Consider the following 230686-nt stretch of genomic DNA (forward strand, 5'->3'; position numbering starts at 1 on the left):
ACACAGTTTACTTTACACCCTCGTGAAAGTTGAATTTTAGCAATTTAAAAACTGGTTTTATATGATGTGTAGCTTTATATTTTGTTATTTATTTAATTGTATTATATCCTTTTATGTTTAAATTAATTCTCCTTTCTGTTGTTTTCTTTTTGTTAGACTTATTATTTACTGATGTGAAGCATCTTATTTTTAAATTTTTCTCCTTGTGGCAGTAATCACGCGATTAAGTTATTTTTAGCGCGCGTGTGCTCTCTTTTTTATAAACGACATGTAGGTCTTGCTATGTGAAGGAAAGTGTTTTAAATCGACTAAAAATACCTTTATAGGCTATATCTTAGAGCAGTATTGGTTTCGCTGCTTGTAGTTGAATCGACTATGCACTAAATATGCAAGATTTCTATTACTTAAATCTTGTTTCCTTTACGGCACCATTTAGAGGCTTTGTAGCTATTTTCTAACCCTTCTATACATAGAGTTACCTTAATTCCTATTTAATGAGTTAGATCGCGTCAAATACCTGCTAAATTGAAAGTTGATACATTACCATGATCCATTCGGCCTATGTCGATTTACTTCAATGTAGTATGGACAAGTCTAGAGAGGCATGGGGTAGGCGATCGCTCCAAACCGATGCTATTTAATACGGTGAAAAGGGCGGATAAAATTTTATCCACCCTTTTCACCGTATTAAATAAGCCTTTAAAGTCATTTTTATTGCTAATTTTTTTGTTTATTTAAAGTCTTCAAAGTATTGTTTTTCAGATTTTAATAATTATTATATGTAGTATTTGTATGACCATGTGCTATATTGTGCAAAATCGCCTTTATAGTCAGTAAATAGTCTTCTTTTTTTACCATTTAATCCAAAGGAAAGATGAAAGAAGGGATACTCATAGCATTATAAGCTCTTAGAAAATGTAATCATTTTCCTCGTTTATAGTACTTTTAACTATCATGTGTGTTATTCTCAATCGGTTATATTAGGACAGTAATTCATTGTCCTACCGATTTCGATATCATGACTGTTACTTATGCTGTACGGAATTTATCGGTATATAAAACTATCGTATCGATTGAAGTTGGGTGCTGTAGATACGATTTTCTTATCTATTTTTTTTATATATAGGCCTTATTTTCAGTGTTATTATGTGGTTTATGTATATGGATGGTTGGTGTTTAAAATAAGGATATTTGGACATGACAATTAATCTGCGAACATGTTTGCAATCTTAATCTTTAGCCGGATTATTAAGTTTTATTCGGATGGATATGCATTTTAGTCAATAGAATTTTTCCGTTAATAAGCTCATCATTGAATTGGCCAACGGTCGTTTTTTGAAGCATTTCCGAAAGGTTATTGCGTATGGTCTTGAACTCGTGGTGTAGGGGGCAAGGATACTGTTCGGAACAAAATTCAAGCCCCATGCCGCAGCCGACAAACAGGCTTTCACCGTCGATGGCTTTAACGACTTCAGACAGTGGCGTAGACATATCTCCCTGGTCGAGGTAGAATCCACCACCAGGCCCTTTCATGGAGCGAATAATACCCGCTCTGCTTAGATTCTGTAATATCTTACCTAGAAAAGCTTCGGGAGAATGAATGTTTTCAGCTATTTCTTTTATGCCCACACGCTTATTCTCTTGCGAGCTTTGAGCGATAAAGAAAACTGCCCGTATTCCATATTCACAAGTTTTAGAAAAAATGCCCATAATCTTCTTGCTTTTTTTGCAAATGTACAAAATCAAAAATAGCCATCCGCTAATGATTAAAAATTAGAGATGACTATTTAAGGGACGGTGTACAGCTGTTAATTTAGTTGCAAAGATGCCGGGCCAAATTCCTCGAAATGTATGTTGTTAATATCAACACCTTGAGTGGTTAAATATTGAACGTGTTTTTTAATAAAGCCAGCTGGGCCACAAAGGTAATAGTTTGCTTTCTGTGGAAGATGAGCGGCGTCTATCTTAGCCAGATCGACCCAGCGTTAGCCAACGCCGTCTGTTGTCTCGCATTTTTTTGATTTCCCATATTGAAAATATGTCTAAGTTCAGGATTATGCGTGAACATACGTTTGTAGAAATGACTGGTAAGTGCTACACCATGTTCTTTTAAAACAGGAACAGTGCTCTTTACTAATTCTTTTTGTTCTTCAGTAATCATGATAAAATATTTAAATAGCTTTTTATCTTTTATTTTTTATTAAAAAAATAAAAGCGAACCTCGTTTATGAGGGATTTTGAAAACCTTGATATGATTCATTTGCAAATGACTATCGGCACAAAAATATAAATTTAATAATAAAAGATAAAAATATCTTTTATTTCATTTTGAATGTTGAGCTAGCAACCAGTCAAAGAGTTTAGTTCGATTCGGATCGCTTTAGGCTATTCCCATGTTTTTAGGTTTTTCGGATAAAATGTCCATTCAGGAGTTTTTATCACGTCTTGATCTATATCATACCAGGGACTGAGTTTGCTATTGTTCCAATTGTTTAAAATTTGTATATCTTGAGCTGGCATGTAGCTTTGGGCGAGCAGCACAATTGTTTTCCCACTATTATCCTTGGCCAGATCAACAACAATAACTGCATGGCCAATAGGCGATCCTTTTTGAATGAAAGTGTCTCCAATTTTAACTTCTTGGGTAGTGTTTACATGATGAAGTTCGTCGTGTAGCGAAGCGGTATTAGCGTAGGCGAAGATGTACTCCAAGTACTTCCAATAGGTTAGGTAGGAGTAGTCTCCCTTTGCGTAGTTTGTATAGGCTCGGGGTTTGCCATCAGAGAGAAAGTTGAATTTTATATCCTTATAGCGCTTTTGTCCGTATAAATAATCCGCCCTGAGCCGCATGACTGCATCGGCACACTGATGTAAATCTCGTTTTCCTATGTCCAGTTTTACAACACTATTGTAGATATTTTGTCTACGTTTAATCTTTCCATTGTAATAATGTACCTCTTGATCGATAGGGTAAAGTGGAAGATTTTCAAGAAAATTCCCAAATGCATCAGCTTTGTATTGCAACCTTTTGAATCCTTCTGGTAATAAAAAGCGTGATTTGACCGTCATTCCATTGGGGTCAATAAATTGGTTTCCGTCAGTCCGTATAGTTTCCTTGGATGCTGAATCGATAGCTTGTGTTTTCGATGCAGTGATATTGGGCTGTCCACAACCAAGAAAAACCTGACAAGAGAACAAGGGAATGAGTATAGCTAGTGGCCTCATATTTCTACGTAGTGTATTGCAATCTAGCGAATATACTTAATTTTAAGCGGAAATGGAGGGAGGAGTGGAGCTTTAAAATTAAGAAATTTTTAAGCTATTGATTGGCCCTTTGGATCATTTTCTGATGTAGCTTAGCCGAAGTTAATAAGAATACGGTTATGTCAGAAAAACAGATTTTTCAGACGTCAAGCAAAAAGCGCTGGTACGCTTTTTCATGGATGAGCAGGGTATTGGTAATTGGTTTGATCATTGGTGTTATCGGTGTCGTTTATACATTGGGTAAGATCCAGATTCCTCCGTTTCCAACAATTAATACCAACACGCCGTTGACTGAAAAGTCTACTGCCAGATTAAAGAAATCAAAGCAATTCAAGGAATTTACCATTCTAAAATCCGAATTGGAGAAGATCAAACACGATCGTGATCTCAAGCATCTAAAACATATTGGCTCAAAAAGTAGGATCAATATGGGATTTTACGTCAGTTCCTGGTCAAACGAAGTCCGTGAGCAGTCCCTATCTGATTTACGGCGCAACATCGGTCATTTGGATATGGTCGCCATGGAGTCATTTTTTACAGTACCCAATCAGGATACGGTGGTAGATAAAGCGGATACTGCCGCGCTTAAGGTTATTCATCAGTATAAGCGTAAAGCTATCGCACAGATTTCAAATTTCAGTGGTAACGATTTTGATGGGAAGACTGTAAAGGCTATTTTGCGTAATCCGGATAAACAACAACGTCTTATAGACGACATCCTTCTTAAAGTGAAGCGCAATGGTTTTGCAGGAATAAATATCGACTTTGAGAATTTACAGTTGGATGACCACCAGCCATTAAATGATTTTATGGCACACATTTATACCGTGTTTCATACCGAGGGGCTGCTTGTGTCGCAGGATATTTCGCCCGAAAATGATGATTACGACCCGATTGCCTTGCAGAAATATAGTGATTACATTATCTTAATGGCCTATGATCAGCATTCTATTGAAAGTAATGCAGGCGCTATCTCCCATCAGGCATGGGTCGAAAAAAATCTCGATGAGCTCTGCAGTAAGGTCGATGCGAACAAGGTAATTTTGGCGCTGGCATGTTATGGCTATGATTGGCCTAAAGGTAGTGTTGGGCAGACATTGACTTATGATAATGCCGTCATTTTGGCGCATAATTACAATGCCAAGATTGCTTTTGATCCCGAATCGGCAAATCTAAGTTTTAATTATACCGACGGAGGAGGAATGTACCACGATGTTTACTTCACAGATGCAGCAACCTATTTTAATCTTATCCGTAAAGCAGATGACTGGGGATTAGCCGGTATTGCTCTTTGGCGTTTGGGTAGTGAAGATGCGCGTTTATGGTCTTTTATTTCAAGATCATTAAGTCAAGAAAGCTTAAAGAAAGATCCATTTGATTTTGGAAAGATACAACAAATCCTTGTTGGAGGAATTCAATATATTGGCGATGGGGAGATTTTGGATTTGGTGAATAGTCCCGCCCCCGGGGAAGCAAATTTCACTTATGACCCGTCGACGCTGATGGTAAAAGACCAGAAGTATGTAAAGACGCCAAGCAACTATGTGATCAAACGCTTTGGAGAAAGAGACAATACGGTGGTTCTTACATTTGATGATGGTCCAGATCCAACATATACACCGCAAGTATTGGATATTTTAAAAAAGGAACATGTACCTGGTGCTTTTTTCCTTGTTGGCGTGATGGCTGAGAAAAATATGGATTTGGTTCGTAGGGAATATCAGGAAGGACATGAAATTGGGAATCATACCTTTTTTCATCCTGATATGTCCACCATCGGGCCTAATAGGGTCAAGTTTGAACTAAATGCAACCCGAAAAATCATTGAATGCATAACCGGTCACAGTACAATACTTTTTCGCGCACCTTTTAATGCAGATGCCGAACCACAGACCGTTGCCGAAATTCTACCGGTAGCTCAGAGCAGGAAGGAAAACTACATCAATATTGGAGAATATATCGATCCGAACGACTGGTTGCCCGGCCGTACCGCAGATGAGATCTATAATGAAGTGGTCAAACAGCGCGATAACGGAAACATTATCCTATTGCACGATGCCGGAGGCAATCGAGAAGCGACTATTGCAGCCTTGCCACGGATTATTCATTATTTCAAATCTCATGGTTATAAATTTGCAACGATTGGAGATTTAATGGGCAAAAAGCGTGATGAACTGATGCCTCCAGTAAAAAATGCGTCTGATTCAGGTTTCAGCGGATCTTCCAACCGTTTGTTTTTAGGAACCTTGTTTTATGGTAATATTTTCCTTAATCTGGTCTTTTCCATTGCCATTGTGTTGGCAATTTTTAGAACAGTAATGATTGCTTATTTGGCAATCCGACAAAAGCGAAGGAGTAAAAAGGAACGATCCCAATTGATAGTTGATCCTCAGGAGAAGGTGAGCGTTATTATTCCTGCCTATAATGAAGAAATAACCGTACTGGCTACTATACAAAGTCTTTTGAATTTGGATTATCCAGATTATGAATTGGTTTTTGTGGATGACGGGTCGAACGACAAAACGTTTGAGCTGGTTAGTAAGGTGTATGGCGACCACCCTAAAGTGCGGCTGTTTACAAAACAAAATGGGGGCAAAGCTTCTGCGCTTAACTATGGTATCCAACAATCCCAAGCGCAGTTTGTGCTCTGCATCGATGCCGATACGCAACTAAAGACAGATGCATTAAAACAATTGATGAAGTATTTCAATAAGGACCAGGTTGCAGCTGTTGCCGGAAGTGTGAAGGTCGGTAATGTACATAATATTTTGACACATTGGCAATCGATCGAGTACATCACGTCACAGAATATGGATCGACGAGCCTTTGATCTGCTCAATATGATATCGGTAGTGCCCGGAGCAATTGGCGCCTTTCGTAAATCCGCTGTTTTGGAGGTGGGTGGATTTACAACCGACACCCTGGCGGAAGATTGTGATTTAACCATGCGTATATTAAAAGCCGGTTATATCGTTCGTAATGCATCAGAAGCAATCGCGTATACTGAAGCGCCAGATACGGTTGGTATGCTCTTTAAGCAAAGATTCCGCTGGAGTTTTGGTGTATTGCAAAGTTTTTGGAAGAATAAGCAGACCTTATTAAATCCTAGATACGGCTATTTTGGTATGGTTGGAATGCCCAATATTCTGATCTTTCAGATCATACTTCCGCTATTTGCGCCTTTGGCCGACATATTTATGTTGTTCTCCTTGGTGAGCGGTCTTTTCTCCCTAAGCGAGGTAAATGGTATCAGCTGGACAGGAATTGCAGGACTGTTTTCATTGCATACGGGGTTTGGTCAGGTGATGTTCTATTACTTCCTTTTTGTTGTCGTCGATATTTTTTTTGCGGCTATCGCGTTTAAGTTGGAAGGAGAAAAGCTCGTCAATTTAATTTATTTGTTTCCACAACGTTTTTTCTGGCGCCAACTGATGTACTTCGTTTTATTCAAGTCGGTCAGAAAAGCCATTAAAGGAGAATTAAATACATGGGGTACCTTGAAACGAACCGGAGGAGTGAAGCAGGTCACAGCAAGTGAATAGAAAGCACTCATTGACAACGAAAGCATTGGATCGGCATGACATACTGCATGAGCATCACTATCCTTTGCCAAAAAGTATACTGATATTTTTAATTGATCTCAGGATTAGTTACTTTCAATAAAAATAAGAAGAACGATGAAGATACTATCCGCTCAGCAAATGAGGAGCATTGATGGCGAAACTTTAAAGGATCAAGGTGTCAACAGCCTTGATCTTATGGAGCGTGCCGCAACCGTTGTTTTTGAGGAAGTTAAAAGATTTCATCCCCGGATGGAGTGTGAAACTTTTTACATTTTTTGCGGCAAAGGGAACAATGGTGGTGATGGCCTGGTGCTTGCTCGCTTATTGAATCAAGAGCAGGCATCGGTAAAGGTCTATCTCATCGATGTGGAGGAGTATTCCGCTGACAATCTTGCTAATCAAAAGCGTTTGTCCAACCAGTTAATCCAAAAGATCAATCCCGAAGAGCAGGTGGATATACCTTCTAATGCAATCGTACTGGATTGCCTGTTTGGTTACGGGTTAAATACAGTACTCACAGCAGAATGGAGCGGTATTATTTCTAGTATAAATGGATGCGGTGCAAAAATCTACTCAGTGGATATGCCTTCCGGGCTTCTCGCGGATAAAAATACACCGCTTGATGCTCTAGTTGTTAGGGCAGACTTTGTGTTTACTTTTCAGGCGCCCAAGCTCGCTCTGCTACTGCCAGAAAACCAATGGTATGTCAAAGATTTTAAGGTGTTGGATATCAATCTCAGTCGGCGGGCCATTGACGAAACAGAAACTAATCTCTTTTATGTTGACCAGCTCCTTGTCGCCTCTTTTTATCGAAAGCGACGGAAATTTGATCATAAAGGGACATTTGGTCATACGTTGATCATTGGCGGGAGTAAGGGTAAAATGGGAGCTGTGCAGCTTGCACTACAAGCAGCCCTTCGCGCTGGATGCGGTTTAGCGACAGCATATGTGCCCGCCTCTGGCAATACCATCTTACAGACTGCTGTACCCGAAGCAATGGTATTGACAGACCCTGAACAGGATTTTATTAGCCAAATCCCCAGCATCACGAGTTATCAGTCCATTGGCATCGGTATCGGTATGGGTACAACGCAATATACTAGTGATGCCTTAAAGGTATTTATTTCTAACGAAAGTAATACCCCGTTGGTATTAGATGCCGATGCATTGAATATTCTTGCTTGCGAACCTGATCTTTGGGCATTTGTACCGGCAGACAGTATATTGACTCCACATCCAAAAGAGCTTAGTCGAATATTGGGTCCTTGGAAGGATGATTTCGAAAAGATGGAAAAAGTAAAAGAGTTCGCCTTCAAACACCAATTTTATATACTGGTTAAAGGGGCCAATAGCATGATGGTTATGCCCGATGGGGCGCTCTATTTCAACAGTACAGGCAATGTAGGAATGGCGACAGGTGGCAGTGGCGATATACTGACAGGTATTATCACAGCGTTGCTTGGACAGGGGTATTCTTCCAAACAAGCTTTAATTATGGGAGTATATATCCATGGGCGTGCAGCAGATATTGCGGTAGAAAAGATTGGAGTCTATTCTTTGTTACCTTCCGACACGATCAATCATCTTTCCAATGCACTGATTGCGATAGAACAGGAGTATGATGGATTGGTACATTGAACAAGTTTTTGCTGCCCGAACTTGGAAACTGCGAAAAGAAGTCTTTTCTCCCGGGGGGAAGCTCGGTGAAGTAATGCTAGATGGCGATTTTGAAGCCACGCATTTTGCAGCCTACGATGGAAATGATGTCGTTGGTGTTCTCAGCCTGATCTCTTTCGGCGATAACTACATGATCCATTTTCTTGCCGTTGCCCCACATCTTAGAATGAAGGGGATAGGCACGGCATTATTGGGCTATGCTAGACGATTTATAAGAACATTTAATGGTAAAGTTATCCTAGCCGAAGCCCTCCTTGATCAACAGCACTTTTGGAAAAAGAACGGTTTTGTTGTGGGAAAGCAAAATGATACCACCGTTACCTATTCATTAGCGCTAAATTAATTTTATTCGCCAAGATGGGTAAATACAATAATAGGGTGGTCCCGATCCATCCAGCATGTGTGACTTTACTAACTTTCGTCGTAGTTGATTCGATCAGATTCAGTTATTGGACGAAGGATCCGGCAAGGGTTACCAGCCGCTATGACGTCTGATGGAATATCTTTAGTAACGACTGATCCAGAGCCAATCACCGAATTTCTTCCGATCCGTACGCCGGGATTGACAACAACATGCCCACCTATCCATACATTATCTTCGATAACGATTGGCAGCGCAAATTCCCAGCCTTGATTTCTTGCTTCAAAATGAATGGGGTGACCAGCAGTGAATAGGCTTACATTAGGTCCAAATAGTACGTTATCGCCGATAATAACTGGAGCACAGTCTAAAATAGTGCAATTATAATTGCTGTAAAAGTTTTCACCAATAGTAATATTATAGCCGTAGTCACAACGAAAGGGTGGCTCGAGAAAAAAACGGTGTCCTGTTGCGTTAAATAGTTTCTGAATAATCTGTTTTCTAAATTTAATTTGTTTAGGTTCCGAATCGTTAAATCGCTTAAGCTCTTCTTTGGCGTATTGCCTATCTTTAAATAACTGCCCATCCGAATCAAGGTAGGGAAGGCCGGCAATCATTTTCTCTTTTGGTGATTTCATTCAGTACTTTCTTTTAGGTGGTAAACATAGATAAATTGATGATTAAATACAATACTAATCTGACAACCGTTCATTGATGGGATTCACTCCCCATTCACGTTTTCTTTGAATTCCTACCGATGTGACAAAACAATTTTCATCTGAAAAGCATTTAGATAGTGTAGCACACGTATGCTACGGCCTAGTTCTGGGCTTTATCCAATAATTATTATTTCAATGAAGATCGCTTATATAAGTACCTATTTACCCAAAGAATGTGGTATTGCCACCTTTACGTCAGATTTGTTGCAGGCTATTGCGCTGCATAATCAGGAATTGACACAACATGTTTTTGCTGTTGCGGACAGGGATTATGTTTATCCCAGTGAAGTTGTTTTTAAAATAGACCAACATGCTCAGTTGTCGTATATTGAAGCGGCCAACTATATTAATGAAAACGGTTACGATTGTGTGCTATTGGAGCACGAGTACGGCATCTTCGGTGGTAATAGCGGGATGTATATCTTATCCTTGATTAATGCGCTGCATATTCCATTACTGGTTAATTTTCACACCATCCTTGAAAAGCCGAATGTCGATGAAAAAGCTATCCTTATTGAAATCGTTAAGCGGGCTTCTATTGTTACTGTCATGAGCAATTATGCGATAACATTACTCAAAAATATTTATAGGGTCAATACGACAAAAGTTGTATTAATACACCACGGAGTGCCGGAATTTACCTTGGATCATGAACTTGCAAAGTTTAAAAAAGGCCTTTCGGGGAAGAAGGTTCTGTTGACCTTTGGTTTTTTAGGACGAAATAAGGGCATTGAAATGGTGATTGAATCCCTACCCGAAGTTGTCAAAGATGAACCTGACCTCGTATACCTCATCGTTGGTAAAACACACCCGAATGTATTGGCGCATTCGGGGGAGGAATATCGGGAGTATCTCGGCAGTCTAGTGGAAGCCTACCATTTGGAGGAACATGTTCGATTTATTAATTCCTTCGTCAGTCAGACCGATCTTGTCGAGTATTTATGCGCTTGCGACGTCTATGTCACTCCTTATATTAACGAGGCGCAGATTACCAGTGGGACCTTATCGTATGCCATCGGAGCGGGAGCAGCGGTAGTGTCCACTCCTTATTGGCATGCAAAGGAATTGCTTGCCGATGGAAGGGGGGTACTGGTTGAATTTAAAAATTCCGCCAGAATGGCTGAAGTCCTTAAAAATCTGTTCTCAAATTTAGATTATCGCACCACATTACGAGACAACGCGGGTGCGTTTGGAAAAGAGTTAACCTGGAAAAATATAGGCCTTCGGTACACGCGGGTTTTGGAAAAAATCATTCCAACCTCCGACGGCCTCAAAGAAAATGTAGCCTTTACAAAAGATGAAATGCCCAAATTCAGCTGGAAGCATATTGATCGACTTACTAATCAAGTCGGTATCTTACAGCATGCAACGTATTCCCTGCCAAACTACAAAGAAGGCTACTGCATCGACGATAATGCCAGAGCACTTCTACTCACCTTATTGGCTCAAGATGATTTTGCAGATAAGAAGTTAGATCGTCGTATCTCCACTTACCTCAGTTATATCTATTATCATCAGCGCGAAGATGGACTATTTCATAATTTTATGGATTTCCAGCATAATTTTCTCGATGACGTCGGTTCGGAAGATTCCTTTGGGCGGACAATATGGGCCTTGGGCATACTTCTTCGTAAAACTGAATTGACAAGCTACTACCAATTGGGACGCGAATTATTTTTTAGAGCTGTGCCAAATTTCAGTCAGTTGCGCTCCATCCGTGCGATAGCATATACTGTATTGGGAATTGCAGAATATTTGAAGGACCAATCCAACGATGAAGTAATGATAGAGTTGATGCGGACGCTTATTGGTAAGTTGGTGTGGGAATATGACGCCAGTTCTGATGAACATTGGCAATGGTTTGAGCCTGTATTGACTTATGACAATGCGATATTGCCCTATGCGTTATTGGCTGCTAGTTCATTTTTAAACGATGATAAAATAAAACAGTTGGGACTATCTACACTCAAATTTCTCGAAAGCATAACCATACAAAACGGCGCCCTTTCATTGGTTGGAAATCAGGAATGGGCCAAGCAAGGCAAGCATATCAGTAAATTTGGCCAGCAGCCTCTTGATGTAACGGCTATGGTATTTATGTATCGCGAAGCATTTAAACTGACGAATAAGAAAATCTATTTCAATCGAATGATTGCCTCGTTTCGCTGGTTTTTGGGAGAGAATGATCTTCGTCTTGGACTTTATGATGAGGAAACCAAGGGTTGCTGCGATGGTTTGGAATCCTATGGCATCAATAGAAACCAAGGTGCTGAAAGCACCCTTTGTTTCTATTTAGCTTATGTTGAGGTATATCGTGCTTTTAAATATAGCGATCAGGGTTTAAGATAGCGAGTAGTAAATCTTCGAGTTTGATTGTTGCGTAAGTGGACTCATAATCAGACATCGCATAGGGTAAAATGAGGTGATCATTGTGCACAATCGCTCCGCAAGAATAAATGACGTTAGGTACATATCCTTCCCTTTCTTCATCATTGGGGGTCATCAAGGGGCTATGTAGGCGACCAATTTCAACATGGGGGTTATCCAGGTCCAAAAGGGAGGCCCCCAAAACATACTCACGCATTGGCCCTACGGCATGGGTAAGGATCAGCCAACCATACTGCGTTTCTATTGGTGACCCACAATTACCAATCTGCACAAATTCGTATGGATACTCGGGCTCTTGAATTCGGATAGCCGTTTCCTGCCATATATTAATATTGTTAGAGTAAGCAATATAATTGTTCTCGCCGTCAATGCGGCAGAGCATGGCATAGCGTCCGTTTATTTTTCTTGGAAATAATGCTGCACCCTTATTGGCGATTTCACCATAAATAGGCTTCACTTTAAAATGGTAAAAATCTTTTGTGGTCAATAGTTTAGGGAGAATGCTAAATCCATCATAGGCGGTGTAGGTTGCATAATAGACGCTCTCACCTTTCTCATCTTTGAACTGGACAAACCGGGCATCTTCAATGCCTCTCTTTTCGGTGTCAGCGAGTGGAAAGATTACGCGTTCTGAAATGGAGGTGTCCCATGAGAACGTCATTTCATAATGCGAGGAAGCGAGCCAGAGCGCCTGCTGTAAAAATGTTACATTTTCAAGGTTTTCCTCGCTATCCTGGCGCACTTCATCAATATACCGCTTCAGTTCCTCGTAAGTAAAGGTATCTGTTAGTTTTGCCTCCAGTTTAGACTTCACTTCAGTGGGCTCGGCATGTAGCTCATTCATCTTCTTTAAGAAAGATTCCTTATGATAACGATGATTTTTGACTTGAATAGGTTTATCCAATAAACTACCGACATAGTCAATATGAATATTATTGTTAACATCCAATGTGCCCGAGCGAAAAACGATAGAAGAAACATGGCCTTCACCAGTGGCCCTGAAACTTAAAATAATACGTTTTTCCCCTTTAAATAATTCTGTCTGGTCCGGATGTTCTATGATGGACGGATTAAATAAGGCCGCCGACTCTATCGAATACTCCATGGTAAAGTAAGAGCCAATCAGTAACTTGTCAATATGACTTAGTTTCTCTTTTGAAAAAGGAATCTTTGCCAATAAGTGGCTTACCCGATCAAAATTTCGTTCAAAGATATGAACAATGCTCCGATGTCTCTTGGTATAGCTTCGCAGGACCTGCCCAAAGACTTCTTTCCGCTGCGATTCGTTAAGGGATAAGATGCGTTTGATGACTTTGATTGTGCGATCATCTCCTAGAAAAAAGAAACGTGCTAGTACTCTTTTTTTATCTGGCTTAAAGTAAATATCTTTTCGTTCAACTTGTACTGGTTTATGCATAATATTATGTTCATGTTTACATCCTTATTAGAACGAATCGCGCCTGTCTTTTGTTTTTATTCCCAGTCAATAATCAAAGGATATCTGATAAAAATCGAGTAACTTTGGCTCAGGAAAATTTTAAGATATGATTGAAAATAGTTTAGATATGTTAGAGCCGAAAGCAATTTGGAGGAATTTCGCTGCTCTAAATGGGGTGCCAAGAGCTTCAAAAAAAGAAGCACGCGTGATTGCTTTTATGGTAGACTTTGGAAAATCACTGGGGTTAGCGACAAGCGTAGATGAGATTGGAAATGTGCTTATTAAAAAGCCCGCTACTGTGGGAATGGAAGATCGTAAAACGATTGTACTGCAGTCGCATTTAGATATGGTGCACCAAAAAAACAACGATACTATTTTTGACTTCGATACCGAAGGTATAAAGATGTATGTGGATGGTGATTGGGTAAGAGCAGAAGGCACCACTTTAGGTGCGGATAATGGTCTTGGCGTCGCGACAATCATGTCAATTTTGGAGTCATCTGCTATTGTGCACCCAGCTATTGAAGCCTTATTTACCGTTGATGAAGAGACCGGAATGACTGGAGCGTTAGGATTAAAAGGTGGCGTGCTCTCGGGCGAAATCCTGTTGAATCTGGATACCGAGAATGACACCGAGATTGATATTGGCTGTGCAGGAGGGATCGATGTAACAGCAACACAGTCGTATAGCGCAGAACCTTGTCCTTTTGACATGCTATCGTTCGAACTTACGGTGAAAGGACTGCATGGAGGACACTCGGGAATGGATATTCATAAAGGTTTCGCGAATGCAAATAAGGTGATGAACCGCTTGCTATATAAAGCTTATCAACAGTATGGGCTTCGTATTGCGTCGCTGTTGGGCGGAAGCCTGCGCAATGCCATTCCGAGAGAAAGCGTTGCCAAGGTGGTTGTCGTTAAGGATAAGGCAAGCAGCTTTGTTCAGAATCTGACTCAATTGGCGCAGGATATTAAATTGGAATTTGCCACAACGGAACCGGCTATGGAAATAGTGGTGAGGCAGACTGATGCTGCTTACGCAACCGTAGTTCCGGTAGAGGTCCAGGAAAATCTAATCAACAGTGTTTATGCGGCCCTGAATGGAGTATACCGTGTGAGTGCCGATTTTGAGAACCTGGTAGAAACCTCCAATAATATTGCTAAAGTTGAAGTCGGTGGCGAAAAGGTTTCCATCAAATGTTTAACGAGATCTTCGGTCGAAACATCTAAATTTGATTTAGCCCAATCTTTGCAGGCTGCATTCGAACTAGGTGGTTTTAAGGTGGATTTTTCGGGTAATTACCCCGGATGGGCCCCTAATCCGAATTCTGAAATTTTGGAAGTTCTAAAATCCATTTACACGGTACAACACGGTGAAGCGCCAGAAGTCGTGGCTTGTCACGCTGGACTCGAGTGCGGTATTTTGGGCACAAACTACCCTGGAATGGATATGATTTCTTTTGGCCCTACAATCTTAGGCGCACATTCGCCAGCAGAACGCGTCTCCATTTCTTCCGTGCAGAAGTTTTGGAGGTTTATTCTCGAAATTCTTAAAGAGATTCCTGAAAAACAAATTTAAATAACAGCATCTTTAGTCCTCGACAGATAGTCGATATAATACGGCAGTAGATCATGAAAAAAGAAAGGTATGGTGATAAACCATACCTTTCTGCTTTATACTAATTTATCTTTTTTATAGAAAAAATGAAAAAATATCCTTACTTTGAAACTGAAAAAACGATTTACTAGACCAAAATAATATGTAAACTCTCCATTCGAGAGAATCCTAATTATGATATAATGACTATAATCCTCATTGTAATCAGCATTTGTTTGCTCATCGTCTGCATCACTTATTTTAAGATCAATGCCTTTCTCGCTTTTTTGATTGTTTCGTTATTCAGTGGATTTTGTTTGGGTATTCCACCCGCAAAGCTAGTGGGCACTGTCGAAAAGGGAATAGCCGGAGTGATGGGTAGCCTGACTTTAATTCTTGTCCTGGGGGCTATGCTAGGGAAAATTATCGCTGAGAGTGGTGCTGCTGAGATTATTGCAGAAAAAATGGTACGACTGATGGGGGCACGGCACCTCCAGTGGGGACTGATGTTGACAGGCTTTGTTGTTGGAATACCGCTATTTTATGGGATTGGATTTGTCCTGTTAGTCCCCCTGATATTTTCGATTTCTTACCGGTATAAATTGCCTGCAGTATATATTGGGTTGCCGATGCTGGCAGCCTTGTCGGTCACCCATGGATTTATTCCCCCACATCCTTCACCAGTGGCTCTCGTAGCCTTGTTTCATGCAGATATGGGATTGACGCTTATTTATGGTCTCTTAATTGCTATACCGGCAATCGTTTTGGGCGGACCTGTATTTGGGAGAAGTCTGAAAAACATACGACCAATTCGAGAATCAATTTTCCGCGAAAAAGATCGCTCAAATACTGCAGAATACCTCCGTCCGACTGTAGGCGTAAGTTTGACTGTCGCTTTGCTGCCGGTATTACTTATTGTTCTATTTACATTGCTTCCTTATTGCTATCACATAAGCGACGAGACATTGGGGCAGGCATTAAAGTTTTTCGGTAACCCTACCGTTGTTATGTTGATCGCTATCGGTGTGGCCACTTATTTATTAGGATTAAAACTGAGGCGATCAATGGCCAGTGTGATGACAGTCTATGAGTCTGCCGTGAAAGATGTTGCCATGATTTTATTGATTATTGCGGGATCTGGAATCTTTAAACAGGTGATGGAGGACAGTGGGGTAAGCCTGTTGTTGGCAAACACATTGCAGCAGCTTCCTATTTCGCCATTACTGCTGGCCTGGCTCATTACGGCCGTCATCCGGGGCTGTGTTGGATCAGCTACTGTTGCGGCATTAACGGCCGCAGGTGTTTTACTGCCTATTGTTACTGCAGGAAAAGCGGATCCGAATCTTATGGTATTGGCTATAGGAGCCGGAAGTCTGATGTTTTCACATGTCAATGATGCTGGCTTCTGGTTATTTAAAGAATACTTTGGCCTAAGCCTCAAAGATACGCTATACTCGTGGTCGGTGATGGAGGCGATTGTTTCCATCGTTGGGCTTTTAGCCCTTTTACTAGTACAATTAATTTTATATTAGCTATTATTTTAAATTTTAAAATCGTTAAAGATGTATAACGCAGATGAACAATTCGAAAAATTAGGTTTGACTTTACCTCCGGCGCCTGCACCAAAAGGCGTTTATAAACCATATGTTATCGATGGTAAATACCTGTATCTTTCTGGTCATGGTCCGGTGCAAGATGACGCCACGTTGATTATCGGTCGAATTGGAAGTGACATCAGTCCAGAGGAGGGCAAACTTGCCGCAAGACAAGTTGGTCTAACAATGTTGTCGACCATAAAAACTAATCTGGGATCATTGAACAAAATTAAACGGGTTATCAAAGTATTGGGTATGGTCAATTGCACCTCCGATTTTCTCTATCATCCCGGGGTCATTAATGGCTGTAGTGAACTATTTGCTGCAGTTTGGGGAGAAGAGAATGGTATTGGAACACGTAGTGCTGTTGGTTTTGGCTCTTTGCCCGATAATATTCCAGTCGAAATAGAAGCCTTATTTGAATTATACTAACCCGCTTCATATGGAAACTTGGTGTCATATAGATAATCTTGATCGGGTCGATTCGCCAGCTTTGCTTGTTTACCCCGACCGTATTGTAAAGAACATCGAAAGCGCTTTACATAGGGTGCATGGGCAGGCTGACCGGTTGCGGCCGCATATTAAAACAAACAAGTGCCGGGAGGTATGCCAGCTTATGGTAGATAAAGGGATTACGAAATTTAAGTGTGCAACAATTGCAGAAGCAGAGCTGTTAGGTGCGATCGGAGCCAAAGATGTTTTGCTGGCGTACCAGCCTGTAGGGCCTAAAATCGATCGTTTTCTCAATTTAATAGCAGCGTTCCCCGATACTCATTTTGCCTGTCTTGTGGATCATGTCGATGCTGCGCAGGATATTTCAAAGCGGAGTCTTTCGAAAGAATTATGCAGCGATGTTTATCTAGACGTCAATGTGGGCATGGGACGAACTGGCGTTTCGTTAGAGAGAATTGAACGGCTGGTTATGGATATCCATCTCTTGGAAGGAATTAAGCTTATCGGCTTGCATGGTTATGATGGTCATATTCATGATAAAGACTATAAGTCTCGCCAAAAACAAAGTGAACGTTCTTATAGCATACTCGAAACCGCCTACCTTATGGCACAGGTGTCTACTTCGAAACCTTTAGCTAAAGTTATTGGTGGTTCACCAAGTTTCCCTTTTCACGCCGAGCGCACCGACGTAGAATGCAGTCCCGGAACGTTTGTGTTTTGGGATTTTGGCTATGCCGAAAATTATGTCGAGCAGGATTTTATACTCGCAGCAGTGCTTTTGACGCGTGTAGTTTCGATTGTTGATCACAATCACCTCTGTCTGGACTTGGGGTATAAATCAGTTGCATGTGAGTTGTCGCAACCCCGTGTCAAATTTTTCGATCCCCGTGTTGTACAAATAAAGATGCAAAGTGAAGAGCACTTGGTGGTCGAAGTTGCAAAAGCTTCCGAATTTAACATTGGCGATGCTCTTTATGCCGTACCACGGCATATCTGTCCTACCGTAGCTTGTTATGGTGACCTGCAAGTTGTTCACAAGGGGCAGGCAGATCAGGTTTGGACTGTTTACGCGCGAGATAAAAAGATAAATTATTGATATGTATGAATTTGAAATGCCATTCTTGGTAGACGCTCATTTGGATTTAAGCATGAATGCCATGGAGTGGAACCGGGATCTTCGACTTCCGATTACCGAACTTAATCGTCGGGAAGGAGGGATGAAAGACAAGCCAGATCGTGGTAGGGCAACAGTTACTTTTGATGAATTGCGTCGTGGTCATATTGGTTTGGTCGTTGCGACTCAAATTGCCCGTTTCGTGACACCTGAAAGTTCCTTGCCCGGTTGGTATTCCGCAGAACAGGCTTGGGCGCAGACCCAGGGGCAGCTCGCGTGGTATAGGGCAATGGAAGCTGACGGTCAGCTAAAAATGATTCGTACAAAGGCCGATTTGGACCAACATATGGTCCTATGGTCGGATGGTATTGATCATATGCATAAGCCGATTGGTTACCTGTTGAGTCTAGAAGGTGCAGATTCCATAGTGGATATCAGTAATCTGGAAACGGCATATAACTATGGTTTGCGAGCTATTGGGCCAGCACATTATGGGCCAGGTCGGTATGCTAATGGGACAGATGCATCTGGCAAGCTTAATGAGCAAGGCATCATGCTGTTACGCGAGATGGAGCGTCTAGGGATGATATTGGATGCGACCCACCTGAATGATGATGCTTTTTGGGACGCTGTCGAACGTTATCATGGCGCGATCTGGGCCAGCCATAATAATTGCCGCAAATTTGTGGACCACAATAGGCAGTTTAGTGATGAAATGATTAGAGCCCTCGTTGAGAAGCAAGCCGTCATTGGTGTGGCGCTAGATGCCTGGATGATGGTGCCTAACTGGATCCGAGGTATATCGGACCCTAAAACAAGCAATTGCTCCTTGGAAATCGTGGCCAACAATATTGACCATATTTGTCAATTGGCGGGAAATGTGAACCACGTGGGGGTGGGAAGTGATCTTGATGGAGCCTTTGGCCGGGAGCAATGCCCTTATGATCTAGAGACGATTGCCGATATCCAGAAAGTCTTTAGTATTCTCGGAAAACGAGGATATAGAAAAACCGATCTTGAAAAAATCGCCAGTAAGAATTGGCTTAATTTTATGCGAAATGTGCTGCCACAGTCTTAAAGATAGCGGTGTGGCAGCATTGGGCACTGATGAAATCAATGACTATGTCAGGTATTTAAGATGTTTTAAGTTTTTAGTTACGCCTTTACGAGCGACATCACTTAGAAGACCTTATTGTTGCTGGACTCGTTGTTGTGTTTAGTAGAAAAATCAACTTCTTCCAATACTAATGAACAGATGAATCCAGTATTACGTGTGCAATTGTCCCTGATGATGTTTTTGACCTATTTTGTCAAAGGGGCTTGGTTTGTAACTTTGGGAACATACCTTATTAATTCGCTCAATGCTTCCGGTATGGAGGTAGCAAATATTTTTGCGACGCAGTCGCTTGGAGCCGTATTTGCTCCTTTCTTTGTCGGTTTTGTCTCTGACAGATACTTTAATGCCGAACGCGTACTTTCGGTTTTACACCTGATTGGAGCGGTGCTGCTCTATGGAATGTCACAGGCACCAGATGCGACGCATTTTTATCCCTATGTATTTATTTACTTTATGGCATATATGTCGTCGCTGTCTTTATCTAATGGAATAGCATTCCGTCATATTGAAGATGCGAAGAAAGATTTTCCGGGATTGCGTGTTTGGGGAACGATTGGTTGGATCTGTTCGGGGCTTGTGATCAGTTATTTGTTTCGCTGGGACGCACCCGAATCGATAGCTGAAGGTGCCCTTCACAATACTTTTATTATGGGGACGATTTGTTCACTGCTATTGGCAGTCTTTAGTCTTGCATTACCAAATACGCCGCCACAAGCCAACATTAAGGGGGAAAAATTTGATTTTGGAAAGGCGATTGGTTTAGATGCGCTAAAGCTTTTAAAGCAGCGGAGTTTTCTAATTTTTTTTGTAACAGCCATTGTCATCTGTATTCCGATTTCGTTTTATTACCAAAATGCTAATCCTTTTTTGGTAAATGTTGGCATTCCCAATCCGACTGCAAAGATGGCCATGGGCCAATTTTCTGAGGCAATTTGTCTGTTGTTGATCCCATTTTTCTTTAGAAGACTTGGGTATAAAAATATGATTCTATTAGGAATCTCCGCCTGGGCGCTTCGATACTTGTTTTTTGCATTCGGTGACGGTCAAGAAAGAGCATTCTTACTTTTATTCGGTATTTTATTGCATGGAATCTGCTATGATTTTATGTTTGTTGTCGGCCAGATCTATACAGATAGAATTGCTGGTGAAAAATATAAGGCTTCTGCACAGGGACTTATCACCATTGCAATGTATGGTGTAGGGATGTTGATCGGTTTTTGGGTTGCTGGTGCTGTATCGGATTATCTCAAAGCGGCCTATTCGTCGCAATTTTGGGAATACCTTTGGTTTATTCCTGCCGGTATTTCTGGGTTTTGTCTTGTGTTATTTGCCGTTTTTTTTAAAGAAGATAAAGCAATAGTGGATCGGGTAGTCAGCTAAAGGATGCGTTCTGTCCGATCAAGACCATACTAGTCCGCATCCTTTAGCTAAATTCAGGGATATTTAAACTATTCGACAATACTTTCCAGTAACTGTTTTTCATGGAGTTCAAAATATTCACCTCTTTTCTCCATCAGTTCAGTGTGCGTACCTTGTTCAACAATTTCGCCTTGATCCATCACAAGAATATGATCTGCATTCTTGATCGTTGAGATGCGGTGCGCGATAAAAATACAAGTCTTGCCTTTCATAATGCGGCTGAGTGAACGGAGAATTGTTTCCTCTGTTTTTGTGTCCACGGCTGAAAGACAGTCGTCAAATATCAATACTTTGGGTTCTTTAATCAGGGCGCGAGCGATAGACACCCGTTGTTTTTGTCCTCCAGAGAGGGTGATACCACGTTCGCCAACAGCAGTTTCAAAACCATCTTCAAAGGCGATAATATTGTCGTATACAGCAGCATCCTTAGCGGCCTGCTCCACTTGTTCCTGTGTAAATTGATCCAGGCCAAAGCCTATGTTATTGGCAATGGTATCCGAAAATAAGAAAACATCTTGTGGGACAAATCCAATTTGTTGGCGCAAGCTTTTGAAATCAAAAGCTTTGATCTCCAGATTGTCGTAATTTATTTTTCCCTTATCGGTGTCATACATCCGGAGAAGTAAGTTGGCTAGGGTTGATTTTCCGGACCCTGTTTTTCCTATAATGGCGAGTGTTTTCCCGATCGGAATTTGAAAGGATATATTTTTAATGGCTTGAATGCCTGTTTCCGGATAAGTAAAGGAAATCTCCTCAACCCGGATTGCACCAGCTAATTCTTTGGTGCCTTTTCCATTTACAATTGGAGATTCCGTCTGAAGAAATTCATTGATGCGTTTTTGCGAGGCTGCGGCACGCTGCACCAGTGAAGTTACCCAAGCCAAGGACATCGCAGGGAAAGTTAATTGATTGACATAGATAATAAACTCCGCTATATTTCCAGCCGTTACAGTGCCTTTGGCAACTTCAATCCCACCAATGTAGATGGTAATTACCGTACTGAGCCCAATAAGCAAAAGAATAAGCGGAAAGAAAACAGCCTGCACTTTGACGAGGTCGAGAGCCGTATTACGATAGATGGTACTTTCCTTCTCAAATTCCTGCATTTTATTTTGTTCTCTGGTATAGGTCTTGATGACGCGGATACCGGCAAATGTTTCCTGCACGAAAGAAGAAAGGTTGGCCAATTGTTTCTGTATTTTTAAGCTACGCTTATTAATAATTTTGTTGACAAACAGAATAATGACCGACAATACTGGTATTGGAGCCAATGCATAGGTTGCCAACCGGCCATTTACGCTGTACATTGCATAAATAACCATGATAGAAAGGACAACAGTGTTAATCGCATACATGATTGCAGGTCCCAGGTAGTTACGTACCTGATTGACATCTTCGGTGGCACGGCTCATCAGATCCCCTGTATTATTCTTTCTAAAGAAACCAAAGTTTAAATCCTGATAGTGGTTATAGATCTCATTTTTGAGATCGTATTCAATATAACGTGACGTTAAGATGATCGTTTGCCGCATAAAGAATAAGAAAATACCCCGTAAAAGCGAAAGAAGGAGCACGACGAAACCAAAAAACAGGAGACTGGTGCCAAATACTTGGTAGATGAGTTCCTGTCTGTCGAAACCATCAAATAGACGGTACAGATAGATGTTTTCCTGTACCAAATCAAATGCTTCGCGGATTACCTTTGCGGGCAATACCCCGAAATAGTTGGAGATGATAACAAAAATAACCCCTGGAATCAGTTTCCAGCGATATTTATAAAAGTACTTATTTAAGTAGGCGAGATCCTTCATATTATGGATACAAAAGTAGAACTAATTCGTCAAAATGTTTTACGATTTAAGTGAATTTACTGTCATTCGGAAATCAAATGTTAAGTCTTGGATAAAAAAAGTTGTTAGGCACAACGAATAATTTTCCTACTTTTGCATCAAGTACCTTAAAAAATTAAAACAAATTAGAGTAGTACATTTTATGTCAACATCTCAAAATTCTATTTTTGAATTGATGAGCCAGTCTGGTCATCAAAACTTATTTTTCTGTAATGATGAATTAGTGGGCTTAAAAGCTATCGTTGCGATCCATGATACCACATTGGGACCTGCGATAGGAGGGGTTCGTATGTTACCATACGAAAGTACAGAAGAAGCTATTGAGGATGCTTTACGTTTATCCAAGGCCATTACCTATAAGTCTGCCATCACCGGATTGAATCTCGGTGGGGGAAGTGCTGTGATAATCGGTAATAGCCGTTTGGACAAATCTGAGGTTTTATTGCGCCGTTTGGGCCAGTTTATTGAAGGATTGAATGGTAATTTCATTGCTTCTTTGGACGTAGGCACTACCCAACGCGATCTAGAACATATTTATACGGAGACCGACCACGTTGCTGGTTTGCCAAAAGCAATTCATGGTAGTGGTGTTGGCGATCCTTCGATCTTTGCTGCACAAGGTGTTTATTTTGGGATCAAAGCTTGTTTGAAAGAACTCTATGGGTCGGAGAGTGTAGCGGGCAAAAAGGTCATAGTCCATGGCGTAGGTGGAGTCGGTGAGCGTTTGATTGCGATGTTGCGTGAAGAGAATGCACGCGTGTATGTCAGTGATATTACAGAGGAGAAAATGTTGAAAGTAGCGGCCAAGTACAAAGCCGAGCCAATTCCCTACGGTGAAGTATTTGATCACGATTTTGATGTATATGCTCCTTGTGCATTGGGCGGTACAGTAAATCCAGAATCAGCGCAAAAAATGCAATGCAAAATTATTGCTGGTTCGGCAAATAATCAATTGAAAGATGAATTGATCACCAGTTCAATTCTGCATGAGAGAGGTATATTATATGCTCCAGACTATTTGATTAACGCAGGGGCATTAATTGGCTGTTATTCAGAAATTCAAAACTATGGTGTAGACCACACTGAATTTGTGATTAAAAATATTTATAATGCGACAAGAGACGTATTGAAAAAATCAAAAGAAGAAAATATCTCAACTTTTGAAGCGGCCAATCGCATCGCGGAGAAGCGTATCCAAGATATTAAAAAAATCAAGCGATAGTCTTCATTCCCAAAATCGTTCTTACTTATTATTTTATAAAAAAAATCGTTCTTTAAATTACTATGTTAAACAGGAGACACCTGAGGGTAAAAGTAGTGCAAACGCTTTATGCGTACAGTCTTTCGGAAGACAAAGACATCAAAACATTTGAAAAAGCGCTATTAAAAAATGTGGATGAGGTCTATGAGATGTATATGTGGACACTGAATCTATTAGATGAAGTGTCAGATTACGTCTTAATAGATGCAGAGGGTAGGGCCAATAAATTCTTACCAACTGAAAAAGACTTGTCTTTAACGACCAAGTTAAGTACAAACACTTTTATTGAGTCATTGAGACAAAATCCACAATATGGAGAAGGTGTCAAAAAGTATAAGATTTCATGGAATTTTGATCCGGAGATCGTGCGTACCGTGTTTTTGCAATTAAAGGATTCTGAGGCTTATTTAGAATACTTACAACAAGAAGATCGCTCGATTGGTACGGAAAAAGATATTATCAAACATATCTTTAAAAAAATCATCTTGAAATCGCCGGTTATTGAGCAGGTTTTTGAAGAAAAATTCATCAACTGGCAGGTGGATAAAGAAGTGTTGCAAGCACTTATTGCGAAGACATTTAAGAATTTCAGTTCGGAAGATCCGCGTAGAAATAAACTTGCAGAAATTACACAAAATTGGAATGACGATAGCGATTATATCATTGCATTATTGGGTAAAACGATTCGCAATACAACTGAGTATCAAAAGCTTATCTCTGATAAAACAAAGAATTGGGAGTCAGATCGGATTGCTTTGATGGATACCTTATTGATGCGTATGGCGATATGCGAATTGATTAATTTTCCATCAATTCCCGTGAAAGTAACAATAAATGAGTATATTGAAATTTCTAAGGTATTCAGTACATTGAAAAGTAATACATTTATTAATGGTATCTTAGATAAAATATTGAACGATCTGAACCAGCAGGGAAGAATCCAAAAGGCAGGTCGTGGTTTAAGAGATTAACATCAATTCTGATAAATAATTTATACGAATGAAAAACTTTGGCAAATATTCGGTTTTGGCTTTGCTAGCAATGTTTTTCTTTTCTTGTGGAAATGCAAACAAGGGAAAAGAAGAAGGAGCGAGGATAGCAACTGACACCGCCGCTGCAGATAGCCTTTCTAAAGCTGCAGCACAATTGGGGAAAGTAGAATTTGAAGAATCTGCATTTGATTTCGGTCAGGTAAAGGAAGGTGCGCAGGTAAAACATACCTTTGTGCTTAAAAATACAGGTGATGCACCTGTTATTATCTCGAAAGTGACAGCTTCATGTGGATGTACGCAGCCTGAATTTTCAAAAAGCCCTATTTTGCCGGGGGGAACATCTGAGATCCATGTAACTTTCAACAGTGAAGGACAAGTTGGCAAACAACAGAAGATCATTACGATTCAATCGAATGCTTCAAACGGTTTGACAACCGTGCAGCTAAAAGGCGAAGTATTAGCAAAATAACACATTATTAAACGATATAATTACAAATGAACACAGTATTATTACAAGCAGCGGGTGGCAATTTGATGAGTTTTCTACCAATGGTTTTGATTATCGTGGTATTTTATTTCTTCATGATCAGACCGCAAATGAAGAAGCAAAAAGATCACAAAAAATATATTGAAGAACTTGGTGTAAACTCTAAAGTAGTAACGACAGCTGGTATTCACGGCCGTATTGTAGAAGTATCAGATACTACATTCTTGGTTGATGTAGGTTCGGGCGTTAGAATTCGTTTTGACAAATCAGCAATCGCGTTAGATGCTTCTAAAGCTGCTAACAACACAGAGAAGAGCGCTTCATAAGCTTTTTCGAGAGAGAAATGAAGGCCAGTTTTCTAAGAAAACTGGCTTTTTTTATTTTGGTTTATCAACGGAATGTCCATTTTTGTTAAAGCCCCCGCTGAATAAGAGAAAAATACGATATAAATTTTGTCGTTTTTAAAAGTGAAGTGAAGATTAGAACGCTGATTTTTATGCAAATTGATTAAGTTTGTATCATGGCGAATACAGTTCGAATAAATAAGATCCAACGGCGTAAGATAAATATCTTCATACGTTGTGTTGGAATTTCGTTGTTAGCTTGGCTATTATTTTCGATCTCCAACCAATATACTGTATCCGTCAAGGCGGCGATTGAATACGTTAATCTGCCCGAGAAGCGGGCGTTCCACCCGCAGCAGTCTGATACTGTAAAAGTTAAGTTGGAAATGACGGGATGGCAATTTTTATTTTCAAAAGCTGCTTTGGAAACACCTAAAGTTCAGGTCGACCTAAGCTCATTAAAAACCAAAGATTGGATCGTTTTTTCTAATCAGCTGGGATTTATTAATCGGCAATTTCCGCATGAACAGCGGGTCGTGTCGGTCAGTCCCGATACCTTGTTTTTTGATTTTTCGAAACAGACACAACGTAAAGTGCCTGTAAATCCCCTAGCTAATATTGCATTTAAACGTGGATACGGCTTTATCGCTGAAACCAAAGTTACACCAGCTTATGTGACCATCACCGGGCCTTATGAGGATGTTTCGGCAATTGAATACTGGGAAACCGATACCGTCCGCGGGAAAGACGTGGAGACCGATGTACGAACTGTTGCAAATCTTGCGAGAAACCAAAAAGGGAATATCAATGTTTATCCAACGTCTGTTGAGGTGCTGATGCCAGTAGGTGAATTGACCGAGAAAGTAATCGAATTACCTGTCAAGGTGGAAAATGGACAACGGTATAGTTCGGTCAGGCTTAGTCCAAGTAAAGTTGTTGTCACGGTATTGATGTCCGTAAAAGATTACAATAAGTATACTTCGCGCGATTTTGAGGCGGTGGTAGACCTTTCAGATTGGGAGAAGAATCAGGTACAGTACTTACCCATTTTATTGACCAAAGTTCCTGAATATTGTCAGATAATAAGCATTGTGCCCCAAAATGTAGACTTTTTTGTACGTAAATAACGATATTTTCATGAAGATTGGAATAACAGGCGGAATTGGATCAGGTAAAACATTTATCTGCAAGCTATTTAAAGCCATGGCAGTACCTGTTTATAACGCGGATGAGGAAGCTAAAAAACTGATGAATACCGATATTCGGATTAAAGAACGCTTAATCGCGGAATTTGGAGCGGAGACTTATCCGGACGGGAAGTTGGATCGGGCTTTCTTAGCCCAACGGATATTTTCGGACAGAACGAAGCTCGAACTTGTGAACGGAATTATACACCCTATCGTTATTCAGGAGGCGAAGGAATGGGCAGAACAACAAAAATCCCGTTATACACTCAAGGAGGCCGCCTTACTCTTTGAAAGCGGCTCTTATAAGGATCTTGATTATACTATTCTGGTTACCGCGCCTTTATCCGTACGTGTTCAACGTGTAATGGAGCGCGATAAGGTTACGGAAGGACAGGTCATGGAGCGAATTAATAAGCAACTCTCTGACGAAGAAAAGTTAAAGTTGGCCGACTTTGTCATCGTTAATGATGGCACCACACCATTATTGCCACAAGTGTGGAATCTACATCAAAAATTTTTAAAATAATAGTATGTCTATAATATTGCCTGACTTCTTTGTCAGAAAGCCAGAAGGTTATTACTGCCGTTACGGTGATTTTTTTATCGATGCCAGCAATCCAGTTATGCATAATGTCGTATCTCATGCCCATGGCGATCATGCGAGCTCAGGGCACGACTATGTGTATGCTACCCATGCGACAACTTTGTTTATGAGCCACCGTTATAAACAAAATCGCAAAGACTCCTATCAGGTTAAATTATATAACAGCCCTTTTAAACTCGGTGCCGTCGAGATTACGTTAATACCGGCAGGACATATCCTCGGGTCGGCACAGATTCTAATGGAATATATGGGCGTGCGATATTTGTATACAGGCGATTATAAATTACAGCCCGATGATACCTGTGAACCCATCGAAATGCATCATGCTGATGTATTGATTACTGAAAGTACCTTTGCAAATCCAGCTGTTATCCATCCTGACCCGGCCGAGGAAATCAAAAAATTGGATGGTCACGCCAGCAATATCTTATTGGGTACTTATGTACTGGGGAAGGCGCAGCGAGTTACTGATTTGATCAATAGATACTGTCCGGATAGAAAAGTACTTGTGCATAGTGGAATATTACCGTACCATAGACTGTATGATGCATATGGACTGAAGAAATTAAACTACGAGCCTTATAACAGGAAGGAAATGAAACAGGGCGAACAAAATAAAGTTTATCTGGTTCCCCCAATGACATTTAATAGTTACTTCAGAGCGACCAAAGTATTGCGGGCGTTCGCTTCGGGCTGGAAGCGCCTGCAGGCACAGAATGATATCGAACTCTATATTTCCGATCACGTGGACTGGAACGACATTCTCCAGTATATCAAAATGGTTGATCCTCGGGAAGTATGGACACTCCACGGTGATGGAACGGTTCTGAGAAGTTATTTCAATGATAAAATGATCGTCCGCGACGTCTTTCTGGCACAAGCATAAGTCTGTCAGTGTCGAAGATCTTCTGCAGGGTACACCCATGCCAAGAAAGTGGAGCAACTTATATCTTGGCGTCTCTATAACAGCGCCATACAACTGATTTCGATCGCTCATTTGAAAACTTCGCTGTATGACCAGCGAAGTTTCTATTTCATATTAACAATCTTGTCAACAACATAGACAGTATTTCCGCGCCAAGGAAGCACTCCATGATATTCTTTGTAACGTAGATCGAAATATTTGCCACTGTTTAGCTCCAATTGTTGAAAAACTGAATCGTCTTCAATAGAAAATTCAAATTGATTGCTGGCTATTCCTCCAGTTTTGATGCTTCCAAATCCTTCTTGGATGAGCTTGCCCTCATATGTCTTAAAAATATTACCCTTCCTTACAGCATAATTAAGATAGCCCGACTTGACACCCTCACCGAATACATAATAATATTTCCAGTAGGCATATGAGCCACCCCCGATGAGGATAAAGAGGATCAGGATGAGCAAAAATTTTTTTAATCCGGATTTCTTCTTTTGTTGTTCAGGTAAATTTTCCATTATGTATTTGAATTAAAATGGTTTGAAACAGTTTGTAAAACAATTAGAAATGTATTCTTTCGATACCTTATTGTGTAATTTCATCTAAAGATAAATAATGAACGGCATAAATGCTAGTGGTTTTTATTTAAAGTCAATGAAAAAGGTATTTTGGTGGATGCTAATTCTATTAGTTATTTTCTCCTTGGTGTGTGCTGTTATGCTAATTTTTGTAAATTTGTCTAATGGACTCAGCACGGGTATATCGCAAGATTATTCATTTGGATATGGACGCATTCTATGCATCTGTAGATCAGCGCGACTTCCCCGAATATCGGGGAAAGGCAATCGCTGTCGGCGGATCACCAGATGGGAGAGGGGTGGTTGCGACAGCAAGCTATGAAGCAAGAAAATTTGGTGTCAAATCTGCTATGAGCTCAAGAAAGGCTCTTCAACTGTGCCCTCATATTATCTTCACTTATCCCCGTTTTGATGTTTATCGCCAGGTTTCGTATCAGATCAGGGAGATTTTTCTACGGTATACGGACTTAATTGAACCACTTTCCCTGGATGAAGCATATTTAGATGTTACAGTGGATAAACAGGGAATCGGTTCGGCAATCGATATTGCAAAGGCGATTAAAGGAGCTATAAAGGACGAACTGAACTTAACGGTGTCCGCTGGTGTGTCTGTCAATAAATTTGTAGCGAAAATTGCTTCAGATATGGATAAACCCAATGGTTTGACATTTATTGGTCCTTCTAAAATTGTCAAGTTTATGGAGTCATTGCCCGTAGATAAATTTTTTGGCGTAGGGAAAGTCACTGCAAAGAAAATGCACGAACTGGGGCTGTTTACGGGGCTCGATTTAAAAAAACAGCGTGAAGATGATCTGGTCCGTTGGTTTGGAAAGACAGGTCATTTTTTTTACCGTATTGTCAGAGGTATCGATGACCGTCCAGTTGTTCCTAATCGCAGCAGTAAATCGATTGGTATTGAGGATACTTTTGAGGTGGATGTAGAAGCATTTGAAGAATTAAACAGCATTTTGCATCGACTCTGTAAACAGTTGTGGTTACGTATTGGGAAAAAGGAAGTTTCTGGACGAACGTTAACCTTGAAAGTTAAGTATGCGGATTTTGTGCAGCTGACACGTAGCACAACCATAGAAAGTAGTTTCGACTCCGAAGACAAAATTTACGCCACAGCGCATCGTCTGTTAAACAAGGTTGAGCTGCTAAACAAGGTGCGTCTGTTGGGGGTGTCAATATCCAACTTTGTAGAAGAAACTGATTTTCCAAAGGAAGGTATACAGCTAAACCTTTTTGACCATCATCCTTAGTCAATAATCCGCACTATTGTTCGACTTTTGATAAGCTAAAGAATAAACAGCATGTGAATTAAGCTTGTTACAGGCAAAATCATCGTTATTTGTCACAATTCTTTATCTTAGCCCAAATAATAATAAACATATCCAAAAAGTAATGAATACGGTATCAAGAGTACTCTTAGGTGCGTCTATCGTTTTTTTTGTGCACGAGACTGGTGTTGCGCAGAAGAAATTGGATTTTGCGCAGTCCTGGGGGCAAAAGCAATCTTTGACGGTCCGCACCAATCAGTATCCTGGCTGGGCAGACGGAACAGCTTACCTGGAGAATGATGTAAACGATGGTCGTTTGTATCAGGTCGACGTTAAATCAGGCAACAGAAGTATTTATACAATTCCTGCTAAAGAAGGAACGGTTGTCTACATCGATAACAACGATATCTTCCTAAAAAGCAGTGATGGAGCCGTAAAGAAGCTTACCAATTCGCCTGACATTGCCGAACAAAACCCCACGTTGTCACCAGATGGTAAATATGTGGCTTTCACGCGCAAAAGTAATTTATACAGCGTGGATGTGGTGTCCGGAGAAGAGATGCAATATACACATGATGGTACTGACGTCATTTACAATGGTTGGTCATCTTGGGTGTATTACGAGGAGATTCTTGGGCGTCCGACAAAGTACAAAGCTTTTTGGTGGTCTCCAGATAGTCGTAAGATAGCATTTATGCGGTTCGATGATACAAAGGTTCCGATGTTTCCTATTTATTCGTCGAAAGGTCAGCATGGTTATCTCGAGGAAACAAGATACCCTAAAGCGGGTGACCCGAATCCAGAAGTCAAAGTCGGTATAGTTCATCTTGCTGGGGGCAAAGTTACATGGGCTGATTTTAACGAAAAAGACGATCAGTATTTCGGTCAGCCTTATTGGGCCTTTGATAGTAAAAATCTAATGGTACAGTGGATGAACCGGGATCAGAACAATTTAAAGTTTTATCAGGTCGATCCGAACTCTGGTTTAAAAAAAGAAATCTATGATGAGCGTCAGTCTTCATGGATCAATTTGGATCACGATGAGCGTATAACTTATCTTGCTGATAATAAATATTATATCTTAAAATCGGACAAGTCAGGTTGGGCCCACTATTACCTCTATAAATTGGACGGTACTTTGGTAAATCCCATTACCTCTGGTGAATGGCAGGTGACCGAATTGAAGCGGATCGATGAAAAAAACAAGGTGATCTATTTTACTGCACGTAAAGAAAACTCAGCGCGGTTTGATCTTTACCGTGTGGATTATTCGGGTAAAAATCTCAAACGTCTGACTTTTGGTGAGTACTCACACGATGTTAATGTATCGCCCAATGGCCAGTATTTTATTACTAAATATTCTAATGTAAGTACACCAGATAGATTTGCACTGTTGGATAATCGGGGTAAGGTCGTTAGGCAATTGACGGATAGCAAAGCAGCAGATTTTGCTTCCTATACGTACGGTAAAACCGAATATTTACATATTAAATCGGATGACGGATTGTTCAATCTTCCCCTGACAATAACTTATCCGACAGATTTTGATCAATCGAAAGTTTATCCGGTTGTTTTCAGTATCTACGGTGGACCGGATGCTGGGACAGTAAAAGATACCTGGAAAGGGACAAACAACCAGTATTGGGCTAATGAAGGAGTTATTCAAGTCTCCGCAGATCACCGTGCTTCGGGGCATTTTGGCAAAAAAGGTGTTGCCTATATGCACCGTAATCTTGGTCATTGGGAGATTATTGATTATTCAACCATCGTTAAATGGTTGAAATCACAACCATGGGTGGCTAAAAACAAGGTGCTTATCACAGGCCATAGCTATGGTGGATACATGACCTGTTTAGCGATGACAAAAGCCGCTGATGTTTTTGATTTCGGTATTGCAGGTGCGCCTGTAACGTCATGGGATCTCTATGATAGTCATTACACAGAACGATGGATGGATACACCGCAGGACAACCCGGATGGATATAAGGCCGGATCTGTATTGACTTATGCTAATCATTATAAAGGTGTGTTGCGTATTATGCATGGCGATATGGACGACAATGTACATCTTCAGAATACAATCCAGCTCGTCGATAAATTGACTGATCGAAATGTTCCTTTCGAATTGATGATTTATCCTGGAAGCCGGCATGGATTTGACCGATCGAAAAGCAAATATGATTTTAACGAACGTGCGCGTTTTTACTATCAATATTTACTGGAAAAGCCGCTTCCAAAAGAGTTTAAATAAGCCTAACTAAGGTGAAAATATAGCTTCCCCTGTCACTTCGATAGGGGATTTTTATTTTACGGAGTATTTTCATTTATTCACGCTGCCAAATATTCTCCATCGGGTTCTTCTTTATGTTAAATATGAGAAAAAAAGTGATTTTTCTGTGTGTGTAAATTGTTGAAAATTAAAAAATATGGCATCTTTGTAGAAGTTTATTCAAAGATAAAATGATTCAATTCCTAAAGGAAAGTACTTTTGCCGTTAATGAGGTTTTTAATAAGTCATTGGAGTTGCTGAAAAAGCATTATTTTTCGGTTGCCGGGCTTTGTTTTCTGTTATTTGTGACTTCTGGACTCTCCAATTATCTTGCAACATCGATTAGTGATTTCAATGTAGTGTTGAGTGGTTTTATGGCGTTTTTTTTCATGGTAATGTATTTCGGATTGAATATGACTTTGTTTAAGTATATTTTGAGTCTGATAGATGGAAATCATGATAAGAAACTGATTCAATGTATCCCAAGTTCAAAGGAACTCGTTTACTTTTTCGGAGCTATGCTCAGTATCATGGTGCTTTCAATAATGCTCTTACTGCTATTGGGGGCAGTTTCTTTACCCTTTCTTTATTTGTTTGAAAACGGTGAAAATCGTGTGGAGCTGATGAGCAATTTTACGATGTTTGTCGTTTTTGTGGCAGCCATATTGACCTTTCTCCTGATTATAAGAGTGGCATTTTATCCATTCTTCATTATTGATAAACACGCGGGTACTTTCAAATCTTTGCGTTTTAGTTTTGCACTGACAAAGGGTAACGTGTTTAAACTGTTGTTGATTTTGGCTGTGTTTGCTTTCTTTCAGTTGCTACAGATGTATTTTAATTTTTTAGAATATTACATAATTTTTATTATTTTGAACCTCGTGAGTTCTTTTTTGGTTGTACCTTTAGCTTGCATTGTCGTTTCGGTAGCTTATCGTTCAATGATGGCAGATTATCATGGTGGAGAGGATCCAAAGATTTTAAAAAATATATTTTAATTAATAGCAAAGGTTTTGAGTAAAAAAGGAATTGCCATTTTAGGGGCAACGGGAAGTATAGGCACACAAGCCTTGGATGTTATAAGAGCCTTTCCTAATCAATTTGAAGCAGTCGTTTTGACATGTGGTAGCAACGCATCATTGTTAATTCAGCAGGCTTTGGAGTTTAAGCCCAAAGCAGTTGTTGTAACGGATTCCCTTCAATATAGTTATGTTCAGGACGCCCTAAAAGGGCATAATATCGCTGTTCTTTTAGGTGAATTGGGGTTGGTTGAAGTGGTTCAATATGAAGATGTTGATGTTGTCTTGAATGCGATTGTTGGGTCTGCCGGATTAAAGCCTACTGTGAAAGCGATTCAATCCAAAAAGGATATCGCTTTGGCTAACAAGGAAACACTGGTTGTCGCTGGCGAGCTGATTATGGCTTTGGTGCATGAATATGGCGTTCGAATGCTGCCTGTGGATTCAGAGCATTCGGCAATTTTTCAGTGTTTGACCGGAGAGGAGCATAATCCGATAGAGAAAATCTACATTACCGCTTCTGGCGGGCCTTTTAGAGGTAAAAGTAGAGCAGAGCTTCAATGTGTTACCAAGGCTCAAGCATTGAAGCATCCCAATTGGTCTATGGGAGCCAAAATCACGATTGATTCCGCTTCTTTGATGAATAAAGGCTTAGAAGTCATTGAAGCAAAATGGCTTTTCAATCTGTCGATAGATCAAGTTGATGTCATTGTACATCCTCAATCCATTGTGCATTCCCTGGTTCAGTTTCAAGACGGTTCTATGAAAGCTCAAATGGGGGTACCTGATATGAAATTGCCGATCCAATATGCGTTGACATATCCAGGACGTTTCGAAAATAATTTTGAGCGTTTTAATTTCATGGACTATCCAACGCTCAGTTTCGAAAAAGCAGATATGGAAACCTTCAGAAATCTGGCTCTTGCTTATGAAAGTTTGCGGGCCGGTGGCAATAGAAGCTGCGTATTGAATGCCGCCAATGAAGTCGTTGTAGATGCGTTCTTGAAAGATCGAGTTGGTTTTCTGGAGATGAGTGATGTTATTGAACAGACATTGGATCAAGTACAATTTATTGCTACACCGACGTTGGATGATTATCTGGAAACCGATCGTGTAGCAAGATTAATAACAAAGGAAATAATCAAAGATTAAATTTAAAAAGCATACATGGGTGTTTTAATTATGGTCGGACAAGTGATTCTAGGCTTGTCAATTTTAATTGTTCTACATGAGTTAGGACATTTTTTAGCAGCGCGTGCATTTGGTATCAAGGTAGAAAAGTTTTATTTGTTCTTTGATGCTTGGGGAGTGAAATTGTTTAAATTCAATTATAAAGGATGTGAATATGGTATTGGCTGGTTACCATTAGGCGGTTATGTCAAAATTGCTGGGATGATCGATGAGTCGATGGATACAGAGCAATTGAAGGGTGAACCACAGCCTTGGGAATTTCGATCAAAACCAGCTTGGCAACGTTTGATTGTTATGTTGGGCGGTATTATTGTCAATATTGTGGTCGGTGTTGTTGTTTTTTGGATGCTGACTTTTAAAATGGGCAATACGGATATCAAAATGAACCAGCTTGTAAACGGTATTGTGCCGGGCTCTATTGGTGAATCTATTGGTTTGAAAGCCGGTGATAAGGTGGTCGCAATTGATGGTCACCGCGTAGAGAACTACTCGGAACTGATCAGTTCCAAAGTCTTGATGGGCGGAGTTACACTCGCCGTCGAACGTGGTGGTGTGACTGAAGATGTCAAAGTTCCAGCCGATTTATTAAATACACTTTCTGACAAAAAAGGAGAGAAGTTTATTGAACCACGTGTTAGAACAACAAGTGTTGCTGAAGTTGCTCCAGGATCGGTGGCTAGTAAAATGGGGTTTGTGAAAGGCGACAGCATTATCGCTGTAAATGGTACGCAGGTTCCCTTCTTTGACCAATTTAAGACACAAATAAAAGCGAATATAAATAAAACTGTTGCTATTAAAGTACTGCGTAATGGAGAGGAAGTTTCACTGCAAGGAAATGTTCCTGCTGATGCTATGCTGGGAATAGGCATTAACCGTGATTATTCCATCAAGTCTTTTACAACACAATATACTTTGACAGAGGCATTCCCAATTGGTGCAAAGAAGGCTTTTACAGTGATTACCGATAATGCCAAAGGATTTGGCAAAATTTTCAAAGGTGAAGTGCGTGCTGATAAAGCCTTATCGGGTCCCATTGGTATCGCAACTTTGTTTGGTACGGAGGTAGATTGGATCCGTTTTTGGTCTTTGGTAGGTATGTTATCGATGGCATTGGCATTTATGAACCTATTGCCTATTCCAGCGCTGGATGGTGGGCACGTATTATTCTTATTGATTGAAATGATACAAGGTAAGCCATTGAGCGAGAAATTCCTGGAAAAAGCGCAGATGGTTGGTTTCTTTATTCTTTTGGCTTTAATGGTCTTTATATTCGGAAATGATATTTTTAAGCTCTTTAAATAACTCAATCGATCGCCAGCCGATGCTGACGGCATGTATATCATAAAGTAAAGGGGGGCTAAATTCAAAGTCCCCTTTACTTTATGATATCGGTACGCTTACAGGAAAAGGCTTCGCGTTGTATAATTATCCGCTAGCTGCATTAGCCCCTCATATGTTTTCATTGAATGTATTACAGCCTTTAGGATGAAGATTTTTACAACAATAAATTCTCTATTTATATTGCATTTGAAAAACAATTTTTCTAAGTTTGGTCATGGATGGAAGAAATAGAGCAGATGTAAAGCCTGGTATGTTGGTGAATATCATCTTAAAAAAAGATCAACGTACTGGAAATCTTACAGAGGGGATTGTGAAGGACTTGTTGACCTCATCCTCTTATCATTCGAGAGGAATTAAAGTGAGATTGACGGACGGCCAAATAGGAAGAGTGGCCGAAATTATTGAAGATGACTTTTAGCAGGTGTTCTACTGATCTTCCGCTCTTTTTTATTTAATCTTTCCTCATACTATTTATACGGAAAGATCTGCTACCTATGGTGTTCTTTTTGAATAAATCACATGTAAAGATTGTTGAATTACTAATAGTAGATATTTTGACATAAAACTGCATAATGACATTATTATTACTAAATTTTTCTGTATTTTTTATTTTATTACATATTTATATAATATTGTTTTTATAATTACTAAATGACGGTTTTTTCAAATGGATATCAAAAGTAAATGTACGATTGTCTATGCTGATGATGCATTGATTCATCATATACTGATGCGCGCAATGACTCAATCTCATTTATTGAATTTGGTTTATTGTGCTTCTAATGGGATGGACTTAATTGACTACCTCCATGACAACGGACATGAACTTCCTCAGATATGTATACTGGATCTACATATGCCCGTGCTAAACGGAATAGAAACGGCAAAAATAATGAAAGAAAAGTTTCCCTCCGTCAGAATATTCGGTCTGACATCGAGCAGTGATGAAAATGAACGGATGAAAATGCGGGACGCTGGGGCAGAAGAGATTTTTTCAAAGGAGCAGATGCCTTTATTAATGAAACAACTTGCTTCTTGAATATAAAAAGCTACAAAAAAAAAAGCCTAACATCTGTTAGGCTTTTTCTTTGGTTTCTAAAGCATCCTTGAATTTTAGCAGTCTAATCCAGGACGGACATTTACTTAAGTCTTTTTTCCATAAGCTTACATGGATGAAGCTTGTGCTTAAGAAGCGTTTCACGTCGAAGACTTGCATGTCCTGCTGTATTTCCAGCTTATCAGGAAGGTCTTTGGATTTAAAATATTGTTGTAATTCCTCTGGAGTCATACGACAAAAGTAAAGTTTTAAATCTTTATCTCCAACCTCCGCCAAGTGCGCGGTAAAGATCTACAAATGCATCTAAATGCTGCTGTCTTAACTCCACAAGGTCAAGGTCACTGTTTAATGCATTGCTTTGCGCAGTAATGACCTCTAAATAAGTGGCATATCCGCTTTTGAAGAGTAGATTCGCATTTTTTACCGCAAGTTGCGCATTATCCACTCTTTCTTTTACCAGAGATAATTGTTCACGTTGTTTGTCTACTGTAACAACTGCATTAGAGACTTCGGCTACTGCCTCCACAACCTTTTGCTGCAACTGAATTTCAGCCTTATCTCGTTCCAATTTGGCTACTTCATATTGTGTTTTTAATGTTCTGTTTTTGAAAATAGGAGTGGTTAGATTTCCAGTTATTCCGCCGAGTAATGCTCCAGGAATATTGAACCAATTTTTTGGAAGCATGCTATTAACCCCTAATACGCCACCGATAGTTAAGGATGGATAACGCATGGCCTGTTGGATATTAACGTTGGCATTGGCAGCCATCAATTGGAGCTCAGATGATCGGATGTCAGGTCTATTGCGAAGAATCTCTAATGGAGAACCGAGGGAGATATCTTTGCTCTCGGCGAAGAGGTGCTCGTAAGAGGTGCCTCTATTGATATTGTCGGGCAATTTTCCGGTTAGTGTCTGAAGGGCATTTTCCTGAATGACAATTTCCTTTTCCAGTTCAGGTACAAGGGACGCAGCCAAGAGACGCTGCGATTGTGTTTGTTGGATCGCCAAAGCGGTGATTTCACCAGCTTCATATTGTAACCTGATCATGCGGAGCGTACTATCGTTTAATTGGACGTTACGTTTAGCGACTTCTATTTTAGCATCAAGCATCAGAAGATTGAAATAGCCTTTTGCTACCGAAGTTATAATGGAGGTCTGTACAGCGTTTTTTGCTTCCTCGGTATCCAAATATTCGGCCAATAGTTTCTCTTGTTTGCTTCCTATCTTCTTCCAGATATCTATTTCCCAGCTAAAGTTAATGTCTGAGCCAAACATTGACTGATAGACGAACATATTTTGAGGTGCTTTTTCACCTTTTTGATCATAGTATTTGGTCAGTGGGCCGCTGCCAAAATCCTGCGATCGCCAAGTCCGGTTTCCATTGGCAATGGTTGCATTTACACTCGGTAAGTAATTAGCCTTATTTTGCGCTAATAGCCGGTTTGAAATCTGCAGGTTGAGCAAGGCTGTCCTCATCTCAAAATTGTTTGATAATGCAGAATCAATTAATAACTTCAACGTCGGATCGTGGAAGAAAGATTTCCAATGAATTAGTCCCATACTGGAGGTGTCTCCGAAGAGGTCTAGTGTGTCGCCACGAAAATTTTCAGGAAGTTTTACTTTGGGCTGCACATAATCTTTTCCTACTTTACAGGCGTTCATCATTCCTAATAGGCCTATGATTATACCGATTCCCGAAATATATTTTTTTATGTTTTTCATTATTCTTCCTCTTGTTTAGCTAGTTTATCATGTAGTTTTTCATCCAAGCTTTTAAATACGACAAATAATACCGGGATGATGAAGATACCAAACGCTACGCCAAAGAGCATACCGCCGGCGGCGCTGAAACTGATGGAGTGATTGCCGATAGCTGATGGCCCTACCGTCCACATTAGTGGTACTAGACCGGCTACAAATGCCAAACTGGTCATCAAGATAGGCCTTAATCTAAGCTTGGATCCATTGATGGCTGCTTCGACGATACTCTTACCATTTTTACGCTCCTGGACGGCGAATTCTACAATCAGAATTGCGTTTTTGGCCAAAAGACCAATAAGCATGATGAGCCCTACCTGAACATAAATGTTGTTTTGGAGTCCCACCAGGTTGATGACAGCGAAGACGCCGATCAGTCCCACTGGTATTGACAATAGTACTGCCCACGGAAGGATATAGCTTTCATATTGAGCCGAAAGCAGGAAGTATACAAAAAGAATACTAAGTGCAAAAATCAGCGCGGTCTGTGAGCCAGATTGGCTCTCCTCGTAGCTCATGCCCGTCCATTCAAATCCATAATTCCCAGGAAGGTTGCTATCGGCCATTTTTTGGATAGCCTGCATAGCGTCATCTGTACTGTAACCGTCGGCAGTAGTGATATTCACAGCGATAGCGTTGTACAGATTATAACGGGTTATTGTTTCGGGTCCTACTGTCTTTTCTAAGGTCAGGAGTGTATTTATAGGAACCATTTCACCTTTGCTATTCCGTACAAAAATTGAATTGAAGGATTCGGGATCTTTACGGAAATCAAAATCCGATTGGACATAAACGCGATACTGGCGGCCAAATCGATTGAAATCACTCGCTTGTACGCGTGCAAAGTAAGATCTGATGGTGGACATTAGATCTTTGATATCGACCCCTAGGGATTTTGCTTTCACAGCATCAATATTGACTTCATACTGCGGGAAGTTGGATTTGAAGCTTGTGTAGGCGCTTCGTATCTCTGGTAAAGTATTGAGCTGGTTTATAAATGTGTCGGCGATAGTATTAAAGTCTCTGATATCGCCACCCATCCGATCCTGAAGAACCATTTCAATTCCGGCAAAGTCTCCAAAACCCTGCACAGTAGGGCGAGGGAATACCGTAAACGTGGCTTCATTAATTTGGGATAGATCTTTTCTGATGGTATCCATAAAGGCATTGATATTCTGGATATGCTCACGCTTAGCGTGGGGTTTTAGGGTAATGTAACCAGCGGCAAATGCCGGACTTGAACTGCCATCTAGGGCATTAAAACCTGAAACTGTCGTCATTCCATTGATATCCTCTCTTTTCTTTAAAATACTATCGGCACGATGAAGTACTTCCGTTGTCCGGCTCAATGACGCACCAGGAGGGAGGGCAATATTGTACGTGATAAAACCATCGTCCTCGGTCGGAATAAAACTTTTAGGGGTTTTGATCATAAAAAATGCGCCGAGTGCCGTAATCAAAATTAAACCTGTCCAGGCTATTTTCTTGTTCTTGATGAGAACTGTTACTACGGCAACATATCGTAGAGTAAGTCGATCAAAAGAGGTGTTGAACGCCTTGAAGAACCGGTTTTTAAACTGATTTATCTTGCTGGTTTTTTGATCGTTGTGATGTTGTGGCGTTTTAAGTAAGAGTGCACATAGTGCAGGGCTTAAAGTCAATGCATTGAGTGCTGAAATCAGAATTGCCGTTGCCAGTGTGTAAGCAAACTGTCGATAAAAGATTCCAGCCGGCCCTTCCATAAATCCAACGGGCAAAAATACGGCGGCCATGACCATAGTTATTGACAGAATGGCGCCTGTAATTTCGGACATCGTCGACAATGTCGCCGCTCGGGCTTTTAATCCTGTACTGTGCATTTTCTCGTGGATCGCCTCAACGACAACGATCGCATCATCCACCACAATTCCAATGGCTAATACCAAGGCAAACATGGTTAGGACATTCAGTGAAAATCCAAAAAGTTGCAGGAAAAAGAACGTTCCTACCAGCGATACCGGGATTGCAATGGCTGGAATTAAGGTAGACCTAAAATCTTGTAAGAAAATAAATACAATAACAAATACGAGGATAAAGGCTTCGAAAAGTGTGTGTTCGACTTGGTTGATCGATTCGTCGATCTGGTCCCTTACCGAGTACGTCACTTCGTAGTGTATGCCTTTTGGAAATGTTTTTGATTGTTCTTCGAGTACTTTTCTAACGGCAATATCAATATCATGAGCGTTAGAACCACTGGTCTGTGTTAGATTGAGGGTTAGGCCCGGATGTCCATTTACCTTATTATCGCTACTTAGATTGGTCGCTCCAAATTCTATTCTTGCGACATCCTTTAGATAGAGCACTGATCCATCTTCGTTGGTTTTAATCACAATATTTTGGAATTCCTCCGGTGTGGTGAAGCGCCCCTTATGGCGGATCACAGTCTCAAAAGCTTCGTCTGAAGTCTCTCCAAATTTACCAGGGGCGATCTCAAAGTTCTGATCTTTTATCGCGTCAGTGACATCCTGTGGAACCAAGTTGTAAAGGGCGAGCTTTTCGGGGTTTAACCAGAGTCTCATGGCATAATCCCTAGCCCCTAAGCGGGACACTTGAGCTACCCCATCTACACGCAGTAACGGCCGCATCAGGTTAATCTGTGCAAAGGCCTGTAGAAAAGTTTCGTCATAGGCGCTGTCTTGATGATCGGAGTATAAGTTGATGGTCATAATGACACCGGTTTGCCTTGGCATGACGGTGATACCCGCTTCATTTACTTCCGCGGGAATGGAGCTAATGGCTTTGGAAATCCGAGTCTGTACGTTAACGGAGGCAATGTCTGGATTGGTACCTGTCTTGAAATAAACAGAAACACTCCCAGACCCTGAGTTGGAAGCAGAGGATTTGATGTAAGTCATATCCTCTACACCATTGATGGCTTCTTCGATAGGTAATAAAACACTTTTTGCCACTGTTTCAGCATTCGCTCCAGGATAACTGAGTGAAACAAGCACACTGGGTGGTGCGATTTCTGGAAAGCGCGAGACAGGCAGCAATTTTAGGCCTACTAGACCTAAAATAACCAAGATAATGGAAACCACCGTGGCCAATACGGGCCTATTTATAAATGTTTTAAGCATATATATAGAATTTTAAACATGCTACTTTCAGTGCGCAGTATCACTGGCACAAGTAGCATGCAAAAATGATCAATAATTATTTCTGTAAAATTGGGGTTACAAGTGAACCGTCGGTCAATTTGTCAAAGCCGCTAGTAATAACACGGTCGTTTTCGTTTAAACCTGAATAGACGATATAGTTGTTTTTACTTTTGCCCGAAAGCTGTATATTTCGTTTCTGTGCCTTATTGTTTTGGTCCAATATATAGACAAAGGTTTTATCTTGCAATTCGTTTACAGCAATCTGAGGGATTTGAAGAACACCTTTCTTAATCTCAGCGATTTTAAGCGTACCGCTGCTTCCAGATCGGAGAATGTTATCATGATTTTGAAAGGTAGCGCGTAAGGAGATTGCTCCCGTGGTACGGTTGATTTGGCCATTGACCGCATCAACTATACCCTTTTTCGCATATTCTTCACCATCTGCGAGAACTAAAGTCACCTCGGGAAATACAAGTTTTTGATTCTGGTTGTATTTCTTACCTTCTAAGCTATCTTTTTTTGCCTGAGCTTTTGAAAAATACAGAAAATCAGATTCATTCATGGAAAAATAAACATACACTTCCTGAATATCGGAAAGATAGGTGAGGGGTTCTTTATCTCCCTTCGATACCAAATTCCCAATACGCTTTGGGATCCGGCCAATGTAACCGCTTACCGGTGCTGTGATAACGGTAAAATCCTTACTGATCTGAGCCGAGCGCACGGCCGCGATAGCTTGGTCGAGTGTTGCCTTGGCAACTTGATAATCTGACTTGGCAGAAGAAAGTCTGACGTCGGAAATAACATCATTTTGAACAAGCGGTTTCAATCGGTCTACTTCAAGTTGTGCATTTTTAAGTTTGGCTTTAGCGACCTGTTCTGTAGCGATCATGTTATTCAGGTTTTCCTGATAGGTGGAAGGATCAACTTTAAATAGCTTTTGACCTTTTTGTACAAAAGAACCTTCATCAACATAAATTTCCTGAAGTAATCCCTCTACCTGGGGGCGAACTTCTACATTAACCTTACCTTCGATTGTCCCCAAATAATCCTTGATGGTAATTGCATCTGATTTCTTTACGGTATAAACTGGTAAGGCGACGCTTTTTTCTTTGCTTTTATTTTCTTTTGAAGAACTTGAATAACAACTTACCTGAGTGGCTAAGGCTGAACAAATCAATAGAGATACGTTGAAAATAGATAATGTTTTTTTCTTCACAATGATTGATTAATTTTTACGATATATGTGTGTGTAATATGAATATTACAATATAAACGTCAAATAGTTTAATTATTGTGAAGATTAACATTTGTTAACATCTCCAATTGGAGTTAATAATTGTTCAATTATTAATCAATATTAATGATTAATAGTTTCAGGTACTTGATAATGAATTTTTTAGGGGAAGGAATACATCATATTTTCCCCCGTAGGAAAATATGATGTTATTGAGATGGAAACCTAAAATTTAAGGTGCTTTACGGTCAGCCCGTTATTAATAAGTTGTTTTAAGGCATCAATTCCTATGCTAATATGCGCTTCTACATATTTCGCCGTAACGGTTACGTCACTGACAGATGTTTTGACTCCTTCCGGAACCATTGGTTGATCCGAAACGAGCAGTAAAGCACCGGTAGGAATTTTGTTGGCAAAACCGACACTGAATATCGTTGCTGTTTCCATATCAACGCACATAGCACGGATTGATTTCAAATATTTTTTAAAGGCTTTATCATGTTCCCAAACTCTTCGATTGGTGGTGTATACCGTTCCTGTCCAGTAATCCCGTTGATGATCCCTTATTGTAGTTGATATAGCCTTTTGCATAGCGAAGGCAGGTAGGGAGGGCACTTCGGGTGGAAAATAATCATTCGATGTTCCTTCGCCACGGATAGCAGCAATGGGTAAAATCAATTCACCCACAGGAATCTTTTTCTTGATCCCACCGGTTTTACCCAGAAATAGTACTGCTTTTGGCGCAATGGCTGATAATAGATCCATAATGGTTGCGGCCATAGGGCTTCCCATACCGAAGTTGATGATGGTAATTCCGCCAGCGGTGACCGACTGCATTGGTTTATCTTCGCCATAGATGGGTGCATTATCATGCATTTCAGAAAACAGCTGTATATATTTTGAAAAGTTTGTCAAAAGGATGTATTCTCCAAACTCTTCTAAAGGTCTTCCTGTATACCTGGGAAGCCAATTGTTTACAATTTCTTCTTTACTTTTTAAACCTGGTGTTATCGGACTATTTACGGTACTTTTGGCACTTTTCTTTTTGGTCATAGTCATTAAATTTAGTTTCTCGAATCTCTTATATTCCTATAAACATTCCATTATGGGTATGTTGTTATTGTAATATAAGATTTTTAATTGTTTAAAAAAAAATCCCGTTCAGCTGAACGGGATTTTTTTAAGCGACTTTAAGCTTTTTCAAATCGGACTTCTCGAATTTTTTCTTCGCGTAGTCCAGGGTGATTTCCAAAGCTTTCTGTCCCGTCTGCTCTTTTGTTGATGGAATCTCAAACATCGCGTCCAACATAATGGCTTCACAGATACTGCGTAAACCCCTAGCTCCGAGTTTGAATTCATCCGCTTTATCGACAATAAAGGTATAAACATCAGGATCAAATTTTAGTTCGATACCTTCATATTCAAACAACTTCTTATATTGTTTGACCAATGCATTTTTAGGTTCAGTCAAGATACTCAGTAAAGTTTCTTTATCCAACGGATTTAGATAAGTCAATACTGGCAGACGCCCTATTAGCTCTGGAATCAAACCAAAGTTCTTTAAGTCTTGAGGAGTAATATATTTGTATAAGTTATTCAAATCGATTTCCTCTTCGTCTTCATTCATTTTATAACCTACAGTCTGTGTACGTAAACGGTTTGCAATTTTCTTTTGAATACCATCAAATGCACCGCCACAGATAAAGAGTATATTACTAGTATTTACCGCGATCATTTTTTGATCAGGGTGCTTACGGCCGCCCTGAGGTGGAACGTTAACCACTGTACCTTCGAGAATCTTCAACAAAGCCTGTTGAACACCTTCACCTGATACATCTCTCGTAATCGAAGGATTATCACTTTTACGTGCAATTTTATCTATTTCATCGATATAGATGATTCCGCGCTCTGCCGAAGCTACATCATAATCTGCTGCTTGAAGTAAGCGTGTCAAAATACTTTCTACATCCTCGCCAACATAACCTGCCTCTGTCAGTACAGTCGCATCTACAATACAGAATGGTACGTTTAATATCTTCGCAACTGTCTTTGCTAACAATGTCTTACCAGTACCTGTTTCTCCCACGATAATTAGATTCGATTTTTCGATCTCAATTTCGTCTTTATCCACTTTCTGATTTAACCGTTTATAGTGATTATAAACTGCTACCGAAATTACTTTTTTTGCATCATCCTGACCGATCACATATTGATCCAAGTGAGTTTTGATCTCAAAAGGTCGGATCAACTTTAAAGCAGTCTGTAATGTTTTGCTTTTTCGTTGTTTTAATTCTTCTGCTAAGATTTCGCCCGCCTGCTGGATGCATCTATCACAGATATGTGCACCGTTGCCCGCAATGAGCATCTGAGCCTCATTTTTGCTTATCCCACAAAACGAACAATGAATGTCTCTATCGTTATTCTTTGCCATTGTTATTTAATATTCTCCTTCTTAGGAAGTAAAATCTCATCAATCATACCGAATTCTTTCGCCTCATTGGCTTTCATCCAGTAATCGCGGTCAGAAGATTTTTCTACCCATTCGTAAGTTTGTCCAGAATGATCTGAAATAATGGTGTATAATTCTTCTTTCAATTTCATCATTTCACGTAAGTTGATTTCCATATCCGCTGCGACGCCCTGAGCACCACCAGATGGTTGATGAATCATTACGCGTGAATGACGTAACGCTGCACGTTTCCCTTTCGCACCAGCAACCAAAAGCACAGCTCCCATAGAAGCAGCAATACCTGTACAGATTGTTGCTACATCTGGAGTAATATATTGCATAGTATCATAAATCCCTAATCCAGCATATACACTCCCACCTGGAGAATTAATGTAGATTTGGATATCACGTTGTGCATCGGTAGACTGTAAAAACAAAAGTTGTGCCTGAATAATGTTGGCAACCTGATCATCAATACCGCTACCTAAAAATATGATGCGATCCATCATCAAACGTGAGAATACATCCATCTGTGCAACGTTCAATTGACGTTCTTCAACAATGTAAGGTGTAAGATTTGTAGGAATGCTTGTCTCTGTGCGAGCAATGAAGCTGTCAACGTGCTGACTTCCAATGCGGTGATGCTTTACTGCATATTTTCTGAATTCGTTTTTATCTATATTCATCTTTTTATTTTTTTCTGTTCTGTAGGACTAATATAAAACTATATTTTATAAATCAAATAAATTGAAAAGATGTTTTACATCTACTTTACATTTTTTTTATTAGCTCCACTCACCGCCAGGCGATAAGGTAAAGACTAGCTTATTTTTTATGTGTTTCATGCATAGCTCCTTAGCCAATTTCATTGTAGCTGGGGAGGTCTTCTAAAAATTCATAGGACTCAGTCTTAAAATTAATTTTACAATAGTAATGATTTATGCCATTGCTCACTACTAAGTAGGGGATGCGATGAACGGTGTTATAATTTGCGATTTGCTCAAATACTTGTTGGGTAATTTTTATGTGTGGTGCCTTAAATTCCGCCAAAACGACCTTATGTCCATTGCTGTTGTATATTAACAGATCACTTCGTTTCTGAAGGTTATTTAGTTTTAATCCGCCTTCGATATTCATCAGTGATTTTGGGTAATTTTTACTGATGGACAAATAGTTTATCCAATGCTGTCTAACCCACTCTTCGGGAGTTAACACCAGATCCTTTTTTCTGAGCTCATCAAAGATATAAATCGCATTGTTCTTTTTGGATATTTTAGCTTTAAACGGAGGCAAGTTCAGTGGAGTAGGTGAAAACATGAACAAATATACTAAAATTTCGGCAATACTTATAAATTGCCTCGGTCGGAAATATGCTGTTTTCTTTATGAACTTGCTGTCTCTAGGGGAAAGAAATAAATGTACCACCATAGTTCGGTCGCTGCATCTTCCCGGTTTTAAACCAGTCGTTTACCGCTACGCTAAGGAGTGAACAACGATATAAAAGCATAACTTTTTGAAGTTCCGGGTTGATTTGCCATTAAAATTGTAATTTTGCTTCTCATATATGCCCGTGGTTGAATATTTTGAAGACTTTATTGAAGATGCATAAGCGCACGTTAAGAGTTGTCGAAAATATATCTCAAATTTGCATGGGGCAGTACGAAAAGTGTTTATTGGGGCCGAAGAAAACAAAAAATATCGATAGTTTTTACATATGAACATACATCCGATCTTATCCGATATCAAAAACAGAGTTTTTAAACCCGTATATCTATTGCAGGGGGAGGAAAGCTATTTTATCGATACCATTGCTGATGCGCTTGAAGCGACGGTATTGACCGACGCACAAAAGGGGTTTGACCAATCCATTTTTTATGGAAAGGATGTTGATATGTCTACAATAGTCAATTCGGCTAAACGATATCCAATGATGAGCGATAATCAGGTTATCATTATTAAAGAGGCTCAAGAGTTAAAATGGAAGTCCGATACCGAAGAGTTGTTGACCAAGTACCTTGAGCATCTTACACCAACGACTATTCTTGTTTTTTGCTATAAACATGGCAAATTTGATAAGCGTAAAAAAATTTACAAAGTGTTCGAGAAAGCAGGATTAGTGATTGATGCTGCTAAACTGTATGATGATAAGGTAGCGCCGTGGATCGGATTCTACATGAAAGAGGCAGGTTGGCGTATTCATCCCCAGGCTAGTGTATTGATTGCTGATTATCTCGGTAATGATTTGTCCAAAATATCCAATGAACTGGATAAGCTTATGCTCAATGTTCCCAAAAATCAGGAAGTAAGTATGGATGACGTCGAACGTAATATTGGTATTTCCAAAGATTATAATGTATTTGAATTAAATACTGCATTAGCAAAACGGAATGTCTTAAAAGCGTATCAGATTGTCGACTATTTTGTGGCAAATCCCAAAAATAATCCTTTGGTTATGGTCATTGGTCAAGTGGCGACTTACTTTACTAAAATTCTAAAATATCATTATCTTATTGATAAGACCGCTGCTGCAAAAGAATTAGGTGTACATCCATTCTTTTTGAAAGAATATGAACTTGCGGCGAGAAATTACAATCGTAGAAAAACTTTCGACGTGCTCAATGTTCTAAAAGAGACTGATTTAAAATCGAAAGGTGTTCATGTTCCCAGTAATTTTAATAGCGCAGAGATTCTCAAAGAGATGATCTATCGGATACTCAATTAACTAGCCAAACGGAGTTTTAAACAAACAGACAAACTTGCTCAGCTATAAGACACCCCACAAGGTGTCTTTTTTTTACATAAATTTAATAATTAAACATTTGTTTAAATTAAACGTTTGTTTAACTTTGTCCCGCATTTAATAACAATGAGTTTGGTTTCGTTGCTTAAGATGCGAATGTATCTTTAAAAAGATAGGTGTTTATAATGGAATTTAACGAAAAACAGATTGATATTCTCCTTGCAGCAGAGCGTCTTTTTGCAACAAAAGGGTTTGATGGAACTTCCGTACGTGATATCGCTAATGAAGCTAATGTCAATGTGGCGATGATCAACTATTATTTTGGTTCTAAAGACAAGCTATTGGATACTTTCTTTGAATGGCGTGTTCCTGATTTCATGATCAACGTGGATGAACTTGCAGGTATTGATCATGCGTTGGATAAAATTGATGCGATGGTGGATCGATCAATTAAATCGATGAACTCACACCGAAAGCTATATCACATTATTACCATCGAAAGTTCACTAAAGCAGCGGATGCTTATATCGGAGGCTTTTAGGAAGCTCAAATTACACAATTTAGAAGTGATCTCTGCCGTCATCAATGATGGGGTTGCACAGGGGGTATTTAAGGCGGGGTATGATCCGATCTTGATTCATTCGATGATGATGGGAACTTTTATGAATTTCCAGATGAACCATAGCTTTTTACAGGATCAGTTGCATATCGATAATGATAAAGACTATGCACATTATATAGAAACAACGTTGACAGAATTTATACAGAAAACAATTAAAGCTTTATTGACATATGAAAAATAAGTTGGCCAATTTAAGTGCTTTATTGCTTTTAAGTCCTATAGGTTTATTCGCACAAGACAATAAACACATGACTTTGGAAGAGATAATTCACTTGGCCGCAAATCAAAGCGTGGAAGCGAAGTCTGCTGATACCAAGATATTTGGAAGGCAGCTCGAAGTCGAAACCGCCAAATCAAAGCAACTTCCAGACGCAAAATTGGGGGGACAATACATGGCCATGACTACTCCAAATGTGAATTTAAAGTTGGCATTGGGTGAGGGAGGGGCTGCGCCGGATATTGCCGCGAATCAATTGTGGTTAGGACAGGCTTCGGTAAGCCTGCCAATCTATACCGGCGGAAGGATTAAGGGAGGTATTGACATTGCAAAAGATATATTGAAAGCCGAAGAATACAACGCTGTAGCGAGTAAGGAACAATTGGCTATACGCGCAGTGAATCTTTATCTAAGCCTTTATAAGGCTCAGCAAACCAATTTGTTGATTGCAGAAAATATTAAGCAGTCTGAGCAGCGGGTTTCGGATTTTAAAGCGATGTTAGACAATGGATTGATCGCTCGTAATGACTTATTGAAAGCTGAGTTGCAGTTATCTAACTATCAGGTATCGCTTCAGGAAGCGCAGAAAAATATCAAGGTACTGAATTATCAATTGGCTAATTTCCTGAAGATTGATGAAGATACACAATTGGATCAGATTAATCTAGCGGATGTGAGGGGTGTTGATTTGGGCTTAAAAGCATCATTTGATGCTGCGAGAAGCACCCGTTCGGATGTGAAGTCCATGGAATCACAACGTCTGGTTGCTGAAGATCAGTTGAAAGTAACCAAAGCTGCTGCCATGCCAACTGTCTCTGCAACGGCAGGTTACAATGCTTTTGGCCTTCAAAAGGTGGTTACTGTAACTAATGCAGCGATGATAGGCGTGGGGGTATCGTATGATATAGGTTCGCTCTATAAGAACAAAAGGGAGGTTAATGTCGCCAAAAATCGCATTAAAGAAATCGATGAACATATTGAACTATTAAACGACAAGGTGAAAGTTCAGGTACAGCAGGCGAACGAAAACTACATGTTGGCACAAAAGCAGGATGTAGTGTATCATCAGGCGCTGGATCAGGCAGTTGAAAATTATCGTATTACCAAAGATAAGTATGATAACGGTATTGCAGATACAGATGATTTGTTGACGGCAGATGTACAGCAACTTCAAAGTAAAATAAACCTTGCGATCAGCAAAGCAAACACAATCGAAAAATACTATGACCTTCTATTGGCAAATGGGTCGTTAAATATTAAATAGCAATTAATCTAGACATGGAAAATACAATAGAAAACGCACCTGAGAAAAAAGGTACAAATAAAAAATTCACCATTGTTTTGGCTGCACTCGTTATTTTCGGTGGGGCTTACGGTGGTTATAAATACCTGCATGGTCAGGCGCACGAAACGACTGATGACGCACAAGTAGAAAAAAACATGAGTCCGATTATTCCGCGTGTTGGTGGATTCATTTCGAAAGTCTACGTAAAGGATAACGATTTGGTAAAAAAAGGCGATACCTTGTTTACCATTGAAAGCCAGGATTATCAGGTTCGCGTAGATGAGGCTTTAGCAGCACTTGCAGCGGCTCAAAGCAGTTTTGATGTTTCAAAGGCGGACGTGTCTGCATCTTCGGCAAATGTAGCCATATCTGATGCAACGATCCAATCTAATTTGGGTAGTATTGAAGCGGCTCGTATTCGTGCCAAGCAAGCGAATAATGATTACATCCGCTACCAAAACTTGTACAACAACCAATCGATTACGAAGCAACAATATGAACAAGCATTAACCGCTAAGCTAGAAGCTGACAAGCAGGTTGAAATTTTGCAACAACAACGTAATGCAAGTGCATCTCAACGCAATGCAATCGTTAGTAAAACAACAGTAGCTTCTAAACAAACGTCTGTTGCAGAGGCAAATATAAAGAGAGCGAATGCGCAGCTCGAAGCAGCTAAATTGAATCTCTCTTATACGGCGGTGCTCGCATCTGTAGATGGCCAGGTGTCCAATATCAAGGTGCAACCAGGCCAGATGGTCAATCCGGGACAATCGTTATTCTATATTGTAGATAATATTGAAACTTGGGTTGTAGCTAATTTTAAAGAGACGCAGCTGGAAAAAATGAAACCAGGCCAAAAGGTTGGAATTAAAGTGGATGCTTATCCTAATATCGAGTTTGAAGGCGAAGTAAACTCTTTTTCACCAGCTACTGGTTCACGATTCTCTTTATTGCCTCCAGATAATGCCACGGGTAACTTTGTGAAAACTGTGCAGCGTTTGCCGGTAAAAATTAAATTGACAAAAGACAATAAAGCAGAAAACGTGGCTTTGCTCAGACCGGGCATGAATGCTGACGTAGATGTGCATGTTCAATAATTATGGAAAATTTAAATCAACAAGATAGTCTGGTTGAATATGGTTTTCGACGCGTCGTAATCACTATTACAGCAGTGCTATGTGCTCTGCTGGAAATTGTGGACACCACGATTGTCAATGTAGCCCTTAACGATATGAAAGGTTCGTTGGGTGCTACTTTAACGGATGTAGCATGGGTGATAACGGCTTATGCAATTGCCAATGTCATTGTAATTCCGATGACCAGCTGGTTGTCCCAACAGTTTGGACGTAGAAATTATTTTGCTGCCTCTATTATCATATTCACCGTATCTTCATTTTTGTGCGGTAACGCAACCAATATGTGGGAACTCGTCGCTTTTCGCTTTATACAAGGGATGGGTGGGGGTGCCTTATTGGTTACAGCTCAAACAATTATTACGGAAAGTTATCCCAAAGAAAAACGTAGTATGGCTCAGGCGATCTACGGGATGGGGGTTATCGTTGGGCCTACTTTAGGGCCACCTCTGGGTGGTTATATTATCGATAATTTCTCTTGGCCGTACATATTTTATATTAATGTGCCACTTGGAATTATCGCTACATTGTTGACATTGTCTTTTGTCCGAAGTCCCAAATATAGCCAAAAACAGTCTGCCAAAGAAGTGGACTGGTTCGGCATGATTTTCTTGGTTATGTTTATCGGATCGCTCCAATTTGTATTGGAACATGGGCAACAGGATGACTGGTTTGACGACTCCTTAATTCTGGGCTTATCGATCTTATCGGCTTTTGGATTGTTATTCTTTATCTGGCGGGAATTGGTATATGATAAACCTATCGTCAACCTGCGCGTATTGAAAGATAAGAATTTGCAGGTTGGTGTAGTGATGAGTTTTATACTCGGTTTTGGGCTGTTCGGGTCTACTTTTATTATACCGATTTATACCCAGTCTATATTAGGATGGACAGCAACAGACGCTGGTTTGCTGTTGTTACCAAGTTCGATCATGACTGGTATTATGATGCCGTTTATTGGTAAGATGATTCAAAATGGTGTACCTCAAAAATACATGGTTGCAGTAGGACTCAGTATCTTTTTTGGCTTCTGTTTTTGGATGTACAGTTTAATGACGAATGACACGGGTTCGGAGCACATGTTTTGGCCACTAATTTTACGTGGAGTTGGATTGGGATTGTTGTTCGTGCCTGTTATGACGCTTTCTTTATCGACATTGCAAGGTAAATCAATCGGTGAAGGTGCTGCTTTTACAGGGATGATGCGTCAATTGGGTGGTTCGTTCGGAATTGCATTGATTACGACTTTTATCGCCCGGGATACCCAAAAACATCGTGTTGATCTAGTTGGTAATTTGGACCCTAGTAAGTTTGATGTGCAGCAGCGTGTACAGCAATTGCAAATGAGCTTTCAGGCGAAAGGTTTTGCACCAAATGAAGCTTTGGCCAAAGCGTATCAGATATTAGATCTAAACGTGATGAAGCAAGCTACTGTGTTGTCCTATATGGATGTATTTCTGTATTTAGGGGTTGTATTTTTGATTTGCGTTCCTTTTGTATTGATGATAAAACAAGGCAAAACGCAGATCGATATGTCTAGTGTGCATTAGTCCAAGATCGCTCAGATCCATTGGTTTTAAAGGGGTATCCTGTCCTAAACAGCACTTATCCACGTATTAAAAAGTCCTCAAAAAGTGTTTGAATTTTTTGAGGACTTTTTTGTATACTCCGCTTTTTGTTTAGTAGTGTCGGCGGTTGGCCTCGTCAATCTAAAAATTTGCAATTCAAAAACCTGATTTAAAATTGATTGTTTAATAAAAACCAGTTTAGGAGAACCCGTCTTTTTAGGAAGCAAAGGATAATTCCTTCTGAAATGTAATTCAGGTAGAGTTTTTATTTTAAAAATAGCAACTGCATGCATACAGAGAAACTTAATTTTTTGGCATTTATCATCCCACTATTTTTAATCTTGATGCTGTTGGAATATTGGTATAGCCTCAAAAAGCAGAAGTGTTTTTATTCTTTTGATGAATCCATCTCAAATCTCAATGTTGGTATCGTGGAGCGTATGTGTGATATGTTTTCCGTGAGTTTATTTTACTTTTTTTTCGTTTGGCTGTACCAAAACTTTGCGCTATTTCATATTGAAGCTAATCTTTGGACCTGGATTATTCTTTTTCTCTTTACAGATTTCCTTTGGTATTGGTATCATCGATACAGCCATGAGATAAACCTCCTGTGGGCAGCCCATGTTGTCCATCACCAAAGTGAAGATTATAACTTTACGGTAGCAGCCCGCATTACTATATTCCAGGCTGTCTTTCGTTCGCTATTTTGGGCTTTTATTCCTCTTTTGGGTTTTCCACCTTTTATGATGACCACTATTTTATTAGTTCATGGTGTATATCCATTTTTCTCCCACACGCAGACCGTTGGGAATTTGGGAATCTTGGAGCGGGTATTCGTCACGCCATCGCACCACCGCGTGCATCACAGCAGTAACGAAATTTATTTGGATAAGAATTATGGGGATATCCTAATTATTTGGGATAAGCTTTTTGGAACATTTATCTCGGAACAAAAGGAGCAGCCTTGTGTTTATGGTCTCACTAAGCCTATTCATCGATACACTTTTCTTTGGCAACATTTTCATTATCTATTTGAAATCGGCTTATCATTTCAGCGGGCAAAAGGATTTAAAAATAAGATGCGAACTATATTTGGTCGCCCTGATGACATACAGCCAGAAATTCGCGAAGAGCTAGAAGTACGGATATTTGCTGGAACTAAGTCGCAAGTTCACAAACGAGGCTTGAGCCGGTATATTTTTTTTCAGTCAATGTTGACGATGATCCTTCTTTTTTTCTTTTTGCTTTATGGGAATTATCAGCAAGTGATACAACTCGTTATCGGCGGCGGTTTTATTCTCTGCAGTGTCATTTGTATCGGTGGACTGCTAGAGCATGAACGATGGGTTTTTCCACTTGAAGTGCTGCGATTATTTCTATTTATGCTGTACATTGCCCTTACTTTTTATTCACCTTTGGGTGTTATATTAATGGGTTGTGGCGTTTTAGCACTATTGATTTTTTATACAAGGCTAGCCAGCCATTACAAGAAAGTTCTTTGTCTTGAAAGGTGCTGATACAATATACGTTGTTTTAAAATTTAGAAGTCGCACGCTTAATCATTTGTGGTTTTGTTGCATAAATCAAAAAATGATTGACAGTAGGATCTCGCCATAATATCCCATCCATATTGTGCTAAAGTATTTTGTTTAAATTGTTGGCTGAGTTTTTTATAATGAACTGGGTTGTCTAAAATAGCTTGGAGCTGTTCAATCCATGCTTTTTCGTCTTTGCTTGCTACAAGCAGACCATTGCAATGATGCGCAACAGCACTTGTGATTCCTTCCAATTCGGAGGCCACAACGATAGTTCCCGCGGTAGAAGCTTCTAGACAGACTAACCCAAAACCTTCCATATCACCCAACACTTCAATATTGGGCATCAAAAAGGCATGAGCGTTGGTCAAAAGATGCTTAAGTTGTTCGAAGGGCACTTTTCCAAGATGTTCAATTTTTTCGGGATATGATTTCAACAGTTTTCGGATCAAACGTTGATCGGTCGGAAAGCCTAAGAATAGCGTGATGAGGTGACTAATTCCACTAGGAAAGAGATCTAAGAGGTATTCCTTCCATCGAGGTCTGCGATCGAAAGGGCCGACCATTAGTAATTTGAAATCACCTTGAATAGCGGGGATCACATGCTGCATCAACCACGAAAAGCCCTTTCTTTTGACAGGTCGTCCTAATGTTATAAAGTAGGGTTTGCTTTCTATTTTTGTGCCATTGACTTGAGCAGAGATTTGTATAGGATCTACACCGTTGGGGATGACAATAATTTTGGCGGGGTTGATACCCCGTAATTTCGCAGCGTCGGCGGTAGCTTGGCTCACAGCAACAATCTGATCAAATGTGTTGAATCTTGGTATGACTTTGCGTTGAAAATAACGAAGGGGAAAGACTATATCCAATCCATGAATTGTAACAACACGCTTTAAATGGTTGTAGCCTTTGTGAAAAGAGGCTAGGGATGCAATTAATCCATCATTGAAGTGAATAATTTTGATGCTGGGATTATCCTTAATTTTAACTAAAATGCGACGATTTAGCTGAATGAAAAATTTTAAAAGTGGTTCGCTGTTATCGTAAACTAAAGTGTGTACTTTCAAATAAAGTGCTGTCGTGTTGATCAGTTCGAAACTCTGTTTTTCCATACCTCCAACATTTGGTGGATATTTATGACTGACAAATAGTATTTCTATTTCAGATGAAGACATGTGCGGGTTTCTTTTTGATGAATAGATAAAATATAAATCCGATGGCTACCCAGATGAGTTGTCGGCTGCGGCGTAATAAAGAAACGCTGAGCCAAATACTGGTCCCTGTAATGCCAACCATACTAAGTAGGAGCTTGTTGGCGATTTCTTCAATGCCAAGCTGCCCGGGAATGAAAGCGCCTATGCTTTTCAGGACGATGACACTCATATCCAGTATTAAACCATGTATGGGCTGCACATTGGTACCCAAAAATTTTAAAATATAATAGAATTCGAGACTGCCAACTGTCCAATGAAGTACAAAGAGTAAGTAAGAATACCAGAAAGTTTTATTTTGATTTCGATAAAAGTCTTTTACCGTCAAAAGTAGCGACAGAACTTGTGCTTTTGCTTTTCCGAGTACTGTTGCTGTTGAAGCCTTGTTTTCTGAAGGATTTTTTGTAACTATTAACCAGTAGAATATCAAAATCATCACTAATAGCAAAAGTATACAGATAATATAGAACAGGGGGCCAGCGTAAGATATAACATCATTTTTTAACGGAGATAGTATCAACCAGCAAATAGCGATCAAAAAAAGAGTCAATTGAGATAGTACAGCGGTAATTCGGGATATTGCTACTGAATTTAATCCCTCTTTTAAGGGGATGTTATAGCGGGTTGTCAAGTCGGCTTTCAATAGATCGCCACCAATAATACTTGTAGGGTTAAATAGCCCAACGGTTTCACCGATTTGGCGGATGGCAAAGAGTTCGATCAGATTGACCTTTTTTTTTGCGGCTCCCAAGCAAATCCACCAAGCTAAGGTTCCGAAAGAATAGGCTGCAAAAGTTGTAAAAAGAATTACGATGAAGTGATAACCCACGGATGACAGTTCTTTTTTTATTGCAGTTAAATTGCTTTGAGCTAAAAATATAGCAATAGAGGTTAAAACCAAAAATAGAAAGATGCCTTTGATTAGTTTACTTAGTTGTGTTAATTTGCCCATGCCAAATCTATTGTATGTGTTTTTTCTGCCATCAATTCAATGTCTTTGAAATAGCGAGCAGATAAACTATTCCAATCCAAGGACTCCACATACAAGAGACCTTCGGTAACGAGATTCTTTGTTAACCTAGCGTCAGACAAGATCTTTTTGAGGTAATGAACATAGGCCGTTGGATTTTCAGAATGGCACTTAAAACCATTTTTACCGTGCTGGATTAGCGAGGCCGAACCACCCCCGTCGGCGATAACACAAGGAAGTCCAGAGGCTAAGGCTTCGACAACAACATTACCATATGTTTCTGAAACGGAAGGAAAGACGAAAGCATCTGCTGAAGCATACAGAACCGCGAGTTCTTCATGATTTTTCTTTCCCAGAAAAATGGCTTGAGGCATCTGTTGCATCGCGATTGTTTTCGCTGTTCCCTCACCGACAACAATGAAGTTATAATCAAGATTTTGTGTCTGTATTTGTTGATAGATTTCAATAAGCGTTTTGATATTTTTTTCCCAGACAATACGACTGACAAAAAGGATTGTCGGTTTGTCATTCTGTGTGATATTCTGGATGTAGGCGATATTCTTTTTATGGGGAGTAAATAGGCCTGTGTCTATACCTCTTTGCCAGAGCTTTAGTCCTTCTGGTTGTAAACCGATTTGTCGCAACTCATTTAGAATGGATTTGGTTGGGACATAAACAATATCACATTTATTGTAAAAGTTGTTCATTGCTTTTTTTATCCATTTTTCCGTTGGTTTGACCAATGGTTGGACATTTTTAAAATAATAGGCAATGTATGAAATGAAGTGTGTATGGTAGATGGTAAGTACGGGGATACCCTTCCGTTTGGCGTAATTTAGGGCAAAGAAACCTAAGAGGGAAGGTGTTGCAATGTGGATTATTTCCGGAGCAAATTTATCTAAAGCGAGCTCAAGTTTCTTTTTGATAAGCTGTGGAATAGCTAGGCAATAATCGTCATTGACGGGTATTTTGAATGAAGGTACCTTGTACGATTGAAAATTTCTAAATTGTACCGGGCCACCACCATAAATAAAGAAGTAGTTGAATTTCAGCTGATCGATACGGTTGATCAGTTGAAACATTGTCCGTGATGCTCCGTCGAAATCCTCAACGAGTATTTCTGTAAAGAATGCTACCTTTCTCATGTTATTCTTATTAGGGGTTGTATAAAAATAGCTGAAAGCTTTAATGCATACTTTATGGCGGTATTAATCTTTTGTCATTATAGTGTTTATAAATTATTAGTTTTTAATGATTTGTGTATAATTATTAAAAGGAAAGTTAATTGTAAATGAGAACTAAGCTAATGTTGTTAGGGTAGATTTGTAAGGAACAAAATATTCTGCCCATGTTATTAAATCTATTGTTCGAAAGAAAAATCAGACCGAAGGATCTTCGAAAGATTCTCCTCTTGTTTATCTGTGCGTCTGCTGGTGTTATACTGGGTTTTAAGTTGAAACCTAAACATCAACCGAAGCTTAGTAGTTTGGTGTATGCGGACATGCCGGAAGCGGTTTACGGAAGGCTCAATTTGTTAACATACAACATCGCTGGTCTTCCTGAATTGATTTCCAGTGCTGTAGCCGAGCGTTCTTCAAGTATTAGGTCCATCGGAAAACGAATCAATGCATTTGACATAGTCAATGTACAAGAAGACTTTAATTATAACAAATTTCTTTACAGTGAAAATAAACACAGTTACCGCACAGCAAACATGGGTGGAGTACCTTTTGGAGATGGCCTAAGTACGCTTTCAAAATACCCTATTGTTGAATTTAAGCGCGTAGCTTGGGCCGATTGTAATGGTGCAGATTGTCTCACTCCTAAAGGTTTTTCTTATGCTCGAATTCAATTGGCCAAAGCAGTATTTATAGATGTTTATAATGTACATGCTACAGCTCAGGATGATCAGAATGCGACTGTTGCCCGGCAGAAGAATATTAATCAGTTGAAAACCTATATTAAAAAGTACTCGGCTGGAAGACCTCTTTTGATTATGGGTGACTTCAATGCACACTATGCAGACGAGCTGGATAACATCAGATCCTTTCAGCAGGACTTAGGTTTGGTAGATGCTTGGGTAAGCTTGCGGAATAAGGGTATTATTCCTCATCTTCAGGCTGATTTTGAAGCTAAATCAGCGCTCGAATTGACAGAAGATTGCGAAGGAATTGATAAGATTTATTACCGCAATGATCATCATCTACTCTTTGAGGCTAAGAATTATCAAGTTCAAAAAAGGCTTTTTCAGAACGAACGCGGGCAGGATCTATCTGATCATTGTGCTGTCTCCGTACAGTTGGGCTGGCGCGTGGTCAAATCTTCATTTCAGTAATTACAAACAGCACTTTCTCAAATCTTTTCTATCAATCGCGATTAGCACTGAGCCCTTCAGTGCTTTTTTATTGCCCATCAAAAAAGCCCCATAAAATAAATTATGGAGCCTTTATTAAATTGGGATAAATTATCTTATTTATACATTTCTGCACGTTGCGCTTTTACCACATCGCTATTGATGTATTCATCGTAAGTCATCAATTTGTCGATGATACCTTTTGGTGTCAATTCGATAATTCTATTTGCAACCGTTTCAGTCAATTCGTGGTCACGGGATGTGAACAACATTGACCCTTTAAAATCAGACATACCGTTGTTTAATGCGGTAATGGATTCCAAATCTAAGTGATTGGTCGGTTCATCGAAAATTAAGAAGTTGGCGCCCTGAAGCATCATGCGAGAGAACATACAACGCATTTTTTCTCCTCCAGAAAGTACAGATACTTTCTTCATAACTTCTTCACCGGAGAACAACATTTTCCCTAAAAATCCACGTATAAATTGCTCGTCTGCTTCTGGGTTAGTGGTATAGTTTCTGAGCCAGTCGACCAAATTTTCATTTTTACCTTCAAAGAATTCTGCATTTTCAATTGGCATATCGGCAGGAGTGATCGTAACACCCCACTTGAATTCACCGCCAAAATCGGTATCTCTACCCGTCAGGATATCGTAGAATGCGGTGGTAACCAGTGAATTTGGACCTAGCACAGCAATTTTATCACCTTTATTAATCATAAACGTGATATCTTTAAAGAATACCTCGCCATTGACTGTTTTGCTCAATCCCTCTACATGTAACGTTTGATCTCCCGGTTCACGATTCATGGTATTGAACATGATGGCAGGATACTTACGGTTAGACGGCTTAATCTCGTCGATATTGATCTTATCCAATGCTTTCTTACGAGAAGTAGCTTGTTTGGATTTAGAAGCATTTGCTGAAAACCGACGGATAAATTCCTGAAGTTCTTTCACTTTATCTTCCATTTTCTTGTTTTGATCAGAACGTTGCTTTAACGCCAATTGAGAAGATTCATACCAAAACGAGTAGTTACCCGTATAGATTGTCATCTTACCGAAATCGATATCCACTGTATGTGTACATACTGCATCCAAGAAGTGACGGTCGTGGGATACCACAAGAACAATGGCTTCATAACTTGCCAAGAAGTCCTCTAACCACGCGATGGTATTAATATCCAAATCATTGGTAGGCTCATCCAGAATCAAAATATCAGGTTTGCCAAATAATGCCTGCGCTAAGAGCACGCGGACTTTTTGGTTACCGTCGATTTCAGAAACCAACTTGTAGTGTAGTTCTTCTTTGATCCCCAAACTGCTCAATAAAGTTGCAGCATTGGATTCGGCATTCCAGCCATCCATTTCGGCAAAAAGACTTTCCAATTCGCCGGCACGTTCGCCGTCGGCATCGGAGAAATCCTCTTTCATGTAAATGGCATCTTTCTCTTTCATGATTTTGTAAAGCTCTTGGTTACCCATCATAACAGTTTCAAGAACAGTAAACTCATCGAAAGCATAGTGATCCTGGCTTAATACCGACATGCGTTCACCCGGGGTGAATGCCACTGAACCTGTCGAAGGATCAACCTCCCCGGAGATAATTTTTAGGAAAGTAGATTTACCTGCTCCATTAGCACCAATAATACCGTAACAGTTTCCAGGTGTGAATTTTAAATTGACATCTTCGAATAGTATACGTTTACCAAAACGAAGCGAGAGATTTGACACATTAATCATGCTGCAAAGATACGTTTAAATATTGTATTTTTAACTATTCAAGGGCATCAGTTATATGGAGAAATTTAAGATAATTCTATTACAAAAATCAGCTTTTTACAGCTCTTATGGAAAAATAGTCTCCGGTGAATTTTTTTTGACTGGAATACAATCATTGAAATGAAATGTGGAACGCAATATGCTGCGATGCGACTGAATGGATAAATTGCAAATTATAGTGCTCGTGGTTTAAATTGGCTTCTTTTTTGTGGACGAGAGCTGAAATGAAATCAATTATGAAAAGAAATAGAATAAAAAGTGTTTTTATCCTCGCTGTTGCATTTATCTTTCATACTCAAGGAGCCTCGGCTCAATTTGGAGGGTTATTAGACAAAGCGAGCAAAGCTGTTGCTTCAAAGGGAAGCAAGATGCTGGGGCTGGACAAGTTGCTGAAAGAACCGGAAGCTATCCGTACCAGTTTTGAAGATGTCGATAGGAAAGGGGAGCAAATGCCCGATTTTCAAAATACGGCAGTTTACAAACCGTTAGAAAATCTACAAAGAAATGGAAGTGATGGCTATATATTGGAAGCCGGACATTTTGAAATGACCAATAAGAGCTATTGTTTGAAAGCGGGTACCTATGCACCTTCAAAAGGTGATGGTTATATGTATGCGCCTACACTGGGCAAAAAGAGAGAGGTAGTCATTGCCATTTTAAAGAGTGCTGAAAAGCACCCGGAAGTAGCACAGTCGGACATACAGATGTTATTGTGGACAATTATTGCGAAGACTAAATTTATTGATTATTCGGGGTCGGTGAAAGAGACAGCCTTAAAGTTACTAACCGCTGAACAAATTTTGCATTTGGAAGGTGGGGCTCTCGGTGTGTTGCCATTTGATGTTGTCCAAAAAGCCAAAGACCAGATGCCTCCAGCGGTTCAGACCATCTTTGAAGCGGAAAATAATATTCGACAATTGGTATCTTCGGGAAATTACTCCTATGCAGACTTTGAACAATATGCAATAATGGCCGGTATGGCCGAACCTCGTGCGGATGTGCCAAGTGGAATTTGGACGCTTCATCCCGATGGTTATTATGTCCGTTATTTTCCAAGCGGGTATTCAATGACAAAAGTGCAGGTGTATGTCCCACAGGAATTAATTGCAAAGTTGAATGGGAAGAAACTCGTGTACGACGCAACGGACGATATTGCTTGTCCAGCGAATACTGGATCGCAGCGGTTAGCGCAAACCAATGAGCCAATTCGGCATTAAGGGCTTGGTAGGTATTGAAAGATCGGTAGGGGATTTGAGATACATGGGAGGAAATTTAATGAATAAGGGAGATCAAATGATCTCCCTTATTCATTAAATTTCCTCTTTTGCCTCCTGTACAATATATAAACAATGACAATAATAGCGATTATTGCTAAAATAATGTAATGGGAACCTGAATGTTGGGTTTTATCCTCTGTCGTCTGCGCATATGTAAAATTTGCTACGAAAAGAAGCACCATGAAAATCCACTTCTTGCACATAATAAACGGTTTATTAACTATAGTAGCAAGCTAAGTATTTTTTACAACAAAGTCAAATTAATTTGGTAAAATCACTGCGCTTTTTATAAATTTTAATAGATAACACAAACATCTTACCATGATATCTTTTTTATTTCAAGTGCTCGGCTCATTTATTGCTCATAAAATTTAGATAATTACTCGTTAACCCTTTAATAAGAATGTGCATTAATAGGGGGTATATTCCATAAATGGCCGTAAAATCGTATATTGTGAGCCTTTGTGAGCATTTTTTAGATATTCAATCATGTCAAAACTTATCAATTTAACTGTCTTTAGGGAATTCTTAAAATCCAGCTTTGCGGGCGGAATTATCCTTTTTTCTTGTGTTATTCTAGCTTTGATCGTAGCAAATACGCCATTGTATTCTAGTGTAATGAAATTTCTCAATCAGGAGGTAGGTTTTAATAGCGGGCAAATTCATTTAAAATATTCGTGGTTATTGTGGCTCAACGATGGTTTGATGGCTATTTTCTTTTTGTTGGTAGGACTCGAGATAAAGCGCGAAATTGTGGAAGGCGAACTCTCATCCCCTAGTAAGGCAATCCTGCCGATATTAGCTGCAATTGGCGGTGCGCTTCTGCCTGCTATTATTTATTTTGCATTGAACCAGGGCGCCTCGACTGTGCATGGTTGGGGTATCCCCATGGCAACAGACATTGCATTTGCTTTAGCCGTTATCACGCTTCTTGGAAATAAAGTTCCTGCCAGTCTTAAGATCTTTTTGGCTGCTTTGGCCATTGTTGATGACCTACTTGCTATATTGGTGATTGCGATCTTTTATAGCAATGGTATTCATGCGACCTATTTATTTATTGCTATAGGTATCTTTCTATTTTTGATTTTGTTGAATAAATTGGGTGTTAAGGCCATCTGGGCTTACCTAACTCCGGGACTGTTTATATGGTACTTTGTGCACCATTCTGGTATTCATGCTACAATAGCGGGCGTACTAGTAGCCATGACGTTGCCAACAACACCAGACGCGGAAGAATCTCCGCTGGAAAAACTGGAGCATCTGTTGGCCAAGCCTGTCAATTTCATTATCATTCCATTATTTGCTTTTGCAAATACACTGATTCCAATTCATGGCGAAATGATTGGTGGATTGACTTCAAAATTGGGTATTGGTATTATCCTTGGTCTAATCGCTGGTAAATCAATTGGAATATTCTTGATCTGTTTCATTGCTAAAAAACTGAAGATTGCACAATTACCTGAAGGAGCTGGCTGGAAGCAGATTTTTGGTGTAGGATTATTGGGTGGAATAGGTTTTACGATGTCCATCTTTATTTCCATACTTTCTTTTGATGATACCATATTAATTGAGGAAGCAAAGTTTGCCGTGCTGATCGCTTCTTTTTGCGCAGGCTTGCTCGGTTATACTGTTTTGAGTGTCGTGTCATCTGCAAACAAAAATCAAATTACCGATTAATTTCACCTACAAAAATAGTCCTATGTCTGGCTTACAATAATGGGCAGTACAATTGTTTTGTTCAACTTCATCCCTATTTATCCGCGTGGATTAGTCCCATGGCGACGTTGTTTGGAATAAGATAACGAGCTATAGGTATTAATTTTAGACTTTTATGAATTAGATTTAGTAATTTAGGGCACAACAATAAAAACAATACGTTGAGATTTGATGAATTTGGCTTTGTTCCAGCTTTGGGAGAAGGCTTAGAAAGTATGATGTTTGAGGAGGCTACGCCGATCCAAGAACAGACCATCCCGATTATTAAAGAGGGAAAAGATATGATTGCCTGCGCACAGACAGGTACAGGTAAAACAGCGGCTTATATGTTGCCGATCCTCGATGCGATAGCACGGGATTCAAGGGAATCCATTCTTGCTATTATCCTTGTTCCGACCCGGGAGCTTGCTATGCAAATCGATCAGCAAATTATGGGCATGTCTTATTATACAGGTGCAACATCCATAGCCATCTATGGTGGGGGCGACGGTATGGGCTACGAGCAGCAAAAGCGCGCTATACGAGAGGGGGTAAATATCATTGTAGCCACCCCAGGAAGGTTGATAAGCCATCTTACCTCCATGAAGATTGATCTCACTCATTTAAAGCACTTTGTGTTGGATGAAGCCGATAGCATGCTGGATATGGGATTTCAAGACGATATCTTACGTATTGTAAGTTATCTGCCGAAGAAAAAGCAGATGCTTTTGTTCTCAGCAACTATGCCAGTGAAAATCAGGTCCTTTGCCCGAAAAATCCTGCAAGATCCTGTGGAAGTCAATATTGCCATTTCCAAACCTTCGGAAGGAATAGATCAACGTGTATATCTTGTCTATGATCAACAAAAAATGGAGCTCCTGAAATCCATATTGAAGGATCCGAACTATGTATCGGTTATTATTTTTGCATCCCAAAAAACTACGGTCAAACTTCTTGCTCAGGAATTACAGAAGCAAGGAATTGATGCCGAGGGTTTCCATTCGGATCTCGAACAGTCAAAACGGGAAGATATCATGGGCAGATTCCGTTCTCGTCAAGTTCGGGTATTGGTAGGGACCGATGTGATTTCTCGTGGTATCGATGTTGTGGGGATCAGTTTGGTCGTTAATTATGATGTTCCACCAGACCCGGAAGACTATGTTCACCGTATCGGGCGTACCGCTCGGGCAGCGACCACGGGAACCGCTATTACTTTTGTCAATGAGAAAGATCAAAATCGTTTTGCTCAGATTGAGAATTTAATAGGCTACCCGATTGAACAGCTACCATTGCCGGATGGGTTCGAAGTGGGACCTACTTACAACCCTGGCAAAAAAAATCCGCAAAATAAGAAGAAGCGTTTCAGTAGGAATAAAAATAAAAATCATCAGAAAGCTAAAAAGGCTTAGTTTTAAACTATAAAGCACCCCATATCAGAAGAACATGGGGGCTTTATAATGAAATGTATATTTTTATTCTATCGTCCACACGGCTAATTCATATCCATCAGGATCCTGGAACTGAAATCTTTTTCCGCCCGGGAAACTAAAAATATCTTTTAATATCGTGCCGCCGGCACGGATAACCTGATCGCGCGTAACTTGCAGATCGTCTGCATAGATAACGACAAGAATGCTGCCGTTTACTGGGGCGCCGAGCGTAAAGCCACCGTCAACATATTTTCCTCCAAAAGATGTATATTCCGGTCCGTAATCTGTAAACTCCCAACCGAAGCTCTTCGTATAGAATGCTTTGGCACGTTCAAGGTCACTTGATACAAACTCAAGGTATTGGATCTGCTGGTTAACAAATTTGTTTTCAGTATCGGTATTGTTCATAACGGAAATATCTATTTAATGTAATGTATAATAAATTGTTCGATCTATTTTGACGGGTTGGGAATCAAAAGCCAAACCGTTTGATAAATATAAGGCTTTGCTGAAAATGATACGCATTTTTATTTTCAACATGTCTTCTTCACAATTCAATCTGTTCCTCCACCCAGTGCACGGTAAAGATCTATAGTCGCATTTAGCATTTCCCTTTTTACTGTAATCCATTCCAAATCATTTTGAAGGGCGTTGTTTTGCGCATTTATCACTTCCAGATAGTTTGCCATTCCACTTTTGTAAAGCAATGTTGCATCAGTAGTAGCTTTGCCAAGTGCATTTGATTTTGCATGGATGAGCTGAAGTCGCTGTTTTGTGTGTTTAATTTTCGCCAAGGCATCAGAAACTTCTGAAACAGCGACCATAACCGCCTGTTTAAACTGCAAAGCTATCTTCTCACGTTCGATAACCGATATTTCATAGTTTGTTTTTAAAGCACCTTTCTGAAAAATTGGCTGTGCAATATTCCCGGCTATTGTTTTTACGATCGAACCCGGTAGATCAAACCATTTATTAAATTGAATGGAGTTTATCCCAATGGAGGGTGTCAAACTGAGAGAAGGGTACATCGCAGCTTTGGCTAGCCCCATTCTGCTTGTGGCTGCAGCAACGGCGTATTCTGCAGCTCTGACGTCAGGTCTGCGGCTCAAGAGTTCGGCCGGTACTCCTGTGGCAAGTCCATCGCCAACAATGGTATCATCTAAACTTGCTGTACGTCGCATGCGCGCAGGGAAACTTCCGCAAAGAATGCTCAGTGCATTTTCTTCAACTTCCATATTTTGATAGGCTAGGGGAATTAACAATTCAGCAGTTTTCTTCTGTGCTTCTGCTTGCTCTACGGCAAGCGAACTGACCACTGATGAATTGTACTGCAGACGTATCATACGAAGCGTGCTATCGCTCAGTTGAACATTTTTTTGTGCAATCTTAAGCTGCTCATCCAAAGCGATTAGATTATAATAGGACTGGATGACCTGTACAATAATCCGAGTTCTCAAAGCCGATAAGTTTTCCTTTTGGCCAAAAAAGTTAGCCATGGATTCTTCTTTTTGCAATCTTGCCTTTCCCCAGATATCGGCTTCCCAAGAGATTCTGAGCATGGCGCTATAATCGTCCATATAGGGCGTTCCTATAAATTGATCGCTCAGCGAGCCATTTAAGGAGTTGCTCGATAACCAGGTTCTATTCGCTCCAATGCTTAAGTCAGCTGTCGGCAGTAACCCTTTCTTAGACTGTTTGTACGCGAGTGCTAGTTGTTGCATATTGAGAAGTGCAACATTGACGTCTGTATTGTTAGATAATGCTTTCTCAATGAGTGATGTCAACAAGGGATCCTTTACAAATTTGCTCCAGGATAGCTGTAGCGTATCAGACGTCAGGACAACCGCGCTATTTTTAAAATTTTCGGGCAGCACCATCTCTTGACGTGTGTATTTTTCCCCCACGCTGCATGAGGACAATAAAAGGGCGCTGGCTGCGAAAGTTGTTATATAGTTATGAAATTTTTTCATTTTAATCGTTTGTATTTTGTACTGTATTGTCCGTAAGCTTGTTACCCGAAACTTTTTCTTGCAAATATTGGAACACCAGGTACAGTAATGGTATGATGATTACCCCAAGGATAACACCGCTTAACATACCCATTGCTGCTCCTGTACTGATGGAATGGTTACCTGTAGCCGTTCCGCCGGTAGCAAACATCAAGGGTACCATACCCGCAATGAAAGCCAATGAAGTCATCAAGATTGGGCGTAGACGCGCTCTTGCGCCTTCCAAAGCCGAATCAATGAGTGAAGAGCCTGCTCTTCTCCGCTGTAAAGCAAATTCAACAATCAAAATGGCATTTTTCGCCAAAAGACCGATGAGCATGATCAAGCCGACCTGGACGTAAATATTGTTGTCCAGTCCAATAGCACGTGTTCCTAGGAAAGAGCCAATCATACCTGTTGGGATTGATAACAGGACTGCAAGGGGCAATAAATAACTTTCATACTGTGCTGATAGTAAGAAATATACAAATAGTAAGCTTAATGCTAGGATAAGTACGGTTTGATTGCCCGAAGACTTCTCTTCTAAGCTAAGTCCCGTCCATTCGTAGCTATAGTCTCCCGGTAACTTGGTCAATACATTTTTCTCCAATGTTTCCATGATCGCACCATTACTAATACCAGGCGTACTAACCACGTTTATCGTGAGTGAATTGTATAAATTATAACGGGTTACCGATTCAGGGCCATATACTTTACGAAGGGTAACCAAGGTATTCACGGGAACCATTTGGCCAAGATTATTTTTGACAAATATTTCGTTGAAGGCTTCTTTATCAGTTCGATAAATACCGTCTGCTTTTACTGCTATCCGATAGAATTTTCCGAAGCGGTTGAAATTCAATGATTGGTCGCCAGCAAAGTAAGTTTGAACGGACGAAAGCATTTCACTGACATCTACGCCAAGTTGGGCAGCTTTGTCTTCATCTACTTCTAATTCCATCTGTGGATAATCTGCTCTGAACATGGTATAGGCAAGCTGCACCCCTGGTTGTTTCATTATCTGCGCAATAACGGAGTCGGACATTGCTTTCAGCTCTACCGGCGATTTACCAGCTCTGTCCTGCAAAACGAGTTCCGCGCCATTCATCATACCATAACCATCAACAGGAGGGGAGCGAAAGGCCATTGCATTACCTTCTTTGACACTGGATAATTTTTGCGAGATCACTTGGTGAATCTGATCGATATCGTTCATTTCACCACGTTTCTTTTTATCTTTCAGGCGTATAAATCCTGTTGCATAGGCTGCGCTGGAGTTGTTGCCGATCATATTGAATCCAGTAATACTTGTATGGCTTTCAATAGAAGGGATATCGGCAAGTAGTTTTTCGATTTTTTCTACTGCTTTTGTAGTTCGATCAAGTCCCGTTCCTGGGGGCATTTCCAAACTGTATACAACAAAGTTATCATCCTCCATCGGTACAAAACTTTTGGAAGTGCTTGTCATGAGATATCCCGCAACGCCAATTGTAGCCAGGATCAAAAGTGCCGAAATCCATTTTTTCTTTGCCAGGAATTTTAATGAACCAACGTATCGGTTAGTCATGTTCTCGAAGCCAGCGTTAAACGCTTTGAAAAAACGTTGAGAAAATCCTGTTTTTGGGTTCTGCCCATCGTGATTTTCGGCGTGCGTATTTTTAAGCAATAACGCGCAGAGTGCTGGTGTTAAAGTCAAGGCATTGATCGCAGAGATCACAATGGCGATAACAAGGGTGTAGGCAAACTGTTTATAAAACATGCCCGATGAACCTGTCATAAATCCAATGGGAATAAAAACTGCACACATCACCAAGGTAATGGAGATGACAGCTCCTGTGATTTCACTCATGGCACTATGGGTAGCCTGCTTACCGGTTAAATTGGAAGTCTCCATCTTTCCATGTACTGCTTCGACAACGACAATTGCATCATCGACAACGATACCAATGGCGAGTACTAAGGCAAATAACGTCAATATATTGATGGTAAAGCCAAACACCAGCAGGAAGAAAAAAGTACCTACGATAGCTACGGGAACTGCGATTGCTGGAATAACAGTCGACCGTATATCCTGCAGGAACAAAAATACAACGAGGAAAACCAAAATGAAGGCTTCAATCAATGTCGAACGTACTTGTGCCGTACTTTCATCCAAGCGTTCTTTGGTACTGATCAATTTAAAAATCTTGATCCCAGGAGGGAAAGAGCGTTGTGCTATTTCAATCTGTTTATCGATCCCGATCTCAATTTCATTGGCGTTGGAGCCTGATGTCTGGAATATACCAATGGTAACGGTGTTGAGGCCGTTATTTTGCGAATTACCACTATAGCTTATTGATCCAAATTCAATACGTGCGACATCCTTTAAACGAACGATCTGGACGCCATTGTTTTTAACGATAATGTTTTCATACTGTTCCGGAAGGTTCTTTTTCCCTTTATAGCGTATGACATATTCAAGTGGTGCTTTTGATTCTTCCCCTAATTTTCCAGGTGCAGATTCCAAACTTTGTTTGGAAATTGCAGCAATAACCTCTTGTGGTACAAGTCCATAACCCGCCATTTTCTGCGGATTCAACCATACACGCATCGAATAGTCCTTGGAACCAAATACCATAGCCTGCCCGACCCCGGGTACGCGTTTGATTTGTGGGATCAGGTTGATGTTCACATAGTTCTGTAAAAATAGTTCATCATATTTTTTATTATCTTCTGTATAGATATTGAATATCATGATCATACTATTTTGTTGCTTGGAGGTCGTTAATCCCATTCGTACAACTTCTTGTGGTAAGATGGGAGTGGCCTGCTGTACCCTGTTTTGTACATTTACCGCTGCCTGATCTGGATTTACACCTGCTTTAAAGACAACACGTACCGAGAACGTACCGTCATTACTAGCTGTAGACGTAATGTATTCCATATCTTCCACACCATTGATTTGCTCTTCAAGCGGGGTAACTACCGATCTTAATACGGTTTCGCTATTTCCTCCCGGATAGCTTCCGGTAACCTGTACCGTCGGCGGAGCAATATCTGGGAATCGCGTTTGAGGTAGCCTAAACAGACCGATTACCCCTAGTATGACAAATATGATCGATATAACAGTCGCCAAAACTGGCCTGTCAATAAACTTTTTTAGCATTTTAGTTTGAATTTTATAAAGCTTTAAGTACCATTTTTTTTAAAAAGGGAATACTGAATTTGCTGTGCCGGGATTGTTCCAAGGCATACATAAAAAGAAATCTTCAGTGCTCCGTTCTCGTTATGGACGGCGAACCTTGTTACATGTTGGTTTTCTGAGATGGTTTAACCTGCATGCCATCGTTAAGCACGTCAATTCGGTTCATAACGATTTTTTCACCTGTCTTCAGACCAGATTTCAGTAAATAGGCATCGGCGGTATTTCCTGCAATTTCAATCTGCTTCATAGAAACTTTGTTCTTTTCGCCAATAACATAAACGAAGTAGCGGTCTTGAATATCTTTCACAGCGGCCATAGGAATCAATAATACGTTTTCATGCGTTTTTTTTAAGATTACTTTCGCCGATCCACCTGAACGTAGAATTTTTTCAGGATTGATGAAACTTGCTTTCAGTGCCATGCTTCCGGTTGTTCTGTCGATGTTGCCACTGGCTACCTCTACCTTTCCGGCGTGGTTGTAGCGTGTTCCGTCCGCGAGTAATAGTGTTGCTTGCTGATGAGAAGATTTTTTATTTTGATCTTTGATGAAGGCGATGAAGTCGGATTCACTTAATGAAAAATAGACATTTACAGTATTGATCTCTGATAACGTTGTCAATGGTGTCGCATCTGCTGCGGTAATTAAATTTCCGATCCGGTTGGGGATCCGGCCGATATAGCCGCTTACAGGTGCGTTGATCAGCGTAAACTTGGCATTTATCTGAGACGAACCCAGTGCAGCCTGTGCTTGCGCTACCTGTGCTTTTGCTGCGGCATAATTTGCCTCTGCAGTTTTTAATTGTAATTCAGTATACACTTTACCTTCGACAAGTGGTTTAATTTTTTCGATCTCCACTTTAGCGTTTTGTTCGGCTGATAAGGCCGCCTGATAGGCCGCTTTGCTGTTGTTTACCTGTTCGTTGTAGACATCAGCTTTAATTTTGAATAACGCTTGTCCTTTTGATACATAGTCACCTTCTTTGACATAAATTTGTTCCAGATACCCCGTTACCTGCGCTTTGATATCGACGTTAACAGTTCCCTCTAACGAGCCGGGGTACTTTTTTTCGGTTTCAGCCTGGGTCGGAGATAATGTCATAAAGTCAACAGTAACTGCTTGCTCTTGCGGTTGTTCCTGATTGCTTCCACAGGACGATAATAATGTTACTGCTGTAATAAGTGTAAGGAAATGTTTTAAAGTCATCGTTCTTTGTGCCATTTTATCATTGTATAATGAGGCAAAGAAAACAAAACTTCAAAGCCGCTAGGCATAGAAATAGACTGAGACGTTACAATTGCTTACTGAACCGTCAAAGTGATGATCTGAATTTTAAGACCTAAAGCTGTATAGCCTGCTTTTGCTGAAGATAATTACGCGATGGATTAATGTTTGCTCTTCTGCGTAAGGAAAGCTAATTTTTTCTTTCACGCAAAAGAAGGGGATAGGTCAGTTTTGACCATCAAGCAGATGCAGAAAAATAATAGTGTTTGATTGGTCTTAAGTGTATTTTATATCCGCTATCAATAGTCTAACCAATTTTTCAGGAGCTGCGCTTTTTCTCTGCTCACAAGAATTTCCACTTCGTCGTTATTTTTCATTTCTATTTTAAGTTTTCCGTTAAAGTGATTGTGCAATCTCTTGATGGCATCTATGTGCACGATGAATTGTCTATTGGCACGAAAAAATACTTTCGGATTTAATTGCTGTTCGAGTTCTTCCATGGTTTGCGGTACGATTTCGACCGTGCCGCATTTAAGCTGGGCATGGGTAAGTTTAAATTCTGAGTAGAAATATAATACATCTTCCACGAGGATGGTCTTAAAACCGTCTTTGAAAGGGATTAGAAAACGCAAGCGAAAATCTTTCGGATAGATAAAATCCAGTAAACCTTGAAGCGGTTGTTGGTTAATCAGCAGATCTTTCCGATGATCGAGTTTTTGGACGGCATTTTCCAGTTCTATTTTTTCGACAGGTTTGAGCAAGTAATCTATACTATTGAATTTAAAAGCCCTCACCGCATATTCGTCAAATGCAGTCGTAAATATGATTGGGCAGTCTATTTTTATGGTTTCTAAAATTTCAAAGCTTAAACCATCGGATAAGCGAATATCCATCATCACGAGATCCGGAAGCTCGTTACTATTAAACCAGTTGATGCTATCAGCGATATTATCCAATACATCCAAGATAACGATGGATGACTTAATTTCCTTCAAAAGTCGTTTTAAACGATCTGCATTGAGTTTTTCGTCCTCGATGATTAGTACTTTCATTATACTCATTATGCTTGCGCTAAAAGTGGGAGGATTACATTAAATGTTTTTCCATCATTATTAATTTGCAATTTTAAGTTTGAAAGCAAATCGTATCTTTTAATGATGTTTGAAATCCCGATTCCAGATGATTCGGAGACACGCTCAATCGGAATTAATATGTTTTCAACAACAAGTTGATTGTGGGCGTTGGTATATACTTTGATTTTCAGTGGTTTTTTCTTATTTGTCTGGTTATGCTTTAAAGCGTTTTCTACCAATAACTGCAAGGTGAGCGGTGGCAATTGGAAATTGCGTTTGGCAGGGTTAACGTTTATCTCGAAGTTAACTCCATCGCCAAATCGGCTTTTGATAAGAAATATATATGAATTTAGAAAATTGAGCTCTTCTTCGAGTGAGATAATATCTTTTTTAGAATTGACAAGAAGGTAGCGATATATCTTGGAGAAGTTTTCTGCATACTCGTAACCTGATTGCTGGTCTTCGAGAATGATTTCTGATAGTACGCTCAGGTTATTAAATACAAAATGAGGGTCGATTTGTAACTTTAACGATTGAAGTTCTGTTTCTAGAATGACCTGATCGAGCTTAGCGGCACGCATGGATTCATTTTTCCAGTTGGTGATCAAATGACTACCGATATTGATACCCATTATCATGAGCGCAATCAAAACACTAATTGTAATATTTTGTATCATGCCCCTTTTTTCCTCCAACGATGGTGCTATAGTAACATTTTGGGGACCAACGTAATATTTTGAGATGAGGTACTCCAAGAGTAAGTTTATAAATAATACCGTCAAGAGATTGATGACGGTTTCAAGTAGCAGTCGCTCCGTCGGGCTATCTTTCCAAGTTAAAAACTTGTCAAGTTTGTCATGGACAATGATGCTGAATTCGGATATGATAAAGCTGTAGATGATCGTAAAAGTCCACTCCCCGAGTATTTCGAACATGTTTCTTTGAAAATAGCCATTCCAACAACTCGAGAAAGGATCTATAATATATGCGACCAAATAAATGAGCAGAAAGGAAAGAAAGGTGAATATCAGCCTTTTTTTATTTTTACTAATTAGATTATTCTCGTCTTTATAGATCGTTATATCCCGCATTCGTTTAACTTATATTTCTAGGTGAAATCTATACAAATTTTGTAATTTCTTTTAGTATTAGACGACAAATTTCTGCTGAAGCGTATAAAGCCCCTACTGAAATATCAATTTGATGAACTCAGCCGTATATTGTTGTAGCACACAAAAGAGGGGACCCTAGGGTCCCCATCTACCAGATATGTATAAATAAAATTAGAAAATGCTTGTTTAAAGCCTTAATTATTGCTCCATCCACCGCCTAAGGACCGATAAAGATCAACAACAGCAGCAAGCTCCGCTTTTTTCACCTGAGCGAGCTCAAGCTCGCTTTGTAAGATGTTGCTCTGGGCCGTTATTACTTCCAGATAGGTGGCCATTCCAGTTTCAAATAGAAGGTTCGCATGTTTTGTAGCTTCTTTCAACCGGTTGGTTCTATCCAATGTAATCCGTTGTTTTTCTTTCAATTTTTTAATTGAAATTAGCGCGTCGGCTACTTCCCCAGCAGCTGAGATTACTTTTTGCTTGAAAATCAAGACGTTCTTTTCTTGTTCAACACGTGCCAGTTCATACTGGGTTTTCAGTTCCTTACGCTGAAAAATCGGCTGTGTAATACTTCCTGTAATTGCACCGAATAACGACGCAGGTAAGTTAAACCAATTGCTTGCCTTGAATGCATTTACACCAGCTTCAGCACTAATGACCAAAGAAGGATACATCCGCGCTTTTGCGTATTGCTGATAAGCCTGTGAAGCCGTGATAGCTAGTTCCGCTTGTTTGACATCGGGACGATGACTTAACAAATCGGCTGGGATACCCGTTGCTAAGTCTTCAGGAAATTGAATGTTCGACAATTTCTCCGTTAATTGAATCTCCTGTGGAAGTTTTCCACTAAGAGTCTGAATAGCATTTTCCTGAATATGGATCTGTTGTTCAAAGTCAGGAATTAAGGCGGCGGCGGCCAATCGCTGCGCATCCACTTGTTCCAAAGCAAGCAGGGTAATGTCACCGACTTCATATTGCTGCTGCACGATACGTAAGGTTGTATCACTTAATTCCAAGTTTTTTTTGGCGATATCACGCAATTGATAAAGCATAAGAAGTTGATAATAGCCTTGAGCAACTTGTGCAATTAATTGGGTCTGGATTACTTTTTTAGCTTCTTCTGTCTGCAGATAAGAAGCTAAAGCGGCGATATTTTGGTTTTTGATTTTACCCCATATATCGGCTTCCCACGATAAACCTAAGGATGCTGTATAATCCTCCACATGATGTTGGCCTAAAAACTGCCCTAGGCTCAATCCATTCATGCTGTTATTGGACGGATTAGTGCTATTTCCACGGATCTGTAATTGGGCCGTGGGAAGATAGTTTGCCTTTGCTTGTTTGAGGCTCAGTTGAGACGCTTCTATATTTTTCAGTGCCAGTTGCATGTCTAAGTTATGTTGTATAGCACTATCGATCAAGGTTCGTAAGACCTGATCCGTAAAAAAATCACGCCATGGAATAGAGCCTATACTAGTTTCCTGCGGCGCGTTAATCTGCTCGCGGTATTGTTCTGGTAAGTTCGGCGCAAGATGCTGGTTGCTGACCAATTTCTCTGTTTTGCAAGACCATGCGACAAAAGATAAGATCAAAACCGTCAGTAATTTTGCTTTACTATTTGTGTATTTAGATGTTGTCATGATGTACTAATTGTTTGTGTGCACGGGTATTTCCAACGAAGCTTGTTCCAGTTCACGCTGTTTTTGTTGCGGAGCGCGTCCTATTTTCTCTTGTATAAATTGAAAGAAAATAAAGAGTATTGGGATAATAAAAAGACCTAAAACGACTCCAGTAAACATACCGCCCGCAGCGGCAATACTGATAGAGTGATTTCCTTGAGCCGATGGGCCAACAGCAGTCATCATTGGAATCATTCCAACGATAAATGCCAGCGAAGTCATGATAATCGGTCTCAACCGTAACCGTGCTGCTTTCAGTGCTGCACTAGGAATAGATAACCCCTGTTTACGTCCCTGGATAGCAAATTCTACAATTAAAATCGCATTTTTAGCCAATAAACCAATCAACATGACAAGCGCGACTTGTACATAGATATTGTTGGCAATATCAGTGAAGCTAATTGCCGCGAAGACTCCAAATATACCGGTAGGTATAGAGAGAATAACCGCTAATGGAATGATATAACTTTCGTACTGTGCTGCAAGTAGGAAATAAACAAATATCAGACAAAGGATAAAAATCAATGTGGACTGACCTCCAGAGACAATTTCTTCTTTGGTCATGCCTGAAAACTCATAAGTGAACCCAGTAGGCAATTGTTGTTTCGCAACTTCTTCGACCGCACGGATAGCATCTCCCGAACTATATCCTGGTTTTGGTATCGCATTTATTCCAATCGAATTAAATAGGTTGTAACGGGATGCTGTTTCCGGACCATATACACGTTCTAATTTTACTAATGTATTGATGGGAACCATGTCTCCTGATCTGTTTTTTACAAAAATTCCGTCCATCGAAGTTGGTTCACTTCGATCCTTAGCATCGGCTTGCACCATCACACGGTAATACTTTCCAAAGCGATTAAAATCTGAGGCTTGAGCACTACCAAAATAGGCTTGCATGGTCTGTAATATGCTTTTTGTGCTTACGCCAAGTTGTTCTGCTTTAATATCATCCACTTGGAGCTCATACTGTGGATAATCTGCTTTAAAGGTTGTGAAGGCCATCATGATCTCAGGACGTTTCATCAATTCGCCAATGAACTTTTGGCCTATGCCACTGAATTTTCCAAGTTGTCCGCCGGTTCTGTCCTGTAATACCATGTCCAGACCATCTACGTTACTGAATCCTGGGACAGTAGGGAAGGTAAAGACAAAGAAATTTGCGCCTTTTATATTTGCCAAGCGCTGATTGACATCGGTCATAATAGCGTTGATGTCTTTTATCTTACCACGCTCGTCGTGTGGTTTGAGGAGGATAAATGCAACACCTGCAGATGGACTTGTAGATTGTGTCAAAATATTGAATCCGGCAAGTACATTTAACGTTTTGGTAAAATCAGCATGTTGAAGTTGCTTTTCTGCTTCGGCCAATGCTCCTGACGTACGATCTAAAGAAGCACCTGCTGGCATAGACAGCGATATTGCAATGAATCCTTGATCTTCAGATGGAATAAATCCGGTAGGCGTTCTACGAATCATAAAGACGGTCAAAAGCAGGGTAATTGCTAATCCCGAAAATGCAACCCATTTATAACGAATCAAGAAGCGTAGACTACCTAAATAATTTTTTGTCAACCGCTCAAACCCAACATTGAATCCTGCAAAGAAGCGTTCTTTAAAATTAAGTTTTCTGGAACTCGAAAGACCGTGATGTGTTGGTTTTAAGAACAGTGCACATAGCGCTGGACTTAGTGTCAAGGCGTTCACTGCTGAAATAACGATTGCAATCGCTAACGTGAAAGCAAATTGTCGGTAAAACACTCCGGTAGAACCTTCCATAAAGCCGATGGGAAGGAATACGGCAGACATCACCAATGTAATCGAGATAATTGCCCCGGTGATTTCGCTCATGGCAGAGGTTGTCGCTAATTTAGGGGGTAAGTTCTCATGTTCCATCTTGGCGTGCACAGCCTCTACGACTACAATTGCATCATCGACGACAATACCAATGGCAAGGACGAGTGCAAATAAGGTCAGCAGATTGATGGAAAAGCCAAAGAGTTGCATGAAGAAAAATGTTCCCACGATGGCTACGGGGACAGCAATCGCGGGTATTAATGTCGATCTAAAATCCTGAAGAAATAAAAAGACAACTAAAAATACCAGTATAAATGCTTCAACAAGTGTATGCTTAACTTGGTCAATGGATTGATCAAGCGCATCTTTTGTATTGTATAAAACAAGGTATTTGACACCTTTGGGAAAACTCAAAGAGGCTTTTTCCATAAATTCCTGGATTGCAATCTGAATTTCGTTTGCATTTGACCCGGCCAGTTGCATGACTCCAATGTTTAATCCTGCTTTACCGTTGATACGGGTATGACTCGCATACGTATAAGATCCTAACTCTACCCGAGCTACATCTTTTAGTTTTAGTACAGAACCATCGGTATTGGAGCGAATAATAATGTTTTCGTAATCACTAGGTTGATTGAGTTTACCTTTATATTTGATAACAAATTCGAATGCTTCGCGACTGTTCTCGCCGAATTTACCAGGAGCAGCTTCTACGTTTTTATCCTGGATGGCAGCCATTACCTCTTCAGGTGTTAATTTATAGTTCGCCATTTGGTTTGGATTGAGCCATACACGCATGGAGTAGTCTTTGCTACCGCCAAATGGAAGCGCCTGTCCAACCCCCGGTATCCGTTTTAGTTCGGGAATGATATTGATCTGTGCGTAGTTGGTAATAAAGGTCTGATCGTATTTACTCTGATCTTCCGTGTAAAGGTCCAATACCATGATTAAGCTGTTTTGCTGTTTAGCGGTGGTGATACCGGCTTGTACAACTTCAGCTGGCAATTGGCTCGTTGCCTGAGCCACACGATTTTGAACGTTCACGGCCGCTTGATCGGGGTCTGTGCCCAGTTTAAAATATACCGTAATCATTAACGAACCATCATTACTAGCGGTAGAGCTCATATAGCTCATATTTTCCACTCCATTGATGGATTCTTCGAGCGATGGGGCTACGGCGCGTAGCACCGTTTCGGCATTTGCCCCAGGATATAATGCCGTTACTTGCACCGCCGGCGGTGCAATATCGGGAAACTGCTGCAAAGGCAGTTTAAGGATACCAATCACTCCCAATATGACAAGTAAAATGGAGATAACGGTAGCAAGTACAGGTCTTTCGATAAATTTCTTAAGCATGTGTTTTCTGTTATTATAATGAGTTGATGCTATCTATAGGTAAAATTTGTGGTGTAATTTTCTGTCCATCCTGAAGCAAGTCGATGCCTTTATAGACAATTCGGTCCCCCGCATTCAGTCCTTTACTTACTAGATAATTTGTGCCACTTTTTCCTATGACCGTAATTGGCTGTTGGACCACCTTATTTTCTTTGCTAACCGTATAAACGAATATTTTATCCTGCATTTCAAGGGTAGCAAGCTGCGGTACCAATAATGCTTGGTCATATTTCTTCTGTAGTCTGACGCGTCCGGTGTTTCCGTTGCGTAATACCCCTTCTGGATTAGTAAAAGTTGCACGAAGTGTAATCGCGCCGGTATGTTTATCAAACTGTCCATCGACCATATCTATTTTTCCTTTCTGATCGTAAATTGTCTGATCCGAAAGAATTAGGCTGATGGGAGGTAGGTTGCGAAGCTTTTGTTGTAGATTAATTCCTTCCGTATTGTTTTTGAATGCGATAAAGTCATTTTCTCCCAATGAGAAATAAACATGAAGATCGCTTACATTTGACAATGCTGTAAGAGGCTGTGAGTCTGTTGGGCCCACCAAACTTCCTTGTTTGCGCTGCAACCTGCCGATGTACCCTTCGGCTGAAGCCCGTATTAAAGTGTATCCCACATTTATTTTTGCAGCCTCCACCGCCGATAGCGCTAGTTGTACATTTGCTTTAGCAGCATTACGGGCGCTAATTGCTGTTTTTAGCTGAAAATCCGTCAGTACTTTGGTATTTACCAATTTCGTCTTCTTTTCGACTTCCAACTCAGCATTTTCCAAGGCAGCTCTTGCCGCAAGTAGAGTTGCCTTCGCTTGGTTTAATTGTTCCTGATAAGGGCGGTCGTTGATCTTGAATAGTGCCTGACCTTTACTCACTTTAGCACCTTCATCGATATAAATGTATTCCAAGATCCCCGCTACCTGTGGTCTGATTTCGATATTAGCCGACGCCTCAATAGTGGCAGGATATTCTTGATAAACGGTCTCGTTACCTTTCTCGATCGTGACGACAGGAATGTTAACCGGCTGATAATCAACTGTTTTACTCTTTCCGGTTGAACAGCTATATAGAATGATTACACTCAGCAAATATGAGGTCTTTACGATATTAATTCGTTTAACACTGTTAAGTGTAAGAGCGTAAAGCATTTTAAGACTTGATAATAAATTAGTTTTCATTTGATATTAATAGTTGAAGTTTTGGTGTATTTAACGGTGTTAGATTTTTTAACGTTGTATTTTTTAGTATAAAAAAATTAGTCAGTTAACGAGCGAGTGATACCATAAATGGCATCTTTTAAAACCTCTTGATTGGTTGTGTCACCATTTCCCTGGTTTACCAGATTGATCGAGACTAGTCCATGTATGATCGACCAATAGGTGAAATACTTTCGACAGATCAATTCTTCTGACGGCTCTTTATCTTTCATGATTTCTCGGATGACATCGCTAATAAGTTTTCCATGAGATTCCGCACATTTATATGTTTTTTCAAAACCACAACAGGCAGTTCCTACTCCAAACATTAACTGGTACAATTCCCGTTCTTCAAAAGCAAAATCCCAATAGCTAAACCACATTGCTTCTAATTGTTTCTCGAGATCGGTTTCAGTTGATTTGGCTTTTTTTACTTTTTTGGCTAGTAGGAGATAGCCTTGGCTGGCAAGCTCCATTAAAATAGCATCTTTATTAGCAAAGTACTCATATATCATGGGGGCAGTATACTCAATGATATCTGCAATTTTGCGCATACTTAAAGCCTGCCATCCTTCTTCTTTTACGATTTGGAGCGCAGCATCTAGAATATTGGATCTATTCTCACCTTTGAGCCTTTGTATACGTTCTTTACTACCCATTTTTATGCGTAAACAATTTAACAGTGTTAAGCAAAATTGATATTTTTAATTTTATTTATTGACATCTAAAAGTCATTAAATAAAAATGCATCAATTTGTAAGCTCAATATTGGCATTTTAATCGTTTTAACCAGACCTACCTCTTGTACAGAAAGTGTACACTTATTAGCGTCGCGATCCAATAGGTTACTTGTCCGAACTGCGCTTCGGACCACTAGCTGGTTTAGATTTTGCGATTACTATATGAAGGGAAAGGTTATTCAGTCGATAGCTTCGGCGGCAAAAGTTGATGTGTTGCTATATAAGTTGGTTTTTGGCATAAAATATACTTAAATTTATACTATGCTAACAGAAACTTTAAAAAGCCTTTTCCACCGGGACTTAAACCGACTACGAAATGAAATTTCATTATACAAGAACGAGAGAAATATATGGGTTATTGAAAGTGATATTTCTAATTCAGCAGGTAATTTGTGTTTACATTTGATTGGAAATCTTCAAACCTATATCGGTGCGGAATTAGGAAAGACAGGATATATTAGAGACAGAGCTGCAGAGTTTTCTTTAAAAGATATTCCTCGAACAGTATTGATAGATCAAATAGACGATACGATTGATGTGGTTACCCGTTCCTTGGATCTGTTATCGGAAGAAAACCTTCAAGAGGTGTATCCCATACTTGTGTTTGAGGAAAAAACAACGACTCAGTATTTGCTTGTTCATCTGACTACCCATTTAACTTATCATCTTGGACAAATAAATTATCACCGTCGACTGTTAGATTAATCTGGATAGTAATTCGCTTATTATGCTGCGCCTACTATTCAATTGGCGCATGCAAACCTGTTGTCGCCTTTGGATCTTAGCTGCCGACATCCTTCGAACTGAGCGCCATAAGCTTCACCGAAATAGCCGCATTATTCTAAAAAAGGAACTGAATTTTTTTGATTCCTTGTTTTAAAAGGTGAACTTTATCCCAATTATACATCGAGGCCATCAAACATTCTATCTATATCGACTGTTGATTTCTCGAAGTCCGACGGAGATAGAATGAGAAGAATCTTTACATTAATCGCCTGCTGCTGTATTTTTAATTCACAAGCGCAGCGTATAGACAGTATGACCACGGTTATTGCGCCCGAATATGACCGTGTGGGCTTACTGCATCGATTTTGGCTTGGAGATAGTTACCGTAAATTATACAATACTCCTGTTAAGATGCGGGTGATGAATCTCGGTACGGAGCGAGGTGGACTTCAGATTGTTAAGTTAGGCGGAGGAATGCAGACACAGTCGCTTCGATTGGTAGATTCTATGGGTAGGGAGTGGGTGCTCAGGTCTATACAAAAATATCCTGAACGCAGTCTACCAGAAAGCCTTCGAAAGACATTTGCAAAAGATATTGTACAAGATCAGATTTCGATACATCACCCATTTGGGGCATTGACTGTACCGCCATTTAATAAAGCATTGGATATTCCTTCAGCTTCGCCGGAACTGGTTTTTGTAGGAGATGACCCTGGGTTAGGTGAGTATCGCGAATTCTTTAAAAATAGGGCTTATATGTTTGAGTCTCGTACCCCTTTTGAGGATAAAAAAACAGATAACACGGCAAAGGTCATGCGTAAGGTGTTAGAAGATAATGATACGCAAATTGATCAAAAGCTTACGTTACGCGCCCGGATGCTCGATTTTACGCTTGGTGACTGGGATCGTCATGAAGATAACTGGCGTTGGGATCCTGAAAAGGAAAAAGGTAAAAAGATCTATACTCCTGTCCCTAGGGACAGAGATAAGGTATATTATAAAACATCGGGTGTATTTCCAACATTACTTTCCTATCAATGGTTGAAGGCCCATTTGCAACCATTTAGTCCGCATATCCGTAATGTGCCTCACTGGAATTTTAACGCGAGCACTTTTGATCATTTCTTTCTTACTCATCTTACAGAAGATGAATGGATTGATGAAATACAATTGGTTCAGAAAACATTGACGGATTCGTTAATTCACCAAGCGATGTTAACGATGCCCGATACCATTGTGAAAATGAGTGCCAATGAATTAGAAACAAATATTCGCTCGAGAAGGGACGAACTGATGGAAAGTGGGCTAACTTACTATCGATTTCTTGCGCGTATCGTTGAATTACCATTGTCTTCCAAGTCTGAATTTGTAGATGTTGATTACAATAAAGATGGTTCAGTTACGATTAATATCCACAATAAGAAAAAAGATGGAACCGAAGGGCGGAAATTACTGAAACGGACTTTTTTACCTGATCAGACTAAAGAAGTCCGTATTTATGGCATATCGGGTGCTGATGAATATAAGCTACATGGATCGGGCAAATCGCCTATAAAGATCCGGCTAATTGGTGGTGATGGACAAAATCTGTACCGTACAACTGATAAGTTTGTCAATGGGAGAAAAGTTTACATCTATGATGCGAAAGAGCGAGTACCGGGTACTATGCATGTCGATGATGATATTCATCTCAAGCTGAGCAAAGATACCGCTGTCCATAAGTTTGATTACGAGAATTTTATCTATGATCGTAAAGGGGTCGTTTTTAACCTTAATTATGGAATAGACCGTGGGCTTATTTTTGGACTGGGGTACATGATCGAAAATCAGGGGTTTAGAAAAAAGCCCTATGCTTATCGACACCAGTTTTTGGCTAATTACCTAACTGGTCGAGAATCATTTATGTTTGATTATAAAGGGAATTACAAAGATCTCATTGCGGGGCACGATCTTTATATTCATCTTTCTTCTCTTGGTCCCAAAAACCTGAGTAATTTCTTTGGATATGGGAACAATACTAGTTTTGATAAGTCGGATTCAAAGGGTATTTCCTTTTATCGGAATCGATATGATCTTGTGAGCGGAGACATTTTTCTGGAAAAGTATTTAGACCCTAAATTCAAGGTATTCTATGGATCTTCGTCCGAATATTATACAAGTAAAGAATCGAATAATTTTGGACGTTATTTCGAGGAGTTCAATCAAAAATATCCATTAGAACCGATCTATGGAAATAATTTCTTTACGGGGCTTACTGCCGGGTTAGAATATGATACCCGTGACAATGTTGCTAACCCTAAATCTGGAGTACACCTACATACCAGGTTAGGCTGGAATACAGAAGTTGGAGGCGAAGTACGAAACTATACGAAACTACAGCACGCTATGAGTTTTTATAAAACCATTGCCAACAATTATGTTACTTTTGCTAACCGGGTAGGATTTGATGCTGTATGGGGAAATCCCTATTTTTATCAGCATGCACAAATAGGAGGTGAAATGAGCTTAAGGGGATATAATTCACGGCGATTCACTGGAAAAACAGCTCTTTATAATAATTTTGATATGCGATTAAAATTATTTAGCTATGCTTCTTATATCGTTCCTGGAACAGTGGGAGCAATTGGTTTTTATGATGTCGGAAGGGTATGGATGAGTCACGAAAACTCGAATGACTGGCATATGGGTTATGGAGGTGGGATTTATTTTATGCCCGGCGACCTACTCACAATCCAGGGTGTAGTGGGTTTTAGTAAAGAAGCAACCTTGCCTTATCTACGCGTTGGACTTTCTTTTTAAAGACCTAAAAGGGAGCTTCCTAAGTATGAATTGAAATGAAATCGGAGATCAAAAAAAAATTAGATAAAAATTTCGCGGAGCGTAGGCTGCGGAATAGCAGCGTTGATTTGTCTGTACTAAAACACTATAAGACCTACGCAAAGACTTTTGCCGATATTCATAATGGTATAGCGGTACTGAGTGACCTGACAGCGAACTGGAGTTATACCTACATCGGTAAACTTGCAGAGCGGCTTTACCTTCCCGAAAATGATAAGAAGATTGAAATAAATAGTATTTGGGAGGATTTTCTTCTCGAACGTGTTTATCCTGAAGATTTGGCTGTTAAACATGCTTTGGAGCTTCAGTTTCTCAACTTGGTCAAAAAGATAGATACAGCTGATCGATTCAATTATCAAGCAAACAGTGTCCTTAGGGTCGAGGGGAGGGAGGGGCAAATCATGCAGTTGTCCCATCAGATTTTTTATTTGGACACTCCAGGGCCCGAATTTCCGCAGTTGGCTTTATGCTGTTATACCGTATTGCCAGAAATTGAAACATCCATCAATCTGCGAAATTATATTCTCAATCAAGTAACAGGTGTTGTCTATCACCTGGAAGGTTATGGCGCGAAAACTTCGATTAGTACACGAGAGAAGGAAATTTTAAGCTGTATCAAGGAGGGAATGATTAGCAAGCGAATTGCCGAAAAACTTGGACTAAGTATAAATACAGTAAATCGTCATCGCCAAAATATACTCCAAAAGCTTCGTGTTCGAAATTCATATGAAGCAGTAAGTGTGTTTAATAAGATACAGCAGGATCATACTGAACAGATTTAAGATAACGCCCGTCTATGTGGCTATCTTAGGCGGGCGTCAGTATTCTTAGTTTGAATTATTATCTTTCAGCCATTTACTTCGACGTTGATCTGCAAGATGTTTGATCGTAAAATAATCAAATTTGGCCTCAAACCCATTGCCGTCTGGTGAAGCGGCCATTAAACCAACCATAACAGGATGATTATCCTGTAGCCAGGCATTTCTCATCATAATATACTCCTTGTCATCAAAAGAATAGAAAAATTCAACAGCATCTAATCTGCGTATCGCCTTGATCCAGATGTAGGGGATTTCCTTATCGATCGGAACAATACTCCAATCACTCGTTTTATGGGTAACGACCGTACTTAAATTATATTTTCCGTCCACAAATTCGATTCCCGCTTTTATATAGTTTTCATGATCAATGCGCAGCATAATACCTGCTTGATCGAACCGGGTTTTGTAGTTGGCGGAGATCTTCGCCTTGACTTCAAACTCTCCCCCGCGTAACGTATAGAAAAATGGGGCGTCATCTACTGTAAATCCATAATGGGAGATACGCCAATAATCGCTTTTAGGCGTAACAAGCATCGACAGCGAATTGTTTTTGATACTCCATTCTGTCGGTTCGTTAAACCAAAGCATCCGATCCAATTTTTGTGCGCTAGCCTGTACAGTTAGTAATAGAAGTAACGAAGCTGCTAAAAATGTCCTTATAGTTTTCATGTTTTTGTTTTTGTGATGAAATTGATTTCATCAGCAAAGATATTTAAGCATAGTATAAGTTTTCAATACTGATAAATAACCACGTTTTCAATAATACCCATTGTAATTTATTTGCAATTTAATTGCATTTAGTGTTTTTGCTACATAGTTGCAATAGTAAAAAATATTATCTTCGTAAAGTTGACTTTTAATTCGTTAGTATACCGTAGTGGTATGGCCTACAGGATTGATTTTCAATATTAAACATGATAAGCAACAGCAGTATGGAATTTTGGGAACGTAATTTTGTAGAGAAGCAGGAAATGTGGGGAGATGAAGCCGCACAGTCTACACGTCTTGCGGTGCGCTTCTTTTTGGAGCGCAACATCAAAAATATCTTGATCCCCGGGTTCGGCTACGGTCGCAATGGTCGCCCGTTTTTAGAAAACGGAATAAAAATTACAGGTATTGAGATCTCTAAAACTGCCATTGAACTCGCCCGTAAATCCTTTGGGGCAGATACGGTTATCCATCATGGTTCGGTTAATGAAATGCCCTTTGATCGGCATATATATGACGGTATATTTTGTTATGGGCTTATTCATCTATTGGATGCTGATGAACGCGTTGCGTTAATCCAGCATTGTTTTGACCAATTGGCTGAAGGAGGTTTTATGATTTTTACGACCGTATCAAAGCTAGCAAGCATCTATGGAAAGGGGGAGGCCATAGGCACTGATCGATTTGCAATGTTTGGAGGAGTACATATGTTCTTTTACGATGTTGATTCCATTCATGCCGAATTCGATTTCTATGGATTAATAGAAATTAGGGAAGTGGAGGAAAATTTTCCATTCTACTTCATCATTTGTCAGAAGCGGACTAATAATTAATAATGTATATATGAAAGATGATAGAAGTTTTGAGGTAATTATTATTGGGGGAAGTTATGCCGGGCTTTCTGCAGCGATGGCATTAGGACGATCCTTGCGAAACGTGTTGATTATCGATAGTGGTCTACCTTGTAATAGGCAGACGCCCCACTCCCATAATTTCATCACGCATGATGGCGAAAAGCCGCTGAGTATAGCTAAAAAAGCGAGGGAAGAAGTCCTCAACTACCCCAGTGTCAAGTTTCAGGAGGGACTTGCTGTGGTCGGTACGAAGACCACTGAAGGTTTTGAAATAATTACCGAGAATGGGGAGGTATTTAAGGCTAAAAAGCTCATTTTCGCCACGGGTGTGGAAGATATTATGCCTAGTATACAAGGATTTTCAGCCTGTTGGGGAATTTCGGTTATCCATTGTCCATACTGTCACGGCTATGAATTCCGGAAGGGAAAAACTGCAATTATAGCGAATGGTGAAAGAGCACTTCACCTTGCAGGTTTGGTTCACAATCTATCGTCCGACTTAACACTGCTGACTGCAGGTAGAGCAGGGTTCGATGTCAAGCAGATAGAAAAACTAAATCGACATGGTATTGCTATTATTGAAGAAGAAATCAATAAAATCCAACATAAGAATGGATGGGTTCAGCAAGTTCAATTAAAAGACGGGCGTGAACTTGCCTTCGATGCTGTTTATGCTGCCATTCCTTTCAGACAACACACTACTATTCCTGCTGCCTTAGGTTGTGAAATAACCGAACAGGGGCATATCCAAGTAGATAATTTTCAAAAAACTTCACTCGCAGGAGTATTTGCCTGTGGAGACAACTCCAGTGCGATGCGTTCAGTGGCGAATGCTGTTGCTAAGGGAAATTTAGCTGGAGCAATGGTCAATAAAGAACTTGTCGACGAAGCTTTTTAGTGACTGTACTAATCTGTTTTCGGGCGTTAGTTGTACCTTACTCCCGTCTATTGGCACGTCCTTACCCTAAAGTTGCTACTGAAAAATTACATGTGACAATAGCAGATGTAATGGAAGAATCTAGTTATAAAAAAGATGAAACCACTATCGGTTTCATCTTTTCTACATTGGCCTAGAGATACCTTCCATAGCGAACAGCTGTTTCTTGATAGCTATTGCTTAACTTAACCTAATAAGGAGAATAGGACTTTTTAATTACAATGGTTTTATTTTTAAATTTTTAAATGAGACACCTCTTGACCAATCCTGAAGCGCTATTTTTCCACTAATATGCTGACCAAACTCCGGATAATCTTTGAAATTACTATGTTTTACTAAATCTTTCCATTTTGCTGAATTAAAATCCATTTCAGCGGTGATTTTACCATTGAGGTAAAAAGTGACTTTTCCATTCTTTTGGATGATACTTGATTCATTCCAAGCATCTTGCGCTTTAACATTGACAAAGTTTTGCTGCGGTAGAAATGTATAGAGACATCCCGAACGCTTTAATGGCTTATCAAAATCAGGATGAGAATCGGCCAACAATTGGTACTCTGGTCCTGAATGGTAGGTCGCATCGATATCCGGTTTTTCCTGTACATTGACAAAAACACCGCTATTTCCTTCTTTTTCCAGTTTCCATTCAAACTTAAACTCATAGTTTTTATACTCCTTGTCCGATACTAAATCATATTTTTGGCTTTCGTTTTTTGGATCGCAGTATATCGTTCCATTTTTAACGATCCACGCTGTAGGCGCATTTTTACTATTGTTGTACGTATGCCAATTGTTGAGTGTAGTACCATCAAATAGGAGTTGCCACCCATTACTTTGCTCTTCTTCTGTCAATGTATTGGGATTGCTTTTTTCACTTTGGCAGGATAGTAAAACAAAGCCCATAAAGACCGATAAGATAATTTTCTTAAAAAGGTTTAAGTCTATCATAGTTTTATTTCTATAAGTGTTCGTTTGGTAATTCTATGTTTCAACAGCTAAGCGCTAATTAATATAGTGTCTTCACTTGTTACGTACTAAGATAATTTTAAATACTTACTTCGCGCAACAATCTGCTTTTTCTCTGCAAATTAGTTACACAGTGCTTCTGATTATACAATCGAAAAAACGCCTCTTAGCATACGCATTTATCAATTTTTAAACCTTACTGTCTAGCCAGTTGAAACCATAACTGTCTAGTCAGTCGGTTGGACAGAGCGCGTTAACTTGCCCCCTTTTTTTCAGAAGTGTAAGACAAGGTACAAATTATAATAATTTGATCACATTTTCCGCATAGTCATTCTCATTTTGATAAAAGGACCCGATCAAAATGATAGGGTTTCCAAATGCTTTTCGGAGTGTTTGTTTTTTTATTCACTGATTAATAATTGTTTATGCTGTCTTTTGGCATACTGGAACAACCTTTGGCTTATTGGGACAAATGACAATACAAATGGGAACAGAACGAAAAAGAATAACCTGCGGCAAAAGTCCTCCAAAGGAGTGATTGTCACAAATTCTAGTATGTAATGGAAATTTAAAAAAAAAGAAATCGCGAATCACTAATAAAATTTAACAATGGTAATGACAATCATACTCCTCATAACTGGAATCTTTTGCTTCTGGTTATTCTACAAAATGGTGGATTTTTTTGAGAAAATATAGAAGAGATCATATGAAAGAGAAGCAAGAAAATAAAGGTACAGTATCGCCGCACAATATATCGGGAGACCGCATAGCGAAGATTATTTTAATGGTGCTAATTATTGCGATGGTTTTTCAGCTCTATGTCGGTTAGATTTTGAAGTATAGTTCTATTCAAACATGAAAAAATTAAATCAATACAGGGCAGGTTTGTATATGGCCCTTCATTATAAGGAAATTCGATCAGAGATTAATTTCCTGCTTCGGAAGCACAATTTTGCCGGCGTCTTGCAGGCTGTGATTAATCATCTTCGACACTTGATTACCGTGCGCAGCACAGACAAAATCTGTCAGCATATCGAGTTTCTCGGAACGATTTACGGCCATGGAAACCAATACGTCAAATATATTTTGGAAAACCTTTTTGTAAGATCCTTGGGAGGTCTTCAACGCATCAGTACCGTTCATACATGGACCTTAATCGAAGCTCGGTTGCCCGTAACTTTTTTAGAAATCCGTAAAGGACAACAAATACATAATCTATTCATATCAAAATAAATGACAGCTTTATTTATTGTAGCACTACTGGTTTTTGGATATATCTGTTATGTACTTCTAAAACCTGAAAAATTCTAATAATGAGATTGCTCATACGATATCGTCACTCATGTAATAGTGCGCTACCCTACCATGAAATGGAAAAAGGGGGATGGTGTGAGTTAAAGATGGGAAATGATACACTTTTTATACAAATCAATTAAAGAAATGAATACAGAGATTCTTGGAATCATAGTAATGTTCATCGTAACATTGCTGCTTGGACTTCCCCTGGGAAAATATATAGCTAAGGTATATGGCAATGAAAAGACGTGGTTAGATCCATTCTTTGAGCCCATTGAAAGATTTTTTTATCGACTGACAGGAATTGAACCTACTTCCCAGATGACGTGGAAACAGCACCTTATTGCTCTTTTGACTATCAATTTGGTTTGGTTTCTATTGAGTATGGTTATCCTAATGAATATGGGGCATTTGCCTTTGAATCCCGATGGAAATCCAGGAATGACTGCTGATTTGGCTTTTAATACCAGTATATCCTTTTTGGTCAACTGTAATCTTCAGCACTATTCGGGTGAATCTGGCGTAAGCTATCTTGGACAAATTTGGCTCATGTTTCTTCAGTTCGTGACAGCTGGTGTTGGCATGGCTGCCGCAGTTGTTATTTTCAAAGCTTTTAGGGATAAAACAACAACCCAATTGGGTAATTTTTATGATTTCTTTGTAAAATCATGTACCCGTATTTTACTGCCTCTTTCTGTGTTGGTTGCTACCGTTTTTGTGTTCCAAGGCATGCCTATGACCTTCGAAGGTAAGGACAGTATGGTGACAATGGGCGGAGATTCTGTAGAGGTGAGCCGCGGACCAGTAGCTGCCTTCGTTCCAATTAAACATCTGGGTACAAATGGTGGTGGTTTCTTCGGCGCGAACAGCGCGCATCCACTCGAGAATCCGAATTATTTGACCAACATGGTTGAAATGATCGCCCAGTTTATTATCCCGATGGCCATGATATTTGCCTTTGGCTTTTTTATTCGCAAACGCAAATTTTCATGGATGATGTTTGGTGTAATGACCATTGGTTTTCTCTTGCTGGTCATTCCAAATATAAAAATGGAGGTTACAGGAAATCCAGCTATTGCACAGATGGGGATTGACACATCGATGGGAGCTATGGAGGGAAAAGAGGTACGTATAGGTGCCGCCGCATCTGGGTTTTGGAGTATCGTTACAACGATGATTTCGACAGGTTCTGTCAATTCGATGCATGATAGTTATATGCCCTTATCTGTAATGAACGAATTGATAGCCATGATGGTAAATGCCTTCTATGGTGGTGTGGGAGCTGGAATACTCAACTTCTTTATTTTTATTATACTCGCTGTTTTCATCAGCGGTTTAATGGTAGGGCGTACGCCCGAGTTTATGGGTAAGAAAGTGGAAGCGCGCGAAATGAAAATCGCCATGATTGTTGCTCTTGCCCATCCTTTTCTAATCCTTGTCGGTACAGCACTTGCGACAGCATTTCCAGCCCAGGGTGCTTCTACATTGAACAATCCTGGATTCCATGGTTTTAGTGAAATATTGTACGAATACACCTCATCTGCGGCGAACAATGGAAGTGGCTTTGAAGGGCTTGGAGACAATACAATTTGGTGGAATATCTCGACGGGTATCGTCTTGTTGCTCGGCCGTTTTATACCGATCATAGGCCCTATAGCTATTGCAGGAATGTTGGCCGAAAAGAAATTCATACCAGAAGGAGAGGGGACGTTAAAGACAGACACCAGTACATTCGGTTTGATGGTATTTGCCGTGATTGCGATTATCGCAGCGCTCTCTTTCTTCCCAGCACTGGCCTTGGGTCCAATAGCGGAATATTTTTCCATGTAATACGTAAAATTAAAGCACTTTAAAATGAGCAATCAACAAACATTGTTTCAGAAAGAACTTGTCCAAAAAGCATTAAAGCAATCTTTCGTGAAGCTGAATCCGAAAATAATGTTCCGTAACCCAGTGATGTTTACCGTAGAAGTCGGAACATTGATTATGGCTGTGGTCTGTCTATGGATAATGGCTGGAGAAAAATCACAAGGTACATTGGGGTATAATTTTACGGTATTCGTTATTCTATTTTTGACCCTGCTCTTTGGCAACTTTGCAGAGGCAATTGCAGAGGCCAGGGGTAAAGCGCAAGCAGATAGCTTGCGGAAAACAAGGGAGGAAACCCCCGCAACTTTACGCGATGGCCGGGTAGTCTCATCCGCACAATTGAAAAAAGGTGACGTCTTTGTCTGTCAAGCCGGGGATGTAATTCCATTGGATGGTGAGATTATTGAGGGATTGGCAACCATTGATGAAAGCGCAATTACAGGGGAATCGGCACCGGTAATCCGCGAGGCTGGGGGCGATAAAAGCTCAGTTACCGGTGGTACCAAGGTGCTGTCGGATCGAATTGTTGTACAGGTGACAACAGAACCGGGCGAAAGCTTTTTAGATAAGATGATTGCTTTGGTAGAAGGGGCTAGCCGACAAAAAACGCCGAATGAGATTGCATTGACGATCCTTCTAGCAGGTTTTACACTCGTGTTTATCATCGTAACCGTAACCTTAAAACCATTTGCAGATTATGCCAATGTCGGTATCACCATAGCGTCGTTTATTTCACTCTTCGTCTGTCTTATTCCCACCACAATAGGCGGTCTTCTATCGGCAATTGGTATAGCGGGTATGGATCGGGCACTTCGCGCGAATGTCATTACGAAAAGCGGTAAAGCCGTTGAAACAGCTGGCGATATTGATGTATTGTTGCTGGATAAAACCGGAACAATCACCATTGGAAATCGTAAGGCGACAAACTTTTACCCTGCAGATGGTGTCATGATGGAATCGTTGGTGCGGGCGGCAACGTTGAGCTCGATGGCTGATGAAACACCTGAGGGCAAATCAATCGTAGAATTGGCGGAGGTTAATCCTTCGAGCTATAAGGTCGAAAACCCCGAATTTATCAAGTTTACCGCCGAGACCCGCAGCTCAGGAATAGACTTTGCACAAACACGTATTCGTAAAGGTGCCACTGATGCTATTCGAAATATTGTTTTAAAAGCTGGTAATCGATTTCCTGCGGAAATCGATGAACGCGTGAAGCTTATTTCCCAAAACGGTGGTACACCACTGGTCGTTGCCGAGAATGAACAGGTGCTGGGAGTGATAGAATTACAGGATGTGATAAAACCCGGGATACACGAAAGATTTGAAAGATTGCGAAAAATGGGTATCAAGACCGTTATGGTGACTGGAGACAATCCGCTAACTGCCAAGTATATTGCTGAAAAAGCAGGCGTAGATGATTTCATTGCAGAGGCTAAGCCTGAAGATAAGATGAACTACATTAAAAAAGAACAGCTCGACGGGAGATTGGTAGCAATGATGGGGGATGGCACAAACGATGCCCCGGCACTTGCGCAAGCCGATGTTGGAGTAGCGATGAATAGTGGAACACAAGCTGCAAAAGAAGCCGGCAATATGGTCGATCTTGACAACGATCCCACCAAATTGATTGAAGTGGTAGAAATAGGTAAGCAATTGCTGATGACGCGAGGGACTTTGACGACTTTTAGTATCGCAAATGATGTCGCCAAATATTTCGCAATTATTCCAGCTTTATTTATTGCAGCGATACCTGCACTTCAGGGCTTGAATATCATGCAGCTCAGTAGCCCCCAAAGTGCTATACTATCTGCCGTTATATTTAATGCCATTATTATTCCATTACTTATTCCCTTAGCATTAAAAGGTGTTGCATACAAACCGATCGGTGCAAGTGCATTGTTGCGACGAAACCTGCTCGTATTTGGACTTGGAGGGGTACTTGTTCCGTTTGTTGGAATCAAGGCCATCGATCTACTGGTTTCTCTATTCATCTAATAAATTTTAATCAAAAAAGAAAATGAAAACACATCTATATCCAGCGATAAAGATTACAATGATTTTATTGCTCCTACTGGCAGTTGTATATCCCGCCCTTGTATGGGCGATAGCTCAAATAGCGCCCAATCATGGAAAAGGCGAAATCCTAAAACATAATGGGGAGAGGTATTACAGGAATATTGGCCAGGCTTTTTCAGGCGATGATTATTTCTGGTCGCGTCCTTCAGCAGTCGGTTACAACGCAGCAGGATCGGGGGGAAGCAACAAAGGTCCGTCCAATGGAGAATACCTTTTGGAAGTGAAATCCCGTATTGATACTTTCTTAGTGCACAATCCTACGGTAAAACGCGAACAGGTACCTGTAGACATCGTTACAGCCAGCGGTAGTGGTTTGGACCCCGATATTTCTGTTGAAGCAGCAAAAATACAAATTGACCGTATTGCGAAAGCGAGAGGTATATCGGTCAATAGCTTACAGTCTCTTGTCGATGCCCACGTGCAGGCACCTTTGTGGCATATATTCGGACCTCGAAAGGTCAATGTCCTTGAACTAAATATAGCATTGGATAAGATGGCTGAAAAATAAAATTGACCGGAGGATCCCTTGACATATACTTTATAACAACGATATATATGAAAAAACTCGCGATGTTGGCCTTTATGTTACTAGGCACAACACAATTATTTGCACAGCAGGATACGACTAAAAATACCTCATTGGCTATTAGCGGTTACCTTGAAGCATATTACCTTCGGGACTTTAATAATCCAATTGGAAACACCCGCCCCGGGTTTGTTTATAGCCACAACAGAGCGAATGAAGTAAACATAAATTTGGCACTTTTAAAAGCTGCATACGAAACAACGAATACCCGTGCAAATCTTGCATTAGGTGTAGGTACATATATGAATGCCAATTATAGTGCGGAACCTGGCGTCTTAAAAAATATTTACGAAGCGAATGCTGGTGTTCGCATCTCGAAAAAGCATAATCTATGGATCGATGCGGGAATATTTTCCTCCCATTTGGGCTTTGAAAGCGCTATAGGAAAGGACAATTGGACTGTAACGAGAAGTATTTTTGCTGATAATTCGCCATATTTCGAAACTGGCGCAAAAATATCGTACACATCTGCTTCTGGAAAACTGTTTTTAAGTGGGCTTGTTTTAAACGGCTGGCAGCGTATTCAACGTGTAGATGGCAGTAGTTTGCCTGCATTTGGACATCAATTGGTCTATAAACCCACAGATAAATGGACCATTAATAGCGGTTCTTTTATCGGCAGCGATAAAGCGGATAGTGTAAGACAGATGCGTTATTTCCATAACCTGTATGCAATCTATCAAATGAACCAAAAGCTAGGCATTACAGTGGGATTTGATATTGGGGCAGAACAAAAAGCAAGGGGGAGCTCAACGTACAACGTATGGTACACGCCCGTATTAATTGCACGATACGCAACGACTGAAAGATTTAGCTTAACAGCAAGAGGAGAATATTACAACGATAAACATGGTGTTATTGTCTCTACTGGAACAGCTCAGGGCTTTCAAACATTTGGCTACTCTTTAAATGCGGATTATGCGATTCTCCCAAATGTTCTTTGGCGTACAGAGTTGCGCAACCTCAGGAATAAAGATGCTATGTTCCTTGATCGGTCAAATCAGCTGCTTAAAAATACCGTGACGGCTGTCACGGCACTAACGGTTAGTTTTTAAAAACAAAGGTTCCTGCCTTGTGTTACATCGGCAGGAACTTTTTGACAATGAAAGGTATTAGACATGGAAGAAAGGAAAAGCGCTGAGCACTTTCTGGATCTGATCCGGAAATCGAAACGAGGGCGATTCAAACTTTATATTGGAATGAGTGCTGGTGTCGGAAAAACATATCGCATGCTACAGGATGCACATACACTTTTACAGGGCGGAATCGATGTGCGTATCGGCTATATTGAGACCCATAATCGAAAGGATACACATCAATTGCTTGATGGTATTCCGATTATTGCTCGGCGTCATCTTTTTTACAAAGGCAAGCAGTTGGAGGAATTGGATCTGTATGCTGTTTTGAATTCACGTCCAGAGGTTGTCATTATCGATGAGCTGGCACATACCAATATTGAAGGCAGCAAAAATGCCAAACGATGGCAAGATGTCATAGAAATTCTCGAGGCAGGGATTAATGTAATCAGTGCTGTTAATATCCAGCATATCGAAAGTTTAAACGAAGAAGTCAAAGCAATTACAGGGATCGAAGTGCAAGAAAGAGTTCCCGACAGTGTTATTGATTCTGCAGACGAAGTCGTTAATATTGACCTCACCGCAGAGGAACTTATTGTTCGTCTAAAAGAGGGCAAGATCTATGATGCCTCAAAAATTCAGGCTGCACTTCAAAATTTCTTTAAAAGTGAGCATATTTTGCAGTTGCGCGAGATGGCATTGAAAGAAGTGGCCTCCCAGGTCCAGCGCAAAGTAGAGACCGAAGTGCAGCCCCAGCGATGGGTGCGAAAGGAACGTTTCTTGGCCTGTATAAGTTCCAATGAAACAAAAGCAAAAAACGTCATCCGAAAGACAGCAAGATTGGCAGGATATTACAACAGTAGCTGGTTTTTGCTATATGTACAGTTACCAAAAGAACGCGGCGATCGGATTGCGTTGAATAAACAACGGCACTTGATCAATAATTTCAAATTGGCAACAGAACTAGGAGGGGAAATTATTAAAGTAGAAAGCCGGAGCGTAGCCAAGGAGATCATCACCCACTGTGTGACACGTAAGATCACTACAGTTTGTATTGGGAAACCGCGGTTGTCCCTTTTGAGGATTTTACTGGCTAGAGATATTTTTAGCAAACTTTTGGCACAGCTGTCTACTGAAGATGTTGATCTGATAATATTGTCTTAATGATAAAGACCAATTTTGAATAAGATGAAAATAAAAACCAAACTTACATTCGGTGTGGGGGCACTGTTTCTCATGATCTTTTTACTTGCCGCGTTAAGTGGCTGGTATGTGAACCGATTAAAAAAAGATACCGCAAATATATTGACGGCGAACTATAATACGCTGCTGTATGCCAAAAATATGTTATTGGCACTGGAGGAAATTCCTGTAGAAAAAACTGCTTTTAAGAACTTCGAGGTCAACCTTGACAAACAACGGAGAAATGTTACTGAAGTCGGAGAGCAACAAACAACGAACGCGATTGCTGAACATTTTTTAAAACTGAAATATAATCCCTTAGACATCACTATTATCTCGTCCATCAGAAAGGATATTGCTTTGTTAATGGAGCAAAATATGACGGCAATTTCTCGGAAGAGTATTGTTGCGGATCGCACCGCAGAACATGCCATTCTGGTCATTTCATTTGCTGGGGCACTCTGTTTTATTATTGCTTTTATATTGCTGGTCAATTTGCCATCCAATATAGCTGATCCCATAGCAAAATTGACAGCGAGTATTCGACAGATTGCAGGACAGAACTACAAAGAACGAATTCAGGTACAGAGCGGAGGTGAGTTTGCTGAACTCGTCGCTTCATTCAATTCCATGGCAGAGAAATTGGAAGAATACGCTGAAAGTAAACTTGAAAAAATTTTAAAGGAAAAAAGTCGAATCGAGTCTCTTGTTGATCATATGCATGATCCGGTGATAGGCTTCGACGAAGAGCGACGTGTTATTTTTGTCAACGAGGAAGCGCTTCGCATCACCAATCTACATAAAGATCAACTTCTCGGAAGATCTGCTTTGGCGGTTTCAGATGAAAATGATCTTGCTAAAGATATTTTTAAAGACCTATTCCTTCCTGTGGAGCAACGTGAAAAGAATGCTGTTAAAATTTATGCGGACGATAGAGAAAGCTATTTTGAGAAAGATGTTATCGATATCAATGTTTTGCCGACAGGTGAACTGGAATCAAAGTTTATTGGGCAGGTGGTTATCCTAAAGAATATTACGCCATTTAAGGAACTTGATCTTGCAAAAACAAACTTTATCGGCACCGTTTCTCACGAGTTCAAAACACCTATTGCAGCGATTCAGATGGGAGTTCAATTGCTGGAGAACGAGCAAATAGGCCCGTTGAATACCGAACAGCTCGCGCTTGTAAATGGAATAAAGGATGATTCCAACCGCTTACTTCAGATTACAGGCGAACTGTTAAATATGACCCAAGTTGAAAGCGGTTCTATTCAGATTAATTTACATACGACAGAAATACAGCCTATTATTGAATACGCAGTCATGGCTAATCAATTTGCTGCCAACCAGAAAAATATTCATTTTACTATTGAAGTAGCGCCGACGGCGAAGTACATTGTTGCTGACAATGAAAAAACAGCGTGGGTATTGACAAATTTCCTTTCCAATGCAGTACGATATTCCTACGATGATTCTGTCATCCATATAGCCGTTGAAAGTATAGGACTTAAAACCAGATTTACCGTAAAAGACAATGGACAAGGAATAGAAGCTAAGTACCTCGAGAAAATCTTTGCACGTTACTTTCGTGTGCCGGGCTCTAAGAAAGGGGGAACCGGTCTTGGTTTAAGTATCAGTAAAGAGTTTATAGAAGCACAGGGGGGAGAAATCGGCGTTGAAAGTGATTATGGTGCTGGAAGTTCTTTTTATTTTTCATTGCGCAGTGCGGCTTCCAATGAAAACTAATGTCTCCGATGGATAATTATTTTATAATATCCAATAATTCTACGTCAATGGCTCCAGCATTTTCCGCTAGATTCGGATCTACACCATGTGCATAATAGAGGTCTATCATATTTGTAACCAGACGTTTCAGACTTTTTTTTACCGTTATTTTTATCCATTTAGGTAAACTATCGTCTTTTCTAAAGCGGCAATGCGCTACTTACTCGAATGATTCATGATTTTGTTGCTATTTTTGGAGTGTTCAGAATGGGGTTTCTGAGGGATGAAATTTTTACACGTTGCGACCATGATTAAAATTTACCACAATATACATTGTAGCAAGAGCTGCAATGTACTGAAACTGTTAGAAAAGCATAGCGCTCAATTTGAGGTACACGATTATCTTAATGAAGTGCCGACGAAGGCACAATTAGTCGAGTTATTGGGGCAACTCGGGATAACACCTTTTGAGCTCATTAGAAAAGGAGAATCGGTGTTTCAAGAGAAATTTCAAAACCGTCAACTGACGGATGAGCAATGGATAGATGTGCTACTCGCGCATCCTATTTTGATTGAGCGACCCATCGTGGTAAAGGACGGTGTCGCAATAATTGGCAGGCCGATTGAAAAAGTCATAGAACTCATTGCCATCAAGCAATAGCAATCGCTTAATTTTTTTTTAAGTTATTTCAAATATTGAATATTGAGCTACAAATATCGTCAAAATTTGACCTAATATAGGTTCTAGATGTACTGATTGAATAATTATATGCAGATTTATAGCATCAAATGAAAGATGCTACACGCATTTAATAATATATAGCATACTAACAATAAATAATTTTGGTTTGAAAAGAATACTACTTGTACTATTTATTTTGCTCATTGCATTTTTAGTGACAGCCTTTTTTGTGAAAGTCAATAAAAACGAGACTTTGTTGTATAAAATGCAGCAGTGGATGACGTATGATAAGACGGATTGGGAAAATTATGAACACAATAAGAAACTTCTTGCTGCTGTAACAAACGAATCCGCTATGACCGATGTGGTTGCGGCCGCTCCAGAAAATGACTTATATCCAGTGGATACAAATCGCGTATCGCCGGAGTTTAAGGCATTGGAAATCGAAAGAATTAAAAAAGCCGATTTTGGACGATTAGTGGCCACGAAGTTGGCGCCAGACCATGAAGACGCGCAGATCGCATTAATTCATCTCACAGATCGGAAATTGACTGATGTCATTATCAATCAAAAGATCAATATTAAAGTTGGAACCTGTTATCAAAATCCGAACATATCAGGTTATTATCGCTGCGTAAGTTGCATGATTTTACTGTATAATCGAGAGAAGAAAGATTGGGTTGAAGCTCCAAACGGAGAGAATTTTATGAAAAATGCCTATGACTTTTATCAAACGTCGGAAGGAGATATTTGGCAGGCACGCGAATTATCCATGCAGATCCCTTATGATTATGCTTTAGTTGCAAAGTATAGCAAGTAAGTTTTTATGCAGTTAATAGCCATAGGATTATGTTGAAATTTTTTAAAGAATTATTAAATGCAGCGAAGCTTGGCGTAAACGAGCCCAAAGAAGAACTCAGTTTGAAAGCTGGAGAGGAACAAAAGGCTGACAGCACATTGATCGATAGCAACATAATCTTGGGTATTCCTTATGAAGAACAGTTTGGTAACGCACTTGGAGCCGCATTTAGGGTGATTGTTTTTGGAGACTGGTTTACCGTATCCGGAAGTAACGGCGATGACGGGAGCTATCCTCTTCACTTATATCAATTTGGAAATTATCCAAAAATTGATCAATACAAAAATGATTTTATCAGACTGTTAAAAAGTGACTTTGCTATCGAAGATACGGAAAGTTGTCTCGATAGTTTGAGTTCATATTTTAATTTGCTTGGCATAGAAAAGAGAGGAACCGCATTGGAGGAAAAAAATGGTCAAATTGATACAGATGTTTGGAACATTTCCAAAGTAGGGGTAGATGCTTTTGCTATTGCTATAATAAGTTATATTACTACATCTGCAACCGACGCTGGGTACCTTTCAAAACCTGTGGCTTCAAATATTCTAAAGAATTTGTCGCACTATGCGAAAAAGCATTTTGGTGATTGGTTTTTATTTGCCGATTATTTTTTAGAAGGAGAGAACCATGTAGGTTTAACTAGCAAAATCAGGAAATCTTATTTGAAAAGATACATCGGATATTTGAGGGAAAAGAAAGGAAGTCCCTGGAATAATATAGCATGGCGTGCAGGAAGCCCGTCTGGAATACTAACACATTTGACTTGGAGATTCCAGCTGAAAAAATATCTTCATATCGAAGAATTTGAAAATGAAGTTAACGCGTATCAAAAAGGTACAGTTGAAAAATGGAATCATTGGATCCCGAATCAAATTGTTGTTGACAAAGCACAAATTGAGGTCTGCTATCGTGTCTGGATACGGAGCATGAACGATTTAGAAGAAAATGAATATTTATTGGACAATGAGATAGAGGCCTTTTCTGAAGATAAGAATCACGCTGGATTTTACCAGGTAGAATTGTGCGCAAAATTAAAGTCTTCAAATAGCCGATATTTTACGGCGTTGGATTTGCTTTATCAATTGGAGCAACAAATCGCTCAGAAAGAACTCCGAGACCATGTCTTTTTTGAAGGATTGGATGTAATTGAAAAAGATGAAGAGGGAATTCCGATGTTCTATCTGAGTTGTGGAAGTTAAAACACTAACTGATTCGGCGAATGTACGAATCAGTCAGCTTTATCTACGCAAAGGTTCGGTCGATGGTCCTACTCAATGTTACCCTTATATTTGATTGCATCATTGACATAGAGCACTGATTTCTTGGCATCGTATCGATAGCTATCCTTTTGGTAAATGTCATTATCAACTTTATCTAGGAGAATGTTATTTTTACTGGCTTCAGGTAAAAATAATTCTGCCTTTGACTTATTCGCTTAGCACAACGAAGGCACTTATAACGGCTTTTCCTTTTTCTACATCAACCGGATTTAAGCGAAAGCCAATAGTAAAGACCTGGATACAGCCCTGCTTGATCTCACTCCATGTTTGTCCTGCCGATACAAGACAGCCGTGCTCATCCTTGCTGCCGCCGATTGATGGCGTTTCTCCTTTCACGCTGTCAGTCGTCGCTGAATGTGTGGTTTCATTGTCCCTTTGAGCATTGTTACAAGCGGCTAAAGTAACAAGGCCGGCTACTATACATGCTAATTTTCTCATATGAATCAGGTTTTAAATTTTATGATGTTCATACAATAAATATACCACAGTGTTTCATCCTTAATAGATATATTGATGAGACTTCAGACCCTATTATAGATGAACTATACAGCTCAGTTATTTTCTTATTTTACATGCAGAAAGCTGCCTGCCTACTAGTTAGATTAATCAATTATAGGTGGGGGGTGTTAAAGCTTTACCGTTGATGATGCATATAACGTTCCAACCTTCGTATGCGCTGTTTATTCTTACCATCGACACGGGATGCAACTGCCCATATAGCTGCGGGAATCCAGCCCAGTATGGTCATCTGCAGAATCAAACAGAGGATACCGCTTAGGATCTTTCCGCGCAAAAAGAATGATAACCAAGGAAGTAAAACTGCTATTAATATCATAAATAATCGGTGAATTATAGAATAAAATACAAATCAGCGTATTGATTTATAAAAGTCGAAAATAATATCGACTAAAGCAAATTGCGTTACTTTTTTACTCTGTTTAAATGCATTAATAGGCAATGCGTAAAGGTTACGTTTTGTCAGAAAAAGTAAATGTTAAGAAAACTTAAAATATACTATTTGATCATTAAATTTTAAAATTTTAGCTTGGAGTGGCACCAATGTTGATATCTTCCTATCGTATAGCGTAGGTGCAGTTAACATAGAATAAATGACGGAAAACATGAGTAGTATTATTGAAAATTTAAACAACAAATATAGTGGATACCTGGAAGATGAAGGAAAATGGCTCAATGAAGGGTTTCAAAATATTTTTATCGATGGCGTGCCGAGTAAAGAAAATCTGAAAACATCAGTTTACCTCATGTTGCCACAAGAGATAAGAGAATACGTCGATCAATTGTTACCGAAAGACTGATTGTAAGTCCCCGACGACTTCAGATAATAGGCGATATGGCCCTATTTCATTTGCAAATAACTACAAATTTATTTTAGTTTGAAGATCTTTACGACGTATTAAAATCGTAACTCAAAAAAATAATTTGATTGATAATTCCCATGAGGCCATTTCACTTTCTATTCCAAGCTACATCTTGTCTGATTTTTTTATCTGGTATCCTGTATTCCTGTCAACCGAAAAACGGGGATAGGGTGATACTTGAAAAAATGGATAAAACATTCAATGTGTCCAGATTTTATGAACCCAAAATAAAGAGGAGTGAGGAATTGTTGCATGCAGATGTTAAAAATATGGATAAAAAAAGGCTAAAGGAAATCTTTGAAACTGCTATATTTAAAAAGGATACCCTGGCTATTTTCAATTCGGAAGGCAGTCTACCGACCGCATTTTACCTGGAATCTACCGGTGGTTGGGGGACAAGAAAGTTAAAGCCAGTCAAAAATTTTGGATATCGTTATACCACTGTTTCTTACAATGAAGAAAAAGATACCATAGCGCTCTTTAACGGAGTCTCATTTCCTTCCCTAACGATGGCGGAAGATCAAGGTGGTAAATTTGCTTATCTAAATGCGATGAAGAGCTCAAAAAATAGCGATGATTTTGATAAAATTCATCGCTATTTACAAAAAAACTATAGAGCACTAAAGCTTCAGAATGATGTCGGCGGCAGTATAGAAGGTTGGGAAAGCGAAGATTTTTATTATTTTTTACTAAAAAAAAATAGACGGGAAGAACAGATTTTCTCATTCGGGGAAGATGAAGACAATAAACCTGCAATCACTGAAATTGTCGATATCCGTTTGGAGATTTACGGTAAAATGTATATCCAAACGATGAGAAAAGAACACGTTTATCTACCAGATTATATCCCTCATGGCAATGAATAGACGTACAAATGGTTAGACACTCAGTCTTGATAAATCCACTAGCTTTAAATCTATCATCATTTCTCGATTCGCCAAAGAATAGGAACAGTAAAGAATAACAAAAGCAGATAAAGGAAATCAATACCCATAATAAAAAAATAATGATATAACTTTTGTTTTCGACATTTTTTATATATTTGTCGAACAATGACAGGTCAACAGGAAAATATTAGAGAAGAAATTATCTTATCTTCCATGAAAGTGTTTGAAACATATGGATTTGCAAGAGTCTCTATGCAGGATATTTCAAAAGCTTGTGGAAAGGGGCGGAGCACTTTGTATTATTATTTTACCAGTAAAATGGACGTGTTCGATGCAATTGCGGAGTACCTGTGTCAACAAGTATTTCAAGTTGCGAGTCAAACATATCATAGAGATGCTACATTGGAAGATAACCTAGTTGGTTTTTTACAGGCAAAATTGCGCCAAATCAACTTAATCACTAAGCGTTTTCATCTCGCATTTGAAGACATGAAGTCAGATCCAGCTTTGATGGTTTCAAAAACGCGTTACATGTTGGATGACGAAATCAAGCTGATCCGTGAAATGATTGAATTGGCCATTAAGAAAGAGGAGATTCAGCCACTTGGCGAAAATGACATCTTATTCTTATCGGAAATGTTAGTGACCACATCGCGTTGTTTTGAGCAGGAAGTTTTACTCTTTGATCGTTTTCCAGATTTTGAAGCCCGACTTTCTTGGCTAACAAGTATCTGTGTCAAGGGGCTTCGCTAATAGTTTTACAATAAGGAAAATTTTTTGGATAGTGAGGAATATACCTGCTGTTTTTTTGTTTTCTGATTCGACATTAATACAAAATATGTCTATATTAATTTTTAAACTCTTTTAATAAAAAACATATATGGGGAAAAGTACTGTGGCATTAAATGCAAAAGTGGGCAAGTCGGTAAAGCGTGTTGCATCAGAAAGGTGCATTTTGATTATGGTGGAGGGAGAGCAAGCCGGCCGTACTGAGATTATGGGACTGTTGGATCCAGATATAGATTGTTATTTATTAATCAACAGTGATGTAGAGCGGTTGGATGGGCTTGCTCTTGCGCTGGAAAATGAAAATAAAAAAGTTCGACTAGCCCGGGACATTGAAGAACTAAAGCAGATGCACTTTTTGAGCCATCACCTACAACAAATTGCCGTTAAAATTTTGAAATAATCTAAATATGTATAAAGTAGTTTATTCGTTGTCTCGCAAGCTAAAATGGAGAGCCAGCGAGATTTATCATTTTCTCTATCAGAGTTTCCCTGAGATAAAAAATATTGATCTCATGTTGGATGACCAACAATTTCTGCTTGTCCTTCGGATGAGTAGCCGACTAGAATTCTCTATTCTGAATATATGTCAGCAGCAAGGTTTGACAATGCAATTTGTACAAGTAGAGGATACTGATTAGTGCATCTGGTTTATAACACTTCGTATATTTAAAGTGCTTTTTAACCCAGTATGTGATGAGCCATAAAGAAACTGCAATTTGAGCCTTCGAATAATGCTAATTTAAAAGTTACTATTTACTTTTACTTTAATTCCTTCAAAACATTTTTCACATCCAGTGGTTATTTTTATCGCGTGGATGGATTTAGGAGCTATGGGGATTTTAGGCATTTATTCAAAAATAATATAACGATTTTATCAAGTATGAGTACATTTTCAATTAAAGCGTTTGGCACAAGCGCACCAGCTGCCGAGCTGCAACAGATGGCTATTGAACGGCGTGAAGTCACTGGAAAAGATGTCGAGATTGATATCTTATTTTGTGGTGTTTGTCATTCTGACTTACATACAGCGCGAAACGAGTGGGGTGGGACTGTTTACCCAAATGTACCCGGCCATGAAATTGTAGGACGAATTACTAAAGTTGGGGATGCTGTAACCAAGTTTAAAGTCGGCGATTTAGCCGGCGTAGGTTGTATGGTAGATAGTTGTCGTGAATGTGAAAGTTGCAAAGAAGGGCTGGAACAATATTGTGAAAATGGAAATATCCAAACATACAATGGACACGATAAACATCTCAACAAACAGACGTTTGGTGGTTATTCCGAACGCATAGTGGTGGATGAGGGTTTTGTGCTTCATATCCCTGCAAATTTGGACCTCGCAGCAACAGCTCCTTTATTGTGTGCCGGAATTACTACCTATTCCCCGTTGAGACATTGGAATGTCGGACCAGGACAAAAAGTTGGTATAGTTGGTATTGGTGGTTTGGGACATATGGGTGTCAAAATAGCCAAAGCAATGGGCGCTCAAGTGGTTGTGATTACAACTTCTGTTTCGAAAGTCGACGATGCCAAACGGTTAGGTGCTGATGAAGTCATCTTATCAACCGATGCAGAACAAATGAAAGAGCATGCGGGAACATTACATTTCATTTTAGACTGCGTTTCGGCACAGCATGACATCAATGCCTATTTAAGTTTATTGAAGCGGGACGGTTCACTGACCCTTGTCGGTGCTCCAGAACATCCATTACCCGTCGCTCCGTTTAGTCTGATTCCAACGCGTAAAAGTTTTTCAGGCTCGATGATCGGTGGAATTGCAGAAACGCAGGAGATGCTTGATTTTTGCGGTAAGCACAATATTACATCTGATATCGAGCTAATTAAAATGCAGGATATCAATCATGCCTACGACAGGTTACTGAAAAGTGATGTTAAATATAGGTTTGTTATCGATATGGCAAGTTTGAAAAACTAATCCAATATAATTTTTAACCCTGAACCATCAGGCATCATATCTATTACTCTTGATGGTTTAGTTTGTATAGCATTAATGATGACTAATTGCTGCACTGACCATTTGTGCCGAAGAGTTGTTAGCTAAGATTAGGGAATGGAAAATTCGTCATTTTATGGAAAAAATTAAAGTTACTATATTTTGGTTTCGCCGGGACTTACGCTTAGATGATAATAGCGGTCTTGCTCGCGCGTTGACGATTGGAATCCCTGTATTGCCCATATTCATATTTGATGAGGAAATTTTGGAGCAATTGGAAGATAAAGGGGACCGTAGGCTTCATTACATTCATCAAGCGCTAACGCATATCAATGCTGTACTGCAAGAAAGTGGTGCCTCGTTAAATACATTTTATGGTAAACCTATCAATATTTTTAAAGACCTAGCTGAAAAATTTGACATCCAGGGAGTTTATTGTAATCGAGATTATGAGCCGAAGGCAATTCGTAGGGACAAGGAAATTTTCGAATATTGCAAATCGATTGAAATTCCTTTCAAAGCTATAAAAGATCAGGTAATTTTTGATAAGGGAGACATTTTAAAGAATGATGGAACGCCATATACGGTTTATACACCGTATGCAAAAAAATGGCGGGAGAAATTGAGCCCCGACGATTATCGTTCCTATACTTATGGAACGGAATTTTTCTTTCAGCAAAAACAGCAGCAAATCATTCCGTTAAAACAGATGGGTTTCTTAGAAACAGACCTCATTTTTGAAGAACCGCATCTGGATGCGAGTATCATAGACCATTACGATGAAACACGCGATTATCCAGCTTTAACGGGTACCACCAAATTGGGGATAGCACTTCGTTTTGGAACCATCAGTGTTCGTAAATGTGTTGCATTTGCGTTAAAACATAATGCAACATGGTTATCTGAGTTGATCTGGCGTGAATTTTTTATGCAGATACTTTATCACTATCCCCATGTCGTTACCGAATCCTTTAGAAAGCAATACGACACTATACCATGGCGGAATGATGAAGAGGAATTTCTGCAATGGTGCAAGGGAGAGACCGGATATCCCATGGTCGATGCAGGCATGCGACAATTGAATACTTCAGGCTATATGCACAATCGTGTACGAATGGTCGTGGCAAGTTTTCTTTGCAAGCATTTATTGGTCGACTGGAGGTGGGGGGAGGCTTACTTCGCTCAAAAGCTAAATGATTATGACCTGTCTGCCAACAATGGCAACTGGCAGTGGGCCGCTGGGAGTGGCTGTGATGCCGCACCTTATTTTCGGGTTTTCAATCCGGCTCTGCAAGCGGAAAAGTTTGATAAAAATCAGGAATATATAAAAAAGTGGGTACCGGAATTAGGTACTGCAGATTATTGCCAGCCTATGGTAGATCACCAAATGGCTCGCGATCGAGCAATAAAAACCTATTCGACGGCTTTGAAATAAAAATGCCAATGTCTGCCTAGAACGTCAGGTTTTACTAACTGGCAAACAGGGATAGACATTGGCTATTTGTGAATTTACTAATCTAAGAATTCATCGACAAAAGCGTCGAACACCTGTGGATTTTCGGCTTGAACCCAGTGACCTGCATTAGGTATTGTTTTAAACTCAGCACTTGGAAATTGTTCCTTGATCTTTGCCTTATCTTCCGGTAATATATATCTTGATTTCTCGCCCGCTAAAAATAAAGTGGGGCCGCTATATATCCCTGATTTTACCCCTACTGTTATAAATTCAGTATATTTATTTTTTAAAACATCCAAGTTAAAGCGCCAATCTAATTTTCGATCTGCTCTGATATATACATTTTTTAATAAAAATTGGATAACACCGGGGTCGCTTAAATAGTGCTCAATCTTATCTTGTACATCCTTTCTAGTTTCTAACGTCGTGATAGCTACAGCAGACAATGCATCGAAGATATCTTCATGATGTGGAGGATAAGCTTTGGGAGCTATATCAGCGATAATCAGTTTTTCAATTTTTTCTGGATGGTCGATAGCAAATTGCATGGCCACTTTTCCACCCAAAGAGTGCCCCAGAAGTACTATTTTATCTGCTCCGATGGAGCCTATATAAGTAAGAAGGTCGTCTACCATCACTTCTATTGACATTTCGTCACTGTGAAAGCTACGACCATGGTTACGTAGATCGAGTAAATGTACCTGTCTTTTCTCGCCGAAACTACGGCCAAAGGATCCCCAGTTATCTGCCATTCCGAATAGACCGTGCAGCACAATTAATGGCGTTCCACCATTATTTGCACCATATATTTTACTGTGTTGTAGTTCTTTCAATGTCATGATAGCTCCAATTTCAGATTTTCATTTGTATGCGATGAGTATATGTAGCGAAGTTAGCTTTTGTTGCTGAATTTTTGAACCAAATTATGTAAAACATTTATCCCTTTAGAAATTCATTCCATGTTATTATCATTGCCACTTTTCGACAGATTTCGCAGGGCATTACTGGCTATATATTCTTTGCCGCTCCACTAAGCAAAAGGTTGATTGTTTACAATGGGAATAAAATTTTTATTAAAAGTGATTTTCATCACTTTTTTCTTGAAAAGTAAAATCTATCTTTACTACAGTAGCACTTACAAGGATATTATTGAACTTGCTATTAATAAATTTAGCCATAAAAAATATATTATTTGGGGGTTTTCTCTTACGAGAGGCCCCTAATCTTTTTTACCATCGCTCAGGTTACGTGGAGTGTTTATACACTTTTTCATAGGCTAAATTCTTGGTTAAAAAAAATGCCCCATTTTAGTCGCTTTCAATAAATTATTCAAAATGGTTGAAGAATATCTAGCTATTGAAAACTAAAAAATTGCATTTTCTGCAGTTAATATAATAGGGGAGCCATCAGTAATCAGAATCATGTGTTCATGCTGAGCCATGAAACCGCCCTTATCGCCAACCATAGTCCAGCCGTCACTGAGTTCAGTGGCGTAAGTTGATGCTGTTGAGATAAAGGTTTCAATAGCAACCACAGTGTTTTTACGAAACCTGCGTTGGTCGAAGCGATTTTTATAATTCAGCAATTCATCAGGCTCTTCGTGCAGACTTTTTCCTACACCATGTCCACCAAGATTTTTGATAACTTTATACCCCCTTTTTTTAGCTTCAGTTTCAATAAGATGCCCAATGTCTGCTATTTTTACGCCGCCACGGATGTTATTGATTGCTTTTAGAAGAATTTCTTTGGACGCTGTTACCAATTTTTCATGTTGATGTATATCTTTTCCGATAACAAAGGAACATCCATTATCAGCCCAATAGCCATCGAGCTCTGCAGATACATCAATATTGATCAAATCACCCTCTTGCAGTATCCTTTCTGCATGCGGTATTCCGTGACAAAATTCGTTGTTTACACTAATACAGGTATAGCCAGGAAATCCATACGTAAGTGCTGGAGCAGAATTTGCACCCATGCTTTGTAATATTTCGGCTCCATATTCGTCAAGCTCTTTCGTAGACATTCCCACTTGAGCATATTCTATCATGGATTTTAACGTCTTTGCAACAGCATTGCTAGCTTTTTGCATGCCTGTTAATTCGGTTTCATTCGTTATGGACATCGCTAATATTTATTGTGAACATGTAAGATCTGTTCCCAGAACATGTGGTTCTATTGGAATATAAACCGATATAAAATTCTTAATTGAATTCGATTAAAACAGCGATTTAATTCCTATTCAAAGCAAATATACGACATTTTAACAACTAAGGTTACGGAGGACGGATGGTAAAGCATATTTAAGAATGTCAACAGTTTGATCCCTGAAATTTGATGTTTAGACATTTGATTTTTTATGTATCTTTACATAACTTTAATGAGTTGCTATAGATCATTTAAATTGGAAAAAATGGCTTTGTTAGATAATCTGGAGTGGCGCTATGCCACAAAAAAATACGATCCTTCGAAAAAGGTCGCTCAACAAGATTTAGACAAGATTTTGGAAGCTGCACGAATGGCACCCAGTTCCTCGGGTCTTCAGCAGTTTCGTGTAATCGTGATTAAAAATCAGGAATTAAAAGAAAAAATAGTACCCATAGCCTGGGGGCAACAGATTGTTGCTGATAGTTCGCATTTGCTGGTATTTGCAGGATGGGATAAATATACTGACGAGCGAATTGACAGCACTTTTGACCAAATGAATGCATCACGTGGTTTACCACTTGATACAACAGATGAATATAAGAATAACTTAAAAGCACAATTGGCGACTTTTACCGAAGAGCAGCAGGCTGCGCATGCGGCAAAACAAGCCTATATTGCTTTTGGGTTGGCAATTGCGCAAGCAGCAGAACTAGGTATTGATGCAACACCAATGGAAGGTTTTTCAAATGTGGAGTTAGATCAATTGCTAGGATTGGACAAACTTGGGTTGAAGAGCGCGACCATGCTCCCTTTGGGATATCGTATGGAAGGGGAAGACTGGTTGTTGAAATTGAAAAAGTTTAGACTTCCAAAAGAAGAGTTTTTGATCGAACTTACCTAGGCAGTCGCTTTAGCATACTGAAAAGCGTTTCAAATAATTTTTGAAACGCTTTTTTTTCGCTCTTAATGCTATTGAAATTGATGAGCAATGCGATTGAGTATCGTGCAGACATTTTTAGGTTTACTATTGTCCAACGGCTAAAATAATTCTATTTTTCCAACGTAATTGCCTTTACAGCGAATGCGAAGTGATTATAGATAGAAGATAAACTTGCATTCAAAAGTGTTTAGAAGAAAAGGGCGCATATTTGTTGAAACGTTTATCTTTTTGCTTCTATATTTTCCAATAATTCGATGGCATCGTAAAGAACACCTGCTTCACCTCTAAAAGTTCCTGAACCCTCTGGTTTGTTATCCTTTGTGTACCATTCATAAAAACCTTTATTTTTGATAACACGGGCAAGCATCGGCTGTATTTGCGTATAAGCTTCCTGTTGAAAGCCATTTTTAACGAGCTGCTGAATCATACGACCACCAAACCAGGTCCAGTCCCCACCATTTTGATAACCGTAAGGATACATGCCTTTGTTCTTAAACGAGCCTGCCGGATAAGTCGGGTACACAGTAAGTCCAATTGTTGCTGCACCAGCGTCCTTTACATTTTTAATCATTTTATCCAATGAAACTTTTATTTGCTCTTTGCTGAGCAAATTAGCCTCAATAGCAATTGCTGTTCCACCATGATAATAGATTTGATTTTCATCAAAATCAGCCGCAAAAGGAGAGCCTTTGATATAAATATGGGGAATAAACTTTTGGTTCTTTTCATCCCAAAGGTGTTTCATGGTATTACTTGCTATAGACGCTCTGATTTTTCCCCACTTTTCTTTTTTCTCAGGGAAAAGATCCATGTAATTGTCAAGCGCGATCAAAAACATTGCATTGTCGTAGATGTCCAAAGCAATATGCGAATTTTCATCGAGGTGGACACCCCAATCGTGTTCAGGTTGAACGTCACCCCAATCGACCGTAGTTGCTCCCCAAAGTAAACCATAAGTAGCATTATAACGTTTGCCCAATAAAAATTGTAAAGCATGCTCCATGCAATCCTTTACAGTCGAATTTCCAATTTTTCCATCGAGAAAAGCCTTATCTTTCGTTGCAGCGATATATTTATGTACCGCTTGGATTAAAGAAGACTCCTGGTCCGTTTCAACTGTATTTTTGTGTGCTGCATAATCAGGAGCTAAGGGACTAGTGATGGTATAATAGTCCGATACGCCATTTTTTAAGCTGGATTTTTTGACAAAACCATCGGCAATATTACCATCAGGACCTTGTAGCTTAAAAAACAAAGCTAATTGATCTTTGATCTGTTCATGGGGATGTACTTTTGTTGCTAAGGTGATAAATGTATTGTAATCTCTAATCCACACCTCACTGTATCCATCCCCGCATTGAATCCACTTTTAATGACGTTCGTAGCCATATCTTTTACAAGATTGAAACTGCTGTCTTTTTGGATGCTGTCCTGTAAATTGTTTGTCGAAACTTTACCGCCAGCATTTTGGCAGGACAGTAATAGGAGAGACGAAGATAATGCAAAAAATATAGTTCCCATTGTGCTGTTAGTTTATAGTAAATGGTTTGATTAACATTTGGATTCTTTGACAAAAGATTGGATAACCTTTGCCTTATCGTTTCCTAAATTACGCAATGTATAGGATCCAGCAGCAGCAGGAACAGCAAAAGTCTCTGCATAATGAAAGACTTTCTTCATGCCATTTGCTGTCGTCAGCTCAATTGCCTCCCCCTCCACAAGCATCATGATGTGACACTGTCCTTGTGTTTCAATTGCAACATCCTCATCGAATTCGTATCTAAAAACATCGTAGAAATGATCTTCATGCGTTGGCAAATGTATTCTTGTTGCTTGCGCATCAAGGGCTACTTCAGTGGGCTGAGCGAGTAGTGTGTTTTTTACGACATCACCTTTTCGGCTAAAATTGAGGTTGGCGAATGCTCTATCAATATTTAATGGGCGTGGTTTCCCATCTAAATCCGGACGCAACCAGTCGTACATTTTAAAGGTATAATTGTAAGGTGTTGCACTGATTTCGAGTACGAGATTATTCACGCCGGAAGAATGTACGGTACCGTGTGGTATCAAATACAATTGGTGTTTCTTGGATTCGAATTTTTGAACGTATTGCTCGATATCTATGGCTGTTCCAGTATGGAAGCTCTCTTCTAAAGCTGAGCGAAATTTGTCTGCATCAATGGATTGCTGAAAGCCCAGATACACTTGTGCGTCCTCTTTTCTATCAACGATATAGTATGATTCGTCCTGTGTAAAGTTTTCTCCAAATTCTGTTTTTGCATAGGCTGGACTAGGGTGACATTGAATGGATAGGTTGCCGCCATTAAAGGTATCCAGAAAATTGAAGCGTATTGGGAATTCAACATCGAAACGTTGCTGTGCATGCCCCAGTACGTTGGCACTTTCTTGAAACATCAATTGATCAAATGAAATTTCGAGTGTATGTCCATCTGCTTCGAGCAAAATGCCATTCTCAGGGACAATCATTTCGAAGGACCACGCATAGTTTTTGACATGCTGATCTATGCCTGAAAGGTGCTCTTTCATCCACTGTCCACCCCATACGCCGGGTTCAAAAGTTGGTCGTACGCGGAAGTAATTTTGGGACATGGCTCGCAACGTATCGCGTAGATCTTTCCGTGTGATCCATGGTAAGCTATGGGACGATTGTTGATCGGCAAGAATTTCGACACGGGAAAGGATGGACCTTTTATGTCTATTCAATATTTCCCAGTCGACAAAATAGTAACGCTTGTAGGTTTCCTTTTGATTGGTCTGTGTTGAACAACCTAAATTTAAAGCTTCTCCCGCACGCATACGTTGAATTAGCACGTTTTTGGGCAGATCAATAAACATCAGCTGACTAGACGTATCGACTAACGATGCTCCAGGGCCATAAAAGATGGTATACTCAGCTTGTCTTGATTCGGAGTTTGCTCGTATGTTTTGAAGGTCCGCAAGCTTTTGGGTGTCAAAGCATTCAATGAGTTGAATCCTGGCTTTTTTTCCAAATAATGGATCGTCGCCACCGAGGTATGGTCCGACAAGCTCCTGGATCGCTGATTCGGCTTTTAAAGCTGAATCCATGGCAATAAATCGTGGGGCTAGGCCCTGTTTTTCAAGTTCTTGCTTCAGGTTGGGGATAATTGTATCCCAGTCAACACCTACAAAACCATCAATGCTATGTATATTATGTGTAATGAGATGTGCAACAAGATTCGGGTAGGAATTTGATAATGTTCCTTGAACCGGAAACGTCGGTGTGATTTCGTACTGAAAAGTTTTGGTTTGCGTATTGGAATACATTTTGATGTAAATTTTTATTGCCAATGAATAATGCTAGAGCAAATAGCTTTTGCTTACTTGTTTGTCGATTTTTTGTAGTGTTTATCAATCCAGAATTTTTCAATCTCCTCCAAAGGTTTGCCCTTTGTTTCCGGAAGGAATACAAGTACGACAAGGAATGCGATGGCACAGAAAAGTGCAAACAACCAGAACGTATAGCAGGCGCCCCAGGAAGCGAGAAGAATAGGCGTTAGTTGCCCCACGGTCGCATCGGAAATCCACATCACCATAATACTGATACCCATGGCACGAGCCCGGATGGCATTAGGGAAGATTTCGGCTGCGACGACAAATTTTAGTGGGCCAATGGAAAAAGCAAAGAAAAATAAGAACGAAAGTATAGCGATAATCAATGCGATATTATTGACTTGACCTTGATTAAAAAGATATCCAGTAACCAGCAAACTCAGGGTAGCCCCTACCGTTCCCAAAAGATATAAGGGACGTCTACCCCAATTGTCAACCTTCCAGATGGCAAAGAAAGTAAATAACACATTGGCGGCTCCAAAGAATAATTGAGCATGATAGGAATTATTTAATGAAATACCAGATTCAAGCAATATGCTCGGACCATAGTAGACAATTGCGTTTATGCCACTCAGCTGTGAAAATAAAGGAAGGAATAAGCCCAATAGGAAGGCCTTGCGATAAATAGGCGAGAAGAGATCACGTAGATTTCCCTTCGAGGAAACGTTGCCGAACTCTTGTATATCCGATAGTCCTAATGCGTCACTGATTGCTGCAACTTCCGTGTTCCGCCCATTTTTAGATAGCCAACGTGGACTTTCAGGAATAAAGTAAACTCCGATGCATAACAATAAAGCCGGTACTGCACCAACTAAAAACATAGTTCGCCAGAGTTCATTTTGCTGTGCAGAGCTATATTCGAGAATCAAATAATTGCTGATATACGCAAAAAGGATACCGAATGTAATAGCGAGTTGGTAACAGGTGACTGATCTTCCTCTAAATTTACTTGGCGATATTTCCGCGAGATACAAGGGGACAACAATTGATGCTATTCCAACACCCAAGCCCCCAATGATTCTACTTGCAATTAATATGCTATAAGAAGGACTGAATCCACAGCCAATTGCTGAGCATAAAAAGAGCAGGGCAGCAGTAACAAACGCTGGTTTTCGGCCGTATTTATCTGTTAATGGTCCTGTGAAAAATACACCAAAAATACAGCCTAGCAAGGCTGAACTGACAAAAACGCCCTCTTGAGCGGGAGATAGTCCGAAAAATTGCTTTACTAATGGCAATGCACCTGCAATTACAGCCATATCGAAACCGAAAAGGAGTCCTCCAAGTGAAACGATACATAAAATGATGATAAATCTCTTTGACATCTGCTGTTTATATTAATATGTATATACATACAAACATATATCTATTTTTTTAATTATTCAAAAAATCTTATTTTAGCACAAGCAATCCAACTGATGAATTTAAAAATAGATCATAAAAGCCCTGTTCCGCTGCATATACAAGCAGAGAATCTGTTACGCGAATTAATCAAGCAGCCTGAATATATAGAGGGTAAGTTATTGCCCAACGAAATTGAATTAGCAAAAAGATTGGCAATTTCCCGTTCTACTTTGCGTTTGGCGATCAATAAACTAGTCTACGAGGAGTTGCTCATTAGAAAGAAGGGAATAGGCACGAAGGTGGCTAGTTCCAAATTTAGTTCCAAATCCAAGAATTGGCTGAGTTTCTCACAAGAGATGAAAAACCGAGGAATTGAGGTAAAGAATTTTGAGCTTCACGTCAGCTGGGTTGTTCCGGACAAAGCAGTCTCGAAGTTTTTTAATGTAGATGAGGGCCAAAAGCTATTAAAACTAGAACGTCTGAGAGGAAAGAAAGATGACCCATTTGTTTATTTTATATCTTACTTCCATCCGCGTATAGGTTTAAACGGCGATGAAGATTTTAAGAGACCTTTATATGAGATCTTAGAAGCAGATTATCATGTCATTGCAGATCTTTCTCAGGAAGAGCTGGATGCGATGGCCGCGAATAAATTTATAGCTGATAAATTGGAGATTAATATCGGTGATCCTATTCTGTCCCGCAAGCGCTTTGTATTTGACCAATCTGGGAAGCCTATTGAATATAATTTGGGGTTCTACCGCGCGGAAAGTTTTACCTATACTGTCGAAAGCAGAAGAGATTATTAGGAAATTCACTCATCCTTTTTGAATGGATCAATTGGATGAGTGAATAGCTAATTTATTTATTCTTTTAATGATTCTTTTCCAGGGTAGTTTCAGCCCAGCTTTCTAGGAGAGTTATTGCTTTACTCAGCACGCCTGCTGAACCTTTGAATTTTCCTGATCCACTGGGTACGTTATTTTGACCATACCATTCGTAAAATCCTTTGTTTTTCACAACCCGATCGATCATCGGTTGGAGTTCGGTATAGGCTTCCTGATAAAAGCCATTTAAAACGAGTTGCTGGATCATCCGTCCGCCAAACCAGGTCCAATCACCACCATTTTGGTATTGGTAAGGCTGAGCCATTCCGCCGATGAAAAATCCAACTGGATAGGTTGGGTATAAGGTCAATCCAATACTCGGCATGCCAGATAACCGCACGTTTTCAAGCATTTGTTTGTTGACTGTTTTTATTTCTGAAGGTGTCAGTAGCTCCGCTTCTATAGCGATGGCGGTGCCGCCATGATAATGGATCGTATTTTCATCAAATGCTTTAGGAATAGGTGATGTCTTAGGGTATATGTGCGGAATGAATTTTTGTTTTTTCTTATCCCATAAATAACGTCTACTGTTCGTTTCGAGACTCTTTTTTAATCCTTTCCATTCCGCCACCTTGGGAGAGTTGTGCTGGATTTCAATTAAGGTCTGCAATGCAATAATAAACATCGCGTTGTCATAAATATCGATTGCCTCATTGGAAAGTTGGTCATTCCAATCACAACCAAAGCTGTCGTTGGGCTGTACATCTCCCCAATCTGCTGTCATCGCACCCCAAAGTAGCTGATACTTTTGGTTGAACCGTTCCTTTTTCAGATAATCCAACATAAGTTGGATACGGTCTTTTACAGAAATTCCACCGATAGACTCCTCCAAGATACTGTAATCCTTTGATTTTATTATGTATTTACCCAACAATTGGATGAGTGACGTTTCCTGGTCGGTTTCTACCGTGTTTTTAAAACCCACATGATCAGGAGCGTTTTTTGAATAATAGGGTGTATCATCATGCCAGGTAAAGTCTTTCTTTAGTACATAGCCGTCTACCATTTCGCCATTGGGCTGTTGCATCTTAAAAAATACTAAAATAGCCCCTTTAATGTCCGTTTGGGACCGCTCTTCCAATGCGGTTTCGATGAATGTATTGAGATCTCTGGCCCAAATTTGTGAGTAGCCACTTCCCGCATTGAAACCTTCTTTGATGACCTCTCGGGCAAGGCTGTCCACATATTTTAGGTTTTGATCCGCTAGAATGCTTTTTGCTAACTTAAGTTGCGCGATACGGTCGGGTTTTGTTTGTTGTGCTGATAGTTGGGTTCCGAGTAACAGAAGTATTAGACTAAAAAATGTGGTGTTTTTTTTCATTGTGGTTGTATTGTAATTAATTAGGATTGACAAGTGTACCTGTCAATCATTGGTATTTATTTCAACGTTAATTTGTATTTATTTCAGGCTTGTGATCGAAGATCAGCCGTTCGATGTGTATTTTTTTTGAATTTATTTACTGGTTATATTTTAATATGTATGTACAATCAAAGTTGTGGAAAAATGTCAGTATATAGACTTTAACAGTGTTTTATTTGATTAGTATTTAAAATTTTACAAATTTAGGCGTTGCGATGTAATCTGTTAAGTCGTTAAATTAGGTAAGAAAATCTAACTCATGTTTATACATACTGTATTTTTTTGTAAGTTTGCTGTAGAACCTAATTGAGAACAATGGTAAAGCGTATCATTTATTATTTTTGTAGTTTATTTGTGAGTACGGCGGCTGTTTTCGCACAGCAGAAAACAGATTTGACCGTTTTTGTAAAACCTAATATTGGATCCGTCCATAGTCGATATTTCTTTTATACACCAGCAGCCGTACCTTTTGGAATGGCTAAGCTCGCTCCGAGCACAAATGGAAGCTATGGGAACAAGTCGGGCTGGGAGGCCGTGGGTTATGACGATAGGCATACTTCAATAGAAGGCTTTGCTAATTTTCACGAATTTCAGGTAGGCGGAGTGGTATTTGCACCATCCGTTGGAAAATTGAAGACAATGCCCGGTCAACTTGATCGTCCACAAAGCGGTTATCGTTCCGATTTTGACAAGAAGGATGAATTTGCCACTTCTGGCTATTACCGTGTCAAGCTAAAAGATTATAATATACTTGCTGAGCTTACGGCAACGAAGCGTGTCGGTTTTCACCGCTATACTTTTCCAAAAACGGAAGAAGCCAACCTTATTTTCGATATTGGCCATGTGATGGGGGAAAGTGGGCCAGTCGTGGATGCTGAGGTCAATTACGACAAACAACACGTGTGGGGCTATGTAGTCACCAATCCTGTATACGTACAAAAATATCAGCAGGGGGCTACGGTCAAAATGTTTTTCTTTGCGGAGATCAATAAACAACCGAAGTCTTTTGGGACATTTAGAGATTCTATAACTTTTGACCAACATACGCGCATAAAAGGAAAAGGAGCTGGAGTATATCTGAAGTTTGGCACTGAAGCAGGCGAATCAATATACATCAAGACGGGTTTATCTTATACTTCTGTAGAAAACGCACAACTGAATTTGCTTAAAGAGGCGAAGGATATGTCGTTTGATGCTGCAAAGAATAATGCCTTGCAAACCTGGAATAGTGAACTGGGAAGAATTTTGGTGGAAGGGGGAAAAGCAGACGACCGCATTAAATTTTATACCGGATTGTATCATGCTTTACTTGGCCGTGGGCTTGCAAGCGATGTAAATGGTGCATATCCCAAAAATGACGGCTCGGTGGGGCAGATTGCCCTAAATAAGCAAGGGCAACCGATTCATCATCATTATAATACCGATGCTATCTGGGGCGCATTTTGGAATTTGACACAGTTGTGGTCTATTGCGTATCCAGACTATTACAACGACTGGATTCAGAGTCAATTGTTGGTCTATCGCGATGCAGGTTGGTTAGGAGACGGTATTGCCAACAGTAAATACGTTTCGGGTGTAGGAACTAATTTTACGGGTTTGGCAATTGCAGCGGCCTATAATGTGGGTATTCGTGACTATGATGTGAATCTTGCTTATACTGCGGTGCGCAAAAATGAATTGGAAGCGAAGGACCGTCTGCCAGGAGCAGGTAAGTTAGATGTCGGAGTCTTTGTCCGTAAAGGCTATTCGCCCTATATTGAAGACAATAGTGTGAGTCCGGAATTAATGACTAGCGGCTCTCCGTTTGGCGCCTCCCACACATTGGAATATGCTTTTTCAGCCGGAGCCGCTTCACAATTTGCAAAATCATTGGGGCACCAAAAAGATTATGTTAAATTTCAGGAATTATCTGACGGGTGGCGCACGCTTTACGATGCCACAACGAAGTTTATGCGCCCAAAGGATAGTGTAGGGAAATTTATATCAAACTTTAATCCTTATGCATCATGGCGTGGATTTCAGGAAGGAAATGCTTGGCAATATACGTTTTACGTTCCGCATGTTCCACAAGAATTGGTTAAGTTGGTAGGAAAGGATTTATTCAACCGACGATTAGATAGTATCTTTACGGTGTCACAGAAGAACGTTTTTGGAGGGGGCACCCATATTGATGCTTTTGCTGGAATTGAAAGTCTCTATAATCATGGTAATCAACCGAACCTGCATATCTCTTGGCTGTTCTATTTTTCTGGTAGACCTGACCTAAGTCAGAAATGGGTTCGGGAAATTTGCAATGAATTTTATGGTACGGATGCCCTACACGGCTATGGCTATGGACAGGATGAAGACCAAGGCCAGCTCGGAGCTTGGTATGTCTTATCCAGTATAGGGCTATTTGATGTACGGAGCTTAACCACCGAACAGCCAGCGTTTCAGATTGGCGCACCTCTGTTCGATCGGGTAACGATACAATTACCGGAGAAATTGCGAAAAAATAAATTTATAATTCAGGTGACTAAAGAGCAGCCCAATAATTATATTGTGGATCAGGTTCGGTGGAATAATCGCCCGTGGAAAGGTTGGCAACTTCCTTTTGAACGTCTGATGGAAGGTGGGATTTTAGAGCTCAAGTTGAAAGGTAACTAAATTTAAACAATAAAAAAATAGCCCCATTCGGGGCTATTTTCAGGTAGGTTGGTTTGTTGATTGCCTACGCGATTTCGGCAATAAAATTCCCATCTTGATCCAAATCTGCCTTATGAGCTGCAATTTGTTGAAGATTAATATGACCGATTACATATTTGAAATCTGATGCGTAATATCGTTCTGTGATTTCACTGAAGTTTAACTTTTCAATCAGTGCATCGTCAGCATATCTCAAATAGACTTTGATTAAATAATCTTGGCTATAACTTAATGTGCTGGATTCTAAGTGTTTTTTATATTCATAACGGTATCCATAACGAAGGGCTGCAATATCTGACAATACTGCAGAACCAGTTGGATGACCACCCGCCCCTTTACCGTAGAAAAACTGTTCGTCTGCAAATGCCGCTTTAACCAATACACCGTTGTTTTCATTTTCCACATTATAGAGCATGCTGTCTTTACCTATCAGACGTGGTAATACATAAAGTACAACCTTGTCGCCGTCAATCTCTTTTGCAGTCGGTATCAATTTGATCTTGAAATTTTTCTCTTTTGCAAAACGAATATCTTGTTGCCCGAGTTTGTCTATACCAATATTAAAGACATCGTCTGGTTTGACATAGATCCCATACGCGTGTGAAGCAACAATACATACTTTAAATTTGGGGTCAAATCCACCTACATCCAAGGTTGGATCTGTTTCTGCAAATCCGAGTTCCTGTGCTTTCTTCAAAGCATCTGCATAGTGCTGGTTTTCATTGAAAACTTTAGATAGAATATAGTTGGAAGATCCATTAAAAATGCCACTAACAGAGTGGAGTAGTTCATTATCATAATACTCTTCTAAATTCCGGATAATGGGAATACTTCCGCAAACAGCACCTTCATACAATAAGCTTGTGCCATATTCATGCTGGATATCGACCAGTTCCTCCAAATGGCTCGCAATCATTTTTTTATTGGCTGAAACCACATTTTTTCCCGATTTCAGTGCGCGAACAGTTAGTTGGTAAGCTGCTTCGGCATCATCAATCAGTTCGACAACAGTATTAATTTCTGGATCACCTAAAATTGCCTCCGCGTCAGTAGAAAACAGCTCCGCTGGTAGCGAGCGTTTTTTATTACCGTTTTTAATGACGAACTTCTTGATTTCCAGATTAAGATTTTTGGTTTTGATAATATCATAAAGACCTTGGCCTACAACACCAAATCCAAACATCCCTATTGTTAATTTATTGCTCATATCTCTTCTTATATTCTCTTATTATATTGTTCAATCTCTTATACTAATTCAGGAACACATGCTTTCTCCGCTCTCAGAAAGTGGCTAATAGTTTCCGTTAGTTTTGTTGTTTCGATTAAAAAGCCGTCATGACCATAGGTTGATTCAATCTCTTCGTAACGAGCATTGGGAATATGCTGTGCTATGAATTGTTGCTCTTGTGGAGGAAACAATAAATCTGTATTGACACTTAATACCAATGTTGGACAGCTAATGCTTGCTAATGCAGATTCAATAGACAATCTACCGCGCCCCAAATTGTGGCTATCCATTGCTTTAGTCAGGAAATAATAGCTGTAAGCATTGTAGCGGTTTACTAATTTTTCCCCCTGATAGTTTTGATAAGATGACGCTTTGTAGTCGCCTAGCTTATTATTATCATTTTCGCTCTGCGTATTACTATAGGTTGTATAATTACGGTACGACAGCAATGCCATTGAACGTGCCACCTTTAGTCCCTTAGCACCGCCATCAGGATGGTTGGCATAAAAGGTGCGGTCGGTTGTAATGGCAAGGCGTTGGCTCTCATTGAATGCAATACCCCATGGTGAATGAACAGCATTTGTGCCAACGACGATTAAATGATCGATTGCGATTGTGTTGGACGCCGCCCATTCCAATGCCTGCTGCCCCCCTAATGAGCCCCCGATCAGAACGTTAATACGCTTGATTTCCAGATGGTCAGCAAGAAATTGGTGTGCACAGGCCAAATCTTTTACCGTAAACTCCGGAAATGATAGATAATAGGGGTGCCCAGTGGATGGGTTAATAGACAATGGGTTGCTACTGCTATAGGCCGACCCAATGACGTTGGCGCAGATGATATAATAGTCGCTCGGGTCAAATAAGTCATCGGTTCCAAAAAGGCCCGGCCACCAATCCAAGACGTTCGCATTGGCCGTTAGGGCATGACATACCCAGATCACATTGCTGCGATCTGGATTAAGTTTGCCAAACGTCTCATAACTGATTTGTAAATCAGTAAGCTCTCGTCCATTTTCAAATACAAAAGGCTTCGGGTGCAGATAAATATGCTTACTCATTTTACATTTAAATTTTATAGCCGACTAAAGTCTAATTAGTTGATTTTATCAAAAGCTTGCTGTAAATCTGCTTTGATGTCATCAATATGTTCTATTCCCACTGACAGGCGCAATAGTCCTTTGAACACACCCGCATGCGCTTGATCTTCGTCACTCAATTGTTGGTGGGTCGTTGCGGCTGGATGAATAATCAGCGATTTAGTATCGCCTACGTTAGCTAAATGACTGATTAATTCTAAACTGTCGATAAAGTCATTGGCTTTCTGTGCTGCATCGCCCTTTAGCTGGAAAGAAAGCACTGCGCCGTACCCATTTTTAAGATATTTTTGCGCATTAGCGAAACTTGGAGAGCTTTTTAATCCTGGATAATTTACCTTTTCTACCTGAGGGTGGGCCTCAAGCCATCTAGCGATTTCCAACGTGTTGTCGACATGCCGTTGTACACGTAAAGACAATGTTTCAAGGCCTTGTAACAACAAGAATGAATTGAAAGGAGAGAGTGCTGGTCCAAAATCTCTCAATCCCTCTACACGTGCGCGAATTGCAAATTGTATATTGCCAAATGGGCCATTTTCACCAAAAATATCTGAAAAGACCAATCCGTGATAGCCCTCAGATGGTTCAGAAAATTGTGGGTACTTCCCATTTCCCCAGTTATAGTTACCTCCATCAACGATGACGCCGCCAATGCTTGTTCCATGCCCACCAATCCATTTCGTTGCCGATTCAACGACCACATTTGCGCCATACTCTAAAGGTTTAAATAAATAACCCCCAGCTCCAAATGTGTTGTCAACAATTAATGGCAAATCGTATTTTTTGGCTACAGCGGCAATTTTTTCAAAATCAGGAATATTGAAGCTTGGGTTCCCTATTGTCTCGACATAGATTGCCTTAGTTTTATCGTCAATGAGCGCTTCTATTTTATCAGCTTCAGCATCGGTGGCAAAACGAGCTTCAATACCTAGCCGTTTAAATGCAACTTTGAATTGATTGAATGTACCTCCATATAAGTTGGACCCTGCAACGAAATTGTCACCGCTTTCAAGAATATTATTTAATGCAATAAACTGCGCTGCCTGACCAGATGCAACTGCGACTGCGGAAACACCACCTTCTAAAGCTGCAATCCGTTGTTCAAATACATCCGTAGTTGGATTCATGATCCGGGTATAAATGTTTCCAAACTGTTTTAATGCGAATAGATTGGCCCCATGTTCTGCATTTTCAAAGACAAAAGATGTTGTTTGATATATAGGAACTGCTCTGGATCCTGTGGTAGGATCAGCGACTTGGCCAGCATGAACCTGTAGTGTTTCGAATTTCAAATTTTTGTTAGAAGACATAATAGATCAGATTTTAAGGTTTCAAAAAAGAATTTGTAAAGGTAAAAGAGAAGCATACACACCTACTTGGAAGGTCTGTCAAATCGTTATCCAAGAAAAAGGAAATGATTTTTAACAAGCAGGGAAGTGTGTATGCATACGCATTCGCATCGATACTTTTTTACGATGTAGTACACTTTTGCTGTTCGCAAGGTTCAGTTGTATTGAACCTGAATTTTTAATGGATTTCAGTAATTTAATAAGCATTGTCTTATATCATTTATATGCTCCAAAACGATATTATTTTGGACAGGAATTGGCACCTTTTCAAGCAAATTGAAGGTTGCCAGTGGGTCATTGAGCCAGTCTCTCGCCACTTCTTTATAAATCAAGACCTACTGATTAAGGAAGGTGTTGATTAGAAATCTTCTTTCGAAGACGACACAAATATAAACTTCTTTTTTATTAAAGCAAAAGAAATACGTTTTTTTTACTTAAAAGAGCGTTACTTCGGGAGCTGTAATCGCATATTTGTTATTCAATATTGATACATAAATACATAGCTTGCCTTTATGGTTTTCTTAAGTTGATATTTTCTGCCAGCTGATCTAAGTAGGTTAAAAGGGGTTTTAAAGCATCAATTCTGCAGTGTATACCCTGTTGTATGTCGTGATTCGCTTTTCTACCTAACGATATGGAGAGACCAACCAAATGCGAATTGATGCGATAGGAGAGTGCTTGAAAATGATGGATATGGGACCAGTCTACCCACTTGTGTTCAGGTTCCTTCTTCATTTGATTGATCGCATCGGAAAAGAGAGCCATGGCAGTCTGTGCTTTTTTCCGAGCCAGTCGAATGTCGAACGAACTTTGCAGATCATCAGATAGGCGTTTGTTGATAATTTGAAAATAATGGTGGTTATATAATGCGACCTCTTTTGCCAAGTGGACCATGCTCGTGCTTTGGCGTACGGGTATCAAAAAATAGCCCGCTATTGCCAGCAGCGCACCAACTAAAGTAAAAATTATTCTACTGCCTAAAATGATATTAATATTTCCTTCAAATAAGTTTAATGCGATGACTATGCCTAGCGTAATAAAGATCACACTGACCATATAATTTGATCGGTTGAATAGGAAGAATCCAAATAATCCAATAGCGGCAATTTGAAGAAGAACGGGCAGAAAGTCAATGGAGACCAAACAGAGTATTCCGACGGCAATTCCCGAAAGTGTACCTAGTATGCGTTCTATATTGCGTGTTTTGGTCATTGAAAATGCAGGTCTCGCAACGATGGCAATAGTGAGTAAGATCCAATAAGTATATTTAAAATCCAAGAAAGAAATGCCGATCAATGCGCCTGTTCCGAAGAGAACGGCCATCCGGAGTGCAAAACGGAAAATTGGATTATGGAGATTGAGTCTGCTCTTGATATCACTTAAATTACGCAAAGGACGATTGATAAATTGCTGATACTCATTGGTGTCAATTTTGTTTTTGATTTCTTGATTTTGATAAAAAGCAACTTGAATCCGTTTGAGAACTTCAATAATAGCTTCAATATTACGGATGATGGAAGCGAGAATACCATCTGCTGGGGCAGTCTGTTGTTCTTGAATCTCCTTTAGATCCAACAACAGCGCATTGATTTTACTGTGGTTATCGTAGCGCTGCTCTGCATAGCGAAACCTTTTATTAGGCTGCGAAAAACTATCGATTTCCAAGGCCAGTAATGTTATGCTACGACGAATTATGGGAAGGCTACCGGTATCCAGCAAATTTTTTCGAATGGCATCATAGTCATGATCCAATGCAATAATTAATTCGTGTAAATCAATTAATCCATAGACCTGACTAAGCCAATAGTTGCTTTTGTGCCAGCGTTGGCTTATGATTTTTTCTTCCCTGAATAAGAGGGATCTGATTTGCTCCTGTTGTTCACTGATCTGACCATAAATTTTTCCGACGCGGCTGTAAGTCAAGTCCAGCGGAATATCCGGATCGTAAGATTCAGAACGTATCAATAGAAATTGAGATAAACCGTGAAACCCATTGGCCATGGCGTGTTTTAAAGAGCGATAGGGTTGTATGTAAGCCTGCAATAGACTAAAGAAATAATAGATGCTGGCGCCTGCAGTAATTTGTAAGCTCACTGAAAGCGGATGTTGAGGGGCCATGCCGATGACAAAGCTCATCAGAATCAATGTCATGTTCCCAATTGCGGCATAACGGGGGCCTAAAACCCCGTAAAAAGTGCAGATAAAGCCTGCGGAACTCAATAAAATAACCAGCGGCCAATGATAAGGAAAAAGAAAGGCTGTAAGAAGCGAAGCAATAAAGAAAGTGGGAATACAAACAAGAGCGGAAGAAAATTTATCTTTCCGATTACCTGGAGGATCGGTTAATGTAGTCAATAATGATCCCACCCCAATACCGATGGCTGCGTTTGCTGGTGCACCCAACAGATAGATCGCCAAACTCGGCAAAATGCTGATAGATACATTGCGCAAAGCATCGCCAGTATGTTCTCCCTGGATGAATCGGATAATATGGATATAAAAAAGGTAGAATCTTTTCTTTAATGATTCAATGCTCATCAATCAGTTTACTAATTTTCGCCGTAAAAATACAAATATTATGCTTAATATTTGTATTATACATTTTATTTGTTTTGAATTTTGTTTATTTTTTGAATTTTTATTTTGATTCGATGTGCTTTTCTTGCGCTGTGCTTCTTGGAGATTCAAGATTAGCTGGGATGATTTTACCGGCTTTAGCATCGATCAGTGAAGGATATGGTTTACCGATGTTATTTGGCTGTCTACCGAGTGAATCGGACGATCTATCTATTTCTACTAGTCAATGTGTAATGAATATACGAGGTTTGTTGTCATTATTATGAAGTTGACTATCTAATCGATAGCCTAAAGAAACTACATTATGAAACCACAAAAAATTAAATTGCTCTTATTTTCACTTTTTTTAGTCCTGTTTTCTATTGCCGGACCCGTTTCAGCACAGTCTGACGGGGTAAGATTACATACAGTCGTTGTTGGACAAGACAACCAGCCTATTGTGGCTGCAAATATTTCACTATTTCGGAAGCCCAATGATATCTTATTAAAGGGAACTTTATCCAACGAAAATGGAGAAATTGTGTTGTCTGCGATCCCCGAGGGCAAGTATAGCCTACGTGTGTCCACGGTAGGGTATGCTGTTTATCATTCTGCTGAAATGGTCGTAATTACGGGAGATCTCAAGATGCTGGATACGATTCGTTTACAGGTGGAAAGTAAAGTGTTGAGTGAGGCGCAGGTGATCGGTAAGAAGCCATTGATTGAAAGTCATCTCGATAAAGTTGTACTCAATGTCGAAAACAGTATTTTGGCAACAGGGAATAACGCATTGGAGCTCCTGCAAAAGGTTCCAGGAGTAACTTTAGATAACAAAAAGATCAATCTGCGTGGAAAAAGTAATGTGATTATCATGATTGATGGTAAGCCTACTTATCTTTCTGCGGATGAAGTATCGCGATTATTGGAAAATACGGCTTCCAATGCAATAGCGTCGATCGAGGTACTCACCAATCCACCCGCAAAATACGATGCCGCAGGGAATGCAGGAATTATTAATATTAAGACAAAGAAGAATACGCTATTTGGAAGTAATGTTAGTTTAAACCTCAATTTAGGGCAAGGTAAATATACAAAGGCGGATGGTGGCTTTCTAATAAACCATCGTAACAATTGGGTGAATTTATTTTCTTCTTATAACTACGCAACTGCCTTAGGATTTAATGATTTAGATATCGATAGAGCTGTAGATACCAAAACCGGGACGACTTTTTTTAATTCGGATTCTTATTCGAAATTCCGTTATCGAGGCCGCAATTTCAAATTTGCGGGAGATTTTAACCTAGGAAAAGAGGAGGTCATTGGATTTGTGGTTAACGGTAACGTAAGTAATGGCCATTCAACACGCGCGGGAAGTAATCTGATCGCCTCTCAAAAAGGTAAGCTTGATTCGATTGTATTAGGAAGCAATTTGTCAGATTTTAAATACCATTACTTCACTTATAATCTTAACTACAAAAAGACATTTGATACTTTAGGGACTGAATTGACCATTAATGGAGATTATTCATATTCGAAAAATAATGACAATAGCACCGTTGGAAACCGTTTTCTGGACGCAAATTGGGAGGAATTTAAATCACCGAATATTTTCCGCAATGATATGCTTTCTAAGACAAACATATTAGTTTTTAAAACCGATTTTGTGCATCCCTTTAATAAAACGACGAAACTTGAGGCGGGCTTAAAATATAGCCGTGTAAAAACAGCTAATAATTTGTTGTACGAAGATCAGGATCAGCAAGGCGAGTTCGTGCAAAATAATGGTCAAAGTAATCAGTTTTTGTATAATGAAAATATAGCTGCAGCTTATTTCAGCCTAAATAAATCGTTCGGAAAATTTTCGGTACAAACTGGACTGCGTGTTGAAAATACGAGCTCCCTGGGAAACTCGGTGACGCTTGGGCAACAAACAGAACGTTCCTATACTGATTTTTTCCCGTCAATATTTGTACAGCAACAGATAAATGATGATCATAAGCTTGGTGCGAGTTATAGCAGACGTATTGACCGCCCTGATTATGGGGCATTGAATCCCTTTGTGTATTATTTGGATCAATACACGTATCAGTATGGCAACCCTTATTTAAATCCACAATATACCAATTCGTATGAAGTAAATTATACCTTTAAAGAACGCTATTTATTGAGTTTGGGCTACAAAAGGACTAACGATGCCATCACTCAGGTCATAGAAAGCAATTCGGAGACCAAAGCTATTGCACAGACAGACCGAAACCTGGCTTATTTTGATTATTACAATATGAATGTCAATATACCCATTAAGCTTTTCAAATGGTGGAGTATTTCTAACAATGCCAGCGCTTTTTATAATAAGTTTAGTTTGGATGAACACTCCGGAGCGCAACGCCAATTAGAAAAGTTATCTTTCCAGGTAAGTTCCAATCATGATATTCGAATTGGGAAAACAACAAATCTGGAGCTGACAGCCAATTATTTTTCGCCAGCAGTTTATGGGGTATTTAGTTTTCAGTCTTACTATGGTATCGATCTAGGTGCTGGAAAAACATTTCTTGACAAAAAATTGAATGTGAAGTTGGCTGTAAATGATGTGTTGAATACAAGAGGTCAGCGCAGATTGTCGAGTTATCAGGAAAATGGATACTATCGTATACGAAATGGATATGATAGTCGGGTTATCCGATTGTCAGTCTCTTATCGTTTTGGTAATATGAATATTAAGTCAGTCAATAAGAAGGCTGGTAACAATGATGAAGATAATCGATTAAAAAAATAGGAGCTACTGTTGTAAGGGGAGATAAGGAGCAAGATATAGCGAACGTTTCCCTAAAACAAAAAGAGCCTGCGATATCGTAGGCTCTTTTTGTTTTAGGGAAGTTATCTTAGCTTAAAAATAAGATTTCTCTTAATTTCGGTAGAGGCCATTTTTTATCATCAACAATTTTCTCCAATTTGTTGACATGATAACGAATGACATCAAAGTAAGGTTTAACCAATTCATCATACGCGATTGATCTTTCACGAACGTCTTCGATTTGATTTGCTTTTTTACGTTCTTGGCGCATCGCTTCAGCTTGTTCCAAGATGGTATTAACATGTGATGATATACGTTCTACAAAATTCAATTGAGAACTGAACGACGCAGCAGCAAGACCAAGGTCTTTTAATCCTTTGACGTTTTCAATCAATTCATTTTGATAAATGAAACACGCAGGAGCGATTTGGTTGTTAACCATTTCTTCGATCACACGAGCTTCAATCTGTAATTTTTTGTAGAAGTTTTCCAGTAAAATCTCATGACGAGCTTCTGATTCACGTTTTGTGTAGATACCGAGCGACTCAAACAATGCCAAAGATTCCTCTTTAACATATACGTCAAGCGCTCTAGGTGTAGATTTGATGTTCGAAAGACCGCGAGCTTCGGCTTCTTTTTCCCAGTCCTCACTATATCCATTACCTTCAAAACGGATCGCTTTTGAATCTTTGATGTATTTGCGGACTACGTTTAAGATCGCGAGATCTTTTTTAGTGCCTTTTTTGATTTGTTTATCAACTTCTGTTTTGAACTCGATCAACTGTGCAGCAACGATTGCATTCAATACCGTCATTGGTAAAGCGGAGTTTGCCGAAGAACCGACCGCGCGAAATTCAAATTTGTTACCGGTGAAAGCAAATGGCGATGTACGATTACGGTCTGTATTGTCTAATTTTAATTCAGGAACTTTAGGAATTCCATGCCATAAATTCGCCTCTGCTTTCACTTTTTTAGCGACGCGGGCCGATTCAACTTCTTCAAGAAGTTCATCCAATTGAGAACCTAAGAAAATTGAAATAATTGCTGGAGGAGCTTCGTTTGCACCCAAACGGTGGTCGTTGCTTGCGCTCGCAATAGAAGCGCGCATTAAATCAGCATATTCATAAACGGCTTTGATGGTGTTGACAAAGAAAGTCAAAAACATCAAATTATTCTTCGGAGTTTTACCCGGAGACAATAAGTTTATACCTGTATTTGTGATGAGAGACCAGTTGTTGTGTTTACCCGATCCATTAACACCAGAGTATGGTTTTTCATGTAACAATACTTTAAAGTTATGTCGTAAAGCTACTTGCTCCATGAGGTTCATTAACAATTGGTTGTGGTCGATTGCCAAGTTGATCTCTTCATACATTGGCGCACACTCAAATTGCGACGGAGCAACCTCGTTGTGACGAGTTTTTAATGGAATACCTAATTTTAAAGCTTCATTTTCCAAATCCACCATGTAAGCCAATACGCGTTCTGGAATGGCACCGAAATAATGATCTTCCAATTGCTGCCCTTTAGCAGACATGTGTCCAAATAACGTACGGCCAGTTAATTGAAGGTCTGGACGAGCATTATATAAAGAAAGGTCGACCAAAAAATATTCTTGTTCAATACCTAAAGAGGCATTGACTTTGGTAACAGATTTATCAAAATATTGAGCGACATCAGTTGCTGCTTTATCAACGGCATTGATAGCTTTTAACAAAGGTGCTTTATAGTCTAATGATTCTCCTGTATAAGAAACAAAAACCGTAGGAATACAGAGTGTTTTACCAGCTCCTGTTTCATAGATGAAAGCTGGAGAAGATGGATCCCAAGCAGTATAACCTCTAGCTTCAAACGTGTTGCGGATACCACCATTCGGAAATGACGATGCATCTGGTTCTTGTTGAACTAATGCGTCAGCTGTAAATTTTTCAATTGCTTCACCGTTTTCATCAGGTTCAAAGAATGCATCGTGTTTTTCAGCAGTCGAACCAGTTAGGGGTTGAAACCAGTGTGTGTAATGTGAAACACCGTGATTAAGTGCCCAAGTTTTCATCGCTTGTGAGATATGCTCAGCTAAATCTCTTGAAATAATTTGGCCCTCCTCAATGGATGCAACTAACTCCTTATATGAATTTTTAGGAAGGTAGTCTTTCATTTTGTTTACGGAAAAAACATTCTTTCCGTAGATGTCAGTTGCTTTTTTAGTTTCAACTTTTTCAAATGAAGCGATTTGGCGTGAGCCAGCTGCTTCTACTGCTTTGAATCTTAGGTTCGACATTTGTATTTTGTAGTTAAATTACAGTTTTGTTGATTTTGTTTTTCAAAAATATCGTGTTTTTGTTAAAAATTGAAATTTTTTTGATGTTTTTTTAAAAATAATTTGGGAAATAGAGTTTTTAGCTATTAAAAAAGGTGTGATTTTTAAAAATCACACCTTTTTATTGTTTTGTGCTAGAATTCAAGTCCCCAGTCTATTCCTTTTTCCGTGGCTGGAATCCCTTTCTTCATCCAATTAGGTGCAGGGGCTCCTTTTAGAAAATGGTCGAAGAACTGCTGCTCTCGAATTTGTATATCTTTTCTGTTTTGTCGCAGCATCAGATTGTGCTCGTCACCATTGTAATTCAACATCCATACAGGTTTTTTCAATCGGCGCAATGCGGTAAACATTTCAATCCCTTGATACCATGGCACAGCACCATCATTGTCATTTGCCATGATAACAACGGGAGTATTTACTTGATCTAAATGGAATAATGGTGAATTTTCAATATAGAGTTCTGGTGCTTCCCATAGCGTTTTACCGATACGACTTTGTGTATGTTCGTATTGAAATTGACGAGACATGCCGCTTTGCCAGCGTATTCCGCCATAGGCCGAGGTCATATTGACGACAGGAGCCCCAGTCCAGGCTGCCGCATACATATTCGTCCGTGTAATCAGATGTGCCACTTGATAGCCGCCCCAGCTTTGTCCTTGGATCCCCATTTTCGTACTATCGACCCAGCTGTTTTGAGCCAGGTATTTCATGCCCGAATTAATGTATTCTTCCGCCGATTTGCCAGGGTGCCCGGTTTTGTAACTGATGTTTGGTGCGAAGACCAAATATTCGTTACTAACGAAATAAGGGATGTTTAAACGCGAAGGGGTAGGTGCAGGAGCCTGATAGGTGTATAGACCATCGGAGAGCTTTTCGTAAAAATAAGCGATGATCGGATATTTTTTTGCCGGATCAAAATTTTCCGGTTTATACAGAATACCTTCCGCTTGATTGCCTTCAGGCGTGGTCCAGTGAACCAATTCTGCTGTACCCCAATTATAATTAGCCTGTTGCTGGTTTATATTGGATAACTGTAATTCATCGTTGAATTTTGCGGTATTTGTATAGAGGTTGGGAGACATTATATAATCCTCCTTACTGTAAAGGATGGTTTTTTGATCTGCGGAGGCACTAATGTTCTTGAAAGATTTAGGCGCAATCAGGAGGCTTTTTGGGTCATTGCGTTGTCCTTTGAACTGGTAAAAACCCGATTCTTTAGTCTTGTTGTTGAAGGATGTCAGATAGCCGCCCTTTTTATAGTCAAGTGTTGTGGCTTGGTTGCGGTCTTCTTCTCGTCTAAAAGGCAAGTAACGGAATGTTGTCTGTGACGCCGCACCATAACCATTGGTTAAAATAGATTTACTTGAGCCGTCTAAGTTAAAATACCAGATGTCATATCTTGAATTGACGTATATCCCCTTATAGTCTGGCGTCCAGGCAGCCATACCATAGCCCTGTGGAGTGGTAGGCATATCATTTTCTTCATCGGAGAACGATGCGGGTATGCCATCATTCAGCACGATCTTTTTCTTTGAACTGATGTGGTAGGAGTTCCAAGTCCCCTTGTCCTGATCAAAAAACACAATATATTTTGCATCGGGACTTAAAATCGCATTTCCTGAAAAGTTTGAAAGAATTAATTCTTTATTCCCTGTTTTCGTCGAGACCAGGTAAATGTCATCCCGTGTACTACCTTCCCATTGGCTTTCAATTCGTTTGCCGAAATCAGTTCGCGCCAAGATATATTCCCCGTTTGCATCTGGGGTAAGTGAAGTTGAATTAAACGTATTGTCTGTCAGCGGAATAATCGTGCGATTATATTTGGGGTAAGTGACCGCCAAGAAGTTTCTTGCGAGTTCTTTCTTCAGATTTACCAGCTGCATAGGTTGTAAGTAGTCGTCTTGCCAATGCCAAATATCCACTTTTGCATGCTCGAAATCCACTAGGGTGGTATCTTTGACACGAGGTATTGGTGCTATTCCAAAAAACAACTTCTCTCCATTTTTACTAAAACGGATTTCACCATCTCCGCTAACGGCCCAGGTTTTAGGTATGCCGTTGCTGGTTTGTGTTGCAAGATATTGGGCTGTATCTATCGCATTTGTATAATAATATAGCTTATAATTTTTTAGTAATGCTTTTTCATTTGAGAGGTCCCCTAAGTAAGCGAGCTGATCGCCTGCATCATCAAACTTGAAATTTTTGTAATTGCCTTTTCCATTTGATATCTTTTTGAGCTTTTTGGTTGCTAATTCGTAAAGGTATACACCAGACTCTTTTGATAAGCTGTCTTTTGTATCTGTTTTTTTGGAGAAAACGATTTTCGACCCTGTTTTGTTCCATTCATACTGATCTACAGCCGAAAATTGGACGGAATCTCCAGTATTTAAATCGTATAAAGCAAGAGTTGCAATCGTCTTTTTCTTTTTATCACTGTTCTTATTTTTTGAACCAGCATTTGTGGCAGCATTTGGTGCGGCTTGCTCACTTACTTCTTTATCAAAAAGGAAAGAAACGAAATTATTGTTCTGCTCGGAAATTTTAAAGGACTTTACCTGCGGAAATTTAACGAGGGCAAAGGTTGTTAAATTGTAAATGCCGAGTGAGTCTTTGGGAAGATCTTCAGCTTTTTTCTTTTTGATCTTAGCCTCCCGGGTGGCTGCAAACGGGGCTTTGATCAAGCTTACTAAATTATTTTCATTATCCGTTAACTTCGCATTATAGCCTCTAGGAATTTGAGCGATTTCTTTGCTATCTTTTGTTTTTAAAAAAAGTTGACCGTCTCCTTCTTGGGGGATGACTTGAAATAGGATAAATTTACCTGATTTACTGATGTATGGCGCGGAGATATTTTGCCAACCATCATATACTGTATGATCCAACGGTTTCTTTTGAGCATGGGCAGCAAACGCTGCTAGAAAACAAAATGGAATACAGATATTTTTCTTATTCATATTTTAATACTTTTTGTCGCAATTTATCTATAAAAAATAAAAAACCGTTGATTTTTTGGTATATTCATTGTTACGTAAACATAAAAAACTGGTTATGAAATCTTCATCCTCTATTATTGCTTCAGTTATCTTGGGGCTTGTAATCGTAGTCACTGCCTGGATCGTGGGAGCCGCATACCGATATAAGTTCAAATCCATGCAGACGATCACCGTAAATGGGAATGCCAAAAAGGATTTTGAGTCCGATTTGGTCAAATGGAGCGCTACTTTCAGCAGAAAAAACTTCGAGTTGAGTGCAGCCTCTGCTCAATTGGCAACAGATCGTGATTTGGTTCGGGAATTTTTAGTTCAACAAGGGGTGAAAGCCGGCGAGATCCGTTTTGAAGCTGTCAACATTGCGAAGGACTTTGAATACCATACCGATGGGAAGGGCAATGGTTACAATACTTTTTCTGGATATACTTTGTCTCAGACGGTGAGTGTGGAATCGAAAGATTTGAACAAGGTGGATAATGCCTCAAGAGAGATATCCACGTTAATTTCCAAAGGAATTGAGCTCAGTTCAAGTACCCCTAATTATTATTATTCTAAGCTGGAAGATCTGAAATTGGAACTTATTTCGCAAGCCTCAAAAAATGCACATCAGCGTGCCAATAATATTGCAACCGAGTCGAATGCCGAATTGGGCAACCTTGTAAAGGCCGATCTTGGAATTTTTCAGATAACTGGTCAAAATGATAACGAAGAATATTCCTCTGGGGGGGTGTTTAATACAACCTCACGGAAAAAAACGGCGAATATTACCGTCAGAGCAAGTTATCTGAGTAACTGATAGAAAATTATTTGGCTGAATTTCAGCTTTATATTCATTTATACGGTAAATTTATTCAAAAAGTTTTCTCTTTTTCACGAAAAAACCTACTTTTGCATCATCCCAAACGGATATGCCCGGATGGCGGAATTGGTAGACGCGCTGGTCTCAAACACCAGTGGGAAACCGTGCCGGTTCGACTCCGGCTCCGGGTACGCACAGCCTCTTTACTTTAGTAAAGAGGCTTTTTTGTTTTATGGGATTTTTTCAATGAATCATCACATCCGATGATCACGCCGAGATGATCCTTTTTTGTTACATAAGCGAAGTTCCCTGCCTTTTTTTCTCTTAATTTTTTAGCTACACCTGATGGCGATCAAATGGCAACCAATTTAACCGTTACGTCACTACTTGTTCAGTGTTTGTTCAGTGCTCGTTCAGTGATGACTCAGTGAGAATTGAATAAGCAGTGACTAATTACTGTCCATATATAAAGTAAATATTGTTTTTTGGTACAAGTTGGTATTAGGATATCCTAGTTTTATTAGTTATCTTAGTTAATTGCAACTATGCCAATTCTAGCATGGTCAATAACGGTTTGGTTTTACTTTTTTCAGACTCGGTTTGTCTCCGTTTCCAGCATTTATATTAACATAGGTATACGATAGGATCCGGTCCGGAAGGATTTAAAGGCAGATGCAATACGGTACAACAACATGTCGTTTTCTCGGGTAAAAAACTGGCGATAAAAGATTGAAAATTGCTCAGGCAGTTTTCGCCTTTTAAAAACCTTTTTTTATATGAATTTTGTTGTTTAAATTGGAAATACCAAATGTAAACTTGAATGAAGGTATTTTTTCTATCGCTGGGATTGTTCTGCTTTCTCCTCACTCAGGGGCAAGTAGGCTTTGTATTGAATGGAAAAAAGCAGGCTAAATTTTCTTTCCTCTTTGTACATAACTTGGTCATCATTCCAGTTTTGGTGAATGGTTATACGATGAACTTCCTCTTGGATACAGGCGTAAAGGAAACTATGATATTTGGCGAGACATTAAAATCAATCGATACCGCCGTTTTTGTCAACAAATTTCAGGGTTTAGGTCGTGAAGAGGGACTGGATGGTTATTTGTCGATTAATAACCATGTAAATATAGCTGGTGTATATGAAGATTTGGACCAGCCAATATACATTCTACAAAATGCTCATATTGATATCTCTACTCGCATAGGAGTAGAGGTAAATGGCATTATGGGAAGTCGTTTTTTTGAAAACCACATGATAGAAATTGATTTCCAAAAACATCGCATCACGTTATTTCCTAAGACAAATCGGCCCAAGGGGCTGGAGAAAATGCAATGTTTACCGTTGGATATTGTAAATAGCCGCCCCTATATTGCAGTTGCTTTCAGACAGGATGATGCCGTGATCGATGGCCGAGTATTGATTGATATGGGAAATAGCGATGCTTTGATGCTTATACCTTCGAAGTTAGATAATTTCGATATTAAACCTCCTTTTATCGATGACTATATTGGGCAAGGCTTTAATGGCGAGATTTACGGGAAAAGAAATCGAATACGGTCGCTCGAGCTCGGTCCGTTCACAATGAATTATCCGCTTGTCGCCTATCCTGAGTTGAGCTCGTTACAACATGCGACATTTGTAAGTGAAAGGATAGGCTCTCTTGGCAACGAATTGTTGCGTCGATTTAAAGTCATCTTAGACTATCCAAATAAAGTAATCTATCTCCGTAAGAATAAGGATTTTGATCGTTTTTATTATTTGAATATGAGTGGTCTAGAAATTATACATGATGGTATTCAATACGAAAGAAAAGAAATACCAGTGGTCCTTCAAAAAGATGGTGGTACAGAGGTGAGAATGGGAAATAGTGTGCAATATCGCTTTGTGCTCCGAAATATGTATAAGATTGCAACGGTGCGTGAGGGGTCGCCTGCGGCAATCGCAGGACTACTGCCTGATGATAAAGTCATAAGGATCAATGGTCGGTCCGCATCTTCATTTTCTTTGGAGTCGATTCATAATCTTTTTAAATCGGAAGAGGGTAAGGAGATGCGTTTTCGTGTGATGAGGGGCGGGAATACAGTGGATTTTAAATTTGTATTAAAAGATCCTCTTCCATTCAACGTAGATTAAAATAGCTTCTGTTTTTTATTATCTAAATATACTTATATTTGCGCTCAATATTATTATAATTTTAACACTTTAAATACGAAGAGATATGTTGGTCGCTAGAAAGATAACACAGCAAGCTTTTAAGGCAAATGGATTTGCCGAAAGCATTCTTCGTGCTTTTTGTAAGATGTAAGATATTGTTCGAAATATAAGCGTATCCTGATAGATTCAATCCGCTAGGATGAATTGTCAAGTAGCTTAATTCTTTTGGAAAACCAATTTATACAAATCAAGAAGCCGAAGTTCATTCGGGCTTTTTTTATTTTCCGGATTTGATGTTCAATTAAACGAGCTAACCGCAATAGGCGATGATCGCTTTGTGTCTTTGTGCGTACACATCACAGGGATAGAAGCGATGTTGCGCGCGCCGCTGGAGGATAATTCGCAGAATTAAACGTTTTATATCCAAAATATGTTCCCGAATTTTTTCAACATGCTGTCAATTTGATTCGCAAGAACAGATTGACCGTTAACTGTTTATTTTTTTAATAAAAATGGGAAGTAAATTATCAGGGAAAGATCTAGTTAAAATAGGATTTCCTAAAAATAATGTAATTAATACAGCTTTAGGGCTGATCACAAGGTATCGTAAGAAAGAAGAAAAAACAACGATTCTTCTTGAACTTACGGAGCTGTTAGAAGCTCCAGAGCGGTTTATGGGGCATAAAATATGGGGCAAAGTATCTGAAGGGTTGGTTAAGCCCGTTGAGCTGCGCATGCAGGAACTGCATTCACATCCTGCTCCATTTAGCATATTTGGAGAGAATGAAATTGATCAGCAGGCCAAAAGGCAATTGTATGATGCTTTGAGATTACCAATTTCAAGACAAGGTGCATTGCTACCGGATGCACATACGGGTTACGGGCTTCCTATTGGAGGTGTGCTGGCTGTAGAAAATGCCGTAATACCATATGGCGTAGGTGTCGATATCGGTTGTCGGATGAGTCTGTCGCTATTCGATTTGCCGGGTAGTTATTTCAAAGGGAGAGAATTTCAACTTAGAAATATATTGAAGGAAAATACCAAATTTGGTTTAAATGAAACACATCGTGATAAACATGATCACGCTATTTTCAGCAGAGCTGAATTTCAGGACATTCCGATGCTCAAAGAGCTGTTAGGTAAAGCGTACAGACAGTTTGGGACTTCCGGCAGCGGTAATCATTTTGTCGAATTCGGTGTAGTTGAACTTCATACCGTGAGGGATGAATGGGGAATAAGTCCAGGGCAATATCTGGGAATCCTATCCCATAGTGGCTCTCGGGGACTGGGCGCGCATATCGCTAAACATTATACAGCTCTTGCGGCACAGCAATGTCCCTTACCGCGCCACGTGCAGCATTTGGCCTGGCTGGATTTAGCAAGCCAAGAGGGACAGGAATATTGGATGGCAATGAATTTGGCGGGAGAATATGCACAGGCCTGTCATGCAGATATTCATCGACGTCTGGCGAAAGCACTTGGGAGTAATCCCATCGTAACGATCGAAAACCATCACAATTTCGCCTGGAAGGAACTTGTGAATGGTGAAGAATGTATCGTTCACCGGAAGGGCGCAACGCCTGCTGGTGATCGTGTGCTGGGGATAATCCCTGGTTCTATGACAGCGCCAGGATTTATTGTGGAGGGGAAGGGAAACCCACTAAGTTTACAGTCTGCTTCACATGGAGCTGGGCGTGTTATGTCGAGGTCAGCCTGTAAAAACAGTCTGACAAAAAGCGCCATGATGAAAGATCTGGAAACCCATGGGGTGCATTTAATTGGTGGGGCATTGGATGAATCACCGCGAGCTTACAAAGATATTGATCGGGTCATGAACTTACAGCAAGAACTGGTTAGTGTTCTCGGTACATTCAGTCCGAAGATCGTTCGTATGGATAAATAATATGATGGAGGAAAAGTACTTGCAAGTTACCTCAGGACGAGGTCCTAAGGAATGTAATTTGGCGGTTAGGCTAGTCGCTAGCCGCATCACTCTTGAAGCGCGTAAAGTTGGGGCAATAGCCGAAGAATTAGAAACAGAAGAAATTGATGGACTTCCCTGTTCTTCGACCTTCCGGCTGAGGGGAAATGATCTGGACCAATTGTTGGATAAATGGATTGGTACAGTCTGTTGGGTCTGTAAAAGTCCCTTTCGTCCTTTGCATAAACGCAAAAATTGGTTTGTGGAAGTAAAACCCTATTCTCCGGTAGCAAAGGAAGATGTGCTGCATTTGAAAGATGTCTATTTTCAGGCAATGCGTAGCAGCGGAGCAGGAGGCCAACATGTTAATAAGGTCAGTTCAGCAGTCAGAGCAACGCATGTTCCTAGCGGTATCAGTGTACAGGTGATGGATACGAGGTCGCAGTTGCAGAATAAAGAGATTGCACTGCTGCGATTAGCGGAGCGTTTGAGGGAATTGGGCCGTGAGGAGTTAAATGTGGCCAATGAGCAAAAATGGAAAAATCAAATCGAAGTGAAGAGGGGGCAGGCAAAGCGGGTTTTTCATGGTCCTAATTTTATCGAAAAATAGTTTTTTTTGTGCATTTATAAACAAAGCAATGATCCATGTGGTCATGCGGATTTAGATAGAAGCCTTGAACCTAAGTTCAGGGCTTCTTAAATTAGGTGAAGTGCTTTTTTGTTTATAGCCGTATTTTCTTCTGTAAATAACCTTGCGTTTAGAAATTAATTTGTTTTATTGGTGTGTTAATTTGTATCTTTAGGAAGAACGCTCTAAAGAAGAGTGTTTAGACTACGTAAACTAAATTAGTCGCTGTTGCCTGTATCTAAAGGTAATTGCAGGGCTTGGAATTTCAAATTCTATATTATGATAAAATCCCCAGGTTTCCTCTTTAGGGAAGCGATTAAGAACGAAAAACCATTGCAAATTGTTGGAGCTATTAATGCTAATCATGCTCTTTTGGCTGATCAGGCCGGTTTTAAGGCAATTTATCTTTCTGGCGGTGGTGTTGCTGCCGGTTCATTAGGAATTCCAGACCTTGGCATTACCACACTACACGATGTTTTGATTGATGTAGATCGCATTACAAATGTATGTCATCTCCCTTTGATGGTGGATATTGATACCGGCTTTGGTCCGTCGGCCTTTAATGTTGCCCGAACGATAAAGTCGTTAATTAAGGTGGGTGCAGCAGCAATACATATGGAGGATCAGGTGGGAGCTAAACGTTGTGGACACCGGCCGGGTAAAGAACTGGTCTCTTCCTCTGAAATGGTCGACCGCCTAAAAGCGGCAGTGGATGCGCGAACGGATGAACATTTTGTCATTGGTGCACGCACAGATGCACTCGCTTCGGAAGGTATTGAATTGGCTCTGGAACGAGCTGTCGCATATAAAGAGGCTGGAGCAGACTTTATCTTTGCTGAAGCAGTACACCATTTGGACCAATACGTCCAATTTAGTGCCGCGACTGGCCTCCCTATTTTGGCGAATATCACCGAATTTGGACAGACACCGTTGTTTAATCTGGATGAACTGCGTCAGGCGGACGTTTCTATTGTTCTTTATCCACTTTCTGCTTTCCGTGCGGCTAACAAAGCGGCTACGGAGGTTTATCGTCACATTCGGCGAGATGGCGGACAGGCTAATATGATCGAGCACATGCAGACGAGAGAAGAGTTATACAGAAGTATCGATTATTATGCCTATGAAAATCGATTGGATCAATTGTTTAATAAATAATTTTATCAGATGGAAGAGACAAACGGTACGGGTTTTAAGCCTAAAAAAAGTGTAGCACTCTCTGGTGTACCGGCAGGTAATACCGCTTTGAGTACTGTCGGAAAAAGTGGTAATGATTTGCATTATAGGGGGTATGATATCTTGGAGTTGGCGCATCAAGCCAGTTTTGAGGAGGTGGCCTACCTGCTTGTTTATGGGAGCTTACCAACTCAGGCGCAATTAAGCAGTTATCAAAGTCAGATCTTAAGTCAGCGTGGGTTGCCGATTACTGTTCAGCACGTACTGAAGCAATTGCCATCCACTGCTCATGCCATGGACGTCTTGCGAACCTATGTATCTTTTTTTGGAAGTGTTTCACCCGAAAAAGAAAGCCATCCCATTGCTGGGGCTCGGGATATTGCAACTCGCCTGATGGCGTCAATGGCTTCAGCGCTGTTGTACTGGTACCATTTCAGTCAGCATGGCCGTGAAATTGAGGTTGAGACAGCCGATGCAACTTTAGGTGGCCATTTTCTGCATCTGCTACATGGAAAGGTACCCGCCGCTTCTTGGGTAAGAGCTATGCAAATTTCACTCAATTTATATGCAGAACATGAGTTTAATGCATCTACATTTACAGCGCGGGTCATTGCTGGGACAGGTTCTGATATGTATTCCTGTATAGCTGGTGCGATAGGTGCGTTACGCGGACCTAAGCATGGCGGGGCCAATGAGGTCGCTTTTGAAATACAGAGCCGTTATGCAAATGCTGATGAGGCGGAAGTGGATATCCGGAGACGATTGGCTAATAAGGAAGTTATTATTGGGTTTGGTCATCCTGTATATACAATCTCTGACCCAAGAAATGAAGTGATAAAACAAGTGGCAAGGGAGCTTTCGGAGGAAGCTGGAAACATGACACTCTATCTGATCGCAGAGCGATTGGAAAAAGTCATGTGGGAGGAAAAGAAAATGTTCCCTAATCTAGATTGGTACTCGGCAGTGTCCTATCATATCATGGGCATTCCGACAGAAATGTTTACTCCTTTATTTGTCCTCTCACGTATTACCGGATGGTCTGCGCATGTTTTCGAACAGCGTCAGGATGGAAAAATTATCCGGCCAAGTGCACATTACACTGGTCCCGACAATAGAGCTTTTGTGCCTATTTCTGAACGGTAAATAGGACTGGGGGCAGGAGGCCAAACCTCTTTGTTAGCATATAGCTATTAGGAAAATTAGGCGTAAGAGCGGATTTTAATCAATAAATAAAACGACAGTCTTATACAACATACACGAATGGGCTCAGCAATATCAAATGAAAGACCACAGCCAGATCAGGTTTTAGTGGACATTGTGGACTATGTTCTACACGATAAAATTGGAGGGAAAGTTGCTTGGAATACGGCTTTCTATTGTTTTCTCGACACAGTTGGTTGCGGCTTGGAAGCACTAACATATCCCGCCTGTACCAAACTCTTAGGGCCTGTTGTTGCCGGTACCATTGTGCCAAACGGCGCACGGGTACCAGGTACAAATTTTCAATTGGATCCCATACAGGCGGCGTTCAATATCGGCACGATTATTCGATGGCTAGATTTTAATGATACCTGGCTCGCTGCGGAGTGGGGACATCCATCAGATAATTTGGGGGGTATTTTAGCAGTGGCAGATTGGTTGAGTCGAAGCAATATAGCTAACGGTCAAAAGCCGTTAAAGACTAAAGCGGTGCTGGAAGCAATGATTATGGCCCATGAGATACAAGGTGTTTTAGCACTTGAAAACTCTTTTAATAAGGTGGGGATAGACCATGTTATTTTGGTGAAAGCGGCTTCAACAGCAGTTGTAGGTAAGCTTCTCGGTCTAACAAAAGAAGAGCTTATCAATGCGGTTTCGTTGGCTTTTGTTGACGGGCAAGCATTACGCACGTATCGACACGCCCCAAATACAGGTAGCCGAAAATCCTGGGCTGCCGGAGATGCTACTTCGCGTGCTGTTCGGCTCGCGTTGATCGCAAAAACTGGAGAAATGGGCTACCCCTCTGTTTTGACCGCACCAACATGGGGATTTTATGATGTATCTTTTCGAGGTAATCCATTTAAATTTCAACGGGAATATGGATCTTATGTAATGGAAAATATTCTTTTTAAAATCTCTTTTCCGGCCGAATTCCATGCGCAGACTGCAGCTGAAGCTGCTATGCAACTTTATCAGCAACTGAAAGAATTTGGAAAGAGCAGTGCGGATATCGCTCGTGTAACCATCCGCACACATGAAGCCGCTATTCGTATTATTGATAAAAAGGGGCCTTTACACAATCCTGCAGATCGGGATCACTGTATTCAATACATGGTGGCGATTCCGTTGATATTTGGCCGGTTGACAGCTGACGACTATGAAAATCATATCGCTTCTGATCCAAGAGTCGATACGCTTCGCGATAAAATTTCCTGTGTTGAAGATGCGCAGTTCACTGCTGACTATCACGATCCTCAAAAACGTGCAATATCAAACGGTTTGACAATTGAATTGATTGACGGTACAATATTGCCTGAATTAGTGGTTGAATATCCGATAGGTCATCCCAGGCGTAGGGCAGAAGGTATTCCTAAGTTAATTGAAAAATACAAAACAAATCTTGCTCGTGTATTTTCGGAAAAGCAACAGCAAACCATTCTTGCTGCAACTTTGGACTACGATACATTCCTTGAGCAGGATGTTTCGCATCTCATGGATTTGTTTGTCCGCCAATGATAGCGAAGTAGGGCGGCATTCAATGTCGCACTACTTTTTTTTATTACCTCGCTACATCACTAAATCACTACGCTGTTTTAAGATTGTAATAGGTATACTGTACCTCTTCGTATTTTTATAATCAGCTATTAGATCCGCATCGGAGCATGCAGCAGCAGTCTCAAATTCAAGTTAGCTGATACAGGGCCAGTTTGACTCGAAGCCATGATAAAATCTGAAATTCTTGTTCGCCAGTTTTTTTAAAGATTCGGGGATGTCCCATTGATCGCCAAGGGACTGAAATACCTGACATTCGGCCACGAAAACCGGAAGCGTTGTGCGGTCGATGTGGCTAAAAACTCCACCGGTATAAGAGGCATAACCTACGCCTAAAATAGCGCCGATGTCACCGTCGATGGGCTGATCGAGTATGCCTTCTTCGAGGCATCGATAACTATCTAATGCCATGACATGCAACAAACGTTTATGAATTGTCGTAGGCTTTACATTTTCCTTTAAAGATGAAATTTTGGGATTCTTCCAAATCGTTTTGTTTTCACTTGGGTAATCGTAGAATCCTGCTCCCCATTTTTTTCCTTTTCTTCCCTGTTCAACTAGCGATTTCAGGTAGTTATATGCGCGCTTCTGGCTGGCGTGCAGTCGAGGTAATTGATCGTAAACATGTAACATCAGTTCCAGGGAAATTTCGTCCAATACTGCCAAGGGCCCCACTGCAAATCCTGTTGCCGCCGCCTCTTGTTCGATCAACTCCGGTGAGATACCCTCCAGGACCATGGTAATACCTTCGAGTAAATAGTTGAAGAATACGCGCGAAGTGAAGAAGCCAGGACCATCATGTACGACTATCGGAACTTTATTGAGGCGTGAAGCTGTAATAAGTGCTTTCTCTAAAGTTTTTTGCGCGGTTTGTTTACCGCAGATGATTTCGACAAGGGGCATGCGATCTACCGGAGAAAAAAAATGCATACCTATAAAATTTTCGGGATTGTTGGATGCTTTTGCAAGCTCGGTAATGGGCAATGATGTGGTATTTGTGGCGAAGAACCCATCTTGGTGTAAATAGGGTAAGCTTTGTCGTGTTACTTGTGCTTTAAGGTGGAAATCTTCAAATACCGCTTCAATAATGCAATCAGATCCGTCAAGATCTGCCATTTGATCGGTGGGTTTGATACGAGCAAGTAATTGGTGTTGTTGTGAGGAGGTGATGCCACCGAAAGTGAATAGTTTTTTGCATATCCGATTGGAATAGGCTTTGCCCTGTTCAGCTTGGTTGAGTGTAACATCTTTTAAAACGACCTCAATTCTCGCTCGCGCAGCTTCATAAGCTATACCAGATCCCATCATACCGGCGCCCAATATGCCGATTTTTTTTAGGTTGTAGTCGTTACCATGTGTGATCTTCGTGGATGATTTTGCTGATTTTACGCCGTAATGCAGTGTGCGGACCATACTCAATGTCTCGGGAAGGCTGAAGGCTTCCAGGTATAACTGTGCTTCCTTCTCGGCGATTTCAAGAGGGCTGGATGAAGAGTTTGCTGTTAATAACTCAATAACAGCGTTTATGCCAGGATATAAACCGCGTGCCTTTTTTTGAATATTGAAGACTGCATCGGCTGTTATTTCGTCGGTATGCCGACTCCCTTGTTTATCAAAACATTGAGGTGTATGGCGGATCGAGGTTTTGGCTAAATGTAGGCAGTCATCGGAGTGATACGCTAATTCGTCTACCAAGCCGAGTTTGTGGGCTTCCTCACTACTCCAAAGTTTGCCTTGTGTCAGCAAGCGGAGCGCATCGTTGGCACCAATCAATGGTGGTAAGTAGACGGTTGTACCAAAAGCTGTAAACAGCCCGTATTGAGCTTCGGGGAAGCCTAATTCTATTTGTGTTGGTGCAATTCGATAGCTAGACCACAACATACTTGCTAGTGCTATGCCTGAACAATTACCAGTAAAAATGGAAACAATAGGTATATTAAACGTTTTCCAGCGCAATACCTTTGATAGAAGCGCGTATAAGTTTGAAGAAGTTGCACGGTTCAGTGAAAATTGCTCAAATAACTGAATATATTCGATTTTTTCATCTTGAATAGGGCAAGTATACACAACGCCTTTGATTTCTTTCGTTTCGAGAACAAGCGTGACCAGGTCAACAAATTGCGTGAGATAACCTACAATATCCAGCTGCTCGGCTATTGTTGAGAAAGGGGTTATTGTAATGATATGATGATCGTCCTGTTCTACCCAAAAGTGGGGATGTGTTATATAAGATTTGTTTTCCTGCATAATACTTGACAATAGGTGTTGCGTTACTTCGATTATTGGCTGGAACTTTTGGATGGATAGGTTACATGATCTATCGTCATTTTGGCGATGATTTCGAGCATGATTTCTGATGTGCCGCCAATAATAGTTCCTACACGCACATCGCGATATAACCGGGCGATTTTATAATCTTCTGTAAATCCATAGCCACCAAATAATTGGAGACATTGATTTACAACGTTTAGCGCAAGCTCACTCGCTTGTAGTTTAGCTATGGAGCATTCCTGCACGGCATATTCCTGCTGATTTTGCAGGTCGCAACAATGGTAAATAAAAGCTTTCGTCGTAGCTATATTCGCTTTCATCTGCGCGAGGCGATGCCGGATGGTTTGAAATTCCTGAATTTTCTTGCCAAAAGCTTCGCGTTGTGCTACATAGTCAAGTGTATACTGAAATGCAGATTCCGCGGTAGCAAGACTATGGATAGCTGCAGTTAGTCGTTCCAATTGGAGCCCATCCATTAAGTAGCGGAATCCTTCTCCTTCTTTACCAATGAGGTGCGAAATAGGGACCCGAACGTTGTTAAATCCTAATTCAGCTGTATCAGAGGCATGCCAGCCTAGTTTTTTGATTTTGCTTGACGAAACGCCAGTTGCATTTCGATCGATAAGTAGCAAGCTGACACCCTTTGTACCCTGTTCAGGAGATGTCTTGACAGCTGTAATGAAGAAATCACCATAATACCCATTAGTGATAAAAGTTTTAGATCCGTTGACAATATAAAAATCTCCATCGCGTACGGCTGTTGTCTTGATTTGCTTTACATCAGAACCGGCTCCGGGTTCTGTTATAGCCACAGCACTCACCATATCTCCTGCAATAACGGGCTGAAGATAACGTGCTTTTAGATCCTCTGAACCATATTTGAGTAAGTAAGGAGCGGACATAAACTGAATAACAAGTGTGGAAATAGTAAATCCTCCAGAAAAGCAAGAGGATAATTCTTCACAAAGGATCAAGGAATAATAGAAATCCAGGTCTACTCCGCCGTAAGCTTCTGGCATATTTAGTCCCATAAGTCCCATGTCACCCATTTTTTTCCAAATATTCCGATCTATTTCACCTCTATTTTCCCAGTCGTCGATGTAAGGTGTAATTTCTTTTTGAATAAATGCGCGAAGTGTATCGCGAAAAATATAATGTTCGGCTGTGAACCTGACTGTCTGCATAATCGTTTATTTTCCTTATTGGTTATTTTTGAAATACGAGCGTGTTTACGTATCTGCTCTTTCGGGATTTTAGCTATACTAATTTAATGAAAAGCTTTGGCTTTTTACAAATATTTATTCTTTATTTTTCGTTCAATTGTTTAAGTAGGGAAGTTTATCAAATGTTTTTTTGCTATTTATTCTGTTTTAATGTATAAAAATAAAACGGCGTTGTTGTGCTGTATCTGTTAAATTTTTTATCTTTAAACATCAGGAAGGTGGCCGGGTTATCATCAGGAAAGCCATCTGATTTTAGCAAAACAATTATAAACTTTTATAAGATGTCAAAAAGAGTATTTATCGTTGCTGCGAAACGTACGCCAATTGGAAGTTTTGGTGGTGCATTATCGACCCTATCGGCGCCAGAGCTTGCAGCTCAGGCTGTTCGTTCTGTTGTTAAAGAAGCCGGTGTTGCTAGCGATTTGGTTGAGGAAATCATAATGGGTTCAGTTTTGCAAGCAGACTTGGGGCAAGCGCCGGCGAGGCAGGTGGCGAAGTTTGCTGGTCTTTCGGATCATACGGTTGCAACAACCATTAATAAGGTATGTGCGAGCGGTATGAAAGCAATAGCCGTTGCTGCGCAGGCAATTTTTTTAGGCGACGCCGATATTATAATTGCGGGCGGGATGGAGAGTATGAGTAGAGTGCCTTATTATGCTAATTCCATGCGTTGGGGTGCTAAGTTTGGTACGCAGCGTCTAAATGATGGTTTACAGCGTGACGGCTTGAGTGACGCCTATTCAAATGAAGCTATGGGGTGCTTCGCCGAGCTATGTGCCGAAAAATATCACATAAGTCGTGAAGAGCAGGATAGTTATGCCATTCGCTCTTATAAACGCAGTCTCGATGCTTGGCAGAAAGATAAGTTTTTAAAGGAGGTTCAATCTGTAACAATACAAGGTCGTAAAGGGGACACGGTAGTTTCGGAGGACGAAGAATTTTCCCAGGTCAATTTTGACAAAATACCCGAACTTAAACCAGCCTTCAAAAAGGAGGGGACGGTAACTGCAGCAAATGCATCGACCATCAGTGACGGAGCGGCGGCTGTCCTTTTGGTGTCTGGCGAAAAAATGGAAGAACTTGGACTTCATCCAATTGCAGAAATTGTCGCTTGTGCTGATGCGGAACAGGCTCCAGAATGGTTTACAACGACTCCAAGCGTTGCTACCGAGAAAGTGCTGAAAAAAGCTGGATTGACACTCCAAGATATTGATTACTTTGAATTTAATGAAGCTTTTTCTGTTGTGGCGTTGGTAAATGCACAAATTTTGGGTTTGCCAATGGACAAAGTCAACGTGTATGGAGGAGCTGTCTCTTTAGGCCATCCATTAGGTTGTTCGGGAGCAAGAATCGTGGTTACATTAAATAGTATTTTAAGACAAGAGGGAGGCTCATTGGGGCTTGCGGCAATCTGTAATGGTGGCGGTGGCGCATCTGCCATGATAATCAGAAGAACTTAATTCTTCTTCCAGATCAGATTATTGTACTTATCTGGAAGAAGCTCCATTCATTTATTTTATTGTTGATCATTCATAGCTTCCAAGAGGATTGTTCTATTCGTTACAACATAGATTGATTCTACTCTTCATATAAGCGGTTTGCCTCGACTCCGTGAAGGGCTAGTTCTGATTCGATTTCCGTAGGGTTGAGTCGGATACCTTCTATGGTTAATAGATTATAAATAGAATCCAAGTCTATTTTCCATTCGTGGATGCCATTCAATTTTTCAATAGCGTCTTTGATTTTGTCTACAAGACTGGGATGTTGAGCATTAGTTTCGAAAATGAGCTTTTCCATAGTGTTCCATATTAGGCCCGATAAAAAATCAGGCGTGTTTAACCAAAATAGTATAGACAATCATTTGATCGGCTAATTACGATAGTATTAATATACGCATAATAATGTTAAATTAATGGTCTAAAATGATTAAATTGTAATGAAACTATTAATTTTTGTAATAAATATGAGAATATGCTCCATCATTAACGTTGTTGATGGCTGATCGTAGACCCTAAAAAAAGTAGTGTTAAACAAAAAGCCCTTAATCCATTTGATCTAAGGGCTTTTTGTTTAAGGCTATGAATGCTTATTTACTTGTTTTTTCTATTTTGATCTTTAATCCGATCAGTTTTTCAATATCAGCCAGATAAGGTCTTTCTTCCACATCACAGAAAGAGATTGCTTTTCCTTCGAGTCCGGCCCTTCCTGTTCTTCCGATGCGATGAACATAGGTTTCAGGTACGTTCGGGAGATCATAATTGATAACGAGGGGAAGTTGTTCGATATCGATTCCTCTTGCAGCAATATCGGTGGCAATTAATATTTTTAGATGATTGTCTTTAAATTCACCCAGTGCCTTTTGTCTGGCATTTTGAGATTTATTTCCGTGAATGGCTGCTGCTCTCAAACCATTTTTCGCAAGTAGCTTAACAATTTTGTCGGCTCCGTGTTTTGTTCTGGAGAATACGATCGTACGTTCCTGTTTAAGTTTTTTTAATAGGACTGTTAGCAATTTGATTTTCTCCTTCTTTTCAACGAAAAATACCGATTGATTTACTTTTTCGGCTGTTGAGCTTACCGGAGTAACGTCAACTTCCAAAGGTTTATTCAATATTCCATGGGCAAACTTACGGATGTTGGGAGGCATTGTTGCCGAGAAAAATAGTGTTTGTCTCTTTGACGGAATCTTAGCTAGGATCTTTTTTATATCATGTATAAAGCCCATGTCCAGCATGTTGTCGGCTTCGTCCAATATGAGCATTTCGATCTTATCTAGAAAAACGATCTTTTGGTTTATTAGATCCAGTAAGCGCCCCGGGGTAGCCACCAGGATATCAACGCCCTTTTTTATTTCTTTGACCTGTTTTTCTTGGCTTACTCCGCCGAAAATAGTGCAATAGTTTAATTTTAGATATTTTCGGTATAAATTGATATTATCTCCGATTTGAATAGCCAGTTCACGTGTTGGCGTAAGAATCAGTGCCCTAATTGGAACGAATTTACCTGATGTCTTGGTTTCTTCAAGGCGTTGTAAAAGGGGGAGTGCAAAAGCGGCAGTTTTCCCTGTGCCCGTTTGTGCACACCCAATCAGATCGTTTCCTTTCAGTACAATTGGAATCGCCTTTTGTTGAATTGCTGTGGGATGTGTATAGCCTGTTTCTGTTATTGCTTTTAAAAGCGGATCGATTAAACTGAGTTGTTTAAATTCCATGCGTAGTATGTTCGAATTTGTCTTAAATAAAACCTTTTCAAATCATTTTATGCTTTTTATTTGAATGCCAAAAGTCTACAAATAAAAAGGATAGGATTAATGAAAGTTTAAAGGAAGAATAGGAAAAAGAAATGGGATAAGTCATTGTGAATTACCCCATTTAACAAGAAAGTGTATTTTTTGGATTACGCCAATTTTACATTTGTAGCGCTGATCCCCTTTGGAGTTCTTTCTACATCATAAGTAACAACGTCGCCTTCAGATACTTGATTTTTAAGCGCAGAAACGTGTACGAAAACATCTGCACTACCATCCTCTGGTGTAATAAAACCAAAACCTTTAGTTTCATTGAAAAATTTAATTTTACCTGTATTCATTATTTTTAATTAAGTGCGGCAAGTTAGGTATAAAAAACCATTAATCGCTCATTTTTTTTGATGAATTACAAAATGTGCTGTTCAGTTGGCTAATTTTCATCGTAAATGGAGACTTTCGCTGGGTTTGTCTATATATATTTTACAATGCGTATTGCAGGCACCTAAATTCATTTTTGTAATTTCATCGAAGCAATTTGCTTTTGATAAAAAAGGGAGCATTTCTCAATAAGGTATTCATCGAGGCGTATGTATTCATATCGATAACCTCGGCGATGCTTAAATAACAATTTTTAAACCAATATCTAATGAATAGAAAAGATTTTATCAAATCGTCCACTGTTTTGGCTGCATCATCATTTTTCTTAAATGTCCAGGGTTCCAGTTTATTAGATCAGTCTATTCGAGTTGGGCTGATTGGTGTAAATGGCATGGGCTGGTCAGATTTGAATTCATTATTAAAGAATGACGGTATTATGTGTACAGCTCTTTGTGACGTAGATGATAATATTCTTAAAAAAAGAGCGGAAGAGCTGCGAAAAAGGAGCATACACGTCGAAACTTTTTTGGATTATAAAAAGATGCTCGATAGCTCACTCGTAGATGCCGTGATCATTGCAACGCCAGACCATTGGCATTGCCTTCAAATGGTAGACGCTGTCAATGCAGGAAAGCATGTATATGTAGAGAAGCCCATTGGAAACTCTATTCTTGAATGTCAATTAATGGTTCAGGCTGCGAAAAAGAATAAGGCTATTGTTCAGGTTGGCCAATGGCAAAGGAGTCAGCAACATTTTCAAGATGCTATTGATTTTGTTCATTCTGGTAAATTGGGCAAAATAAGATTAGTAAAGGCCTGGTCCTATCAAGGGTGGAAAAGTGCCATTCCCGTTGTACCTGACGAACCCGTTCCGGCAGGTGTTCATTATACGGAATGGCTTGGACCCGCGCAAAAAAGGCCATTTAATCTGAATCGATTTCATTTTAATTTTCGATGGTTTTGGGACTATGCGGGTGGCTTGATGACCGATTGGGGGGTCCATATGCTGGACTATGCTTTACTCGGCATGAACGTTTCCGATCCAAAGTCTATTATGGCCTCAGGAGGCAAATTTGCTTTTCCGGATGACGCTGGACAAACGCCGGATACAATGACGGCCGTGTACGAGTTTGAGGGTTTTAATATTCAATGGGAGCATGCCAAAGGAATTGATCTTGGTCCATATAACCGTAACCACGGTGTCGCATTTATTGGTAACAATGGTACGCTGGTTTTAAACCGGTCTGGATGGGAGGTGATTCCAGAAAAGGGGCGGATGGAAGCGGTCGCTATGCAACCTTCTTTAGACGATGGACTAGATAAGCACATGGAAAATTTTGTGGCCGCCATTCGTCAACGTAATCCGCTATTACTTCATGCACCAATCGAAGTTGGCGCCCATATCGCCATCTTTTCTCAGCTAGGAAATATAGCATTCAGGACAGGTCAAAAGCTCTATTGGAATAAAGAACAACAGAATTTTACGGATCAAAAGGCGAATGAGTACTTAGCATCGGTTTATCATAACGGATATAAATATCCAAAGGTATAATGCATTGCGACGGGTTGTTGATTAAAATAAATAATCAACAACCAATGGGTTATTGCTGTACATCTTTGAGCACAAATTCATTTGCAAGATCGATCTCCTCGCGATTGATGGTATGACCTCCGTTTGAATATATAGCGAGCTGTACGTTTGCATTCATTTTTTGTAAAATGGATGCTGTTGTTTTGACCCGTTCTAATGGAACGTGGAAATCGGGATCGCTAGTGCCGAGGAGAATTGGAGTCTGTGCAAAATCTCCGCTGTAATTTTGGTGGTTAATTTCTTCACCTATTACGCCGCCGATAATTGCGACTGCCCCTCCGTAATGCTGCGCATGCCGTGCAAGGTATTCGAGCGTTAAGCAGGCTCCTTGAGAGAACCCGAAAAAATAAATGTCTTTGGCAGGGATTCCCTGCGCTAAAGCGAGTTGAACGGTATGGTCGATTAAGTCCAGTGCTGAACTCAACCACGGTTCGTTCTGTTGAACAGGAGCTATAAAGGAAAAGGGATACCAACTGTGGTTTTCGGCTTGAGGTGCCAGCAGTGCAAAATTATCGACCTGAAGGTACGATGACAGGCTAAGTATATCTTCGGCACTTCCGCCCCGGCCATGGATCATGATGATGGCTTTTTTTGCCTGTTCCAAATTGTGACCGGCTCTCTTGATGTTTAGTGGATGACTCATGTTGCTTTTTCTTTTTTGATAATTATGTTGTTCTTCTAAACCAAATATCTTGATAGCGCTCGGGATGGCGATGAAATTGTGCATTTACATAAGGACATAATGGAACAATTTTCATGTTATTTTCGCGGGCATAAGATACGAGCTTTTCGAGAAGTATTTTTGCAAATCCTCTGCCTTCATATACATCATCTACCTCGGTGTGGTAAACAACAAGGTTGCCGTCGATGATCGCAATGCTCATTAAGCCGGCTTTATGATTATCAGAGAATAACTGGAGTTCGCCGCGTTGACTTTTGTCCAGGATAATTTCAGTTCTTTCCATAGCTCTTTTTTTTTTGCAGGTGAAATTAATGTGATTTATTGATCTAGTCTATTTTCGGTAATGCTTTTTCAATTTGTAATCGGTGGCTTTCATACTGTTTTGGTAATTTGAGGGCAGAACCTAAACTCGATAGCTGTTCATCCACTGTAAAACCGGGGTTATCGGTCGCGATTTCAAAAAGTACGCCTCCTGGTTCACGAAAGTATAACGAGAAAAAATAGTCTCTATTTATTTTAGGCGTGATATCTAATCCTGCCGAAAGTATTTTTTCGCGGTACTCCATCAAGACGTTATCGTTTTTCACGCGAAATGCAATATGATGGTTTGTACCGGCTGCATTTTTGCCGTAGTTCAGATTTTCATCTGCAATGATGTCGACCATGTTGGCTGTGGCTATACTGTCCGTCGTCAATCGATAACGATTGTCAATCTGTTGGCTAAGCGTATAGCCTAAAATATCGGTCAGTATTTTTACGGTTGGTTCTGCCTTTCTTAAAGAGAGTGTTACATTATGGAAGCCTTTTAAGGCATTTTCTGCTTGGATATCGGTGGTTGTCCAAGGAAGTCTTGGATCAGTTGTTTCAATAAACTGAAGCTGTAAGCCGTCGGGATCACGAAATGATATTAATTTCTCTCCAAAAATCTCATCTTCTATCCACTGGATGCGATATTGTGTTAAGCGATTTTTCCAAAAATCTAGACTACCTTTCGGTACCGAGTACCCTATGTGGGTAGCCATTCCTGCACCTGGGGCTCCTTTTCCGATACCTTCCCAAGGGAAAAAAGTAAGGATAGTCCCAGGTTCTCCCATTTCATTGCCGTAGTAAAAGTGGTAGGTGCCGGGATCATCAAAGTTTACGGTCTTTTTTATAAGACGGACACCCAGTACTTGCGTATAAAAATCGAGATTTCGTTTTGCATTATCGGCTATCGCAGTAATGTGATGCAATCCTAATATTTTATTTTCCATATCAACGTGTTATATTTTTCAACGAGTTATATTTTTTACAATGCGTTATGTTTTCTTAACTGAGATAAAGTTACACCAATTCGAAGAAAGTTTTATTGAACTAGATTAATAAAATCAATTGTGTATCAGTAACGGTATCTCTCTAAATTTAATTGGAAAATAACTTATTTATTAGGAATATAGACGATGAATTTTTGAGATAAGGCAACTATTCATCGCATAGTTTGTTCTTAATAAAACATTATTTGATCAATTTCCTTATTAATTAGGCGGTGTTCAGTAATGTTTTTGTTAACTTCACGGTGATAATAAACCTGATCTAAATACTGGAAATAAATGGTAAATAATGTTTTTCCTGAAAATGAGTTAAGAAGGATAGAAAAACTAAAGTCTTATGAGTTAATGGGACTTGGGAAAGACCCTGAATTAGATGTTTTTGCGCAGGCGGCCTGTTTGATTACAGATTGTCCTGCCGCTCTAATTGGCATGATGGAACAGGAAACGCAACGTATTCAGAGTTGCGTTGGGATAGCGTTGGAGACTGTGGACAGGAACAATACCCTTTGTCAATACACAATCATGAGTAAAGAAGTGGTCATTATTGAAGACACTTTTGACGATGTTCGCTCCTCATCCAATCCCTTGATTCGCGAAGGAAATATTCGTTTTTATGCCGGGGTTCCACTTTTGGATGATGATGGAGATGCGCTTGGAACAATCTGCGTGATTGATTTTCAGCCAAAAAAGCTTTCTGAAAAACAAGTGAATTCTTTAGCTGAACTCGGTAAGGCGGTGACCAAGATCTTATTGGGCAAGCATCGAAAAATACAGGCCGGTTATTTCGCTGAGATTTTTCATCTCACCAACAATATTATTTGTGTTTTGGATGATATGCGCCATGTCAAAGAAGTTAATCCTGCATTTAGTAAAGTTTTGGGATTGTCCCGTTCGAACAGCTTAGGCAAATCTATTTTCACTTTACTGGGTGACACTAAAGAAAAATTAGTATCCGACTTGAACCGGGTAGAGGAAGCAAAATACGGTATCCAAAGCAGCAGTACAACTCGAACAGACAACGGCCAAATGGTGGAGATTGAATGGCATTTTAAATTTGATGCAGTAAACCGTGATATTTTGGCTTTCGGCAGAAATGTAACAGCTGAACGTGAAGAGAAACTGAAATTGGAAAATTCGGAGCGTAGATTCCGTAGCTTTTTTGAAAATGCCATTGGCCTGATGAGCATGCACGATATGGAGGGTAATATTTTATCAGTCAATGAAAGAGGAAGAGAGATATTATGTTATTCCAAAGAGGAGGTCAAAGGGCTTAATCTAACAAACTTGGTCCCGGCTCATCATGTTGGTCTAGTTGCGGAATATCTTCAACGTATTGCGAGCAACAGAGAGGATTCAGGAATGATGGTTTTGCAAACAAAAGATGGTGAAGATATCTCATGGCTTTATCATAACATGTTAGAAACTGATGAGAATGGAAAGTCTTACGTTTTCAGCACCGCGCTGAATATGACAGATCGGCTACGGCTTGAAAATGATCTTTTGCATACCAAGCAGATCTTAGAACAGACAAATGCTGTCGCTCAAGTTGGTGGATGGGAGGTAGATCTGATTGACAATAAGGTCTATTGGTCCGATTCTACAAAGCTTATCCATGGTGTACCTCTTGATTTTACGCCGGATTTTGAGCATGCTATCGGATTTTATGAACAGGAGAGTCAGGTTACTTTGCGACGGGTATTCGAAGAGGCAATTGCATCTAGGACACCGTATGATACGGAATTACGTCTATTAAAGCAAAATGGCGAGTCTATTTGGGTACGCGTAAAGGGTATTCCCGAATTTGAAAATGATGTATGCAAACGTGTGTATGGAATTATTCAGGATATTGATCATAGTAAATCGCTATTTCTGGAGTTAGAACGCAAAGAGTCGATGTTACGGGCCTTTGTAGATTACGTTCCGGCTTCTGTCGCCATGTTTGACCGAGATTTTAACTACATTTCTGTCAGTAATCAATGGTTGGAAGATTTTCATGATGGGGCGAATTTGCCGCCTAACAGTAACTTTTTTGATCTTTTTCCCAACATTCCGGAAAATAGAAAGAAAATATACCGCGATGCTTTAGCTGGCGTATCTTATAAGAATAGGGATGAGATTATTCAGGCCGGTGGATTTGCCGAAGCGCAGCATTTCAATTGGGAAGTTAGGCCATGGCATCTGGCTGATGGAAGTATAGGTGGGATCATTATTTTTACGCAGAACATTACGGAGTCAGTAAAAATAAATGATGAATTGAAATTAGCAAAAGAGCTAGCCGTGCTAGCGAGTAAGGCAAAGTCCGAATTCCTAGCCAATATGAGCCACGAAATTCGAACACCTTTAAATGGCGTGATCGGATTTTCAGACTTATTGTTGAAAACGCCATTAAATGATACGCAATTGCAATATCTTGGCTATATCAATGAATCGGGGAATAGCTTGCTCAATATTATCAATGACATTTTGGATTTTTCAAAAATTGAATCCGGAAAACTTGAATTATTTGTTGATAAATATAATCTATATGATGTAGCTAATCAGGTTATTAATGTTGTTCTCTATCAAGCCCAACGAAAGGATGTCGAACTGCTTCTGAATATTGAGCAGGGGCTACCCGCTTTTGTTTGGATTGATGAATCACGTATCAAGCAAGTATTGGTGAATCTGTTGGGTAATGCGGTGAAGTTCACAGAAAAAGGCGAGATCGAATTTAAGATTAGTAAGCGCTATAATAGCGAGGATAAATTAGCGCTACGGTTTGAAGTTAGGGATACCGGTATTGGAATTCCGCCCGAGAAGCAGCAACGTATATTCGATGCTTTCACCCAAGAAGATAGTTCCGTAAGTAAACGTTATGGTGGTACCGGACTTGGTTTGACGATCTCTAATAACCTGTTGAAATATATGGGAAGCAAACTGAATTTGGTGAGTAAAATGGGCGTCGGATCCACATTTTTCTTTGATATTGAGGTTCCATTTGAAGAACAGGAAGTTATAGATACAGCACTGCCATTAAATCGGGTTCTTGTTGTTGACGATAACGCCAATAATCGGATCATTCTTCAACATATGCTATCGTATAAGAACGTCGAATCTGTACTTGCGGCTAATGGTATGGAAGCTTTACAGTTATTGATGAAAGGTGAAAGGTTTGATGTTATTTTAATGGATTATCATATGCCGATATTATCAGGCCTTGAAACGATCGGTAAGATCAAAGAGCTCTTTCTGAAGCAAGAGGAAGGTATTCCATTGATCGTCTTGCATACCTCATCGGAAGAGCATGAGGTCATTTCGGCATTTCGACAGGAAGAGCATTCTTTCTGCTTGCTTAAACCTATTAAATCAGAAGAGTTGTATTCAACACTTCGCCGAGCGATCCAGCAAAATAGGCAGGAAGCCGTCCAAGCAAAAGCTAATGAAAATTTACCTGTGTCGTCAGATTTTTATGATAAGGAAATTCAGGTGCTATTGGCAGACGATAATGCAGTCAATATGGCGCTCAATTTGCGCATTATGGCCAGTATCATGCCGAGTGCACGACTGACTGAAGTGTCTGACGGGGCTCAAGCCATTGAGGCCTGTATGAAAAAAACATTTGATTTTATTTTAATGGATGTTCAGATGCCTGAGATCGATGGTATCGAAGCTACCAAACAGATTCGCCAGATTGAAGGTTATGCCGACACACCTATAATTGGTGTTACAGCCGGTAATATTTCGGGTGAAAAAGAACGTTGTCTAGCTGCGGGAATGTCCGATTTTTTAGCTAAGCCTATTCGACAACAAGATTTGTACACAGCGTTAGATAAAGCTATATCTGGTAATCCGATTGTTGACGAAGGGTCCGAATTAGCGCACGACGATCAACATTTAGACATGCGTCGCTTGGATGAACAGGCCGGTGATGATCCTGCATTTCTAGCGTTTTTTCTGGATTTGGTCGTACGGGAGATAACAGGGGCTAGAAAGCAGCTTCAGGTGGCAATCCATGCCAGTGATATTGTCCATGTCAAGGAGCTGCTGCATAAATTGCGGGGCACTGCTTCAACAGCAGGGCTAGTCAAATTGGCCGAGATGACAAAAGAATTGGAAACAAGTTTCACTATTGAAACTGATCTTGCGACTGCTTTTATAGCAATTGAACAAGAAATGGATATAGGTTTGGAACTCATTACAAAAATTTTAAATAAATAACGCTATGTTGATTTTAATAGCTGAAGACGACGAATTGGTACTACGTACTGTTGAGCACAAATTGGTAAAAGAAGGGCACGAAGTAGTGTTGACCAGAAATGGCCGTGAAGCGATAGAGAAAATTAATGAACTGGATTTGGATTTAGTTGTGACGGACATTATGATGCCTTTTGCTTCTGGTATTGAAATTCTTTCGGCGATAAAGCGCGTTGGAAAGGCGATTCCAGTCATTGTATTATCGAGTATGGGCCAGGAGGAGGTTGTGGTCGATGCCTTCGACTTAGGTGCATCAGATTTTATGGTTAAGCCATTTAGTCCAAACGAGCTTATTCTTAGAATAAAACGCATAAAAAATAAATAAACAATATGCATCATCATATCGCACTACATGAACTTATTCTTGCGATTGTTATCGTGTTGATCTTAGTACTGTTGTTGATTATTACCGTATTAGGATACAGCTTCTATAGTTATCGAATACTTCATAATAAGCACTCTTGGAAAGAAATCATCGAGTTTAAGATTATGGAGACAATCGTAGGGAATGATGACCGTAGTGATAGCGATAAGGGATTTGCGGAGCATTTAAGGGAGCCTTCGTTTCGGGCTCTTTTTTTAGATGTATTGGTTGATTCGGATCGAAAATTTTCTGGTGCTGCTAAACAATCAATTAATAGGCTGTTTCGTGATTTTGAACTCGAGGATGAAGCCTGGCGAAAACTCAGGCATCGCAGCGGCTATTTGGTAGCCGGCGGTGTTCAGGAACTTGCAGCCATGAATGTCGAAGCTGCAATACCTGAAATCATGGAGAAGTTGAACGATCCCCGAACTGCCGTTTATCAGGAGGCCCAATATGCGCTTGTTAGTTTTAAGGGATACGAAGGCCTTGGCTTTTTGGATCATTTCAACAAGCCGTTATCAGACTGGCAACAGCTCCGCTTATTGTATTCAATTCATGATATACCAGAACAGGCTGATTTACAGGTAAAGGATTGGATCCATAGTAAAAATGATTCGGTTGTTATCTTTACTTTACGTCTAATTCGAAAATTTAGATTGATGACCCTTTATACATTGGTCTTTAGCCTATTGGAACATCCTTCGATAAATGTTCGTGTACAGGCGGTAAGAACTTTGCAAGCAATTGAGAGCAGTGAGACTATTCAGCAATTTATACAAGGTTTTGATCTGCAGCCACTCGCAGTGCAGAATGAGATGCTGAAGGCGATGAAGATGATCAAAAGTAAAGAAAGTGAGCATTTTCTTAAAGAACTGCTGTGGAATCATAGCCCAGTATCAATTAAGATTTCTGCCGCAGAAGTACTTGTCGTTCTTGGAGAGGAACACTATCTGCGGGAGATCTCCCAAGGTGGAGATACTTACGACGAGCTTAGACAAATTATTAAACACGCTTTGCAAGAGAAAAAATGTTAGAGTTTTCCCATATCGTATATGAAATTATAGTTTGGTTATTTTTGCTTTATTCGGGGGCGGTATTTCTTATCTATGCTTGGATAGGATTATATGCTTATGGAGCTGTGTTTCGTTACAAACATGATAACACGTTTACGGACTATGGTATTATTGCCACCAACCCCAATGCACCTACATTCAGTCTGATTGCACCGGCCTATAACGAGGGTATGACCATCGTCGAGAATGTGCGGTCCTTATTGTCGTTGTATTACCATAATTTAGAAATTATAATCGTAAATGATGGAAGTAAGGATGATTCGATATCGAAATTGATCACGTCTTATGAACTTGAACCGACGTCATTCTTTGTTCAGGGAAACATTGAGACCAAGGAGATACGGGGAATCTATAAGAGTAAGAATCCGGCGTTTAAGAAGCTGATTGTTGTAGATAAAGAGAATGGGGGCAAGGCGGACGCGCTTAACGTTGGGGTGAATATTTCTTCCGGAGATTATATCGTTTGTATTGATGTGGATTGTATTTTAGAACAAGATGCCATTTTAAAACTAGCGAAGCCATTTTTAGAACAAACTGACAAACGCGTTATCGCTTGCGGCGGCGTTATCCGTTTAGCCAACAATTGTAACGTCGTGAATGGGTCCGTTGTGGATGTTAATTTGCCAAAGTCTTGGTTGGGGCGTACCCAAGCTTTAGAATATATCCGCGCTTTCATTTTGGGGCGAATGGCTTGGTCTAGAGCTTCGGGATTAATTCTTATTTCAGGTGCATTTGGCGCTTTTAACCGGGAGATTGTGTTGGCTTGCGGAGGCTATGACCGAAATACGGTTGGGGAGGATATGGAGCTTGTTGTTCGTATGCGTCGCTATATGGAAGAGCAAAAGCAGGCTTACGAGGTCGTTAATATTCCTGATCCCTTATGCTGGACGGAGGTGCCAGAATCTAAAGAGGTACTACGTAAGCAGCGCAATCGTTGGATGCGCGGCACGATGGAAACCTTATGGAAGCATCGCAAACTCATGTTCAATCCGAAGTATGGTCGGTTCGGTATGGTTAGCATGCCTTATTGGTTTTTCTTTGAATTTTTGGGGCCTATTGTCGAATTTACGGGTTACATTGTTTTTCTAATCTTTTTTATACTCGGAATCATCAACTGGCCATTTTTCTTCGCACTTTTTGCACTGGTAATTGCTTCGGGAATTTTGTATTCCATCTATGCCATCCTGATTGATCTTGTTAGCCACCAGGTCTATTCAAAGAAGCGGGACCTTTCGACGTTAATAACTACCGCTATTCTAGAACCATTTTACTTTCACCCTATTGTCGTTAAAGCTGGAGTCCAGGGGGTTGTTGATTACTTTCGCAAGCAGCATGGCTGGGGAGAAATGACACGACAAGGCTTTCAACAAAAAGATGCCAATGAGTCGGTTTGGAAATACCTCGGTCATCGATTAAATCTGTCGTTAAAAAGCTTAGGACCTGTGATGTTGGTTGTCTTTGCCTTGTATATGTTATCCGTTGGTGTAGAATGGTGGTGGTACGGTCGTCGATTTTCTCAGCTTTCGGAGGTCCACGCAGGCAAATACCTATTTTTGGATAACATCCTGTTTATCTTTCAAGCCTTAGCGTGTTTGGGAATAGGCTATTTATTGCTACAATTCTTAAGCAGATTTTGGGCGAGGCTTCTTTTGATCATTTCGTTCTCGCTTATTGTTGTTATGCAGTTCATCTTATTTCTGTATTTTGGCGAATCGAGAAATTTGCTTGGGGCTGATATGTTCTATTACAGTTCGGAAGAGATGAAGCAAATTTTGGAGGCTAGCGGTATGTTGAGTTTTACCAATATTGCTTTACTTTTATTATTGATCGCAATTTCTTGGGTTCCGCTTTGGATTGCCAATAAAAAGACATTCAAAAAAAACTATGTTAGTATTGCACTCTTATCTTTGGGGATCATATCGTTTTTCATTAGTTCGGCTTCGCTTTTAGGGGGTAGGTCCGATAACGATGAATTCGTAGCCAATGCAAGCCGGAGTAAATGGCGTTATTTCTTCAATTCCAATTTATCAAATTATGTGGATGAACCCCCGGGTATGCTCGCAATGTTCCATAAAGAGGAGGATACAAAGGTGTTGGATACTAAATTTCCTTTTTTGAAAAAAGAAGATACCAAAGATTTTCTAGGAACACACCTTCAGAAAACGACGAAAGTGCCCAATTTAGTTATTCTCGTCATTGAGGGGCTAGGGCATGCCTATAGCGCTGAGAATGGCTATATCGGTAACTTCACGCCATTTATCGGTAAACTGAAGCAGCAATCGCTGTATTGGGACAATAACATGAGTTCTTCAGGACGGACATTTTCTGTTCTGCCTACGATAACAGGCTCACTACCTTTTGCTATGCACGGTTTTTTAGAGCAAGATACCTTACCAGACAATTTCAATCTATTTAATATTCTAAAGAGCAACGGATTTAATACTGGTTTTTTCTATGGCGGTCATTCAAATTTTGACTTCATGAAGAAGTTCATGGATTATAATAAAATTGATATGCTCATCGATCAGGAAGCATTTGGTCCTCCATATAAGAAATTGCCTGAAAAGGGGGGAGAAAGTTGGGGATATGAAGACCAAGCTGTATTTAGTAAGCTTCTTGAAGTACAGAAAGTGCAGCAAAAACCTTATTTCCATGTGCTTTTGACGCTCTCTACACATAATCCATTTTTGATTAATAATGCGGCCCATTATGAGCAATTATTTGATCAACGTATGGTGACATTGAACCTTACGGCCGAGCAGAAAAAGTGGGCTTTAGAAAACCGTACGCAGCTGGTCTCAGTGTTGAATTTGGATGATGCGATGGAACAATTTTTTGAATCTTACAAAAAGAGAGCAGATTTTGCAAATACGATTTTTGTCATAACTGGAGACCACGCAATGCCTGAGATACCGTTACAAAGCAAAATCGATCGTTATCATGTTCCTTTGTTGATTTATTCACCACTTTTAAAAGGGCCAAAGACTTTTCATCATTTTGTTAGCCATTTTGATGTCGCGCCATCTATATTGGCCTACTATCGAGAAAACTTTGGAGTTAAAACTCCCGGTCAAGTTACTTGGATAGGTGCGGGCCTTGACAAAGGGGCATCTGCACAAGGTGATGGCATCGGTATGATGCAGAGCAAAAATCAGTTGATTGATTTTGTAAGGGGTAATTATCATCTTTCTGATGGACAACTGTATCAGTTGGATGGTGTGTTCAATGAAGACGTGGCCTCGGATAATGCGAAAGAGGAGGTTACAAGGCGCTTTGAATTATTTAAGCGCAAAAATAAGCTATTCTATACAGAGAAGCGGCTCATTCCGGATAGCGTCTATACCAACTATTTCAAACGGACAGGAAACCGCTAGAATTTTCGAATATAGCCTAGGATGATGTCTAGTTGATTTCCTTTTTCTTTGGGACGGAATTCTTGGTTATAATAGGTGCCCGAAATTGAAAACAGATTACTTTGCTTAACAGAGAAATTATATTCAGCACCTACTTTAAATGTTTTTAATTTATAGGAAGCGTTGTCCAATAGATTATTTCGGTTTTCCTCAGGGCTCAAACCCGTTCCGGCGCTAAATCCGAAGTAATCGTTTGCTCCTTTTGTATAATAGCGGACTGTTCCGGTATACGATTGGGAAATATTCTTTTCGCCTGGAGTAAGGTAAGTCCTTAGATTGAACCACAAGTTTTGGTAATATTTTCCGACTGAAGCTGTGTACATCCAGATGTTGTCACTAAAATAGAGCTGACGATATCCGATTTCCCCCTCAAAGCTGTTCGGAAGATTGGCATAGAGAGACACACCAGTTCTATATTTCGCAAAAATCCCCACATTATTGGAATAGCCTGCTCCGACATAAAGGTAAAATATCTTTGAAAGCCGTGGGTAAGCCTCCATCTCAAATTGGACGCCATTTTCTGCAAATTTATTCGCATAGTTAGTTCTGAAAATTACAGATCCTATTGCTGTTGCCCGTTTATAACTTAATCCAACAATGTGCCAATTGTGATCAAACTGTTTGTCAAAATAGACAAAATTGTACGTCAGACCGATTGCATTTTTAGCGGTATACTCTTCAATATTTTTTGCCAATGCTCTGGCCTCCGTATTTTTTGGATTAATTTCCAACAAACTATGAATTGCCTTTTCGGCAGTTTCGTATTGATCGTTGCCATAGCTTATTTTGCCTTTTAGCAATAGTAAATCCTGAGACTGCGGATGTATGCGTAGCCCTTTATCGGTGATTGCAATTGCTCTTTCAGCCTGGTCGTTCCAATACTCAAGCGAAGCGTACGCCAAAAAGAAATCTTCATCAGTGGTATTTTTTCTATCCAGTTCCGTAAAGATGGCCCTTGCCGAATCTATCTTATCTGACCAGGTATAAATGCGCGCTAAAAAAATGTTGATATCCGTGTAGTCCGGTGCTTGAAGTAGCGCCTGCTTGGACAATTGAATCGCTTGTGGATAATCTTTTGATTCAAAAGCAACCTTTCGCGCTTTAGCAAAGAGATCATCGGCAGTGAGTTTTGTCTCTTGCGCCATGGAGAATAAAGGTATTAGTGATAGTAATGGATAAATTACTTTTTTCATTCCGGATTGTATAGTTGACATTTAAGCTTGCTAATATATAAACTAAAATTAGCAAAATTTGTTTGTGCACTGTGGTTTTAAATAAATTTTGCGCGCTCGTGAATCCTTCTAAACCATTTATGGGATACCATTTGAGACGACATTTAGAATGAGAGTTTAGAAAACCGCCAATTTAAGGTATCGATAATGGTTAACTGGTTGCTGTCTACAGGTAAACCGGTTATGATCTTAAGTACCTGCATAGCCATCATGCTACCTATGATCCCTGGCAGGGGGCCTAGTACTCCATTTTTATCGCAATTTGGAACCTGATCGGGGTTTGGGGGAGTGGGAAAGATGTCCAGAAGGTGTTTACTGCCTTCAAAGTTAAAAACTGCCAGCTGTCCTTCAAAGCCGTGGATGCTCCCATATACCAAGGGTTTATCGAGTTTCAAGCAAATTTGATTCAGTAAGTAACGTGTCGAGAAGTTATCCGAGCAATCTACTACTATTTGATAGGGAGCAAGAATTGCAGCCGCGTTGTTCGGTTCTATCTTCACCTGAACCGTATGAAAATCAATTGTACTATTATGCTGTCGAATATAGTCTTGGGCACTTTCGGTTTTAGTTTTGTGAATGTTGTTTTCGGAGTGTATGATCTGTCTATTTAGATTGTGGATTTCAACATGGTCAAAATCAGCCAGGCCAAGTTTACCTATACCTGCAGCGGCTAAATATTGAAGGACGGGACTTCCGAGTCCCCCTGCGCCAACAATCAATACCTTGGCATCCATGATTTTTCTTTGTCCTGAGACGCCAATTTCATCGATAAAAATCTGCCGGCTATAGCGCTCAAAAATATTGTCTTTTTTCATTTATTTAACGTACTATGCCAGCGAAATTGGTTTCCCAGTCCTTCATCACCGGCGAGTATCCCATTTTTCGGATTTGACTTTTTATGGTTTCCATATCCCTTTCATCGCTTACTTCAAATTGTTCTAAAGCTTGTGGATCGACAACATAGCCCCCGGGATTTGTTTTTGATGCAGCGCTCATCGTCGTTACTCCAATGGGTATAATATGATCTCTAAAAGTTTCGTTTTCCCTTGTGGAAATAGAGATTTCCAAATTTTCATTCCACAGGCGATATGCACAGATCAGCTGCAGTAGATCGCGGTCGGCCAAATGAAAATTTGGTTCCAAAGAGCCAGCAGCTGGACGCAGGCGTGGAAAGGAAATTGAATAACGAGTCTGCCAATAATGTTTTTGTAAATAAGCAATGTGTGCGGCGGTAAAGAAACTGTCCACCCGCCAGTCTTCGAGCCCCAGTAATACACCCAATCCGATTTTATGGATGCCTGCCCGGCCTATACGATCAGGTGTATCCAAACGATAATCAAAATTTGACTTTTTTCCTTTGGGATGATATTGCCTATAAACTTCCCGGTGGTATGTCTCCTGATAAACCAAGATGGCATATACGCCAGCGGCCTGCAATAACTCGTACTCGGATTGTTCCAACGGTTGTACCTCAATGGATATCTGGGAAAAATGGGACTTTAGAAGTTGAATAGCATGTAGGAAATAATTGATTTCAACAGTTTTGTTAGCTTCTCCGCTAACGAGGAGGATATGGTTGACTCCCATAGCTTTAAGTGCCATCGCTTCCAGTAACAACTCGGTATCGCTAAGCGTCTTTCGTCTGATTTTGTTGTCCATGCTGAAACCACAATAGGTACAAATATTTTGGCACTCATTGCTGAGGTAAAGGGGAGCATACAGCTGAATAGTTTTGCCGAATCGGCGCTGTGTGAGTTGTTGTGTCTTTTGAGCCATTTGTTCCAGATATGGAGCCGCTGCCGGAGCGGTAAGTGTGCCAAAATCATATAGGGTCAAATGATCCTTATTTAGCACATGCTGTACATCCCGATCTGTAGTGCTGTAAATTTGCATTTGGATTTCATCCCAGGAGTATTGATTGAAAAGCATTTTAAAATCGGTCATAAGGCAATGATTAGTCTAACAAAAATGAAGTTAACGGGCTCGAAGCGACGGCATGTGCTCCGACCTTTCCTAAGCCGGCCTCATAGGCTCTTCGGCCAGCTGTAACCGCTTCTTTGAATGCTGCGGCCATGCGTACGGGGTTATTGGAAATGGCAATTGCCGTATTCACTAAAACAGCGTCTGCTCCGATTTCCATAGCTTTGGCGGCATCGGAAGGCGCTCCGATGCCAGCATCTATAACGACGGGTACATTACTTTGTTCAATGATAATTTCAAGAAAGTCCATAGTACGAAGTCCTTTATTACTGCCAATAGGAGCACCTAGAGGCATAACTGCTGCTGTGCCTGCATTTTCCAGCCTTTTACAAAGTACTGGATCTGCATGGATATAAGGCATGACGACGAACCCCAATTTGGCCAACGATTCAGTTGCACGTAAGGTTTCAATGGGATCAGGTAATAGATAGCGAGGATCGGGATGAATTTCCAACTTTACCCAGTTTGTTTCCAAAGCCTCTCGTGCAAGTTGGGCTGCGAGTACCGCTTCTTTAGCAGTACGTGCTCCCGAGGTATTGGGAAGCAAATGAATATTTTTCAGATGGAGGGCATTCAGGATATTGTCGTCTACGGTGTTCTGATCGATGCGTTTGAGGGCCACGGTAACCAACTGGGAAGCCGAAGATTCAATGGCATGGCTCATTTCTGTGAGACTGCCGAACTTGCCCGTACCCAAAAATAACCTTGATTCAAATACGCGATCGGCTATGGTTAAATTGCTCATATTAAAATTTTGTTGATTGATGAAACGATTGCTGGATTATAGTTTATACGAGCGGAAATTGCAACTCCATAAACTCCAGTTTGTAATAGCTGTTGAATGTCGTCGAGGTGGGCTATACCGCCTATGGCGAATATCGGGATAGGGGATAACCCTTCTCGTCTGACCTGCCTAATGATATTTTCATATCCGTCAAGCCCCAATACGGGACTTAGTTTTTGTTTTGTTGTCGTAAATCGGAATGGTCCAAGCCCGATATAGTCACAATTTTCCGTTATTCTTTGATTTACATCTGTAAAGCTATTGGCAGTACCGCCAATTATTTTTCCTGGCCCCAATAGCTTCCTTGCCGCAGCGATACTGCCGTCCTCCAGTCCGAGATGTACGCCGTCTGCGTCTACAGCCGCTGCAAGCGCAGGATGATCATTGATGATACAGGTGGCGCCGTATAGCGAACACACGTTTTTGATCTTTTCTGCCAATGTGTAAAGATGCTCTTGGCGAGCTCCTTTCCACCTAACTTGTATCCATTTGACACCAGCATCAAGAGCTTTTAAAATATTATCTTTTTGTGCATCTAATGTTTGTCCTTGTGATATGTATTGGAGTTTTTCCATAGTTTTTGTTGACATGCAATGAAATTTTGAATTGGGTCTGGATGCTGCCATAAAGCGCCATACAAAGCAATTCCATCTGCCCCTTCCTGCAATGGCAGGAGGCAGTTAGCTTGGTTTATACCGCCAAGTGCTATCAGACGAACCGTAAAATTAACGCGTTTTGGAAGTTGATTCAGTTGGGCATTATCTCGTCCGTATCCTTTTTTTGAAATACTTGGAAATATTGGACTGAGAAGAGCATAAGCCCAGCATTCATCCAGTTTGTTGAATGCCAGGATATCATGTACAGATGTTGAGCAAATAATTGGAGCGTTCATCTGACTGGAGGGGCTATGCTGTCTACTCCATTCATTTATATGAATGCGTGCGATCCCAAGTTCAGCCGACAGGTGAGGGTGGGAATGGAGGACCAACTTTTCAAGATATGCAGGATCTATTGATTCTACATATCTTGCCATTTGTAAGTCTGTAAAATGATATTTGCGTAAGTGCAGGAAATCGAGTCCCTTTTCAAAAAGTGTATGGAGAACCGCTTTTTCGGTATCTATGGTCTCTTCTGGCGTTAGTGCAATGATCATGAATAGATTTCTTTACCCTGTGCGATAAATTCTTGGGATTTTTCAAGCATACCCTGCGCTGCACTATCCCGTATTTCTTGCGTAATTTTCATGGAGCAAAATTTGGGGCCGCACATGGAACAGAAATGAGCTACTTTAGCTGCATCTGCAGGCAAGGTTTCGTCATGATATTCCCGTGCGGTATCCGGATCTAGGGACAGATTGAATTGATCTTCCCATCTGAATTCAAATCTTGCTTTACTTAAAGCATTGTCACGATACTGTGCTCCAGGGTGTCCTTTGGCCAAATCGGCAGCATGCGCGGCTAGTTTGTACGTGATGACACCATCTTTAACATCTTTTTTATTTGGTAGTCCGAGGTGTTCTTTTGGGGTGACATAACAAAGCATGGCACAACCGTACCAACCGATCATCGCGGCTCCAATGGCCGAAGTAATATGGTCATACCCCGGAGCAATATCGGTGGTAAGCGGGCCTAAGGTATAAAATGGAGCTTCATTACAACATTCCAGTTGTTTGTCCATATTTTCTTTGATCAGTTGCATTGGGACGTGACCGGGGCCCTCTATCATTACCTGAACATCGTGTTTCCAGGCGATCTTCGCAAGTTCACCCAATGTTTCGAGTTCAGCAAATTGAGCCGCATCGTTGGCGTCCGCAATAGCTCCAGGGCGAAGACCATCGCCAAGCGAAAAAGCGACGTCATATTGTTTCATAATCGAGCAGATTTCCTCAAAATGGGTATAAAGAAAGTTTTCTTTGTGGTGAAAAAGACACCATTTAGCCATGATGGAACCACCTCTTGAGACGATACCAGTTACCCTTGAAGCTGTAAGATGAATATAGCGAAGCAGTACACCTGCATGTATAGTAAAGTATGAAACACCTTGTTCTGCCTGTTCGATCAAGGTGTCTTTAAATATCTCCCAAGTAAGGTCTTCGGCTACCCCTTTTACTTTTTCTAATGCTTGATAGATTGGTACGGTGCCGATTGGAACGGGTGAATTGCGGATGATCCACTCGCGGGTTTCATGAATATTTTTACCTGTGGAGAGATCCATGATGGTGTCGGCCCCCCAACGGCAGGCCCAAACCGCTTTCTCAACTTCCTCTTCGATACTCGAGCTAACAGCACTATTGCCAATGTTGGCATTGATCTTAACCAGGAAATTACGGCCAATGATCATCGGTTCACTTTCAGGGTGATTGATATTATTGGGAATGATCGCTCTTCCGGCAGCGATTTCTTCGCGGACAAACTCGGGAGTAATCTTTTTTTTAGGTGTTCTGGCACCAAAGTTTTCACCTGTATGCTGATGATCCATTCCAGGTGTGGTGGCTACTAGCTGCTCGATACGTTGATTTTCCCGGATAGCTACGTACTCCATTTCGGGGGTAATGATGCCTTTCTTTGCATAATGTAATTGGGTGACATTTCCGCCAGAAGTGGCCACCTTCGGTTTATGACTATAGGCAAATCGGAGCGCATCAAGCGTTGGGTCACAGAGCCTTTTTTGTCCGTATTGGGATGTGATGTTGGCTAGCTGGGTCACGTCCTGGCGATTCAATATCCATTGTTCGCGAAGCCGCGGGAGACCTTTTCGGATATCGATCTGAAAATCCTCATCGGTATATGGACCAGAGGTATCGTAGATTGTGATAGGGGGATTAATTTCTACTTGCCCATTGCTCAATTTGGTTTGACTTAAAGAAATTTGTCGCATAGCAACTTGAATAGGAAATAGCGTTCCAGGTACAAAAATTTTCTTTGAATTGGGAAAAGGGGATTGCGTAATTGTTTCAGCTGTCATTTTTCTGAATTGAATTGAATGATTAGGGTGATTTTTTTGAAATCATTATCCGCCTTGCGATGCGGTTATTAAGATGATTTGATCGTGAGGATTGAGTGTTGTTGTAGCCCAATCTTCCTTGGGTATAACATGGTTGTTGATGGCAGCGGCAACACCTTGGGTTTTGCCAGATAATTCCAAGACCAATAGTTCCTCAAGTGAAAGAGGGGCGGGGTCGAAAAATCGAATTTGATGGTTTATTGTAAGTTCCATTCCTTAATTTTTTTGGTTAAACTTTAGGAATGGCTACACGAAGGTACAGCAATGCACCTGTTAGACAGCTCACTTTTCCCTACGCCAGTATGATCCGGATCAGGTTCTAAGGGTAAAATCTCAGCCTGCACAAGCAGACACCCCTAAAGTTAAAACGAAGATAGTATTATTTTTGTGAAAGTTGCAAGAATTTTAATTTAAATGCCTCACAGATAGATCAGGAAAGTGCAGGTCGCGATTTGGGAAATATTTAATATATTCGTTTTTTAATCAGCTAAAACAATTTAACAGTTACCGACAATTATACCCTTTAATGCGTAGGATTTTATTGACAATACTATTGTGTATGGCATGTACTGCATATGCACAATCTAAGAATAACTGCACTGCTGTACAGTTGACATGCGAACATCTGGTCAATCCGCTAGGCATTGACGCATCCCGTCCGAGACTAAGCTGGCGCCTTGAAGACCAGCGAAGGGACGCTTTACAACAAGCTTATCAGATTCTTTTAGGGCAAGATTCTCTTGCATTGTTACACGGGGCAAAAGCGCATTGGGACAGTGGAAAGCAGCTAAGTTCGGCGATGTTGGTGCAATATAATGGTACCGAGTTAAAACCGCGGACAAAATACTTTTGGCGAGTTAAAGTATGGGACCGAGACGGCATTTCCAGCGTTTCAGCAATAGCATCTTTCGAGACTGGAATGATGGGGAAGGATCTTTGGACAGGAAAATGGATCAGTGACAATAAAGATATCAATGCGCGCAACGCTCCGTATTTTAGGACTGAATTCACTGCCAAGAAGCGAATAAAATCGGCTCGTGCTTATGTTGCTGCTGCCGGATTATATGAACTTTCTATTAATGGCGTGCGCATTGGAGACCACCGTCTTGATCCCATGTATACGCGATTTGATCGTCGAACACTGTATGTGGTAGAGGATGTTACCGGACAACTTCAACGAGGTGCGAACGCGATTGGCGTCGTTTTGGGAAATGGATGGTATAATCATCAACCGCTGGCGGTATGGAACTTTCATCAAGCCCCATGGCGAAATCGGCCAACATTCTGTTTGGAGCTTAAAATCGAGTATACAGACGGCACACAGGAAACGGTCGTTTCAGATAAGCAGTGGAAAACAGCTTCCGGTCCAATTATCTATAACAATATTTACACGGGTGAGCATTACGATGCTCGAATTGACATGCCCGGGTGGGATATGCCAAAATTTGAAGATTCAGCCTGGCAGGCCGTTCAATATAGAACTGCTCCATCTACCTATATCGTTTCTCAACAAATGGTTCCGATTCGACTGGGAAAAGTATTCAGACCAAAATCAGTCACAAAGATTGACCACCGTACGTATGTTTTCGATATGGGGCAGAATATGGCGGGGATTACAAGGATTCAGGTAAAGGGGCCGAGGGGTACTGTTCTGCGTATTAAGCATGGTGAACGGTTACAGTCTGATGGCCGACTCGATCAGTCCAATATCGATGTTTACTATCTTGGCGATAAGGAAAGCGAGCCATTTCAGACGGATATACTAACCTTAAGTGGTCGCGATGATGAGTTTATGGCTAAATTTGGTTATAAAGGCTTTCGTTATGTCGAGGTTAGCAGCAGCGCAGCGATAGCTTTGGATAATTCTGCTGTGACTGCCTATTTTATGCACAGCGATGTTGAACCTATCGGACAGCTTAAAACATCCTCGGAATTGATTAACAAACTATGGAAAGCGACCAACAATGCCTATTTGTCGAATTTGATGGGGTATCCTACGGACTGCCCGCAACGCGAAAAAAATGGTTGGACAGGGGATGGTCACCTGGCGATTGAAACTGCCCTGTATAATTTTGACGGTATTACAGTTTATGAAAAATGGCTGGCCGATCATCGTGATGAGCAACAAGAGAATGGCGTATTACCAGATATTATTCCAACGGGTGGATGGGGGTATGGTACTGCGAATGGTCTTGACTGGACAAGCACCATCGCCATTATCCCTTGGCAGATCTATCAGTTTTATGGTGATCCGCGTGCATTGGAAGAATGCTACGATAATATTAAACGCTATGTCGATTATGTCGACGGCATCAGCCCCTCAGGCCTTACTACTTTTGGACGCGGAGATTGGGTTCCAGTTAAGGCTCAGTCCAATTTGGAACTGACGTCATCTGTTTATTTCTATGCTGATGCGACCATTTTGGCTGCAGCTGCAAAGTTGTTCGGAAAAACGGCAGACCATCAAAAATATGATCAACTTAGCAAAAGAATCAAGGCGGCAATTAATGCGAGATTTTTGAATGTTTCTAGTGGAATTTATAACAATGGAACACAGACGGAATTGAGTGTACCGCTCTATTGGGGAGTTGTCCCTGACGAAATGAAAGCGAGGGTTGCGGCCAATCTAAATAGGAAAGTTGAAGAGGCTCACTTTCACTTGGACGTAGGGGTATTGGGAGCAAAAGCCCTCTTGAATGCATTGAAAGATAACGGGTATGGGGTTACCGCGTATAAAGTTGCGGTACAAGATACCTATCCGTCTTGGGGATGGTGGATTGTCAATGGGGCGACAACACTGTTAGAGAACTGGGATTTAAAAGCAACTCGGGATATTTCGGACAACCACATGATGTTTGGTGAAATTGGTGGCTGGTTTTTTAAATCTATCGGCGGGATTCTTCCTGATCCCGAACAACCTGGATTCAAAAACATACTGTTGAAGCCTATTTTTCCTCAGGAATTGAAAGAATCATCCATTTCTTACGAATCACCCTATGGTAAAATTTTATCTCATTGGAAATTAAGTGGTAATAAGATTGTATATGATGTTCAGATACCTCCAAATGCGAAGGCGACATTTTATCCTCCAAATAATGTAAGCCATGGTAATATTATTGCATTGAAGGCTGGTAAACACCGGTTGGAATTGGAACTCAAGTAACATTTTACTGGTATCAATCCTATTGTATTTGATTGATACCAGCAAAAATATTTTATATTTGGAAGAAATACGTGGAACGATTTTACCTTTTTGAATTCATCTTCCAATATAGGAAATTGAAGTCAATCGTATCAAAATGAAATTTTCATCTTTTGGAAACTTGTCGTAATTAGTTGCAACCAAAAAAATAGAATATTTTTAAAGGCGTTCTTTGTCGGATAAATTGACTGTCTAAGTCATTATAGCGACGAGGAAATAAATACTAGCTAGATAATTGATAAAAATGGATACAAAATATCAAACAATTGATACAGCAAATTGGAAGCGAAGGGAGCACTTCGAGATTTACCGTGGGGATGTAAAATGTGGTTTTAGCCTTACAGTTAAGCTCGATATATCGGCGGTGGTCCAATTTGTAAAAATGCGCGGTTATAAGTTCTATCCTGTCATGATTTACCTCCTTTCGAGGGCTGTGAACCAACATGCTGAATTCAAAATGGCAATGAGAGGTAGCGAATTAATTTGTTGGGACAGGGTTGACCCTATTTACACAATACTGCATAAAGAAGCCGAAACTTTTTCTGCATTGTCAATAGGATATCAGGAAAATTTTACCTCTTTTCTGCAAGAATACGAGCATGTTGCTGAAAAATACAGTGATAACAAGCTCTTTTTCCCAGAAAAACCGCCAAAAAACCATTTTAATATTTCAGCTCTTCCCTGGATTCATTTTGATAGTTTCAATCTTAATGTTGCAGATTTTAGCAATTATTTTTCACCGACATTTACGATTGGAAAATATAAGGTTGAAGGAGATAAGACCCTTATGCCATTGGCTATACAGGTACATCATGCGGTATGTGATGGTCTGCATGTTGCCAAGCTGATCGATACGCTTGAAGCACTTTTTCAGGACGTCGAGTCTTTTTAGTCGATCGAAACTCTACATCCCATAGTGTTATTATAGTTACATATAGTTTAATTTTATTCTTTGTTTGCTATTTTAATACTGTTTTTTTTATTTTTTTTGTATCTTTAGTATGTTTTTAAACTAAATAATCCTCGCATTGTTATTTTAATAGCATGCTAGCGATGGGCATCAAATTGGTTTTTGCAATTCATATTCAAATGAAGTATACATTATATAGGGAACAACAATTAGCTTGCGATATAGCGCGCGCTTGGAGTTTTTTTTCGTCTCCACAAAATCTTGCTCAAATAACGCCAAAGGACATGGGCTTTGTGGTTGTTTCAGAATTTAATGGAGAAGAAATCGTAAAGGGGATGGTCATCGATTATTTAGTATCTCCAATTTTTCGAATTCCGTTGAAGTGGAAGACCAAAATAACACAGGTGGAAAAGAATAAGAGTTTTACCGATTTTCAGTTAAAAGGACCTTATCGATTTTGGAATCATTTTCATGAATTTATTCCAAATGAAAAAGGCGTGTTGATGAAAGATACTGTTGTTTATGAATTGCCCTTCGGAATATTAGGCACGATTGCGCACAGTATATTTGTTAAAAAGAAATTAGATCAAATTTTTGATTATCGCTATGAGATTTTAGAAGAGCTATTTAATCGTAATAAAAAGGTATGATAGCTACTCTTTAATCGCTTATCGATCGGGCATAAACTAATAAATCGGCCTTTATTAAAATATTTTATAACGTATACAATGAAAAAAATCTACCAAATAGTCAATGGAATTGTTTTAGTCGTTACTGTAGTTATCAATTATTTATCCAATACTGGTATTTTCAACGGGGAAACGATGGCAACGATATCGGCCAAGTATCAAAATCTTTTTACACCGGCCGGGTATGCTTTCTCCATTTGGGGCTTGATATATCTGGGCTTGTTTGGATTTGTGGTCTATTTTGGCCCACTTTTAAAACAGACCAGAGAAAAGGAAGAAGTGATCTCAAAAGTGGGGTGGTGGTTTTCGGTCTCTTGTTTGGCAAATTGTCTATGGGTTATTACCTGGTTGTACGACTACACTTTTGTGACCATTTTTTTGATGCTCCTGCTCTTTGTATCGTTGTTACAGATCATTCAGAATACTCGGACTATTGCTTTTGAATCAAACCTTAAAAAGCTTGCCTTTTTAAAGTTGCCTTTTCATCTTTATGCTGGGTGGATTTCTGTCGCTTTGATTGCCGACGTTGCGGCATATCTTACCAAGATAGGTTGGGATGGATTCGGAATATCTGCAACAACATGGACACTTATCATGTTTGTAGTTGCGCTAGTAATTCATTTGCTGATGATTTGGCAATGCCGTATGCCCGCATTTGGACTCGTAGCTGCCTGGGCTTTAATTGCAATTGCAGTGGCTAATAAGGGGATGAATAGCGTCTTATATACAGCGGCGATGGTAGTAGCAATTATTGTGCTGCTAAACCTGTTTTCCTATTGTATTCGATATCGTAAACAACTATTATTATAGCAGTTAAATGATAACTAAGACGCATTAGCGTGAGCCTCGGCCGATCTGTCGTCGGTCGAGGCATGAAATTGTTTGATTAATTTTCTACCTTAGACTTTTCATCAGCAAGCAATTCTTCCACACATATTTTACCGAATTTATCCGCTGCTAGCGGACTGTCGGCGGTAATCAGCTTCCGGTCAATGTGGCAATCGCCGCTAATTTTTTTATTTAAAATTTCAATCCCCAGCTTTTTCAGTTTCTCGCCATATAGCCAAGGCATTTCGCCGGGCTGGTATCCACTTTGTGGCAGAATGAGATCCATTTCGTCAGGAAATGAATTGATTTTATATCCTTTATATGGAAAATCACCCTCATCAACACCTTGTGCAGCAGATAAGAGGGCTGCGGGCCCATGGCATATTGTCAGCATAAATTTATCTTCGGCTATTACCCATTTAATCAGCTCTTTTACATCGTTATTTTCGGGAAGGCCGAGCATTGCGCCATGTCCTCCCGGGATGAAGACAGCCACATAGTCGACATACGATTTAGCGGTGTCCGCTACAAAATCCTGGAGACTGTGTGGGTTTGAAAACTGTGTATTGTATTTTTCGAGAATTTTGCCAATATGCTCGTCTTCATAAGGCATTGCCCACATCTCAAACTTCACGGTGCCACCAGTTGGCGTATAGAAATCCACGTCAAATCCGGCTTGGTCAAAATGAAGAATAGGAACGAGTGTTTCAACGGGATGATTGCCAGTAGAAAATTTCTTGCCATTTTTCATGGTCATATAGCGTTCCTCCGTACAAAGTACAAGAATTTTTTTTCTCGTATCTTTGTTGCCCTCGTCATATTTCTTCTTACTATAGTCGGTTTTTGTAGTAACCATTGCTTTTCTCGAAAAAAAAGAAGGCTCATAGCCCACGCCGTCAAATACTGGCTCTTTGCTCAAATCTTTTGAAAATAATGACATAATATATGTATTGTTTATGGTGTATAATTTATCGCACTCTTATGATATCAAATGTTTTTGCCAGCTTATCGTTCGTTTATTCTCCAAAACAGCCGAAACACGCTGTGGAAAAAATAACACATTTGCATGATCTTAAAGCATAACAATGCTGAGGGCAATGCTGTTTTGTTTAAAAATCTATATCGCATACAAAAGCTTTTTTTAGTTTATTTTGATACTAATAATATCATATTAAAGCCTTAAAAATGATTTTTTATGATAAATGTCAATTAATTTGGTTTATTATTAAACTATTTTGTTCTCTTGGTTGTTTGTAAATCAAAAGATTAAAAATTATAATTATGAAATTCAACAAGAACATCAAACGACTATCGAGTATGGCATCAGCCTTAATGGTATTCTCGATGATTACACTATCATGTAGTAAAGATGATGACAAGCAGATGGAAACAACAGGAACAATCTCTGCGATGGTATCCATGAACAAGGATTATTCCATATTAGCCTCTGCCGTGACAAAGGCTGGTCTGGGTGAAACGCTTTCTTCGACGGGACCATTTACAGTATTTGCTCCAAATAATGCTGCTTTCGAAAGCTCAGGGATGACTTCGGCAGATATTAGTAGTATGTCTGCGGAAAGCTTGAAATCCGTTTTGTTGTATCATACATTATCCGCTAAAGTAGTTGCTTCTAGCGTACCCGCTGGTCCAAATGCAGAAGTGAAGACAGCAAACGGAAGCAATGTTTACGTTACTAAAAATAGTAAGGGTGTATTTGTAAATGGCTGGGCAGTAACAGCGCCAGATATGATGGCTACGAATGGTGTAATTCATGGTATTTCTCATGTACTTATGCCCGCAACAAAAAATATAGTGGAACTTGCGACAGCTAATAGTGATTTATCCTTCTTAGTTGCTGCAGTGTTGAGAGCAAGTCAAGGAACGACAAATGTTGCTCAATTGTTGAGCGGATCAGGACCATATACAGTTTTCGCACCTACAAATCAAGCTTTTATCAACGCGGGTTTCAACACAATAGCTTCAATTAATCAAGCTGATCCCGCAGTACTGACAAAGATTCTAACCTATCATGTTCTTTCAGCTAGGGCGTTCTCTTCTGATCTTTCAGATGGACAGATGCTAAGTACCCTAAACGGTGAAAAAATCACGGTGAAATTGTCTGGAAAGGCAATGCTGAAAGGTAAAAGTAATACCAGTGAGGCCACAATAACTGGCGTAAACATGCTGGCAACAAATGGTGTCGTCCATGTAATTGATCAAGTTCTTCTTCCTTAATTTAGCTTTATGCTAGCTGCTAGTTTGGCCGCAGAGAATGAGATTCTTTGCGGCCAAAACTTTTTATATGCAGCATATAAATATATCCCGATGTGAATTACTTCCAATGAGGAAGTTTATTTTTAATAAACCCGGCCGAAATCTTATTAATAAATATGTTCAACGGATCAGAATTTAGCGGTCATTATACATCTTCATGGCCAGCCTGTTCATAATTGAAAGGATTTACGCTAATTTCAATCATTAGATTCTCAAAGTAGCAATAAAATCCGAATGTATTTCTGATTTTTTTTGGCGCTGCATCAATTTTTAATTCGTCGTTGTTTTTTAAAAGTTCGAAAATGTTTTGGACTGCAATTTCGTTGTCTTGATAAAACCCAATATGGAAATTCTTAGGATATTGTGGTACATCTTTCTCTTTGTTCAATTCTTGTCCCCAAATTACAAGTACAAAATTATTGTTATCCTTCAGTACCGCCATTTTACTATTGCGGTTGACCATTAAATTGAATTTGAAAATATCTGTTAATAAATTAACGGCTTTATCGACATTCTTTACGACAAGATTGATATGATTAATACTCATTTTTTTGTTGATTTACAGACAAAATTAGCGATCGTTTAATACACTCAATTGGATAAATCGGTCGTTTTCATTTTTATGTAGTATAGTTGGTCTTACCCCTGAGAATTTCTTTATCTGTCTAATGAAATGGGATTGATCTACATAATTGAGTTCCGGATAAAATATGCCGACTTTTAATTGTTTTAGGGAGTTTGAAAAACGAATAATATTGATGTAAGATTTTAATGGAATCCCAAACCAGTGGTTGAAATAGCGGTTCATCTGCCTGTTGCTCCAAATAATCTTATTAGACAGTTCTTCCACCGTCATTTGGCCTTTTGATAGGTAGATATGTTCGAATAGTTTTTTTTTCCTCACATCTATCTTGTTTTCGAGTTGCTTTTCGAATATGTTACAGGCTTTGGTGTAAAAGTTTCCAAAATCTGCAAGATCATTTTTGCCAAATCCCAAATAATCATTTGCCAGTACTAGCCTTTGGTTTCTTAATTTTTCGAAAGACTGCTTAAAAATATACTCAGCGGCCAACGGATAAAAACTTATGGCAAACATCGTCGATTTCGGATAGGGCGGTTTTAAAATGGGTTTATCACAGACTCCGGAAATGAAGATCTGGAAATTATTGTTTTCTTCCATCAAGAGAAATAAATCTATTTTTCCGTCAGGTATGATAATGCCTTCATCTATCTTATCCGAATGATTTTTCAACATCCAAATACTTTCGATTACCGCAGCAAGTGCTGGAGGCGGGGCTAAAGATGTATATTCCAGTGCATATTTAGGTAAATTCATACTGATAATCCATACAAAACAACATGTTGCAAAAGCAATATCCAACATACACGTTTTTTATTAGCAAACGTAGTGTATAAAAGAACGTAGTATCTTTTCAACAGCAAGTTACAAATTAAATGCTGCTTCTGTTAAAATTTAATATAACATTCCAAGTTAGCTTTAGTCGTACGGAAAATACAATTAGGCCAGCAATAGCGAGCAATACTTTCATGTATGCTTTCCTTAAGCGCAATTCTTTAAAAACCTTTTCACTTCGACGTTTGTGTTATATCAAAATTGAACGTATCGCGAATTGAAATCTAGGATTTTTCAATCGCCAAAAGAAAAGACACTAAAACAAAATACCATGGCAGATAATAAATCTAAAAAAGGGAAATCCGACAGAAGCAAAGTAAGCGGATCAGAACAATACGAAATTCAATATTTTAAGAATAAGATGGGGGTGAGCAGTCAAGCTGTTGTTGGCGCGATACGGGCGACCGGATCGAATGAAAGAAAAGTTCTTGAAGATTATTTGAAGAAACGGCACGGAAAATAAACGTTATTTTCAATATACTTAAATACAGTAGTTATGGGACTGTCTAAATATCGCGAAAAGCGTTCCGAGGAGAACACCCCAGAACCATTTGGAGGAAAGCCAAACGGAAAGGAACTTCGGTTTGTAATCCAAAAACATGATGCTTCACATCTACATTACGACTTTCGTCTTGAAATGGGCGGTGTTCTGAAAAGTTGGGCAGTTCCTAAGGGCCCATCAATGGATCCAAGTGTCAAACGCCTCGCTGTGATGGTGGAGGATCATCCCTATGATTATCGAAGTTTTGAAGGTACAATCCCTAAAGGACAATATGGCGGAGGCACGGTTATCGTTTGGGATGAGGGATACTATGAACCGGCTGATGGGAGCGTCAAGGATATCTCCAAACAAGAAAAAGATTTCTTACATCAACTTCATTCTGGCAAGCTTAAATTTAAGCTTAACGGTAAAAAGCTTAACGGCGAGTTTGCTCTTGTTAAGGCTCATGGGAGGGGAGATAATGGTTGGCTTTTAATGAAGCTGGAGGATCAATATGCTAGCGATAAGGATATTACTGAAAACGATAAATCGGTGATATCGGGTAAAACTATTCAGCAAATGGAAAGGTCTCCTGATAAAGTATATGGTGAAAATATCATTAAGAAAAACAGCACAGTAAAAGACAATCGTTCGACTAAAGACAAGGCATCCAAACTAATCAACGATCAGTTGGAAGCTGTTCCAAAGCATAGCGCTAAAAGCAAGAGGAATCTTCAGACCTTAGTAAAAAATGCGCCCGCAAAGAAGTTCTATTCTCATATAGAGCCTATGCTCGCTACACTTGTGGATAAGCCGTTCGATGATGAAGGATGGGTATATGAAGTTAAATGGGATGGCTACAGGGCAGTTGCTTTTATAAATAAGGGTGAAGTTGAACTAAAATCCCGTAATGACAAAAGCTTTAATGAAAAATTCTATCCGATCTATGAGCAATTGAAGACTCTTAAATTAGACGCCATCTTGGATGGAGAAGTGGTCGTTTTAGATAAAAATGGCACAGCTAGTTTTGGAGCGCTACAAAACTGGCGCAGCGAAGCGGATGGTGACCTCGTTTATTACGTTTTTGATATCTTATGGTATCAGGGCCACGATTTGAAGGACATGCCATTGCTTGAGCGTAAATCAATTTTGAAAGAAGTTCTTCCTGAGAGCAACAGCATTCTAGTGAGCGAACACTTTGAAACTTCCGGAATTCATTTTCTGGAAGAGGCCAAGAAATTGGGGCTTGAAGGGATTATGGCAAAGCGGAAGGATAGTTTATATCATGTTCACAACCGTTCCAAAGACTGGTTGAAAATTAAAGCGAACAAAAGGCAGGAAGTCGTCATCGGTGGTTTCACTTTGAATGATGATTCCAGTAAATTGTTCAGTAGTTTATTAGTCGGTATTTATGAAGGTAAAAAATTGATTTATACCGGAAAAGTGGGTACTGGTTTCAATGTAAAACTTCAAAAGGAGATGATGGAACTATTTAAGCCGCTGATTGTTTCTAAAGCGGCTTTCTCTGAAGAACCCGACGTTAATAAGCCTTCGAGGTTTAGACCAAATCCGCCACATGCTACTGTGACATGGCTTAAACCGGAACTTGTATGCGAGGTGAGTTTTACGGAGTTAACCAGCGATGGTATTATGCGTCATCCCTCGTTTAACGGAATGCGAGAAGACAAACGTGCTAAAAATGTTATTCTTGAAGATGAGGCTCCTACTGAAAAAATGGTCGATCATATGGAAGATAAAATAGTTTCGTCAAGAGTGAAGGGGCAGCGGAAGAGCCTCTTAAATCCCTCGGATAAAACCCAGGTCAGAAAGGTAAACAAACATGAATTGAAGTTTACCAATCTGGATAAGGTTTTTTGGCCGAAAGAGGGAATAACAAAAAGAGACCTCATCAATTACTACTATCAGGCAGCTCCATTTATATTACCTTATTTAAAGGATCGGCCGCAAAGTATGAATCGATTTCCCAACGGAATTGAAGAAGATGGTTTCTACTTTAAGAACGTGACCGATATGGCGCCAGACTGGGCGGAAACTTATCTTTACCACAGTGAAGCTGATGAAAAAGACCGTCATTATCTTGTTGGGAAGGATGACGCTACACTACTTTATATGGCGAATCTTGGCTGTATAGAAATGAATCCCTGGAGTAGTACTGTGAAGAAGCCTGACAATCCATCGTTCTGTATTATAGACCTTGATCCGGATAAAAATTCTTTTGATCAGGTTATTGAGGCTGCACAGGTCACAAAGCACATATTGGATGATATGGGGGTATCGAGCTATTGTAAAACCAGCGGTTCTACGGGGCTTCACATCTATATCCCGCTTGGCGGGAAATATACTTACGATCAATCCAAAGAGTTCGCCCGGGTTATCGTTACCCTGGTTCATCATGAGCTTCCTAAATTCACGAGCTTGGAGCGATCCATAAAAGATCGCAAGGGCAAAATGTATCTTGATTTTCTGCAGAATAGGCCTCACGCAACAATTGCGGCAGCCTATTCCGTTCGTCCTAAACCCGGAGCCACTGTGTCGATGCCATTACACTGGGAGGAAGTGGAAAAAGGTTTAAAAATAAGTGATTTTCATATTTTAAACGCCATTGAGAGGATGCGAAGTGAAGGAGATATTTTTAAACCGGTATTGGGAAAAGGTATCAATCTAAAAAGTATAGTAGATAAACTTTCCAAATAACGGTTTCATTTTCAGTAATCTATAATTTTAAATTAATCATTATGAACGTAAAACGTTTTTTTGGGACAGTATTAACTGTTCTTGGTATTGTCGGTTTAATTTATACCGGATATGAACTTATCAATAAAAGTGCTGCCTATACTACTTTAGGCGTAATTGGTGTATTGGGATTAATCTTCTTTTTCGCTGGTATAGGCCTTGTAAAGAATACCAAAGATGAGGCCTAAGTATAAAAACAATTTTATGAAACCGTTCCCAANNTTGGGAACGGTTTCATAAAATTTAATCATAACCTATGCCTAAAATCCTGAAAGCCTTTATCTAATTTAGGATAACTAACGTATCTATGTCATTTTGCTTGGACATTTCAAACATTCCTGCACATGATCTGAAATCACCATAAAGTATGAAACTAAAGTATCCGTTTTACTGTCGGTGATTATATAGAATGTTGCTGTTGGTCAATCTTTAAAAAAATATAATTTAATGAAAATAAGGCGTTTTATTGCGTTGGGTATCTTAGGGCTTTATCCGGGGCTATCAGCATCTCAGGTTCCCACACGCGCTATGGATGTGCGAAAAGAAGAAAAAGTGTTTGTTGTTAGGCGGTATTTGGATCGGGTCGCCTCATGGCAGTTGGACAGTATCGAACATAATGGGCTCCGTCATGCTGGCCGTGAATGGACTTCAGCAACTTTATTTACGGGCCTGATAGAGATGACAAAGCAGTCAGGCGGTGCGCGTTATGCCAAGTATCTCGAGTCGGTAGGCGAGCAGTTTGCTTGGAAAATGTATGCGGACAACTATCGGTATTATGCGGACAATTATTGTGTTGGGCAGTTGTATACCTGGAAGTATACTCGCGATAAAAATATCGATTACATAGCAGATTTCGTCAGGTTGGCTGATACATTGGTAAGTCGTCCACATAGTGAATCATTGGCTTGGAAAAATAATATTGCACTGCGAGAATGGGCTTGGTGCGATGCCTTATTTATGGGACCACCGGCACTTTCGTCAATTTATAAAGTGACGGGCAATCTACAGTACCTTGATTTGGTAGACACTTTATGGTGGAAGACGACAAATTATCTTTACAATCCCAAAGAGCGTTTGTTCTATAGAGATCAAAGTTATTTTGATAAAAAGGAAAGCAATGGTCAGGACGTCTTCTGGTCTAGGGGAAATGGCTGGGTTTTGGCTGGGCTGGTTCGTGTCTTGAATGATATGCCAAAAGATTACAAAAGCCGCGCGAGATGGGAAGATCTCTATCGTAGCATGGTAAAGCGCATTGCTTCTTTGCAACAGCATGACGGTTATTGGCGGACGAGCCTTTTGGATCCTGAACGCTATCCAGCTAAAGAAACCAGCGGTACAGCACTATTTACGTATGCAATAGCGTGGGGGATAAACAATAAAGTCATTCCTTCAAAAGATTATGAAACTGTCGTATGGAAAGGATGGAATGCACTTGTTAATGCGGTTCATCCCGATGGAAAACTGGGCTATGTACAGCAAGTAGGTGAGGCTCCAGGCGAAGTAAACTACGATGATACGGAAATTTACGGCGTGGGCGCATTTCTTTTGGCTGGTCATGAGTTATTGAAACTCGCAGAAAAAAGTAGCGCTACAGGAAAATAAATAATTGTAGGTAATAGGTAGGTAGGAAAAATTGGTCGTAGCGTTGTCTACGGCCAATCATCCGAGCGAAAAGACGCTACAGGAATACCTTCCGTACGATAAAGTTCTCCGAAACACCAGTCATGAAAAGCGTAGCGCACGGCGACGGGTGCTTTCACGGCAGTTGAAGTTACGGCAATACGGTTATTTTGCAGTATGGCTATTGCCGGATGAAAGATTTGATCGGCGCCAGCGAGTTCAAATTGGGTTAATGATTTTCCATAGCTTGTGATACCTAAGGGACAATGCTTCAATGAAACAAGTACTGTATCATGGAGGATGACGATTTTATCCAACGTTGGCGTTTGGTAAACGATTCCATTTTTTTGATAATGGCTACCCAATGCCCAGCTTGCCAATCGTTGTGCAACAATGGTTTTATTGGCTGGATGGATATTATGCATTTCACCTCCATCTATGGTAGAAGCCATTCCCGCATTGGACAAGCTGTCTTGCGTTTTGAGTTGTATTTCGCGAAGGCGTGGTAATAAAACTCCCTGTCCACCGGCATATTGCATTGGAGCGATCTCTACATAGTAAAAAGGCCATTCTCCTATATCCCAACTCTTTCTCCAATCACGGATCATATTGGTCTGTAAAATGTTATAATCATAATAATTATATCGGTTTTGTTCGCCTTGGTACCAAATTACACCTGCAATTCGAAATCCGATTAGTGGACAGATCATCGCATGATAAAGATTGCCCGGCTGTTGGTGGACTTGTTTTCCAATCGCTCTATTGGGTAATTTTTGTTGTCTTAGAGATCTTTCTACAAGCGATGGCCGCATCCATGCTTCAATTGGTGAGCCACCCCAAGTGGTTTGAATAATGCCTATGGGCACATTAAGGTGCTGCTGTAGATACTTTGCAAATTGGTAGCCCACCGCACTAAAATTAGCTACCGACGCCGCATCTGCTACAGACCAATTTCCGTTTAAATCAAACGCCGCAGTTTCGGCATGCGCTCTTTCTACTCGAAAGAGACGAATCTGGTCATTGGGTGACGCTAACAGCAATTCTGCCGCATGTAGAATAGGTTGGCCATAGTAGCCCTTCATGGGCATGTCCATATTGGACTGACCGGAGCATATCCAAACCTCGCCGATCAAAACATCGTGCAATGTAATTTTCTCTTCTTGTTGTATTTGTATGTTATAAGGCCCACCTGCTTTTGGAGTTTCTATCCATAGCGACCAATTTCCATCTTGATCTTTAGCTGTTTTATAGCTCTTGCCATCCCAGGAAGTTGTCACCTGTATTTTCTTTTTTGAGGTGCTCTTCCCCCAGATCTTGACTTGACTTGATTGCTGCAATACCATATTATCAGCAAAAAAATGTGGTATGGTTAACGCTGCAAAGCTTAGTTGACAAATGAATAAGCTGCATATAAGGGCGATGATATATTTCATGTATTGAACTTTTTATTCCGTGTAAGATTTGCTATAAATCCAGCAATGATCAACACAGCCAATCCTACAGTCATGACCATGTACGAGAACTGCGAAGTTAATGCACCAAGAATCATAATTCCGATCCCGACTACTGCCATAGAAGCGGCAATAACCCTAATTCCAAATCGATTCTGCTGCTCGGTGTCAGCATTTCTTATATCGAAGTTTTGGGTAATGCAATTGTTCGTTTTGACCGTCATAGGGACTAGGACATATTGCGCCACTTGACCTGTTGAAAGATAGTACAACTCAAAAGTAGTTAATATAAGGATTGGAATTCCCATGCCGAATGTAGTTTCCATCGTTAAATTTAGCTTCAATCCTAATACGCCTGGTGCAATTGTTTTTAAAAATAGATTGACAAACAAGGAAATGATCGTGGCACATATGACCGAAAATCCGGTTTGTCTTTTTGAGAATAAGCTCCATATAATGGGCGCGAAGAGGGCCCCGCCGGCGATGGATGCAGTGCTCAGTACAACATTGACGATCCCTCCCGCAGATGGTATCCACATGGCAATTAGGATGGTACCTATGCCAAAGATCAACGTAAATAATCTTGCTACGGTAATAACCGATTTTTCAGAAGCTTCGGGCCTGATTAGGTTCTTATATATATCTTGGGCAAATACTGTCGCGGCCATATTTATTGTGGTGTTCGCTTTACTTGACGTGGCCGATACCATCCCTGCCAAAACCAAGCCGATAAGTCCTGCAGGCATGACCTTTTGGATAAGCATCATATAGGCATCTTCCACCTCGAGTCCGCCCAGATTAGGATTAATAATGCGATAGATCATCGGCGGAAGCATCCAAATCAGTGGACAGATAAAGTATAGGATGCTAAAAATACCCGATACTTTTTTTGATTCTTTTGCCGACCCTACACTGGTATAGCGTTGTACATAGGACCAATTCCCGCCAAGATAGAATGTCTGGTATACAATAAAAGCCAGCATAAAACCAACGGTATATTCTTCATTAAAAGGTTTGAAAAAATCTTTGGGCGCCTCGCGGACCAAGGTTTGAAAGCCACCAATTTCACTGAATGCAATTGGAATCACGATGACTACTGCAGCTGATAATATAACGAATTGTACCACATCCGTCACCAAAACGGCCCATAACCCACCCGCAGCGGTATACAAGATGATAATGAGTCCAATGATCACAATACACAGATTTACCGGCAAATCAGCCGCTACGTGAACCATTTTTCCTACGGGATAAAGAACTGCGGCGGTAGTGAATAAGCTTAAAAGCAAAGTCATATAGGTATAAAACTGCTTTTCCTTCTGACCAAAGCGTTTTCCTATATATTCTGCGGCAGTTGCCACACCTGTTTTTTTCCATCTTGAAGCGATAAAAAGGGTGACAAGCAGACCGCTAATAGCCATCGTCAATTGGATGGCATTTGCGATTAGTCCGTGTGTGTAAGCAATCGATCCCCAGACTACAAATGTGCCTGCGGAAAAATAACTTATGAAAAGAGACAGTCCATTGATCCACCAGGGTGTTTCACCACCTGCTTCAAAAAAAGCTTGTCCAGTCTTACTTCCTACCCGTGTAAAAGTGAGTCCAATAGCAAAAATCAATAGGCTAAAAATGCCCATCACGATATAGTCTAACTGTATCATTCTATAGTTCTTTTAAAAGATCATTTATTTTTTTCGAAGCAACGAATATCAAATAGCGATGCCGGCACATGATCTGACGGGTGTAGCATTTGTATACTAAGGCGTTCAGTGCGTATCGGTTCGGGGAAGGTAATCCGGTTTAATGTCCTAAAGTTATCAGCTGTTGAATATATAATCTTACCTGAGGAATCTTTGATGTTATATGCGCGCACACAAAAAGGCATTATGTTTTCTGGGTGACTCATTAATACCGATTCCATGGCATGGTCAAAGTCCGTGTCAAACCACAGATCTATGCGAGCGATTTCCTGCGGATTATCCCAATCGAGCACAACGGTAGGTGTCTTATCTTCAGGGTGTGCAACCCAAGCATTTGTAGTCGTTACCGGTCTATTCACGCCATTTTTCAGTTGATTACTTGCAAAAGTATCTATTTGCTGTTTGAAAGTTACAGCTATGTTTTGTCCATCGGGTCTGCGCTGTGGGCACCAGAATTCAAATTCGTCTACACCAACACCAGTAATTGGTATTTGCTTTCCATTGTTGGATACTGCTTTGTTAAAAGAGTTAAATACGGACATTACGCCTGTTACACGTTGATCTGTATAGCCCAATTGTATGTAAGGGTTAGATTGGAAAGTCAGAAAGACATATCCATCAGAAGCTAATGGTGTATCAAAATCAATGTCGATTGAAGTGGTTCCCTTGGTAAGTGGAATCGTGCGTGTCGCAAGCGTAATGTCTGGAGTGAAATTTCCAGCTTTCTCCGATATCCGTATCGATGTCTCCAAGACGGTATCTTGAAGTACTTGCAGGGCTAGTTGGAAAACTGGAAGTTTCCCTTTTTTCATGGGGAGCAGCTGCGCTGATGGTATAGTCAGCGGCTTCCATAGACTGACGTCACCAAAACCAGTAAACGGTAATTCACTGGAAGTACTGATTTGCGCCTGGAGTGCAAGATCATGCTTTTCGCGTAAGGCCAAAGACGGAATATGCTGACCTTCTGCCATTAAACGTTGTTGCAGTTGATGCATATTATTGTCTAAGGTCAGTTGCTGGGGTGACAGCTGGAGTTCCTTGCACAGCGCTGCTGCCATACCTACAGCTTGACCGACATAAGCACAGGTTGCCATAACTCGCGTGGCGCCAAACGCCACATGACTTACGCTGATTATACGTCCGGTCAGAAATAGATTACGAATATTTTTGCTATATAGGCTTCTATAGGGGATATCGAATATTCCCTTGCTATGCCATTGGTTACAGCCTGGCAGTTCACTATAGACGCCGTCGGCGGGATGCAAGTCGATTGACCAGCCGCCATATGCAACCGCATCTGGATGCTGACGCTGTTCAACGAGATCCTGTTGTATCATCATATAGTCTCCTTCAAAGCGCCTACTCTCACGTTTTCCAGGTATCATTCCTACCCATTCCAAGGTAAGTGTTTCGGATTCGGGAAAATTTCCGGAGTTTTTGATATAATTCCATACTCCATAGATGATTTTCCATAGTTCCCATTTGATGGTTTCAGTATCATGTACAGTATCCAAACGTCCTCCATACTCCACCCACCATAGTTTACAGCCATGTTCGTTCGCTTTAAACTGTTTAAATCGCGGGATTTGACTGATCTCTTTAAGAGCGAAGGTAGGAGGGATAAATGAAACAGGCATCCCCGTATCCTTGGTATAGAAATATAAAGAATGGCCCAGTAACTCGCCATATTCCTTACTCGGCGCCATACCTTCACCAAATTCCTCTCTACTTTCAGCGCCCATACGGAATGCAGCTCCTGCGAGAAAACCGACTATACCATCTCCAGAAGCATCGCAAAATAACGGCGAATGGAAGGTGTACAGGGTCGAATTCTGGCTACAGAAAGCGCTTACACTCTCTATTTGGTCTGCAGCAGATTTTTCGACATGGTATACAGCTGTATTTAGGAAGAGACGAATGTTTTTTTCCTGATTTACTTTATCCATCAGGATCATATCTAAGATGATTGGGTTTCCTTGTGGATTTCGATAGGTGTTTTCAACCAGAATTTCGTCGATTACGCCACCTTCTCTGGACCAGCGATTATTGTTACCCATATGTGAGGTGGCCCCTAACATCCAAAGGCGAACTTCGCTGGAGGCATTGCCGCCTAGGACGGGTCTATCTTGTATCAAGATTACGTTTAAACCTTGACGCGCGGCAGTAATGGCGGTGCAGATACCCGACATCCCTCCACCTGTCACGACGAGATCGCTATCGTATTGGATATGTTTTAGCTTTCTTTTTTCTTGCGTGTTACTAGTAATCATGGATATAACTGGAATTAAGTGCTATCATTCGTTAAGACCAAATTTATCCATTCTGAGAGTAGGAGCTGGTACACTTTGCTGTAAAATTTCCATGGGAACGCTCCCTATATTTGGGAACGCTCCCGTGTTCGTTGCTGTTTTTGGGAATCACTCTCCGGATCGTACAGTAGAATCACGTACCATGAGCTTAGCTTCCATTGTACGGATGATTGGCTTCCATTCTTCAATATCTTTTCCGATCAATCCCAATAGGAGTTCCATCGCTGTCTTGCCTATTTCCCGTACAGGCTGTGCAACTGTAGTGAGGCTAGGTTCGGCGAAGCTTGAACCATAGTTGTCACTGAATCCGACCACAGCAATATCTTCAGGAATACGTTTATTCATTTTTTTGATTATCTGCATAGCTTCTATTGCGGTGGGATCATTCACAGCGAAAATACCATCTATGGGATTTTCTAGTTCCACAAGAAATTTAACAAACATCTTGATTTTATTTAAGCTGAGGTCTGAGTCAATAATTAAATCCTGTTCGATCGGAATACCATGTTTGGTCAAAGCATCACAATATCCATTGAGCCTTTTTTGACTAATACTGAGTTGTCTGGGGCCTGCTAAATGTGCTATTCTGCGCCTTCCCAGGCTGATGAGGTGCTCCACCGCATGGAATGCGGCATCGTAATCATTGACCACGACCTTGGGGACCATAATTTCATTGCAAACCCTATTGAAGAACACAATCGGAATTTTTTTGCGAATAAATACTTTCCAGTGATCATAATTCAGTGTTTCCTTTGTCAATGAAACCATTACTCCATCTACACGATTGGCCAACATGACCTTAGCATTGGCAACTTCGGTCGCATAGCTTTCATTACATTGCGATATCAGTACCGAATAGCCATGTTTGCTAGCCTCTTCTTGCGCACCAACGACAACTTGTGGAAAAAAAGAGGTAGAGAATTCAGGTAAGACAATACCGATCGTGTTGGTCTTGTTCGTGATGAGGCTTAGTGATTGCATATTGCGCTGATAATCTAATTTCTGAGCCAGTTCCAAGATTTTTTGGCGCGTTTCTGCCTTTACATTGGCATGGCCGGTAAGGGCGCGGGATACGGTGGATTTTGAAATATTTAGTTCGTTGGCAATATCAACAATGGTTATCTGATCACTTTTCATAGAAATAAGCGTTGGTCTCGATTTATAATGAGCTTTAAAAATAAGATATGTTTATGATAAAGTGAACAATTTTAATTTTTAGCGTTGGGACCCTGTCCATCTTTCGGGGATTTATTGAAGTAAAGGTGCATGTAATGACATTTGCACCTTTACTGCTGTAGATTGGCTAACTAGTTGTTAATAACCGGGATTTTGTCTCATCAATGGCATTTTTTGAATTTCACTCAATGGAATTGGTAGGAGGTACATTGCTTTCCTAAAGTTTAACGGTCGTAAAGCTGAACCCACTAAGTAGGTAAAGGTATTACCATTGCGTGTGATAATTATTGTTTTGTTAAAGCCCTTGAGCACATTTTCTGCGATCATCCAGCGCCGGATATCATTAAAGCGATGATCTTCAAAAGCCAGTTCGATTCGTCTTTCATTTTGAATGACTATGCGCATCTGCTCGACATTCATCCCTACCTTCAAACCATACATGCGGTCAGAACCCGGAAAAATTCCTGCTCTTTCACGTAATTCTTTCAGCTTGTCATAAGCTCTTTCCGGGAATCCAGCTTCGTTGATCGCTTCAGCATAATTGAGTAAAATTTCTGCATAGCGAATCAGGGGCCATCCGCGTTCGGTAGAACCTGCCGTATTGGTGGCTAGATTTTCGTCCAGCATTTTTCTGCTGTAATAGCCCGTGGAGTAATTGTTGGGTGTATAGGCATCGTTTGTGGGGTTGGCAGGATTCGAGCCGTTGCTCATATACGTATAGATTGTAGTCTTTGGACCGGTGTTGGATACATAGGATAATCCATTATAAATAATGGAATAGTCGAATCGCGGATCCCGATTTGCATAAGGGTTGTTGGGATCGTAGAGCGTACTTTCGTGCGTTGGTTTACCATCTCTCATGGGAAATGCAGCGACTAGATTGTGCGTTGGTTTCATCACTGAGCTGCCTGAACGGGTGGGGGGTAAGTAATAGGCCTCCAGCTCTTTCTGTGTTGTGCGATTGTAGGCGAGGATATATTCACTGTTTATTCGTTTGAGGAATACTTGATAAAAACCGTTGCCGGGGCGAGTCTCGTTATCTACATTGAGCGCATATTTGTGACTACTAATTACCGCTTCAGCAGCAGTTGCGGCATTTTGCCAGCGGTTTTTGTCATAGTTTGGGTATCCTACTAGGGCACTAAGTTCAGCCGTTGCCTCGCTACTTAGTCCACCGTTGAAGAGTGGGCTTGCTGCGTAGAGCAGTACGCGTGATTTTAAAGCCAGGCAGGCTCCATTGGTAATCCGGCCAAAGTCGATATCTCTGTAGACCACGGACGCGAGAGTCGCTGCTGCGGCATCCAATTCTTGTACAATATAATTGATGGATTCTTCAAACGTGTTACGTGGAAGGTCAATAAGATCATTGATTTCGAATACGCGATCACCTACAAGGGGTATACCGCCAAAGGCGGCAACCATATTGTAATAATAGAAGGCGCGTAGGAAGCGTGCTTCTGCAACCATCCTTGTTCGGGTAGCGGGCGTAAATGGCGCATTCGGAAGCTTTGTCAACAGTAAATTTACGCGACGAATATTGGTATAGGGGGTATTCCACAGATCTTTGTTCGCAGCAAAGCCCGTGAGTACATTGCTGGGGGCTATTACACCTTGCGCATAAGCATTTCCCCAGACCGAGACATTATTATTACCCTCGGCATTATCCGTAGCCAATTCCATGTTGCCGGAGCCACCAGCGGCCGAGAAACGATAGGAATCAAAGCTATAGCCCATGTCCTGATAAATTCGATTTAGAAAACCGAGTGTCCGAACGCTGTCGGTAAAGACATCTTCAGCAGAAATGCCTACAGTTTTATCATCCAAGAATTTGGAGTTTTGACAAGAGTATATGATGCTTGTCAATGCAATTAGAAATATAAATATCTTCATGATTGTGCTTTAAAAAGTTACATTTAAACCGAAGTTGAAAATACGCGTAGGGGGGTATGGTAGGTCTGCAGATGATTCCAGCACTTCGGGGTCTAAATTGTATAGTTTGTCTAGCTTTGTCCATGTGAATAGATTGTAGCCGCTGCTATAGATGCGTAATTGTTTTATTTTAAGTTTTTGAAGTACATTTGCAGTTAGTGTATAACTAATCTCAGCGGTTTTAAGTCGGATATAATCGCCTGGTATAGCCCAGAAGTCCGAATACCAATCCCTTGGGCTTTGGCTCAGCCCACTTGTATATACTTGCGGATATTTGGCCGCGTTTCCTAATTCTGGTGTCCAATGTTGCAGGTGTATCGGGAGTGCTTTGCTGGCGTTGTGATGGATAACAGCACCTTCGGCGCTAGCGACGAAATTGGCAGCTCCCTGAAAGAGCACGGTAACATTAAAATTTTTGTAACCGGCACCCAATGTAATTCCATAGGTTGTATTAGGCAGGTTTGTATAGCCAAAAAAAGATTGGTCACTCGCGTTTATAATCCCGTCCCCATTCAAATCTTTGTATTTCAAATCCCCTGGGCGGCCGCCTGCGGGTTTGGCTACAGTAGGATCCGCAATTTCTTCGGTTGTGTAAAACTCGCCTGTCCAACTATATTTCAGCTTGGCTCCAATTGCTTGGCCGGTTTGTTTTTGATAAGGGTATAAGGGTACTGGTTCGTCTCTAAACAACACCTTGTTTTTCGCCAACGAATAGGTGCCTTTTACAGTGTATCGCCAATTGTCCTGAATTTGGCCTGTATAGCCTAATTCGACTTCCCAACCTTTATTATTGGTTTTCCCTAAGTTGACGTTAGGCAGCGTTTGGCCGAATACCGCTGAAACAGCGCCTCTGCTGGTGAGGATATCAAAGCGATTGTTGTCAAAATAGTCAATGGTTGCTGTTACCTTGCGATTTAAAAAAGCTAAATCAAGACCGATATCCATTTTCTTTTCTTTCTCCCAGGTTACCTGGTTATTTCCTAGGGCACCCTCTGCCGCGGTGACATAGCTGTTGTTGTTAGCTTCGCCAAATAATCCTGAACCGCTGCCGATACTGTAGTTTTGAAGATAGGCATATACTCCACCGGTATTGTCTACGCCGGTTAGACCATAGGAGCCACGCAGCTTGAAAATATCAATAAAGGGAAGTTTTTGTTTAACAAATTTTTCTTCCGCGATGTTCCATCCGATAGAGGCTGCAGGAAAGAAGCCAAATCGACGTTCTTTCGCAAATCGATCGGATCCATTGTAAGCGCCGCTGATCTCAAATAGGTATCTATTCTGGAAGTCGTATCCTATACGTGCTGTATAGCCCCGGAAATTCTCCGGAATAAAATTATAATCTTTGGCACCTGTTGCGCTTTTACTATTTTGGTTGTATAATACCAGTGCGGATAGATGGTGTGCGTGTGCAAAACTACGGCTGTAATTCAGCATGGCCTGCAAGGTGATTGCGTAATTGGTACTTCCGGCGCCATAGTTTAAGGTTGGCGTTGCGATACGATAGACATTATCCTGACGCCCGAACGAATAGGAATCTGTTGTCGGATCATAGATATACGATGGGAAACCACCGCCGGCGGTAGGACGTTGTAAAGAACGGTTGTAAGCGTAGTCGTTGCGGTAGGCTATTGTTCCTTTGAAAGACAGCCCCTGTGTAATGAAGTTCAATTTCTGATTTGCGGAGGCTGCCAGATTCATATTATTATTGTGGGTACGATAGTAACCGTTGTACATCAAACGACCAATGAGATTGTTGTTATTTCTGCCGGCAGAATTTCTCTGCCACACGCTATAGCCTAGACTACCATCTGGATTGAATAGGGGATAGTTATAAGGCGCGGTCTCGGCCGTACGGCTGAGATCGCTAAAAATATTGTCGTTAGCACTGGCATTGTTGCGATTGGTTTCACCTAGGCTACCGAAGAAATCAAAACGCACATCGAGGTCATTATTCACTTTTAAATCTATGTTTGAGCGATAGTTATATCGTTTATAATAGAATTTACTGTTCAGGTCTTCGCTGAAATCCTTTAGTTGTCCACCTTGGTTCAAATACCCTACAGATACGTAATATCTTGCGCGGTCTGTACCACCTGTTACATTCAGTGTATTTGTCGATTGCGGTGCAAATTTGCGCAATAGGATTTCCGTCCAGTCGTTATTGGGGTGTGTATAGGGAGAAGTTCCGTCTTTGAACAATTTTAGATCTTCTTCTGAGAATTGCGGTTTAAAATTTGCGTTCGGATTCAAGTTATTTGTGTTGACCTGGGACTCGACCAGGAGTTTGGCTGATTCGTAGGCGTCTAAAAATTTTGGTGTCCGGGTTAATTGACTCAGTGCATATTCAGTCTGAAAGTTGATTTGAGGCTTGCCCGACTTTCCTCGTGTTGTTGTTACTAAGACAACTCCGTTAGCACCTTTGATACCGTAAATGGAGGTTGTTGCAGCATCTTTGAGGATACTGATGGATTCGACTTCATTTGCATTTAGGGTTTGGAATTGTGCATAAGTGAACTCGATGTCATCAACAATAATAAGCGGTTGGTTGTTACCGGTATAAGAACTTGTTCCACGAACATAGAACGTGGCACCATCGTTTCCTGGTTGTCCTGAGCGCTGCTGACTGGTAAATCCTGTTAAACGGCCCGCCAACGTATTTTGTAAGCTAGGTGATGGGCTTTGCCGAATTTCATCACCACTAATGGAGCTTACAGCGCCTGTAAGCGTTTTTTTCGTAGTTTTACCATACCCCACCACGACGACTTCATCGATTTCCTGCTCACGCGCCACTAATTGGATGTTAATTGTGTTTGTTCCCTGCACGTCTACCTCCTGGCGTAAATAACCAAGGTGGTTGACTACAATCGTCTCACTGCTGATATTTAATTTAAAGCGGCCGTTTTCATCCGTGCGTGTTTGGCGATTTGTTGCATTTTTCTCTGTAATTGTCACATCTTTGAGGGGACCACTGCTTCCGCGAACGGTGCCTGTCAACTGTCTTTCCTGGCTGAGAGCAGTTGAGCAGGTAATCGTGGTTAGGCCAATGAGATAATATATTAAGTTTTTCATTTTAGAGTATCTGTCTTTTTTGATTAATAATAGCCTTCATTCTGAATCAATGCACGATTTTTAGACGTTTCGCTATAAGGTATAGGCATATGGTAATACTTGGTTTCAAAATGAAAGGGGGTAAGCATTTGTTCGATTGCCGTCACAGACGCCCCTGATTTATGGAGGACAAGACCTTTGAGCGAATTTTTGATGTCTCCAGCATCCTTCCAACGTCTGATATCCCAGAAGCGATGTTCTTCGAAGGCCAGTTCGATACGTCTTTCATTTTTTATAAGATCGCGCATTGCAGTTTGTGCGATCCCTTCCGAAATACCATAGCGACTATTGTTACCAGGTTTAATACCAGCGCGTGCCCGTATCAAGGTGATCTGTTTGACTGCATCTTCGGTACGACCGACTTCGTTAAGGGCTTCGGCGTAGCTTAGTAAGACTTCAGCATAACGGAAATAGGGGAAATTATGGCTTTGATTTGCATAGGTCGTAGCGTTTGTGAAATCACCCAAGAATTTACGTAAGTAGTAAGCGGTCTTGGTTTGACTTAAGAAAGGCTTATTGGGTTTATCCAAGCCACCTTCGAATGTTTCAATCGGCCTGCTCAACCACCGGACTCCATTGTAAAAAAGGATCGCTTTTAATCGGGGATCGCGATTTTCGTATTGGCTGAGATCAGTACTTAAACCAACATAGGGTAACCCGGTATCCATAGGAAAGGCATTGACAAAGTTTTGTGTAGGGCTTGTTCGACCATTGCTGGCCGCAGGAGCAACATAGCCCACTGGTGCATTATTTGCCTCTAAGGAAGTTGAATTGGCCGATTGCTTGGCAAAGATAATATCCGTATTTACTTTGGTTGTAAAGATATTTGCATAAGCGATTGAACCTGTGCCAGCTGGTAATTTATGGTAGCCCTTGGCTATCAATTCTTCAGCGGTCGAAAGCACACGCGTCCAACGTCCGTTGTCTTTGTCTGGATAACCATTAAGTAGTTTGATTTGTGGGTTAACACTAACGCCGCCGCCGTTAAAAAGAGGGCTAGCTGCGTAGAGATATAACCTCAGTTTTAGCGCTAAAGCAGCTTCATTTGTCACACGTCCATATTCCGTTGTAGTGAGCAGGGCCGAAGAAGCTGCGGGCAGATCACCTTTGATCGCCTCACACTCACTGGCAATCAAATCTACACATTCAGCATAGGAGCTCCGAGGGATATTCAGGTCATCGGACAGTTCGAATATGTTATCGCCCACTATTGGGATCCCACCGTAGCGCTTTAACAACTCAAAATATGCGAATGCCCTAAGAAACCGCGCTTCGGCTTTATAGCGTCGGATCATGTTTTCGGGAATGGGTACTACCGATATATTTTGTAAGAATACATTTGCTCGGCGAATAATCGTATAGCTATTCTGCCAGTTATTGTCCGGATAATTTACAGCGGTTAACTGACCGTTTGTAAATAGCCGAATATCCGATGTTTCGGAAGATGGTACAGCATCATCCGTTGCGGCATCAAGCATATCGCCTGTTATGCGGTTGAATCCGTTAGGAAGAAAGGAGTAGATTCCGAATAGATAGGCTTTTGCCTGTACACCCTCTTTATCAGTGGGATCAAACACATCACCGAGCAGAATCCTTTCTTCTGGTTGGTGTTCAAATTTGTTGCAAGAAGCTATCCCGAGCATGGCACAGGCTAGTACACAAATTACTGTTTTTTTCATATCTCCCTGTATTATAGTTGGATGTTTAGACCGAAACTGATGATTTTTTGTATAGGGTACAGACCACGGAAATTTTCTGGATCGGCACCGTTGAATGTTTTTGAGCTAAATGTATATAGGTTAAAACCATTAGCAAAAACCCGCGCCGACTTGATCTTAACCCGTTGCGTTAAGATTGTGGGTAATGTATAGCCTAATTCGACAGTACGAATGCGTAGATAGTTGCCACTACGTAACCAAAAGGTTGAATATACATTGTTGTTAATTGCAGCACTTTGAGGGCCTGAACTGGTGCTTAATCTTGGATAGTCGGCATTCGGGTTGTCTATGGTAAAACGATCGAGCTGTGTGCTGTAAGCCTGACCCGTACCGCTGTTAAATTCCCGGTAACTATTGCCAGAAAGATAGACTTCACGATTTATCATACCCTGAAAGAAGATGGAAAAATCGATGTTGGCGAAGCTAAAGCCTAAATTGGTTCCGAGCAAGATTTGTGGTTTTTCTGAACCTATTGGACCCTGATCATATTGATTGATCAGACCGTCACCATTGCGGTCTCGGTAACGAATATCTCCTAATTGTGGTGTGTAGCCCTCCACTGTTGGTGATGATTGTAATTCATCAGCACTCCTGTATAATCCTTCGGCGATATATCCTATGGTCTGTCCAACAGGATGCCCTGAAGAAGACATGTAAGAATAGGCCAACGCAGGTTCGGCTTCGTAGACCATTGTCGATTTTTGGATGCTTGCGTTCAGTAAGGCATAATAGGAGAATTTAGAGGTATGGTTGCGCCATCCCACTTCGGTTTCGTATCCGGTGTAATCCTGTTTGCCGATATTTTCATTGGGATAACTGATGCCCAACAGCGAATTGTTGCTTTTGCGTGTAATATTGAGATCGCGGTATTTATTTTTGTAGTAAGTGAGTTGAAAAGTGAATTGGTCGTTAAAGAGCGCACCATCGATACCGAGATTTAGCATATTCACTTTGGCCCAGGTCGGGTTTGCGTTGGCCAAATAAGACTCACCTATTGTTCCTGCTGAGCCCGCTGTTGATCCGAAAAAAGTTTCTGGCGTACCATTATAACTTTGTATATAGGTGTAATAACTCGCATTGTCACGACCTAATAAACCATATGATCCGAATAGCTTTATTTTGTTTATCCATTTTACGTCTTTAAGTAGTTCTTCTCGGTGTATATTCCAACCTAAGCCGATAGCGGGGAATGTACCGTATTTGAACCCTCCGTCGTTTGGGTAACGATTAGCACCATTAACAGCAAAAGACAGCTCTGCTAGGTAGCGATTGTCATAGTGGAAAGCAGCATGCCCCGATATGCCCTGTACAGTATAGGGTAGGTCTGAACCATTGACCAGATTGTCCCGATTAGCTAACAGTATAAGGTCGATCCCATGCTTTTCGGTTTCATTGGAGTAGCCTATTGAAAGCTCCTGAAAATTTGATCTATTTTGAAATGCTATGTTATTGCTGTTATTTTGTTCCGTATTATTACCATACTGTTTATATATTGGTGCTTCGAGATCATCGTTCATTAACTGAAATACGGCGAATGATTTGTTTCGTACGTAATTTTCACGGAGGTTGGAAAAAAATGAAGCTCTGGCTTTTAACCACAAGCCTTTCAGTACATCATCCAAAGAACGTTTTAAGTAGAAGTCCGTTAATATAGTTCGCGTATTAGCTATCGCATATCCTGAAGCGTTAGTCTGCGCTAATATATTATTTTGAAATTTGGAAGAGCCGCCAAAGGTCCCATCCAAGTTATATATCGGGTATGCACTATTAGGGGTGTTTAAAATTGACTGAAAGATATTGTCTGTCCCATCATTACCGGGGCTGTTGGCATTCAATATACGGCCTTGGATATACACTCCGGCCTCCAGTAAATCGGAAAGCCTGACATCCACATTCGAACGGACAAAATATCCCTTCGCGTTGGTGTTCGTACTATAATTGTTGTTGGCATTGGTTTTCAGTAGACCGTTTTGACTGAGATGTTCGAGATTGACGAAATACTTGACATATTTGTTTCCTCCGCGGGTATTCAGATTGTATCGAGCAACAGTAGCGTTGTTTTTAATGACCTGTTCAGCCCAATTCACATTTGGATAGGTCAATGGATTATTACCATCTTTAAAGCTCGTTAGGGCAGTTTCACTAAAACCATTGTTTGTGACCGAAAGCCCATCATTTTTTAATGCTTCATTGTACAATAGGGCATACTGGTAGGCATTCAATGGCTTTCCGATTAAATTCTGCAATGGTTTTTGGATACCATATTGAGCCGAGAAATTAATCTGTGTCCTATCGGTGTACCCTTTTTTGGTGACAATTGCTATTGCACCATCAGCGCCACGGATGCCCAGCATTGCTAAGGAGACAGCATCTTTCAACACCGAAATTGATTCGATCTCCTGCATGCCAATTTCGGTGACAGAACGCGGAATACCATCGATTAGGATAATCGGCGGGCGACCCCTGAGTTGATAGCTCATGTCTTCATTTAATGGCTGTCCATTGTTTCGGCTAACCTTTAGACCGGCCAATTGTCCCGCCGCTGCAGTAAGGTAACCAAATACTGGAGTTGAGGCAATTGCATAGCCAGGTAATTTGGACACCGAAGCTGTGGAGTACTGCTTAGGTGTATTGAAATAGATTAATTGATTGATGTTACTGATAGAATCTTGCTCTAGAGTTTTCTCTAAAGAGACATCCTGCTGTGCATAGCTCCAAAAGGGGAAACAAAAGAGCATAGCATAAGCTGTCTTAGATTTAAGCAAACTTTGTAATTCTAACATACCTTAATTGGTTTAAAATTGGTCTCTTAACATTTTTGAGCATCACGAACTTTTCAGCCTACATAGAAAAATATTTACCGTTATCTTATGCTTAGTGTATTATAAAATAAGGCTTGTAGGTCTACTATATTCGGTTAGTCAATACTCAAAGATATTATAGTTGCATTCGGAAAGGTTTGCTAGACTGGTTTTTTTTTAATGAAACCGTTCCCAAATTTTGGGAACGGTTTCACGGTTAGAATGATCCGTTTTGGTGTTTGCGAATTTCAAGTACTTTTTTTGGGAAAATCTAGGTGGGCGAATACGGTACATCGGTCGAAATATCCGTTTCGAAAGAAGACAAATATATGGACAAGCCTCAAACGCTTATCTGCTAGCTTATTTATGGAGGCTTTTATACCACAAAAATTTCAATGAAGATAGACGTTTTAGTTGAATTTGATGATATAGTGAGTTTACCGTTGATATTTTCCAGCCTATTCTGTATAGATTTAAATCCTATACCTTGTTTAAGCTGTTTATTTTCATTGAACCCCTTTCCATTATCCTCAATTAATATGTTCAATTTGTTGTCTTCTTTATAAATAGCTATCTGTATTTTTTTTGCCTTTGCATGTTTAATTATATTTGTTAATATTTCTTGAAATATATAGATAAGTTGAATTCGGATTTCAAGAGTGATTTTATCTAGCGCGCCTGGGTCAATATTTATCTCGGTTTCATATCTATTTTTAGGCAATGCATATTTAATGATTTTCATTAAATTTTCAATGTATATTTTGTCATCGCTAATGAAATCTTCCGTGTACAAATTGTGGCTATGTTTCCTAGACTCGTTATACAATTCATTTGAAATATTGATGAGAACATCGATATTTTCGATCTGTTCGGCACTCATGTTCTCATTTTGTAGTATTGTCAAGCGCTGTTTGACACTTGCAATTTTACTGGAAAATGAATCGTGCAGATCTTGAGCTAATCTTTTCTTTTCATCTCTTCTTACAAATGCTAGTCGTTCTTCCATAATTGAAATTTGGAGGTTTACTTCTGTATTTAACTCTTCAATACGCTTTTTTGACGCTTTTTCTCTCCTTTTTATGACAATATATAGTAGTGCTCCAATTATGGTAAATATCGATATTAAGCAAATAATCCAAAGGTTCCGCGTATTTTCTTTCTCTTCGGAAACTCGCAATAATTCGCGATTTACCTCTGATTCTGTGTGTGCATAAATAAGCTTATCTATATCATCGACCAGCAATGCCCGCAATGAATCGCTTGAAATCGCTACTTTCTTCATTTCATTGTAAGCCTTGTAATAATTTCCTTCTTTCTCCGCTATTAATGTTGTTAGGGCATTCGCTTCATAATGTTGTTCTTCATTGAGAAATGGGACATTTCTAAGTGAATCTAGATAGGAATTTGTTGAATCTTTAATTCCGACGCGTAAATAGTACTTGGCTTTGGATAAATAATATTTGCTTTTAATATCATTATTAATTTCAGTTGCATTAACATACTCACTATTGACAGCTTGTTTCATCTCATTTAAAGCTTGAAGTGCTTTATGTTTTTTGAAAACTCCATTTAAACTGTGTTGATATCGGATGTGTGCTTGATAGAAATTAACATATTGGGCTTGTAAATTATCCTGTGGCAGTTTTTGTTTCAGCTCAGCGTAAATTCTTTCGGAAAGTGCAAAGACGCTATCGGCTTCTTTAATATTTCCACTTTCAACACAGGCCTCCATGGCTGGGTTAAAAATGGTAATATATTCATTGGAAATATTGAGGTTTAACGCGTTATCTTTAATTAGTTTGGGTAAGGTATTTAGATAAGACTGCTTATTTTTGTATGTATCAATAACTTTTTTATAGTTTCTATTCTCTAAGTAAACATTTATTTTTCTTCCTGAAACAATTAAAGAGCGTTGTTTGAAAAGCTTATATATTTCTTTTTCTGCTTTTTCAAGGAAATAGAAGCACTCACCATTTCGATTCGCATATTGAGCATTATTAGCTAATTTGATGTAATAATTGATTTTATAAGGATAAAGATCTTTGTGTTTTTGTGATAAGACGAGATAAGTTTTTAAGTGCTCTGTTAACTCTTCCCTTGAAAAAGTACGGCCTTCAGAGAACTCTCTATCGATCCAAATGTCCATTTTATCCAAGTATTCCTTTTGTTCAACTTTATTGTTTTCAATTAGTTTTAAGAAATTATCATTATAAAATTGCCCAATAGCACTGGAAATGTTTAGAAACAAAAAGAATATAGATAATGATTTAGTTAATAATGCCATGGTCTTTTGCTATTTTTAATAGTTGAACAATAGAATGACAATTTGCTTTAGCCATCATTTTTTTACGATAGGTTATAATGGTATGTGTACTTAAACATGCTTTTTCTGCCGCTTGTGCAATACTCAACCCGCTCATAAAGAGATAAAGGAGCTGGATTTCCCTTTGAGAAAAAACGATCGAATCCTTATGCGCATTGTCGATGAGAACTTTCAATGACTCTTCTATATATAATTCATTTATTTCCACAGCTTTTATACATGCAATCAATGAGGATATTTCACATGATTTGCTAATAATTCCGTTTGGTCTAACCTGTAGCATATTGTGGATAATATGTGGGCTTGTGGTTGATGATAAAAAAATAAAATGAGAGTGTTTAGCAAGTCTTTTGATATCTTGAAGTACACTAGCGCCATTATTGTCTCCCAAAAAATAGTCTAAAAAAAAATGAATGTTTTTTCTTTCTTCTTGAATTAGGTAATTGATCATCTCGTTAAATTGATTAAACACAAGTACGTGTTCAAATATTTTATATTTCTCTAATAAAAGTGAGAAGGAGTTAGCGAATAGTTTTTCATCATCCAAGATCACTGCCATTTTTACCTCTTTCATAGGTTATATTGTATTTTTTTTGACCTCTAATATAAGTCTTTTACACTATTGATTAGTTTCAAAAGTGCTTAAAACAAGGTATTTGTAAATCTTGTAGACATTTAACTACCAATTTCTGGGGATAAGTAATTATAACCATACCTAAAATTGGTGTTTATCGCTTCCGTTTGTTTTTTATGATTACAGGATTGTTTTGATTTGTCTAATAATGCTTGAAAAGTTTCAAAAAATCGCTGTTGCAAAGTCTCTTTGAAGTATGAAGACAAAATTATTACAAAAGATTAAAATTGATAAAAGATGAAAGATGTCAAAAAGAAATATGTTCCTCCTCGCGTAGAGGTTATGGACATTAAAATGGAAAATTCTCTAGCAGCAAGTTCAGCTATTGTGATACCAGGTGATGGATCTGGCGGTGGTATAGCACATGAATGGAAACCTGGGGAGAATAAAGACTGGGAAATTACGTGGTAAATAAAGTTAAATATTATGAAAAGAAATTTTAAACATAAAATAGTTATTGGTTCTGGCGTATTAGTTTTCTGTTTTTTGCTGAATTCATGTAAAAAGGAACAGTCCAACCAAATTCATGAGGGCGATGCGGTAAAGGTAATTTTTGATTCCAAAATCAATAGTTTCAATACTAATTCAGCTATTGCAACCAAAGCAACAACTTCGAAAGCAGCCAGTGCAGAGAATCGTTATTCTGTAAATGTTGATGATAAATATTCGATTGAGTGTGTTTTATCGGAAACTTCTAGCGGTCTTATGGCAAAAGCGCAATCAGCAAGTACGAATTTAGTTGCTCAAGTTGGACGATCGGCTGTAGAAATTGGTACGCTATATTCGGTAACATACTATGATAAGGATGGCAAATATGTAGGATTTAACCGATACAAAGTCGGAGATACTACCCCTACGTCTGGCAGTGAATACAAATTTAATGCTGGTGAGAAATATACCTTTATATTTCAGAGTAACAATACCAAACTTTATACGGTTGCTTTGCCACCTTCCACCGAAGATCTTGATAAGGCTGTGGTAGGTAGGCTACTGACACAAAGCGGTGGACAGAATTTAGATCAGATGTACACTCGAATAGATAAAGTTTTGAATTACGGGACCAATTATATTGATGTGTTGTTCGAACATTTGTTTTGCGAAATCACTGTTAGTTTAGATTCTAAGAATGTTGGAAACATCAATGCAATTGGTAGCTGGAACGCATCTTCCCATTATAGTGGACTTTCTTTAAAAGTGAGTGACGCGAGTTTAACTTATAAAGCTGAAGATTTAATTTCACAAGGTTATCCCATCAATATGACAATTGATGGAACAAGACAATACGCACAATCATCACCCTTTATTCTGGCAGCGCCTGACGGTCTTGGAAATATAAAAATCAGTGGTATTAATGTTGGCGGAGAAGTAAAAGACTTGACTATTCCTAATGTTCCGTTAACAAGAGGAAAGTCCTACAAGTTAAGTCTCACGCTCAAAAAGAATTCTACTGTAATAAACGGATTGGAATGGGCACCGGGAAACTTGTCAGAGATCAATGGTGCTTATTCCTTTGCACCTAATCTAGAATTGGGGACAGCATTTGGTTGGCAAAGCCTTAAGAGCGGAGAGGCATATGCTTACAATCCTGTAGGAGATCCTTGCTCAAAGGTAACGGCAAATGGCGGCGGATGGAGAACGCCTAGTCATGCGGATTTTCAGGCACTAAGCATAGGGTCGACTAAAAGTTTGGTCACAGAAAATGGTCGGCGGGGCGTTCGGATTTCTAATGGTAATGCTGTTGTTATATTGCCAAAGACTCCAAATTTGTACTGGAATGGTGCTAGCACGCCTTCTAGTACGCTTTGGAATCGAACAAAAGCTCCGATTACTATTTCAGACTCAGGTTTTTATTGGGCATCAAGTTCTAGAAATTATAATGGAGTTAATCATGGCAATCAATGGAGTTTTAGTGAGACTTCGGGCGGCTTTGATACAGGATTTCGTACTAGTCCAAGCTACGTGAGATGTGTTAAAGGCACTGTAGCTGCAAATTAATTTTGACCCTCTTTGTAAGCTTAAAGCGGGTATAAATTACCTGGATTTAAAATAGGGATTCGTTAACAATTTCGTTTAATTAAATCAAGAAAAAGCCATTATTGTTTTCGATAATGGTTTTTTTTATGCTAACCTCATCTCAGGGTTTCGAACTCTTGCTGGATGTTTTACGCTTTTCAGCGGTAATGAAGTCTTTAATTGAATCGACTAGCAAAATGGTGTGCTAAATTTCTTTAGATATCGCATGCAGATAGGGCGGTGTTTGAAACGCTCTAATCATATTCGAGATGGCTTAGGCCCAGAAAGATTTCATCGTGATAAATTGTCTTTTTAGGTATTTAGTTCTGCCGTAAGTCACTCGTAAATGATGTTCGTATACTTAAACGCCAAGGTCAAATTCGCTTTGTGTTTTACTGAGTTAGATTATTACTAAATGGTCGGTAATGTTTCGCCGTCAATTACATATTCAGTTCCTGTTAGATAGCTAGCTCTTGGTGAAACGAGGAAGCCGACAAGTTCAGCTACCTCTGCAGGTTCAGCAGGTCTTCCGAAAGGAATTCCCCCCAATGCATCCATTACGCCCTGTTGCGCTTCCTCGACAGTGCTATTTGAGTTTCTGGCAATTTCACCTAGCCAGGCTTCGGATGTTGCGGTGTTGATCCACCCAGGGGAATCTGTTAGGACACGAATGCCTTTGGGCGTAACTTCGTTCGATAAGCTTTTGCTATAGTTTCTCAATCCAGCCTTTGCCGCTGCGTATGGTAACGTTGAATCATATAAGGGTAATTTGCCCTGAATAGAAGAAATGTGAATAATTACACCGTTTCTGCGTTCGATCATCTGTGGTAAAAAGCTCCTGTCGAGACGAATCGGTGCCAAAAAGTTAATCTGTATGGTCGATTCCCAATCTTCATCGCTGAGGGCAGCGAAACCTCCTGCAGGGGTAGATGATCCACCGAGATTATTTATCAGAATGTCTAGCCTTCCATAGTTTGCAAGCACCGCGCTCACTAATTTTTGGGTTCCCTCTGCCGTGCTCAGATCAGACGTAATGTAATGCAGATTACTATTTTCTTTTTCAGGAGCGTTTCTCGCGGTAATGATAACTGTTGCTCCGGCCTGTAATAGTCTTTCTGCAATTGCCCTTCCAGTTCCTTTTGTACCCCCAGTTACCAGGGCAATCTTGTTGGATAACTCATTGTTGAATTTAAACTGTTCCATTTTTTATCCCCTATTGTACAAATGGGTTCATACGTTTAATTTTGAAATATGTATGAAAGAAAAGTAATTCCAAATCTGAACTGTGGCCTTGACTTGATAGGTGAAGTGCTTTATGGCAAATGGAAAATCCGTTTGCTGTGGTTTATCAACCAAGGATATAAAAGACCCAGTGAATTGCTGCGTAAAATACCGGATGCTTCTCGACGGGTCCTTAACCTCCAGCTAAAAGAACTGGAGGATCATGAGCTTATCACCAAGAAAATATATCCTGTCGTTCCACCGAAAGTTGAATATTCGCTTACCGATTTCGGGATAAGTTTGATTCCTGTAATTTCCGCGCTGGGTTACTGGGGGGATCCAAACGATGAAAGACTGAGAAGGTTAATCTTAAGGAGACTTTCAAGTTAAGTGAAGAAATATCAAACTTAGGGCAAGAGGCTCATAGTATTTACTTCAATATAATTTATGGGGCGAGATAGACCAGTCACTGAGGATTATGTACTTTCATGCCACTGTTTTCACGTTCTTTGAACGAGCTGAAGATAAAAATAATTTAAGGTCTAATATCCATTGACTGACCAATTGATGGTTTGTTTTCAGCATTTTCCTCTTATACATTGGGCGTCGTCCTTTGATCTGATCGCTAAGAACAAACGGATTATTTGTTACATCAATCCGTTTGCTATAGCATCCCACACGTTGATTATTAAATGGTTCCTTCCTCTACATCTGATGGCTCTGTTGGCGGTTGAAGGGGAGCCCTTCTGCATCATTTGCCTCTTCATCTTCAGCGATAGTTTCATCGTCGAGTTCACTTTCATCCTCAAAACCACTTTCTTCTTGGATATCCAGATCATCTTCTTCGGCGATGGTTTCATCGTCAAATTCACTTTCATCCTCAAAATCAATTTCTTCTTGAATACCGAGATCATCCTCTGCTGGGATTTCTGGATCTTCATCGGATTCATTTTTAAAAAGATCTTGATCAGGATCCTGTTGTGAGATGATCGCAAATGCAATGATAGGCATACCTTGATGCTGATCTTGCGTTATTTTTTTTCTGTTCATGTTACACATATTTTATTTGTAGGACACCGGATATTCGACAATTGTTGATTGATTAACTACGCTATAAATGCCGCTTTATACGTGAAATTTCATTTCTACGTAGATTACATTTTTCAATGGACCAACGTGTTTCTACTTTTTGTGACCGATTTATGCGTGAATTAACGCATCCATCAGCTATGATCGAACGAAAGTACTGTGATCGCTGTTAATTTTTAAAAAATTTGCTCACACGACACTGAGTCGATCATTAAAAATTTATAGAGAAAATGGAAAATTCAACAAAAATGGATAGACGCAAGGCTCTGGGAACAATAGGAACTAGTGTATTAGCTTTAGGACTGGTGGGAGGATGGCGGCCAGCTGAAGCTCAGCAAGGTGGAAATGCTAATTTACAGAATCCAAACGACAAATATCCTAAACCGCCTTTTCAAAAGCAACTCCAGTCCTGGCCCGGATTGAGCAGTAAAATGAAGCCAAGACCCGACCATGGCGAAGAATCATATAAAGGAAGTGGGAGGTTGAATGGGCGAAAAGCCTTAATTACCGGCGGCGATTCTGGAATTGGGCGAGCTGCCGCAATCGCCTATGCACGCGAGGGAGCCGATGTTGCTATTAATTATCTACCGGATGAGGAGGTTGATGCCAAAGAAGTTGTCGCATTAATTAAAGCTGCAGGGCGAAAGGCGGTAGCAATTCCGGGTGACCTTCGGGAAGAAAAGTTCTGTACGCGTCTGATAGAGGAGGCGGCCCAGCAGTTGGGTGGTTTGGATATTTTGGTCAATAACGCTGCGCGACAGCAGACAAAACCTTCTATATTGGATATTACGACCGAAGAATTTGATGCGACCATGAAGACTAATATCTATGCCCCATTTTGGCTTATTAAAGCTGCTCTACCGCATTTGAAGCCCGGTTCAGTTATTATAGGAACAACCTCAGTACAGGCGACAGATCCATCGGAAGATCTTTACGATTACGCGCAGACAAAAGCTGCTACAACAAACTATATACGGTCTCTGGCGAAACAGTTAGGACCTAAGGGTATTCGCGTGAATGGCGTAGCTCCGGGACCTATTTGGACACCGCTACAAGTAAGTGGCGGTGCGACACAGGAAAAGCTGGTGAATTTTGGAGGCGACACGCCCATGGGAAGACCCGGACAACCGGCGGAACTAGCATCGATCTATGTTCAGCTTGCCGCATCAGATGCCAGTTACGCTAATGGACAGATTTATGGAGCTGCTGGAGGAGGAGGGCAACCTTAAGCTGATCCGCAAGCTGATCAGCGCTACTACGGGATCATCTGTTTTATCAAATATCTATCTAAGTGTTTTCTATGTGTTGCAATCGGTGAGAAGCTGATTGCAACTCCTTTTAAATATACACTTATTAAACATACACCTGGCCCGCCACTATTATAATCGACACACCTTATTTAGGATAAATTGTTCTTCCCTGAAAGGCCGTTGGAGAGAATGGGCCCATTGATATACCTTTAAATAATTGGAACATGGATCAGCTTAGCTTATTTGAAAACGAAGGATATCATTTTCCGGAAGAGCTCTTAGACTTCGAAGCGGATTTTCTTACACAAAAAGAAGCTGACGATTTGTTTGATCTACTGCTCAAGGAGGTCAGTTGGCAGCAGACATCGAAGACAATGTACCATCGAACGCTATTGACCCCTAGGTTAACGGCTTGGTATGGCGATAAAAATACAAGTTACCAGCTCGCTGGAAAAACGATCGCTGTAAATCAATGGCTTGAACCTTTGGAAGCGTTGAAGGAGAAGATCGAACAGCGCTTCAATTATCGATTCAATTCTGTATTGCTTAATTTATATCGCGACAACAGTGATTCGGTGGCCTGGCACCGTGATAGAGATAGCGAACTGGGACATAGGCCTGTAATTGGATCGATAAGTCTGGGACAGGCACGCTTTTTCGATTTTAGGAAGGTTGACGATCATAGTAAAAAGTATTCCTTGTTGTTAAATCATGGTTCCCTTTTGCTGATGAAAGGCGATTTGCAGGAAACTTGGGAACATCGCGTCGCAAAATCCACGCAAAAAATGAAAGCTCGTATCAACTTGACTTTTCGCTTAATCGGCGATGTATATTAGGTTTTTTAATTAGCCGAATTTCAGATGTATAAATATTTATATAGCGAGTTCTATAGTTGTCTTAGTTATCTATTTTAATTTACCCATTGTCAAATTTTCCGATATAAGCCATACCTAGCGTTTCTGCAACTTCTTTACCGTCTATGTCGATTGTGCCATTTACTACAATTTCAAGTATGGAATGGGTGGTGATCATTTTCAGCTCATCAACTTTGAGAATCATCTTTTCGGCAATATTATAATCCTCGATCTTTAGCATCAGTATCTCGTCAAGGTTTCCGCTTTTTGAAGAATGGTGATAATTCAGTTTTATACTATCTTTTTTATCCAGCCCCGTTTGTTGAATAATATTTTTTTTATTGATTTTATTATGTCCAATCCATAAATAATGTACCTGTTGGTCTGATGCAGTCTGATAGGAAAGCTGAGTTAAGTTCCCGATATAATGTATCTTTTTAGAGCGAGAGGCATCTTTCACATCTAGGTTATTATCTTCTAGCGTTATAATAGCATTCCAATCAATAAGACCGTGCTGTCTTAATCGTACTTCTAGTTCGTTTTGGTCTATGCAAATATCATCTGCAACGATTTTGGAATTAACAGGGTTATCGTAATATTTAATCATCATGAGATCTTCATCATACGTATCCAAATAAATTTCCTTGCAGAAATCACAGCGCAACTGCGGATTAGGTTCTGCATCGTGCTCTTTGTCACCTGTTGGAGGTTCGTTGTCATAAGCAGACCATGCTTCTAGGTAATCTTTTTGATCCAGATATTTCTTAAATTCTTTCTCTGTTTTAAACTTTCCGAGCCATATATGTAGTTTTTTCATCTTGTTGTGTAATTTTAAGATCTGAATAAGTTTTTAATAGCATCCCTTTATTTACTTTGTCCATCCTACACTTTTCTTCCACTCTTCCATTTCTCGTTTTCTCTTTTCTAAGTCTTTAGGTGGAGACTGCTTTTCACGCAGTGCCTGTATCCTTATCACTTCAGTTTGCTCTTCAACCGTGTTTAGGCCGATTGACTTTCGTCGTTTATTTACTTTGATCGCATCATCTACTGTATGAGGACTTAGATTTCCGTTTTCGTCCCAATCAAACTGAGTCCCGTAACGTTGTGGCTGATCTTGAAATACAGCTATTCGGTCTGTTAGATAAGCTAAATTTCTAGGATCGGCTTTATTATTTTTTACAGCTGTCTTCAATAGTTCGGCACTTCTCTTCATGAATTCTGGTTGTTCAATTGAGTGCTGTATAATTAACCAGGAGGCGTCGCTAGCTTCTTTTCCTACTTTTTCTGCTGTAGGATAACCGATGGTATTCATGATTTTGTCTAAAATCTGAGCATTTTTATTGTGTAAGATCTTCATTTCTTCATTATATCCATCGCCTAGTTTACCCTCATTAATAAGCTTATCCCTTAATGCTAAGTCTGCATTTTTCAGATCAATTATTTTTTTTGCAATGTCTTTATATTGCATCATAAGTGCTTTTTCGTAAAGAAATGTTGTGATTAAAAATTCTAAGCATACTCACCGTGGTAATATACAACTCATTCACTCGGAAACACTTTTTACTACAATTAGATTTAAATTACCGGGTTCATAATCCTTTCCCCAAATTTAATGTGTAATTGTTGTATTGTCAATACGTGTTTAATGTCTGCTACTCGCGCTTTTTTTTAAGATTCCGATTTACCACATTTATTGGATTCTTTGGAGCCCTAGCGAGTTAAGTATTCTCTTTGGATTGAACTTTCAGCAGACCTTTTTGTTTTGTATTTTTATGAACGCAAGGCTGATATCGCTTCAGTATTTAAGGATATATTGGTTAGTAGTGATTAAATGAATAAGATTATGATAAAGATCAAGTTATGTGTTTTAATTTTCTGTTATGCGTATTTTTTCGCTCACAGCAATTGTAGTGCTCAGCGTACCAAGAGCAATCATGAGACAGGAATTCAACGTATCAAAGGCAATTGGTTCGACAAAAAAAATAAAAGGCATCTATCGATCCATCATGAACGCGGACAGGAGTATTTTACCATTAACGACTGGTATGACATCGGCAAGGGTAGGGAACCAATGATTGATGCCTATAAAGCATGGCCGAGAGGGAATAAATTGATTATGCTTCAAAGTACTACAGATCTGAGAGCCCCCTATGCAGAGATTCTGCCTTCCGGGAAGTTTCTTTTGTATCGTACAAAGAAGATGAATGATGAAAATGGACCTTTTATAGACAGCGCTTTCTTTTCTAGGTACAAATAATTGATGTTCTAGCGTTCTATTTATACCCCTAAGATTGAGAGAACGATGAATTTATAGGTATTTTATTTAGATTTTTTTGGCGGCAACTGTTGGGAAACTTATGTATTTATTTTTTTTGCCTATTTAAAATTGCGCAATCCGTATTTTTACGCGTTAAAATTAACAGAAATAGCATATGAATCGGATCGGGGAGTTAGGCGCCATTATCGTAAGTATAAATGTTCTTATTGACTATTGGCAAGGGTTCTTTAAATAAATCTATATTTTGTACTTTAGTTAAAGTAACTAGATTGAATAGAGTGCAAAAAAGGATAAACGTTGGTATTTTAATTTTTGATGATGTTGAAGTTTTAGATTTTGCAGGACCTTATGAAGTTTTTTCTATAGCCGAGAGTACAGCCTCACAGAAATTGTTTAATGTATTCACAATTGCTGCATGTAAAAATCCCATTTTCGCAAGAAATGGACTTCAAGTCATTCCAACTTTTACATTTAACGACGATATAAATATTGATATATTAGTTGTTCCGGGCGGCTATGGAGCTGAAACCATCCAATATAAGAATGAAAAGTTAATAAATTGGATCATTGAAAAAGATAAGAATACTATTATCACAGCTTCTGTCTGCACTGGCGCAATTATTTTAGCTGAAACGAAGCTGCTAGACAACAAAAAGGCGACTACACACTGGATGGATTTAGAGCGACTACGCAAAGACTATCCATTGATTGATGTTGTCGATCAAAAATTTGTTGAGGCTGGTAAAATAGTAACTTCGGGCGGTATTTCAGCTGGAATTAATATGTCATTGTATATCATCCAAAAGCTATTCGGAATTGAAATTTCGGATAATACGGCTAAGAGGATGGATTATGATATTTGAATTATCTAAAAACAGTATTGGAATATTATCCGTTTTCAGAAAGCTTTGTCCTCAATCCGAAATTTGAAGCAATGCCGCTGTTTGATGGATATTGTTTTTGAATGTGGCTATTTTGATCATTCGCAGCTCAGTTTCTACACAATATCGATCCTTGCGTAAACGTAAATTTGAAAAAACTTTAGAACTCAAAACAAATGCGAAAATTTCCCTTTTCATTGCAATGAGCTTGGATGGCTACATTGCAAAATCTAACGATGACTTGAGCTTTTTAAAATTAGTGGAAAAAGAAGGAGAAGACTATGGATACGCTGAATTTATGTCTCAAATTGACACCATAATTGTAGGAAGAAAAACTTACGACTATGTCGTTCGCGAAATCGGATCATCTCATTACGACAATGGACAGCGAGATGTTTATGTCATCACAAGAACAGAGAAACCACAAGTGGGTAGGACGATTTTCTACACAGGTGACTTAATCGAATTGGTAGCCCAACTAAAATCAGTAGCTGAAAAAAATATCTATTGCGATGGTGGGACGGAAGTAATCAATGCGCTGTTAAAGTGCGGCTTAATAGACGATTTTGTCATCTCCATTATTCCGGTTATTCGGGGTAATGGTACGAGACTTTTTAAAGATGGAAGACCTGAGCAAGCCCTAGAAATTATCGCATCAAAAGCCTTTGATTCTGGATTGGTACAACTACATTATAGGTGTACCTAAAGGGCGACCTGCTGAGAAGTCAATTTAATGACTATCTTACCTTCTTTAAGTATTAAAAACGCTTTTGACATGGCACTCTTCCAGTATATTTTGTCAATTCTCCTGACATGAGCAACATTTTTAAATGTCATTGAATAAGAAGAAAATAAGAGTAATGCATCATCTTAGAGTTGTCCAGTAAATGATATTAATAAAAATTGACAACAAATTGAGACAGAAAGACTGCTGAAATTTTTGTTTTTCACGTATTTTTCTATAATTGTAAAGCTTCATATGAAATCTCCCCATATTTTAGAAAACTTCAGATATCAAGTGAATATTTAAAGCAGGGAGTTCCATTTTGGTATATCGAACATCATTTTGTTAAGGGTTGATGATCCATAAATAATAGCTTATGCTAATAAATGGAAGTAAAATCGTTGATAAACAATTACGATCAAAATAAACCAAAAAGTAAAGCATAAAATATGCTGAAAATGATAACATTTTAACTACAAAGTTGAAAATCAATTAATAAAAAAAATTAAATTATGAAAAAGATGCTTTTCATTTCAGTCTTGTTAATATCCACATCGGTTATTTTTCATGCAAAGGCACAAAAACCAAAAAATAACAATTACGATTTTTTTGATACTGTCGTCAACAATCACAATCAGATCTTTGCGCCTTCAGGTATTCCTTCAGCTATCGAAATGGTGCTAAAGTATTGCAAGACGGTGGATTTTAATTTCTATGACTTGCAACTTAAATGGCAAAATAGAACAGATGGTTCTTTCCGTGACTTTGACAAAAAAAAATACACGGAATTACCTTTTCTCAGAGATTTAATTTGCCTCGGGATGAAAGTTTTCCAATGGACAGTCTTTTTCAAACGATAGATAATGAATTGAAATCTGGTAAAAAGGTAATTATCTCACTTCATGTGGAAACAGGCTGGTCCATTTTTGTGGTCCATAAAAAAACTCCGGATGGTGAGCTAGTTTCATACAGCAAACTAGGTAGCTATACAACGATACTTAGAAATACAAAAGAAATTGTAAAAAAGTCTAATGGAACAGAAATCATGATTTACAACATTTCGTCAAATGAATAGGAAAATATTAGCATGTCTTGTGCTATAATCAAAAATAAGTTAAATTATGAAAAAGATGCTCTCTATTTTAGCTGTGTTCATACACACATCTATTGTTTTTCATTCGAAGGCTCAAACACAAAAAGATGATGATTTTGAGTTTTTTGACACGGTCATAAATAACCATAATCAACTCTTTCAAATGTCGTGCATTCCATCTGCTGTCGAAATGATACTAAAATATCATAAAGTGGTTGATTTTGATTTTTACAATTTACAAAATGAATGGCAGAACAAAGCCGATGGTTCTTTTCGTGATTTTAACAATAGAGAATTATACGGTATTACCTTTTCTCAAAACTTTGTTTTGCCGCGGAATGCAACTTTTCCGATTGACAGCCTTTTTCAAACCATAGAAAATGAGCTGAAGTCCGAAAAAAAAGTGATTATTTCACTTCCGGCAGAAGGTGGCTGGCATATGTTTGTTATATGCAGGCAAACTCCGGATGGAGACTTTGTATCCTATAGCAAACTTGGGAGTCATACACTAATACTTAGAAATACAAAGGAGATTGTGAAAAAGTCTAATGGTACCGAAATCTTGACTTATCGCACTCCTCCGGGACTGTAGCCTTTTAAAATTTTAGAAGAATTATTTGAATGTCTATCGTAAGTGTTTAGGTTTGAGATTTAGTGCAGCACTTTCAACAACTTCCGCTATGCGCTTTTGTCTGGTTTCCGGTTTTCCGACAAGGATAATCCAGCCCAATATTATTTTTCTTGTTGATTTGCTCAAGCTCAGAAAATAATCTTTCGAGCCATGGTGTTTTTCGAATGCGATTTCTAAGTCGTTCGGAATGATCAGTTCTTCTTTTTATAGCTTCCAGTCGAAAGCGTTGTTTCAACTGCCAAATCAGCGCCGGCCTTCATTAATTCTGTGATACTTTCCAACAGAAATCGTCAAGTTGGTACAGCTACGCTTTGTGGATTGAAAGGAGAAATACCTACTGCTATATTGTAGGCATTAGAGCTGTTGAGTGCAAGGTTGGCGCCATAGCCGCCACGTTAAAGTCTGGACATTCTCGTTTGGGGCGGTCGGATCGAAGAGCTTAAAATTCATTAAAGTTTAATTGTAACTGACGGATCATATTTTTTCAGTTTATCTAAAAAAAGTGTTATGTCAGACACTAATTCATGTATATGAAAAACACCACCTCTAATTGGATTATCTAACAATTCACTAACACTTATAACCGTCATATAAGCTGTCATTGAGCTTTCGTTGTGACCTATTAAAATACTTTCATGGTTTTTTCTATCATTGTTTGTCGCGATGGATTTCACCGCAAAAATATTGCTACCTAACGATATGTTTTTAAAAGCAATGAGCATGATATTTTGGACAATGGTATTTTTGAAAATTTTGGTTATCCCAGCTATTCTTAGCCCAGCAATGATATTTGTTAGGAATCGCGAATCAAAAGCAAGTCTTGTCATTACTTGGTTTACTTTGGTTGTTTTGGATAAAATATGCTGATCCGAAAAATTGAACGAATAAAATGTACGTTTGCCTAAGAGATCTGTTTTCTTGGGTTTACTAAAACTTTTTATTCGTGCTTTGACTAAACCAGTTAATAATGTATAGTTGCTGTGGATATTCTCAAAAGTCCATTTGTATGCAGCGTCACCATGCTTTTCGCCAAGTCCTAATAAGATGTACAAATCAACTGCTGTACAATTTGATAGGCTGTTCATGGCATTTTGTGCCAACAAATTACTGATACCCGGTGCTAGTCCAACACTAAGTAAAACCTTCACATTATTTAGAAGAGCCTTTTGATGTAGATTTTGCACTTTTTCAAAAAAAATATTTTCAGCGGTGATATCCATGTAATGTATCCCTCTCGCTATACAATTTTCTATGAACAGCGTATTCTTTTGGTCTACACACATTATTACAAGCTTTACATGCGCTGGAACAGTATTATTTTCTTCGTTTAAAACATCAAATTTTAGCGGTGAAACACGGCCGTTTAATTCTTTGGCTAATCTTTCAGCCTTACCGAAATTCCTTCCTGCAACGATGACTTTGTTCGGAAATAATTCGGACAAATGCATACTAATCATTCCGCCAACAGTACCGTAGCCACCAATTATCAAGATATTTTCGTCCATCAGGTATTATGCTAATATGTGAAAAGCAAAGATCAAGATGAAATAACTAAATAGGTTATATTTTTTTGATGAAAATTTATATGATTTTAGATCTAATTTGTTTCGTTTATTTTTTTGTGAATGCCATTCGTTTGAGACTGGTAAAGAGCGAGCAGTTAAATGCGCATTCATTGTATGTATCCTGAGATCCAACAGGAACTCCAGATCACTTTTTGATGCAGGTCTGTATTTGATATTCAATATCATATGTTTGCAAATTTAAAAATATAAGCTGGAAAACATTGGACGAAAGACTTATACAAATGCATTTGGCAAAAAAATATTTTTTTAAGAGATTTAGTGGAACGAAAAATAGCTCTGAGGAAATATACATTTCTTCACTTTGGATCAGAGGCGTCTTATCCTCACATCCAATGTGCGATGTGTTTGCACCGGAGGGCTGCCGCCCTGTATATAGAAAAGAAATTTTTCCTGCAGCAGGATGGAAGGATAACATGCATACCAAACTTTTTCGTTTAAGTTTTTCATAGATTCCCATACACGTTTTGAAAGTGCCCTTTTTTTCAATGTAAATACCTACCAAACCTTTCAGACTTTGGGGTTGTTCATTTGTTGGATGAGTCGGTAAAAACTCTTTACCTAAGGTTACCGACACTGTAAGGCCTTGACATTTGCACTGACCCTTACAAATTTTGGAAATCAGATATTCTCTGTAATTATTAAAAAAATGGTATGAAAAAAGCAGCAAGTAAAAGGATTAGACCGTTACAAAAGCAAAAGCGACCCGGATTGGAAAGAAATATGACTCCAGTTCCTGACACTTCTCCGTTAGCATATCCTGCAGAAGGAAAATTGAAAAATAAGGTAGCGTTAATAACGGGGGGAGATAGCGGCATAGGCAAAGCTGTAGCTTTGTTATTTGCAAAAGAGGGAGCAGATATTGTCATTGCCTACCTTAATGAGACAAAAGATGCAAAAGAAACCAAGAAAGAGATTGAGTCCTTCTCTAGAAAATGTACGCTAATTAAAGGTGATTTGGGGAAAGAAAATCACTGTAAAAAAGTAATTGAATTTACGATAAAAATGCATAAGAAAGTTGATATTATCGTTAATAACGTGGGGCTTCATTGGGAAACAGAATCAATTGAAAAAATTACCACTGAACAGTTGCAAAAGACTTTTCAGAATAATTTCTTTTCCTATTTCTGGGTCACAAAATATGCCATACCTTATCTTAAAAAGGGGGCAAGCATAATTAACACATCCTCTGTGACTGCGTATCGAGGCAGTCCAAAGTTGATAGATTATTCTGCAACAAAAGGTGCAATAATTTCTTTTACACGAAGCTTGTCAGCAAATCTTATTGATAAAGGAATTAGGGTCAATGCTGTTGCGCCAGGTCCGGTATGGACTCCATTGATAGCATCCTCATTTGACTCTAAAAAGAACTCAGAATTTGGAAGCGACTCGCCAATGAGAAGGGCAGCGATGCCAAATGAAATTGCACCAAGCTTTCTATTTCTAGCGAGCGAAGATTCACATTTTATGAGCGGTCAAGTTTTACACCCTAATGGCGGAGAAGTCGTCAATGGTTAGCCAAGGAATAAATTATATTCGTCAGGTTGTCTATCGGCACGAGTATTCAGCTATCTAAAGTGTTCATCTACTTCAAAGATGGGAACTGAAGGTTTAAAGGCGATGTTTTTTTACATCTTGTAAGCATTGCGCTCATATAAAAGATCCTTGTTCATGTTGTTTTTCTCGAGTGATGAACTATTGCAATCCGAGAAATGTTTAAGGAATAAATGTGATAATCTTGTTGTGATAATCTTGTTAAGATTTAGTTATTTGAGGGGCTATGATTGATATAGACAAAATATTCTCGGACGGAGTGGAAGGCTCATTCCTTGTGGAAATTGCAGCGAGAACGATAATAATGTTTCTTCTGATTTTGATCATACTGAGACTTTCAGGTAGGAGAGGTGTTCGACAGCTAACTGTTTTTGAAGTTGCGATTATTATCAGTCTTGGCTCCGCCGATGGAGATCCGATGTTTCAGGAAGATTTGCCCATTTCCTATTCGGTTGTTGTTTTTATCTGTGTAATTTCAGTCTACAAGGCGATAACTTGGCTCACTTACAAGTCTGAGGTGATCACTCATTTATTAGAGGGTAAAGTTTTACCCATTGTGAAGGACGGAGTATTTCACATAAAACATGAAAATGATGACAATTTTTCGAGAATGGAGTTCTTTTCAGAACTCCGAAATTTAAATGTTGAACATTTGGGTCAGGTTAAGGAAGGGGTTCTAGAGATTGATGGGACATTAAGCGTTTTATTCTATGCTGATGATGACGTCAGATATGGGCTACCATTGTTCCCTTCCTCCTATAAAATGGTCGATGTATCCAATGCTGAAGGACCATTTGCATGTATGTATTGTGGCCATGTTGTGTTTAGTTTTGATAGCGATTCTGAATCCTGTACTAGGTGTCATAGAAAGCAATGGAGTAAAGCCATGAATTCGAGAAGAGTTTAGGGTTGTTAGTTTCTGTAAAAATATTCATTCTCCGCGCAGAAAGCGCTTCTTCGTTCGATAGTAACTTAGCCTTTTTTAGATTACTTTTATCAGTTTCCGCTCTGTCAAGTTGGAAGAAGGGGAGGAATGCAATGAAAACGCTCCCATAATGATCTTCTCCTAATTGTAGATTTGGGTACCGTTAATTGTTCAGTTTCGAAAACTGACGACCATTCAAGTCCGGCAATTCTGGCCCATTGAATATTAAGCAGAAAGTTTCAATGCCCGAAAGATTCACAAAGCATCTATTTTATAATTTTTTGAATGCGTATATTTGAGAGCTATGTACAATAATACCAACACAACTTGACAGTAGTAGAAAATTATAAAACTGAACTCGAGTTAGTTCGACAGAACCCAACGCTCTTGGACAATTATCGCTTTGATAGAGACGCCATAGATTCAAAACACTTTGACCGATTAAGACTCAATATTGCGATTTACAATGATCTTAAACAAACGGACTATGAAATCGTGAAATATCTTTTTGCAGAGGAAAAGGAATGGCGAAAATCTGGGAAAGAAGGTAAAGTTGATAATTTATATTTCTGCGCCTTCATATTGGCACTTTTCAATTCACCTGAAACCGTCTGGTTGTTTTTTGAAGCTAAAAATATCGATTTTGACAGCGGAATTGGATTTGATGGCGAATATTTGGTTTCGGCAGGAATTAAAGAATGCTACCAATATTTAGAAACAGCTGACAACCCAAAGAAAACTGAACTGTTAAAGTATATTGGAGAAACGGAAGAAAGCTGTATTTATTCGCAAGAAGACATTGACGATTGGAAAGAACATAAAAAGTCCTATTTCAAATGTTACAAATTTCCAATTCAAGATGAGCTGTATTTTCTCTATTCGACAAATGAACGAGAACTATTTTTGAAGAAACTACCTGAATGGATCGATCAAGAAAGAGCATGGACTTATAACGAATTAAGTTTATATAGAACATACGCGAATTATGCAGACGACAAGGTTTTAGAAATTGAAGCATTCAAATTGACACTCGAAAAAAATGATAAAGATTTTCTAATCGAAGACTACAATAAACAATTGGCAGAGCTATATGTTGAGATCGGTGAAAATGCTAAAGCTCTTGAAATCCTTGAGAGCATAATAAATGGAACAGATAACAGAAATATTGTACGAGATTGTGTTGAACAACTTTGCAGGATAATTATTCGCACAAACAGCTCATCAGACGAGATAGCTAAGCAATCATATCATATTATAAAAGTTGAACATAAAAAATACAGCAGCTTTTTTCCAATGGTAGACGGTTTAATTAAGAACGTTACAGAAATAATGGGAGAGGGAAAAATGACTGCGCATAACAACAACTTGCCAAAAGCGGGGCGGAAGTGGTGGCAAAGGCTTTTTGGCTCTGAATAAACTAAAGTAGTCAAGACTTAGTGTGAGAGTTGCAGTAAATTAATAATCTTATTGGCATTCTTTAATTTTGGGTGTACCTAGCGAAGGTAGATTACAATTAGTATTTGTTTTTAAGGGAATTCAAGAGCGGTTCGCCGTCGGAAGCCTTCTTTGGTCGCAAACATCTATAAACAAGGCTGGCACATCGAAGTCTTCTTCAATCCTCTATAGCAACGCTTAAAAAGTATCGAAATTAATAAAGTTTCAGTACGTTGTTTCCGTTCAAATCTCTATTTAGGCTAATAGTTATGTTCATATATTATTGAGTAATTTTTGTCGTTTTTAAATGCTATTCATTACTCATAAATTTTCGCTCTCTTCAAGATATCAGCAAATGTTGACCGCATAGCTTTTCAGCATCTACATTTGTAATCTTCCCTTAGAGGTTATATCAAATTTTTTTTAAAGTAAATTCGAGAATGGCCTCTTGGGTAATCTATAATTCTACCAAAAACTTGATACCCATTTTTTAGATAGAAATCTTCTGCCTGGAAATCAAAAGTATTCAGCACTGAAACCGTTGCGCCATTATTAATTGCAATATTTTCCATGTGTTTAAGAAGTTTTGAACCCAAACCTTTCTTTCTGTAGTTGTGATGTACCCACAGAATGTTAATTTCAAGCCCGAGGTAACAATCTATTCCACCTAAAATTCCTCCAATTTCCTGGCCATCCTCATTTTTAGCTATAAATTAGAGGGCGTTCCAATCTGGTGAAAGTGCAGGTACTTTTGAGAAGTTAAATCTGTTGATTTCGTTTACAATTGTTTGTGCGCCCTGTCTATCACACGGTTCAATTTTAAAGCTGTAATTACTGGACATAACGTTTGGTTTCTTGAGATATTGATTGAATATAGAACCTATTTTCAGTAATAAAAATCTACAACTGCAAAATAAACTTATTTAAAATATTGTCGAATTTTAAAGACAGATCCTCAGTGTTACTATAAAGCAGACAATGGTTGCTTATCCTAGAAATTGTGGTCGGATGATCAGCATCAACATGGCTTATATAACCTATAGTTTTACCTAATGCCTTAGCTTATTCGGCTTCAATGTCTACTCCAATCGCTTTCTCTGAGTTTTTAATGATAGCGGAAGATGTGACAGGTGTGGACGATCATGGAAGACCTTTTCGACAAACGGCTGATTATTCTCTCTGTAGTAGATATTGAAAAACCTCATCTTTGGAAAGATCCCATTCATATGCTTTTTCTGGGATTTCCGCCAATGGAGTTTGAAGAAGCGGATGGTCAATTTTTATATCGCTTAATCCACTTCTCCTTCTTATCTTTTCAATCAGCCTGATCTCATACGGTATAAAATTGAGTGAAAGTATCTCACTGAATTTGTCTTTGAGATCCAATGAACTATATATATGATGATCACATATTTCCAAAAGCAATTCACTTACTACTTTCTCATTTGGAGAATTCCAATTATCTAAAAACCGTCGGTAAACAATATCGGTGGGTAAAACTGCATACAAGTTCATATTAATTTCATTATTGGTATATAAATCGAATAGAATTGCCATAAACAGATGATGAACTTCTTTTTGTTTATATTTATCCTGTTCTTCTTCAAATAAAAACTGGAAGTATTCTCTTGATAGTTCTGTCAGATCTGTCATATTCCAAAGAAGCGACAACCCCATTATACAGCCGACCGTTCGTGGAGTAACTTCTTTGTAGTGAAATAGCGTTTGCAAAATATGCCCTTGCCATAAAAGATGGCGGGTAATGTATTTCCAACCATCTTTTTTACCATTCAGTATCAAATGTTTAGGGTAATCCCCCGCGTGAAAACCGATGCCTAGCGTCAGATTTCTTGCAATGGTTTCTTGATACCCTTCTTTTATGTCATCTTGTATGCTTTGTTTAATGAGCTCAAAATACTGCTCTAGCATTTGCTGGTCTATACCATCTCTTTTGGTTTTCTCAATTTGCTTTTTAAACGCTTTTATTAATTGATTACGTAACATAATGTGGGATGTATATCCATAAATTCTCCTGGCTAATATTGACAATTTGGTAAAGCTGTAGCGATATTAATTATATCGCATGTTCACCTCGACAAGGCAACTTTTGTATCTAATTTAGTGTAAAAATTTGTTTAGGGTTGTGAAATCTTAGTTTTTGTCTTAGCATTCTATTAATTTTATCCAGTATATGTTTGATATAATACTCGTTATATATACTGCCAATATAATGAATTATTTATTCCATAAAGTATGGAAGTAAAACTGTATTAGAACATTAAAAGAAATAGAAGGCCAGCAATTGCCAGAAAATAGATATTTATAGTAAAAGTATCAAACGAATTAACGGCCAATAGGTGTGACAGCTGTCGGGGTAGATGTTTTATCTGACTCATTCGTTGTGGTTTTCCAGCCATCAGTGATCCAAATTGTTTGATCAGTAAGCGGGTAAAGGACGATATTTGATGAAAGACGATATAAAGTTCGAATGTGAAGTGTGTGGTCAAAAGCAAAAAGTTGAGTTGCTATTACTCCGCACAAATAAATGGTTAAAGCAGGTAGTCTGCAAGAATAAAAAATTGCAGCATATTAAGAATGTTGATCGATAAATCATTGAAAATAAATTAAAGGGTTATAGGAAAAGAAGAGTAGCGCGATTATGATCGCTACTCTTCTTTTATAGACCTCCCTTAATATCCTGGATTTTGGATTAGGTTAGGTTCGACTTGAAAGCTACTCTCATGGAAAGGCCAGAGGTATTGATGTTTCAAAAATTTTCTGTCTTCAATTTTAAGCACATCAGTTTTACCTTCTGTACCTTGTCGCATATGACCCAATGCAGGTTGATTAAGAACCACTTCCGCTGTTTTCCATCGCAGGAGATCACTATAGCGCAGGCCTTCACCGGCAAATTCGACCCTTCGCTCATTGCGAATTAAGTCGATCCATTCCTGTTGAGATTTTACCGTTAGATTGACATCCGCTACGCTCATATCAAGTCCTGCACGTTGTCGAATCTGATTGATACAGCTTTTCGCTAATTCATCTACGTTATTCAACATAATTTTGGCTTCGGCATAGGTCAATAACACTTCAGCATAACGAGCCAGCGGAAAGTACATATTACCTCCCGTCCGAAATGCATCAGCTTCATCGACAAATTTCTTAAACCAATAACCAGATCGGCTGCTCCGCAAGTTTTGATAATAGAACAGACTCTTTGAGTCATAAATATCTATTTTCTCTTTGTTGAATAGGTCGCCCTGTCCGAAAATACTAGCAGCATAACGTGGATCTCGATTTAATTTGGGGTTGAGCTCATATTCCTGCTTACTATATAAGGGGCATTTATCAATTGGCCGCCCTTGTAGTGTCCAATAGCTATCGACCAACGACTTCAAAGGAACAACATAAGATTGTCCATTTCCAGTCTTATATTGTGGCGCAAGATGCTCGAAGGAATTTGTAGCAGAATTATTGTGGCTTTCCATGTCAAATTTGATGATAAACTCCTTATTGGTTTTATCTGCCTGGTAATTGAATAGGCTAGCATATTGAGGGTGAAGTTGGTATTTTCCACTATCCATTATTTCCTTCGCAAGGGTTGCGGCAAGATCATAACGTCCATTATAAAGAGCGTACCTCATGATCAACGTTTTGAAGGAGTATTTGTTGAACATATAGGCGTTTGTGGTACCTTCATTTTCAGGGAGTCTGTTTGCTACATCGTTGCTCATTTCAAATAGCTTGTCCAGTATTTCAGCTTTCGGCGTTACTGGAGGTGTAGCTTCTTCAAGGGTAACCGGTACTAGGACAAAAGGTACGTCACCCCAAACTTCAGTGATCCTGAAATAATGCCAGATACGGAGTGCCTCTAAGATTGCTTTATATTTCTGTCTTATCGACTCATTTTCCACATAGGGAATATCAATATTAGCGATGTACGTATTGATCCGCCCCACGTGTTTATTATATAATGTCCAATAGTACTCCGCCAAGCGTGCATTGCTTGTCATATTACCATTGGCAATGACCATATGGTGGTCTGTCTCTATTCGAGCATAGGCGTTATCGCTACGACCATCTGACATATAAAAGAGTAGGCGGCGATCGCCAGGTTCCATAAAAACATCCAAATAACTACTGTATACTACCCGGCGCAGATCTTCTTCGGTGTTGAAGAACTCGTCGAAAGATGTTGCGGTAGGATCTCGTTTATCAAGAAATTTTTCGCAGCTACTTAACGTTGCTAGCGCAATTATCAAGGTTAAAATTTTCTTTTTCATTAGCATAGTTTTTAAAAAATACTGGCACTCAGTCCGACACTGTAGGTTGCCATACGCGGATAATTTCCGTTCCCGTCATTTGTTCCAGGGCTATCGACATCAATACGTTCGGGGTCAAGGCCTTCCCATTTCGTGAACGTGAACACATCTTGTGCATTAACATATATTCTAAAATTTTTTATGCTTTTGCCGATTTTAGGAAATGTATAGCCAAGCTGCAGAGACTTGATGCGGAAAAAGGCTGCATTGCTAAGCCAAACATCACTGAGTAGCGTATTAGGGCTTGGGCCTGTCCATAGACGTGGGAAACGGCTATTCGGATTGTCGGGACTCCAATGGTTTGCTACATATTCGACACGCGGTGCGCCGAGGTCGTTACTATTTCCGTCAACATAAACTGGATAGGCTTCTTGCCCAATCAAGCGGCCCGTGCGCTTTCCGATCCCCTGACCCAATGCAGAGAAATCCCAGCCTTTATACCGAAAGTCCAGATTTATAGCATAGTTATAATGGGGAAGAGGGTCTGCCAGGTAGCTTCGGTCCTCATCATTGATAATACCATCCTGATTTTTATCTACATAGCGGATATCTCCAGGTTTTGAATTTGGCATTTTAGCAGGAGTTGCATCCACTTCCGCCTGCGTTTGGAAATAGCCATCAGACTGGAAACCATAATAATTGTTGATTGGGACACCTTTGTACCATATTCGGTTATTATCGCCTTTAAAGATCAATCTATCGTTTTCATTGTAACCAGCTTTGAGCATTCGGTTGCGATTATCAAAAAGCATTCCACCGATGGTATACGAAAAATCGTCCTTTTTGTCTGACCAGCTTGCCGATAGTTCCCAACCATTATTTTCCACGGCGCCGATGTTGACTGCAGATTCAAGACTATTTGATCCCGTGAGCGGAGGAACGGCAAATTGATCATAAATAAGATCGTATGAATTTTTATGATAAATTTCAGCAGTAAAGGATAGTCTATTTTTAAATGCATTGACGTCTAGGCCCAGGTTCCATTGCTTCTGTTTCTCCCAGGAGAAATTTGGATTGGGAACACGTATTGTCCAGCCCCAGGTGTTTACAGATTCCTGCCAGAGGTATGGCGCTACATTTTCGTTTCCTATAAGTCCATAAGACGCCCGTAACTTAACATTACTAACTACACCCGACTCGAGAATAGGTTTGAAAAAATGTTCGTTATGTAAGTTCCAGGCGAAAGCTCCCGAAGGAAAAAATCCCCAACGATGACCAGGGGCAAACTTGCTGCTTCCGTCTGAACGTCCGGTTAATTCCAAAATATAGCGGTTGTTAAAAGAATAATTTAGTTTACCGAAAAATGAAGCTTTGCTAATTTCTCTAAAATCAGTGAAGGTATAATTCATCACCTCTGACCCTGCAGTAAGATAGATCTTGTCTTTGTCCTGGCGGAGCTCCTTGTTGAAGTTAATCAGCATCCGTGCAGTAAGCTGGCTTTCACTAACACCTTGTGAGGCATTGACATCATTTCCCCAAATTGCTGCCGGAGCACCATTTTCATCAAAAAACTTATAGGTCAGTCTTTTTTGTTTATTGGCCGATTTGTTAATCATGTAGGATACGTTTCCTTCAATATTAAAATTGCTGTTGATGTTATATTTGGGACGTAAGTTGATTGTACTGCGATCATACATATTGTTTTTTGTACCACCGTGTTTTATTGAAGCAATTGGGTTGATATTGTTATGCAGAATATAGTGTTCGGGAAGTTCAGAATCATAAAAAATTTGTTGCGTTGGGTTCAAGCGCCAAGCCTGTTTATAAAGGCCGTGTCCGTCATCATTTGCCAATAATCGATCTACCTGTAAACGGTGTGCGTAGAAGTCGGCCATCAATACAAATTTATCGGCGATGTTAATATTCGTATTGAAGCGGGCTGAAAACTTTTGAGTACCTTCAATCTTATTGAGGCCATTTTCTTTTATATGGCCGAGCATTAAATTAAAAGTACCAACGCCACCACCCCCGGATATACTCGCGTTATTATTAATCGCTGTCGAAGTCCGTTCCATGACCTGATCGAGCCAATTGACCTGCTTTAATTCTCCGGAGGCATATTGGTTAATTGTTTCTTCGGGGTAGATTGCAGGTTGCCCCTGTTGGATTAAGGTTTCGTTTCGCAATTTCATGAAATCGACAGCACCGACAAATTTCGGAAGATCAATCGGTTTGTTGACTGCAAACCAGTTGTTGGTAACGACTTTAAATTGTCCCGTCTGTCCACGCTCCGTTTCGATGATGATAACACCATTTGCACCACGGGAACCATACATGGAGGCTGAGGCGGCATCTTTTAAAACGGTAATGCTTTTAACCTGATTGGGGTCAATGTCGTGGATGCTCTGTTCCATACCGTCGACGATGACCAAGGGATCTGCATTTTGTAAGGTACTTATTCCGCGAATAGAGATGGTACCCGGAACACTTCCTGGCATACTGTTTCCGCGCATCATTGTGACTCCTGGGATCGTTCCAGAAAAAGCATCCTGCATTTTAAAAATTGGGCGATTTTTAATTTTCTCCATATCCATTTGGGATACGGAAGATGCGATGTGTTTTTTGTCTACTTCGGAGAAGCCAACAACCACAACTTCATCAAGTCCCACTTCATCCGCGTCCATAATAACATTGAGCTCCGATTTGTTGTTAATCGGGATTTCAAGCTGTTTGAATCCGACTGCACTAAAAATCAGGGTTCCTTTTTTGCCATCGGGGAGTGTCAGTTGAAACTCTCCTTTCGTATTCGACGAAGTTCCTGTATTGGAACCTTTTAGCAGGATGCTGACAGCAGACAATAGATTTCCCTTGGTATCATGTACTTTTCCTTTTATGACTTGTTGCTGCAGATTGGATATGCCGGAGGTACTTTGTTCTGGCAAAGAAATATCTTCATTTTTACGCTTGATAACAACAGTGCCACGATGTAACATGTAATAAAAAGCGCTACTCTTGAAAATTTGATCCAAGGCCTTATCGAGTGATACAGCTGTGATTTCAACGGTTGCTTTTTCATTTTTCAGCAATCCTTCTTTAAAGATAAAATGTATACCAGTCTGTTTGGTAATGCTTTCCAGTACAGTTTCAATCCTGGTATTCTGGGCATGTAAAGTAATCTGAGCGGAGCTTGAAGCGTAGGCGCCCATCATAGATGTCGCCAATAAGATTCCTGTCAGTTTCATTTTTAATAAATGGTTCAGAGTTTTCCCTTTGTCAACGGGACATAAGGTCCCTTTTGAATAAAATAAATTATTCATAAATTGGTATAGAATTAATGGTTTATGATCAGTGTTAATTCAAATTCGATGCAGGAGTATTTGCCGTACTTCTGCATTTTTATCATATTAATTTAGGTTTTTCGCTTTTTTACATACAAAGTCCTCCTTAATAAGTTTATCGGTTTACAATTAGTTATCGGTTTACAATTAGTTATCTGTTTACAATTAGTTTATCCTTGTCAATGGTCAATTTATAACCTGTCAAATCTTTTAGTACATTACAAAGTTCCGCCAGCGTTACATCTCTTTTCATGCTACCTTCATATCGTTCATTATTTAAAGGGATCTTGCAATCGACCTGAATTCCATACCAGCGGCTTATTTCATCAAGTATCTGTTGCATATCTTTATTTTTAAAATAAAAATAACCGTCTTTGAAGGCTGTGGCTTCGGCTTTACTGGCTAAAGGAAAAGTTTTTAGTTTTTTTTCGATAATCTGCGTCTCGCTACCGGCATTCATATAGATTTCGTGTTCTTCGTTGCTGACTTTAAGCTTTCCTTCTGTCAATGATACTCTCGTATTTGCACGATAGGAATTTACATTGAAAGCTGTTCCGATCGCTTGTATATTGATATGATTTGTTTCAACGATAAAAGGCCTATGTACATCTTTCGCAACTTCAAAATAGGCTTCACCTTTTAGTATTACTCTCCGCTCTTTTTTATCAAAATTTGCTTTATAGCTGAGCTCTGAGGCAGCATTTACCCACACTTTAGTGCCATCGCTAAGGGTTAATACCATAGTAGACCGTTTGGGAACTATTAAGGTATTACGTAGGTTTTCTGTTGAGTTGGATGCGTATACAAGTTGCCCATCTTTTAATTCGATACCCTGAGCAAAATATTGGATGGCTTTTTTTTCGGTTAATCGTATTTCTTTTCTCCCCTCAATTTTTAAAATTGCACCTGCTCCACCGGGAAGAACATCATTTTTGTGTCCATATATCTTGTCAGGAATTAAATAGCTTACCGACTTTTCGCGCTGTTGCTTTTGCCATAACAGTGTTAGGGCAAGTATTACAGCAGCCGCTATTCCAATAACTTTGTACGGTATTTTGTTTAAGGAGAGGTATTTCTTTTTTGGTTGTACAACAGTCTTCTTTGCCGTGAATTTTTGCTGTGTGATTAGCCAT

General features: G+C 39.9%; 184 protein-coding genes, 1 tRNA gene and 2 riboswitches (1 of these 187 cut by a window edge). Of the genes, 99 read left to right on the top strand and 86 right to left on the bottom strand.

The window, feature by feature from the left end; genetic code table 11:
- Positions 1-1248: 1248 nt before the first annotated feature.
- The 3 genes from B2W36_RS17595 to B2W36_RS17605 all read right to left on the bottom strand — a co-directional run bounded on the left by B2W36_RS17595 (position 1249) and on the right by B2W36_RS17605 (position 3225).
- Positions 1249-1710, bottom strand: coding sequence for an RrF2 family transcriptional regulator (locus B2W36_RS17595; RefSeq protein ID WP_293888985.1), 462 nt, complete (start codon positions 1708-1710; stop codon positions 1249-1251).
- A 250-nt stretch (positions 1711-1960) separates the two neighbouring features.
- Positions 1961-2161: a globin domain-containing protein gene (locus tag B2W36_RS17600; protein WP_293879391.1), complete on the bottom strand. Its 201-nt coding sequence runs from the start codon at positions 2159-2161 to the stop codon at positions 1961-1963.
- 224 nt (positions 2162-2385) lie between these two features.
- A complete protein-coding gene (locus B2W36_RS17605; RefSeq protein WP_293879389.1) occupies positions 2386-3225 on the bottom strand; it encodes a DUF4846 domain-containing protein in 840 nt (279 codons plus the stop codon).
- Between the two features lie 158 nt (positions 3226-3383).
- Here B2W36_RS17605 and B2W36_RS17610 point away from each other — a divergent pair, with 158 nt between their 5' ends.
- The 3 genes from B2W36_RS17610 (at position 3384) to B2W36_RS17620 (ending at position 8847) form a co-directional block, all read left to right on the top strand.
- The gene (locus tag B2W36_RS17610; RefSeq protein WP_293888987.1) at positions 3384-6806 is read left to right on the top strand and encodes a glycosyltransferase; all 3423 of its coding nucleotides are present in this window, start codon (positions 3384-3386) and stop codon (positions 6804-6806) included.
- Positions 6807-6941: 135 nt separating this feature from the next.
- Positions 6942-8465, top strand: a complete 1524-nt coding sequence (locus B2W36_RS17615; RefSeq protein ID WP_293888989.1) for an NAD(P)H-hydrate dehydratase — start codon at positions 6942-6944, stop codon at positions 8463-8465.
- A complete protein-coding gene (locus B2W36_RS17620) occupies positions 8449-8847 on the top strand; it encodes a GNAT family N-acetyltransferase (protein WP_293888990.1) in 399 nt (132 codons plus the stop codon). The genes B2W36_RS17615 and B2W36_RS17620 overlap by 17 nt, the downstream gene beginning before the upstream one ends.
- Before the next feature lie 68 nt (positions 8848-8915).
- Here B2W36_RS17620 and B2W36_RS17625 read toward each other — a convergent pair whose 3' ends face one another.
- The gene (locus tag B2W36_RS17625) at positions 8916-9503 is read right to left on the bottom strand and encodes a sugar O-acetyltransferase (RefSeq protein ID WP_293879381.1); all 588 of its coding nucleotides are present in this window, start codon (positions 9501-9503) and stop codon (positions 8916-8918) included.
- Positions 9504-9719: 216 nt separating this feature from the next.
- Between B2W36_RS17625 and B2W36_RS17630 the strand changes: the two genes are divergently transcribed.
- Positions 9720-11933 (top strand): glycosyltransferase family 4 protein, encoded by a 2214-nt coding sequence (locus B2W36_RS17630; protein ID WP_293879379.1) that lies wholly within the window; start codon positions 9720-9722, stop codon positions 11931-11933.
- Here the strand turns inward: B2W36_RS17630 and B2W36_RS17635 are convergent.
- A complete protein-coding gene (locus tag B2W36_RS17635; protein ID WP_293879377.1) occupies positions 11905-13389 on the bottom strand; it encodes a glycoside hydrolase family 130 protein in 1485 nt (494 codons plus the stop codon). The two genes, B2W36_RS17630 and B2W36_RS17635, sit on opposite strands and share 29 nt — an antisense overlap.
- Positions 13390-13516: 127 nt before the next feature.
- Here B2W36_RS17635 and B2W36_RS17640 point away from each other — a divergent pair, with 127 nt between their 5' ends.
- From B2W36_RS17640 to B2W36_RS17665, 6 genes are all read left to right on the top strand, one after another.
- The gene (locus B2W36_RS17640; protein ID WP_293879375.1) at positions 13517-14989 is read left to right on the top strand and encodes an aminoacyl-histidine dipeptidase; all 1473 of its coding nucleotides are present in this window, start codon (positions 13517-13519) and stop codon (positions 14987-14989) included.
- 221 nt (positions 14990-15210) lie between these two features.
- Positions 15211-16539, top strand: a complete 1329-nt coding sequence (locus B2W36_RS17645; protein WP_293879373.1) for a GntP family permease — start codon at positions 15211-15213, stop codon at positions 16537-16539.
- A gap of 30 nt (positions 16540-16569) precedes the next feature.
- Positions 16570-17034 (top strand): RidA family protein, encoded by a 465-nt coding sequence (locus B2W36_RS17650; RefSeq protein WP_046674510.1) that lies wholly within the window; start codon positions 16570-16572, stop codon positions 17032-17034.
- A 10-nt stretch (positions 17035-17044) separates the two neighbouring features.
- Positions 17045-18151 (top strand): D-TA family PLP-dependent enzyme, encoded by a 1107-nt coding sequence (locus B2W36_RS17655; protein ID WP_293888992.1) that lies wholly within the window; start codon positions 17045-17047, stop codon positions 18149-18151.
- A gap of 1 nt (position 18152) precedes the next feature.
- Entirely contained in the window at positions 18153-19247 is a 1095-nt protein-coding gene (locus tag B2W36_RS17660; RefSeq protein ID WP_293879363.1) for a dipeptidase, read from the top strand.
- A gap of 177 nt (positions 19248-19424) precedes the next feature.
- Positions 19425-20666, top strand: a complete 1242-nt coding sequence (locus tag B2W36_RS17665) for an MFS transporter (protein WP_293888994.1) — start codon at positions 19425-19427, stop codon at positions 20664-20666.
- 68 nt (positions 20667-20734) lie between these two features.
- On the opposite strand, the gene B2W36_RS17670 is transcribed toward B2W36_RS17665, so the two are convergent.
- Positions 20735-22516, bottom strand: coding sequence for an ABC transporter ATP-binding protein (locus B2W36_RS17670; protein WP_293879359.1), 1782 nt, complete (start codon positions 22514-22516; stop codon positions 20735-20737).
- Positions 22517-22697: 181 nt separating this feature from the next.
- Here B2W36_RS17670 and B2W36_RS17675 point away from each other — a divergent pair, with 181 nt between their 5' ends.
- From B2W36_RS17675 to B2W36_RS17705, 7 genes are all read left to right on the top strand, one after another.
- Complete coding sequence (locus tag B2W36_RS17675) at positions 22698-23777, top strand: Glu/Leu/Phe/Val family dehydrogenase (protein WP_209574521.1); 1080 nt, start codon at positions 22698-22700, stop codon at positions 23775-23777.
- 62 nt (positions 23778-23839) lie between these two features.
- Positions 23840-24787: a transcription antitermination factor NusB gene (gene nusB / locus B2W36_RS17680; RefSeq protein ID WP_293888996.1), complete on the top strand. Its 948-nt coding sequence runs from the start codon at positions 23840-23842 to the stop codon at positions 24785-24787.
- Between the two features lie 28 nt (positions 24788-24815).
- Entirely contained in the window at positions 24816-25277 is a 462-nt protein-coding gene (locus B2W36_RS17685; RefSeq protein WP_293879355.1) for a DUF1573 domain-containing protein, read from the top strand.
- Positions 25278-25303: 26 nt separating this feature from the next.
- Positions 25304-25621: a preprotein translocase subunit YajC gene (gene yajC, locus B2W36_RS17690; RefSeq protein WP_209574516.1), complete on the top strand. Its 318-nt coding sequence runs from the start codon at positions 25304-25306 to the stop codon at positions 25619-25621.
- 194 nt (positions 25622-25815) lie between these two features.
- On the top strand, positions 25816-26766 hold the full coding sequence (locus tag B2W36_RS17695; RefSeq protein ID WP_293879352.1) for a CdaR family protein: 951 nt from the start codon (positions 25816-25818) through the stop codon (positions 26764-26766).
- 10 nt (positions 26767-26776) lie between these two features.
- On the top strand, positions 26777-27352 hold the full coding sequence (gene coaE / locus B2W36_RS17700) for a dephospho-CoA kinase (protein WP_293879350.1): 576 nt from the start codon (positions 26777-26779) through the stop codon (positions 27350-27352).
- A 4-nt stretch (positions 27353-27356) separates the two neighbouring features.
- Positions 27357-28316, top strand: a complete 960-nt coding sequence (locus B2W36_RS17705) for an exonuclease (protein ID WP_293879348.1) — start codon at positions 27357-27359, stop codon at positions 28314-28316.
- 143 nt (positions 28317-28459) lie between these two features.
- Here B2W36_RS17705 and B2W36_RS17710 read toward each other — a convergent pair whose 3' ends face one another.
- Positions 28460-28864, bottom strand: coding sequence for a hypothetical protein (locus B2W36_RS17710; protein WP_293888998.1), 405 nt, complete (start codon positions 28862-28864; stop codon positions 28460-28462).
- A 224-nt stretch (positions 28865-29088) separates the two neighbouring features.
- On the opposite strand from B2W36_RS17710, the gene dinB reads away from it, so the two are divergent.
- The 7 genes from dinB (at position 29089) to B2W36_RS17745 (ending at position 37063) form a co-directional block, all read left to right on the top strand.
- Positions 29089-30186: a DNA polymerase IV gene (dinB, locus tag B2W36_RS17715; RefSeq protein ID WP_293889000.1), complete on the top strand. Its 1098-nt coding sequence runs from the start codon at positions 29089-29091 to the stop codon at positions 30184-30186.
- A 142-nt stretch (positions 30187-30328) separates the two neighbouring features.
- Complete coding sequence (locus B2W36_RS17720; protein ID WP_293889002.1) at positions 30329-32455, top strand: S9 family peptidase; 2127 nt, start codon at positions 30329-30331, stop codon at positions 32453-32455.
- A gap of 209 nt (positions 32456-32664) precedes the next feature.
- Complete coding sequence (locus B2W36_RS17725) at positions 32665-33471, top strand: beta-carotene 15,15'-monooxygenase (RefSeq protein WP_209574502.1); 807 nt, start codon at positions 32665-32667, stop codon at positions 33469-33471.
- A gap of 15 nt (positions 33472-33486) precedes the next feature.
- Complete coding sequence (locus B2W36_RS17730; protein ID WP_293879341.1) at positions 33487-34644, top strand: 1-deoxy-D-xylulose-5-phosphate reductoisomerase; 1158 nt, start codon at positions 33487-33489, stop codon at positions 34642-34644.
- Between the two features lie 15 nt (positions 34645-34659).
- Positions 34660-35985 carry an RIP metalloprotease RseP gene (gene rseP, locus B2W36_RS17735; RefSeq protein ID WP_293879339.1) on the top strand — a complete coding sequence of 442 codons (1326 nt, stop codon included), beginning with the start codon at positions 34660-34662 and terminating at the stop codon, positions 35983-35985.
- 253 nt (positions 35986-36238) lie between these two features.
- Entirely contained in the window at positions 36239-36442 is a 204-nt protein-coding gene (locus B2W36_RS17740) for a YwbE family protein (RefSeq protein WP_070565526.1), read from the top strand.
- Between the two features lie 249 nt (positions 36443-36691).
- Positions 36692-37063 carry a response regulator gene (locus B2W36_RS17745; RefSeq protein WP_209574494.1) on the top strand — a complete coding sequence of 124 codons (372 nt, stop codon included), beginning with the start codon at positions 36692-36694 and terminating at the stop codon, positions 37061-37063.
- Between the two features lie 36 nt (positions 37064-37099).
- On the opposite strand, the gene B2W36_RS17750 is transcribed toward B2W36_RS17745, so the two are convergent.
- The 8 genes from B2W36_RS17750 to B2W36_RS17785 all read right to left on the bottom strand — a co-directional run bounded on the left by B2W36_RS17750 (position 37100) and on the right by B2W36_RS17785 (position 46980).
- Complete coding sequence (locus B2W36_RS17750; RefSeq protein WP_293879334.1) at positions 37100-37312, bottom strand: DUF6965 family protein; 213 nt, start codon at positions 37310-37312, stop codon at positions 37100-37102.
- Between the two features lie 25 nt (positions 37313-37337).
- A complete protein-coding gene (locus B2W36_RS17755) occupies positions 37338-38804 on the bottom strand; it encodes an efflux transporter outer membrane subunit (RefSeq protein WP_293889006.1) in 1467 nt (488 codons plus the stop codon).
- A complete protein-coding gene (locus B2W36_RS17760) occupies positions 38804-41956 on the bottom strand; it encodes an efflux RND transporter permease subunit (protein WP_293879330.1) in 3153 nt (1050 codons plus the stop codon). The genes B2W36_RS17755 and B2W36_RS17760 overlap by 1 nt, the downstream gene beginning before the upstream one ends.
- Before the next feature lie 76 nt (positions 41957-42032).
- The gene (locus tag B2W36_RS17765; protein ID WP_293889008.1) at positions 42033-43196 is read right to left on the bottom strand and encodes an efflux RND transporter periplasmic adaptor subunit; all 1164 of its coding nucleotides are present in this window, start codon (positions 43194-43196) and stop codon (positions 42033-42035) included.
- A 243-nt stretch (positions 43197-43439) separates the two neighbouring features.
- A complete protein-coding gene (locus B2W36_RS17770) occupies positions 43440-44273 on the bottom strand; it encodes an AMP nucleosidase (RefSeq protein ID WP_293879326.1) in 834 nt (277 codons plus the stop codon).
- A gap of 121 nt (positions 44274-44394) precedes the next feature.
- Entirely contained in the window at positions 44395-45645 is a 1251-nt protein-coding gene (clpX, locus tag B2W36_RS17775) for an ATP-dependent Clp protease ATP-binding subunit ClpX (RefSeq protein ID WP_209574484.1), read from the bottom strand.
- A 2-nt stretch (positions 45646-45647) separates the two neighbouring features.
- Entirely contained in the window at positions 45648-46349 is a 702-nt protein-coding gene (gene clpP / locus B2W36_RS17780; RefSeq protein ID WP_209574482.1) for an ATP-dependent Clp endopeptidase proteolytic subunit ClpP, read from the bottom strand.
- A gap of 169 nt (positions 46350-46518) precedes the next feature.
- Positions 46519-46980, bottom strand: coding sequence for a type I restriction enzyme HsdR N-terminal domain-containing protein (locus tag B2W36_RS17785; protein ID WP_293879323.1), 462 nt, complete (start codon positions 46978-46980; stop codon positions 46519-46521).
- Between the two features lie 397 nt (positions 46981-47377).
- Between B2W36_RS17785 and holA the strand changes: the two genes are divergently transcribed.
- From holA to B2W36_RS17815, 6 genes are all read left to right on the top strand, one after another.
- Complete coding sequence (gene holA / locus B2W36_RS17790; protein WP_293879321.1) at positions 47378-48385, top strand: DNA polymerase III subunit delta; 1008 nt, start codon at positions 47378-47380, stop codon at positions 48383-48385.
- 203 nt (positions 48386-48588) lie between these two features.
- Complete coding sequence (locus tag B2W36_RS17795; protein ID WP_209574476.1) at positions 48589-49206, top strand: TetR/AcrR family transcriptional regulator; 618 nt, start codon at positions 48589-48591, stop codon at positions 49204-49206.
- Positions 49196-50506 (top strand): TolC family protein, encoded by a 1311-nt coding sequence (locus B2W36_RS17800; protein ID WP_293889011.1) that lies wholly within the window; start codon positions 49196-49198, stop codon positions 50504-50506. The genes B2W36_RS17795 and B2W36_RS17800 overlap by 11 nt, the downstream gene beginning before the upstream one ends.
- 14 nt (positions 50507-50520) lie before the next feature.
- Positions 50521-51624: an HlyD family secretion protein gene (locus B2W36_RS17805; protein WP_209574472.1), complete on the top strand. Its 1104-nt coding sequence runs from the start codon at positions 50521-50523 to the stop codon at positions 51622-51624.
- A gap of 2 nt (positions 51625-51626) precedes the next feature.
- Positions 51627-53210, top strand: a complete 1584-nt coding sequence (locus B2W36_RS17810) for an MDR family MFS transporter (RefSeq protein ID WP_209574471.1) — start codon at positions 51627-51629, stop codon at positions 53208-53210.
- Positions 53211-53515: 305 nt separating this feature from the next.
- A complete protein-coding gene (locus B2W36_RS17815; RefSeq protein WP_293879313.1) occupies positions 53516-54745 on the top strand; it encodes a sterol desaturase family protein in 1230 nt (409 codons plus the stop codon).
- A gap of 38 nt (positions 54746-54783) precedes the next feature.
- Here B2W36_RS17815 and B2W36_RS17820 read toward each other — a convergent pair whose 3' ends face one another.
- The 3 genes from B2W36_RS17820 to B2W36_RS17830 are packed head-to-tail and all read right to left on the bottom strand — an operon-like array spanning position 54784 to position 58092.
- On the bottom strand, positions 54784-55941 hold the full coding sequence (locus tag B2W36_RS17820; RefSeq protein ID WP_293879311.1) for a glycosyltransferase family 4 protein: 1158 nt from the start codon (positions 55939-55941) through the stop codon (positions 54784-54786).
- The gene (locus tag B2W36_RS17825; RefSeq protein WP_293889013.1) at positions 55928-56929 is read right to left on the bottom strand and encodes a lysylphosphatidylglycerol synthase transmembrane domain-containing protein; all 1002 of its coding nucleotides are present in this window, start codon (positions 56927-56929) and stop codon (positions 55928-55930) included. The genes B2W36_RS17820 and B2W36_RS17825 overlap by 14 nt, the downstream gene beginning before the upstream one ends.
- Positions 56917-58092 (bottom strand): glycosyltransferase family 4 protein, encoded by a 1176-nt coding sequence (locus B2W36_RS17830; protein WP_293879307.1) that lies wholly within the window; start codon positions 58090-58092, stop codon positions 56917-56919. The genes B2W36_RS17825 and B2W36_RS17830 overlap by 13 nt, the downstream gene beginning before the upstream one ends.
- A gap of 203 nt (positions 58093-58295) precedes the next feature.
- Between B2W36_RS17830 and B2W36_RS17835 the strand changes: the two genes are divergently transcribed.
- Entirely contained in the window at positions 58296-59282 is a 987-nt protein-coding gene (locus B2W36_RS17835) for an endonuclease/exonuclease/phosphatase family protein (RefSeq protein WP_293889015.1), read from the top strand.
- Between the two features lie 134 nt (positions 59283-59416).
- Here B2W36_RS17835 and B2W36_RS17840 read toward each other — a convergent pair whose 3' ends face one another.
- Positions 59417-61042: an ABC-F family ATP-binding cassette domain-containing protein gene (locus B2W36_RS17840; RefSeq protein ID WP_209574457.1), complete on the bottom strand. Its 1626-nt coding sequence runs from the start codon at positions 61040-61042 to the stop codon at positions 59417-59419.
- A gap of 275 nt (positions 61043-61317) precedes the next feature.
- On the opposite strand from B2W36_RS17840, the gene B2W36_RS17845 reads away from it, so the two are divergent.
- The 3 genes from B2W36_RS17845 to B2W36_RS17855 all read left to right on the top strand — a co-directional run bounded on the left by B2W36_RS17845 (position 61318) and on the right by B2W36_RS17855 (position 65462).
- Positions 61318-62298 (top strand): hypothetical protein, encoded by a 981-nt coding sequence (locus B2W36_RS17845; protein ID WP_293889017.1) that lies wholly within the window; start codon positions 61318-61320, stop codon positions 62296-62298.
- A gap of 549 nt (positions 62299-62847) precedes the next feature.
- On the top strand, positions 62848-64035 hold the full coding sequence (gene nhaA / locus B2W36_RS17850) for a Na+/H+ antiporter NhaA (protein WP_293879300.1): 1188 nt from the start codon (positions 62848-62850) through the stop codon (positions 64033-64035).
- Between the two features lie 200 nt (positions 64036-64235).
- Positions 64236-65462, top strand: a complete 1227-nt coding sequence (locus B2W36_RS17855; RefSeq protein WP_293879298.1) for a DEAD/DEAH box helicase — start codon at positions 64236-64238, stop codon at positions 65460-65462.
- Between the two features lie 63 nt (positions 65463-65525).
- Here the strand turns inward: B2W36_RS17855 and B2W36_RS17860 are convergent, their stop codons facing one another.
- From B2W36_RS17860 to B2W36_RS17905, 10 genes are all read right to left on the bottom strand, one after another.
- Positions 65526-65891, bottom strand: coding sequence for a VOC family protein (locus tag B2W36_RS17860; RefSeq protein ID WP_293879296.1), 366 nt, complete (start codon positions 65889-65891; stop codon positions 65526-65528).
- Between the two features lie 146 nt (positions 65892-66037).
- Positions 66038-67453: an efflux transporter outer membrane subunit gene (locus B2W36_RS17865; RefSeq protein WP_293889019.1), complete on the bottom strand. Its 1416-nt coding sequence runs from the start codon at positions 67451-67453 to the stop codon at positions 66038-66040.
- Position 67454: 1 nt separating this feature from the next.
- On the bottom strand, positions 67455-70616 hold the full coding sequence (locus B2W36_RS17870; RefSeq protein WP_293889021.1) for an efflux RND transporter permease subunit: 3162 nt from the start codon (positions 70614-70616) through the stop codon (positions 67455-67457).
- A 139-nt stretch (positions 70617-70755) separates the two neighbouring features.
- Positions 70756-71874 (bottom strand): efflux RND transporter periplasmic adaptor subunit, encoded by a 1119-nt coding sequence (locus B2W36_RS17875; RefSeq protein ID WP_293879290.1) that lies wholly within the window; start codon positions 71872-71874, stop codon positions 70756-70758.
- A gap of 302 nt (positions 71875-72176) precedes the next feature.
- On the bottom strand, positions 72177-72929 hold the full coding sequence (locus B2W36_RS17880) for a LytR/AlgR family response regulator transcription factor (RefSeq protein WP_209575117.1): 753 nt from the start codon (positions 72927-72929) through the stop codon (positions 72177-72179).
- Between the two features lie 8 nt (positions 72930-72937).
- Entirely contained in the window at positions 72938-73885 is a 948-nt protein-coding gene (locus B2W36_RS17885; RefSeq protein WP_209574441.1) for a sensor histidine kinase, read from the bottom strand.
- A 371-nt stretch (positions 73886-74256) separates the two neighbouring features.
- A complete protein-coding gene (locus B2W36_RS17890) occupies positions 74257-75702 on the bottom strand; it encodes an efflux transporter outer membrane subunit (protein ID WP_293879287.1) in 1446 nt (481 codons plus the stop codon).
- 6 nt (positions 75703-75708) lie between these two features.
- Positions 75709-78897 carry an efflux RND transporter permease subunit gene (locus B2W36_RS17895; RefSeq protein WP_293889023.1) on the bottom strand — a complete coding sequence of 1063 codons (3189 nt, stop codon included), beginning with the start codon at positions 78895-78897 and terminating at the stop codon, positions 75709-75711.
- Positions 78898-78910: 13 nt separating this feature from the next.
- Positions 78911-80113 (bottom strand): efflux RND transporter periplasmic adaptor subunit, encoded by a 1203-nt coding sequence (locus B2W36_RS17900; RefSeq protein ID WP_293889024.1) that lies wholly within the window; start codon positions 80111-80113, stop codon positions 78911-78913.
- A 77-nt stretch (positions 80114-80190) separates the two neighbouring features.
- Complete coding sequence (locus B2W36_RS17905; RefSeq protein ID WP_293879284.1) at positions 80191-80790, bottom strand: TetR/AcrR family transcriptional regulator; 600 nt, start codon at positions 80788-80790, stop codon at positions 80191-80193.
- A gap of 342 nt (positions 80791-81132) precedes the next feature.
- Between B2W36_RS17905 and B2W36_RS17910 the strand changes: the two genes are divergently transcribed.
- From B2W36_RS17910 to B2W36_RS17920, 3 genes are all read left to right on the top strand, one after another.
- Positions 81133-81576, top strand: a complete 444-nt coding sequence (locus B2W36_RS17910) for a DUF1572 family protein (protein WP_209574431.1) — start codon at positions 81133-81135, stop codon at positions 81574-81576.
- A 264-nt stretch (positions 81577-81840) separates the two neighbouring features.
- Complete coding sequence (locus B2W36_RS17915) at positions 81841-84396, top strand: BamA/TamA family outer membrane protein (RefSeq protein WP_293889026.1); 2556 nt, start codon at positions 81841-81843, stop codon at positions 84394-84396.
- 35 nt (positions 84397-84431) lie between these two features.
- Positions 84432-85217, top strand: a complete 786-nt coding sequence (locus B2W36_RS17920) for a helix-turn-helix domain-containing protein (RefSeq protein WP_209574427.1) — start codon at positions 84432-84434, stop codon at positions 85215-85217.
- Between the two features lie 45 nt (positions 85218-85262).
- Here B2W36_RS17920 and B2W36_RS17925 read toward each other — a convergent pair whose 3' ends face one another.
- The gene (locus tag B2W36_RS17925; protein ID WP_209574425.1) at positions 85263-85925 is read right to left on the bottom strand and encodes a DUF1349 domain-containing protein; all 663 of its coding nucleotides are present in this window, start codon (positions 85923-85925) and stop codon (positions 85263-85265) included.
- Between the two features lie 245 nt (positions 85926-86170).
- Between B2W36_RS17925 and B2W36_RS17930 the strand changes: the two genes are divergently transcribed.
- Both B2W36_RS17930 and B2W36_RS17935 read left to right on the top strand, forming a co-directional pair.
- The gene (locus tag B2W36_RS17930) at positions 86171-86797 is read left to right on the top strand and encodes a class I SAM-dependent methyltransferase (RefSeq protein ID WP_293889028.1); all 627 of its coding nucleotides are present in this window, start codon (positions 86171-86173) and stop codon (positions 86795-86797) included.
- Positions 86798-86807: 10 nt separating this feature from the next.
- Positions 86808-87716 carry an NAD(P)/FAD-dependent oxidoreductase gene (locus tag B2W36_RS17935; RefSeq protein WP_293889029.1) on the top strand — a complete coding sequence of 303 codons (909 nt, stop codon included), beginning with the start codon at positions 86808-86810 and terminating at the stop codon, positions 87714-87716.
- A gap of 255 nt (positions 87717-87971) precedes the next feature.
- Here B2W36_RS17935 and B2W36_RS17940 read toward each other — a convergent pair whose 3' ends face one another.
- Complete coding sequence (locus B2W36_RS17940; RefSeq protein WP_293889030.1) at positions 87972-88703, bottom strand: 3-keto-disaccharide hydrolase; 732 nt, start codon at positions 88701-88703, stop codon at positions 87972-87974.
- Between the two features lie 724 nt (positions 88704-89427).
- On the opposite strand from B2W36_RS17940, the gene B2W36_RS17945 reads away from it, so the two are divergent.
- The 12 genes from B2W36_RS17945 (at position 89428) to B2W36_RS18005 (ending at position 101271) form a co-directional block, all read left to right on the top strand.
- Positions 89428-89550, top strand: coding sequence for a hypothetical protein (locus B2W36_RS17945; protein WP_293879271.1), 123 nt, complete (start codon positions 89428-89430; stop codon positions 89548-89550).
- Positions 89551-89612: 62 nt separating this feature from the next.
- Positions 89613-89954: a DUF7674 family protein gene (locus B2W36_RS22720; RefSeq protein ID WP_422663633.1), complete on the top strand. Its 342-nt coding sequence runs from the start codon at positions 89613-89615 to the stop codon at positions 89952-89954.
- Positions 89955-90032 carry a potassium-transporting ATPase subunit F gene (locus B2W36_RS17955; protein ID WP_209575115.1) on the top strand — a complete coding sequence of 26 codons (78 nt, stop codon included), beginning with the start codon at positions 89955-89957 and terminating at the stop codon, positions 90030-90032.
- A gap of 129 nt (positions 90033-90161) precedes the next feature.
- A complete protein-coding gene (gene kdpA / locus B2W36_RS17960) occupies positions 90162-91847 on the top strand; it encodes a potassium-transporting ATPase subunit KdpA (RefSeq protein WP_293889033.1) in 1686 nt (561 codons plus the stop codon).
- A 24-nt stretch (positions 91848-91871) separates the two neighbouring features.
- The gene (gene kdpB, locus B2W36_RS17965) at positions 91872-93881 is read left to right on the top strand and encodes a potassium-transporting ATPase subunit KdpB (RefSeq protein WP_293889034.1); all 2010 of its coding nucleotides are present in this window, start codon (positions 91872-91874) and stop codon (positions 93879-93881) included.
- Positions 93882-93903: 22 nt separating this feature from the next.
- On the top strand, positions 93904-94470 hold the full coding sequence (locus B2W36_RS17970) for a K(+)-transporting ATPase subunit C (protein WP_293889035.1): 567 nt from the start codon (positions 93904-93906) through the stop codon (positions 94468-94470).
- A gap of 47 nt (positions 94471-94517) precedes the next feature.
- The gene (locus B2W36_RS17975) at positions 94518-95603 is read left to right on the top strand and encodes a porin (protein ID WP_293889037.1); all 1086 of its coding nucleotides are present in this window, start codon (positions 94518-94520) and stop codon (positions 95601-95603) included.
- Positions 95604-95666: 63 nt separating this feature from the next.
- The gene (locus B2W36_RS17980) at positions 95667-96788 is read left to right on the top strand and encodes a sensor protein KdpD (RefSeq protein ID WP_293889039.1); all 1122 of its coding nucleotides are present in this window, start codon (positions 95667-95669) and stop codon (positions 96786-96788) included.
- 24 nt (positions 96789-96812) lie between these two features.
- The gene (locus B2W36_RS17985) at positions 96813-98552 is read left to right on the top strand and encodes a HAMP domain-containing sensor histidine kinase (protein ID WP_293889041.1); all 1740 of its coding nucleotides are present in this window, start codon (positions 96813-96815) and stop codon (positions 98550-98552) included.
- A 286-nt stretch (positions 98553-98838) separates the two neighbouring features.
- Positions 98839-99192 (top strand): arsenate reductase (glutaredoxin), encoded by a 354-nt coding sequence (gene arsC, locus B2W36_RS17995; RefSeq protein ID WP_293889043.1) that lies wholly within the window; start codon positions 98839-98841, stop codon positions 99190-99192.
- 187 nt (positions 99193-99379) lie between these two features.
- Positions 99380-100033: a hypothetical protein gene (locus B2W36_RS18000; protein ID WP_293889045.1), complete on the top strand. Its 654-nt coding sequence runs from the start codon at positions 99380-99382 to the stop codon at positions 100031-100033.
- A 29-nt stretch (positions 100034-100062) separates the two neighbouring features.
- The gene (locus B2W36_RS18005) at positions 100063-101271 is read left to right on the top strand and encodes a DUF1266 domain-containing protein (protein WP_293879253.1); all 1209 of its coding nucleotides are present in this window, start codon (positions 100063-100065) and stop codon (positions 101269-101271) included.
- 228 nt (positions 101272-101499) lie between these two features.
- Here B2W36_RS18005 and B2W36_RS18010 read toward each other — a convergent pair whose 3' ends face one another.
- Positions 101500-101790, bottom strand: coding sequence for a hypothetical protein (locus tag B2W36_RS18010; protein ID WP_293889047.1), 291 nt, complete (start codon positions 101788-101790; stop codon positions 101500-101502).
- 196 nt (positions 101791-101986) lie between these two features.
- Positions 101987-102187 (bottom strand): YqaE/Pmp3 family membrane protein, encoded by a 201-nt coding sequence (locus B2W36_RS18015; RefSeq protein WP_209574393.1) that lies wholly within the window; start codon positions 102185-102187, stop codon positions 101987-101989.
- Between the two features lie 286 nt (positions 102188-102473).
- On the opposite strand from B2W36_RS18015, the gene B2W36_RS18020 reads away from it, so the two are divergent.
- From B2W36_RS18020 to B2W36_RS18050, 7 genes are all read left to right on the top strand, one after another.
- On the top strand, positions 102474-102668 hold the full coding sequence (locus B2W36_RS18020; RefSeq protein ID WP_293879247.1) for a hypothetical protein: 195 nt from the start codon (positions 102474-102476) through the stop codon (positions 102666-102668).
- A gap of 248 nt (positions 102669-102916) precedes the next feature.
- Entirely contained in the window at positions 102917-103597 is a 681-nt protein-coding gene (locus B2W36_RS18025) for a hypothetical protein (RefSeq protein WP_293879245.1), read from the top strand.
- A gap of 186 nt (positions 103598-103783) precedes the next feature.
- Positions 103784-104371, top strand: coding sequence for a TetR/AcrR family transcriptional regulator (locus B2W36_RS18030; RefSeq protein WP_293879243.1), 588 nt, complete (start codon positions 103784-103786; stop codon positions 104369-104371).
- 127 nt (positions 104372-104498) lie between these two features.
- Positions 104499-104807 carry a hypothetical protein gene (locus tag B2W36_RS18035; protein ID WP_293879241.1) on the top strand — a complete coding sequence of 103 codons (309 nt, stop codon included), beginning with the start codon at positions 104499-104501 and terminating at the stop codon, positions 104805-104807.
- A 7-nt stretch (positions 104808-104814) separates the two neighbouring features.
- Positions 104815-105045, top strand: a complete 231-nt coding sequence (locus B2W36_RS18040) for a hypothetical protein (protein WP_293879239.1) — start codon at positions 104815-104817, stop codon at positions 105043-105045.
- 242 nt (positions 105046-105287) lie between these two features.
- Positions 105288-106343 (top strand): NAD(P)-dependent alcohol dehydrogenase, encoded by a 1056-nt coding sequence (locus tag B2W36_RS18045; RefSeq protein ID WP_209574381.1) that lies wholly within the window; start codon positions 105288-105290, stop codon positions 106341-106343.
- Positions 106344-106497: 154 nt separating this feature from the next.
- Positions 106498-107796: a cryptochrome/photolyase family protein gene (locus B2W36_RS18050; RefSeq protein ID WP_293879236.1), complete on the top strand. Its 1299-nt coding sequence runs from the start codon at positions 106498-106500 to the stop codon at positions 107794-107796.
- A gap of 77 nt (positions 107797-107873) precedes the next feature.
- Here the strand turns inward: B2W36_RS18050 and B2W36_RS18055 are convergent, their stop codons facing one another.
- Both B2W36_RS18055 and map read right to left on the bottom strand, forming a co-directional pair.
- Entirely contained in the window at positions 107874-108656 is a 783-nt protein-coding gene (locus B2W36_RS18055) for an alpha/beta fold hydrolase (protein WP_293889051.1), read from the bottom strand.
- Positions 108657-109180: 524 nt separating this feature from the next.
- The gene (gene map, locus B2W36_RS18060; RefSeq protein WP_293889053.1) at positions 109181-109942 is read right to left on the bottom strand and encodes a type I methionyl aminopeptidase; all 762 of its coding nucleotides are present in this window, start codon (positions 109940-109942) and stop codon (positions 109181-109183) included.
- A 288-nt stretch (positions 109943-110230) separates the two neighbouring features.
- Here map and B2W36_RS18065 point away from each other — a divergent pair, with 288 nt between their 5' ends.
- Entirely contained in the window at positions 110231-110866 is a 636-nt protein-coding gene (locus tag B2W36_RS18065) for a nitroreductase family protein (protein ID WP_293889055.1), read from the top strand.
- Between the two features lie 259 nt (positions 110867-111125).
- On the opposite strand, the gene B2W36_RS18070 is transcribed toward B2W36_RS18065, so the two are convergent.
- The 4 genes from B2W36_RS18070 to B2W36_RS18085 are packed head-to-tail and all read right to left on the bottom strand — an operon-like array spanning position 111126 to position 115602.
- A complete protein-coding gene (locus B2W36_RS18070; protein WP_293889057.1) occupies positions 111126-112241 on the bottom strand; it encodes an amylo-alpha-1,6-glucosidase in 1116 nt (371 codons plus the stop codon).
- Complete coding sequence (locus tag B2W36_RS18075) at positions 112205-112426, bottom strand: hypothetical protein (protein ID WP_293889058.1); 222 nt, start codon at positions 112424-112426, stop codon at positions 112205-112207. The genes B2W36_RS18070 and B2W36_RS18075 overlap by 37 nt, the downstream gene beginning before the upstream one ends.
- Positions 112427-112456: 30 nt before the next feature.
- Positions 112457-114211, bottom strand: coding sequence for a class I mannose-6-phosphate isomerase (locus tag B2W36_RS18080; RefSeq protein WP_293889060.1), 1755 nt, complete (start codon positions 114209-114211; stop codon positions 112457-112459).
- Positions 114212-114264: 53 nt separating this feature from the next.
- Entirely contained in the window at positions 114265-115602 is a 1338-nt protein-coding gene (locus B2W36_RS18085; protein ID WP_293889062.1) for a sugar porter family MFS transporter, read from the bottom strand.
- Positions 115603-115695: 93 nt separating this feature from the next.
- Here B2W36_RS18085 and B2W36_RS18090 point away from each other — a divergent pair, with 93 nt between their 5' ends.
- Positions 115696-116430 (top strand): GntR family transcriptional regulator, encoded by a 735-nt coding sequence (locus B2W36_RS18090; protein ID WP_293879222.1) that lies wholly within the window; start codon positions 115696-115698, stop codon positions 116428-116430.
- 64 nt (positions 116431-116494) lie between these two features.
- On the opposite strand, the gene B2W36_RS18095 is transcribed toward B2W36_RS18090, so the two are convergent.
- Entirely contained in the window at positions 116495-117829 is a 1335-nt protein-coding gene (locus tag B2W36_RS18095; RefSeq protein WP_293889064.1) for a hypothetical protein, read from the bottom strand.
- Positions 117830-118183: 354 nt separating this feature from the next.
- Between B2W36_RS18095 and B2W36_RS18100 the strand changes: the two genes are divergently transcribed.
- Positions 118184-120514 carry a GH92 family glycosyl hydrolase gene (locus tag B2W36_RS18100; protein ID WP_293889066.1) on the top strand — a complete coding sequence of 777 codons (2331 nt, stop codon included), beginning with the start codon at positions 118184-118186 and terminating at the stop codon, positions 120512-120514.
- Positions 120515-120578: 64 nt separating this feature from the next.
- On the opposite strand, the gene B2W36_RS18105 is transcribed toward B2W36_RS18100, so the two are convergent.
- The 4 genes from B2W36_RS18105 to B2W36_RS18120 all read right to left on the bottom strand — a co-directional run bounded on the left by B2W36_RS18105 (position 120579) and on the right by B2W36_RS18120 (position 126765).
- On the bottom strand, positions 120579-121760 hold the full coding sequence (locus B2W36_RS18105) for a homoserine dehydrogenase (RefSeq protein ID WP_209574370.1): 1182 nt from the start codon (positions 121758-121760) through the stop codon (positions 120579-120581).
- Between the two features lie 38 nt (positions 121761-121798).
- A complete protein-coding gene (locus B2W36_RS18110) occupies positions 121799-122842 on the bottom strand; it encodes a homoserine O-acetyltransferase family protein (RefSeq protein ID WP_293889068.1) in 1044 nt (347 codons plus the stop codon).
- A 35-nt stretch (positions 122843-122877) separates the two neighbouring features.
- Positions 122878-124188 (bottom strand): O-acetylhomoserine aminocarboxypropyltransferase/cysteine synthase family protein, encoded by a 1311-nt coding sequence (locus B2W36_RS18115; RefSeq protein WP_293879214.1) that lies wholly within the window; start codon positions 124186-124188, stop codon positions 122878-122880.
- Positions 124189-124444: 256 nt separating this feature from the next.
- Positions 124445-124557, bottom strand: a riboswitch (SAM riboswitch).
- A 180-nt stretch (positions 124558-124737) separates the two neighbouring features.
- Positions 124738-126765, bottom strand: a complete 2028-nt coding sequence (locus B2W36_RS18120; RefSeq protein ID WP_293889070.1) for an FUSC family protein — start codon at positions 126763-126765, stop codon at positions 124738-124740.
- Between the two features lie 343 nt (positions 126766-127108).
- On the opposite strand from B2W36_RS18120, the gene B2W36_RS18125 reads away from it, so the two are divergent.
- Positions 127109-129559, top strand: a complete 2451-nt coding sequence (locus B2W36_RS18125; RefSeq protein ID WP_293889071.1) for a TonB-dependent receptor — start codon at positions 127109-127111, stop codon at positions 129557-129559.
- Positions 129560-129665: 106 nt separating this feature from the next.
- Here B2W36_RS18125 and B2W36_RS18130 read toward each other — a convergent pair whose 3' ends face one another.
- Both B2W36_RS18130 and B2W36_RS18135 read right to left on the bottom strand, forming a co-directional pair.
- Entirely contained in the window at positions 129666-131855 is a 2190-nt protein-coding gene (locus tag B2W36_RS18130) for a glutamine synthetase III (RefSeq protein ID WP_293879208.1), read from the bottom strand.
- Positions 131856-132028: 173 nt separating this feature from the next.
- Complete coding sequence (locus tag B2W36_RS18135) at positions 132029-134848, bottom strand: S9 family peptidase (RefSeq protein ID WP_293889072.1); 2820 nt, start codon at positions 134846-134848, stop codon at positions 132029-132031.
- Positions 134849-134942: 94 nt separating this feature from the next.
- Here B2W36_RS18135 and B2W36_RS18140 point away from each other — a divergent pair, with 94 nt between their 5' ends.
- The 8 genes from B2W36_RS18140 to B2W36_RS18175 all read left to right on the top strand — a co-directional run bounded on the left by B2W36_RS18140 (position 134943) and on the right by B2W36_RS18175 (position 144276).
- Positions 134943-135680 carry an SIMPL domain-containing protein gene (locus B2W36_RS18140; protein ID WP_209574356.1) on the top strand — a complete coding sequence of 246 codons (738 nt, stop codon included), beginning with the start codon at positions 134943-134945 and terminating at the stop codon, positions 135678-135680.
- 114 nt (positions 135681-135794) lie between these two features.
- A tRNA-Leu gene (locus tag B2W36_RS18145) sits at positions 135795-135874 on the top strand.
- 629 nt (positions 135875-136503) lie between these two features.
- Positions 136504-137817, top strand: a complete 1314-nt coding sequence (locus B2W36_RS18150; RefSeq protein WP_293889074.1) for a PDZ domain-containing protein — start codon at positions 136504-136506, stop codon at positions 137815-137817.
- Between the two features lie 533 nt (positions 137818-138350).
- A complete protein-coding gene (locus tag B2W36_RS18155) occupies positions 138351-139742 on the top strand; it encodes an RtcB family protein (protein ID WP_293889076.1) in 1392 nt (463 codons plus the stop codon).
- 1 nt (position 139743) lies between these two features.
- Complete coding sequence (gene prfH / locus B2W36_RS18160) at positions 139744-140370, top strand: peptide chain release factor H (protein ID WP_293889077.1); 627 nt, start codon at positions 139744-139746, stop codon at positions 140368-140370.
- Between the two features lie 297 nt (positions 140371-140667).
- The gene (gene prpB, locus B2W36_RS18165) at positions 140668-141543 is read left to right on the top strand and encodes a methylisocitrate lyase (protein WP_293889079.1); all 876 of its coding nucleotides are present in this window, start codon (positions 140668-140670) and stop codon (positions 141541-141543) included.
- Between the two features lie 9 nt (positions 141544-141552).
- Positions 141553-142704, top strand: coding sequence for a bifunctional 2-methylcitrate synthase/citrate synthase (prpC, locus tag B2W36_RS18170; RefSeq protein ID WP_209574347.1), 1152 nt, complete (start codon positions 141553-141555; stop codon positions 142702-142704).
- A 117-nt stretch (positions 142705-142821) separates the two neighbouring features.
- Positions 142822-144276 carry a bifunctional 2-methylcitrate dehydratase/aconitate hydratase gene (locus tag B2W36_RS18175; protein ID WP_293889081.1) on the top strand — a complete coding sequence of 485 codons (1455 nt, stop codon included), beginning with the start codon at positions 142822-142824 and terminating at the stop codon, positions 144274-144276.
- Positions 144277-144447: 171 nt separating this feature from the next.
- On the opposite strand, the gene B2W36_RS18180 is transcribed toward B2W36_RS18175, so the two are convergent.
- Complete coding sequence (locus B2W36_RS18180; protein ID WP_293889083.1) at positions 144448-146559, bottom strand: 3-hydroxyacyl-CoA dehydrogenase NAD-binding domain-containing protein; 2112 nt, start codon at positions 146557-146559, stop codon at positions 144448-144450.
- Positions 146560-146591: 32 nt separating this feature from the next.
- The gene (locus B2W36_RS18185; RefSeq protein WP_293889085.1) at positions 146592-147767 is read right to left on the bottom strand and encodes an acyl-CoA dehydrogenase family protein; all 1176 of its coding nucleotides are present in this window, start codon (positions 147765-147767) and stop codon (positions 146592-146594) included.
- 320 nt (positions 147768-148087) lie between these two features.
- Here B2W36_RS18185 and B2W36_RS18190 point away from each other — a divergent pair, with 320 nt between their 5' ends.
- Positions 148088-149266 carry a thiolase family protein gene (locus B2W36_RS18190; protein WP_293889087.1) on the top strand — a complete coding sequence of 393 codons (1179 nt, stop codon included), beginning with the start codon at positions 148088-148090 and terminating at the stop codon, positions 149264-149266.
- A 118-nt stretch (positions 149267-149384) separates the two neighbouring features.
- Here B2W36_RS18190 and B2W36_RS18195 read toward each other — a convergent pair whose 3' ends face one another.
- The 3 genes from B2W36_RS18195 to B2W36_RS18205 all read right to left on the bottom strand — a co-directional run bounded on the left by B2W36_RS18195 (position 149385) and on the right by B2W36_RS18205 (position 151394).
- The gene (locus tag B2W36_RS18195; protein ID WP_209574336.1) at positions 149385-149603 is read right to left on the bottom strand and encodes a hypothetical protein; all 219 of its coding nucleotides are present in this window, start codon (positions 149601-149603) and stop codon (positions 149385-149387) included.
- 289 nt (positions 149604-149892) lie between these two features.
- Positions 149893-151017 carry a DEAD/DEAH box helicase gene (locus B2W36_RS18200; RefSeq protein WP_293879186.1) on the bottom strand — a complete coding sequence of 375 codons (1125 nt, stop codon included), beginning with the start codon at positions 151015-151017 and terminating at the stop codon, positions 149893-149895.
- Between the two features lie 185 nt (positions 151018-151202).
- The gene (locus B2W36_RS18205; RefSeq protein WP_046672944.1) at positions 151203-151394 is read right to left on the bottom strand and encodes a cold-shock protein; all 192 of its coding nucleotides are present in this window, start codon (positions 151392-151394) and stop codon (positions 151203-151205) included.
- A 305-nt stretch (positions 151395-151699) separates the two neighbouring features.
- Here B2W36_RS18205 and B2W36_RS18210 point away from each other — a divergent pair, with 305 nt between their 5' ends.
- Positions 151700-152983: a Gfo/Idh/MocA family protein gene (locus tag B2W36_RS18210; protein WP_293889089.1), complete on the top strand. Its 1284-nt coding sequence runs from the start codon at positions 151700-151702 to the stop codon at positions 152981-152983.
- A 49-nt stretch (positions 152984-153032) separates the two neighbouring features.
- Here B2W36_RS18210 and B2W36_RS18215 read toward each other — a convergent pair whose 3' ends face one another.
- From B2W36_RS18215 to B2W36_RS18225, 3 genes are read right to left on the bottom strand one after another with little or no spacing between them, the layout of a single operon-like run.
- On the bottom strand, positions 153033-153665 hold the full coding sequence (locus B2W36_RS18215) for an alpha/beta hydrolase (RefSeq protein WP_293889091.1): 633 nt from the start codon (positions 153663-153665) through the stop codon (positions 153033-153035).
- A 22-nt stretch (positions 153666-153687) separates the two neighbouring features.
- Positions 153688-153987, bottom strand: coding sequence for a GNAT family N-acetyltransferase (locus tag B2W36_RS18220; RefSeq protein WP_293889093.1), 300 nt, complete (start codon positions 153985-153987; stop codon positions 153688-153690).
- 43 nt (positions 153988-154030) lie between these two features.
- Positions 154031-154957, bottom strand: coding sequence for a ring-cleaving dioxygenase (locus B2W36_RS18225; RefSeq protein WP_293889095.1), 927 nt, complete (start codon positions 154955-154957; stop codon positions 154031-154033).
- Positions 154958-155293: 336 nt separating this feature from the next.
- Between B2W36_RS18225 and B2W36_RS18230 the strand changes: the two genes are divergently transcribed.
- The 4 genes from B2W36_RS18230 to B2W36_RS18245 are packed head-to-tail and all read left to right on the top strand — an operon-like array spanning position 155294 to position 164058.
- Positions 155294-159211 (top strand): response regulator, encoded by a 3918-nt coding sequence (locus tag B2W36_RS18230; RefSeq protein ID WP_293889096.1) that lies wholly within the window; start codon positions 155294-155296, stop codon positions 159209-159211.
- A 4-nt stretch (positions 159212-159215) separates the two neighbouring features.
- Positions 159216-159572, top strand: a complete 357-nt coding sequence (locus tag B2W36_RS18235; protein ID WP_293889097.1) for a response regulator transcription factor — start codon at positions 159216-159218, stop codon at positions 159570-159572.
- 5 nt (positions 159573-159577) lie between these two features.
- Positions 159578-160645 (top strand): HEAT repeat domain-containing protein, encoded by a 1068-nt coding sequence (locus tag B2W36_RS18240; RefSeq protein ID WP_293889098.1) that lies wholly within the window; start codon positions 159578-159580, stop codon positions 160643-160645.
- Entirely contained in the window at positions 160639-164058 is a 3420-nt protein-coding gene (locus B2W36_RS18245; RefSeq protein WP_293889099.1) for a sulfatase-like hydrolase/transferase, read from the top strand. Before B2W36_RS18240 ends, B2W36_RS18245 begins: the two co-directional genes overlap by 7 nt.
- On the opposite strand, the gene B2W36_RS18250 is transcribed toward B2W36_RS18245, so the two are convergent.
- From B2W36_RS18250 to thiS, 8 genes are all read right to left on the bottom strand, one after another.
- Positions 164055-165290, bottom strand: a complete 1236-nt coding sequence (locus tag B2W36_RS18250) for a YaiO family outer membrane beta-barrel protein (protein WP_293889100.1) — start codon at positions 165288-165290, stop codon at positions 164055-164057. The two genes, B2W36_RS18245 and B2W36_RS18250, sit on opposite strands and share 4 nt — an antisense overlap.
- A gap of 143 nt (positions 165291-165433) precedes the next feature.
- Entirely contained in the window at positions 165434-166144 is a 711-nt protein-coding gene (locus B2W36_RS18255; protein WP_293879153.1) for a HesA/MoeB/ThiF family protein, read from the bottom strand.
- Positions 166145-166148: 4 nt separating this feature from the next.
- Positions 166149-167273, bottom strand: coding sequence for a 2-iminoacetate synthase ThiH (gene thiH / locus B2W36_RS18260; RefSeq protein WP_293889101.1), 1125 nt, complete (start codon positions 167271-167273; stop codon positions 166149-166151).
- Between the two features lie 10 nt (positions 167274-167283).
- A complete protein-coding gene (locus B2W36_RS18265) occupies positions 167284-168054 on the bottom strand; it encodes a thiazole synthase (protein ID WP_293879149.1) in 771 nt (256 codons plus the stop codon).
- Complete coding sequence (gene thiE / locus B2W36_RS18270; RefSeq protein ID WP_293889102.1) at positions 168051-168683, bottom strand: thiamine phosphate synthase; 633 nt, start codon at positions 168681-168683, stop codon at positions 168051-168053. The genes B2W36_RS18265 and thiE overlap by 4 nt, the downstream gene beginning before the upstream one ends.
- The gene (locus B2W36_RS18275; protein ID WP_293879145.1) at positions 168629-169246 is read right to left on the bottom strand and encodes a thiamine phosphate synthase; all 618 of its coding nucleotides are present in this window, start codon (positions 169244-169246) and stop codon (positions 168629-168631) included. The genes thiE and B2W36_RS18275 overlap by 55 nt, the downstream gene beginning before the upstream one ends.
- Positions 169243-171057 (bottom strand): phosphomethylpyrimidine synthase ThiC, encoded by a 1815-nt coding sequence (thiC, locus tag B2W36_RS18280; protein WP_293889103.1) that lies wholly within the window; start codon positions 171055-171057, stop codon positions 169243-169245. The genes B2W36_RS18275 and thiC overlap by 4 nt, the downstream gene beginning before the upstream one ends.
- A 45-nt stretch (positions 171058-171102) precedes the next feature.
- On the bottom strand, positions 171103-171309 hold the full coding sequence (thiS, locus tag B2W36_RS18285; protein WP_293879141.1) for a sulfur carrier protein ThiS: 207 nt from the start codon (positions 171307-171309) through the stop codon (positions 171103-171105).
- A 59-nt stretch (positions 171310-171368) separates the two neighbouring features.
- A riboswitch (TPP riboswitch) is annotated at positions 171369-171464 on the bottom strand.
- Between the two features lie 191 nt (positions 171465-171655).
- On the opposite strand from thiS, the gene B2W36_RS18290 reads away from it, so the two are divergent.
- The 4 genes from B2W36_RS18290 (at position 171656) to B2W36_RS18305 (ending at position 176707) form a co-directional block, all read left to right on the top strand.
- The gene (locus B2W36_RS18290) at positions 171656-174259 is read left to right on the top strand and encodes an alpha-L-rhamnosidase (protein WP_293889104.1); all 2604 of its coding nucleotides are present in this window, start codon (positions 171656-171658) and stop codon (positions 174257-174259) included.
- Positions 174260-174542: 283 nt separating this feature from the next.
- Positions 174543-175190 carry a type A chloramphenicol O-acetyltransferase gene (catA, locus tag B2W36_RS18295; protein WP_293879137.1) on the top strand — a complete coding sequence of 216 codons (648 nt, stop codon included), beginning with the start codon at positions 174543-174545 and terminating at the stop codon, positions 175188-175190.
- Between the two features lie 197 nt (positions 175191-175387).
- A complete protein-coding gene (locus tag B2W36_RS18300; RefSeq protein ID WP_293889105.1) occupies positions 175388-175858 on the top strand; it encodes an SRPBCC family protein in 471 nt (156 codons plus the stop codon).
- Between the two features lie 78 nt (positions 175859-175936).
- Positions 175937-176707 (top strand): hypothetical protein, encoded by a 771-nt coding sequence (locus B2W36_RS18305; RefSeq protein ID WP_293889106.1) that lies wholly within the window; start codon positions 175937-175939, stop codon positions 176705-176707.
- 76 nt (positions 176708-176783) lie between these two features.
- Here the strand turns inward: B2W36_RS18305 and B2W36_RS18310 are convergent, their stop codons facing one another.
- Positions 176784-177665, bottom strand: a complete 882-nt coding sequence (locus B2W36_RS18310) for a DJ-1/PfpI family protein (RefSeq protein WP_209574252.1) — start codon at positions 177663-177665, stop codon at positions 176784-176786.
- Between the two features lie 341 nt (positions 177666-178006).
- Here B2W36_RS18310 and B2W36_RS18315 point away from each other — a divergent pair, with 341 nt between their 5' ends.
- Positions 178007-178960 carry a fasciclin domain-containing protein gene (locus tag B2W36_RS18315; RefSeq protein ID WP_293879130.1) on the top strand — a complete coding sequence of 318 codons (954 nt, stop codon included), beginning with the start codon at positions 178007-178009 and terminating at the stop codon, positions 178958-178960.
- Positions 178961-179144: 184 nt separating this feature from the next.
- Here B2W36_RS18315 and B2W36_RS18320 read toward each other — a convergent pair whose 3' ends face one another.
- Together B2W36_RS18320 and B2W36_RS18325 are read right to left on the bottom strand one after the other, a co-directional pair.
- Positions 179145-179546, bottom strand: coding sequence for a VOC family protein (locus B2W36_RS18320; protein WP_293879128.1), 402 nt, complete (start codon positions 179544-179546; stop codon positions 179145-179147).
- 24 nt (positions 179547-179570) lie between these two features.
- Positions 179571-180335 carry a DUF6597 domain-containing transcriptional factor gene (locus B2W36_RS18325; RefSeq protein ID WP_293879126.1) on the bottom strand — a complete coding sequence of 255 codons (765 nt, stop codon included), beginning with the start codon at positions 180333-180335 and terminating at the stop codon, positions 179571-179573.
- 349 nt (positions 180336-180684) lie between these two features.
- Here B2W36_RS18325 and B2W36_RS18330 point away from each other — a divergent pair, with 349 nt between their 5' ends.
- The 4 genes from B2W36_RS18330 to B2W36_RS18345 all read left to right on the top strand — a co-directional run bounded on the left by B2W36_RS18330 (position 180685) and on the right by B2W36_RS18345 (position 185250).
- Positions 180685-180876, top strand: a complete 192-nt coding sequence (locus B2W36_RS18330) for a DUF3606 domain-containing protein (RefSeq protein WP_293879124.1) — start codon at positions 180685-180687, stop codon at positions 180874-180876.
- Positions 180877-180909: 33 nt separating this feature from the next.
- Positions 180910-183609: a DNA ligase D gene (gene ligD / locus B2W36_RS18335; protein WP_293889107.1), complete on the top strand. Its 2700-nt coding sequence runs from the start codon at positions 180910-180912 to the stop codon at positions 183607-183609.
- A gap of 41 nt (positions 183610-183650) precedes the next feature.
- Entirely contained in the window at positions 183651-183836 is a 186-nt protein-coding gene (locus B2W36_RS18340; RefSeq protein ID WP_209574231.1) for a hypothetical protein, read from the top strand.
- A gap of 259 nt (positions 183837-184095) precedes the next feature.
- Positions 184096-185250 (top strand): glycoside hydrolase family 88/105 protein, encoded by a 1155-nt coding sequence (locus B2W36_RS18345; protein ID WP_293879119.1) that lies wholly within the window; start codon positions 184096-184098, stop codon positions 185248-185250.
- Between the two features lie 47 nt (positions 185251-185297).
- Here B2W36_RS18345 and B2W36_RS18350 read toward each other — a convergent pair whose 3' ends face one another.
- The 10 genes from B2W36_RS18350 to B2W36_RS18395 all read right to left on the bottom strand — a co-directional run bounded on the left by B2W36_RS18350 (position 185298) and on the right by B2W36_RS18395 (position 204360).
- Positions 185298-186701: a sialate O-acetylesterase gene (locus B2W36_RS18350; protein ID WP_293889108.1), complete on the bottom strand. Its 1404-nt coding sequence runs from the start codon at positions 186699-186701 to the stop codon at positions 185298-185300.
- Positions 186698-188380 carry a sodium:solute symporter family protein gene (locus B2W36_RS18355; protein ID WP_293889109.1) on the bottom strand — a complete coding sequence of 561 codons (1683 nt, stop codon included), beginning with the start codon at positions 188378-188380 and terminating at the stop codon, positions 186698-186700. The genes B2W36_RS18350 and B2W36_RS18355 overlap by 4 nt, the downstream gene beginning before the upstream one ends.
- Positions 188381-188400: 20 nt before the next feature.
- Positions 188401-190689 (bottom strand): FAD-dependent oxidoreductase, encoded by a 2289-nt coding sequence (locus tag B2W36_RS18360; protein WP_293879113.1) that lies wholly within the window; start codon positions 190687-190689, stop codon positions 188401-188403.
- A 147-nt stretch (positions 190690-190836) separates the two neighbouring features.
- Positions 190837-191865: a LacI family DNA-binding transcriptional regulator gene (locus B2W36_RS18365; RefSeq protein ID WP_293889110.1), complete on the bottom strand. Its 1029-nt coding sequence runs from the start codon at positions 191863-191865 to the stop codon at positions 190837-190839.
- A 177-nt stretch (positions 191866-192042) separates the two neighbouring features.
- Positions 192043-193794, bottom strand: coding sequence for a RagB/SusD family nutrient uptake outer membrane protein (locus B2W36_RS18370; RefSeq protein WP_293889112.1), 1752 nt, complete (start codon positions 193792-193794; stop codon positions 192043-192045).
- 9 nt (positions 193795-193803) lie between these two features.
- Positions 193804-196905 (bottom strand): SusC/RagA family TonB-linked outer membrane protein, encoded by a 3102-nt coding sequence (locus B2W36_RS18375; RefSeq protein WP_293889114.1) that lies wholly within the window; start codon positions 196903-196905, stop codon positions 193804-193806.
- Between the two features lie 23 nt (positions 196906-196928).
- The gene (locus B2W36_RS18380) at positions 196929-198623 is read right to left on the bottom strand and encodes a RagB/SusD family nutrient uptake outer membrane protein (protein ID WP_293889116.1); all 1695 of its coding nucleotides are present in this window, start codon (positions 198621-198623) and stop codon (positions 196929-196931) included.
- 11 nt (positions 198624-198634) lie between these two features.
- A complete protein-coding gene (locus B2W36_RS18385; protein WP_293889118.1) occupies positions 198635-201445 on the bottom strand; it encodes a SusC/RagA family TonB-linked outer membrane protein in 2811 nt (936 codons plus the stop codon).
- Between the two features lie 394 nt (positions 201446-201839).
- Entirely contained in the window at positions 201840-203747 is a 1908-nt protein-coding gene (locus B2W36_RS18390; RefSeq protein WP_293889120.1) for a sensor histidine kinase, read from the bottom strand.
- Positions 203731-204360: a response regulator transcription factor gene (locus B2W36_RS18395; protein WP_293889122.1), complete on the bottom strand. Its 630-nt coding sequence runs from the start codon at positions 204358-204360 to the stop codon at positions 203731-203733. The genes B2W36_RS18390 and B2W36_RS18395 overlap by 17 nt, the downstream gene beginning before the upstream one ends.
- A gap of 297 nt (positions 204361-204657) precedes the next feature.
- On the opposite strand from B2W36_RS18395, the gene B2W36_RS18400 reads away from it, so the two are divergent.
- Both B2W36_RS18400 and B2W36_RS18405 read left to right on the top strand, forming a co-directional pair.
- Positions 204658-204831, top strand: coding sequence for a hypothetical protein (locus B2W36_RS18400; RefSeq protein ID WP_209574193.1), 174 nt, complete (start codon positions 204658-204660; stop codon positions 204829-204831).
- A 15-nt stretch (positions 204832-204846) separates the two neighbouring features.
- A complete protein-coding gene (locus B2W36_RS18405) occupies positions 204847-206415 on the top strand; it encodes a hypothetical protein (RefSeq protein WP_293889124.1) in 1569 nt (522 codons plus the stop codon).
- Between the two features lie 429 nt (positions 206416-206844).
- On the opposite strand, the gene B2W36_RS18410 is transcribed toward B2W36_RS18405, so the two are convergent.
- Positions 206845-207636: an SDR family oxidoreductase gene (locus tag B2W36_RS18410; RefSeq protein ID WP_293889126.1), complete on the bottom strand. Its 792-nt coding sequence runs from the start codon at positions 207634-207636 to the stop codon at positions 206845-206847.
- 48 nt (positions 207637-207684) lie between these two features.
- Between B2W36_RS18410 and B2W36_RS18415 the strand changes: the two genes are divergently transcribed.
- A complete protein-coding gene (locus B2W36_RS18415) occupies positions 207685-208044 on the top strand; it encodes a winged helix-turn-helix transcriptional regulator (RefSeq protein WP_293889128.1) in 360 nt (119 codons plus the stop codon).
- A 315-nt stretch (positions 208045-208359) separates the two neighbouring features.
- On the opposite strand, the gene B2W36_RS18420 is transcribed toward B2W36_RS18415, so the two are convergent.
- Positions 208360-208704, bottom strand: coding sequence for a hypothetical protein (locus B2W36_RS18420; protein ID WP_293889130.1), 345 nt, complete (start codon positions 208702-208704; stop codon positions 208360-208362).
- A 269-nt stretch (positions 208705-208973) separates the two neighbouring features.
- Between B2W36_RS18420 and B2W36_RS18425 the strand changes: the two genes are divergently transcribed.
- Both B2W36_RS18425 and B2W36_RS18430 read left to right on the top strand, forming a co-directional pair.
- Entirely contained in the window at positions 208974-209972 is a 999-nt protein-coding gene (locus B2W36_RS18425; protein WP_293889132.1) for an SDR family oxidoreductase, read from the top strand.
- A 245-nt stretch (positions 209973-210217) separates the two neighbouring features.
- Positions 210218-210829: an alpha-ketoglutarate-dependent dioxygenase AlkB family protein gene (locus B2W36_RS18430; RefSeq protein WP_293889133.1), complete on the top strand. Its 612-nt coding sequence runs from the start codon at positions 210218-210220 to the stop codon at positions 210827-210829.
- Between the two features lie 79 nt (positions 210830-210908).
- On the opposite strand, the gene B2W36_RS18435 is transcribed toward B2W36_RS18430, so the two are convergent.
- Positions 210909-211664, bottom strand: a complete 756-nt coding sequence (locus B2W36_RS18435) for an immunity 22 family protein (RefSeq protein ID WP_293889135.1) — start codon at positions 211662-211664, stop codon at positions 210909-210911.
- A gap of 51 nt (positions 211665-211715) precedes the next feature.
- A complete protein-coding gene (locus tag B2W36_RS18440) occupies positions 211716-212318 on the bottom strand; it encodes a DUF6624 domain-containing protein (RefSeq protein ID WP_293889137.1) in 603 nt (200 codons plus the stop codon).
- 372 nt (positions 212319-212690) lie between these two features.
- Here B2W36_RS18440 and B2W36_RS18445 point away from each other — a divergent pair, with 372 nt between their 5' ends.
- The 6 genes from B2W36_RS18445 to B2W36_RS18470 all read left to right on the top strand — a co-directional run bounded on the left by B2W36_RS18445 (position 212691) and on the right by B2W36_RS18470 (position 216415).
- On the top strand, positions 212691-213104 hold the full coding sequence (locus B2W36_RS18445; RefSeq protein ID WP_293889139.1) for a hypothetical protein: 414 nt from the start codon (positions 212691-212693) through the stop codon (positions 213102-213104).
- A gap of 218 nt (positions 213105-213322) precedes the next feature.
- The gene (locus B2W36_RS18450) at positions 213323-213988 is read left to right on the top strand and encodes a DJ-1/PfpI family protein (RefSeq protein ID WP_293889141.1); all 666 of its coding nucleotides are present in this window, start codon (positions 213323-213325) and stop codon (positions 213986-213988) included.
- Between the two features lie 151 nt (positions 213989-214139).
- Positions 214140-214712, top strand: a complete 573-nt coding sequence (locus B2W36_RS18455) for a dihydrofolate reductase family protein (protein ID WP_293889143.1) — start codon at positions 214140-214142, stop codon at positions 214710-214712.
- 530 nt (positions 214713-215242) lie between these two features.
- Complete coding sequence (locus tag B2W36_RS18460) at positions 215243-215590, top strand: hypothetical protein (RefSeq protein ID WP_293889144.1); 348 nt, start codon at positions 215243-215245, stop codon at positions 215588-215590.
- Complete coding sequence (locus tag B2W36_RS18465; protein WP_293889145.1) at positions 215566-215805, top strand: hypothetical protein; 240 nt, start codon at positions 215566-215568, stop codon at positions 215803-215805. The genes B2W36_RS18460 and B2W36_RS18465 overlap by 25 nt, the downstream gene beginning before the upstream one ends.
- Before the next feature lie 46 nt (positions 215806-215851).
- Positions 215852-216415: a hypothetical protein gene (locus B2W36_RS18470; protein ID WP_293889147.1), complete on the top strand. Its 564-nt coding sequence runs from the start codon at positions 215852-215854 to the stop codon at positions 216413-216415.
- A gap of 33 nt (positions 216416-216448) precedes the next feature.
- Here B2W36_RS18470 and B2W36_RS18475 read toward each other — a convergent pair whose 3' ends face one another.
- Both B2W36_RS18475 and B2W36_RS18480 read right to left on the bottom strand, forming a co-directional pair.
- The gene (locus B2W36_RS18475) at positions 216449-216649 is read right to left on the bottom strand and encodes a YdeI/OmpD-associated family protein (RefSeq protein WP_349678863.1); all 201 of its coding nucleotides are present in this window, start codon (positions 216647-216649) and stop codon (positions 216449-216451) included.
- Between the two features lie 254 nt (positions 216650-216903).
- A complete protein-coding gene (locus B2W36_RS18480; RefSeq protein ID WP_293889148.1) occupies positions 216904-217959 on the bottom strand; it encodes a saccharopine dehydrogenase NADP-binding domain-containing protein in 1056 nt (351 codons plus the stop codon).
- 732 nt (positions 217960-218691) lie between these two features.
- On the opposite strand from B2W36_RS18480, the gene B2W36_RS18485 reads away from it, so the two are divergent.
- The 3 genes from B2W36_RS18485 (at position 218692) to B2W36_RS18495 (ending at position 221932) form a co-directional block, all read left to right on the top strand.
- Positions 218692-219555, top strand: coding sequence for an SDR family oxidoreductase (locus B2W36_RS18485; protein WP_293889150.1), 864 nt, complete (start codon positions 218692-218694; stop codon positions 219553-219555).
- Positions 219556-219895: 340 nt separating this feature from the next.
- Positions 219896-220498: a DUF421 domain-containing protein gene (locus tag B2W36_RS18490; protein ID WP_293889152.1), complete on the top strand. Its 603-nt coding sequence runs from the start codon at positions 219896-219898 to the stop codon at positions 220496-220498.
- 513 nt (positions 220499-221011) lie between these two features.
- On the top strand, positions 221012-221932 hold the full coding sequence (locus B2W36_RS18495) for a hypothetical protein (protein WP_293889154.1): 921 nt from the start codon (positions 221012-221014) through the stop codon (positions 221930-221932).
- A 425-nt stretch (positions 221933-222357) separates the two neighbouring features.
- Here B2W36_RS18495 and B2W36_RS18500 read toward each other — a convergent pair whose 3' ends face one another.
- The 5 genes from B2W36_RS18500 to B2W36_RS18520 all read right to left on the bottom strand — a co-directional run.
- Positions 222358-222660 (bottom strand): GNAT family N-acetyltransferase, encoded by a 303-nt coding sequence (locus B2W36_RS18500; RefSeq protein WP_293889166.1) that lies wholly within the window; start codon positions 222658-222660, stop codon positions 222358-222360.
- A 460-nt stretch (positions 222661-223120) separates the two neighbouring features.
- Positions 223121-223954, bottom strand: coding sequence for a hypothetical protein (locus tag B2W36_RS18505; protein ID WP_293889156.1), 834 nt, complete (start codon positions 223952-223954; stop codon positions 223121-223123).
- Between the two features lie 686 nt (positions 223955-224640).
- On the bottom strand, positions 224641-226236 hold the full coding sequence (locus tag B2W36_RS18510; protein WP_293889158.1) for a RagB/SusD family nutrient uptake outer membrane protein: 1596 nt from the start codon (positions 226234-226236) through the stop codon (positions 224641-224643).
- An 11-nt stretch (positions 226237-226247) separates the two neighbouring features.
- Positions 226248-229532 carry a SusC/RagA family TonB-linked outer membrane protein gene (locus tag B2W36_RS18515; protein WP_293889159.1) on the bottom strand — a complete coding sequence of 1095 codons (3285 nt, stop codon included), beginning with the start codon at positions 229530-229532 and terminating at the stop codon, positions 226248-226250.
- A 172-nt stretch (positions 229533-229704) separates the two neighbouring features.
- Positions 229705-230686 carry the 3' portion of a FecR family protein gene (locus B2W36_RS18520; RefSeq protein WP_293889160.1) on the bottom strand. 200 nt of this gene lie beyond the right edge of the window, so the window shows 982 of its 1182 coding nt (coding positions 201-1182); the start codon falls outside the window, past its right edge — the gene reads right to left on this strand; it ends in the stop codon at positions 229705-229707.

The sequence above is a fragment of the Sphingobacterium sp. UBA3549 genome (assembly GCF_002376635.1).
Classification (GTDB): Bacteria; Bacteroidota; Bacteroidia; order Sphingobacteriales; family Sphingobacteriaceae; genus Sphingobacterium.

Bases quoted from the DNA above. Each gene is read 5' to 3' on its own strand.
- B2W36_RS18235 (WP_293889097.1), top strand. From the start codon at position 159,216: ATGTTGATTTTAATAGCTGAAGACGACGAATTGGTACTACGTACTGTT.
- B2W36_RS18065 (WP_293889055.1), top strand. From the start codon at position 110,231: ATGGCTTTGTTAGATAATCTGGAGTGGCGCTATGCCACAAAAAAATAC.
- B2W36_RS17605 (WP_293879389.1), bottom strand. From the start codon at position 3,225: ATGAGGCCACTAGCTATACTCATTCCCTTGTTCTCTTGTCAGGTTTTT.
- B2W36_RS17860 (WP_293879296.1), bottom strand. From the start codon at position 65,891: ATGAACAATACCGATACTGAAAACAAATTTGTTAACCAGCAGATCCAA.
- B2W36_RS18480 (WP_293889148.1), bottom strand. From the start codon at position 217,959: ATGGACGAAAATATCTTGATAATTGGTGGCTACGGTACTGTTGGCGGA.
- B2W36_RS17655 (WP_293888992.1), top strand. From the start codon at position 17,045: ATGGAAACTTGGTGTCATATAGATAATCTTGATCGGGTCGATTCGCCA.
- B2W36_RS18155 (WP_293889076.1), top strand. From the start codon at position 138,351: ATGGGAAGTAAATTATCAGGGAAAGATCTAGTTAAAATAGGATTTCCT.
- B2W36_RS18515 (WP_293889159.1), bottom strand. From the start codon at position 229,532: ATGAATAATTTATTTTATTCAAAAGGGACCTTATGTCCCGTTGACAAA.
- B2W36_RS18190 (WP_293889087.1), top strand. From the start codon at position 148,088: ATGTCAAAAAGAGTATTTATCGTTGCTGCGAAACGTACGCCAATTGGA.
- B2W36_RS18250 (WP_293889100.1), bottom strand. From the start codon at position 165,290: ATGAAAAAAGTAATTTATCCATTACTATCACTAATACCTTTATTCTCC.
- B2W36_RS17955 (WP_209575115.1), top strand. From the start codon at position 89,955: ATGACAGCTTTATTTATTGTAGCACTACTGGTTTTTGGATATATCTGT.
- B2W36_RS18405 (WP_293889124.1), top strand. From the start codon at position 204,847: ATGAAAAGAAATTTTAAACATAAAATAGTTATTGGTTCTGGCGTATTA.
- B2W36_RS18410 (WP_293889126.1), bottom strand. From the start codon at position 207,636: ATGGAACAGTTTAAATTCAACAATGAGTTATCCAACAAGATTGCCCTG.
- B2W36_RS18185 (WP_293889085.1), bottom strand. From the start codon at position 147,767: ATGCAGACAGTCAGGTTCACAGCCGAACATTATATTTTTCGCGATACA.
- B2W36_RS17910 (WP_209574431.1), top strand. From the start codon at position 81,133: ATGCTAACAGAAACTTTAAAAAGCCTTTTCCACCGGGACTTAAACCGA.
- B2W36_RS17900 (WP_293889024.1), bottom strand. From the start codon at position 80,113: ATGAAAACTAATTTATTATCAAGTCTTAAAATGCTTTACGCTCTTACA.
- B2W36_RS18240 (WP_293889098.1), top strand. From the start codon at position 159,578: ATGCATCATCATATCGCACTACATGAACTTATTCTTGCGATTGTTATC.
- B2W36_RS18460 (WP_293889144.1), top strand. From the start codon at position 215,243: ATGAAAAAGATGCTTTTCATTTCAGTCTTGTTAATATCCACATCGGTT.
- B2W36_RS18015 (WP_209574393.1), bottom strand. From the start codon at position 102,187: ATGATATTAATAGCAGTTTTACTTCCTTGGTTATCATTCTTTTTGCGC.
- map (WP_293889053.1), bottom strand. From the start codon at position 109,942: ATGTCCATAACGAATGAAACCGAATTAACAGGCATGCAAAAAGCTAGC.
- B2W36_RS18095 (WP_293889064.1), bottom strand. From the start codon at position 117,829: ATGAAAAAAAACACCACATTTTTTAGTCTAATACTTCTGTTACTCGGA.
- coaE (WP_293879350.1), top strand. From the start codon at position 26,777: ATGAAGATTGGAATAACAGGCGGAATTGGATCAGGTAAAACATTTATC.
- B2W36_RS18025 (WP_293879245.1), top strand. From the start codon at position 102,917: ATGGATAAAACATTCAATGTGTCCAGATTTTATGAACCCAAAATAAAG.
- B2W36_RS17595 (WP_293888985.1), bottom strand. From the start codon at position 1,710: ATGGGCATTTTTTCTAAAACTTGTGAATATGGAATACGGGCAGTTTTC.
- yajC (WP_209574516.1), top strand. From the start codon at position 25,304: ATGAACACAGTATTATTACAAGCAGCGGGTGGCAATTTGATGAGTTTT.
- B2W36_RS17805 (WP_209574472.1), top strand. From the start codon at position 50,521: ATGGAAAATACAATAGAAAACGCACCTGAGAAAAAAGGTACAAATAAA.
- B2W36_RS17985 (WP_293889041.1), top strand. From the start codon at position 96,813: ATGAAAATAAAAACCAAACTTACATTCGGTGTGGGGGCACTGTTTCTC.
- B2W36_RS18215 (WP_293889091.1), bottom strand. From the start codon at position 153,665: ATGAGTCATCCACTAAACATCAAGAGAGCCGGTCACAATTTGGAACAG.
- B2W36_RS18435 (WP_293889135.1), bottom strand. From the start codon at position 211,664: ATGAAAAAACTACATATATGGCTCGGAAAGTTTAAAACAGAGAAAGAA.
- B2W36_RS18090 (WP_293879222.1), top strand. From the start codon at position 115,696: ATGAATTTAAAAATAGATCATAAAAGCCCTGTTCCGCTGCATATACAA.
- B2W36_RS17705 (WP_293879348.1), top strand. From the start codon at position 27,357: ATGTCTATAATATTGCCTGACTTCTTTGTCAGAAAGCCAGAAGGTTAT.
- B2W36_RS18045 (WP_209574381.1), top strand. From the start codon at position 105,288: ATGAGTACATTTTCAATTAAAGCGTTTGGCACAAGCGCACCAGCTGCC.
- B2W36_RS18290 (WP_293889104.1), top strand. From the start codon at position 171,656: ATGGCATGTACTGCATATGCACAATCTAAGAATAACTGCACTGCTGTA.
- B2W36_RS18195 (WP_209574336.1), bottom strand. From the start codon at position 149,603: ATGGAAAAGCTCATTTTCGAAACTAATGCTCAACATCCCAGTCTTGTA.
- B2W36_RS17925 (WP_209574425.1), bottom strand. From the start codon at position 85,925: ATGAAAACTATAAGGACATTTTTAGCAGCTTCGTTACTTCTATTACTA.
- prfH (WP_293889077.1), top strand. From the start codon at position 139,744: ATGATGGAGGAAAAGTACTTGCAAGTTACCTCAGGACGAGGTCCTAAG.
- B2W36_RS18340 (WP_209574231.1), top strand. From the start codon at position 183,651: ATGAACGTAAAACGTTTTTTTGGGACAGTATTAACTGTTCTTGGTATT.
- B2W36_RS18315 (WP_293879130.1), top strand. From the start codon at position 178,007: ATGAAATTCAACAAGAACATCAAACGACTATCGAGTATGGCATCAGCC.
- B2W36_RS18445 (WP_293889139.1), top strand. From the start codon at position 212,691: ATGATAAAGATCAAGTTATGTGTTTTAATTTTCTGTTATGCGTATTTT.
- B2W36_RS17620 (WP_293888990.1), top strand. From the start codon at position 8,449: ATGGATTGGTACATTGAACAAGTTTTTGCTGCCCGAACTTGGAAACTG.
- B2W36_RS17815 (WP_293879313.1), top strand. From the start codon at position 53,516: ATGCATACAGAGAAACTTAATTTTTTGGCATTTATCATCCCACTATTT.
- kdpB (WP_293889034.1), top strand. From the start codon at position 91,872: ATGAGCAATCAACAAACATTGTTTCAGAAAGAACTTGTCCAAAAAGCA.
- B2W36_RS17760 (WP_293879330.1), bottom strand. From the start codon at position 41,956: ATGCTTAAAACATTTATAAATAGGCCCGTATTGGCCACGGTGGTTTCC.
- prpC (WP_209574347.1), top strand. From the start codon at position 141,553: ATGGAAGAGACAAACGGTACGGGTTTTAAGCCTAAAAAAAGTGTAGCA.
- B2W36_RS18360 (WP_293879113.1), bottom strand. From the start codon at position 190,689: ATGATTACTAGTAACACGCAAGAAAAAAGAAAGCTAAAACATATCCAA.
- B2W36_RS17750 (WP_293879334.1), bottom strand. From the start codon at position 37,312: ATGACTCCAGAGGAATTACAACAATATTTTAAATCCAAAGACCTTCCT.
- B2W36_RS18510 (WP_293889158.1), bottom strand. From the start codon at position 226,236: ATGAAAAAGAAAATTTTAACCTTGATAATTGCGCTAGCAACGTTAAGT.
- B2W36_RS18225 (WP_293889095.1), bottom strand. From the start codon at position 154,957: ATGGAAAATAAAATATTAGGATTGCATCACATTACTGCGATAGCCGAT.
- kdpA (WP_293889033.1), top strand. From the start codon at position 90,162: ATGAATACAGAGATTCTTGGAATCATAGTAATGTTCATCGTAACATTG.
- B2W36_RS17940 (WP_293889030.1), bottom strand. From the start codon at position 88,703: ATGATAGACTTAAACCTTTTTAAGAAAATTATCTTATCGGTCTTTATG.
- B2W36_RS18300 (WP_293889105.1), top strand. From the start codon at position 175,388: ATGAAGTATACATTATATAGGGAACAACAATTAGCTTGCGATATAGCG.
- B2W36_RS18175 (WP_293889081.1), top strand. From the start codon at position 142,822: ATGGGCTCAGCAATATCAAATGAAAGACCACAGCCAGATCAGGTTTTA.
- dinB (WP_293889000.1), top strand. From the start codon at position 29,089: ATGGACTCAGCACGGGTATATCGCAAGATTATTCATTTGGATATGGAC.
- thiS (WP_293879141.1), bottom strand. From the start codon at position 171,309: ATGGAACTTACAATAAACCATCAAATTCGATTTTTCGACCCCGCCCCT.
- B2W36_RS17600 (WP_293879391.1), bottom strand. From the start codon at position 2,161: ATGATTACTGAAGAACAAAAAGAATTAGTAAAGAGCACTGTTCCTGTT.
- B2W36_RS18230 (WP_293889096.1), top strand. From the start codon at position 155,294: ATGGTAAATAATGTTTTTCCTGAAAATGAGTTAAGAAGGATAGAAAAA.
- B2W36_RS17665 (WP_293888994.1), top strand. From the start codon at position 19,425: ATGAATCCAGTATTACGTGTGCAATTGTCCCTGATGATGTTTTTGACC.
- B2W36_RS22720 (WP_422663633.1), top strand. From the start codon at position 89,613: ATGGCCCTTCATTATAAGGAAATTCGATCAGAGATTAATTTCCTGCTT.
- B2W36_RS17660 (WP_293879363.1), top strand. From the start codon at position 18,153: ATGTATGAATTTGAAATGCCATTCTTGGTAGACGCTCATTTGGATTTA.
- B2W36_RS17745 (WP_209574494.1), top strand. From the start codon at position 36,692: ATGGATATCAAAAGTAAATGTACGATTGTCTATGCTGATGATGCATTG.
- B2W36_RS17975 (WP_293889037.1), top strand. From the start codon at position 94,518: ATGAAAAAACTCGCGATGTTGGCCTTTATGTTACTAGGCACAACACAA.
- B2W36_RS17675 (WP_209574521.1), top strand. From the start codon at position 22,698: ATGTCAACATCTCAAAATTCTATTTTTGAATTGATGAGCCAGTCTGGT.
- B2W36_RS18055 (WP_293889051.1), bottom strand. From the start codon at position 108,656: ATGACATTGAAAGAACTACAACACAGTAAAATATATGGTGCAAATAAT.
- B2W36_RS18415 (WP_293889128.1), top strand. From the start codon at position 207,685: ATGTATGAAAGAAAAGTAATTCCAAATCTGAACTGTGGCCTTGACTTG.
- B2W36_RS17725 (WP_209574502.1), top strand. From the start codon at position 32,665: ATGATTCAATTCCTAAAGGAAAGTACTTTTGCCGTTAATGAGGTTTTT.
- B2W36_RS17845 (WP_293889017.1), top strand. From the start codon at position 61,318: ATGAAAAGAAATAGAATAAAAAGTGTTTTTATCCTCGCTGTTGCATTT.
- B2W36_RS18390 (WP_293889120.1), bottom strand. From the start codon at position 203,747: ATGGCATTATTAACTAAATCATTATCTATATTCTTTTTGTTTCTAAAC.
- rseP (WP_293879339.1), top strand. From the start codon at position 34,660: ATGGGTGTTTTAATTATGGTCGGACAAGTGATTCTAGGCTTGTCAATT.
- B2W36_RS18220 (WP_293889093.1), bottom strand. From the start codon at position 153,987: ATGGAAAGAACTGAAATTATCCTGGACAAAAGTCAACGCGGCGAACTC.
- B2W36_RS17840 (WP_209574457.1), bottom strand. From the start codon at position 61,042: ATGATTAATGTGTCAAATCTCTCGCTTCGTTTTGGTAAACGTATACTA.
- B2W36_RS18465 (WP_293889145.1), top strand. From the start codon at position 215,566: ATGGACAGTCTTTTTCAAACGATAGATAATGAATTGAAATCTGGTAAA.
- B2W36_RS17890 (WP_293879287.1), bottom strand. From the start codon at position 75,702: ATGACAACATCTAAATACACAAATAGTAAAGCAAAATTACTGACGGTT.
- B2W36_RS17920 (WP_209574427.1), top strand. From the start codon at position 84,432: ATGAAATCGGAGATCAAAAAAAAATTAGATAAAAATTTCGCGGAGCGT.
- B2W36_RS18100 (WP_293889066.1), top strand. From the start codon at position 118,184: ATGGTAAAGCGTATCATTTATTATTTTTGTAGTTTATTTGTGAGTACG.
- B2W36_RS18305 (WP_293889106.1), top strand. From the start codon at position 175,937: ATGAAAAAAATCTACCAAATAGTCAATGGAATTGTTTTAGTCGTTACT.
- B2W36_RS18205 (WP_046672944.1), bottom strand. From the start codon at position 151,394: ATGAATACAGGTAAAATTAAATTTTTCAATGAAACTAAAGGTTTTGGT.
- B2W36_RS17670 (WP_293879359.1), bottom strand. From the start codon at position 22,516: ATGAAGGATCTCGCCTACTTAAATAAGTACTTTTATAAATATCGCTGG.
- B2W36_RS17980 (WP_293889039.1), top strand. From the start codon at position 95,667: ATGGAAGAAAGGAAAAGCGCTGAGCACTTTCTGGATCTGATCCGGAAA.
- B2W36_RS18210 (WP_293889089.1), top strand. From the start codon at position 151,700: ATGAATAGAAAAGATTTTATCAAATCGTCCACTGTTTTGGCTGCATCA.
- B2W36_RS18325 (WP_293879126.1), bottom strand. From the start codon at position 180,335: ATGAATTTACCTAAATATGCACTGGAATATACATCTTTAGCCCCGCCT.
- B2W36_RS17895 (WP_293889023.1), bottom strand. From the start codon at position 78,897: ATGCTTAAGAAATTTATCGAAAGACCTGTACTTGCTACCGTTATCTCC.
- B2W36_RS18135 (WP_293889072.1), bottom strand. From the start codon at position 134,848: ATGAATAAGAAAAATATCTGTATTCCATTTTGTTTTCTAGCAGCGTTT.
- B2W36_RS18440 (WP_293889137.1), bottom strand. From the start codon at position 212,318: ATGATGCAATATAAAGACATTGCAAAAAAAATAATTGATCTGAAAAAT.
- B2W36_RS17935 (WP_293889029.1), top strand. From the start codon at position 86,808: ATGAAAGATGATAGAAGTTTTGAGGTAATTATTATTGGGGGAAGTTAT.
- B2W36_RS17820 (WP_293879311.1), bottom strand. From the start codon at position 55,941: ATGTCTTCATCTGAAATAGAAATACTATTTGTCAGTCATAAATATCCA.
- B2W36_RS18430 (WP_293889133.1), top strand. From the start codon at position 210,218: ATGGATCAGCTTAGCTTATTTGAAAACGAAGGATATCATTTTCCGGAA.
- B2W36_RS17645 (WP_293879373.1), top strand. From the start codon at position 15,211: ATGACTATAATCCTCATTGTAATCAGCATTTGTTTGCTCATCGTCTGC.
- B2W36_RS17625 (WP_293879381.1), bottom strand. From the start codon at position 9,503: ATGAAATCACCAAAAGAGAAAATGATTGCCGGCCTTCCCTACCTTGAT.
- B2W36_RS18035 (WP_293879241.1), top strand. From the start codon at position 104,499: ATGGGGAAAAGTACTGTGGCATTAAATGCAAAAGTGGGCAAGTCGGTA.
- B2W36_RS18380 (WP_293889116.1), bottom strand. From the start codon at position 198,623: ATGAAAAAAACAGTAATTTGTGTACTAGCCTGTGCCATGCTCGGGATA.
- B2W36_RS17915 (WP_293889026.1), top strand. From the start codon at position 81,841: ATGAGAAGAATCTTTACATTAATCGCCTGCTGCTGTATTTTTAATTCA.
- B2W36_RS18275 (WP_293879145.1), bottom strand. From the start codon at position 169,246: ATGATCATTGCACTAACGCCAGAAGAGACCATAGATACCGAAAAAGCG.
- thiC (WP_293889103.1), bottom strand. From the start codon at position 171,057: ATGACAGCTGAAACAATTACGCAATCCCCTTTTCCCAATTCAAAGAAA.
- B2W36_RS17870 (WP_293889021.1), bottom strand. From the start codon at position 70,616: ATGCTAAAAAAGTTTATTGACAGGCCAGTTTTGGCGACTGTTATATCG.
- B2W36_RS18200 (WP_293879186.1), bottom strand. From the start codon at position 151,017: ATGGAATTTAAACAACTCAGTTTAATCGATCCGCTTTTAAAAGCAATA.
- B2W36_RS17710 (WP_293888998.1), bottom strand. From the start codon at position 28,864: ATGGAAAATTTACCTGAACAACAAAAGAAGAAATCCGGATTAAAAAAA.
- B2W36_RS17930 (WP_293889028.1), top strand. From the start codon at position 86,171: ATGATAAGCAACAGCAGTATGGAATTTTGGGAACGTAATTTTGTAGAG.
- B2W36_RS17695 (WP_293879352.1), top strand. From the start codon at position 25,816: ATGGCGAATACAGTTCGAATAAATAAGATCCAACGGCGTAAGATAAAT.
- B2W36_RS17825 (WP_293889013.1), bottom strand. From the start codon at position 56,929: ATGGGCAAATTAACACAACTAAGTAAACTAATCAAAGGCATCTTTCTA.
- thiH (WP_293889101.1), bottom strand. From the start codon at position 167,273: ATGACCGATTTTAAAATGCTTTTCAATCAATACTCCTGGGATGAAATC.
- B2W36_RS17880 (WP_209575117.1), bottom strand. From the start codon at position 72,929: ATGAAAGTACTAATCATCGAGGACGAAAAACTCAATGCAGATCGTTTA.
- B2W36_RS18115 (WP_293879214.1), bottom strand. From the start codon at position 124,188: ATGTCTTCTAACAAAAATTTGAAATTCGAAACACTACAGGTTCATGCT.
- B2W36_RS18080 (WP_293889060.1), bottom strand. From the start codon at position 114,211: ATGTATTCCAATACGCAAACCAAAACTTTTCAGTACGAAATCACACCG.
- B2W36_RS18485 (WP_293889150.1), top strand. From the start codon at position 218,692: ATGAAAAAAGCAGCAAGTAAAAGGATTAGACCGTTACAAAAGCAAAAG.
- B2W36_RS18310 (WP_209574252.1), bottom strand. From the start codon at position 177,665: ATGTCATTATTTTCAAAAGATTTGAGCAAAGAGCCAGTATTTGACGGC.
- B2W36_RS17970 (WP_293889035.1), top strand. From the start codon at position 93,904: ATGAAAACACATCTATATCCAGCGATAAAGATTACAATGATTTTATTG.
- arsC (WP_293889043.1), top strand. From the start codon at position 98,839: ATGATTAAAATTTACCACAATATACATTGTAGCAAGAGCTGCAATGTA.
- B2W36_RS18400 (WP_209574193.1), top strand. From the start codon at position 204,658: ATGAAAGATGTCAAAAAGAAATATGTTCCTCCTCGCGTAGAGGTTATG.
- B2W36_RS18150 (WP_293889074.1), top strand. From the start codon at position 136,504: ATGAAGGTATTTTTTCTATCGCTGGGATTGTTCTGCTTTCTCCTCACT.
- B2W36_RS18040 (WP_293879239.1), top strand. From the start codon at position 104,815: ATGTATAAAGTAGTTTATTCGTTGTCTCGCAAGCTAAAATGGAGAGCC.
- B2W36_RS18365 (WP_293889110.1), bottom strand. From the start codon at position 191,865: ATGAAAAGTGATCAGATAACCATTGTTGATATTGCCAACGAACTAAAT.
- B2W36_RS18180 (WP_293889083.1), bottom strand. From the start codon at position 146,559: ATGCAGGAAAACAAATCTTATATAACACATCCCCACTTTTGGGTAGAA.
- B2W36_RS18245 (WP_293889099.1), top strand. From the start codon at position 160,639: ATGTTAGAGTTTTCCCATATCGTATATGAAATTATAGTTTGGTTATTT.
- B2W36_RS18470 (WP_293889147.1), top strand. From the start codon at position 215,852: ATGAAAAAGATGCTCTCTATTTTAGCTGTGTTCATACACACATCTATT.
- B2W36_RS18505 (WP_293889156.1), bottom strand. From the start codon at position 223,954: ATGTTACGTAATCAATTAATAAAAGCGTTTAAAAAGCAAATTGAGAAA.
- thiE (WP_293889102.1), bottom strand. From the start codon at position 168,683: ATGTCAACAAAAACTATGGAAAAACTCCAATACATATCACAAGGACAA.
- B2W36_RS17785 (WP_293879323.1), bottom strand. From the start codon at position 46,980: ATGTTTTCACCTACTCCACTGAACTTGCCTCCGTTTAAAGCTAAAATA.
- B2W36_RS18130 (WP_293879208.1), bottom strand. From the start codon at position 131,855: ATGTCGAACCTAAGATTCAAAGCAGTAGAAGCAGCTGGCTCACGCCAA.
- nusB (WP_293888996.1), top strand. From the start codon at position 23,840: ATGTTAAACAGGAGACACCTGAGGGTAAAAGTAGTGCAAACGCTTTAT.
- B2W36_RS18125 (WP_293889071.1), top strand. From the start codon at position 127,109: ATGAAACCACAAAAAATTAAATTGCTCTTATTTTCACTTTTTTTAGTC.
- B2W36_RS17800 (WP_293889011.1), top strand. From the start codon at position 49,196: ATGAAAAATAAGTTGGCCAATTTAAGTGCTTTATTGCTTTTAAGTCCT.
- B2W36_RS18120 (WP_293889070.1), bottom strand. From the start codon at position 126,765: ATGAGCATTGAATCATTAAAGAAAAGATTCTACCTTTTTTATATCCAT.
- B2W36_RS18420 (WP_293889130.1), bottom strand. From the start codon at position 208,704: ATGAACAGAAAAAAAATAACGCAAGATCAGCATCAAGGTATGCCTATC.
- B2W36_RS17740 (WP_070565526.1), top strand. From the start codon at position 36,239: ATGGATGGAAGAAATAGAGCAGATGTAAAGCCTGGTATGTTGGTGAAT.
- B2W36_RS17755 (WP_293889006.1), bottom strand. From the start codon at position 38,804: ATGAAAAACATAAAAAAATATATTTCGGGAATCGGTATAATCATAGGC.
- B2W36_RS17610 (WP_293888987.1), top strand. From the start codon at position 3,384: ATGTCAGAAAAACAGATTTTTCAGACGTCAAGCAAAAAGCGCTGGTAC.
- B2W36_RS17685 (WP_293879355.1), top strand. From the start codon at position 24,816: ATGAAAAACTTTGGCAAATATTCGGTTTTGGCTTTGCTAGCAATGTTT.
- nhaA (WP_293879300.1), top strand. From the start codon at position 62,848: ATGTCAAAACTTATCAATTTAACTGTCTTTAGGGAATTCTTAAAATCC.
- B2W36_RS17635 (WP_293879377.1), bottom strand. From the start codon at position 13,389: ATGCATAAACCAGTACAAGTTGAACGAAAAGATATTTACTTTAAGCCA.
- B2W36_RS17830 (WP_293879307.1), bottom strand. From the start codon at position 58,092: ATGAGAAAGGTAGCATTCTTTACAGAAATACTCGTTGAGGATTTCGAC.
- B2W36_RS17770 (WP_293879326.1), bottom strand. From the start codon at position 44,273: ATGACTATGACCAAAAAGAAAAGTGCCAAAAGTACCGTAAATAGTCCG.
- B2W36_RS18105 (WP_209574370.1), bottom strand. From the start codon at position 121,760: ATGAGCAATAAATTAACAATAGGGATGTTTGGATTTGGTGTTGTAGGC.
- B2W36_RS17945 (WP_293879271.1), top strand. From the start codon at position 89,428: ATGAAAGAGAAGCAAGAAAATAAAGGTACAGTATCGCCGCACAATATA.
- B2W36_RS18395 (WP_293889122.1), bottom strand. From the start codon at position 204,360: ATGAAAGAGGTAAAAATGGCAGTGATCTTGGATGATGAAAAACTATTC.
- B2W36_RS18020 (WP_293879247.1), top strand. From the start codon at position 102,474: ATGAGTAGTATTATTGAAAATTTAAACAACAAATATAGTGGATACCTG.
- B2W36_RS18355 (WP_293889109.1), bottom strand. From the start codon at position 188,380: ATGATACAGTTAGACTATATCGTGATGGGCATTTTTAGCCTATTGATT.
- B2W36_RS18110 (WP_293889068.1), bottom strand. From the start codon at position 122,842: ATGAGTAAGCATATTTATCTGCACCCGAAGCCTTTTGTATTTGAAAAT.
- catA (WP_293879137.1), top strand. From the start codon at position 174,543: ATGGATACAAAATATCAAACAATTGATACAGCAAATTGGAAGCGAAGG.
- B2W36_RS18320 (WP_293879128.1), bottom strand. From the start codon at position 179,546: ATGAGTATTAATCATATCAATCTTGTCGTAAAGAATGTCGATAAAGCC.
- B2W36_RS17835 (WP_293889015.1), top strand. From the start codon at position 58,296: ATGTTATTAAATCTATTGTTCGAAAGAAAAATCAGACCGAAGGATCTT.
- B2W36_RS18030 (WP_293879243.1), top strand. From the start codon at position 103,784: ATGACAGGTCAACAGGAAAATATTAGAGAAGAAATTATCTTATCTTCC.
- B2W36_RS17905 (WP_293879284.1), bottom strand. From the start codon at position 80,790: ATGGGTAGTAAAGAACGTATACAAAGGCTCAAAGGTGAGAATAGATCC.
- B2W36_RS18010 (WP_293889047.1), bottom strand. From the start codon at position 101,790: ATGAGAAAATTAGCATGTATAGTAGCCGGCCTTGTTACTTTAGCCGCT.
- ligD (WP_293889107.1), top strand. From the start codon at position 180,910: ATGGGACTGTCTAAATATCGCGAAAAGCGTTCCGAGGAGAACACCCCA.
- holA (WP_293879321.1), top strand. From the start codon at position 47,378: ATGAACATACATCCGATCTTATCCGATATCAAAAACAGAGTTTTTAAA.
- B2W36_RS17640 (WP_293879375.1), top strand. From the start codon at position 13,517: ATGATTGAAAATAGTTTAGATATGTTAGAGCCGAAAGCAATTTGGAGG.
- B2W36_RS18425 (WP_293889132.1), top strand. From the start codon at position 208,974: ATGGAAAATTCAACAAAAATGGATAGACGCAAGGCTCTGGGAACAATA.
- B2W36_RS17795 (WP_209574476.1), top strand. From the start codon at position 48,589: ATGGAATTTAACGAAAAACAGATTGATATTCTCCTTGCAGCAGAGCGT.
- B2W36_RS17865 (WP_293889019.1), bottom strand. From the start codon at position 67,453: ATGAAAAAATTTCATAACTATATAACAACTTTCGCAGCCAGCGCCCTT.
- B2W36_RS18350 (WP_293889108.1), bottom strand. From the start codon at position 186,701: ATGAAATATATCATCGCCCTTATATGCAGCTTATTCATTTGTCAACTA.
- B2W36_RS17650 (WP_046674510.1), top strand. From the start codon at position 16,570: ATGTATAACGCAGATGAACAATTCGAAAAATTAGGTTTGACTTTACCT.
- B2W36_RS17630 (WP_293879379.1), top strand. From the start codon at position 9,720: ATGAAGATCGCTTATATAAGTACCTATTTACCCAAAGAATGTGGTATT.
- B2W36_RS18330 (WP_293879124.1), top strand. From the start codon at position 180,685: ATGGCAGATAATAAATCTAAAAAAGGGAAATCCGACAGAAGCAAAGTA.
- clpX (WP_209574484.1), bottom strand. From the start codon at position 45,645: ATGGCAAAGAATAACGATAGAGACATTCATTGTTCGTTTTGTGGGATA.
- B2W36_RS17615 (WP_293888989.1), top strand. From the start codon at position 6,942: ATGAAGATACTATCCGCTCAGCAAATGAGGAGCATTGATGGCGAAACT.
- B2W36_RS18265 (WP_293879149.1), bottom strand. From the start codon at position 168,054: ATGAGCAATTTAACCATAGCCGATCGCGTATTTGAATCAAGGTTATTT.
- B2W36_RS18450 (WP_293889141.1), top strand. From the start codon at position 213,323: ATGTTCTTATTGACTATTGGCAAGGGTTCTTTAAATAAATCTATATTT.
- B2W36_RS17875 (WP_293879290.1), bottom strand. From the start codon at position 71,874: ATGGCACAAAGAACGATGACTTTAAAACATTTCCTTACACTTATTACA.
- B2W36_RS18490 (WP_293889152.1), top strand. From the start codon at position 219,896: ATGTTTCTTCTGATTTTGATCATACTGAGACTTTCAGGTAGGAGAGGT.
- B2W36_RS18075 (WP_293889058.1), bottom strand. From the start codon at position 112,426: ATGGGAACTATATTTTTTGCATTATCTTCGTCTCTCCTATTACTGTCC.
- B2W36_RS18375 (WP_293889114.1), bottom strand. From the start codon at position 196,905: ATGAAAAACTTAATATATTATCTCATTGGCCTAACCACGATTACCTGC.
- B2W36_RS17720 (WP_293889002.1), top strand. From the start codon at position 30,329: ATGAATACGGTATCAAGAGTACTCTTAGGTGCGTCTATCGTTTTTTTT.
- B2W36_RS18050 (WP_293879236.1), top strand. From the start codon at position 106,498: ATGGAAAAAATTAAAGTTACTATATTTTGGTTTCGCCGGGACTTACGC.
- B2W36_RS18385 (WP_293889118.1), bottom strand. From the start codon at position 201,445: ATGTTAGAATTACAAAGTTTGCTTAAATCTAAGACAGCTTATGCTATG.
- B2W36_RS17810 (WP_209574471.1), top strand. From the start codon at position 51,627: ATGGAAAATTTAAATCAACAAGATAGTCTGGTTGAATATGGTTTTCGA.
- B2W36_RS18005 (WP_293879253.1), top strand. From the start codon at position 100,063: ATGTTGAAATTTTTTAAAGAATTATTAAATGCAGCGAAGCTTGGCGTA.
- B2W36_RS18140 (WP_209574356.1), top strand. From the start codon at position 134,943: ATGAAATCTTCATCCTCTATTATTGCTTCAGTTATCTTGGGGCTTGTA.
- clpP (WP_209574482.1), bottom strand. From the start codon at position 46,349: ATGAATATAGATAAAAACGAATTCAGAAAATATGCAGTAAAGCATCAC.
- B2W36_RS18345 (WP_293879119.1), top strand. From the start codon at position 184,096: ATGAAAATAAGGCGTTTTATTGCGTTGGGTATCTTAGGGCTTTATCCG.
- B2W36_RS17885 (WP_209574441.1), bottom strand. From the start codon at position 73,885: ATGTTCGAAATACTCGGGGAGTGGACTTTTACGATCATCTACAGCTTT.
- B2W36_RS18085 (WP_293889062.1), bottom strand. From the start codon at position 115,602: ATGTCAAAGAGATTTATCATCATTTTATGTATCGTTTCACTTGGAGGA.
- prpB (WP_293889079.1), top strand. From the start codon at position 140,668: ATGATAAAATCCCCAGGTTTCCTCTTTAGGGAAGCGATTAAGAACGAA.
- B2W36_RS18370 (WP_293889112.1), bottom strand. From the start codon at position 193,794: ATGAAGATATTTATATTTCTAATTGCATTGACAAGCATCATATACTCT.
- B2W36_RS18255 (WP_293879153.1), bottom strand. From the start codon at position 166,144: ATGAAAAAAGACAATATTTTTGAGCGCTATAGCCGGCAGATTTTTATC.